Here is a 227,307-nt window from a genome sequence, read left to right as displayed (position 1 = left end):
ACCCACCGGCCGGTGCTGGTGCAGAAGCTCCTGCTCAGCCCCATCGGCGGGCTGGTCGGGCGACTGTTCTCCCGTCGCAAGCTGGCCGCCAGCTTCGCCCAGGTGTTCGGCCCGTCCACACAACCCACTGAGGCGGAGCTGGATGACTTCTGGCACCTCATCGCCGAACAGGATGGCCCGGCGGTCATGCACCGGTTGATCCACTACATCCCTGAGCGACGCCAGCAGCGCGATCGCTGGGTGGCGGCCATGCAGAAGGGCGGGGTGCCGCTGCGCGTGATCGATGGCGCGGTAGACCCCATCTCCGGTGCGCATATGGTCGCGCGCTATCGGGAGCTGATCCCGGACGCTGACACGGTCTTGCTCGAAGGCATCGGCCACTATCCACAGACGGAGGCGCCGGAGCAGGTCCTGGAGCACTACCTGGCCTTTCGCGACCGACACGGATAACGGAAATTTCCAGCGTCGATTCGGACGCCGGAGTCTCCAGTCGTTGGCGGCGTGCCACTAGCATTTCCGGCCTCATCCACTAGCCGGGCACGGGTTGCCCGGCGGCATCGAGGCTCGATCATGCTGTTCCGCTTTCTGGTGTTCCTCTATCCCCTCATTCGTACCCTGGGGCCGGCCACCGCGGCCCTCCTGCTCATCGCCGGAATCAGCCTGATCGGCTACGCGGTGCTGCGCCAGCCGGGCCTGTGGACCTGGCTGGCCGCCGGCGCTTGCCTGCTGGCCGCGGGACTGCTGGCGCTGCTCTGCCACAGCTATCACTGGTGGCTGTTCAAACTCCGTCCGCACGGCTGCCTGTTCATCCCGATCAAGTAGCGTCGCCCTTATCGGGCACCATTCATGGCGGCTCCGATTCTTGTGGGGCCGGGGTGAGCTGCCGGAGACTCGGCGCATACCCAGGCCTGCCAAGGAGCCCAGCCCATGAGCGATGCAATCCGCTTCCAAGACAAAGTCGTAATCGTCACCGGCGCCGGTGGTGGCCTTGGCCGCGCCCACGCGCTGCAGTTCGCCCGTCACGGCGCCCGCGTGGTGGTCAACGACCTGGGTGGCAGCACCCACGGCGAAGGCGCCAACGCCTCGGCGGCTGACCGCGTGGTAGCGGAGATTCGCGAAGCTGGCGGCACCGCCGTGGCCAGCCACGACTCGGTGACCGATGGCGAGAAGATCGTCCAGGCTGCCCTCGACCACTTCGGCCGCGTCGACGTGGTGGTGAACAACGCCGGCATCCTGCGTGACAAGACCTTCCACAAGATGGAAGACGCCGACTGGGAGCTGGTCTACAAGGTCCACGTCGAAGGCGCCTACAAGGTCACCCGCGCCGCCTGGCCGCACCTGCGCGAGCAGAACTACGGTCGCGTCATCTTCACCTCGTCCACCTCGGGCATCTACGGCAACTTCGGCCAGTCCAACTACGGCATGGCCAAGCTCGGCCTCTATGGCCTGACCCGCAACCTGGCCATCGAAGGCCGCAAGAACAACATCCTGGTCAACGCCATTGCCCCCACCGGCGGCACCCGCATGACCGAAGGCCTGATCCCGCCGCAGGTGTTCGAGCAGCTGAAGCCTGAACTGGTCAGCCCGCTGGTGGTGTTCCTCGGCAGCGAGCAGTGCCAGGAAACCTCCGGCCTGTTCGAAGTGGGCGGCGGCTGGATCGGCAAGGTGCGCTGGGAGCGCAGCCTGGGCTTCGGCTTCGACCCCAAGGCCGGCTTCGACGCCGAGGACGTGGCGGCCAACTGGAAGACCATCTGCGACTTCGAAGGCGCGGCGCACCCGGCGGACAACGTCGAAGCCCTGCGCGAGATGATGGCCAACCTGCAGAAGTACGCCCTCTGATCCCGCCGTTCACCGGGGCAGTTCCGCCAGCGGGCTGAACATTCCTGCGGGGAAGCACTATGTTGAAGGCCGGCCTTGTTGCCGGCCTTTTCATTGATGCGGTGCCGGCCTGAACATCTTGTGGGGGCGAATTCATTCGCAATGGGCTGCGCAGCAGCCCCAAATACCTCAAGCGGCAGACCTGCGGCCTGCATAGCGATTGAAATCGCCCCCACAAAAGAGCTGCCCCACTTTTGCCTGCCCTGGAGCCCCGTCATGAACATCAAAGTCGAGAAGAATGGCCCAGTCACCACGCTCATCATCGACCGTCCCGATGTCCGCAACGCCGTCGACCGTCCCACTGCCGACGCCCTGGCGGCCGCGCTTCGCGCCTTCGAGCAGGACGACGACGCTCGGGTGGCTGTGCTCACCGGGGCGGGCGGCACCTTCTGCGCGGGCGCCGACCTGGGCGCCGTGGCTGACGATGGCACGCGGCGCAATCGGCTGGAGGCCGAAGGCGATGGCCCGATGGGGCCGAGCCGCATGCAGCTGGATAAACCCCTGATCGCCGCCATCGAGGGCCACGCGGTGGCCGGTGGCATGGAGCTGGCGCTGCTGGCCGATTTGCGGGTGATGGCCGAGGATGCGGTGTTCGGGGTGTTCTGCCGGCGCTTCGGTGTGCCGCTGATCGACGGCGGCACGGTGCGCCTGCCGCGCATCGTCGGCCAGGGTCGGGCGCTGGACCTGATCCTGACCGGACGCCCGGTGAAGTCACAGGAAGCCCTGGCAATCGGCCTGGCCAATAGAGTCGTGCCAAAAGGGCAGGCCCGTGCCGAAGCCGAGGAGCTGGCCCATACGCTTGCGGCCTTTCCTCAACGCTGCATGCTGGCTGACCGCGCCAGCGCCTATGCCCAGTGGACATTGCCGTTCGAGGCGGCCATCGCCAACGAATTCGCCGGTGGGATGGAGGTTATCCACAGCGGGGAAACACTGGCCGGCGCACACTCCTTCAAGGCGGGACAGGGGCGGCATGGCAGTTTCGGCGATTGAGACCGTGGGTTGCTGCTCGCTGCGACTTTTCTGAAAACCGGGAAGCTAAGCGCTGGCATCAGGATAACTTCGTCGTGCCAGGCGCGAGTCACCCTTCTCCCCCGGGGAGAGGGGCCGGGGGTGAGGGATGCATCAGTCAGGCTTGGAGTGTCTCAGGGCAGCCCTTCGGCCTGCTTGGCGAATGAATTCGCCCCCACAGGAGTTCGGCTCCCGGCGACCCAATCAGCGCGAAATGATCACGTAGGTCTTGCGCAGGGTTTCCTTCACATCCCAGATGCCCAGGCTGTTGGCCGGCAGCAGCAGGGCGTCGCCCGCCTTGATCTCGATGGGCTCGCCACCGTCCGGGGTGAAGGTGCAGCTGCCATGGGTGAAGTGGCAGAACTCCTGCTCGACGATCTGCCGGCGGAAGCGGCCGGGGCTGCATTCCCAGACGCCGGTTTCCACATTGTCGGTGCGCTCTACCGAGTGCACGCGGGTATGGGGCACGGGCTCGCCCACGGGTACCGCGACCGGGCTCGGGTCGGACAGGGGCATTTCGTGGGTGTTCTTCAGCAAGGTGGCTTTCATGGTGTTGGCTCCGCACAGGCCTGAATGTAGGAGCGAGCTCTGCTCGCGAATGGGTGTAGTGAATTTCGCGTCGTTCAGCGCATCAGGCCTTCCATGACGCTGGCCAGTTTCATCGCCATGGCCCGGCGCCAGGGCGCGCTGTGGGGATCGGCCAGCACCCGATCCTCGTGGACGAAGCTGCGGATGATGGCGTTGTAGCCGAGCCAGCGGCAGGGTTCCGGCTCCCAGGTACTGAGGCGCTTCAGCGGGCCATCGCCGAGAACCCAGGGCTGGCGGGTGAGCAGGGTTTCCTTGCCGAGGATCAGGTCGGCCAGGGTTCGCCCCCCCAGATTGCTGGCGCCGACACCCTCGCCACCGTAGCCGCCGGACAGCGCGATGCCGTTGCTGCGGTCCACCAGCATGTGCGGACGGAAGCGTCGCGCCATGCCCAGGTTGCCGCCCCAGCTATGGGTGATGCCCACGTTGCGCAGTTGCGGGAAGAGTTCGCCGAGCAGGTAGCGACGCAGGCCGACCTCGTCCTCGGTGAGTTGGAAGTCCTCCCGCAAGCGGCCACCGAAGCGATAGCCGCCCCTGGCGCCGAAGGCCAGGCGGTTGTCGGCGGTGCGTTGTGCATAGGTGACCTGGCGGCTGCTCTCGCTGAAGGCCTGGCCATGTTCCAGGCCGATCTCCGCCCATTGCGCGTCGCTCAGCGGTTCCGTGGCGATGAGCAGGCTTTGTACCGGCAGCTGGTACTTGCCCAGCGGCGGCAAGCTGGCGGCATAGCCTTCGACGGCCGGCACCACCCAATGGGCCTTGAGTTCGCCCTGGCCAGTGCGCACCAGCCCCGGTTGCCAGTCGGTGGCGGGACTCTGCTCGAACAGTTGCACGCCCAGGCGCTCCACCGCCCGGGCCAGTCCGCGCACCAGTCGGGCCGGCTGGATGGTGGCGCAGTGCGGGGTGAAGATGCCGCCGTAGGGGTTGGTCACGCGGAGCTGGCCATTCAGCTCTTCGGGGCTCATCCAGCGGTAGTCGGATTCGTCGAGGCCTTCGGCATGCAGGTCCGCCAACTGATCGCGCAGGCGCTTTTCCTGCTCCGGGTAACGGGCGGCGCAGTAGAGGATGCCACCCTTGCGGAAGTCGCAATCGATGCCTTCGCGCTGCAGCACCTCGGCCACTTCATCGGGAATGCCATGCAGCAGGTCGAAGGACGCCTTGCGCACGTCGGCCGGCAGCGGCGCCAGGGCACGGTCCTCGCCCAGCAGGTTGCCCATCAGCCAGCCGCCATTGCGGCCGCTGGCGCCGAAGCCGGCGAACTGCGCCTCGACGATGGCAATCTTCAGCTCGGGGGAATGACGCTTCAGGTAGTAGGCCGTCCACAGGCCGGTGTAGCCGGCGCCGATGATCGCCACATCCACCTCGTGCGAGCCGGACAGCGCCGGCCTTGGCTTGATGTCTTCATCGAGCGTGTCCATCCACAGGCTGATCGAGCGCCAGTTCCGCATAGGCAGGTTCCCGTTGGCAGGTTGTTGTGGCTGGCAAGGCTAGAGGGTGGCAGGGCGCTTGTCGTGTGCGCGGGCACGCTGGGAATGCGGGATGCGCGAGAAGGAAACGCGTAGGTTGGTGCTGAGCCCGCGAAGCCCAACGACTCCCAGCCCCATCGTTGGGCCTCGCTCTGCTCGGACCAACCTACGAACGTCCGTGCGCCCCCTTGAGGTACGCCTTCGGCGACAGCCCGGTGTGCTGGCGGAAACAGCGGTAGAAGGCGGAAAGGGAGTTGAAACCGGCACTGAAGGCCAGTTCGTCGATGCGCACCGGCGGCACGGCGGTTTTCAGCAGTTCGAGCAGGTGCAGCAGGCGCGCCTGGTTGACGTACTGGTAGAAGCTCTGGCCGAGCATCTGGTTCAGCAGGTAGGAAATCTGGTTCCGGGTATAGCCGGTTGCGCTCGCCACCTGGTGCAGGTCCAGGCTGGGGTCGAGGTAGGGCTGGGAACTCTGGAAATATTCCTCGATGTCCCGCGCCAGCATGCCCATCTGCCGTGCCGAAAGGCCGAGGCGGCTGGCCGCCGGACGTTGCGACGGGCCCTTGCCGGGCTGGGCGGCCGGTTGTACCAGCAGGGCATATTCGTTGATCCGCCAGATCAGTCCGTCGCGCACGGTGATGGCTTCGCTGGCGCGGAAGGTGCCGCCGCCGGCGACGCTGATGGCGTACTGGATGAACGCGGTGTCGCCATCGATGCGGATGCGGTCGTTGTGTTCGAGGAAATCTTCCGGGCCGCTGGGCATGGTGGCGAGCAGGTAGTTGCGCATGTCTTCGCGGTGCATGCAGCGATTCTGGAAGAAGTCGTTGTATTCCAGCTCAGGATGGTAAAGCGCGAGGACGGCCTCGATGTCACGGGCCTTCCAGCTCAGGTGGTAGCGCATCACCACGTCACGGGTGGCGGCGGTCAGGGGATCGGGAACTTGATCGTGGGCACTCATGGGACGGTCATGGCGAAGAGAAGCGCAAAGCATGCCCGAGCCGATGGGGGCCCTTCAATGCAACGGCTGAACATGCGCCAGCCTGCGCAGGCGCTGGGCCAGCTGCAGGTGCTGGGCCGGGTTGTCGCAGAGCAGCAGGGCGCGTTCCAGGTCATAGCGCTCGGCCTGGGGGCAGTCCAGGCGCTGGTAGATGTCGGCGCGCACCAGGTGGTCGTGCATGCTCGGCGGTCCGAGCAGCAGCACGCGCTCGGCATCCTTCAGGGCAGCGAGGAATTCACCTGCTTCGCGGTGCAGCTGGCAGAGGTTGCGTGACAGGCGCTGGATCATGTCTCCGGGACTGGCGGTCTGCAGGTGCGCGGCCTTGAGTTCGGCCTGCGGACCTTGCACGCGCACCAGCAGGTCCCGGCAGTCACGGGTATAGAGCCGGCGACCGCTGCTCGGGTCGAGCAGGTGGTCGGCGGTGGGCACGCGCAGCAGGAAGTGGCCGGGGAAATTCACCCCGACCAGCGGAATGCCCAGTCGGGAAGCCAGCTCCAGGGCAATCAACGCCAGGGACAACGGCTGGCCTCGTCGTGTTGCCAGCACCTGGGGCAGCAGGGCCGCTCGCGGACGAAGGGGCATTTCGTCGTCTTCGTGGAAGTCCAGTTCATTCAGGCGCCGCAGCAGGGGCTGCGCCAGTTCCGCCGGCGGCAGTTGCGGCAGGCCGACGGCGACCAGTTGCAGGAGCGCGCCGAAATCGCGCAGTACCTGTTCGGGCTCGAGCCGCGGATCGTGTTCGGCAGCAATCCACAGCGCCGCCTCCAGCATCGCGGGAGGGTCGCGTTCGAGGCAGGCGAGACAGTGTTGGCGCGGGTCCATGGGGTATCTCCGACGGATTGATTCCTTGTAGCCAACTGGTTGATTTTCGTCCAGTAGTGGCACGCGCAGCGGTTATCTCGGGGCCTTGGCTTATGTCCGCATGCAAGGGGGCGGGTGGCGCAGCTCGGCCTATACTGGCCCTTAACGTCAGGAAGGGAGCCCGCCATGTTCGCCATGATGGAAACCGCCCGGTTGGAGGCGTTGCACCTCGCCAATGATCCCGCCACCGGACTCAAGGCCATCATCGCCATCCACAACACGCGCCTCGGCCCAGCCTTGGGCGGTTGTCGCTATCTCGCCTACCCGGATGATGAAAGTGCCATTCGCGATGCGATCCGCCTCGCCCAGGGCATGAGCTGCAAGGCCGCCCTGGCCGGCCTTGACCAGGGCGGCGGCAAGGCCGTGATCATCCGGCCCGCCCACGTGAATGACCGCGCCGCCTTGTTCGAAGCCTTCGGGCGGATGATCGAGTCCCTGGGCGGCCGCTATATCACCGCCGTGGACAGCGGCACCTCCAGCGCCGACATGGACTGCATCGCCCAGCAAACCGGTCACGTCACCAGCACCACCGCGGCTGGCGATCCCTCGCCGCACACCGCTCTCGGCGTGTTCGCCGGCATTCGCGCCACGGCCCATGCACGCCTTGGCAGCGACGACCTGGAAGGTCTGCGCGTTGCCGTCCAGGGACTCGGCCATGTCGGTTATGCGCTTGCCGAGCAGCTTCACGCGGTCGGTGCGGAATTGCTGGTCAGCGACCTCGATGCCGGACGCGTGCAACTGGCGATGGAACAACTGGGCGCCCATCCGGTAGCCAGCGATGCCTTCCTCACGACGCCGTGCGACATCCTCGCGCCCTGCGGCCTGGGTGGCGTGCTCAACGCCCAGACCGTGGGGCAGTTGCGTTGCGCGGCGGTGGCCGGTGCGGCCAACAACCAGCTCGCCAGCCCCGATATCGCCGACGAGATGGAAGCACGCGGCATCCTTTATGCGCCGGACTATGTGATCAACTCCGGCGGGCTCATCTACGTCGCCCTCAAGCACAAGGGCGAAAGTCTGCCGGCGATCACCGCACACCTGTCGCGGATCAGCCAGCGCCTCACCGAGATCTACGCGCACGCCCAGGCCGACAAGCGATCCCCCGCGCGGGTCGCCGACGCCCTGGCCGAGCGCTTGCTGTTCGGCTGAACGGCCGCCACCAGCGGCCCGCCTGGCTCATTCCCGGAGCCACAAGCCCCGGGCCTCGACAGGCACCCACAAGGTGTAAGGAGAGATGCCATGTCCAATCGAATCGAGTTGCCCTATACCCGCTTCCTCGACCCCGAGGGGCGACTGGTCGGTGAACTGCCGGTCTGGGCCGACGACTTCAACCTGCTCACCGATCTCTACCGCCGCATGGTGCTGACCCGTCTGTTCGACCAGAAGGCGGTGGCCCTGCAGCGCACCGGCCGTATCGGCACCTACGCGCCGACCCTCGGCCAGGAAGCGATTGGCGTCGCCATCGGCAGCCTGATGCGCGCCGAAGACGTGCTGGTGCCGTATTACCGTGATACCGCCGTGCAGTTGATGCGCGGCGTGCGCATGGAGGAAATCCTCCTTTACTGGGGCGGCGACGAACGTGGCAGCGATTTCCAGGGCCCGCGCTCGAAAGAGGACTTCCCCATCTGCGTGCCCATCGCCACCCAGTCCCTGCATGCCTGCGGCGTGGCGACAGCGATCAAGATTCGTGGTCAGCATCGCGCCGTGGTAACCACCTGCGGCGATGGCGCCACCAGCAAGGGCGACTTCCTCGAAGCCCTGAACGTGGCCGGCGCCTGGCAGTTGCCAGTGGTCTTCGTGGTGAACAACAACCAATGGGCCATTTCCGTACCCCGGCGCATCCAGAGCGGCGCGCCGACCCTGGCGCAGAAGGCGATCGGTGCCGGCTTCCATGGCGAACAGGTGGACGGTAACGACGTGCTCGCCGTCTACGACCGTGTGCAGTGGGCACTGGACCGTGCTCGCCACGGCAAGGGACCGATACTGCTGGAGTGCATGAGCTACCGCCTGGGCGACCACACCACCGCCGATGACGCCACCCGCTACCGCAGTGCCGACGAGGTCAAGGCGGCCTGGCAGGACGAACCCATCAAGCGCATGCAGGCGTTCCTTGCCAGCCACAAGGTCTGGGATGAGGGACGCGAGCAGGCGCTGATCGCCGAGTGCCAGCGTCAGGTGCAGGTTGCGGTGGATAACTTCGAAGGCACTGGAATCCAGCCGGTGGAGTCGGTACTCGACCACGTCTACGCACGCTGGCCAGCCGCCCTTGGCGAACAACGCGAAATGCTCCTTGAACGGGTCGCCCGCAGGGAGGAACAGGGTCATGAGTAACCTCAATGCAACTACTGAAAAACGCGCCTTGCTGGAAGCCGTGAACATGGCCCTGCACCGTGCGATGCAGGAGGACGAGAATGTTGTAGTCCTGGGTGAAGACGTGGGCATCAACGGTGGCGTGTTCCGCGCCACGCTCGGTCTGCGCGATCGCTTCGGCTTCAAGCGGGTGATCGACACGCCGCTGGCGGAAACCATGATCGGCGGACTGGCCGTGGGCATGGCCGCCCAGGGCCTGAAACCAGTGGTGGAAATCCAGTTCCTCGGCTTCATCTATGCCGCCATGGAGCACCTGGTTTCCCACGCCAGCCGCATCCGCTGCCGCACCCGTGGCCGGCTGACCTGCCCGCTGGTGCTGCGCAGTCCCATGGGCGCCGGCATCCGCGCACCGGAGCATCACAGCGAAAGCACGGAAGCCTTGTTCGCCCACGTTCCCGGCCTGCGCGTGGTGATTCCGTCCTCCCCGGCGCGGGCCTATGGCCTCCTGCTGGCTGCCATCGATGATCCCGACCCGGTGATCTTCCTCGAACCCACCCGGCTCTACCGGATGAATCCGCAGCCGATTATCGACGACGGCAAGCGCTTGCCGCTGGATAGCTGCTTCACCCTGCGCGAAGGCTCGGACATCACCCTCGTCAGTTGGGGGGCCAGCATCCACGAAACCCTGCAGGCCGCCGCCAGGCTGGAAGGACAGGGTGTGTCCGCCGAGGTGATAGACGTGGCGAGCATCAAGCCGCTGGACCTCGACACCCTGGAAGCCTCGGTGCGCAAGACCGGCCGCTGCGTGATCGTCCATGAAGCGCCGCGCAGTTGCGGGGTGGGCGCGGAGATCGCCGCCAGCCTCTACGAACGCGTTTTGCTCGACCTGCAGGCGCCAATCCAGCGGGTCACGGCGCCGGACATTCCCCCGCCGCTGTATCGCCTGGAACAGCTCTACATCCCCAGCCCGGAAGACATTCTCGCGGCCTGCGACCTGGTGCTGAACTACGCCTGAGGAGTGCACGATGAAATACTTCAAACTGCCCGACCTGGGTGAAGGCCTGCAGGAAGCGGAAATCGTCCAGTGGCACGTGAAGGTGGGGGATAACGTCAAGGCCGACCAGTTGCTCGTCTCGGTGGAAACCGCCAAGGCCCTGGTGGATATCCCGGCGCCTCACGATGGCGTGGTGGCCAAGACCTTCGGCAAGGAGGGCGACATCCTCCATGTCGGCGAACCCTTGCTGGGTTATGAGGGCGAGGACGCCGACGCCGGCACCGTGGTCGGTCGCCTGGAAGGCGGAGGCAATGCCCAGGCGGACAGCTTCTTCGTCGGCGCCGCACCCTCTACCCGAGAACACCTGGCGCCCCGCGCCACCCCGGCCGTTCGCCAACTCGCCCGGCAGATGGGCGTGGAACTGGCGGCCTTGGCCGGCAGCGGCCCGGATGGTCTGGTGACCCGCGCCGATGTGGAACAGGCCGCGCAAAGCGCCCGCGACAGCTTCGGTGGCGAACGGCTACGCGGCGTGCGCCGCAGCATGGCGATCAACATGGCGCGCTCCCACGCCGAAGTGGTGCCGGTGACCATCTTCGGCGACGCCGACCTGCACCGCTGGCCGGAAGCCCGCGACCCGCTGATCCGCCTCGGTAAGGCCATCGCTGCGGCCTGCGAGGTGGAACCGATCCTCAACAGCTGGTTCGACGGCCGCGCCCTGTCCATTCGCCAGCACGACAAACTCGATCTCGGTATCGCCGTGGATACGCCGGACGGGCTCTTCGTCCCGGTGCTGCGCAATGTGGGTGGACGCAGTTCGGAAGACCTGAAAGAAGGCATGTCGCGCCTGCGGGCGGACGTGAAGGCACGTTCCATCCCACCCCAGGAAATGATGGGCGCCACCATTACCCTGTCCAACTTCGGCACGCTGTTCGGTCGCTACGCCAACCCCGTGGTCGTCCCGCCCCAGGTGGCGATCATCGGGGCAGGCGGCATCCGTGATGAGGTGGTGGCCTGGCAAGGCAAGGTGGAAATCCATCCGGTGCTGCCGCTGTCGCTGACCTTCGATCACCGTGCTGTCACGGGCGGCGAGGCGGCGCGATTCCTCAAGGCGCTGGTGCAGGCGTTGGAGCAACCGTAGGGCAGGGCTGCGCTCTGCTCAGCGATTGAAATCGCCGCCACAGGGAAAGCACATGGCAAATCTCCGGCATGGCCTGCCCCCTCTCCCTCTGGGAGAGGGTTGGGGTGAGGGCTGTTTCAGGCGCCACTCGGTGCCAACCCATTTCGCGAATAAATTCGCTCCCACAGGAAAGTTGCCCACAGGACTGCACCAAAGGTGAGCCAGAAGTCACCCCTCGCCCTCTGGGGTGAAGAGGCATGCTTTTGGAAGCACCGCTTCCAGTGCCGATGAACGCCTGAGCGCGAAGCGATCTGGCCGGGGCGCAGGGCGGGGGCCGGGGGGTGAGGGTAGTGTCAGGCCGGCTCGGCGCCCATCCATCGTTCGAATAAGTTCAGGGCTTCGCCCTGCTCAGCGATTGAAATCGCCCCCACAAGAGAGGTCCCACAGGATTGCGCCAAAGGTGAGCCAGAAGTCACCCCTCTCCACTTCAGGGAGAGGGGCCGGGGGTGAGGGGTGTGCCAGGCCGGCTCGGTGCGAACCCAATCCACGAACGAACTCGCCCCTGCGCATCGCCTTCACGCCCACTTGCCGAGCCGGGAGAAGGTCGTTATTTCTGTCTGCCCCGGAACCGGCAGGAGGCCCCCGATGACCGAATCCCCTTGGCAGGGCGCGCTCTGGCTGGCCCGTGATTTCTGCCTGCTCGATGGGGTCAGTGGCAGTGCGGGTACCCACGCCCACTACGCTCATCAGGCGCTGCTGGCCAAGGCTGGGCCGTTGCGCCTGACGGTCGATGGTGAGCTTCAGCGCGGTCGGTTCCTGCTGGTCGAGTCGATGCATCCGCATGCCATCGACAGCACCAGCCAGAACCTGCTCGCCGTCTTTGCCGAACCCTTGGCATTCAGCCCGGCGACCTTGCGTGAAGTGCTCGAAGAGGCTCCGGCAGACCTCGGGCGCTTGGCCGACCTGCTGCTGGCGGCGCCGCGGCAACGGCTGGATTCACGCATTGCCGAGGCGCTCGCGGCGGTCGATGGATTGCTGACGGACAAGGTCAGCGCGACGACCCTGGCGCGACGGGCTTGCCTGTCCCTTAGCCAGCTGGAGCGGTTGTTCGGCGACCAGGTCGGGCTCTCCGTACGGCGCCTGGTGCTCTGGCGCCGTTTGCGTCTGGCGCTGCGGCTGGCGCTCGAAGGCCTGTCGCTGACCCAGGCCGCTCACGATGCCGGTTTCGCCGATGCCGCACACTTTTCCCGCACCATGCGCGCCACCTTCGGCATCCGCGCTGACCGCAATCTGGCACGGTTGAAGCTGCAACTCATCGACTAGGCACGGCGCAATCCGGCGGGTGCTTTCGGGCTGGTTCCGTGGGGCTGGTGGCGGAAGGGCTCGACTATCTGGGCCAGGTAATCGCGGGGATAATTCGGGCGGCTTCCGATACCCAGGTCATCGGCGCCCATGCGGTAATCGCTGTGAAAGGCGGTGCCCAGCAGGCGGTCCCAGAAGCAGAAGAACAGGGCGAAGTTCACATCTCCGGCGCGGCCGTACTTCATGTGGTGAAAGCGGTGCACCGGCGCCCAGGCGAACAGGTGGCGCAGCGGGCCCATGCGCATGTCGACGTTGCTGTGCTGCAGCAGAAGTTGCAGGGCGATGGCGAAGGCGAGCAATGCCGCGACCGGCAGCGGCATTCCCATCAGAAGCAGAGGCGCGGTTCCGGCCAGGGCTTCGACGGTCTGGTGCAGCGGGTGCTTCATCAGGCCATTGAAACCGTACATGCGCTGCACGCTGTGGTGCACGGCATGCAGGCGCCAGAGTGGCTCGATCCTGTGGCTGAGGTAATGCATGAGGGTGACGCCGAAGTCGGCGATCAGAATGGCCAGCAGCAACTGCAAAGGCAGCGGCCAGTGGTGGGGCCACACTCCGGCGTTCGGTATCCAGGCGGCAGCCAATGGGATGGCCGCGATGCCGACCAGGTTGAGGGTTTCGTTGAACAGCGCGTGCAGGCCGTCCCGCAAGCGGTCGCCCCGTGGCCGGTTCCACTGTGGCTCATAGGGCAGCCAGACTTCGGCGAGGAAACTCAGGGCAATGGCCAATACCAGCAACGCCACGAGCCAGTAAGGCGGATGCTGGGCCGTGGTCCACAGTGCAAGGGCGAGGAAGCCGAAGAGGAACAGCGGGGCGAAGAGCCAGGCGAAGAGTGGGCGCATGGGAGGTCTCCTTGAAAGGGACCTCCAGCGTGAGGGACAAGGCTCCGCACCGATTGAAGAAACCGCGCAAGGTGGAACGGGGGCGAGTTACTCGCCGGCCAGTTCCAGCTCGGCCAGCGCGTCGGGCTGGTTCTTGAAGGCTCGGGCGAAGGTGTCGCGATGCTTGGCCATGAAGATGCCGATGTCTTCCACCTGCTGCTCGCTCAGGGACGGCACCGCTTTCTGCAGGACTTCGGCCAGGGATTCGGCCAGTTCGAGCATCTTGTCGTAACGGTCGGCTTCGGCCTTATCCATGAACAGGCGCTCCGGATCGCGACTGCTGCGGTACACCACTTCGACGGCCATTCATCACCCCTCACCTTCATCGGTTGGAAAATACTGGATGTGCGTACAGTATTCGGAATGATGGCAAATGGAAATAGCCCGTAGGAAATTTCCAACTGCCGGCCTCGCTCAACGGTCGCCGCGAATCGGCCCGAATTCCTCTGGAACTCAAGCATAGCCCCTGCCTTCGCCTTCGCTAAGAACAGGGCTGTGGTCGCCGGGAACGACGGTCAGGGCTGCGACAACCTGCCTCGTGGCGCGCAGGGTAGGGCGGCCCCCATCCTGCATCACCCCAACTGTCACTTTTCCCCGGCACCATCAGGGCCGTTGTCGCAAGGAGCTGTATCGTGAAAATCAACTGGGCTGAACAACTGCGCGAAAACGTGCATGGCCTGGCCGAGTCGCTGGGAAATCTCCTGGTGGAGAGCTTCCATTACCTGGCGCTGTTCGCCATCGGCGGTATCACTGCCTGGGCCGCTGTGGTGGCGTTCCTGGGGATGGTGGAGAAGGGGCACATCACGGTCGATGACATCCTGCTGCTGTTCATCTACCTCGAGCTGGGCGCCATGGTCGGCATCTACTTCAAGACCAATCACATGCCGGTGCGCTTCCTGATCTATGTGGCGATCACCGCCCTGACGCGCCTGCTGATTTCCGACGTTTCGCATCATCACCGGCCCGATCTGGGCGCGGTTTTCGTCTCCGGGGCGATTCTGTTGCTGGCGCTGGCAATCCTGGTGGTGCGCTTCGCTTCGTCGCGCTTCCCGTCCGAACAGTCCGACGCCCCTCCGCGCCGCCGGCACCTGCGCCGTCAGGTCGAGGCAGAAGAGGAAGCCTGACCGCGTGCACGAATAGCGTGCATCAGATGCGCGCTATTTGTGCGGCGTTGACCTGTCCCGAGCGAACCGGCGCGACACTGCCGCCGGTCATGCTGGTCAGCAGTTCTCCCACCTTGTTGCCGCTCTCGATGGCGATCCCCAGGCGAATGCTTTCAATCACGCGATTGAGGCGTACCGCATCGTTGCGTTGCGCTGCGCTGATCAGACGCCGCGCTGCCACGCCGCGCTCATTGGTGAGGGTCAGCATGATGGCGCCGTCCGGGCTGACGAGGCTGAGGTTGACGCGGTATTCGGCCTGGAATTCGTCGGTGAGGATCTGGAAGGGGTTGTACATGGCCTATCACCTGGTTGATGGAGCATGAGTCGATGGACGCCAGGAGAACTGCAAAGTTCGAACCGCCATGACCGACGGAGCGACCAGCTGTCGCGTATAGACTGATCCGGATCGTTCTGTGTGGGCCGATAGAATTTCTCTGTTGCAATCCGGAGGCGCATGTAAATAATTCTCAGTTTATTTCTGAGAATTCCTCTTGCCCTGTCGGAACGTTTCCGCCGGGAGCGTCCTTGACCAAGGATCAAACGTGAGCAAAGCCAAGACCTCTTCGCGCTGGGATGTGACCGCGCGGGTGCTGGCGGCGATTCTCGGTGGCTACGCGGCGGCCTATGCGGCCACGGCGTTCCTGTCCGTCTATCTGCCGTTGGTGCGCAGCGACCGGGTGGTATTCGCCAGCCTGTCCTGCTTCGCCGTCTACACCCTCGCCATCATCTATGCCTTTGCAGCGCGTTCGGCCGTCCGCGCCTGGCTCGTGCTGGTCGGGGCGACCGCCCTGATGGCGCTGGCCGCCTACCTGCCCAGCGACTTCGGAGTACGTCCATGAGCCTGCGCCAATCCATGGCGGGATTGCACACCTGGGGCGGGCTGTTGCCGTCGTGGCTGCTGTTCGTCATCTTCTTCGCCGGCAGCATCGCTTGCTTCGACAAGGAACTGGAGCGCTGGATGCGCCCGGCACTGCACGAGCCATCCAGCCACAGCATGACCGTCGACCAGGTGCGTGACGCGATGCTCGCCAAGGCACCGGATGCCCATGCCATCTGGATTCGCCCGCCGAGCGAGCGCGAGCCCTTCTACTGGGCCGGCTACGAGCCCGCCGATGAAAGCGAGTTCGTACGTTTCGCCCTTGACCCCGCCACCGGCGAGGCGATGCCGGAAACCGTCGGCGGGCTGTTCTTCTTCACCCTGCACTACGACCTCAATGCCGGCAGGGTCGGCATGTACATCGTGGCCATCGCCGCCATGTTCATGCTGGTGGCGCTGATCAGCGGCATCATCATCCACCGCCGCATCTTCAAGGACTTCTTCACCCTGCGCCCGGACGCCAATGGCCAGCGCGCCTGGCTGGATGCGCACAACCTGTTCGGCGTGCTGGGGTTGCCGTTCCACCTGCTCATCGCCTATACGGGCCTGGCCATCTCCGTGGTGTTCTACATGCCCGCCGGTATCCAGCGCGCCTACGACGGCAATGCCGAGGCGTTCTTCCACGACGTGATGGGCGCCTATTCGCGCGAAGACGTGAAGCAGCCGGCGCCGCCGCCGATGTCCCTCGACAGCCTGGTGGCCGACGCTCACCGCCGCTGGGGCGGCAACGAGACCGGCTGGATCAGCGTGCATCATCCGGCCGACGCCGCCGCAGTGGTGGATATCCGCCGCTACGACCGTTCGGGCATCGTCGACTTCCAGTGGACCCTGTCCTACGACGCGGCCAGCGGCGAACTGCTCCATGAACAGAAACCCTACAGCCCCGGTTACCAGAGCTATGCCTGGCTGACCAACCTGCACATGGCGCAGTTCGGCGGGCAAATCGTCCGTGCCCTGTACCTGCTGCTCGGCCTGATGGGCTGCGCGATGCTGGTGGCCGGCCTGCAGGTCTGGCTACGCAAGCGCGAGGTGCGTGGCGGCTACGGCATCGGACTGGTGCGCGCGCTGAATGGCGCGGTGGTCGGCGGCCTGCCGATCGCCAGCCTGGGCCTGCTCTACGGCAATCGCCTGCTGCCGGCCGGCATGGCCGAGCGCGCCAGCGCGGAAACCTGGGTCTTCGTCGGTGTCTGGCTGCTGGTGGCAGCCTGGGCCGTGCTGCGCCGCAACAGCGGCAAGGTCGCCCGTGATGTACTGGTTGCCGTGGCGGTACTGGCCCTCGGCTTGCCGCTGCTCAATGCGCTGATGACGCCCCAGGGCAGCCTGCTGGTGACCCTGGCGCGGGGGGATTGGGATATGGCGGGCATTGACGTTGTCCTGCTCGGGACCGGCGTTCTCTGCGGCTTCCTGGCCTGGCGCCGTTCGCAACCGCAGGCGGTCAAAACTCCGCGTGTCCGTCGTCGCCTGGTGGAGGAGAGTGTCTGATGCTGTTCCTGAGTTTCGCCTTCTGCTACCTGGCCATGACCGGATTGGCCCTGGCCATGTCGCGCCAGCACAAACTGCTCTTCAGTGCCACCCTGAGCGAATCCCGCAAACGCCTGCTGCGCATCGGCGCAGTGCTCGCCATGTTGACTGGCCTGGTCCTGGCCATCGCCGAACTGGGTGGCGAAATCGGCGGCGTGATCTGGCTCTGCCAACTGATGCTGGCCGGCTTGCTGTTGGTTGCGTTGCTGGCCTGGCAGAACCGCTGGGTGCTGCCTCTGGGAGCCCTGCTGCCACTGGGTGGTGGCCTGCTGAGCCTGATCTGAACCGTCCGACTGGCACCGCTCGCCGTTCGCAATGGCGAGCGTAAACTAGTCCTGGCGGTGCCCTGCATCACCGCCAGGAGGTGTTCCATGCGACCCGCGTTGCCCCTCATCGTGCTGGCCCTGCTGATCCTGTCACCGACTGCGCTGGCATCCTCCACCGAGGTCAGCTTCACCCAGCCAGACAAATTCAGTGATGCGCGCCTGAACCGCGACTACGGCCGGGGCGCGGATGACTTCGTCCTGAAAGACCTCAAGGCGCATATCGAGAAGCTTGGCAAGCGCTACCTGCAGCCCGGGCAGACCCTCAAGATGGAAATCCGCGATATCGACCTCGCGGGACAGTTCGAACCCTGGCGAGTGAATTTCCAGGACGTGCGCTTCATGCGTGAAGTGACCTGGCCGCGGATCAAACTGCACTACAGCCTGGAGCAGGACGGCAAGACGCTGGTGAGTCGCGATGCCACGGTGATCGACCAGTCCTACCTGCAGCACGGCAACTACTACTTCAGCAACGACCGCCTGCGTTACGAGAAGACCATGCTGGACGATTGGTTCCGCTGGAACATCGGGCCGAAGGACAAGACGGTTTCGTATTGATTGGCGGGGTAGGGCGGACCTGCGGCCCGCTTGGTGAATGAATTCGCCCCTACAGGACTGTGCCGAAGGTGGGCCGTGAGTCACCCCTCGCCCTTCCGGCTACGAGGGTTCGCGAGCAGAGCTCGCTCCTACAAAAGCACGGCAGGACTGCGTCCTGCATAGCGATTGAAATCGCCCCCACAAAGTCGTCGCCACAGAGGTGAGCCGAGAGTCACCCCTCGCCCGCTTGCGGGAGAGGGGGCGGGGGAGAGGGGCCCTTAGAACTCCACGCTGTAACTCAGGCTGTAGGTGCGCCCACGACCGTGGTAGTCGAACAGGTCGGCGGGGATGTTGGCGCTGTAGAACACTTGCGCGCGCTGGCCCCAGACGGTGGTGTAGTCCTTGTCCAGCAGGTTCTGGATGCCGAAGTTGAGGGTACCCACCGGCAGGACCTGGCTGCCCAGCAGGTCGAAGGTCGCGTAGCCGTCGATCTTGTGGTCGTTGCCGTCGAACTGGCCGCTGGCGAGGACGTTGCCGTCGTCGGACAGGTTGAAGGTGCGCACGCCTTGCAGGCGCAGGCTGGTGTCGTCGTCGCGCCAGCCAACGAAGGCGGTCAGCTTGGACGGACTGGCGGCGGTCACGTCCTGTTTCTGCCAGCGGTCGTCGATCTTCTGCTGGGAACGGATGGCCAGGGCGCTGGTGCCCACCTGCCAGTTGTCGTTCAGCCAGTAGTTGGCCTGGCCTTCCAGGCCGTAGTTGCGCTTCTTGTTGTCCAGCTGCTCCACCAGGAGGGTGGTGCGGTTGTAGGTGATGCTCTTGTCGGACCAGGCGTAGAAGGCGGCCAACTGGGCATCCAGGCTGCCGTCGTAATGGCGCCAGCCAAGCTCCACCTGCTTGGTCTTGATGCCGTCGAGGGCGGAGTCCTTCACGTTCACCCCCTTCTGCAGCACCCAGCGGCCATTGACCGGGGCAGCGGAGTAGGTGCCCTGGCCGTAGTACTTGGCCGGGTCCGGCAGCTCGAAACCTTCGGAATAGTTGGCCCAGACCTGCTGGGCCTTGTTCAGCTTATAGACGGCACCGAAGTTGTAGAGATCGACCTGGTAATCCTTCTCGCCGCCGGGAATGGCGTCGGCGCTGGTGCCGTTGCCATTGCTGATCTGGATTTGCTGGGATGCCGCAACGAAGTCACCGACGTCGTTGTTGGTGCGCTGGCGACGCACGCCGCCGGATAGGGTCAGGTCGTCGGTGGCGCGCCAGCTGCCCTGGGCGAACAGCGAGTTGCTGTCGGTATCGATGCCGGGGTAGCGGCCGACCTTGGCGAACTCGTCAGCCACCAGGCCGCCGGTCTGGGCGGCGGTGGTGAGATCGAACAGGGCCTGGTCGGAATCGAAGCTTTCACGTTCGATGTCGGCACCGTAGGTCAGGGTGAAGCGGTCCCACTCCTTCACGAGTACGGCCTTCAGCCCGTAGTAGTCGGTGTCCTGCTGCGAGGCGGAGTAGTAGGAACGAGCCGGGTTGATCGCGCCCGTACCGGTGAAACTGATGCTCGGGTAAGGCTGGAAGGCCATCTCTTCGCTGCGGTAGTAGGCCTGCAGGTAGAGGTCGTGGCCGAGCACTTCGGGGGCGTGGTAGGTGGCATTGAACTGGGTACGCTCGGTGCGCGGCTCGCGGTCGAAGCTGGCGCCTCCTTCGATCTCGAAGGGCTCCAGGCCGCGCAGGCCGGCGAAGTTGCGGCCGAGGTCGACGCCCTTGTCGCCGTCGTAGCCGGAGTCGTACCACTGGGCGCCGAGGCTCAGGCTGTGGCCATTGGCGAAGGTGAGGTCGAGGCTGCCCATCACGTCCACCGACTGGTTGTACTGCAGGTCGGTCTGGGTGATGTCGAGCATCACCTGGTCGCCGCTGCCGTCATAGGCGGCGCCGTTCTTCTGGTAGGCCACCGAGGCGCGGCCCTTGATCTGCTCATTGCCGCCACTGACGGACTGGGCTGCGCGCCAGTCGTGGTCCTGGCTGGTCTCGAAGCCGCTGCGCAGACCCACTTCGCTGTTGAAGCGCGCAGGTCCCGCCTCGCCCTTCTTGGTGACGATGTTGATGATGCCGCCGGTGGCGCCGCCGCCGTACACCGCACTGGCGCCGGAGAGCACTTCGATGCGCTCGATGTTGAACGGGTCGATGGAGTCGAACTGGCGGCTGATGCCACGGGAGCTGTTCAGGGATACGCCGTCGATCATCACCAGGGCGCTACGGCCGCGCATGTTCTGGCCGTAGTTGGTACGACCCTGGGGACCGATGTCGAGACCGGGGATCAACTGGCCGAGGGCTTCCTTGAAGGGCACGCCGCCCTTCGTCTGCTCCTGCAGCTGCGGCGCGTCGATGATCCACACGGTGCCCGGCAGCTCGCTGATGCTGGTGGGCGCGCGGGAGCCGACCACCACCTGGCGGTCCACTTCGATGGCGGCGCCGGAGGATTGCAGGCTGTAGCCGCCGTCCTGGGCCACGGCGTGCAGGCCACTGCCGGCCAGCAACTGGTTCAGGCCCTCGTCGACGCCGTATTGGCCGTGCAGGCCCTGGGTCTGGCGGCCGGCCGTCAGCTCGGGGCTGAAGGACAGCAGCACGCCGGCTTCACGGCCGAACTGGTTGAGCGCTGCTTCCAGCGGGCCGGCGGGAATGTCGAAGGCCTGGCGTTGGCTTTCGGCACCAATTTCCAGGGCGGCCGCCATGACGGGAGCGGGCAGGGTAGCGGCCAGGCCGAGACTCAGCAGCAGCGGCTGCATGGCGCGGACCAGTGGTTTGCGGGCGAATTGGCGAAGACGCGGCGGGTACTGCATGGGGGATCTCGTCGTGAATTGGGAAGGTCTCTGCCTGCCTTGTCACGCGAGTTCGGAAAAAAGGCTCAGCTTGCGCAAAAAAAATTGTCCATCGATGAAGCCCAACGGCGGAGGCGTGCCGGAAGTTGGGCCTCGCTGTACTCGGACCAACCTACGGGACGCCCCGTCAACCGGTGGCGCGTGGGTGCACCTTGACCCAGTAGCGCGTCAGGCTGTGCACCTCCACCGGCAGCGCCTTGGGCAGCATGGCGAGGATGCGTTCGGTGTTGTCCAGGGGGTAGCTGCCGGAAATCAGCAGGCCGGCCACCTGTGGATCACAGCTGAGGTGGCCACGGCGGTAGCGGCCGAGTTCCGCGAGGAAATCGTCCAGGCGCATATGGCTCGCGACCAGCATGCCCTGGGTCCAGGCCAGGCTGTCTTCGCTGGCGCTTGCGGGCGGGTCGATGCGGGGGGGCGAGAGGTTGGCCTGTTGGCCGGGCAGCAGCGACTGGCGCTGGCCATCGGCAAGCAGGTCGGCGCTGCCTTCGAACAGGCTGACGCGGCTGGTGCGTTCAAGGACGCGCACGTTCAGACGGCCGCCACGGCTCTCGATCAGGCCCTGGGGCGTGTGGATGCGCAGCGGACGTGGATCGCTGACGCCATCGAGGAGGATTTCCCCCTGGCGCATCTCGATCAGCCGCTGTCCCGCATCGAAGCGGATATCCACCGCGCTTGCAGTGTTCAGTTCCAGGCGAGAGCCGTCGGCCAGGTGCAGCGCGCGGCGTTCGCCGACAGCGGTGGATGCGTCGCTGCGCAGGGCCAGCAGGGATTCGCTGTCGCGCAGGCTGATGGCGCCACCTCCGACCAGGGCGCAAAGCATCAGCAGCTTCAGGGCTTCGCGGCGATTACGCTGCGCTGGCGCACCCAGAGCCGCCAGCGCCACTGGCGTTTCCAGTCCGCGCAGGCCGCGGTTAACCGCCTCGATGCGTTGCCAGGCACGTTCATGTTCCGCATCGGAGCTGCGCCAGTCCCGCCAGGCCTGGTGACGTTGTTCGCTGACCTCGCCACACTGCAGTTCCACCAGCCATTCGACCGCCTGTTCGGCTACGGCCGGGGCAATGCGGCTGCGATCCACGCTGTGCAGGCTCATGTCACACGCTCTCCGCGAAATAGCAGCGCTGCGCCGCCTTGACCATGTGGCGCTTGACGGTGGAGAGCGAGATGTCCAGTTGGGCAGCTATTTCCACGTAGGTCATGCCGTCCACCTGGGCCAGCAGGAAGACCTTCTTCGCCACCGCCGGCAAGCCGTCCAGCAAGCGGTCCAGTTCCACCAGGGTCTCCAGGATGATGGCGCGTTCCTCTTCGCTTGGGGCGAGCGCTTCCGGCTGGGCGGCGAGAGCTTCGAGATAGGCACGCTCGATGTCCTGACGCCGGTAGTGGTTGGCCAGCACGCGCTTGGCTACCGTGGTGAGGAAGGCGCGGGGCTCGAGGATCACTGGTTTTTCCCGCGCCAACAGGACGCGCAGGAAGGTGTCCTGCGCGAGGTCCGCGGCGTTCTGCGGGCAGCCCAGGCGCCGGCGCAGCCAGCCCGTCAGCCAACCGTGATGGTCGCTGTAGAGTTTCTGCAGGGATTCGGCCGGCGGAGGCGGAAGGGCGTCGGCACCGTGATTCAAGAACTGGACTCGGAAGCAAATGGGAATGTTTCGCATTCTATAGTTGCTGGCCGGAGTTCAGCAATAATCAGAGGGTATCGAAGAATCTTCTTAACTTGCTGTAGGAAGGTTGGAACCGCCCAACACGCTCCGTGGTCAACTGGCAACAAAATCTGGAGAAATCACCATGCTTTCGCGTCACTGCAACCGTCGTCTCGCTTCCGTCCTGATCGCCGGTCAGCTCGTCTTCCTTGCCCAGATGCCGCTGGCCCAGGCCGCCATGATCGGCACGCCGCAGGCCATGCAGGAGCAATCCCTGCAGCAGCATCAACCGGTCGACCAGGCGCAACTGCGCGCCATGCTTGACGACAAGCAGGTACAGCAGAAGCTCGAATCCCTCGGTGTGCCGCGCGAGCAGGTGGAGGCACGTATTGCCAGCCTGACCCCGGCCGAGCTGCAGCAATTCAACCAGCGCCTGGAGCAGGAACCCGCCGGCGGCTGGGTGGGCATCATCGTGCTGTTCCTGGTGATCTTCATCATCACCGACATGCTCTGCGCCACTGACATCTTCAGCTTCATCAAGTGCATCAACTGATGCGACTCTGGCTCGCCGTCCTGGTGCTGGCCCTCGCGGGCTGCGCCGGGCAGCAACCGGCGCTGTCGCCCCAGAGCGACCGCCTGCCACAGCGCATGGAGCTGACCCAGACGCCGTTCTATCCACAGGAGATCTACCAGTGCGGCCCGGCCGCGCTGGCGACGGTGCTGGTGCAGCGAGGTGTGAAGACCTCACCCGAGGAGCTGACGCCGAAGGTCTACCTGCCGGCCCGGCAGGGCAGCCTGAAGCTGGAGCTCGTGGCTGCCGCGCGCCAGTACGGAATGCTGGTCTATCCGCTGGAACCGAACCTGGATGCACTGCTGGCCCAGGTGGCGGCCGGTAACCCGGTGCTGGTGATGCAGAACCTCGGTCTGGACTGGCTGCCGCGTTGGCACTTCGCGGTGGTGGTCGGGTTCGACCGCAGCAAGAACGAGCTGGTGCTGCGGTCTGGCACCGAGAAGCGCTGGGTCACCGACCTGCGCAGCTTCGACCGTACCTGGCAGCGTGCCGAGCGCTGGGCCGTGGTGACGGTGCCGGCAGACCAACTGCCCGCCGAGGTCCGTCTGGAACCCTGGATCAAGGCCGCCAACGACCTTGAGCAGACCGCCCAGCGCCCGGTGGCGGAGCGTGCCTATCGCACGGCCGCCGAGCACTGGCCAACGGAACCGTTGCCGCTCTTCGCCCTGGCCAATGCGCGTTATGCCGACGGTGATCGAGATGGCGCCGAGAAGGCCCTGCGCGAGAGCCTGAAGCGCAAGCCCGACTACGCCCTGGGCTGGTTCAACCTGTCCGAAGTGCTCAACGAGAAAGGCTGTGCGACCCAGGCCCAACAGGCCCGTGCCTGCGCTCGCCAGTTGGCGCCGGGGGACGCGCGCCTGACTACTCCGTTAGGGACGACTCCAAGCGGCAAAAGGCAGTGCGGTGCGCTGCCCGTGTGCGGTGAGTGAAGAACCTGTAGGGGCGATTTCAATCGCCAAGCAGGCCGAAGGTCTGCCCTGCTGTGTCCGTCAGGGCAACTGCGTTGCCCTTGGCGAATGAATTGGCTATGTCTGCGTTAGCTGTTGCCTTTGTAGGAGCTAGCTTGCTAGCGAAAAGGAGCCATTCGCTGGCAAGCCAGCTCCTACGGGCAATGCAGCTTGCAGACACAGCCAATGAATTCGCCCTACAGAAGCAAAAAAGCCCCGCATTTGCGGGGCTTTTTCTTGGGGCTTGGCCTTACAGGCGCAGGCCGCCGTCCAGCTCCAGGACACGACCGGTGTAGTAGTCGTTCTCCAGGATGTAGGCAACCGAGTGAGCGATTTCCAGCGGTTTGCCGAGGCGGCGCAGGGGAATGCCCGAGGTCATCTTTTCCAGGGCTTCCGGCTTCATGCTGGCGACCATGTCGGTCTCGATGAAGCCCGGGGCGACGCCGGCCACACGGATGCCGTAGCGAGCCAGTTCCTTCGCCCAGACCACGGTGTCAGCGGCTACACCGGCCTTGGCGGCGGAGTAGTTGGCCTGGCCCATGTTGCCGGCGCGGGAGATGGAGGAGATATTGATGATCGCGCCCTGGTTTTCCAGTTCGATCATCTTGGCGGCGACTTCGCGGGTGCAGAGGAAGACACCGGTCAGGTTGACGTCGATCACGGCCTGCCACTGGGCCAGGCTCATCTTGGTCATTTCGCCGTCCTTGACCTTGATGGTCAGGCCGTCGCGCAGGATGCCGGCGTTGTTCACCAGGCCGTTGATGGCGCCGAAGTCTTCGGCCACCTGGGCGACCATGTGGGTCACCTGCTCTTCGTTGGCCACGTTGCAGAGGTAGGCGCGGGCATCACCACCGGCAGCCTTGCAGGCGGCTACCGCTTCATCCAGTTTTTCCTGGTTCAGGTCCACCAGGGCGAGCTTCGCGCCCTTGGCGGCCAGATACTCACCCATGGCGCGGCCGAGGCCCTGGCAACCACCGGTAATGATGATGACCTTGTCTTTGAGTTGCATGAGAATCCCCTCGAATAACTGTCGCTTTGCCCCCGCTTGCGCCGTTAAACCGCTATTCTGGGCGCTCGTCCGTTTTCGACGGATTCTTTGCGAGGAGTCATAAGGTGAGCGTGAAAGCCGCAAAGCATGCACGAGAAATGCTGCTCAAGGAATACCAGGGGGTGCTGTCCACCCATTCCAAGACCATGCCGGGCTTCCCTTTCGGATCAGTGGTGCCCTATTGCCTGGATGCCGAAGGCCGACCGCTGATCCTCATCAGCCGCATCGCCCAGCACACCCATAACCTGCAGAAAGACGCCAAGTGCTCGCTGCTGGTGGGCGAACGCGGCGCCGCCGACGTCCAGGCCGCCGGGCGCCTGACCTTGCTGGCCGAAGCACGGCAGATCAGCGACGAAGCTGAGGTGGAAGCCGCAGCGACCCGCTACTACCGCTACTTCCCGCAGGCCGTGGACTACCACCGCACCCATGACTTCGATTTCTGGCGCCTCGAGCCGGTGCGCGCTCGCTTCATCGGCGGCTTCGGCGCCATCCATTGGGTGGACCAGCTCGTTCTGGCCAACGGCTTCGCTGGCGAAGCCGAGATCAGCATGCTGGAACACATGAACAGCGATCACGCCAATGCCATCGCCCACTATGTGGAACTGGCCGGCTTGCCGTCCGAACCGACGGCGGCGATGGTCGGAATCGACTCTGAAGGATTCCACCTACGCATCGGTCAGACGCTTCATTGGTTGCCCTTCCCAACATCCTGTAACAACCCAGGTGCAGTCCGTCAGGCCTTGGTACAGCTGGCTCGCGCTGAATCCTGGCCGACCGGTGGCGAGGCAGTGGCTTGAATTGGGAGGAGGGCGACTTCATCTAACGGATTATCGGAAGCCGTTCTTCCGCCAAGGACCCCCAGATGCGCGCTTTTCTCTTTCTGTTCCTGCTCTTTCCGCTGATCGAACTGGCCGTCCTGATCCAGGTCGGCAGCGCGATCGGCGTCCTGCCCACTCTGCTGCTGGTGATTGGTACCGCCGTGCTCGGCAGCGTGCTGCTGCGGGTAGCCGGTGTCGCCACTGCCTGGCGCGCCCGTGAGCGCCTGGCCCGTGGCGAGGTGCCTGAGCAGGAAGTACTCGAAGGCCTGCTGATCGCTGTCGGTGGCGGCCTGCTGCTGCTCCCGGGTTTCATCAGCGACATCATCGGCCTGTTCTGCCTGATCCCCTTCACCCGTCGCCTGTTCATCCGCAATCTGCGCCAGCGCGCAGCGGCCCAGGCCATGCGCCAGCGCGCCTTCGCCGACGACCTCGCCGCCCGCAGCGGACAGACCCGCCCGAACGTGATCGAAGGCGAGTACGAGCGCCGCGACCGCTAATTTTTTTTGCGGATGACCCTTGAAATGCCTCCGGGCGCCCCTATGTATCGGTCACCGCAAGGTTCTTGCCTGTTGGCAGGTCAGATTCCAGCGGCGCGCCCGTCGCGCTGCAACCGGCCCCGCCGGACATTACCAACCCACCGGTGCGCGCACCGGTCGAAAGACAACACTATTGGGAGAGATCGACAATGAAGCTTCGTCCTCTGCATGACCGCGTCGTCATCCGTCGCAGCGAAGAAGAGACCAAAACCGCTGGCGGCATCGTGCTGCCGGGTTCGGCCGCCGAGAAGCCGAACCGTGGCGAAGTCGTCGCTGTAGGCACCGGTCGCCTGCTGGACAACGGCGAAGTGCGTCCGCTGGCCGTCAAGGTCGGTGATCAAGTGGTGTTTGGCCCGTACTCCGGCAGCAACACCATCAAGGTCGATGGCGAAGAACTGCTGGTGATGGGCGAGAGCGAAATCCTCGCCGTCGTCGAAGCCTAAGTCTCGCGAATCTCCGCCTACACACCAAAGAATTGAGGATCAATTAAATGGCTGCTAAAGAAGTCAAATTCGGCGATTCCGCCCGCAAGAAAATGCTGGTTGGCGTGAACGTACTGGCCGACGCCGTTAAAGCCACCCTGGGCCCGAAAGGCCGTAACGTGGTTCTGGACAAGTCCTTCGGCGCTCCGACCATCACCAAGGATGGCGTTTCCGTTGCCAAGGAAATCGAGCTGAAAGACAAGTTCGAAAACATGGGCGCCCAGCTGGTAAAAGACGTTGCCTCCAAGGCCAACGACGCTGCCGGTGACGGCACCACCACCGCTACCGTACTGGCTCAAGCCATCGTCAACGAAGGCCTGAAGGCCGTTGCCGCCGGCATGAACCCGATGGACCTGAAGCGCGGCATCGACAAGGCCACCATCGCCATCGTTGCCCAGCTGAAAGAGCTGGCCAAGCCTTGCGCTGATACCAAGGCCATCGCCCAGGTAGGCACCATCTCCGCCAACTCCGACGACTCCATCGGCAACATCATTGCCGAAGCCATGGAGAAAGTAGGCAAGGAAGGCGTGATCACCGTTGAAGAAGGCTCGGGCCTGGAAAACGAACTGTCCGTCGTAGAAGGCATGCAGTTCGACCGCGGCTACCTGTCCCCCTACTTCATCAACAAGCCGGACACCATGGTCGCCGAGCTCGACGGCCCGCTGATCCTGCTGGTGGACAAGAAGATCTCCAACATCCGCGAAATGCTGCCGGTCCTGGAAGCAGTCGCCAAAGCCGGCCGCCCGCTGCTGATCGTCGCTGAAGACGTTGAAGGCGAAGCCCTGGCTACCCTGGTTGTGAACAACATGCGTGGCATCGTCAAAGTCGCAGCCGTCAAGGCTCCGGGCTTCGGCGACCGTCGCAAGGCCATGCTGCAGGACATCGCTATCCTGACCGGCGGCACCGTGATTTCCGAAGAAGTCGGCCTGTCCCTGGAAAGCGCTTCCCTGGAGCACCTGGGTAACGCCAAGCGCGTTGTCCTGAGCAAGGAAAACACCACCATCATCGACGGCGCTGGCGCCCAGGCTGACATCGAAGCCCGCGTTGCCCAGATCCGCAAGCAAGTCGAAGAAACCACTTCCGACTACGACAAAGAGAAGCTGCAAGAGCGTCTGGCCAAGCTGGCCGGCGGTGTTGCCGTGATCAAGGTCGGTGCGGCTACCGAAGTCGAGATGAAAGAGAAGAAAGCCCGCGTTGAAGACGCCCTGCACGCTACCCGTGCTGCCGTCGAAGAAGGCGTGGTTCCTGGCGGTGGCGTAGCCCTGGTTCGCGCCCTGCAGGCCATCGAAGGCCTGAAAGGCGACAACGAAGAGCAGAACGTCGGTATCGCCCTGCTGCGTCGCGCTGTAGAAGCTCCGCTGCGCCAGATCGTGGCCAACGCCGGTGACGAGCCGAGCGTGGTTGTCGACAAGGTCAAGCAAGGTTCCGGCAACTACGGCTTCAACGCTGCTACCGGCGTGTACGGCGACATGATCGAAATGGGCATCCTGGACCCGGCCAAGGTCACCCGTTCCGCTCTGCAAGCTGCTGCCTCCATCGGCGGCCTGATGATCACCACCGAGGCCATGGTTGCCGAAGTGGCTGACGACAAGGCCGGCCCGGCCATGCCTGACATGGGCGGCATGGGCGGCATGGGCGGCATGATGTAAGCCACCCGGCCATCCGGTTCGAAGAAGCCCCGCCTCGTGCGGGGCTTTTTCTTGCCTGCGGAAATGGGCGCAAGTGCCGCGCGTGGGTATGATCGCTGGTTACGCGCTGACGGGAATTCCAGGCTGGTTCCCGGTCGAACGTGCTCGGGCCGGCAAGCGGCCCTCAGTGGATGAATGGAGTTGCACCATGCGGATCCTGCTAGTCGAAGACAACAACGACATTCTCGGCAACATGGTCGATTTCCTCGAACTCAAGGGCTACTCCGTCGACTGTGCACGGGATGGCCTCTCCGGACTGCACCTGGCCAGCAGCGAGCACTATGACCTGGTCGTGCTCGACGTGATGTTGCCGGGGCTGGATGGCTACAGCCTCTGCCGCCGCCTGCGTGAAGAGGCCCGGCGCGATACGCCGGTCATCATGCTCACCGCCCGTGATGCGCTGGATGATCGCCTGCAAGGCTTCAAGTCTGGTGCCGACGACTACCTGCTCAAGCCTTTCGCCCTTTCCGAGCTGGCCGCTCGCATCGAGGCCGTGCTGCGTCGTTCCCAGGGCGGCGGCAAGCGCAGCCTGCAGGTGGGCGATCTCAGCTATGACCTGGACACGCTGGAGGTCAGCCGCGCAGGCAAGACCCTGCGGCTCAATCCCATCGGCCTCAAGCTGCTCGCGGTGCTGATGCAGAAGAGCCCGCACCTGGTTCGCCGGGAGGCGCTGGAAGAGGCCCTGTGGGGCGATGACTGCCCTGACAGCGACAGCCTGCGTAGCCACATCCACCAGTTGCGCCAGGTGATCGACAAACCCTTCGACAAACCGCTGCTGCACACCATGCATGGTCTGGGCTACCGCCTGGCGGAGTCCGCTGATGGAGTTTAAGCAGAGCCTCGCCCGACGGATTCTCATCGCCTTCGTGCTGATGACGACACTGGTGGGGGGCACCTTCTCCGTCGGCATCATCGAAGTCGTGCACCTGATCGAAGAGCAATTGATTTCCCGCGACCTGAACAACGAACTCCGCCGCGTCCTCACCCAGAACATCTTCCAGGGCAAGCCGCCGGCCCTGGACAGCGATACCCGCTTCTACAGCAGCGACAGCGCCAGTCCCTATGTGATTCCCGAGAACATGACCGACCTGTCTCCGGGATTTCACGAGGTCTTCGAGGGCGACAGCTCCTACCATGCGCTCGTTCGTGAGATCGACGGCCGCCGCTATGTGATGCTGCAGGACCAGAGCGAATTCGAGGCCCGCGAGCAGGTGCTTTACCGGGTGGTGATGGTGGGCTTCGGCCTCAGCGTGTTGCTGGCGCTGCTGCTGGGCTGGGTGCTGGCGCGCAAGGTCATCGAGCCGGTGGTGCGCCTGGCCGGGCAAGTCCGTCATCGCGACCAGTTACTGGGCATGGCGCCTCCTTTGGCGCCGGACTACGCCGCCGACGAGGTGGGGCAACTGGCCCAGGCCTTCGACGATACCCTTGGGCGGCTGCATGATGTGCTCAATCGCGAACGCCTGTTCACCAGCGACGTCAGCCACGAACTGCGCACCCCGTTGATGGTACTGGCTACATCCTGTGAGCTGCTGGCGGAGAATCCCCACCTCGATGCGCGTGGTCGTGCCCATGTGCAGCGCATTGCCCGTGCGACCGAAGAAATGCGCGACCTGGTCCAGACGTTCCTGATGCTGGCACGTGCCCAGCGCGACGAAACCAGCGGGGCGCCACAGGCGAGCCTGACCAGTGTCGCCGGCGATCTTGCCAACCAGTGGCGCGAGGCCATCGAGCAGAAGGGTCTGTGCTTCGAGTACCACCCCGGCACACCCCAGGACCGCCCCTACAATGCGTCCTTCCTGCGCTCTGTGCTCGGAAACCTGCTCCGCAACGCGCTGCACTACACCGACGCCGGCAGCATCCGACTGGTACTGAAGGACGGCGGCTTCGTGGTGGAGGACAGCGGCGTCGGCATCCCCGAAGCGGAGCGCGAAGCCATGTTCCGGCCGTTCGTCCGAGGGCCGGCGAAGCGCGGCGATGGTCTTGGGTTGGGGCTTTCGCTTGTTCAGCGGATCTGTGACAACCAGGGCTGGACCGTCAGCCTGAGCGCCGTTGAGCCCACCGGTTGCCGCTTCGAGGTGAATCTCGGCGGTCGGCCCGATCTCGCCAATTGAGTCTTTTCTCACCCTTTGACCCTTCCCGAAGTAGCCGTTGCGGACGCAAATAAGCCCGGGACCGACCGTCGAGCAAGCGGGCAGCCCTGCGCGAGTTGTGGCAGTTTAGGCGCCACTCGTCGCTGAGCGAGGCGGGTTGGTTAGTGCTGATCTACGGTTATGAAGCAGCGTTTGGCAGCGCTATCAAGGGGTTGCGATCATGAAATTAGAAGTCACACGAGCTTTTTTTCTCGTCGGCGCTTTGGGAGTAGCCTCCCTGGCGGTGGCTGCCTGGCATGAACCCTCGCCCTCCGTGGTCAGCGTCAACGGCCTCGGCTATTGCCCGTTACCGCCCAATGCGCGGTTGAAGGCGCAAGTGCAGCCGGACCAGAACCTGCTGCTGTTCATGTTCGGCCTGTCCCAGGGGCTGCGCGCCCAGGAGTGAGGTCCGAACCCACGGGAAACCCCGCCAAGGCGGGGTTTTCTGTTTTTTGGGGTGAGCGGAATCGATTTTGTTCGTTGGACTTCGCGTAGCTCAGCCGCAACCTACGAGAAGCTGCCCGGCAAAGAAAAGCCCCGCAATTGCGGGGCTTTTCGTTATCGCGGCTGGGCTCAGTGGCTGGTCGCCGGCTGGCCTTCGGGCTGCAGGTCCTTCTTCGCCAGGAGCGTATAGACGCAAGGCAGGACGAAGAGGGTGAACAGCGTGCCGATGGACATGCCGGTGGCGATCACCAGGCCAATGTCGAAGCGGCTGACCGCCCCCGCACCCGTGGCGAGGATCAGCGGCACCATGCCGAACACCATTGCCGCGGTGGTCATCAGCACCGGCCGCAGACGAATGGCAGCGGCTTCTTCGACCGCTTCGCGGGCAGACAGTCCCTTCTCACGACGCAACTGGTTGGCGAACTCCACGATCAGGATGCCGTGCTTGCTGATCAGGCCGATCAGCGTCACCAGGCCCACCTGGGTGTAGATGTTCATGCTGGATACGCCGAGGAACAGCGGGATCAGCGCGCCGCAGATGGACAGCGGTACCGTGACCAGCATCACCAGCGGGTCGCGGAAACTCTCGAACTGCGCAGCCAGCACCAGGAAGATGATCGCCAGGGCCAGCGCGAAGGTGACGTAGAGCGCACTGCCTTCCTGCACGTACTGGCGGGATGCGCCGGCATAGTCGAAGCCATAGCCGCGCGGCGCTTCTTCGCGAGCGATCTGCGAGACGGTGTCGATGGCTTCGCCCATGCTCACCGTCGGGAAGCCTTCGATGATGGCCGAGTTGAGCTGCTGGAACTGCTTCAGGCGCGTCGGCCGGGCGCTGTCATGCACGCTGATCAGGGTCGACAGGGGCACCATGGCGCCGCTATCGCTCTTCACGTAGTAGTTGCTCAGCCAGCCCGGATTGTCGCGGTAGGCGCGCTCGACCTGGGCGATGACCTTGTAGCTGCGGCCGTCGATGGTGAAGCGGTTGATCTCACCCTCGCCCAGCAGGATCGCCAGGGTCGAGCCCAGGTCCTCCATGGACACGCCCATCTGCGCAGCCTTCGCCCGGTCGATGTCCACCACCACTTCCGGCTTATCGAACGCCAGGTCGACGTTGAGGAAGGCGAACTTGCCCGACTCCATGGCGCGCGCCTTGATCCGCTCGGTCACTTGCAGCAGCGACTCGTAGTCGTTCGGGGTGTTGATCACGAACTGGAACGGCAGGCCTTCGCCGGTGCCCGGCAGCGAGGGCAGGTTGAAGCCGAAGATCTGCAGGCCGGGGATCTGGTTCAGCTTGCCCTGGACCTCATGGAGCAATTCCATCTGGGTGCGTTCGCGCTCGTCCCAGGGCTTGAGCAGGAAGCCGCCGATGCCGGACTGCACGCCGTCGAAACCGTTGATCTGGAACGAGGAGTAGTACTCGGGGAACTCCTTGAAGATTTTCACGAACGCCTCGGTGTAGGCGTTCAGATAGTCCAGGTTGGTCGGTTGCGGCGCCTTGGCCATGATGAAGACGATGCCCTGGTCTTCGTCCGGGGCCAGTTCGCTCTTGGTGAACTTCAGCAGCACCGGGATCAGGCAGAGCACGATGACCGCGAATACCACCACTACCGGGCGGGTGTTCAGGGTGCCATGCAGGGCCTGCTGATAACGCCGCTTGAGACGGTCGAAGATCATGTCCAGCTTATGCGCCAGGCCCGACGGGTTCTCGTCGTGACGCAGCAGCTTGGAGCACATCATCGGCGACAGGGTCAGGGCGACGATGCCGGAGATGATCACCGCGCCCGCGAGGGTCAGGGCGAATTCACGGAACAGCGCGCCGGTCAGCCCTTCGAGGAAACCGATGGGGGCGTAGACCGCGGCCAGGGTGATGGTCATGGAGATCACCGGCACGGCGATCTCGCGGGCGCCCTCGATGGCCGCATCGAAGGGCGTCTTGCCTTCTTCGATATGCCGGTGGATGTTCTCCACCACCACGATGGCGTCGTCCACCACCAGGCCGATGGCGAGCACCATGGCCAGCAGCGTCAGCAGGTTGATGGAGTAACCCATCAACTGCATGAAGAAGAGCACGCCGATCATCGACAGCGGGATGGTGATCACCGGGATCAGCACCGAGCGGAAGGCGCCGAGGAACAGGAACACGACCACGATCACGATCAGCACGGCTTCGCCGAGGGTCTTCACCACTTCGTCGATGGAGGCCTGGATGAATCGGGTGGCGTCGTAGGCGATGGACACCTTGAGGTTCGGTGGCAGCTGGGACTCCAGCTCCGGCATGATCGCGCGCACGTGCTTGATCACGTCCAGCGGGTTGGCGCTGGGGGTGCCCTTGATGCCGATGTAGACCGAGGGAATGCCGTCGAAGGAGCTGATGGAGTCGTAGTTTTCCGCGCCCATTTCCACCCGTGCCACGTCGCGCACCAGCACGCGGCTGTCACCCACGGTCTTCACCGGGATGGCGCCGAAGGCATCGGGGGACTTGAGGTCGGTGGTGGCATTGATGCTGGTGACGACGTACTGGCCCTTCACCTCGCCGGCGGCGGAGAGGAAGTTGTACTTGCGCACCGCGTCGTTGATGTCGTTGGCGGTGATGCCGTAGGCCGCCATCCGCACCGGGTCCAGCCACAGGCGCATGGCGAAGACCTGGTTGCCGAGGATTTCCGCTTCAGCCATGCCCGGCAGGGTGGCCAGCTTGGGCTGGATCACCCGCGAGAGGTAGTCGGTGATTTGCGGATTGGACAGCTCGTCGCTGTAGAAGCTGATGTACATCAGCGCCGAGGCGTCGGCCGCTTCCTTGGACAGCACCGGGTCTTCCGCGTCCTGCGGCAGCTGGTTCTTCACCTCGTTGGCCTTGGCCAGCAGTTCGGTGAAGAGCCGGTCGGAGTTGGCACCGATGCGCGCGTAGATCTGGATGACCGAGGCGTTCTGCTGGCTCGCCGAGGTCATGTAGTCGATACCCTCGGCGCTGGCCAGGCTCTGCTGCAACGGCTGGGTGATGTAGCCCTGGATGGTCTCGGCGTTGGCGCCGGGGTAGGCGGTGGTCACCGTGATCAGGGCGTTTTCCATCTGCGGGTACTGGCGGATCACCAGTTTGCTGAAGGCCTGGAAACCCAGGAGCACGATCAGCAGGCTGACGACGGTCGCCAGCACCGGGCGACGGATGAAAGGATCTGTGAAAGCCATGTTCCGTTCCTTCGCGCGCGTGTCGCTTATTGGGCGCGGGCTTGAGTGTCCGGTTTGCTGGACAGGGTCTGGTCGGGCGCGATGGCGACGTGGGAGCCGTTATCCAGCTTGAGCTGGCCGGAAGTCACCACCTGTTCGCCCGCCTGGAGGCCCTTGAGGACTACGACCTTGCCATCGCGGCGCTCGCCGGTTTCGACGAAGCGGCGTTCCACCACCAGCTGAGTCTCACCGTCCGGGCCTTTCTCGGGCTGGCCTTCGGCGTTCTTCTTCTCGTCGATCACATACACCGAGTTGCCGTAGAGGGTGTAGGTGATGGCGCTTTCCGAAACCACCACGCGCTCCTGGTCGCCCGGCAGCAGCACTTCGAGGTTGGCGAACATGCCCGGCAGCAGCTTGCCATCGGGGTTCGGCAGCATGGCGCGGACCTGCAGGTTACGGGTGGCTTCTTCGACCTTGGGGTTGAGCGCGGCGATGTCGCCGTCGAAGGATTCGCCTGGGAACGCGGCAACGCTGATGCGCACCTTCTGGCCAACCTTCAGCAGCGGAGCGGATTGCTCTGGCAGGAAGAAGTCGACGAACAAAGTATTCAGGTCCTGCAGGGTGGCGATGATGGTGCCCGAGGAGAGGAAATCACCGACGTCCACCTGGCGGATGCCGATGGTGCCGGCGAAGGGCGCGACGATGCGTTTCTTGTCCATCAGGGCCTTGAGCTGGGCAACCTTGCCAGTGGCGGCCTGGAGCTCCGAGGACAGGCGGTCGAACTCGCTCTTGGAGATGTTCTGCCGGCTGACCAGGCTGCGGCCACGCTCAAACTCGACGCGGGCCAGGGACAGTTCGGCTTCGGCGGTGGCCAGGCTGGCGCGTTCGACGTCGCTGTCCATCTGAATCAGCGGTTGGCCCAGCTTGATCTTCTCGCCGGAAAGGAAGAGCACGTCCTGGACAGTGCCGCTGGCTTCCACGGTGAGGTCGACGCCCTGGAAGGCTTTCAGCGAACCGATGGCGGGCAGGCGGCTTTGCCAGGGCTGCTCGACGGCCTTCTCGGCGGAGACGCTGATGGGAGGCTGAGGCGCAGAAAACTGCTGGATCTGCTGGTAGATCGAGAAGCCTTTATAGGCAGCAAGGGCGACCACCACGAGGGCAACGACGCCCAGCATGATGAGCATGCGGCGGAGCAACATATTCCGGTTCCTTGGCAGGGAAGAGTGGCCTGGGAATAGGCGAGGGAAGCACCTTAGTACCAGAGTTAGACCAAGTCAAAGACAAGAAATTGCAGAACGTTGCGTTTCGGTATTTTGCGGTTTATGCGCTGCGGAGATCGCTGAAGATCGAGTCAGATCGGTGAATTTGTTCGGGCAGGAATCCGACCTTTCTGATCGAGGGGACAAGAGGCGGCGGCACTTCCCTGTGCCTGCCGTCAGGTCAGGCGTGGAGACGCGCCGTGAGTTGGGTGAGGTCGCCGGAAAGAGCGTGTAGGTGCTGGCTGGCGCCCTGGGTGCGTTGCACGTTCTCGTCGTTGGTGGTGGCGATGGCGGTGATCTCGGTGAGGTTGCGCGAGATGTCCTCGGCCACCGAAGTCTGTTCTTCCGCCGCGGTGGCGATCTGACGGTTCATGTCGCGGATGGCTTCGACCGCATCGGTGATGCGTTGCAGCATGGCGCCGGCCTCGGTGACCTGGGCGACGCTCTCCTCGCTGCGGTTCTGGCCGTTCTCGATGGCGCGGACCGCGTTGAGGGCGCCAGTCTGCACCGTGTCGATGATCTGGTGGATTTCGGCGGTGGACTCGGCAGTTCGCTGCGCCAGGGTGCGTACCTCATCCGCCACCACCGCGAAGCCACGACCCTGGTCACCCGCGCGGGCGGCTTCGATGGCGGCGTTCAGGGCCAGCAGGTTGGTCTGTTCGGCGATGCCGCGGATCACTTCCAGCACCTTGCCGATGCGGCCGCTGTCGCTTTCCAGGCGACGGATCACGTCGGCGGTGTTGGCGATTTCGCTGCGCATGCCGGTGATGCTGTGAATAGTCGCCTGCATCACCGCGCCGCCCTGCTGTGCCGAGTGGTCGGCCTGGTCGGCCGCACCGGCGGCTTCGGCGGCATGGCGCGCGACTTCCTGGGCCGTGGCGGACATCTCGTGCATGGCCGTGGCCACCTGGTCGGTGCGGGAGAACTGCTCACGGGTGCCTTCGGCCATCAGGCTGGCGATGGCGCTGAGTTCGCCGCTGGCGTTGTCCAGTTGGGTGGTGCTCTGCTTGAGGCGATTGAAGGTATCGGCGAGGAAGTCGCGCAGGGTGTTGGCGGCCACGGCCAGGCGACCCAGTTCGTCCTCGCGGCTGGCATCCACGCGTTGGCCGAAGTTGCCCTGGCTGAGCTGGGCGATGTGTTCGATCAGCGTGCTGATGGGGGCGATCAGGTTGCGGTTGAGCAGCCAGATGCTGAACAGGCCGATACCGATGCTCGACAGCAGCATGACCGCCAGGCCGATGCTCACGGTGCTGTCGGCGCTGGCGCTGATGGCGTCGGATTGCTGGCTGCCACGGGCATGCAGCTCGGCCACCAGGGCGCTCATCTGCTCGCTGGCTGCGCGGTCGATGCCCTTGACCGCAGTGTCGCCGGCTACCGGGTCAGCGCCCGCCGCGATGAAGGCGTCACGGCCTTTGCGGTAGGCGATGCCGAGGTTGCGGTGCTCGTTGCGCAGGCTCTCCACCTTCGCCCGCAGTGCACCGTCGTCGAGGTCGCGGGTCTTGTCCAGCAGCTTGCCGAGCACCGCCTGGACCTTGGCTTCCTGGCCTTCGAACTGGCTCCAGTATTTGTTCAGGTTCTCCGGGTCCTTGCCGCGCAGGAGTACGTTCTTCCATTCCTGGACCTGCACCTTGAACTCGAGGTTGGCCTCATCCACCAGGCTTGAAGCTTCCAGCGTGCCGTCCACCAGGCCGCGATAGGACTGGATGCCGCCGGAGAGGAAGTGGAAACAGGCCAGGGCGATCAGCAGGAGCAGCAGCAGGCTGCCGCCGAGCAGGGTGAGGATCTGGCCGCGCAGGGAGCGTCGCAGAGACATGGTGTTGCGCCTCTTGGAAAAGGAAAGGAGATGTGGGCTCTCTACCAGACGAATGTTGCAGTTGTGCGATCGCCGAAAAGGCGTGTTGGGGCGTGTCGGGCAGGCATTCACTTAGTCGGCACGGCGAGGTGCCGCTGAAGGGCAGGGGCAGGGAATTTGTGGGGTACGAAAGTGCCAGGAGGCCAGGAGCGGCGGGGCTTTGAAGTGGGGACTCTGTAGGAGCGAGCTTGCTCGCGAAGAATGTGCTCGGACTGTTCGCGAGCAAGCTCGCTCCTACAAGTGCATCAGGCCAGGTGCAGGTGGTTATCCCAGAAACTCGCCGGCAATTGCAGCGGCGTGGCGATGATCTGTTCGCTACGGCAGTCGTAGACGCGGCAGCGGCCCTGGCCGGAGGTGACGACGAAGCCGTCCTTCACCGCGCCGACGCCGGCGCAATCCGGCAGCGGTGCGTCGAGGCGTACGGCGCCGCTGTCCAGGTCCCAGATGAAGAAACGGTTGCCTCGTGGTGCAGTGAGGGCGACCAGGCGCAGCTCATCGTGGATGGCGACGCTGGCGGTGTACTGGACCATCGCCAGGCGCTGTTCGTCCTCCAGAGGGAAGGGCTGGAACGGTTGGCCGGGACGCTTGATGGCGACCAGGTCGGCCCGATCGGTGGCATCGCCCATGTACTGCTGGCCGGCGACGACGGTGCCATCGGCGCCGATGGCCAGGTGACGGACGCTGTTCATCTGCTGCGGTAGGGTTTCCTTCGACAGCAGGCTGCCGTCGCGGCGCATCAGCACCAGGCTTGGCTCCATGGCGTCGAGGTTCATCTCCACGCGGCTTTCGGCCTCGGTGCGGATACCGCCATTGGCCACAACCAGGGTTTCGCCATCAGGCATCCAGGACACTTGGTGCGGGCCGAGTCCGTGGGTGGAAAGCTCATCCTCGTGGATCAATTGCCCGGACTGATAGCGATAGCGGCCGAGCATGCCCCGGCCCGGATCGGTGGTGTCGTTTTCGGTGGCGTAGAGCCATTCGCCGTCGCGATGCCAGACGCCATGACCGTAGAAGTGGCGGTCCTTTTGCGAAGTCAGCGTCTGCAGCAGGCGGCCGTCGCGCAGATCCACCAGGTAGCTTTCGGTGCCAGGGCGACGGGCTACGAAAAGCGCCACCGGTTCGCTGGGATGCTCGACGATGTCGTGGCAGCGCTGGCCGACGCGGGTGGCGAAAACCTGAGTGCCGTCCAGGCGGTAGCCCACGGCGTAATGCTGGCCGTCGGCGTCGTCGCGGGCGGAGAGCAGCAGGGGCGATTCGCCCTTGCGGCTCAGGGTCCAGCCGCCCAGGCCAACGGCACCGAGCAACAGGCTGGCAAGGGTGAGGACCTGGCGCCGGAGCATCTCAGTCACCGTCGTTGGCGTTGAAGCCGAGCTGCACATTCAGGGCCTTGGCCAGTTCGCCGGAGTGCAGGCGCTGAACGCGGTCGAGGCTGTCGTAGAAGTCATTGAGCTGCTTGAGACCGTCTTCGCTGGCCAGCAGTTCGCTGAGTGGCTGCTTGATGGCGCTCAGCTTGCCGCGAGCTTCGCTGTAGCTGGCGTCGATCTTCTCGGCCAGGGCTTTCTGGTCATCGCCCAGCAGGCTGCGGATGCCGTGCTTGTCCTTGCCCAGCCACAGGGCCTCGGCGCTGGACAGGCTGGCGCTCAGGCTTTCCAGGGAAGAATCGCTGCGCCAGCCGTCAGCCTGCATCGGCTGCGGGAGGCTCTTGGTCTGGCGGCCCATGGGGGTGCCGAGTTTCTTCTTCAGGGTATCCAGGGCGGTGACCTGGACGCGCAGCAGCTCGGAGATGGCTTCGTGGGAGTCTGCGTAGCGCTGGTTGGGGAACTTGCTCAGTTGGTCGAGCATGCCGTCCTTGCTGTTCCAGCGGGTGAGGATTTCCTCGGCCAGGGACTTCTGGCGCTCACCGATGGCCTGCAGCAACGGGCAGTAGCGTGCCTTCTGGGCGCTGTCGGCCATGTCCAGGTTGCTGTCGAAGAGGATGTATTCGTAGGCGGACAGGCCCTGGACGACCACGCTGGCCTTGGCCAGGGAGGTGGCGTCGACATTGGGCTGGGCCTTGACCAGTTGCTCCACCTGGCGACCGACCAGGTTCTTCTTGTCCGGCCAGAATTGCACCTGCCAGGCGCGGTTGCCTTCGGCCAGCGGGCCGACCATCAGCGGCTGCAGTTCGGCCCAGGCCTTCTGCGCTGCGAGGAAGTCGGCGCGGGCCTTGGCCAGGTCTTCCTTGCCGGAGCAGAAGGCCAGAGCGCTGACAGCGAGCTGGCGGTCCGCTTCGACCCAACGGCTGTAGGTCGGCAGGATCACGTCCTTGGCCAGGGCAGAGGCGGTCTGCGCTTGCGGGTCCTGCGGGGCGCAGGCACCCAGGGCCAGGGCGGCGAGGCTGGTGAACAGCAGTTTGGGACGGAACATGCAGGGCTCCTTATAGGGAATTCAGGAAGGCCAGCAGCGCGGCACGCTGCTCGGCGTCGTATTTGAGGACCTTCTGCTTCGCCGCTTCCGCTTCGCCGCCGTGCCAGAGAACGGCCTCCAGCAGGTTGCGTGCGCGGCCGTCGTGCAGGAACTGGGTATGGCCGCTCACGGTTTCGGTCAGCCCGATGCCCCAGAGCGGCGGGGTGCGCCAGTCGCTGCCGGTGGCCTGGAACTCGGCGCGGCCGTCGGCCAGGCCATCGCCCATGTCGTGGAGCAGCAGGTCGCTGTAAGGGCGGATCACCTGGTTGGCCAGCTCGGGTTCGGCGGCATCGGCCGCAGTGGTGAAATTCGGGGTATGACAGGACTGGCAACCGGCCTGGTGGAACAGGCCCTTGCCTTCCAGCACCTGCGCGCTGTCCACGTCGCGGCGGGCCGGTACGGCCAGGTTGCGGGTGTAGAACAGTACGAGGGACAGGATGTTGTCGCTGACTTCCGGCTCGCCACCACTCACTGCAGCCTTGCAGGCGGTCTGTGTCGCCGTGCAGTCGTCCTTCGGCAGCGAAGTGGTGGTCAGGCCCATATCACCCGAGAAGGCGTGAAAATTCTGTTGATTCAGGTTCGGCTGCCCGGCCTTCCAGCCGAAGCGACCGATCACCGTCTTGCCGGCGACGTCGTCCCAAACCTGGTTGGCACGGCCGCGGATGCCATCGCCGTTGGCGTCATCAGGGTCCGCATGGGCGAGGATCGCCGCTTCCGGAATCGCCTCCAGCAGGCCCAGGCCGATCATGGGCGGGGCGATGCGCGCGGAGAACAGCGTGTCGGGATGCATCGCGCCATAGCCGAGCTGGGAGATTTCCAGGCGGGGCTTGCGCAACTCCACTGTCGTGCCGTCGGCGAAGGTCACAGGCAGGGGATCGTAGCTGACGCGGACCTTGCCCTCGGGCTCGACACCGGGAATCGACACGTCCTGCAACTGGCCACCGTAGACCGGTTCCGGCACTACGCCCAGGCGCTCGAGCTGCCGTGCGTGTTCGGCCGACTTGTCAGCTGGAATCGACAGGCGTACCAGCATTGACACGGCGTTGTTGGCGCCGGTGGCTGGCGGGTGGCCGCGGCCGTCCTTCACGTGGCAGTTCTGGCAGGCATTGGTATTGAACAGGGGGCCGAGGCCGTCGCGCGCCGTGGTCGTGGCGGGGGCGATCACCCAGGGATTGCGGAAAAAGCTGTTGCCTACGCTGAAGTCCAGCCTGCGCGAAGGCATCAGATTGGCCGAAGGCATGGAAAAGGCATTGTGGTCGAACTGGCGGACCGTCGCTGCGCCGCCGGACAGGTGCTCGCCGGGCTCGGCCTGGGTGAACCTCGGCGCGTCGTCACAAGCACTGAGGCCAAGGGCCAGCAGCAGGGGCGACAGGCGGCGAAAGGCCGGTGGAGCGAGCATTGGCGGGGTCCGGTCGGCAATAAACAGGCCGGCAAGCTTATCAGGACTGGGGGCTCTGAATAAGAGGGATTTGCGTTTGGCTTACATTCTGAAGCCAAAGCCTATGGGAGGTTATTGTGGGGGCGAATTCATTCGCTAAGGGGCGCGGAGCGGCCCCAAGACGACGTCAGGGCAGGCCTGCGGCCTGCATAGCGAATGAATTCGCCCCCACAGGAAAAGCAGCCCACCAGACGGAAACAAAAAAGCGGATGCGGCACTGGGCCGCATCCGCTTCTGGTTACCGCTGCGATCAGAACTGGTGATCGGCGTTGTCCGGCTTCAGGTCGGTGATGCCGAGTTTGCCAGCGGCATCCTCGATGGCACCGGTCTGCTTGACCAGGGAGGCGATGGCGTCACGAACCAGTTGCTGGCCGGCGGTGTTGTCGGCGGCGATCAGCTGGTCGAAGTGCACGCCCTTGTTGGCGCTGTCCACCAGGGCTTGCAGCTTGCCTTCGGTGGCTTCCAGGTCGGCCTTCAGGGTGGTGTCGGTCTGGGCGTCAGCCTTGGCCACCAGGGAGGACAGGCTCGGACCGGTCAGGGTGGTGCCGTCGACCTTTTTGTACTCGCCCAGGTAGACGTTGCGGATGCCCTTGCCGTTGTAGAAGTGCGAGTTGTGGGTGTTGTCGCTGAAGCAGTCGTGCTCGTCTTCGGTGGAGTTGGCTTCCAGGGCGACCTTCATGCGCTCGCCAGCCAGTTCGCCGAGGGACAGGCTGCCCATGCCGAACAGCATCTTGCGCAGGCCGGCTTCGGCCGGTTCGGCTTCCAGCTTGGCGCGGTAGTTGTCGGCTACGCCCGACTTCCACTGGCCAACCATGAACTCGAGGTCGGAAACCAGCAGGTCGGTCGCGGCCTTCAGGTACTGGCGGCGACGCTCGTTGTGGCCGCCGGTGGCGCCTTCGCCGACCACGTAGTCGGTGGCGGGACGGTTGCCGGCACCCGGGCCGCTGCCGTTCAGGTCCTGGCCCCAGAGGAGGAACTCGATGGCGTGGTAGCCAGTGGCGACGTTGGCTTCGGAACCGCCCAGCTCGTTCAGGCTGGCCAGCTTCTCACCGGTGATTTCGGTGACGTCGAGCTTCTCTTCGCCGACCTGGATGGTGGTGTTGGCGATGATGTTGGCGGTGGCGCCGGGGTTGCCCAGGGCGTGCTGGTAGTCGCCAGCGACGTAGTCGATCAGGCCTTCATCCAGCGGCCAGGCGTTCAGCTGGCCTTCCCAGTCGTCGACCACCGGGTTGCCGAAGCGGAACACTTCGGTCTGCATGTACGGGACGCGAGCGGCCAGCCAGGCTTCACGGGCTGCCTTCAGGGTGTCGGCGTCAGGCTTGGCGAGGAAGGCGTCAACGGCCTTCTGCAGGTTCACGCCAGTGGCGTGCGCGTCGGTGAAGACGGCGAGGGCGAGGTCGGCATAGTGAGCAACGACTTTCTTGGCCTCGGCCTCGTCGACCTTGGCGGTTGCAGCCGGGGCGGCGGCAGTGGTGGCCGGTGCGGTGGCTTGCGGTGCTGCAGCTTCTTTCTTGTCGTCACCGCAACCGGCGAGGGCAATGGCGACGGCGAGCAGGCTGGCGGCAGCCAGGGGCTTACGAATCATGGGCGAGGTCCTTTGCTTCTGGGTGATGGCAATGTGAAGTTGCGCAAATGAAAACCGCAACATAATGCGAAAGATTTTCATTTTTGGAAAGGCTGTTCTCGGGCGTTTTGCAACAGCTGAGTACGAGGTCTCCGCATCCTTGGCCAAACGCCATTAGAATCGCCGCAGCCCCCTTGACCCGCAGCCTGAAGGAGAAGCCTGCATGAGTCTGACCAGCGTCGCCCTGATCGTGGTTCTGCTACTTGTCGCCGCCTATGCGGTGATCCTCTACAACGCGCTGGTGCGGCTCAAGCACGGTGTCGGCAAGGCCTGGTCGAACATCGAGGTGCTCCTCAAGCAACGGCATGACGAACTGCCCAAGCTGGTGGAAACCTGCAAGCAGTACATGCAGCACGAGCGCACCACCCTGGAGCGCGTGATCGCGGCGCGCAACGCCGTGGCCAGCGCCCGCGAGAAGGGTGATATCGGTGCCCTCGGCCAGGCCGAAAGCGGCCTGCGCGCCGGCCTCGGGCAGCTCTTCGCCCTGGCGGAGAACTATCCGCAACTCAAGGCCAACGAGAGCTTCCAGTTCCTCCAGCAGCGCATCAGCGGCCTGGAGAACGGCATCGCCGATCGCCGCGAGCTGTATAACGAGGCGGTGAACCTGAACAACGTACGCATCGAGCAATTCCCGGACGTGATCATCGCCGGCCTGTTCGGTTTCAAGGCCGCCGAGCTGCTGGAGTTCAGCGAGGCAGAGAAGGCCGACGTCGACCTCAAGAGCCTGTTCAGCTGATATGGCAGTGGACGTAGCCGGGCTGGCGATCAGTCTGGGATTCAGCCTGGGCGCCTTTGCCGGCGGCGGCTGGTGGTGCCTGCGCCGCCTGGCGCAGGCGCGGTTGCTGCTGGACACCCCGACCTCGAAGATCCGCTCCGCGGCCCAGGGCTACGTAGAGCTTTACGGCGTCCTTCATCCCAACGGCGACGGCCAATTGGTGGCGCCGCTGACGGGCAAGCCCTGCCTCTGGTGGCGCTACCGCATCGAGGAGTACAGCGAGAGCGGCAAGAGCAAGAGCTGGCGCGTGGTGGACAGTGGAGTCAGCGATGCCTGGCTGCGCCTGTCCGACTCCACGGGCGAATGCCTGATCGATCCTCGCGGTGCTGAAGTCCGCCCGTCCACCCGTGAGGTCTGGAAAGGCCATCAGCGTCATCCTCGCGGCGCACTGGTTTCCGGCGGCTTGAGTGGCTGGCTATCTGGCGGCGAGTACCGCTACACCGAGGAACGTCTGCATGCCGACCAGCCGCTATATGCCATCGGCGATTTCCGTACCAGTGGCGGTGGTCGTCAAGGACTCGACCTGACGACGGCCCAGGGCACCGTGATCCGCGAGTGGAAGGGCGATTTTGCCGGCCTGCTGCAACGCTTCGACAGTAACGGCGATGGCCAGTTGGACGAGGCGGAATGGGGGCGCGTGCGCCTGGCTGCCAAGCTCGAAGCCGAAGACCGCCATCGCCACACCAGCGCGGCGCCTGCCGTGAACCAGATGCGCCGTCCAGTGGAGTCGCAACCCTTCCTGCTCTCCAGTCACGGCGAGGATGTGCTTGCCCGACAGTTCCGTTGGCAGGCCCTGTTCGGCGCGGTGCTTTGTATCGGTGGTGCGGTGGCGACCGTGTACCTGCTGAGGGTGACCGGACTCCTGTAGGGCCTCGCAGCGGCCCATTCGCGAATGAATTCGCTCCTACAGGGGCTCTTGTAGGGTGGATCACGCTTCATCGATCCACCGTTGATGTTCGGAGTGGCGAAGCGGTGGATGGGAAAAGCGTCATCCACCCTACGGGGCTGCTTCGCAGCCCTTTCGCGAATGAATTCGCTCCCACCGGTTGAGCCGGTGCAAGGCGCTCAGAGCGTCGCCGGATTGGACGCCGCGTTGGTCAGGCGCCGGGCCTGCTTGAGGTAGAGGGTGAGTTCGCGGGCGGGCAGGGGTTTGCTGTAGAGGTAGCCCTGACCTTCGTTGCAGCCCTGGGCGATGATGTAGGCCTCCTGCTCGGCAGTCTCCACACCTTCCGCGATTACCTGCATGCCGAGGTTACGCGCCAGCTGGATGATGGCGCGGACGATGGTGGCGTCGTCCTCGTCTTCCAGCACGTCCTGCACGAAGCTCTTGTCGATCTTGATCTTGTCCAGCGGCAGGCTCTTCAGGTAGCTCAGCGAGGAGTAGCCGGTCCCGAAGTCGTCGATCGCGATCAGCGCGCCGGAACGGCGCAAGCTGAGCAGGTGCTGGGCGGCGGTGGAGATGTCTTCCATCAGGCCGGTTTCGGTGACTTCCATCTCCAGGCTGCGCTGCGGCAGGCGGTAGACCTGCAGCAGGTTGTTCACCACCCGCGGCAGTTCGGCGTGGTGCAGCTGCACGGTGGAGAGGTTGATGGCCATGCGCAGTTCGCTGAAACCCTGGTCATGCCATTCGCGAAGCTGGCGGCAGGCCTGGTCCAGCACCCATTCGCCGATGGGAATGATCGAACCGTTCTGCTCGGCCAGCGGGATGAACAGGTCCGGCGGCACGAAACCGTGCTGCGGATGCTGCCAGCGCAGCAGGGCTTCGACGCCCACGACGCGATGGTCGCGGTAGTCCACCTGGGGTTGGTAGACCAGGTGCATCTCGCCACGGTTGAGGGCTTCGCGCAGATCCTTCTCGAGTTCGCGGCGGCGGCGCATCTCGCTGTCGACGCTGGCGATGTAGAACTGGTAGCGGTTGCGCGAGCGGCTCTTGGCCAGGGTCATGGTCTGCTCGGCTTTCTGCAGCAGCTTCTCAGTGCTGTCGCCATCCTCTGGGAAGAGGGTGATGCCGATGGTGGCGCGCAGGCGAACTTCCTGCTGCTCCAGGGAGAAGGCCACTTCGAGATCGTCCAGTACGCTCTGGGCCAGTTCTGCGGCTTCGTAGGGTTGCTCGATGTCGGCCTGCACCAGGGCGAACTGGTCGCCCCCGAGGCGCGCCAGGGCGCCGAGACGGCCGCTGTGGCCGCGCAGGCGGTCGGCCAGGGCGATCAGCAACTGGTCGCCGGTCTGGTAGCTGAACTGTTCGTTGACGCCCTTGAAGTCGTCCAGGCCGACGCAGAGCACGGCCACGCGGCGCTGCAGGCGGCCGGCGTCTTCGAGAATCTGGTCCAGTTGCTGTTGCAGTTGCTGGCGGTTGGGCAGGCCGGTGAGAAAGTCGTACTGGGCCATGCGCAGCAGGCTGTTCTCGGCTTCGCGGCGCAGGTGGGTGTTGCGTTCGATGGAGGCCAGCAGGTCGTTGGCGGTGTTTATCCACAGGCCCAGTTCGTTCTTCTCGTTGCCCTTGAGCATGGGCAGCTTGTGTTCGCTGGGACGGTCGGGATTGATGCTGGATAGGTGCTCGATGATCTTCGACAGCGGCTTGGTCAGCAGCCAGTGGTACACGAGGTAGAGCACCAGGCCCATGGCCAGGGCGCGGAGCACGCCGGAGATGAAGATGATGACGGAGCTGGTGACGAAGTCTTCGCCGTAGGGGGCGGTATCGAGGGTAATGCTGAGGTCGCCGTAGTACTCGCTGTAGGGGCTGCGGCCGACCAGTTGGGTGGTGAAGGTCTGTTCCTTGCCGAGGATGGGATCAGTCAGCCAGCGGGTCGACAGCTCCATCAGCGGCCGGTCCTTCTCCGCCAGCATCGGCTCGTTGGGATGGCCAATGGAGGCGTGGCGCACCGATTCGTGCTGGAACAGGCCCTCGATCACCTGCATGCCCATCTCGCGATCCAGGCTGTAGACCGCCTGGGTCGAAGGATCGCGGAACATGCCAAGGATCCGGTTGGCGTCATTGGAAACCGCCTGCCGCGTCTTGTAGACATCGAACACGATCTGCGCGCAGCTCAGCACCACACCGACTACCAGTGCGGACAGCAGCACCACGCGCAGCAGCTTGAGTGACAAGCTGTGTTTGAGATCCAGCTTCAAATGGAAATTCCTTGTTCGATGCCGCCAGGCGTCAGACGGGTGTGAGTATTGGCAAACAGGCCCTGGCCGTCAAAGGGCCAGTATGTGTATGCCACTATTCAATGCATCGATCCACTGCCGGGATCGCCGCTTTCGATTCCCCCTCTCCTTTATGTCGGTGCGAACCGGTCCGACCTTGAGGGGGTGTCCGACAATTTTTCCCTTTTACCGCAACAAGACGACGAATGACGCGCAAAAATGAAGAAACCCGGCGAATGGCCGGGTTTCTCTTACCGCTGGAGCGGGTCTTAGGCAGCGTAGTTCTTGGCTACGAAGTCCCAGTTGACCAGGTTCCAGAAGGCCTCTACGTATTTCGGACGCAGGTTGCGGTAGTCAATGTAGTAGGCGTGTTCCCAGACGTCGCAGGTCAGCAGCGGGGTGTCGCCGCTGGTCAGCGGGCAGCCGGCGCCGATGGTGCTGGCCAGGGCCAGGGAACCGTCAGCCTTTTTCACCAGCCAGCCCCAGCCGGAGCCGAAGGTGCCGATGGAAGTCTTGGAGAACTCTTCCTTGAACTTGTCGAAGGAACCGAAAGCGGCGTTGATGGCGTCAGCCAGGGCGCCGGTGGGTTGGCCACCGCCGTTCGGGCTCAGGCAGTTCCAGTAGAAGGTGTGGTTCCAGATCTGGGCTGCGTTGTTGAAGATGCCGCCGGAAGAAGTCTTGATGATCTCTTCCAGGCTCTTGCCTTCGAACTCGGTGCCCGGAACCAGGTTGTTCAGGTTTACCACGTAGGCGTTGTGGTGCTTGCCGTGGTGGAATTCCAGGGTCTCGGCGGACAGGTGCGGCTCAAGGGCGTTCTTTTCGTAAGGCAGCGGCGGCAATTCGAAAGCCATGTCTATCTCCTTCATCATCAGGTCGGGATTTTTGCGCCAGGCGCGGGGCCGTTCACGGTCGGCCGAAACAGCGGCTGCGAGTTCGTACTCTTTTTTGCCGCGAAGTCCGGATCATAGCATCGGGCATGGGGCTTAACCACGCAGCAACTGTGTGGTTTAAGCCCTGCCGCCAGGGCTCTGGCGCGGTTATCTCATCTGGACCCGACGCACTCAGATTCCGTTCACCAATTGTGCCGCCATGCCGAACATCATCACTGCCACTGTCAGGTCGAGCAGGCGCCAGGTGGTCGGACGCGCCAGCCAGGGGGCGAGCCAGGCAGCGCCCAGGGCGAGGGCGAAGAACCACACCAGCGAGGCACTGGCAGCGCCTAGGGCATAGGCGCCGGGGACGGTTTGCTGGGCGCCGAGGGAGCCGATCAGCAGGACGGTATCCAGGTAGACGTGGGGGTTGAGCAGGGTGACCGCCAGGGCCGCCAGCAACACCGCACGGCGCGAGCGCGGCCCGGTTTCGCCGGATTGGTCGAGGATGCCGGGCTTCACCGCGCGGCGCAGCGCCTGGACGCCGTACCAGAGCAGGAAGGCCACACCACCCCAGCGGGCGACGGCCAGCAGCACAGGGTTCTGCGCCAGCAGGGTGGCCAGGCCGAAGACGCCGGCGCTGACCAGCAACGCATCGCAGAGCACGCAGAGGGCGGCTACGGGCAGATGGTGTTCGCGGCGCAGGCTCTGGGCGAGGACGAAGGCGTTCTGCGCGCCGATGGCGATGATCAGGCCCGCAGCCACGAGTATTCCGTTCAGATAGCTCTGCCACATGGTGCTCACTCCGCCTGGGCGTTGGCCGCCAGGGCCCGCAGGGTAGAAACGGCGCGTTCGGCATCGGCGCTGGCGACGAACAGGTGATCGTGGAAATAGCCCGCCACCACGTTGCAGCTGATGCCGGCCTGCGCCAGGGCACCGGCGAAGGACGCGGTCAGGCCCACTGCGCTCAGGGAGGAATGCACTTCGAGGGTGATCCAGGCGGCGCTGTAGTCGTAGGCCAGCCCCAGGCGCTCGGCTTCGCTGCGTTCCAGGATCACGGTCAGTCCTTCGCGCTCGCTGAAACTGCCGAGCGGCACGCTGCCTTGCAGGCGGGCGGCGTCGTCCAGGGTGCAGAACACGTACTGGCCGGGATTGAGGTGCGGCGACATGTTGCGGATCAGGGTGGAGAGTGCGGTTTCGCCGGCCATGGGGGCTTCCTTCGCTACGACGTTGGGGATGTGGCGAGTCTGCGGCGCGAGGCTGTATAAGGAAAACGAATCTTGCTGATCTCTCATTAGGAAAACTGATTTGTTCGACTACAAGTTGCTGGCCGCCCTGGCGGCGGTGGTGGAGCAGGGTGGTTTCGAACGCGCGGCCCAGTTGCTGGGGCTGTCGCAGTCGGCCGTTTCGCAGCGGATCAAGCTGCTGGAAGCGCGGGTTGGCCAGCCGGTGCTGGTGCGCGCCACGCCTCCAGCGCCGACCGAGGTGGGCACGCGCCTGCTCAACCATGTGCAGCAGGTGCGTCTGCTGGAACGAGATCTCCAGCGCCAGGTGCCGGCGCTCGAGCAGGGCGACATGCCGGAGCGCCTGCGCATTGCGCTCAACGCCGACAGCCTGGCGACCTGGTGGGCCGCCGCCGTGGGGGATTTCTGCGCTGAGCAGCGGGTGCTGATGGAGTTGGTTATGGAGGACCAGGAAGTCGGCCTCAAGCGCATGCGTGCCGGTGAGGTGGCGGCCTGTGTCTGCGCCGCGGAACGCCCGGTGGCCGGCGCGCGCAGCCTGCCGCTCGGCGCCATGCGCTACCGCGCCCTGGCCAGCCCGGCATTCATCGAGCGGCATTTTCCCGAGGGCGTTACGCCCTGGGCATTGGCCCGCTCGCCGGCCATCGTGTTCGGCCCGGATGATTTGCTGCAGCACCGTTACCTGGCGGCGCTGGGGGTCGAAGGCGGCTTCGTCCATCACCTCTGCCCCTCATCGGAAGGCTTCGTGCGCCTCGCCGAAGGCGGCCTTGGCTGGGGGCTGGTGCCGGAGCAGCAGGTTGGGGCGCAACTGGCGCGGGGCGAGTTGCAGGAGCTGATTCCTGACCAGCCCATCGACGTACCGCTCTATTGGCACCACTGGCGCCACGGCGGTGAACTGCTGGGCCTGCTCACCGATCACCTGGCCGCAGCTGCCAGTCGCTGGCTGGTGCCTTTGCCGCGTTGACGTCCCGGCGGGAACGATGGCCGGGGATAGCGTTCAGAGTCGTTCTATTGGCTCGCGACGCCACACCTGGCAGACGCCAGGGCTGCTAGAGTCGCGGGCATCACGAGGCATGGCAGGGGACCATAGATGAAGATTCTGGTGACGGGGGCGAGTGGCTTCATCGGTGGGCGTTTCGCCCGTTTCGCGCTTGAGCAGGGGCTTGATGTGCGGGTGAACGGGCGCCGGCCGGAGGGCGTGGAACATCTGGTCAAGCGTGGCGCCGAATTCGTCCAGGGCGACCTGTCGGACACCGACCTGGCACTGCGCCTGTGCGACGACGTCGATGCAGTGGTGCATTGCGCCGGCGCAGTTGGCGTCTGGGGCAAGTACGAGCACTTCCACCAGGCCAACGTCCAGGTCACCGAGAATGTGGTCGAAGCCTGCCTGAAGCAGCGGGTGAAGCGCCTGGTGCATCTGTCCTCGCCCTCGGTCTACTTCGATGGCCGCTCCCATGTCGGCATCCGAGAAGAACAGGTGCCCAAGCGCTTTTCCGATCATTACGGCGCCACCAAGTACCTGGCCGAGCAGAAGGTATTCGCCGCCGAAGAGTTCGGCCTCGAAGTGATCGCCTTCCGCCCGCGTTTCGTTACGGGTGCCGGGGATACCAGCATCTTTCCGCGACTCATCGCCATGCAGCGCAAGGGCCGCCTGAAGATCATCGGCAACGGCCTGAACAAGGTCGACTTCACTAGCGTGCAGAACCTCAACGACGCCCTGCTCAGCGGCCTTCTGGCCGCCGGCCCGGCGCTTGGGCAGGTCTACAACATCAGCAATGGCCAGCCGGTGCCGATCTGGGACGTCATCAACTATGTGCTGCGCAAGCTGGGCGTTCCTCAGGTGACCCGGCACGTTCCCTATGGCCTGGCCTACAGCGCCGCGCTCGTGAACGAGTCGGTCTGCCGGATTCTGCCGGGGCGGCCGGAGCCATCGTTGTATCGCCTCGCCGTCGCGGTGATGGCCAAGGACTTCTCCCTGGACATCAGTCGCGCGCGGCAGAATCTGGACTACGACCCGCGGGTGAGCGTCTGGACCGCGCTCGATGAATTCTGTGCCTGGTGGGGTGCCCAGCAGCCTTAACCCCGCAGCGGGCCAGCGTACTGGGTGTACTTGCGCACCAGTTCTTCCTCGCTGAGTACCGGCGGCTTGAGGCGAATGCCGGTCAGGATGCTGAGGTGTTCGCCCAGCTCGCGGGTGGCGTCGCGCTGGGATTCGGCGCAGGCGTTGAGCATGGACAGGATGGCGTCGGGCTGGCTGAGGCGGATATCCACAGCCTGTTCGTCACGAAGCTGGCGCCGCAGGGTCTGCATGCAATCCAGCACAGCCTTGGTCAATTCCACTCCTTCTTCCCCCATGGTCGAAGTGTGCTTCTGCCCTTCATGGCGAAGCGCAGAAGCCTGGCGGAGCCGTCGGCTCCGGATGGCGATTTCCTGGCATGGCCCCGTGCCGGGGCTGGCTACTGGCTAGCAAGCCCCGTACCAGGCTGGAAAGCCCGGAACTGCTGGGCCCTGGCGTGGTCAATCGATTGTCGCCGCCCCTGTGCAGTGCACCCCGCACCGCCGTGGCGCGACGCTGAAGACCGCCGTTGGAACCGGTATACTCCCGGCCATTCGCGGTTCTGCGTTTCTCTCCAAAGGTCCCCCAATGCGCAACGACGCTCTCGACGAAGTGGATGATGTCCCCAGCCTGACTACCGATGCCCGTGATCGCGACGAGTTCGGCCATCACCCGGTGGCCGAGCCCGTACATCGCCACAACAATGGTTATTCAACCGCCGCTCCCGTGACCAAGGGCGCCAGCACCGGCCCGCTCTGGGCCCTGGTGGTCGCCCTGGTCGTCGCCCTCGCTGGCCTCGGCTGGTGGAGCTTCCAGCAGATCAGCCTGATGGAGCAGCAGTTGGTGGCGACCCAGGAAAGCTTCGCCCGGATCAGCGAAGAGGCGGCCGGCCGCATCCAGGACATCTCCGGCAAGGTGGTGGCGACCGAGTCCAGCGTGACCAGCGGCAGTGAGTCCACGAAGCTGCAGATCAAGCAGTTGCAAGCCAAGGTCGTCGAACTGGCCAAGCAACAGCAGGCCGCCAGCGCCCAGTTGGGCAGCCAGGGCAAGCGCGTCGATCAGCTCGCGGCGGATGTGAAGGCCGCCCAGGGCGCCGCGACCCAGGTGGGCAGCCAACTGGCCAGCAAGCTCGACGGCCTGGTCAGCGAACAGGGCAAGCTCAAGGCCGCTCAGGGTGACATGGCCCAGTTCGACAGCCGCCTGAAGGGCTTGGGCAGTGATGTCGAGGCGCTCAAGAAGCAGGGCAACCCGAACCAGGCGATCAAGGGCCTGGAGCAGGACCTGCTGGTGCTGCGCAGTGAACTGGACAACCGCCCGGCTCCGTCCCAGGGCGCCAGCACTGCCGAGTTCGACGCCTTCCGGGCGCAGATGACGCGCAATATCAGCACCCTGCAAAGCCAGGTGCAGAACCTGCAGCAGCAGCTCAATACGCGCTGATTCTCGCTGTTATGACGAAAGCCCCCGTGCCTTGTGGCATGGGGGCTTTGTCGTTCTGGCTTGCGTAGGAGCGAGCTTGCTCGCGAACAGTTCCAGCGGGGCGCCCATTCGCCAGCAAGCTGGCTCCTACCCCGGTGTGCGCTTCAGAGCCTGAAGACATAATTCAGGTAAAACCGCTCCGCATTGTGGGTAATGATGCCCGCCGGCCCACGGGAGATAGTGGTGCGCTCGATGCCGTCCGGTTGGCCCTTGGTGTGGAATTCGTTGTGCAGCCACGCCAGGCTCAGGCCCTTGAACAGGCCCCCGAAGTTGTATTGAAGGACACTCTGGAATTCACGCCGGGAGAATCCGTCATAACCGGTCGCGTGATCCGAGAATGCATAGTGGACATCCAGCCTTAGTTGCGGAATACCAATAGCCGAGAAGTTCGTTCCACCCATCAGCTTGAACATTTCTTCATCTTCCACGCCGAAGAAATAGAACAACTTTGCACTGCTGTTCCAGGCGCCATGATCCTTGCTGAAGAACAATCGATCGAAGTCGTCCCCTCGGACTTTGTTGTAAGTCATGCCGGCGTAATAGTTTGCCGTACGGTATTTCGCGGAAAGATCGATAAAGCGCGCGTCGTGGGAGGTTTCCGCTTCATAGAGTCCGGGTACTCCCTGGTAATCGAACAGGTCGCCGGCATCCTGCTGCATACCGTGGGTGGCGTAGAGGTCGATGAAGCGGCCGGCACCCAGGTCGAAGCTATGTTCCAGCTTGACGGAGGCGGCGCGCAGATAGCGCTCGGACTCGGAATACTCGGCCAGCAGCCGGCTGCCGAACGGCATTTGATAGGCAAGGGCGAATAATTGGAGATGGTCGATCTGCTCGCCGCGGAAATTGCTCAGGTCGTCTCCCCAGCCATTCTCGTTGCGCGGACTGAACTGGTTCACCCGGCTGTAACGCAGGTTCAGGCCACCAATGCGGTAATCCGCATCCAGGCCTGTGGTGCCGGCGGGAAGGATGCGGGTGGCGTCGTCGAAGTACTGGGCGTAGCGGCGCACCTTCTTGCCGCCGCCCACCACCAACTCGCCCGCGTCGCCCTGGAGGCGGCCGCGCAGGTAGGCCTCCAGGGGTTTGGCCAGGCCGTGGGGCGACTGCACCGAATCGTCGGGTTCGAGGTTGCTGATGCTGTTGGCTTCGTCGCCGATGCGCAGGTCATCGGCCAGGCCGTAGCTGTAGTCCACGCCCAGCACATCCCGGTACCAGCCGGAATTGAAACTGAACTGGGTTCCCTGGACCCATTCGTCGCGGGTGGGGCCGACCCCGTCGCCGTTGTTTTCTTTCCAGTAGAACTGGCTGTAGCGAACTGTCGTGATGCTGTCGTTGATAAAACCGTCGGCACTTGCACTTCCTGCCAGTAAGAGTCCGGCAATCCCTGCCAGATACTCGCAGCGAACTCTGCACATCTCATCACCTTTATTCTTGTGTTATGACGAAAAGACCGGTTTTCGGGTCGTGGTCTATTGTCGATTCACACGAATAAAGGGCAATTCAATTGGGTTCCGCGCTGTGGAATCACAGTTCCAAACGCGAATGAAAAGAGTCCGCCGAGTCGCCGGCGAATACTTTTCAGCGAGTGGGGTAAGTGCGCTCTCAGCCGAGATTTTGCTGCAACTGGCTGACGGTATTGGCGAGTTTTCCGAGATGGCGCTCCTGCACGCTTTCGACGCTATTGGTATCGCGCGGCCAGTGCAGGGCGATGCTGCCCACCAGGCGTCCCTGGCTGAGTATCGGCAGTGCCACGGCGCGGATCAGGAAGGGCAGGCGTATCGCGTATTCCCACGAGCCTTCGGTGCGCTCGCCGAAGCCCCGGTTGTGGGTCTGCTCGTGGGCGCGCAACAGCTCGTCACCGCTGATCCGGTGGTGGTGCGCCAGGCGCTGGACCTCGGCACTGTCCAGCTCGCCGAGGCATGCCTTGCCCATGGCCGAATGGAACAGGCTGGCGCGCAACCCGATCACCAGGCGATTGCCCGGGTATCGCTTGCGCAGCACTTCCGGAATGGAGCTTTCCATCACGTGCAGTTCGTCGCCGTCGAAGTACGACAGGTCGGCCACCAGCCCGGTGCTCTCGCTCAGCTCCAGCAGCAGCGGTGCGGCCTGCTCGACAAGGAGCCGGCTGAAGCGCTGGGTGGGGTTGCCGAACAGGCGGCGGGAGCACAGGCGATAGCGGCGGTCGCACAGGCCTCGATAGAGCCAGCCCTGCTCCTGCAGGGTATGCAGCAGACGCGAGACAGTCGCCTTGGGTAGTCCCGTGAGGTAATGCAGCTCTTCCAGCCCCAGTTCCTGATGCTCGCCCAATAGCTCGACGATCGCCAGCGCACGCTCCACCGACCTCACCGTGCCGCCATCGTCTTTACCTTGCGTGTCCGCCACCTGCCGCGCCTCCCGGATGTGCGTTCCGAAAACGCTGCAAGATCGGGACCCGAAGGCGCCGGAGATGCCGTCCATTGGCTTATTCAGCCTCTTTGAGCAAGGACGGTGGGCAATTGCGCACCCATTGGGTGAGCTGCTCGTGGGCGTGGGCGAGTTGCAGCACCGCCAGGTCTGCCTGCGCCGGGCCCATGATCTGCAAGCCCATGGGCAGGCCCGCGGGGTTGAAACCGATCGGCACGCTCATCGCCGGTATGCCCGCCAGGGTGGCGCCGATCACCACTTCCATCCAGCGGTGGTAGGTGTCCATTTCCTGGCCCGCTATGGCCTTAGGCCAGTGCAGCGTTGCATCGAAAGGAAACACCTGTGCACTCGGGAGCAGCAGGAAGTCGTAACGCTCGAAGAGTTTTTCCACGGCCCGGTACCAGTCGCTGCGGTCGACCGACGCCTGATACACGTCCGCGGCGCTGAGGCCAAGGCCGCTTTCCACTTCCCACACGGCCTCGGGCTTGAGCAGTGCGCGCCGGGATGGATCGGCGTAGGCGGCGCCGAGGCTGCCGCCCACCAACCACTGTCGGTGCACGAGCCAGCAGCGCCAGAGCCGGTCCATGTCGAACGCCGGCAAGCAGTCCTCGACCACGCAACCGAGGTCGCGGAAATCCGCCAGGGCGCCTTCACACAGGGCCAGCAGGCCGGGTTCCATTGGCAGGCGACCGTTCAGATCGCCCAGCCAGCCAATGCGCGCGCCGGCAACGTCCCGCTGCAGCGGCCCGATCAGGTCGGCCGTGCTGGAAAGGGCCAGCGGCGTCGCGCGGTGAGGGCCGGCCTGGGTGCGAAGCAGCGCTGCAACATCGGCCACGCTGCGGCCCATGGGGCCTTCCGTTCCCAGTTGCTGGACGAACAGCTCGGGCGTGGGCCCGAAGGGTACGCGACCCTGGGACGGGCGCAGGCCGTAGACATTGTTGAAGGCCGCCGGATTGCGCAGCGAACCCATCATGTCGCTGCCGTCGGCCACCGGCAGCAGGCGCAGCGCCAGGGCCGCCGCCGCGCCACCGCTGCTGCCGCCGGCGCAAAGGCTCGGATCGTAGGCATTGCCGGTCGTACCGAAGACGCTGTTGTAGCTCTGCGAACCCAGGCCGAACTCCGGGACATTGCTCTTGCCGATGAAGACCGCCCCGGCGGCGCGCACCCGCGAAACGGCGATGGCGTCGTGCTGGGCGACAAGCCCTGCGAACAGTGGCGAGCCCATGCTGGTCGGCAGTCCGGCGCAGGCGGCCAGGTCCTTCACCGCCTGGGGCATGCCGTGCATCCAGCCCAGCCATTGGCCCCGGGCCAACTGGCGGTCGCGCTCATCGGCCTCGGCCAGCAGTTCCTTGGCAGGGCGCAGCGCAACCAGCGCATTGACCCTGGGATTGAAGCGCTCGATCTGGTCCAGGTAGGCCTGCATCACCTCGCGGCAGGACACCTGGCGCGAGCGGATGGCCTCCGACAGCGGCAGGGCGTCCAGCGCGACGATTTCCTGCTGCAGGGTGGCGTGGGGGAGGTTGGTTTCGAAACGAGTCATTCACAGGCTCCGGGCAGTGGCGAGCAGGTCGCGGCGTTGGCGGCGTTCCAGGGCGGCGGGCGCGCCTTCGCGCAGGTAACAGGTGGCAACGAGGCCGACAAACGAGGCGAAGAGCACGTAGTAGGCGGGGGCCACCGGCGTGCCGCCCACCTGGGTCAGCCAGGTGACGATGAACGGGGCGAAGCCGCCGAACAGCATGACGGCGACGTTGTAGGCGAACGCCAGGCCGGTGGAGCGCACGCGGGTGGGGAACTGCTCGGCCACCGCAGTGGGCGCCGGGCCGTAGGAGACGCCGATCATTGAGCAGAGCAGCAGTTGCATCACCAGCAGGCGCTCGATGCTGGGGGCCTGGGCGACCCAGGAGAACAGCGGGTAGACCAGCAGGAAGAAGGCCAGGGTGCCGCCGAACAATACCGGGCGACGGCCGATGCGGTCCGAGAGGGCACCTGCCAGCGGGATGATCACGGTCATCAGCGCGACGGCCAGCATCTGCACCATGAACACCTGGTCCAGCGGCAGGCCGAGCTGCTTGTGGGCGAAGGTCGGCATGTTCACCAGCACCACATAGAACGCCACGGTGCCGCTGATGGTGCCGCCCATGGTCGCCAGCACCGCGCGGCGATGTTCACGCAGCACGCGCAACAGGCTGAAGGACTCGCCCTTGTGCTCGTCCTGGGCATCCATGAAGGCCTCGGTTTCTTCCATGTGGCGACGCATCCACAGCCCCACTGGGCCGATCAGCAGGCCAAGGATGAACGGAACCCGCCAGCCCCAGCTGTCCAGCGCTTCAGGGGAGAGGCTGTGGGTCACCACGGCGCCCATGCCCGCGCCGGCGAACACCGCCAGGCACTGGCCGAACAGTTGCCAGGCGCCATAGAGACCCCGGCGGTTGGCGGGCGCGCTTTCCACCAGGAAGGCCGTGGCGCTGGCGTACTCGCCGCCGGTGGCGAAGCCTTGCAGCATGCGCGCGATGACGATCAGCAGCGGTGCGCCGATGCCGATGGCGGCGTAATCCGGGGCGAAGGCGATGAGGGCGATGGACAGGGTCATCAACAGGATGATGAGTTGCATGGCCGCCTTGCGGCCCTTGCGATCGGCATACATGCCCAGCAGCACGCCGCCCACCGGACGCATGAAGAAGCCCACGCCGAAGGTGGCCAGGGCCATCAGCAGCGAGGCGTATTCGCTGTCGGAGGGAAAGAACAGTCGGGCGATGATGCTGGACAGGAAGCCGTAGACGATGAAGTCGTACCACTCGAGCGCGTTGCCGATGACGGCTGCGGTCACCTGGCGGGCGCGTGAGGTTCCGCTGTGGGAAGCGTGCATGGGTAAATCTCCGGAAACGGGTTGGGCTAGGCGGCAGTGGCAGAAGCCTGGGAAGGCGCGACGGAGTCCTGGAGCCAGGTTTCCGTCAGCGCGGCCCAGTACGCGGCGCCGCGCACCAGGATTTCGTCGTTGAAGTCGTATCCGGGGTTGTGGACCATCGGCCGCCCGGCACCGCTGCCGTTGCCGATGAAGAGGTAGCTGCCGGGGCAGCGTTGGAGCATCCAGGCGAAGTCTTCGCTGCCCATCACGGTCGGGGCTTCCAGTACCTGGTCGGCACCGGCGAGCTCCACACCGATACGCCGGGCGAAGTCGGTTTCCGCCGCGCTGTTGATCAGCACCGGGTAGGCCGGACGATGTTCGATGCTGGCGCGGCAGCCGAGGCTTTCGGCCTGGCTGTGGATGATCGCTTTCACGCGTTCGAGCACCTGTTCGCGGACCTGGGCGTCCAGTGCACGCAGGCTGAGACGCAGCAGCGCTTTTTGTGGAATCACGTTGGCCGCCTCGCCGGCCTGCAGGGCGCCGACGGTGACCACCGCCGCCTGTTGCGGATCGACATTGCGGCCGACCACGGTCTGCAGCGCCATCACGGTGCTGGAAGCGGCTACCAGTGGGTCGACGGCGAGGTGCGGCATGGAGCCGTGCCCGCCGACGCCTTCGATCACCACTTCCAGCAGGTCCTGGGAGGCCATCAGCGGGCCTGCGTGGAAGCACAGGTGGCCGGCTTCCAGGCCCGGCATATTGTGCATGCCGAACAGCGCTTCGCAGGGGAAGCGTTCCAGCAGGCCGTCTTCGAGCATGGCTTCGGCGCCACCCTGGCCTTCCTCGGCAGGCTGGAAGATCAGGTTGAGGGTGCCCTGGAAGTTGCGGGTCGCGGCCAGGTAGCGCGCAGCGCCCAGCAGCATGACCGTATGCCCGTCGTGGCCGCAGGCATGCATGCGCCCCGCGTGGCAGCTGCTGTACGCCAGGCCAGTGTTCTCGACGATGGGCAGGGCATCCATGTCGGCGCGCAGGCCGAGGGTGCGGCGAGAGTCGCCATTGCGCAGCACGCCGACCACGCCGGTGCGGCCGATGCCGCTGTGCACCTCGTAGCCCCACTCCGTCAGCAGGCGGGCGACCAGGGCGGAGGTGCGCTGCTCTTCGAAGCCGAGTTCGGGGTGGGCGTGGATGTCCTGGCGCAGTGCCTTCAGGTCGGCGTCGATGTCGTCGAGCCAGGCCTGGATATGGGCGTAACGGGTCATTGTTGTTGTTCTCCTCGTTGGGGCGGCAGCCGCCTTTCGCGGCTGGCCTTCAGCTAACCGCGAGGAGGAAAGGAGAACAATCGAAGGTGGTTCCACAGGGTGGAACAGGGGGAGAGCAGCCTTGGGCTTCGCTCCGCTCAGCCGCAACCTACGGGGATGTCGGGGCGTTCCGTAGGTGGGTCTGAGTCCACGAAACCCAACGCGTCAGAGCGTGCTGTTTGCCTCGGGCATGAGCCGGCAACCCTGGTGCGGACTGACCCACGCGGCGGTGCTGCTGCGTCCGAGGCCGCTGGCAGTCACGCGCTTGTGCTCGGCGTCGTCGAGGAAACCACTGGTGGGCACGTATTGCTTCACATAGCCCTGGCAGTAATCGGCGTCGTTACCCATCACATAGCGGCAGGAGCAGTACTCCTTGGCGGTGTAGGCGCTGATGATGTCGGGGAAGGCCGCCAGGTGCTGGCGATTCTGCCAGGCCAGGGCGGCCAGCAGGATGAGCGCGAGCACCAGCAGGCTGAGAACGGGGCGACGGGCGATCACGGCTGCACCTCCGGGGCGAATGCGGCCAGGGCCAGCTTGAGGAAGTCGTTGTGGTGGTAGCTGCCGTCTCGATCATCGGCGTAGCGCACGATCACCAGTTTCTGGCTGGGCAGCACGTACAGCGCCTGACCCCAATGGCCGAGGGCGGCGAAGGCATCTTCCGGGGCATCCGGCCAGGGTTTGGCGCTGCCTTCGACTTGGGCGTTGAGCCACCAGTGGCCACCGGGGACGGCCTCTCCAGGCTTGGCCGGGTCGGCTCGATACTCGGCGAAGGGCTTGCGGTTGAAGGCGACCCAGTCCGCCGGCAGGAGCTGACGCTCGCCCCAACGGCCGCCGCGCTGCATCAGCAGGCCGACACGTGCCAGGTCGCGGGCCGTCAGGTAGCTGTAGGAGGAACCGACGTAGGTTCCGGACGCGTCGGTTTCCCAGACGGCCGAGCGAATGCCCAGGGGTTCGAACAGTGCCGTCCACGGGTACTCCGCGTAGGCCTTCTCGCCGACCATGCCGCGCAGCGTGGCAGACAGTACGTTGGTGTCGCCGCTGGAGTAACGGAAGCGCTTGCCGGGCACCGCATCCAGCGGGTGTGCAGCGGCGAACGCAGCCATATCGCCACGGCCACGGGTATAGAGCATGGCGACCACCGAGGACTTCAGCGGGGCGTACTCGTAGTCCTCCTGCCAGGCGAGCCCGGAGGCCCAATGCAGCAGATGGTCGAGATGGACATTGGGGTGGCCGGCGAAGGCCGGGTAGTAACGCGAAACCGGCTCGTCCAGCTTGAAGCGGCCCTCGCCATAGGCGACGCCGAGGACGGAGGCCAGCAGGCTCTTGCTCACCGACCAGGTGAGGTGCGGGGTGTCTGCGCGGGTGGGGCCGGCGTAGTGCTCGTAGATGAGCTCGCCATCGCGGATCACCACCACGGCATCGGTGCGCACGCCCTTGCGGCCGGCATCATCGCGCTGCGGGAAGGCATAGGACTCAAGGGCTTGCACGGCGGCGGTGCTGGGCGCCGGGGCTTGTTGCCAGTCGGCGGTGGGCCAGGTTTCAGCCTGGGCCAGCCCGGCCAGCAAGCCGAGCGCCATGGCCAGCGGTCGTAGAACGGGGATGGGCATTGTTCGGCCTCTTCTGGTTTCGAAGGGCGAACCTAGCACGGCCTTTGTGACGGTAAAAAGCGCCGAACGCGCCGGCTGCTGTGGCTATTCGGCGCGATAAGTCAGTTCAGCGCGGCAACCGGTAGTCGTCCGGGCCGAGCAGGTCGAGACCGCATTCCAGGTTCTCGATCCAGTAGAGGAAGGCACTGATCATTTCCTGGCCAATGAAGGGGCGACCGTGCTGCGGGACGATCATCTCCACGTCCATGCCGCGCACCATGTCGACCCAGAGTCGGCAGACCTTGTTGCTGGCCATGTAGCGGCGATGGAAGCCTTCCATGTTCGGCACGTGGTTGACGAAATCGCGTACTGGTGTGGCGTCGTCCACGAGCGACGCCCCCATGTCGCCGGAGAAGAGGATGCGGCTGACCGGATCATAGAGCTGGAAGTTGCCCACCGAGTGGAGGAAGTGCGCCGGCACGGCCTTGAGCTGGCAGCGGCCCAGGTTGATGGACTGGCCGCGGTCGGGCAGGGCGATGATGCGGTCGTAGGTGGAAATACCGTGGCTGATGGCCAGGTAGTTGGCCGTCAGGTGGGGCAGGAAACGCGCCCAGAGCTTGGAGCAGATCACCCTTGCGCGGGTGTGCAGCAGCCATTTGTCGAGGGACGCGATGATGTCCGGGTCCTGGTGGGAAGCGAAGATGTAGGTCAGGTCCTGCACCGGCATGTGCTTGGACAGCTCCAGTGACAGCGGCGTGTAGGTCAGGTCGCCGCCCGGGTCCAGCAGCAGGTATTGCTCGTGGTCGGTGATCAGGAACTGGTTGGACTGCACGCCGTCGCCGCTGACCAGGTCGTCGAACATCAGGCATTGGTGGGAGCCGTTGTCGAACAGCACGATGGGGTCGCGACGCATGTAAACCTCGATAGGAAAAGCGACGCGCAGATGTAAGGCATTTCTGAAGGACGGGTGCTGACTTGAGTCAATTCAGACTGGCAGGCCGTGCTTTTTGTGGGGGCGATTTCAATCGCGAATGAATGCGCCGCTGGCTCTTGTAGGTTGGTCTGAGCTGTGCGAAGCCCAACTCGAAAGGTCCGCGTGGCAGCTTGTTGGGCTTCGCTGCGCTCTGCCGCAAACTACGGGAATCAGGCCATGCCAAACGGTAGGTTGGTCTGAGCTACGCGAAGCCCAACGCGAAAGGTCCGCGCGGCAGCTTGTTGGGCTTCGCTGCGCTCTGCCACAACCTACGGGGGCAGGGCATGGCAAACGGTAGGTTGGGCTGAGCTACGCGAAGCCCAACGCGAAAGGTCCGCGCGGCAGCTCGTTGGGCTTCGCTGCGCTCTGCCACAACCTACGGGGGCAGGGCATGGCAAACGGTAGGTTGGTCTGAGCTACGCGAAGCCCAACATGAAAGGTCCGCGCGGCTGTTTGTTGGGCTTCGCTGCGCTCTGCCACAACCTACGGGCGCAGGGCATGGCAAACGGTAGGTTGGGCTGAGCTATGCGAAGCCCAACGCGAAAGGTCCGTACGAATGCTTGTTGGGCTTCGCTGCGCTCTGCCACAACCTACGGGAGTTCAGGGCATGGCAAACGGTAGGTTGGTCTGAGCTACGCGAAGCCCAACACGAAAGGCCCGCGCGGTTGCTTGTTGGGCTTCGCTGCGCTCTGCCACAACCTACGGGGGCAGCGCATGGCGAACGGTAGGTTGGTCTGAGCTATGCGAAGCCCAACGCGAAAGGTCCGCGCGGTTACTTGTTGGGCTTCGCTGCGCTCTGCCGCAACCTACGGGGATTAGGTCATACCCAGTGCTGCCAGCGCCTTCTCCAGGCGTTTCGCCCTCGGTCCGCTGGCGATTTCCAGCACGCCCTGGTCGCGTTTCCAGAGGTCGGCCCACTCCGCCGGACCGCTGGCGAAGGCGGTATCCAGTTCCGGCTTCAGCGCCTTGAACTCGGCGAAGAGCGCGGCCAGCAGCAGGTGCATCGTCGGGGTGGTGGCGCATTGGCGGGAAACTTCGGCGGCGCCGCTGAGCAGGCCCAGCAAGCGCAGTTGCAACGCTTGCGGCCAGGCACTGTCGCGGCCCACGCCGTACAGCCAGGCCACCATCGCGGCGAGGACGTGAAGGTCTTCGATGCTGCGGAAGGGCTTCACGTAGGCATCCCAGCCATCGCCGGCCAGACGTTCGCAATGGGCGCCTTCAAGATGCAGGCGGGCGTGGGGAACGTCGGGCATCAGCGGTAACGGTTTGAGCTGCTCGACCTGCACACCGGGAGCGCCATTGCGAACCGCCACCAGCGCCAGGCGTGGAGATTCGCCCTCTCGCTCTTCGCGGGCCGCCACCAGCAGCCAATCGGCGGCCTCTCCGGCCGTGACGAAATCCTTGCGACCACTGAGGCTGAGGTTGGCCAGGCGCGTCTGCATGTCCGCCGGACGCACGCTGCGGTTCTCGGTGACGCACAGCGCGCCCAGGCTCAGCGGCGCTGATGGCCAGAGCAGTCGCAGGGCGCCCTGGTAACCCGCGAGGAAGGCCAGTCCGGGCGCAGGCGCCAGCTTGCCGCCGAGGACGGCGAGTTCGAAGGGCGTGACCTCGCCCAATCGGTCCAGCAGAGCGCCGTACCAGTCGTCCAGGGGCTGGCCGGACGGCAGGCGGGCGGAAGCTTCGAGCAGGCGTTGCCAGGGCATTGGGGATTCCTCGAGGGGGTTGTCATGCAAGCATCATGAGACCGTCATGGGTGTGACACCGGGTCTACCTAGCCTGAGCTTGCACAACAAGATCGTCCGGCTGCAACCGGGATCGAGCCGGCCTACGGAGGCTTATTCATGACCCAGATCGCCATGACCCGCGACAGTGTCGCACCCAACGGGAAAAGCCCTCGCCGCCTGCAGGCCGAGCGCCTGGAAGGCATCGCTGCGCTGCGTGAGGCGCAGGCCCTGCGTTTCCGCGTATTCAGCGCCGAGTTCGACGCCAAGCTGCAAGGTGCCGAGTTCGGTCTCGACATGGATGACTACGATCCGCACTGCGAGCACATCGGCGTGCGCGACCTGGACAGCGGCGAGCTGGTCGCCACCACCCGCCTGCTCGATCACCAGGCCGCCCACGACCTGGGCCGCTTCTACAGTGAAGAGGAATTCAGCCTCCACGGACTCGGCGAATTGCAGGGCCCGGTGCTGGAAATCGGCCGCACCTGCGTCGATCCGGCCTACCGCAATGGCGCGACCATCGCCGTGCTCTGGGGTGAACTGGCCGAGGTGCTGAACCAGGGCGGCTACCGCTACCTGATGGGCTGCGCCAGCATTCCCATGCAGGACGGCGGTATCCAGGCCCAGGCCATCATGCAGCGCCTGCGCGAGCGTTACCTGTGCACCGAACACCTGCGCGCCGAGCCGAAGAACCCGCTGCCCATGCTGGAGCTGCCGGGCAACGTGATCACCGAGATGCCGCCGCTGCTGAAGGCCTACATGCGCTTGGGTGCGAAGGTCTGTGGCGAACCCTGCTGGGACCCGGATTTCCAGGTGGCCGACGTGTTCATCCTGCTCAAGCGCGATGAGCTCTGCCCGCGTTATGCCCGCCACTTCAAGGCGGCGGTCTGAGGGCCGGGCATGCTGAAATCCGTACGTTTCTACGCTCGCGTTATCCGGCTGCTGGCGGTTATTGGCCTCGGCCTGTCACTGGCCGCCTGGGTGACCTTACTGGAGCGTCTGGGGCGCACTGAGCTGATGGCCACCCGGCAACGCCTCACCCGCTGGTTCCTCAGGCGCCTGGGCGGTGCCTTGCCGTTTCGCGTACACGTCAGCGGCCGCGTGCCGGATCAGCCGATGCTGTGGGTCAGCAACCACGTGTCCTGGACCGATATCCCGCTGCTCGGTGCCGTGGCGCCGTTGTCCTTCCTGTCCAAGGCCGAGGTGCGCTCCTGGCCGGTTGCCGGCTGGCTGGCGCACAAGGCCGGCACGCTGTTCATCCGGCGCGGATCGGGGGATAGCGGACTGGTTGGGCAGCAACTCGCCCGTCACCTGGGCGATGGCCGCAACCTGCTGATCTTCCCGGAAGGCACGACCACCGACGGCAGCTTGCTGAAAGCCTTCCACAGTCGCCTCCTGACCAGCGCCGTGGAGACTGGCGTGCCGGTGCAGCCGGTGGCCATCCGTTACCTGCGCGATGGCCTGCGTGATGAGGTCGCGCCCTTCATAGGCGAGGACGACCTGCTTTCGCATCTGGTCCGCCTGCTGCGCAGTGACCGGGCGGAGGTGGAAATCCAGCTGCTCGAACCCGTGTCGAGCCAGGGACTGACCCGCACGGTGCTCAGCCAGAAAGCGAAGGGCGCCGTGCAACTGGCGCTCTTCGGAGAGGAGGAAGACGAGGCGTTGGCCGCCTGAGTGGGGGTCAGGCCTTGTCCTTGTCCGGCCAGCGGATTGGCGGCACCGCGAGGATGTCGCAGTCCAGCTCGCGTATGGCGGCATCGGCGACGCTGCCGATCAGTATCCGCTTCATGCCGGTCAATCCCCGCGTGCCCATCACCAGCAGGTCGACGGGGTCGCGATCCAGCACGCGCCGCAGAGCGGTCATGGGCTGGCCTTCTTCGATCAGGCGCTGATCGATGAGGGCACCCAGCTCTTCGCGGAGCAGGAACTCATCCAGCGCAGCCGTGGCACGGCGGCGTTCGTCGGCGCCGTAGTCACCGGGGATCGCCCCGACGCCGGCAGAGGCCGCCAGCATCATGGCGCCGCCCAGCGGGTCGAAGGCATGCAGCGCCTTGGCGCCGGTCTTCGGCAACAGACCCAGTGCGTCGGCGGCACGCACCGCCTGGGCGGAAGCCGGGGAGCAGTCCAGGGCCAGCAGGGGCATCAGGTAGTCGTCTTCAGCCGCCTTGTTCACCAGCAGGATCGGTACATGGCTGGTGCGCAACAGGCGCTCCAGGGTGGTCCCCGTGAAGATGTCGCGCAGTGGGCTCTTGCGGTGGCTGCCGACGACCAGCAGATCGATTTCGGCCCAGCGGGTGCAATCGGCGATGTGCTTGGCCGGGTCGCCCACTTCCACCCAGATTTCCGGCGCGCGGCCGGCCAGCTCGGTGAAGAAGTCCATCTGCTCGTTCAGATAACGGCGGACCTGTTCCACTTCCAGCTCGATGCGCAATTGCGGCTGGTCTTCGTCGACCACGTGCAGGATGAACCAGGGGCAGTTGAACTGATGGGCCAGGCGCGCCGCCCGCCGCAGGGCGCGGTCGGAACGGTTGGAAAGGTCGGTCGCGAGCATCAATGCTTTCATCTGGCACCTCCAGTAGCGGATTCCTGTAGGCCCATTCCACTGCAGATGTAAGAAGTTTCCCTTGATGCAGATCAACCGTGGCTTTGCTGGGTTCCTGCGAATTGCTGGAGCTGTGGATAAAACTGCCGGAAGTCATCGCTGAGGGGCAGGTACAGGGCTTCCAGCTCGGTCATGGCGCCGGCCAGTCTTTCGGGACGGGAAAAGCGTCGCGAAATACCGTTGATGACCAGTTCCAGCGTCTCGAACTCCCGGTAGCTCCCCAGCCAATCCTGCGCGGCCATGCGGGGCGCGATGAGGGCCAGGCGGCCGGGCAGTTCAGGTTCGTCGCCCAGGACCTGGTAGACGTGGTGGGTGAAGGCGTCCAGCGGTTCAGCGGCGTAGAGCTGCCAGTCGCGGGCCAGGCAATGGTCGAAGAAGACATCCAGCAGGATGCCGGCGAAGCGCCGCCGCTCGCTGGGAAAGCGCAGCTTGGCCTGGGTGATGAGGGGATGGCTGTCGGTGAAGGCGTCGATGCGCCGGTGCAGGCGGATGCCGGCTTCGATATCCGCCGGCCAGCGCCCGGCAAGCGGCCCTTTGACGAAGTCGCCATAGAGGCTGCCGAGCAGTTGCGCGGGCTGCGAGCCGCCGAGATGGAGGTGAGCGAGGTAGTTCATTGGCCGAGCTTAACTCAGAGACGGTTTTATCATGGCGGTCGATGATGACTATCGGCACAAACGATCCCATATCGACCTTTCTCGATATAAAGTTCGTTCCATCTCGATATACGAATCCACCGCCATGAGCACACCCATCGACCTCGACGAAATCATCAAGGCACTCGCCCATCCAGTGCGACGGGAGATGCTGCAGTGGCTCAAGGAACCGGAAAAGTACTTCGTCGAGCAAGACCACCCATTCGAAATCGGCGTCTGCGCCGGCAAGTTCGACCAACGCTGCGGGCTGTCCCAGTCCACCGTCTCGACGCACCTGGCGACCTTGCAGCGCGCCGGACTGGTGACCAGCCGCAAGGTGGGCCAATGGAACTTCTTCAAACGCAATGAAGCCGTCATCGCTGAATTTCTTCGCCAGATGAGCGACGAGCTGTAACTGCAGCACCTGCCACAACTCGAAAATCTTCCCAGGAGCAGGCCAATGCCTACTGCGCTTCTCGTCCTCGCCTTGTCCGCTTTTGCGATAGGCACAACCGAATTCGTCATCATGGGCCTGCTGCCCGAGGTGGCCGCCGACCTCGGCGTGTCCATCCCCGGTGCGGGCTGGCTGGTCACCGGCTATGCGCTGGGCGTCGCCATCGGCGCGCCATTCATGGCGATGCTCACCTCGAAGCTGCCACGTAAGCGCGCTCTGCTGGTGCTGATGGGCGTGTTCATTATCGGCAACCTGCTCTGCGCCATCGCCGCCAACTACGGCCTGCTGATGCTGGCGCGTGTCGTCACCGCGCTCTGCCATGGCGCCTTCTTCGGTATCGGTTCGGTGGTGGCTGCGAGCCTGGTGCCGGCCAACCGCAAGGCTTCCGCCGTCGCCCTGATGTTCACCGGCCTGACCCTGGCCAACGTGTTGGGCGTTCCCCTGGGTACCGCCCTGGGCCAGGTCGCCGGCTGGCGTTCGACATTCTGGGCCGTGACCCTGATCGGCATCGCTGCGCTGATCGGCCTGTGGCGGATACTGCCGCGCCAGGACGATGAAGAAGCCACCGACATCCGCGCTGAATTCGCTGCCCTGCGGGGTGCCGGGCTGTGGTTGGCGCTGTCCACCACCGTGCTGTTCTCCGCCGCCGTGTTCTGCATCTTCACCTACGTTGCGCCGCTGCTCGGCGAGGTGACCGGCGTTTCGCCCCGAGGCGTGACCTGGACCCTGTTGCTGATCGGTCTTGGCCTGACCCTGGGCAACGTGATCGGTGGCCGTCTGGCCGACTGGAAGCTGGCACAGACCCTGATGGGCGTGTTCGTTGCCCTGGCTGTTGCCTCCAGTGCCCTGACCTGGACCAGCGCCGCGCTGATCCCCACGGAAATCACCCTGTTCCTCTGGGCCACCGCCGCATTCGCCGCCGTGCCGGCCCTGCAGGTCAACGTGGTGAACTTCGGCAGCGCCGCGCCAAACCTGGTTTCCACCCTGAATATCGGCGCCTTCAACGTGGGCAATGCCCTTGGCGCCTGGGTCGGAGGCCTGGTCATCAGCCAGGGCTACGGCCTCACCACTGTTCCCCTGGCCGCTGCCGTGCTGGCGATCCTCGCCCTGATAGCGACCCTGCTCACCTTCAGCAACCGTACTCCCGAGCTGCAAGCGGCTCTCGACTGACCCGAGGTAAATGACATGCCCACGCTCTTCGACCCGATCAAGATTGGCGACCTGGAACTTTCCAACCGCATCATCATGGCGCCGCTGACCCGCTGCCGCGCCGACGAGGGCCGCGTACCCAACGCCCTGATGGCCGAGTACTACACCCAGCGCGCGTCCGCCGGGCTGATCATCAGCGAAGCCACTTCTGTCACGCCCCTGGGCGTCGGTTACCCGGATACCCCCGGCATCTGGTCCGACGAGCAGGTGAAGGGCTGGAGCAACATCACCAAGGCGGTCCACGGCAACGGCGGCAAGATCGTCCTGCAGCTCTGGCACGTTGGCCGTATCTCCGACCCGAGCTACCTGGACGGCGAAGCACCGGTGGCACCCAGCGCCATCGCGGCCAAGGGCCACGTCAGCCTGCTGCGTCCGCTGCGTGGCTATCCAGTGCCGCGCGCCTTGGAAACCGAGGAGATCGCCGATATCGTCGACGCCTACCGCGTCGGCGCGGAGAACGCCCAGGCCGCCGGTTTCGACGGTGTGGAAATCCACGCTGCCAACGGCTACCTGCTGGATCAGTTCCTCCAGGACGGCACCAACAAACGCAGCGACCAGTACGGCGGCTCAATCGAAAACCGCGCCCGCCTGCTGCTGGAAGTCACCGATGCCGCAATCAAGGTGTGGGGCGCCGGCCGCGTCGGCGTGCACCTGGCACCGCGCGCTGACTCCCACGATATGGGTGACTCCGACCTCGCCGCGACTTTCGGTTACGTCGCCCGTGAACTGGGCAAGCGTGGCGTGGCCTTCATCTGCGCCCGTGAGAAGGAAGGCGAGGACAGCCTGTCACCGCAACTGAAGGAAGATTTCGGCGGCGTATTCATCGCCAACGAACGCTTCACCAAGGACAGCGCCGCTGCCTGGCTGGAAAGCGGCAAGGCCGATGCCGTGGCCTTCGGCATCCCCTTCATCGCCAACCCCGACCTGCCCGAGCGCTTGCGCCTGGATGCACCGCTGAACGAACCGCGTCCGGAACTCTTCTACGCCAAGGGCCCGGTGGGCTACATCGACTACCCGCGCCTGTAACGCGCAACGGGCCTTGTAGGGGCGAATTCATTCGCTGTGTCTGCAGCAAGTGTTGCAAGTAGCTGCATTGCCCGTAGGAGCTGGCTTGCCAGCGAATAGTCCCATTTCGCTAGCAAGCTAGCTCCTACAAGGCCCCAAAGTTCGTTTCCTCTGGTAGCTTTGCATCCATTGTCCGTCCGTCGGGACCGCCCCAAAGGGGAACCCGGCGGCGATTCGTGTGACCAATGGAGTCCGGCCGAAGTCTTCCGGCCGTCAGCGACATGCCAAAGGAAGCCCGCATGCACAAATCGATACGCCCACTCATTGCCCTGCTCGCCGCGCTGGCGCTGCCGGTCCACGCAAGCTGGTACCTGGACAACGAGTCGTCGCGGATATCCTTCATCTCCACCAAGGCCGGCAGCATCTCCGAGGTACACCGCTTCCTCACCCTGCACGGCAAGATCGGCAAGGATGGCAAGGCTCACCTGCGCATTGAGCTCGAGTCGGTCAGCACCGGCGTTCCGCTGCGCGATCAGCGCCTGCGTGATCAGTTCTTCGACATCGCCAACTACCCCGAGGCCGAAGTCAGCGCCCAGCTGGATCTGCGTCCGATCACCGACCTGGCACCCGGTGCGCAACTGGAGCTGGGCCTGCCGCTCACCGTGAAGATTCGCGACAAGCAGCAGCAATACCGCGCGGAACTCCTGGCCACCCGCCTGGACGACCATCGCTTCCAGGTGGTGACCCTGGCGCCGCTGGTGCTTCAGGTGGAGGACTTCGGCCTGACCTCTGCACTCGATGGGCTGCGCAAGCTCGCCGGCCTGCCGGGCATCAGCCTGTCGGTACCGGTAGGTGCCGTGCTGATCTTCACGGAGCGCTGATGGGGCAGATCTTCCCCTGGAAGTCCGGCAACCGCCTCGAGTTGCTGATCGACGGCCCGCAATTCTTTCCGACCATGCTCACCGCCATTGCCCGGGCGGAGTACCAGGTCGCGCTGGAGTTGTACCTGGTGGAAGACGGTCGCTGCAGCGAGGCGCTGGTGGATGCCCTGTGCGTCGCCGCCGTGCGCGGCGTACGCGTGCGTTGCCTGTTCGATGATTTCGGCAGCCTGAAACTCGGCCGCGCGCTTCGTGATCGGCTCAACGATGCCGGGGTGCTGCTGCAGTTCTACAACCCGCTGCGCTGGCGAAGCGGCTTCGGGAACCTGTATCGCGACCATCGCAAGATCCTCGTGGTGGATGATCGCCTGGCCTTTGTGGGCGGCACCGGGGCAACCGACGAATTCTGGGACCCGGCCCAGGAGATCAGCCGCTGGCACGAGGTGATGGTGGCTATCGAAGGGCCGCTGGTGGCGCACTGGCAGCTGATCTTCGACTACCAGTGGCTGGCCAATCTCGGCCGCCGCCCGTGGAAATCGGGAGAGGCGCCGGGCCTGAAGCACCTGCCGCCCTATCCGGCGATGGGCGAAGGGCTTGGGCGCCTGGCCTACGCCGATGCCAGTCAGCATCGCGACATCGTCCAGTCACTGGTGCGCAGCATTCGTACTGCGCGCAATCGCGTGTGGCTGGCGACGCCCTACTTCCTGCCGAGCTGGAAGGTTCGCCGTGCCCTGATCAAGGCCGCACGACAGGGTGTCGAGGTGCGCCTGCTGCTCACCAGCCGTCACACCGACCACCCGCCGATACGCTTCGCCGGCCAGCGTTACTACCCGCGCCTCCTGCGTGCCGGGGTGCGGATATTCGAGTACCAGAAGCGCTTCCTGCACCTGAAAATGGCGCTGGCCGATGACTGGGTCAGCGTCGGTTCCTGCAACTTCGACCACTGGAACCTGCGCTTCAACCTGGAGGCCAACGTCGAGGCGCTGGACCTGAATTTCACCCAGGCAGTCGATGCCTGCATGCGCCAGGATTTCTCCGATAGCCGCGAAATCACCATGGACGACTGGCATGCCCGGCCGCTGATCAAGCGCCTGCGCCAGCGACTCTGGGGCTGGCTGGACCGCCTGGTGGTGAACCTGCTCGACCGGCGCCGTTAGCGGGGCGCCGCACTTTCGTCGGGTGCCTGCGGATAGATGCCGGGCTAGGCTTGCTCCACTACAACAAGAGGGAGTGGCTGCATGGGCCGCCGATATCTGCCGATCCTGCTGCTTTGCGCCGTGCTGGGCGGCTGTTCCACCCCCGGTGCGTTCTTCGGTGCAACCCAGGGGCCGGCATTCCAGGCCGTCGCACCGAGCGATGCGGAGCACGCGCTGGTCTACCTGTACCGGCCGCAGAGTCAATGGGCCGACCAGGAACTGGAAGCACCGGGCCTCTTCCTCAACAACGAACTGATCGGCAGCCTGCCGAGCAACGGTTACCTGGTGCTGGAGTTCGATACCGCCAGCTACAAGCTGGAAATGCGCCGTCCGCTGTTCGGCAGCTACTGGACCCTGTTCGCCGACGGCCCACTGGATTTCACCCTCATCACGTCATTCGTCCTGGACGCGGCGGGCGGGCGTACGTACTACCTGCGTTACGACGAACTGGACCCGCCGCCGAAGAACAGCGACCAGCCCGGCGCGGGCAATGGGCCGCTGCAACTGGTGGAGGAATCCCTGGGCAGCCAGGAAATCACCGCTACGCGCCAGGTGCAGCCGAGCGAGCGGATCGCCGCCAGCGGCGAGATGGTACGTCCGCAGGAAGGGTTCTGGCGGGGCGTGGGCCAGGCGCTGGACAAGATCGGCATCTGACGTTCGGCACGCCTGTAGTAGGGGCCTATTACCCGCGATCGAAGGACGGCGCGGATAATTGGCTACCTTTGAAGCCTCAGGGCTTCCAATCCAGGAGGATGCGAAATGGCCGCGAAGAAGATTCTGATGCTGGTCGGCGACTACGCCGAAGACTACGAAACCATGGTGCCGTTCCAGGCCCTGCTGATGGTCGGTCACACCGTGCACGCCGTGTGCCCGGACAAGATAGCCGGCCAGAGCGTGCGTACCGCCATTCATGATTTCGAAGGCGACCAGACCTACAGCGAGAAACCGGGTCACAACTTCGCCCTCAACTTCGACTTCGCCAAGGTCAAGGCAGAGGACTACGACGCCCTGCTGATCCCGGGCGGCCGCGCGCCGGAGTACCTGCGCCTGAACGCCACCGTGCTGGAGCTGGTGAAGGCCTTCGACAAGGCTGGCAAACCCATTGCCGCGGTTTGCCACGGTGCCCAGTTGCTGGCGGCTGCCGGCGTCCTGGAAGGGCGCGAGTGCAGTGCTTATCCGGCGTGCGGTCCGGAAGTCAGGCTTGCGGGCGGCCAGTATGTGGATATCCCGGTCGATGCCGCGCACACCCAGGGCAACCTGGTCACCGCCCCGGCCTGGCCGGCGCATCCTGCGTGGCTGGCGGCGTTCCTCAAGCTGCTCGGGACGAAGATCGAGCTGTGATCGTAGGTTGTGGCTAAGTTGTGCGAAGCCCAACAATCGAGTGCGTTGGGCTTCGCTACGCTCTGCCACAACCTACCTGGCCCAATTGATTCCGCATCGCCAAAACAGGAGGCGCACCATGTGCGAGCTGTACGTCAAGGCCGATCCCATCCTCTACGAGTCCCGTTCGCGCTCGCTGCGCATCCGTGGCGTGGTCACCACGCTGCGCCTGGAGAACCAGTTCTGGGACATCCTGCGGGAAATCGCCGAGGTGGACGGCATGACCACCAACCAGCTCATCACCAAGCTCTACGACGAGGTGATGGAGTACCGCGGCGAGGTGGTCAATTTCGCCTCCTTCCTGCGCGTGAGCTGCACTCGCTACCTGGCCCAGCGCCGCGCGACTGTGGTCGAGCTGCCCAAAGCGCGGGTGAACACTTAACGGCTATGCCCACAGCCTCGCGAGCTAGAGCGAGACAAGGCATAAACAGCTGAGAAAGCGGACTGGGCTCGCACGCGAGTTTACGACTGTAAATGAGCATTTCGAGGCTGTTTATAACGCCGTATCGCCGACGCGCAGCAGGCTGTTCTCAGCAGACCTGTTCGACCCAGTCGTTCAGGTTGTAGTAGTTCGTCACCCGAGCGATCTTGCCGCAGTGGATATGGAAGAAGGCGCCGGCCGGCAGCACGTAGGTCTGGCCCTTGGCTGGCGGCAGGCCCTCATCGTTGGACAGGTACTGGCCGTGCACCACGAACTCGGCGGCGGCGCGGCTGCCGTCGGCGCTCTGCATGACCACGATGTCCGACAGCCGCTCCTTGTAGCAGCGGTTCATCTTCTCCATGAACGCCGCGAAGGCCGCCTTGCCCTGCTGGCGTTCGCCCTGGTTGATGTCGTGCACCACATCCTCGCTGAGCAGGGCGAGGAAGGCTGGCATATCGCTGGCGTTGAAGGCGGCGTAATAGGCTTGCACCAGTTCGGTAGCGGTCATGGTTGGGTTCCTGTCGCAATGGGGTCATTCGGTCCGTGTCCGGCATGATAGGTTCCTGACCGGAGCCCGACTTAGCCAGGGGCGTCATCCACTTCCCCAGAACGACCGATCCGATGCAGATCCGACTTCTCCAGGGCGCAGACATCGCGCCTCACATCGATGACCTCGCACGCCTTCGCCTGACGGTGTTCCGCGAGTTTCCGTACCTCTACGACGGCACACTGGCGTATGAAGCGCGCTACCTCGCCACCTACGCTGAATCGCCGGAAAGCCTGTTCGTCCTGGCGCTGGATGGCGAGCGTGTGGTGGGGGCTTCCACCGGTCTGCCGATGGCGGATGAAACCGAAGCATTCCAGCGGCCGTTCCGAGAGCAGGGTTGGGACCCGGCGCGCATCTTCTACTTCGGCGAGTCCGTGCTGCAGGCGGAGTACCGGGGCACCGGGTTGGGCGTGCGATTTTTCGCCGAGCGCGAGGCTTATGCACGGCGCCTTGGGCGTTTCGCGCATTGCGCCTTCTGCGCGGTGGAGCGATCAGCCGATCATCCCCGCCGTCCACCCGGTTACCAGCCACTCAATGAATTCTGGGCGCGGCGTGGTTATCGCCACTACCCGGAGCTGCGCACCGAATTCCACTGGCGTGACCTGGACGAAGCGGCGGAGTCGGCCAAGCCCATGTCCTTCTGGCTCAAGGAGCTCACCCCATGATCAGGATCGCCGCCTGCCAGTACGCCATCGAGTTGCATGAAAGCTGGGAGGCCTACGCCACTCACCTGGAGGGCCTGTGCGCCGAGGCGGCTGCGGCAGGCGCGAAGCTGCTGGTGCTGCCCGAGTACGCCGGCCTGGTGCTGGCCGGTCAGTTGGCGCCGGACGAGCGAGGGGACTTGCAGGCGTCCATCGTCGGCATCCAGCCCCTCCTGCAGGACTGGCGGGCACTGTGCGCCGGCATCGCCGCGAAGCTCGGTGTCTACCTGCAACCCGGCAGCCTGCCGGTGCGTGATGCCGATGGGCGATTCCGCAACCGCGCCTGGCTGTTTGGACCGGGCGGCGAACTGGGCTATCAGGACAAGCTGATCATGACCCGCTTCGAGCGGGAGCAGTGGGGCATCGCGGCGGGGGAGGGGTTGAAGGTGTTCGACACGGCCCTGGGGCGACTGGGCATCCTGATCTGCTACGACAACGAGTTCCCCCTGCTGGCGCGCACCCTGGCCGAAGGCGGCGCCGACCTGATCCTCGCCCCCAGTTGCACCGACACCGAAGCCGGCTACAACCGCGTGCGCATCGGTGCCCAGGCGCGCGCGTTGGAGAATCAGATCGCCGTCCTGCAGTCGCCTACCGTTGGACTCGCCCCCTGGTCACCAGCGCTGGATGAAAACATCGGCCGTGCTGGCCTCTACGTGCCGCCGGACTACGGCATGCCGAGCAACGGCGTGATCGCCGAAAGCCCCGACCTCTGCCCTTCGACCAGCCAGTGGCTGATCTGCGACCTCGACTTGGACGAAGTGCGCCGGGTACGTACGGAAGGGCAGGTGTTCACTCGGCGGGATTGGCCGGAGCAGTTCGGCCAGACAACGCTTTTGTAGGTTGGTGCTGAGCCTGCGAAGCCCAACGCAGCGATGTTGGGCTTCGCTCCGCTCTGCCACAACCTACGGGAGCATAAAAAAAACCCGGCGCATGGCCGGGCTTTTTCATTCAGCGAAGGTGAAGGCTTACTTCACTTCCACCGCCAGGTTCTCGGCGATCTTCTGTTGCCAGATCGCCGGGCCGGTGATGTGCACCGACTCGCCGTTGGTGTCGACGGCGACGGTGACCGGCATGTCCTTCACGTCGAACTCGTAGATGGCTTCCATACCGAGTTCGGCGAAGGCCAGGACCTTGGACTTCTTGATCGCCTGGGCAACCAGGTAGGCGGCGCCGCCGACGGCCATCAGGTAGACGGCCTTGTTGTCCTTGATCGCGTCGATAGCGATCGGACCACGTTCGGACTTGCCGATCATGCCCAGCAGGCCAGTCTGCTCGAGAATCTGGCGAGTGAACTTGTCCATGCGGGTCGCGGTGGTGGGGCCAGCCGGGCCAACCACTTCGTCGCCAACCGGATCGACCGGGCCGACGTAGTAGATGAAGCGGCCTTTCAGGTCCACCGGCAGCTCTTCGCCCTTGTTCAGCATGTCGACCATGCGCTTGTGCGCAGCGTCGCGGCCGGTGAGCATCTTGCCGTTGAGCAGGATGGTCTCGCCCGGCTTCCAGCTCTGCACTTCTTCCGGGGTGATCGTGTCGAGGTCGACGCGGCGCGCGGACGGGCCGGCTTCCCAGACGATTTCCGGGTAGGCGTCCAGCGACGGGGCTTCCAGTTCAGCCGGGCCGGAGCCGTCGAGCACGAAGTGGGCGTGACGGGTAGCGGCGCAGTTGGGGATCATGCAGACCGGCAGCGAGGCAGCGTGGGTCGGGTAGTCCATGATCTTCACGTCGAGGACGGTGGTCAGGCCGCCCAGGCCCTGGGCGCCGATGCCCAGCTGGTTGACCTTCTCGAACAGCTCGAGGCGCATTTCCTCGATCTTGTTCTGCGGACCGCGGGCCTTCAGCTCGTGGATGTCGATTTCGTCCATCAGGACTTCCTTCGCCATCACCGCGGCCTTCTCGGCGGTACCGCCGATGCCGATGCCGAGCATGCCCGGCGGGCACCAGCCGGCACCCATGGTCGGGACGGTCTTCAGTACCCAGTCGACGATGGAGTCGGACGGGTTGAGCATGGCCATCTTCGACTTGTTCTCGGAGCCGCCGCCCTTGGCCGCTACGTCCACTTCCACGGTGTTGCCGGGAACGATGGAGTAGTGGATGACCGCCGGGGTGTTGTCCTTGGTGTTCTTACGGGCGCCCGCTGGGTCGGCCAGGATGGAGGCGCGCAGGACGTTCTCCGGCAGGTTGTAGGCGCGACGCACGCCCTCGTTGATCATGTCGTCCACGCTCATGGTGGCGCCATCCCAGCGCACGTCCATGCCGACGCGGACGAACACGGTGACGATACCGGTGTCCTGGCAGATCGGGCGGTGGCCGGTGGCGCACATGCGCGAGTTGATCAGGATCTGCGCCATGGAATCGCGCGCGGCAGGCGATTCTTCACGCAGATAGGCCTCATGCATGGCCTGGATGAAATCCACGGGATGGTAGTAGGAGATGAACTGCAGGGCGTCGGCGACACTCTGGATCAGATCATCTTGCTTGATCACGGTCATGTGGGCGCTCCTCTTGGAGGGAACATCAGGGAAGCGCCGGACCACGACCCGGCGCGCGAGGCTAAAAAAGGCGCGGCAGTATAGCGCGTGGCGCTAGTCGGGCACAGTCGCCGGTAGTCGACCTTGGTCGGTTGTCGGACACATCCTACAGGCTAGGAAATTTGTGATCACAGGCGTACATTGAAGGCATGGTGCCATTACGGGAAGGAGCCCCATGAGCCCATCCACCCAGCGGGTCAGCCATAGAGCCTTGCAGAGTCTGCTGCTGAAGCGCTTCGGTATGGCGGTGGCTACCTACTCGATGGTCCTGCTCTTGTGCTGGGTCGCGATGATCGGTGGCTTGTTCCGGGTTTCTCCGAGCACCGCCCTGATCGGCTCCGGCCTTGTTGCCGCGTCCCAGCTCGCACTGTTCTGGCTGTTCCTCAGCGGACACAACCTGCGTTTCTCCGACCCCAGCCTGACGGAACCCCAGGTGCTGCTCGCACTGGTCTGGAGCACCTGGCTGATGTCCATGGTCGACAACGCGCGGGGCACCTTGCTGACCGTCTACGTGCTGATCATGATGTTCGGCGTGTTCCAGCTGAAGCCCAGGGTCTTCGCCCGCTGCGCAGCAATCGGCTTCTTCGCGTTCGCCGGTCTCAACCTGTATGAGGCCTACCTGATGCAATTGGCCGACCCGGCCCTGGCGTTGCTGCAGGTTTGCGTACTGTTCGTACTGATGGTCTGGCTGAGCCTGTTCGCCAGTTATGTCCAGGCGCTGCGCCAGCGCATGCGTCAACGCCGCTTCGCCCTGCAGGCGCACCAGGACACACTGCGTGGAATGATGCGCCAGCTGGAAGACCTGGTCGCGACCGACGAACTGACCGGGCTGTTCAACCGCCGTCATTTCCTGCGCCTGGCCAGCCGCGAACTGGACAGTCTGACGCCGAACCGCCAGCACGGACTGGCCCTGATCGACCTCGACCATTTCAAACGCATCAATGATGTTCACGGCCACGCCGCCGGGGATCGGGTGTTGCAGACCTTCGCGGCCGTGGCGCGGGCCTGCCTGCGCGACGGCGACGTGTTGGCACGCTACGGTGGCGAGGAGTTCGTCCTGCTGCTGCCCAACTGCGATGCGGACCGCCTGACCGCCTGCTGCGAGCGCCTGCGTCAGGCCTTCGAGCAGGCTGAGCCAGTGGGCGTGCAGCTGGAACGGTTGAGCCTGTCGGCGGGCATGACGTTGCTGACGGCCGGCGATGATCTGGATGATGCGTTGCAGCGTGCGGATCAGGCACTCTATCGGGCGAAGCGCGGCGGACGTAACCGTTGCGATGCCGCCTGGGAGGGCCTGGGTGCCTGAACTCGAAGTTGCCGGAAAACGTTGGAACGTAGCCCCCGCCAGCAACCTGCTGGACGCTCTGAACGCGGGCGGCTGCAACGTGCCTTTCAGTTGCCGAGCCGGCAGTTGCCACGCCTGCCTGGTGCGCTGCCTGTCCGGTGAACCGGCGGATGCCAGGCCCGAGGCGCTGGACAGTATCCAGCGTGCCGAGGGGTGGCGGCTGTCCTGCCAGTGCCTGGTGGTGCAGGACCTGGTGGTGGAGGTGTTCGACCCGGCGCGCGATGGCGTGGAAGCCGAAGTCGTTGGCGTCGACTGGCCGGGCCCGGATGTCCTGCGCCTGCGACTCGTGCCATCGCGGCCGCTGCGTTACAGCGCCGGCCAGCATCTCCTGTTATGGAATGACGAGGGCGTCGCCCGGCCCTATTCCCTGGCCAGCCTGCCGGGTTTCGATGACTTCCTCGAATTCCACCTGGATTGCCGCAAGCCTGGGCTGTTCAGCGACAGGGCCCGGCGTCTGGTTGCGGGCGACAGGCTGCGCCTGGGCGAGCTGCATGGCGGCGCGCTGCACTATGAACCGGCCTGGGACACCCGGCCGCTGTTGTTCCTTGCCGCAGGCACTGGACTGGCGCCGCTCTGGGGGCTGCTGCGGGAAGCACTGCGGAATCATCATCAGGGCCCCATCCGCATCATTCATCTGGCCCATGACGCCGGCGGACATTATCTGGCCAAATCCCTCGCCGAGCTGGCTGCAACCCATTCCGGGCTTGTCGTCCAACTGATCACGCCGGCCGAGCTGCCAGAGGTTTTGGCGCAATTCCGCCTTGTTTCGCGGCAAACCATCGCCTTACTCTGCGGCCACCCCGCCAGCGTCGAGGAGTTTGCGCGCCGGCTTTATCTGGCCGGCCTGCCCCGCAACCAGCTGCTGGCCGATACCTTCCTGACCCGCGAAACCTGAGCCGCGGGCCAACACCAATCGAGGATTTGCCATGAGTGAGCACATTCTGGTCGAGCGCGAGCAGGGCTTGCTGACGCTGCGCATGAACCGCCCGGACAAGAAGAACGCCCTGACCCGCGCCATGTACAGCGGCATGGCCGAAGTACTGGATGCCGCGCGGGACGACACTGGCGTACGGGCGGTGCTGATCACCGGCAGCGAAGAGTGCTTCACCAGCGGCAACGACATCGTGGACTTTCTGCAGGAACCGCCGAGCGGAATGGACAGCCCGGTGTTCCAGTTCATGCGCGCGTTGTTCGACTTCCCCAAGCCGGTGGTGGCGGCGGTAAGTGGTCCGGCAGTAGGTATCGGCACTACCCTGTTGCTGCACTGCGATCTGGTCTATGTGAGCTGCGATGCGAAGCTGAAGATGCCGTTCGTCAGCCTTGGCCTGTGCCCCGAGTTCGGTTCCAGCCTGATCCTGCCGCGCCTGCTGGGTCACGCGAAAGCGGCTGAGCTGCTGCTGTTGGGCGAAGGTTTCACTGGTGAGCAGGCTGCCAACTGGGGTATCGCCAACGCCGCCCTGGAGAATGGTGCTGCGACCCTGGCCCGCGCTCGCGAGGCCGCGCTGCGATTCCTCGACCTGGCGCCTTCGGCCTTGATCGCGAGCAAGCGCCTGATGCAGGCACCGGGTCGTGAGGAATTGCGTCGGGTGATCTCGGAGGAGGGCGAACTGTTCAGCCAGCGCCTGCGTTCGCCTGAGGCGGTCGAAGCGCTGTCGGCCTTCACCCAGCGTCGCAAGCCGGATTTCTCGAAGTTCGTGTGACACCAGCTCTTTGACTGTGGGGGCGAATTCATTCGCTAAGGGCAGCTTGCTGCCCCCCTCCAGCGTTGGAGGGCAGGCCTGCGGCCTGCAGAGCGAATGAATTCGCCCCCACAAGATTCCTGATCCCCAATTGCGCAAACAAAAAAGCCGCCCCGAAGGGCGGCTTTTTTCATTCCAGGCAGGTCAGACCAGCAGGTCGCCGACGTGGAGGATCTTCATGGTGTTGGTACCGCCCTGGGTGGTGTAGCTGTCACCCTTGGTCAGGATCACCCAGTCGCCCTTGGTCACCACGCCGCGTTGCAGCAGTTCGTCCACGGCCATCTGGCTGACCTTCTCCGGCGGCAGCGCGGCGGCGTCGAAGGGGATGGTCTCCACGCCACGGAACAGCGCCACGCGGGCCTGGGTTTCGCGGTGCGGGGAGTAGGCGAAGATCGGCACGGAGGAACGGATGCGCGACATGATCAGCGGGGTGTAGCCGCTTTCGGTCAGGCAGATGATGGCCTTGATGCCCGGGAAATGGTTGGCGGTGTACATCGACGCCAGGGCGATGCTTTCGTCGCAACGGTCGAAGGTCTGGCCGACGCGGTGGTGGGAACGGCGGGTGTCCGGGTGTTTCTCGGCGCCCTGGCAGATGCGCGCCATGGCCTGTACGGCCTCGACCGGGTATTCGCCGGCGGCGCTTTCGGCCGACAGCATCACGGCGTCGGTGTAGTCGAGCACGGCGTTGGCTACGTCCGAAACCTCGGCGCGGGTCGGCATCGGGCTGTGGATCATCGACTCCATCATCTGGGTCGCGGTGATCACGGCTTTGTTGTAGCGGCGGGCGTGCAGGATGATCTTCTTCTGGATACCCACCAGTTCGGCGTCACCGATTTCCACGCCCAGGTCGCCACGGGCCACCATGACGGCGTCGCTGGCGCGGATCAGGCCGTCGAGGGCTTCGTCGTCGGCCACGGCTTCGGCGCGTTCGATCTTGGCCACCAGCCAGGCCTTGCCACCGGCCTCGTCGCGCAGGCGGCGAGCCAGCTCCATGTCGGCGGCGTCACGGGGGAAGGAAACGGCCAGGTAGTCCAGGTCCATTTCCGCAGCCAGTTTGATGTCGGCCTTGTCCTTGGCGGTCAGCGCCGGTGCGGTCAGGCCGCCGCCGCGACGGTTGATGCCCTTGTGGTCGGACAGCGGGCCGCCGATCAGCACGGTGCAGTGCAGCTCGTCAGCGGTGGTGGAGACGACGCGCATCACCACGCGGCCGTCGTCCAGCAACAGCTCGTCGCCGACACCGCAGTCCTTGATCAGGTCCGGGTAGTCGATGCCCACCACTTCCTGGCTGCCGGCGTCACGCGGATGGGTGACGGAGAAGCGGAAGCTGTCGCCTTCCTTCAGTTCGATGCGCTTGTTGGCGAACTTGGCGATGCGGATCTTCGGGCCTTGCAGGTCGCCGAGCAGGGCGACGAAGCGGCCGTGCTTGGCGGCCAGTTCGCGGACCAGGCGGGCGCGTGCCTTGTGTTCTTCGGGGCTGCCGTGGGAGAAGTTCAGGCGGGCGACGTTCAAGCCCGCGATGATCAGTTGCTCCAGGACCTCCGGGGAGTTGCTGGCCGGGCCGAGGGTGGCGACGATTTTGGTGCGGCGGAAAGGCATGCGAAGACTCCATTTTTCAAGCAGAGCGCGAGGCTACTACGCGAGAAAACTGTAGTCATTGTTCCTGTGCACTACCCGCTGAATTGTTTCAGGTGGAGCGCTGGCCGGCGCTAGGGGCGGCTCTGGTTGAGGGCCTGATCGAGGTGTTGTGAAGCCTTGCTGGCCAGATCGCTGTTCGGGAACTGCACCAGCAGCCGACGGAAATAGCCGATCGCCTTGTCGCGACTGGCGTGGGGATTGTCCGGCGCCAGGTACATCAGCCCCAGCTGATAGAGCGCCTTCTCCTTGATGTCCGGCTGTACGTGGGCATCGGACAGTGCCAGCAGGTAGAGCTCTTCGGCTTCGGCCACGCGGTCCTTGAGTACGGCTCGACGCGAGAGGAGGGTCATGTCCGGGTCCAGCCCCGGCTTGTAGAGGTCCAGGTTGTTGCTCGGCTGCCAGGTGGCGAGGAGTTCGCGGGAACTCTTCTGCACCGGCTCCCCGGCGCGTTGGCGGATGACCAGGATGCGCGCTTCGGCGCGCTGGGCTGCGCGGCTGCTGGGAAATTCGTCGAGGACCCGTTCCAGGTAGCCCAGGGCTTTGGTGTCGTCCCGTTGTTCGTTGTAGCGGCTCATGTAGATGAGGCCGATCTGGTACAGGGTGATGGCGCGAACATCGTCGCTGAACTTGTCGTCGCGGTAGCCGACCAGATACAGCTCCTCCGCCTCGGGGCTCTTCGCGTCGCGAATGGCCATGGCGCTGTAGGTCAGCAGATCGCCTTCTTCTTCCACCGCCGCGGCCATTCGCTTGCTCTTCATGGTCTTGTACTCCACTACTTCATTGGTGGTGACCTGGGCAATGAACAGCGGGGTGGTGGGCGAACAGGCGCCCAGCAGCAGGCACAGGGTGAGGAGGGCGGGGCGCGTGGAGTGCATGACGGAACCGTGTCCTTGGGCGACGTCCGCAGTCTAGCAGTGGCCGCTTGCCATTCGAGGGGCGCGCCAGCAGGTCCAATCGGAGGTTATGCTTCGCTCTTCTCGTTCGCCCAGCGGCCTGAAGAAGTGGCGCTCCCAGCCGATATCCCGTGGGACGGAGGAATTATCCATGCGAACCCTGATCATTCTGACCCTGCTGGCGGCCGTGGGCGGTTGCACCCGCTGGTCCCTCGATCATCACCTGAACAACGCCTATCGCTCTTATGAGAGGGGGAATTGCGAGGACGTGATGCTCGAACTGTCCAAAGCCGAGCGCAAGAGCCGCTCCCGCCAGTACCTGCAACCGGAAATCTCCTTGCTTCGTGGCCAGTGCCTGGAGTGCCAGAGCCTGTTCGTCGATGCGGCGCAGACCTACCAGTTCATCATTGCCCGCTATCCCGCCAGCGAGTACGCCTACCGGGCCAAGGCGCGCCTGGAGACCCTGCAGCAGCTCGGCCGCCTCACCGGCAGTTCTGCCAAGGCCAGCGTCGCACCGCTCTGACCCGTAACCCGGCCGTCGGTCGTTGCCAGCTTGAGCTGGGCCCGGCCGGGGCTAAGCTGAGCGTCAATCCGAGGAACGCTGGAATGCGCTACCTGCTGTGCTGTCTGTTGCTGGTTCCGGCCATTGCCGGTGCCGAGATCTATCGCTGGACTGATGCCCAGGGACAAGTGCATTTCAGCGAGACACCCAGGGAGGGCGCCGAACCGGTCTCGGTAAAGCCCCAGGTAATCGAACGCGATCAGGCGACTCGTGAGCGTGAGGCGCGCACTGAGAAGGTCTTCGATGCGCGCCGCCAGGAACAGGCTGCCGCGGCGGATCGGGCTACGGAGGCGCGGGCGCGGCAACAGAAGGTGTGCAGCCGGTTGCGTTCGCAGCAGGACGATTTGAATCACGGCGGACCGTTCTACCGGCTCGACGAGCGTGGCGAACGCCAGTACTACACTGATGAACAGATCGAAACCTACCGTCGCAAGCTTGGCGAGAGCATCTCCCGCGATTGCAATTGAAGGTTGGTCTGGGGTTACAACGAGTTCATACTGAAGTGCCACCAATAGCGATTTGATATCATGCCTACCAAGCGCCATATCGAACGCCATCAGCTGCCTTATTACCTGAAGGTGTTCAATCGAATCACCGACAAGCCCATGGGTTACCTGGGCAATGTTTCCATGGACGGCCTGATGCTGATCAGCCAGCTGCCCATGCTGGTGGGTGCGCGCTTCGATATGCAGTTGAAGATTCCGGGCAAGGATGGGCAGCTGCACTTCATCGATTTCTATGCCACCTGCCAGTGGTGCCACGAGGATGTGACGCCTGGCCACTACGATTCCGGTTTCTCGCTGGTGGCGCCGCCGTCGGAATACGCCGACCTGATTGACGCCCTGCGATTCTATTTCAGCTTTCGCCCTTTGGCCGCCTCGGCCTGAGTCTGCCTGAAAAAAGGCTTCCAGCCTGCGTCGAGCTTTGGCTGATTCCTGCGAGAAAAAAGAAAAAGGCGCCAGATGGCGCCTTTTTCGCAGAAGTTCGGTTCAGGGGCGGATTTCGATCAGCGTCCCGTCCCTTACCAGACTCCATATTTCGCGCATATCCGAGTTCTTCATGGCGATGCAGCCTTCAGTCCAGTCCAGGCTGTGGAAATACCATTCAGGGTATTCCTCATCCAGCGGTGTGCCGTGAATCATGATCATGCCGCCCGGCGTCACGCCCTTGTCCCTGGCCTTCGCTGCGTCGCGGGCGTTGGGGTAGGAGATGTGCAGGGACAGGTTGAACTTGTCGCTGGTCTTGCGCCAGTCGATCCAGTAGAAGCCTTCGGGCGTGCGCTGGTCCCCTTCGCGCAGCTTCGGGCCAAGTGGTTGCTTGCCGAGCGAGATGCGGTAGGACTTGAGAATGTCGCCGCGATTCATCAGCAATAGTTTGCGCTCCGATTTCACCACCAGGACCTTGTCGATGGATTTATCAACCATCGTCGGCGTGGTGCTCGCCTGGGCGAGAGCGGCAAGGCTCATGGAAAGTACGACTAGCAACCAGCGCATCGGCACAGCAACCCCACAGTGTTCAAGTCAGCAGATTAGTGGTCAGGCTTTTTTGTAGTAGGCCAGCAACGGAGCGAGTGGCTCGTTGCGCACCGGGAAGACCTGCCCGGCGCGGTCGGCGAAGTAGCATTCTAAGGTACGGCCCACGGTCGGAAAAGCCAGCTCCGACCAGGGAATATCCCTTTCGTGGAAGAGACGCACCTCCAGGCTTTCGTCACCGGCGGCGAAGTCCAGGTCCACCAGCTCGGCGCGGAAGAAGGTGTACACCTGACTGATGTGCGGCAGGTCGAACAGCGTATAGAGGTTGAGATTGCGTACCCGCGCGCAGGCTTCTTCGAGCGTTTCGCGGGTGGCGGCCTGTTCCATCGTCTCGCCGTTTTCCATGAAGCCGGCGGGCAGGGTCCAGTAGCCCTTGCGCGGATCGATGGCGCGGCGGCAGAGCAGCACCTGCTCACCCCAGACCGGCAGGCAGCCGGCGACAATGCGTGGATTCTGGTAGTGGACCGTGTGGCAGCTGTCGCACACGTAGCGCAGGCGGTTATCGCCATCGGGAATGCGCTGGGCGACCGGGGCGCCGCACTGGCTGCAGTATTTCATCGTCGTTCCTCGGGGGCAGGCGCTCATCTTGGCGCGGCACGGTGTTGCACGGCAAGCGGCGTACCGGGCAAACCAAGGATGGTGAATGGTGCGACCTGTCGGCGTGGGACTTGGGCGGCCCGGAGGTTCATGCCATGATGCCCGGCAGTCGAGAACAACGAGAAAATCCATGCTGGATGACCTGCTCCGTCGTGTGCAGAGCTACTCCCCGAGAACCCTGGAAACCGATCACGACTTCCCTGAAGCGGCGGTGCTGGTGCCCATCACGCGCAGCGACGAGCCCGAGCTTGTCCTGACCCTGCGCGCCAGTGGCCTGTCCACCCATGGCGGTGAGGTGGCCTTTCCCGGCGGTCGTCGCGACCCCGAGGATGCGGACCTGATCCAGACTGCACTGCGCGAGGCGGAGGAAGAAGTGGGCCTGCCGCCAGGCTTGGTGGAAGTGATCGGCCCGTTGAGCCCGCTGGTTTCCCGCCATGGCATCAAGGTCACCCCGTATGTCGGGCTGGTCCCGGACTTCGTCCAGTACAAGGCCAACGACGGCGAGATCGACTCGGTCTTCAGCGTGCCGCTGGCGTTCTTCCGCGACGATCCGCGGCAGGTGACCCACCGCATCGATTACCTCGGCCGTAGTTGGTACGTCCCCAGCTATCAGTACGGCGAATACAAGATCTGGGGCCTGACGGCGATCATGGTCATCGAGCTGGTCAACTTGGTCTATGACGCCGACATCGATATGACCCGCGCCCCCGCGAGCTTCATAAAACTCAAATAAGCCCCGTTCGAGGAGCGCCTGATGAAATACCGCCTTGGAACCGCCCAGGTCGAAACCCATCCCGACAGCTGGACCGCCCCGACTGCCACCCTGGTGGGCAAGGTGCGCCTGGATGCCGGTGCCAGCGTCTGGTTCGGCGCCGTACTGCGCGGCGATAACGAGCTGATCCACATTGGTGAGAACAGCAACGTCCAGGACGGCACCGTGATGCATACCGACATGGGCTATCCGCTGAACATCGGCCGCTCCGTCACCATCGGCCACAACGCCATGCTGCACGGTTGCTCAGTGGGCGACTTCAGTCTCATCGGCATCAATGCCGTGGTGCTCAACGGCGCGAAGATCGGCAAGTACTGCATCATCGGCGCCAACGCACTGATTCCCGAAGGCAAGGAGATCCCGGACGGTTCGCTGGTCATGGGCTCTCCCGGCAAGGTGGTGCGTGAGCTGACCGAGCAACAGAAGAAGATGCTCGAAGCCAGTGCCGCCCACTACGTACACAATGCCCAGCGCTATGCCCGCGATCTGACCGAACAGGACAACTGATGGACGCTGAACGCCCCGTCCGCTCCCCCTGCGTGCAGGTCTGTGTGCTGGACGACCATGACATCTGCGGTGGTTGCCAGCGCACCGCCGACGAAATCACCCGCTGGGGCCGCATGGACAACGCCGAACGCCGCGAAGTCCTGGCCCGCTGTTTCGAGCGCGCCAAGGCCAGCGGCCTGTTCATCAGCTCTCCGTCCCAGGCTTCTTGACTCCCCGAGGAAACGACATGCCCCGTATTGGAACCCCCTTGTCGCCCAGCGCGACCCGTGTACTGCTGTGCGGCTCCGGCGAGCTCGGCAAGGAGGTGGTGATCGAACTGCAGCGCCTCGGCTGTGAAGTGATCGCCGTCGACCGCTACGCCGATGCCCCGGCCATGCAGGTGGCGCATCGCAGCCACGTGATCAGCATGCTGGACGGTGCGGCCCTGCGCGCCGTGATCGAGCAGGAGAAGCCGCATTACATCGTGCCCGAGATCGAGGCGATCGCCACCGCGACCCTGGTGGAGCTGGAAGCCGAAGGCTTTACCGTGGTGCCCACTGCCCGCGCAGCCCAGCTGACGATGAACCGGGAAGGCATCCGCCGCCTCGCCGCCGAGGAACTGGGCGTGCCCACCTCGCCCTATCATTTCGCCGATACCTTCGAGGACTACAGCGCGGCGGTGGCCAGCGTCGGCTACCCCTGCGTGGTCAAGCCGATCATGAGTTCCTCTGGCAAGGGCCAGTCGGTGCTCAAGTCCGACGCCGACCTGAAGGCCGCCTGGGATTACGCCCAGGAAGGCGGTCGCGCCGGCAAGGGACGGGTCATCGTCGAAGGTTTCATCGACTTCGATTACGAAATCACCCTGCTCACCGTGCGTCACATCGGTGGTACCAGCTTCTGCGCGCCTATCGGTCATCGTCAGGTGAAGGGTGACTACCACGAGTCCTGGCAGCCCCAGGCGATGAGTCCGAAGGCCCTGGCCGAGTCGGAACGCATTGCCCAGGCGGTGACCGAGGCCCTGGGTGGCCGCGGTCTGTTCGGCGTGGAGCTGTTCATCAAGGGCGACCAGGTGTGGTTCAGCGAGGTTTCGCCGCGTCCCCACGACACCGGCCTGGTGACGCTGATTTCCCAGGACCTCTCCGAATTCGCCCTGCACGCACGAGCCATCCTCGGCCTGCCGATCCCGGCCATCCGCCAGACAGGCCCGTCCGCCTCGGCGGTGATACTGGTGGAAGGCACGTCCGGCCAGGTCAGCTTCGGCAACCTGGGCGCGGCGCTCAGCGAGCCGGATACCGCGCTGCGTCTGTTCGGTAAACCCGAAGTGGACGGTCAGCGCCGCATGGGCGTTGCCCTGGCGCGGGACGAGTCCACCGATCTGGCGCGGGCCAAGGCGACCCGTTCCGCGCAGGCGGTCGACGTCAAGCTGTGATGCGCCTGGCCATGTGGTTCTGGTGGGTTGCCGCGCTGCCGCTGCTACCCCTGGCACTGCCCATGGCCATGCATACCCGCCGTACCGCACTGCGCCTGTCGCCCGCCGCCGGGCCAGAGCGGGGGCTTGCAGGAAGCGAACTGGAAGGCGAACCCCTGCGACTTCTATTGATTGGTGAATCCACCGTTGCCGGAGTCGGCGCTTCCTGCCTGGACTTCGCCCTGGCCGGCCAGTTGGCCTCGGCCCTGGCCATGCGCCTGCGGCGCCCCGTGGCCTGGCGTGCCTGCGGCGAGAACGGCATCACGGCGGGCGAGGCTCTGGAGCGGCTCCTGCCGCAGGTGGCGGATGAACCTGTCGACCTGGTGCTGCTGGTCTTCGGCGTCAACGACACCACCCATTTCAGCTCCAGTCGCCGTTGGCAGGAGGCCCTGAAGGGAATGGCGCAGCATTTCGTCGGGCGTGGTGCGCAAGTCGCGCTGGCCGGCGTGCCACCGCTGCAGCATTTCACTGCATTGCCCTGGCTGTTGCGCCAGTTGCTCGGCTGGCGTGCCAGCTTGCTGGATAGCCAACTACGGGCGCTGGCGGAGCGTGAGGGTATTGCCTGCTGTGCTACACGCCTGGAGATGCGCCCGGAGTTCCTGGCGCTGGATGGCTACCATCCGTCTCCACTCGGCTATCGCGTCTGGGGCGAGTCGCTGGCGGACTGGTTCATCGCATCGGTTCAGTCGACCCGGGAGACGGAAGATCTGGCGCTGGATCTGAGCGCATGAAGCCGGGGCGGCTATCGCGGTTTTCTTCGGGCTTGGAACGGTCAGCGGAGGGTGGCGATCAGGCCTTCGGCGTAAGCCCGGCGCGCCAGGCGAGCACGCGCTGCACGCGGTTTTCGCCGGACTGGAGGATTTCCAGGCGATAAGGGCCGACCTTCAGGCACACGCTGGAGTCGGGAATCTGTTCCAGGGCTTCGGTGATCAGGCCGTTGAGGGTCTTCGGCCCGTCGCAGGGCAGGTGCCAGCCGAGTACCCGGTTGAGTTCGCGCAGGTGCAGCGATCCGTCCAGCTCATAGCGGCCGTCTTCGCGGGACTGGATGCCCGGGTTGGGGGCGAAGTCTTCCAGGCTGCCAAATTCACCCACCAGTTCCTGGAAGATGTCTTCCAGGCTGACCAGGCCCACCACATCGCCGTATTCGTCGACCACGATGCCAAGGCGGCGCTTCTGCTTCTGGAAATTCACCAGTTGCGTCAGCAGCGGCGTGCTTTCCGGCACGAAGTAGGTCTCGCGGCTCACCGCCATCAGCTGCTCGGCGGTGGTCGGACCTTCGGTCAGCAGGCGTGGCAGCTGGCGCAGGTGGAGGATGCCTTCGATCTGGTTGATGTCTTCGCGGTACAGCGGCAGGCGCGTGTGGGTGGCGTTCTGCAGCTGGGCGAGGAGTTCTTCCTGCGAAGCGTCCAGGTCGATCCCCTGGATTTCGCTGCGGGGAATCATGATGGAGCTGATGGTGACCCGTTGCAGTGCGTCGGTCACGGCCACCGGCAAACGGGACTGCGGCTGGATTTCCACGCCATGGCGACGGCGTGTGGCCAGCCAGGCGACCACCGCGCCGGCTACCAGGGAGAGGGTGATTCCAAGGAGGAGGCCGGCGAGCAGTCCGTGCATGGGATCGTCAGACGTGGAGGATGAATTCGCGGACCAGCTTGCTGCCGAAATACGCCAGCATCAACAGGCAGAAACCTGCCAGGGTCCAGCGGATGGCCTTGTGTCCGCGCCAGCCGAGCTGGTGGCGGCCCCACAGCAGCACGCCGAATACGACCCAGGCGATGCAGGAAAGGATGGTCTTGTGTGCAAGATGCTGGGCAAACAGATTGTCCACGAACACCCAGCCGGAGATCAGCGACAGCGACAGCAGGCACCAGCCAGCACTCAGGAAACCGAACAGCAGGCTTTCCATGGTTTGCAGGGCGGGGAAGTTCTTGATCAGCCCGGACGGGTGCTTGTGCTTGAGCTGATGGTCCTGCAGCAGCAACAGCAGGGCCTGGAAAACCGCCATGGTCAGCAGGCCATAGGCCAGGATCGACAGCAGGATATGCGCGAGGATGCCTGGTTGCTCATTGATGGCCTGGGACGTGCCGCCCGGTACCAGCGCCGCCGCAAGCACCGTCAGGGCGCCGAGCGGTAACAGCAGGAGCAGCAGGTTCTCGATGGGAATCCGTGCAACCGCCACTATGGTCAGCAGGATCACCGCGGCGGCGATCAGGCTGGCGGCATTGAAGAAGTCCAGATAGAGCCCGGCAGGGGTCAGCAGCTGGAAAAAGAGAGCGGCGCAATGGGCGAGCAGGGCCAGGCCGCTGCCGAGGATCAGCAGGCGTTTGTCCGGCGTGGTGCGCTGGCTGAGGCGAAAGCCCTGGTAGCCAGTGGTGCCCATATAGAGGAATGCAGCCAGGAGGCTGGGCAGCAGAGGGTGCATAAGTCCTTGTAAGGCAAGCCCGAAAGGCAGTGAGTGTGGCATACAAGGCTTGACGGTGAAAGACCGCTGGCGGTGTCGGCAACGCCGACTCTTCGTTATACTCCGCCGCCTGCCGCAAGCTCAGCCGGGGCTCATGAGAGCCCGAAAGGAACGCGCATGTTTGAAAACCTAACCGACCGCCTCTCACAGACGCTGCGCCATGTCACCGGCAAGGCCAAGCTGACCGAGGACAACATCAAGGACACCCTGCGCGAGGTGCGCATGGCCCTGCTCGAGGCCGACGTCGCCCTTCCGGTGGTGAAAGACTTCGTCGCCAAGATCAAGGATCGAGCGGTCGGTACCGAGGTTTCCAAGAGCCTGACCCCGGGCCAGGCCTTCGTGAAGATCGTCCAGGCCGAACTGGTCGAGCTGATGGGCGCCGCCAACGAGGACCTGGCGCTGAACTCGGCGCCGCCGGCGGTGATCCTGATGGCTGGCCTGCAGGGTGCGGGCAAGACCACCACGGTTGGCAAGCTGGCGCGCTTCCTCAAGGAGCGCAAGAAGAAATCCGTGCTGGTGGTTTCCGCGGACGTTTACCGCCCGGCGGCCATCAAGCAGCTGGAAACCCTGGCCAACGACATCGACGTCACCTTCTTCCCGTCCGACACCAGCCAGAAGCCGGTGGCGATTGCCCAGGCGGCGATCCAGGAAGCGAAGCTGAAGTTCATTGACGTCGTCATCGTCGACACCGCGGGTCGCCTGCACGTCGACACCGAGATGATGGACGAGATCAAGCAGGTTCACGCCGCCATCAAGCCGGTGGAAACCCTGTTCGTGGTCGACGCCATGACCGGCCAGGACGCCGCCAATACCGCCAAGGCATTCAACGATGCCCTGCCGCTGACCGGCGTGGTGCTGACCAAGGTCGACGGTGACGCCCGTGGCGGTGCCGCGCTTTCGGTACGCGCCATCACTGGCAAGCCGATCAAGTTCCTCGGCATGGGTGAGAAGACCGAAGCTCTCGACCCCTTCCACCCGGATCGTGTCGCCTCGCGCATCCTCGGCATGGGTGACGTACTCAGCCTGATCGAGCAGGCCGAGCAGAACATGGATCGCGAGAAGGCCGAGAAGCTCGCGAAGAAGATCAAGAAAGGCAAAGGCTTCGACCTCGAAGACTTCCGCGACCAACTGCAACAGATGAAGAACATGGGCGGCCTCGGCGGCCTGATGGACAAGCTGCCCATGCTGGGTGGGGTCAACCTGGCGCAGATGGGCAACGCGCAGAACGCCGCAGAAAAACAGTTCAAGCAGATGGAGGCGATCATCAACTCCATGACGCCTGCGGAGCGTCGCGATCCCGACGTGATCAGCGGCTCGCGCAAGCGCCGCATCGCGCTGGGCTCTGGTACCCAGGTGCAGGACGTCGGCCGTCTCATCAAGCAGCACAAGCAGATGCAGAAAATGATGAAGAAGGTCACCGCCAAAGGTGGCATGGCCAAGATGATGCGCGGCATGGGCAGCATGTTCCCCGGCGGCATGCCGAAGATGTGAGTCCAGGCCGCCGATCGGTAGCCGCCAAAAAGAGATTTGCAATCGGCCGCATAATCCTTAGAATATGCGGCCTTTCGGGCCCATGGCCCATGTGTGTGCACAGCTTGAAAAGCACCGACTATAGGAACGAAGTTCAATGGTAACCATCCGTCTTGCCCGTGGCGGCTCCAAGAAGCGCCCCTTCTACCACCTGACCGTGACCAACAGCCGCAATGCGCGCGATGGTCGCTTCGTTGAGCGCGTTGGCTTCTTCAACCCGGTTGCTCAGGGTGCCGAAGTCAAGCTCTCCGTAAATCAGGAGCGCGTCAGCTACTGGCTGAGCCAGGGCGCCCAGCCGTCTGAGCGCGTTGCTCAGCTGCTGAAGGAAGCTGCCAAGGCTGCTGCCTAAGCATCTTTATGAGCACGACGCCGGCCCCCGTCGATGAACTGATCGTTCTCGGCAAGATTTTCTCGGTGCATGGCGTACGTGGCGAGGTGAAGGTCTACTCCTTCACCGATCCGCTGGATAACGTGCTCGATTACCGCCGTTGGACGCTCAAGCGTGACAACGAGGTAAAGCAGGTCGAAGTCGCCAGCGGACGTGTGCACGGCAAGGTCCTGGTAGTAAGGCTGAAAGGGTTGGACGACCGCGAGGTTGCCCGGACCTACGCAGGTTTCGAAATCTGCGTGCCCGTCAGCGAACTGCCGGATCTCGACGATGACGAGTTCTACTGGCACCAGTTGGAAGGTCTCAACGTGATCAATCAGGACGAGCAGCTGCTCGGCCGAATCGATCATTTGCTGGAGACCGGTGCCAACGACGTGATGGTGGTCAAGCCCTGCGCTGGCAGCCTTGATGATCGTGAACGCCTGCTGCCCTATACGGACCAGTGCGTGTTGTCGATTGATCTGGACGCCGGCGAGATGCGGGTGGAATGGGACGTTGATTTCTAAGGGCCTGACATGAAAAGCATGCAGGTCGAAGTTATCAGCATCTTTCCCGAGATGTTCGCTGCCATCAGCGAGTACGGCATCACCAGTCGTGCGGTGAAGCAAGGGCTGCTCAAGCTCAATTGCTGGAATCCGCGGAGCTTCACCGAAGACCGCCACCAGACGGTGGATGACCGGCCCTTCGGCGGTGGCCCCGGCATGGTGATGAAGATCCAGCCCCTGGAACGGGCCCTGGCAGCAGCCAAGGCAGCGACGGGGGAGAAGGCGAAGGTGATCTACCTCTCGCCGCAGGGGCGCAAGCTTGAGCAGGCGGCCGTGCGCGAGCTGGCGAACGAGGAAGCATTGATCCTCATCGCTGGTCGTTACGAAGGCATCGACGAACGCTTCATTGAGGAGCACGTCGATGAGGAATGGTCGATCGGCGACTACGTCCTGTCCGGCGGTGAGCTGCCGGCCATGGTGCTGATCGATGCGGTGACGCGGTTGCTGCCCGGTGCGTTGGGCCACGCGGACTCCGCCGAGGAGGACTCCTTTACGGACGGCCTGCTCGATTGCCCGCATTACACCCGACCGGAGATGTATGCAGGCAAACGTGTTCCCGAGGTGCTGCTCAGCGGCAACCACGAACACATCCGGCGATGGCGTTTGCAGCAGGCGCTTGGGCGCACCTGGGAACGTCGGGTCGATCTTCTGGATTGCCGCTCGCTTTCTGGAGAAGAGAAAAAGCTGCTGGAGGAATACATCCGCCAGCGGAACGATAGTTAACGTATCGATGGCACGCCCAGAAGGCCTGTCTTAGGAGCATAGCGATGACCAACAAAATCATTCAGCAGATCGAAGCTGAACAAATGAACAAAGAGATTCCGGCTTTCGCCCCGGGCGACACCGTAATCGTTCAAGTGAAAGTGAAGGAAGGCGACCGTTCCCGTCTGCAGGCCTTCGAAGGTGTGGTCATCGCCAAGCGTAACCGCGGCCTGAACAGCGCTTTCACCGTCCGCAAGATCTCCAACGGCGTAGGCGTTGAGCGTACTTTCCAGACCTACTCCCCGCTGGTTGACAGCCTGAGCGTCAAGCGCCGCGGCGACGTGCGCAAAGCCAAGCTGTACTACCTCCGCGACCTGTCCGGCAAGGCAGCTCGTATCAAGGAAAAGCTGGCCTAATCGCCGAGCTTTCCCGAAAAAGCCCGCCCAGGTTCGCCTCGGCGGGTTTTTTCTTGCCTGCGCGCGGGGGATAATCCGCGCCCCGCCGGGCTGCCCGGACGGGAGTATTCCTGCCCATCCGGCAGCGCACAGAAGAACGACAAGAGTCGCAGCACGAGTGGCAGCCACATAAGTTTGATTCAGGTAGTAGTGGCATGACCCCGAGAGAGCACGAAATCGCCCGCCGGACCGAGCTGTCCGAAAGCCGGGTAACCAAGGCGGTGTTCCCGCCCAGCACCAACCATCACAACACCCTGTTCGGTGGCACCGCCCTGGCCTGGATGGACGAAGTGTCCTTCATCGCTGCCACGCGCTTCTGTCGCTTGCCACTGGTGACCGTTTCCACCGACCGGATCGACTTCAAGCATCCGATCCCGGCCGGCTCCATCGTCGAATTGGTTGGGCGCGTGGTGAAGGTGGGCAACACCAGCCTCAAGGTCGAGGTCGAGGTGTTCGTCGAGGACATGTACAGCGCCACCCGCGAGAAGGCCATTACCGGTGTCTTCAGCTTTGTCGCTATCGATGACGAGAAGCGCCCGGTGCAGATCCTTCCGGCGTTTCCCCAGGCGGCCGACGCTGCGTGAGTGAAAAAGGCACCCGATGGGTGCCTTTTTCGTCTTCGGTCAGGATCAGTGGCGCATGCTGATCTTCAGTGACGCCTGGGACAGGTCGATATTGTTCAGCGTCAGACTGCCGAAGCTCTGGTTCTGCGGTGCGCCGGCAACGCGGATGTTCTCGAAGCGCAGCTCGCCGATGGAACTGGGCAACCGCAGGTTCACCGAACCGTCCGAATTGACCACCGAGGTCATCTTGCTGGTGTCGTAGACCACGTCCTTCATCGAGGTTTCGGCATCCAGGCTGTCCAGCACCGGCATCACCAGCTTCGCCAGTTGCTTCACCGCGCCCAGCCCGTCGCCTTGTTCGGCTTGCAGGAACAGCCCCTGCAACACATCGTCCAGACCCTGGGCGCTGACCTTGCTCATCTCCAGGTCGGTCAGTGGGCGCAGGCCCCGCGGGGTTTCCTGGCGGCTGATGCTGGCGGGCGGCTGCAGACGCTGGATATCGGCGCTGGCCATCTGGAAGGGACTCATCAATGCAGCCACGAGGGTGGCCGCCAGACGCAGATTGCTCTGTTTCTTGAGGGCCTTGGTCAGTTGCTTCTGGGTTAGCAGGCCTTGCGCTATCAGTACTTCACCCAGCCGCATCTTGCTGGTGAGTTGCATCTTGATCGCGGCATCCAGCTGCTGGGAGGTGATCAGACCCTTGTTGATCAGGATCTGCCCCAGGCGGGAGTTCATTTGGTTGGCCATGTTCCGGTACCAGCGGTGGGTGATAGCAAGATGAAATCATCCACGGCCAGCCCGATCCTGTCACCAGACTAAGGATAGGCTGGCCACGCCGCCCGTCAGTGTGTTTGCACCAGAGTGCGATCAGCGGTAACACCGGGTTGCGCCTCAGTTTCGATCAGGGACACGAGGGTCCAGTCCTTTTCGGGAACGAAATCCGGCGGATTGCCGGTCAGGTGCACCCAGCCGCGAGGGTCTTGCGCCAACAACAAGGTCGCACGGTTGCCGTGCAGTGCCTGGTATTCCTCCCAGCCGAAAGCGGCAGTCAGGGTGGTGGTACGAACGTCGGCGCCCTTGGCCAGGTAGCTGGCGAACTGCGGGAAGGTCAGCGCCTGATTGCCCAGGGGGCGCCCGCGGACGGTTTCGCTGGCGCGGTGCTTCTCACTGCGACGACTTTCATGGCCGCTGGGCAGGGTAAAGCGCCGCTGGGCATTGAAGTCGTGGCGGAAGTGCATGCAAGCCAGGGCGTTGAGTTCACTGGACGGCGACAGGGCCAGCAGGTGACCGAGGCCCACCAGGTCGAGGTGCGCCTCGGCATGTTGCGATGTGGGATTGCCGAAGTAGGTGGGCAGGTTGTCCATGCGTGCGGCGCGAATGTTCTCCCAGCTGGAGTCGGTGAGCAGCACGCGGCTGCCCAGATTCTGCAGCGCCTTGCCGACCTCGCGGGCGACAGGGTTCGCGCCGATGATGAGGAAGCCCGACGGGGCCGGTTCGGCAACTTTCAGCAGCCGAGCCAGCGGACGCGCAGTTGCGCTCTGTAATACGACGGTGCCGATGATCACCATGAAGGTCAGGGGAACCAGCAGCAGCGCCTGCTCGTGACCGGCCTCGATCAGACGCAGGGAGAAGATGGCCGACACCGCCGCCGCGACTATCCCGCGCGGAGCGATCCACGCCAACAGCGCGCGTTCCCGCCAGTTGAGGCTCGACCCCCAGGTGCTGACCGCAATATTGAGTGGCCGCGCGATGAACTGGATCACTGCCAGCAACAGCAGGGTCGCCGGTCCCAAGGCGATCAGGGCGGAAAAGTCCAGGCGTGCGGCCAGGAGGATGAACAGCCCGGAAATCAGCAGCACGCTGAGGTTTTCCTTGAAGTGCAGGATCTGCCGCACATCCACGCCACGCATGTTGGCCAGTCCCATGCCCATCACGGTCACCGCCAGCAGACCCGATTCATGCACCAGCAGGTTGGCGCTGATGAAAACGCCGAGCACCGCCGCCAGGGCTGCAAGGTTCTGCAGGTACTCCGGCAGCCAGTGGCGGCGCATCGCCACGCCGAACAGCCATCCACCCGCAGCGCCCAGCAGGCAACCGCAGGCGATGACGCTGGCGAAGGTGGAAAGGCTGGCGAGCCAGCCACCGTCCTCGCGGCTGACGATGAAGCTGAATACAACCACGGCCAGCAGCGCGCCGATGGGGTCGATGACGATGCCTTCCCAGCGCAGGATGTTGGCGATCGACGAGCGTGGGCGCACGACCCGCAACATCGGCACGATCACCGTGGGCCCGGTGACCAGGGTCAGGGTGCCGAACAGCAGCGCCAGTTCCCAGGAGAAATCCAGCAGCCAATGCGTGGTGATTGCGATCACTGCCCATGTCAGCAACGCGCCGACGGTCACCATGCGCTGCACCACACTGCCGATCTCGCGCCATTCGGAGAAATGCAGGGTCAGGCTGCCCTCGAACAGGATCAGCGCCACCGACAGGGAAATCAGCGGGAACAGCAGCGGGCCGAACAGCGCTTCCGGGTCCAGCAGGCCGGTCACCGGGCCGCCAAGGATGCCGGCCACCAGCAGGAAGAGGATCGCCGGCAGGCGCAGGCGCCAGGCCAGCCACTGGCAGAACAGCGCCGCCGCGCCGATGCCGCCCAGGCCAAGCAGGATGTGGTGTTCGCTCATTTGAAGTCCTTGTCGGGGATGAATCGTCTACAGCGCTATGAAAGACTAGCGACTCGTACAGTCAAGGCCGTCATTCATGCCCGCGCTAGACCATCTCCTGATCGACCGATTCCTCGATGCCCTCTGGCTGGAAAAGGGACTTTCCGAACACACCCGCTCGGCCTATCGCAGCGACCTCGCACACTTCAACGGCTGGCTCGACGAGCGCGGCCTGGCGCTGGACAAGGCGGGTCGCGACCTGATCCTCGACCACCTCGCCTGGCGCCTGGAACAGGGCTACAAGGCGCGCTCTACTGCACGTTTCCTCTCCGGCCTGCGCGGTTTTTACCGCTTCCTCCTGCGTGAGAACCTGATCCTCGAAGACCCGACCTTGCAAGTGGACCTGCCGCAACTGGGCCGGCCCCTGCCCAAGTCGCTGTCCGAGGCTGATGTGGAGGCCCTGCTGGAAGCGCCGGAGCTGGACGATCCGATCGGCATGCGCGACCGCGCGATGCTCGAAGTGCTCTACGCCTGCGGCCTGCGCGTCACCGAGCTGGTGAGCCTGACCCTGGAGCAGGTCAACCTGCGCCAGGGCGTTCTCAAGGTCTTTGGCAAGGGCAGCAAGGAACGCCTGGTGCCCCTGGGCGAAGAAGCGATTGCCTGGATCGAGCGCTACCAGCGAGAAGCGCGGCCCTTCCTCCTCGACGGCAAGCCCAGCGACGTGCTTTTCCCCAGCCTGCGGGGCGACCAGATGACGCGCCAGACCTTCTGGCACCGCATCAAGCACCATGCGCAGGTGGCCAGCATCGGCAAGTCGCTGTCGCCGCACACCCTGCGCCATGCCTTTGCCACCCACTTGCTCAACCATGGCGCCGACCTGCGCGTGGTGCAGATGCTGCTCGGCCACAGCGACCTGTCCACCACCCAGATCTACACCCATATCGCCCGCGCCCGACTACAGGAGCTTCACGCGCGCCACCACCCGAGGGGGTGAGCCGGAAAGGCGACGCATGCATCGCCGGCACCAGCCAGCCGCCTACGCAATCCGCCGGGCATCAGGCGTCTGCGGGCCCGGCCTTCTGTGGTAGGCTTGAGCCGTTTCCGTACGTCCGCCGCTCGACAGGAGTACCCATGCGCGTGACCCGTCTTATCGCCGGCCTGGCCCTTGGCCTCGCCAGCACCATCAGCCTCGCCGACGACCCGGACCAGGCCATCCGCAAGACCCTCGATGCCCTGGAACTCGGGCTGCCCATCGAGTCCATCGGTGAAAGCCCGATGAGCGGCATCTACCAGGTGCAACTGAAGGGCGGTCGCATGCTCTACACCAGCGCCGACGGCCAGTACCTGATGCAGGGCTACCTGTACCACGTGCAGAACGGCAAGCCGGTGAACCTCACCGAGCAGGCCGAGAGCCGCTCCATCGCCAAGGAAATCAACGCCATCCCAGCCAGCGAGATGGTGGTGTTCTCGCCCAAGGAGCCGGCCAAGGCGCATATCACCGTATTCACCGACACCGACTGCGGCTACTGCCAGAAGCTGCACAGCGAAGTGCCGGAACTGAATCGCCGCGGTATCGAAGTGCGTTACGTCGCCTTCCCGCGCCAGGGTATCGGCAGCCATGGCTACAACAGCCTGGTCAGCGTCTGGTGCAGCAAGGATCGCCAGGAGGCCATGAACAAGGCCAAATCCCGCGAAGAACTGCCGGCTGCGAAATGCGATAACCCGGTGGCCAAGCAGTTCGAACTGGGCCAGATGATCGGCGTCAACGGCACCCCGGCCATCGTGCTGGGCAATGGCCAGATGATTCCGGGCTACCAGCCGGCTCCGCAGCTGGCCAAACTGGCCCTCGAAGCCAAGTAATCCGGGCGTCCAGCTTGATTGACCAATAAACAGCCGCTTCGTAAAGTGCGGCTCTTTTCCTCGGCCGGGACACACCCGGCCGTTTTCGCAGTGATGATGGGGAGTTCAGCGTGAAGCCGGTAAAAGTAGGCATCTGTGGCCTTGGGACCGTCGGTGGCGGCACCTTCAACGTACTCAAACGCAACGCCGAGGAGATTGCCCGCCGTGCCGGGCGTGGAATCGAAGTTGCCCAGATTGCCGCTCGTCGTCCCAACCCGAAGTGTGAAACCGGCGCTACCCCCATCACCGCCGACATCTTCGACGTGGCCAACAACCCGGAAATCGACATCGTCATCGAACTGATCGGTGGCTACACCCTGGCCCGTGAGCTGGTCATGAAGGCCATCGAGAACGGCAAGCACGTGGTCACCGCCAACAAGGCGCTGATTGCCGTGCATGGCAATGAAATCTTCGCCAAGGCCCGCGAGAAGGGCGTCATGGTCGCCTTCGAAGCGGCCGTCGCCGGCGGTATCCCAGTGATCAAGGCGATCCGCGAAGGCCTCGCCGCCAACCGCATCAACTGGCTGGCCGGCATCATCAACGGCACCGGCAACTTCATCCTCACCGAAATGCGTGAGAAAGGCCGCGCCTTCGAGGACGTGCTGAAAGAAGCCCAGGCCCTGGGCTACGCCGAAGCCGACCCGACCTTCGACGTCGAAGGCATCGACGCCGCCCACAAGCTGACCATCCTCGCGTCCATCGCCTTCGGCATTCCGCTGCAGTTCGACAAGGCCTACACCGAAGGCATCTCGAAACTGACCAGCGCCGACGTCAACTACGCCGAGGCCCTGGGCTACCGCATCAAGCACCTGGGCGTGGCGCGTCGCACAGACAGCGGTTTCGAGCTGCGCGTGCATCCGACCCTGATCCCGGCCGACCGCCTGATCGCCAACGTCAACGGCGTGATGAACGCCGTCATGGTCAACGGCGATGCCGCCGGCAGCACCCTCTACTACGGCGCTGGCGCCGGCATGGAGGCCACCGCCTCTGCCGTGGTTGCCGACGTGGTGGACGTGGTCCGTGCGCTGACCACCGACCCGGAAAACCATGTGCCGCACCTGGCCTTCCAGCCAGACTCCCTGTCCGACCACCCGATCCTGCCGATCGAAGCCTGCGAAAGCGCCTACTACCTGCGCATCCAGGCCAAGGACCATCCGGGCGTGCTGGCGCAGGTCGCGACCATCCTGTCGGAACGCGGCATCAACATCGAATCCATCATGCAGAAAGAAGTCGAAGAGCAGGACGGCCTGGTGCCGATGATCCTGGTTACCCACCGGGTCGTCGAGGCGCGCGTCAACGACGCCATCGCCGCGCTGGAAGCTCTGGAAGACGTGGTAGGCAGCGTAGTGCGCATCCGCGTCGAGCAACTGAACTAAGCAGCCGCCGGGCCCCGGTGCTGCCGCGAGGGGCGATCCCCCGGAGCGTCGCACCAACCCCGGCCGCTCGAAACCAAGGTTTTAAGACATGCGCTATATCAGTACCCGCGGCCAGGCTCCGGCCCTGAACTTCGAAGACGTGCTGCTGGCTGGCCTGGCCAGCGACGGCGGCCTCTACGTCCCGGAAAACCTGCCGCGCTTCACCCAGGAAGAAATCGCCTCCTGGGCCGGCCTGCCCTACCACGAACTGGCCTTCCGTGTGATGCGCCCCTTCGTGACCGGCAGCATTGCCGATGCCGATTTCAAGAAGATCCTCGAAGAAACCTATGGCGCCTTCGCCCACAACGCCGTGGCGCCGCTGCGTCAGCTGAACGGCAACGAGTGGGTGCTGGAGCTGTTCCACGGCCCGACCCTGGCCTTCAAGGACTTCGCCCTGCAACTGCTGGGCCGTCTGCTCGACCACGTGCTGAGCAAGCGCGGCGAGCGCGTGGTGATCATGGGCGCCACCTCGGGTGACACCGGCTCGGCCGCCATCGAAGGCTGCAAGGCCTGCGAGCACGTCGACATCTTCATCATGCACCCGCACAATCGTGTGTCCGAGGTGCAGCGCCGCCAGATGACCACCATCCTCGGCGAGAACATCCACAACATCGCGGTCGAGGGCAACTTCGACGACTGCCAGGAGATGGTCAAGGCGAGCTTCGCCGACCAGGGCTTCCTCAAGGGCACCCGTCTGGTCGCGGTCAACTCGATCAACTGGGCGCGGATCATGGCCCAGATCGTCTACTACTTCCACGCAGCCCTGCAGCTTGGCGGCCCGGCGCGTTCCGTGGCCTTCTCCGTGCCCACCGGCAACTTCGGCGATATCTTCGCCGGCTACCTGGCGCGCAACATGGGCCTGCCGATCAGCCAGCTGATCGTCGCCACCAACCGCAACGACATCCTGCACCGCTTCATGAGCGGCAATCAGTACGTCAAGGACACCCTGCACCCGACCCTGTCGCCGTCGATGGACATCATGGTTTCGTCCAACTTCGAGCGGCTGCTGTTCGACCTGCACGGTCGCAACGGTTCGGCCATCGCCAACCTGATGGACACCTTCAAGCAGGGCGGCGGTTTCAGCGTCGAGGAAGACCGCTGGACCGAAGCACGCAAGCTGTTCGACTCCCTGGCCGTGGATGACGCCGCCACCTGCGAAACCATCGCCGAGGTGTACGAGGAGTGCGGCGAGCTGCTGGACCCGCATACCGCCATCGGCGTTCGCGCCGCCCGCGAATGCCGTCGCAGCCTGGCCACCCCGATGGTAATCCTCGGCACCGCCCACCCGGTCAAGTTCCCGGAAGCGGTGGAGAAGGCTGGCGTCGGCCAGGCCCCGGCACTGCCGCCACACCTCGCCGACCTGTTCCAGCGTGAAGAGCGTTGCACCGTGCTGCCGAACGACCTGAAGCAGATTCAGGCCTTCGTCAGCCAGCATGGCAACCGCGGCAAGCCGCTGTAAGCCAGGCACCAGAATGAAAAGGCCGGCTCCCGAAAGGGGCCGGCCTTTTTTATTGCCTCATGGAATGGGAGGGAAAATCTGTGGGGGCGAATTCATTCGCTAAGAGCAGCGCAGCTGCCCCCTGAATATCCAAATGGCAGGCCATCGGCCTGCTCAGCGAATGAATTCGCCCCCACAGTCACAGCGTCCGCTCGGCCCAACACCGGAGGTGGGCACTGCTCCGAATGGTGGAATTAAAAAGCGACTTCCACCCTACAAATTGCGGGTGATTGACTGCGAAAACTTTGCAGGGGCGAATTCATTCGCCAAGGGATGCGCAGCATCCCCGCGATCAGATCGCCCCATCCCCCTTCAACGCCGCCACCTGCTCGACGCTGTACCCCAGCCCCGCCAGCACTTCGCCGTTGTGCTCGCCCAGTTCCGGGCCGATCCATTCGGTCGAACCGGGTGTATCGGAGAGTTTGGGCACAATCCCCGGCATCTTGAACGGCTTGCCGTCCGGCAGCTTCGCCGAGAGGAACATCTCGCGGGCGAGGAATTGCGGGTCGGCGAACATGTCCTCGGCGGAGAAGATGCGACTGGCCGGCACTTCGGCGCGATTCAGCACGGCCAGCACCTCGTCCAGCGGTAGCGAGCCCACCCAGCGGTCGATCACCCCGTAGAGTTCATCGCGGCGGGCGTCCCGGCCATCGTTGCTGGCCAGGGTCGGATCGTTGGCCAGGTCCTCACGGCCGATGCCCAGCATGAAGCGTTTGAAGATGGCATCGCCGTTCGCGCCGATCTGCACATGGCGGCCATCGGCGGCGGTGTGGATGGAGGAGGGGGTGATGCCGGGCATGATGTTGCCGGTGCGTTCACGGATGAAACCAAACACATCGAACTCCGGCACCATGCTTTCCATCATGGCGAACACCGCTTCGTAGAGCGCCACGTCCACCACCTGGCCCTGGCCACCGTTCACCTCGCGGTGGCGCAGCGCCATGAGTGCGCCGATCACGCCCCAGAGTGCGGCGATGGAGTCGCCGATAGAGATGCCGGTACGCACCGGTGGACGATCCTCGAAACCGGTGATGTAACGCAGACCGCCCATGGATTCGCCCACCGCGCCGAAGCCCGGCTGGTCCTTGTAGGGACCCGTCTGGCCGAAGCCGGATAGCCGCACCATCACCAGCTTCGGGTTCAGCGCATGGATCACCTCCCAGCCCAGCCCCAGCTTTTCCAGCACGCCGGGGCGGAAGTTCTCGATGAGGATGTCCGCTTCAGTCAGCAGCTTCTTGAGGATTTCCTGGCCTTCAGGGTGTTTCAGGTTCAGCGTCAGCGACTTCTTGTTGCGTGCCTGCACGAACCACCAGAGCGACGTGCCTTCGTACAGCTTGCGCCACTTGCGCAGCGGGTCGCCGCCGTCTGGGGATTCGATCTTGATGACTTCTGCGCCGAATTCCGCGCACAGGCGCGACGCGAAGGGGCCGGCGATCAGCGTACCGAGCTCGATAACTTTGAGGCCGGCGAGGGGTTTGGCAGGGGCGTTCATCGGGATATCCATGGGCCAGGCAATGGCGGCGACTCTACTCCCTCGGGGGTTGTTGCGAACAGCCTGGTTTGCCGCTGGCGCACCCTCGCGGGGCGACTTAAAGTTCTTGGCAGGACCCTGATTCGCGTGCCTTGACCGCCATGCCAGAACGCCTCGCCAGCCGCAGCCACTTGTCGCCCGGAACGTGCCGGGAGGAGGGTGCATGCAACTGAATGTCCCCACGCTGGTGCTTGTGGATATCTATGTCCTCGCCCTGGTGGGCCTGCTCATGCTGCACGCCTGGCGTCGTGGCCGCCGCGAACCGACGCTCGGTTATCTCGCGGCCATGCTGTTGCTGGGAGCCCTGGGAACCGTGCTGGGCAGCTTGCGCGGCGTCGGCATGGACTTCGTGCCCCTGGTGCTGGGCAATGTGGTGTTGCACTTCTGCGCGGCCATGAACTGGACCGCCATGCGGGTGTTCGCCGGGCGTCAACCACACGTGCCGGGAATCTGCGCCGGCGCGTTGGTATGGGTGCTGCTCTGTCTCAACCCGGCCTTCTACGAATCCCTGACCGTGCGCATCGCGGTCAGCTCGTTGATCACAGTCTGTTATTGCGGGCTGAGCGCCCACGAGCTCTGGCGCAGTCGCCAGTCGCTGGAAGTGGCCTACATGCCGGCCCTGGTACTGACCGTCTTCCACATGGTGTTCTACAGCGTGCGCATCGTGATCGATCGCGGCATGCCCTTCGATGCGGCCCTGGCCAGTAGCGGCCAGGGCACCAACTTCTTTTCCCTGCTGGTATTCGAGACCCTGCTGTACGCCATCGGTATCGCTTTCGTCACCCTGTCCATGGTCAAGGAACGCGCCGAACTGAAGTTTCGTGCCGCCGCCTATTGCGATCCGCTCACCGGCGTCGGCAACCGGCGCGCCTTCATGACCACCGGCGAATACCTCCTGGAGAGCTGCGAGCACCGGCGTGAGCCGGTAGCCCTGCTGCTCTGCGACCTCGACCACTTCAAGCGCCTGAACGACAGCTATGGCCACGCCACCGGCGACGAGGCCCTGGTGGCGTTCACCCGCATCGCCGTCGGCAGCATGCGCAAGCAGGACGTGTTCGGTCGCATCGGTGGCGAGGAATTCGCCTGCCTGCTGGCCGATGCCGACGATGAAGCCGGCGCCCAGGTGGCCGAGCGTATTCGCCGCGAGTTCGCCGAGGTGCCCTTCCAGGAGCCGGGAGAGCTCAGCGTCAGCATCGGTATCGTCAGCTCCAGGGACGCCGGCTACGACCTGTTCCGCCTGCTCTCGCTGGCCGACGACGCGCTCTACGCCGCGAAGGACAAGGGCCGCAACCGCATTCAGCGCTATCCCGCCGATTAGCCGGAAGGCTCAGCCAAGGCGGAGGAATCAGGGTAGACTTGCCGCCCTCCGAGAATCACCAAGAAGCCCGCCATGGCCCTCCAAGCGACCCCCTACAAAGTCGACCTCAACCTCACTGACCTCGACCGCAGCGTCTACGAGAACCTGCGTTTCACCGTTGCCAAGCACCCCTCGGAAACCGAGGAACGCCTGGCTGTGCGGTTGATCGCCTACGCGCTGTGGTACCACGAGCAGCTGTCGTTCGGCCGTGGCCTGTCGGACGTGGACGAGCCGGCCCTGTGGGAAAAGAGCCTGGATGACCGCGTCCTGCACTGGATCGAAGTGGGCCAGCCGGATGCCGAGCGCATCACCTGGTGCTCGCGCCGTACCGAGCGTTTCAGCCTGGTGGCCTACGGCAACCTGCGCGTCTGGCAGAACAAGGTGCTGGATGGCGTGCGCAGCCTGAAGAACATCAACGTCGTCGCCGTCGGCCAGGAAGCCCTGGAAGAATTGGCCCGCGACCTGCCGCGCTCAATCAGCTGGAGCGTGATGATCAGCGACGGTGAGCTGTTCATCACCGATGAGCGCGGCCAGCACGAAGTCCCGCTGGAGTGGCTCGCCGGGGAACGTTGATCGGAAGTCCGGAGGATTTCCGGGGCAGGGCGCCAAGCCTTTGCCCCAAGGCCCTTTCCCGGGAGGGAGAGGGGAAGTCGATTCAAAGATTGGACCTTCCATGCGTATCGAACACCGCGTCCTGCCCGATGTCCTGCCCGACCTGGGCGAGCTACCCCCGCTGCTGACCCGTCTCTACGCCGCCCGTGGCGTTCAGTCCGTGGCGGAGCTGGACAAGAGCCTGGCGCGGTTGATCCCCTACCAGCAGCTCAAGGGCATCGATGCCGCTGTAGAGCTGCTGGTGGAGGCGCTGGAGAAGCGCCAGCGCATTCTCTACGTCGGCGACTTCGATGCCGACGGCGCCACTGCCAGCAGCGTCGGCGTACTCGGCCTGCGCATGCTCGGCGCCTTCCACGTCGATTACCTGGTGCCTAATCGCTTCGAGTACGGCTATGGCCTGACGCCGGAGATCGTTGCCGTCGCGCTGACCCGCCAGCCCGACCTGCTGGTGACGGTGGACAACGGTATCTCCAGCGTCGAAGGCGTGGCCGCTGCCAAGGCCGCCGGGCTCAAGGTGCTGGTCACCGATCACCACCTGCCGGGGCCGGAATTGCCGGCGGCGGACGCCATCGTCAATCCCAACCAGCCCGGCTGCGATTTCCCCAGCAAGTCCCTGGCCGGCGTTGGCGTGATCTTCTACGTCCTGATGGCCCTGCGCGCGCGCCTGCGTGAGGTCGACTGGTTCGCTCGTGCCGGCCTCAAGGAACCCAACCTGGGCGATCTGCTCGACCTGGTGGCCCTGGGCAGCGTCGCCGACGTGGTGCCCCTGGACGCCAACAACCGCATCCTCGTGCACCAGGGCCTCGCGCGTATCCGCGCCGGCCGCGCCCGTGCCGGTCTCAAGGCGATCCTCGAAGTCGCCGGCCGCCCGGCAGGGCGCATCACCTCCACCGACCTGGGCTTCATCCTCGGCCCGCGCCTCAACGCTGCCGGCCGCCTGGACGACATGAGCCTCGGCATCGAATGCCTGCTTTGCGAAGACGAAGCCCTGGCCCGCGACATGGCCGTGCAGCTGGATCAGCTCAACCAGGACCGCAAGGCCATCGAGCAGGGCATGCAACGCGAGGCGCTGGCCCAGCTGAAGAACCTGCCCATCGAAGACATGCCGTTCGGGCTCTGCGTATTCGAGCCGGACTGGCACCAGGGCGTGATCGGCATCCTCGCCTCGCGTCTGAAAGAACGCTACCACCGCCCGACCATCGCCTTCGCCGATGCCGGTGACGGCCTGCTCAAGGGCTCGGCGCGCTCGGTGCCCGGCTTCCACATCCGCGACGCGCTGGATGCCGTCGCCGCCCGTCATCCGGGCCTGATCAGCAAGTTCGGCGGCCACGCGATGGCGGCCGGCCTGTCCCTGCCTGTGGAAAACTTCGGCGCCTTCGCCGCGGCCTTCGACGCCGAGACGCGCCGGCAGCTCGATGAAGACGATCTCACCGGCCGCCTGCTCTCCGACGGCCAACTGAGCATCGAGGAATTCCACCTGGAGCTGGCCCGTGCCCTGCGCCTGGCCGGCCCCTGGGGCCAGCACTTCCCCGAACCGCTGTTCCACGGCGTATTCCAGATCGTCCAGCAGCGCCTGGTCGGCGAACGCCACCTGAAGCTGGTGCTGAAGAGTGAATGCGGCTCGGTGCAACTGGACGGCATCGCCTTCAACATCGACCGCGAGCAATGGCCCAACGCCAGCGTCCGCTGGGCCGAGGTGGCCTACAAGCTGGACGTCAACGAATACCGTGGCCAGGAAAGCGTGCAACTGATGGTCGCCCACATCGCACCGCGCTGATTCCCGTAGCGGACCGTTATGGGCAGACCTTCGGCCTGCTTGGCGATTGAAATCGCCCCCACATTGAAGCCGCGATGGACGCACATCCCCGTAGGTTGGCGCAGAGCGAAGCGAAGCCCAACAAGGCGCGCGCAGCGTGCCCCGCTCCTACGGGGGCTTTGGCGCTTGAGATGGCTACGCCTGCGTTAGTGTCCAGGAGCCTCGTAGGAGCTAGCTTGCTAGCGAAAAGGGGCCATTCGCTGGCAAGCCAGCTCCTACGGGCAATGCAGCTACTTGCTCACCCGTCACCCCATCCGCGCAACTTCTCCATCCAGGGCTACGCTGATCCAGTCCTGCGTCCCCGCGAAGTTTTTTTTCGGCCTGCTGTCGATCTCGTCGAGCCCCCATCGACCAATAAGCACACTCAGCAGGCAACGCTCGCAGGCTGGCGTTCATGCCACCCAACAGGAGAACAACAATGCGCTTCATGGTGATTGTCAAAGCAACCAAGGAATCGGAAGCGGGCATCATGCCCAGCACGGAACTGCTCACGGCCATGGGCCAGTACAACGAGGCGCTGGTCAACGCCGGCGTCCTGCTCTCTGGCGAGGGGTTGCACCCCAGCTCCAGAGGGGCGCGCGTGCAGTTCAAGGGCAAGGACCGTTCCGTCGTCGATGGTCCCTTCGCCGAAACCAAGGAACTGATTGCCGGCTTCTGGCTGTTCAAGGTCAATTCCCTGGAAGAGTGCATCGAGTGGGTCAAACGCTGCCCCAATCCGATGCTGTCCGACTCCGAAATCGAGATTCGTCAGGTGTTCGAGGCCGAAGACTTCGGCGCGGAGTTCACCCCCGAATTGCGCGAGCAGGAACAACGCGTCTTCGAGAAAGCCAAACAGCAGTGACGGCTGAAAAAACCGGACAGGAGACTCTCATGAAAATCGATCCCTACCTCACGTTCGATGGCCAGTGCGGACCAGCCTTCCAGTTCTACGCCAAGGTGCTCAATGGCACGCTGGAAGCCTTTCTGAGCTTCGCCGAAAGCCCTGCCAGCGAAGATGTGCCGGAAAACTTCCGCGACAAGATCATGCATGCCCGCCTGGCGGTGGGTGACCAGGTGATCATGGGCTCGGATTGCCCGCCCCAGGCGCCTTTCACGGGCATCAGCGGCATCAGCGTTTCGATCAATGTCGATCGGATTGTGGAGGCTGAGCGGGTCTTCAATGCCCTGGCCGAGGGTGGCCAGATCCAGATGCCCCTGGCGCAGACCTTCTGGGCCGCACGCTTCGGCATGCTGGTGGACCGCTTCGGAGTGCCCTGGATGATCAACTGTGAGAAAGATCATTAATTCTCAAAAGTGATGCGACGCCGGGGCCATCCCGGCGTTGCGGGCCTAAGCTTCTGAAGTTATCTCAAGCGGACGGCCTTAAATGTTCCTGATCCACAGGCTGCGTGATCGTATCAGCCGTTTCCACTATCGCCGCGAATGGCTGCGCCCTGACCTCATGGCGGGCCTGTCAGTGGCCGCGGTACAGATTCCTACCGCCATCGCTTACGCGCAGATCATCGGTTTTCCCGCTCAGGTCGGGCTCTACGCCTGCATCCTGCCGATGCTGATCTACGCCCTGGTAGGCGGCTCCCGGCAACTGATGGTGGGGCCGGATGCGGCCACTGCCGCCATGGTGGCCGCCGCCATCACCCCCTTGGCGGCGGGCGACCCGCAGCGACTGGTGCATCTGTCGATGATCGTCGCGGTGATGGTCGGACTGTTGTCGATCCTGGCCGGTCTCATCCGCGCTGGATTCATCGCCAGCTTTCTCTCGCGGCCGATCCTGGTGGGTTACCTCAACGGCATCGGTCTCAGCCTGCTGGCCGGCCAGCTCGGCAAGCTGCTGGGCTACCAGAGCGAAACCAGCGGCTTCATCGCCGGCCTGTTGGCGATGATCCGCAACCTCGCCAACACCCACCTGCCGACCCTGGCCCTGGGTGCTGTGGCGCTGTCGTTGATGATCGTCCTGCCCCGGCGCTGGCCACGGCTGCCGGTCTCGCTGGTCGTTCTCGTGCTGGCTTCACTGGCGGCCGCCTTGCTGGGACTCGACCGGCATGGTGTGGCCCTGCTGGGCGCCGTCCCGGCTGGCTTGCCCGAGCTGAGCTGGCCGCGCACCAGCTACCAGGAACTGCTCGGTCTGCTGCGGGACGCCACCGGTATCACCATTGTCAGTTTCTGCAGCGCCATGCTCACCGCCCGCAGCTTCGCTGCCCGCCACGGCTACGCCATCGACGCCAACCATGAGTTCATCGCCCTGGGCCTGGCCAACATCGGCGCCGGGGTCTCGCAGTCCTTCGTCATCAGCGGCGCGGATTCGCGCACGGCGGTGAACGACCTGGTGGGCGGCAAGACGCAGATGGTCAGCGTCGTGGTGGCGCTGGTGATAGTCGCGGTACTGGTGTTCCTCCACGGCCCGCTGGCCTGGGTTCCCATCGCCGCCCTGGGCGCCGTACTGATGCTCGCCGGCTGGGGACTGATCGACTTCCGCGCGCTCAGGGCCTTCTGGCGCCTCAGTCGCTTCGAATGCGGGCTCTGCCTGCTGACCACCGTGGGTGTGCTGGGCGTGGGCGTGTTGCCTGGCATCCTGGTCGCGATATCGCTGGCCCTGCTGCGCCTGCTGTATTTCACCTACCGTCCCACCGATGCGTTGCTCGGCTGGGTGGAAGGTGTCGACGGCCAGGTGGAGATGAGTCGTTATCCACAGGCGACCACCCTGCCGGGGCTGCTGATCTACCGCTTCGACGCGCCGCTGCTGTTCTTCAATGCCGACTACTTCAAGCAGCGCCTGTTGCGCCTGGTGGAGCAGGCGGACCACCCGCGCGCGGTACTGCTCAACGCCGAAACCATGATCAACCTCGATCTGACGGGCCTCGCTACCTTGCGGGAAGTCCAGCAGACGCTGGCAGCCCAGGGTGTCCACTTCGGCTTCGCGCGCCTGTTCGGCCCCACCTATGAATTGCTGCAGCGCTCCGGCGAGCTGGGCGAGCTGAAGCCGCCGCTGGTATTCAGTTCGGTCAGAGCCGGGATCAATGCCTATCAGGTGTGGCTGGCGAAGCAGCCCTTGCAGGCGCCGCAGCCGCTCACGTAAACAGGCGATTCAACCCACGGAAAACAAGGATCGACCATGGACCCCTTCATGCAAGCCGCCATCGAAGAAGCCCGCCAGGGATTGGCCGAGGGCGGAATCCCCATCGGTTCGGTGATCGTCCACAAGGGGCGCATCATCGGCCGGGGCCACAATCGCCGCATCCAGGAAGGCAGTGCCATTAAGCACGGCGAGATGGACGCCTTCGAGAACGCCGGGCGCCAACCCGCCAGCGTCTATCGCGAAGCGGTGCTCTACACCACGCTGTCGCCTTGTTCGATGTGCAGCGGCGCGATCCTGCTCTACGGCATTCCGAAAGTGATCATCGGCGAGAATCGTACTTTCCTCGGCGAGGAAGAGCTGTTGCGCGCCCGTGGCGTGGAGTTGGAAGTACTGCAGGACGCCGAGTGCGTGAAGCTGATGGAGGACTTCATCGCCGCAAGGCCGGAGCTGTGGAGCGAAGATATCGGTGAGTAATGGCTCACCGGTAGTCTGCTTTTCCCTCCATGCGCCCGCGTCGGGACCGGCTCCCAAGAGGGCCGGTCCATCTGCCGTTCAGCGACTATGCTGGTTACCGACAGCATCGATAGTGTGAGGTCGACGCCGCTGCCTGCACGGCGCCCGATAGGGTTCCGAACGCCTGAGTTGCGGTGGAAATGACGATCAAAAGCGATAAATGATTTGGATCAGGTTGCGTCGTTGCTCAAAGATTTTCGCTTTTAGCGCCCACCGAATCGCTGCCAAACAAGAGCGTCATGGGCGTGGTTAGGTCGGTTACCCATTTGGACTGGCTTTGCACTTAGGCAAAAGGAGAATTCGATGCAACCGACTCCCACTTCGGAACGGCTGATAACCCGTGGACTGCTGGATGTCCTGATCCGCGCCGGGCTCATCGCCATCTTGTCTATCGCCTGCTACGAAATCTTCAGCCCCTTCCTCAACCTGATGCTCTGGGCATTGATCCTGGCAGTCACCTTCTATCCCCTGCACGGCATGCTCAAGGAGAAGCTGGGCCTGCGCGACGGGCACGCGGCGACCCTGATCGTAGTCGTATCGGTGGGCTTGCTGATGGTGCCGATCTACCTCCTGGGCATGTCGATAGCCGAATCCGTGCAGGGTGCGCTGGAGCTGATCAAAAGCGGCGACTGGCATATCCCCGCGCCGAACGAATCAGTCGCCAGCTGGCCGCTGATCGGCCAGCCGCTGTACGACTTCTGGCAGCAGGCCTCGCTCGACCTGACCAGTTTGCTGAAGAACCTCATGCCGCACCTGCGTGGCGTGGGGATGACCCTGCTGGGCAAGCTGGCCGGCGTAGGGGCGGGCTTCCTGCTGTTCATCGGCGCGCTGATCGTCGGCGGCATCCTCATGGCCTACGGCGCCAATGGCACCCGCAGCGCCGTGCAGATCGCCTCGCGCATTTCCGGCCCTGACCGCGGCCCGCAGATCGCCAGCCTGTGCACCGCCACCATCCGCGCGGTTGCTCAGGGCGTGGTCGGCATCGCCTTCATCCAGATGCTACTGGTCGGCGTCGGCTTCGTGTTGATGGGCATCCCCGGAGCGGGCTTGCTGGCCATCCTCGTACTGTTGCTGGGCATCATGCAGTTGCCCGTGTTGCTGATCACGATTCCGGTCATCGGATACGTCCTGGCCACCGAGGGCGCGACGGCCGGCACCATCATCTTCTCCATCTACATCTTCGTTGCCGGCATGTCTGACAACATCCTCAAACCCCTGCTGCTGGGCCGTGGCGTCAATGTGCCGATGCCGGTGGTGCTGATCGGTGCGCTGGGCGGGATGGTCACCAGCGGCATCATCGGGCTGTTCATCGGGCCCGTCATGCTCGCCGTTGGCTACATGCTGTTCTGGCACTGGGTCGACGACCAGCCGGAGAGCGCGGCGGTGACAACCACTGCAGAAGAAGAAACGACGACCTGACGCTCCGACCGTTCCATGCACATGGCCGGCAGAACCACCTGGTTGTTCCTCTTCGGAGCCCTCGGCCTCAGTGGGTGCGTGCGGCTGGGGCCGGATTTCCAGACGCCACGCGAACCCTGGATCGACCAATGGAACAGTCCGGCCATCGAGCAGGCGAGCCTCGATCGCCCGCAGCCAGACTTGCGCCAATGGTGGCAGGTGTTCGACGACCCGGCCCTCGATGCCCTGATCGCCGAAGCCGACGCCTACAACCCAAGCCTGGAGATTGCCGGCCTGCGGGTCATGGAGGCGCGCGCGCAGCTCGGTATCGCCCTGAGCGGCCGGTATCCGCAAGTGCAGCAGGTCAGCGCCGATGCCCTGTACCTGGACCGCAACCAATCGGGTGGCCGAAATCCGCAGGACAGCCATTCCTGGCAATACGGCGCCGGCTTCGACGCGGCCTGGGAGCTGGATTTCTGGGGACGGTTCAGTCGCGCCATCGAGTCCGCGGACGCCGCCTACTTCGCCGCCTATGCCAACTACGAAGACGTGCTGGTGCTGTTGCGCGCCCAGGTGGCGGATACCTACTTCTCCCTGCGCACTTTCGAGGCCCGCCTGCGCATCGCCCGTGACAACGCCGAACGCCAGCGGCGCAGCTTCGAGATCACCGAGCGGCGCTTCCGCAGCGGCGACAGCGACGAACTCGACTTCCAGCAAGCCAAGACCCAGTACCTCGGCACCCTGGCCACTATCCCGGACCTGGAAAGCCAGGTTCTGCGCACGCGCAACGCCCTGGCCGTGCTGGTGGGCCGGCCGCCGGGACCCCTGCCGGAACTGCGCGAGCGTGAAGGCCTGATTCCATTGCTGGATCGCGCGGTGCTGCAGGATGTCCCCGCCAACCTGCTGTTGCGTCGGCCGGATGTGCGTGCCGCGGAACTCGCGGTCGCCGCCCAGTCGGCACTCATCGGCGTCGCCGAGGCGGACCTCTATCCCTCCATCACCCTGCTGGGGAGCATCGGCTGGAGCGCGTCGACCCTGGACGGCGCATCCGACAGCCTGGACCTGGTGGCAGGACCGAGCCTGGTGTGGAACGTGTTCGACCATGGGCGGATCAAGAACGACGTGCGCGTCCAGGATGCGCGCCTGCAACAGCTGATCGAGGCCTACCGTGACGGCGTGCGCCAGGCCGCGCGGGAGGCTGACGACGCCGCCACCGGCTTGATCAAGTCGCTCGAAAGCGAACACATCCGGCGCGAGGCTGCCGAGTCGGCGGAGCGCTCGCTGACCCTGGCACTGGCGCAGTACCGCGAAGGCTTCGCGGATTTCCAGCGGGTGCTGGATGCCCAGCGGGAGCTGTTCCAGCAGCAGGACAACTACCTGGTCAGCCGCAGTAATGCGGTGGCCAACCTGATCGGCCTGTACAAGGCCCTGGGCGGGGGCTGGCAGCGCTCGGGACCGTTGATTGACGACGGCACGCGTCAGCAGATGCAACAACGTACCGATTGGGGCGATCTGCTGGACGAGCCTGACGCACCGTCTGACGCACAGCTGCCAATCGAACAAGGTGAACGACCATGACCGACACGCCCCAGGCCAAACCGGAACCACCGGCCCAGCCCGTTCCCGCAAAAGCGGCGGACGGCGCGACGAAGGGGACCCGCTGGGTCGCCCTGGTGATCATCCTGACGCTGGTCTGGTACCTGCTGGCCGATCGCTTCACGCCCTATACCCAGCAGGCGCGGTTGCAGGCTTTCGTGGTGCCGGTGGCGGCTGAAGTGGCGGGGCGGGTCACCAAGGTGCACGTTCGCAACAATAAAGACGTCCAGGTGGGCGAAGTGCTGTTCGAGGTGGACCCGACGAATTACCGGATTGCCGTCGACCGCGCCCGTGCTGATCTGGAAACCGTACGCCGGCAGGTGGGAGCGAGTACCGCCGCCATTGACTCGGCCCTCGCATCCCAGCGGGCTGCCGAAGCCAACGAACTGAAGGCGCGGCAGGACAGCGAACGCCTTGAACGCCTCTACCGCCAGGACCCGGGCACCCTCTCCGTGCGCCGCCTGGAAGGCGCGCGGGCCTCCCGCGAGCAGGCCATCAGCCAGGTGGCGGCAGCGAAGGCCGAAGTGCAGCGTGCGCGTGAGCAGCAGGGCGGCAGCGAAGAGGAGAATGCGCAGTTGCGCAGTGCCGCCACCGCCCTGGAAAAAGCCGAACTGGACCTGGCCAACACCCAGGTTAGAGCCCGCTCGGCCGGTTTGATCACCGACTTGCGCACCGACGTCGGGCAGTACGTGGGGGCGGGTAGCCCGGTGATGACCCTGATCGCCATCCACGACCTGTGGATAAGCGCTGACTTCACTGAAAACAACCTGGGCCACGTCCAGCCCGGCGCACCGGTGGCGATCGTGTTGGATGCCCTGCCGGGGCGGGTCTTCGAGGGACGGGTGCGCAGCGTCGGCTATGGCGTCAGCGTCGGTCAGGCGCCGGCCCCCGGCAGCTTGCCGTCGGTGGAGAACAGCCGCGACTGGCTGCGGCCTGCCCAGCGCTTCCCGGTCATCGTCGAACTCCTGCCGGGCGAACTCGACGAACTGCGCGGCCTGCGGGTCGGCGGCCAGGCCGAGGTGATGGCCTTTCCCCGCGAGGGCAACCTCCTCAATCCACTGGGTCGGCTGTTCATTCGCATGATGAGCTGGCTGTCCTATGCCTACTGAGCACGACCCCCGCAGCCAGCGCGCCCTGCGCCTGGCCAGTGGGACGGCGCTGGGCCTGGCGATCAGCTTCGGCCTGGCCCTGCCGATACCGTTCCTGACGCCCATCTTCGTCATGGTCCTTTTGACCGCCGGCAATCGTCCCTTGCCGCTGAAGGCCGGACCGGGACTGGCGCTGGTGATCATGCTCAGCACCGCCACGGGCCTGCTGCTGATCCCGCTGTTGCGCCATGCGCCGGCGAGCGGGGTGTTGCTGGTCGCGCTCTGCCTGTACCTGTGCTTTCGCTACGGATTGCGCGGTGGAAACCCGCTGGTGGCGCAATTCCTGGTGATCGGCCTGACCATGATCAGCGCCGCCGGAACGGCCGAATTCGCGTTGGCCCTGACGGTGATCCAGGCGTTGGGCAAGGGCGTGCTGCTCGCTGTGCTGGTGGTTTCGTTCAGCCACATGATTTTTCCCGAACCCGTTGCGCCGCCAGCGCCCCCCGCGCGTCCCTTGCTGGAGGAGGCGGAGGCCGCCTGGGTGGCGGTGCGTGCGGCGCTGGTGGTGCTGCCGGCCTTCCTCCTGGCGCTGATCGACCCGGCCAGCTACATGCCGCTGATCATGAAGTCGGTCAGTCTCGGCCAGCAGGTGTGCGGTACCAGTGCTCGCACTGCCGGTCGTGAACTGCTGGGTTCGACCCTGCTTGGCGGCGTGCTCTCCATGCTGTTCTGGAGCGCACTGAGCCTCTTTCCGCACCTCTGGATGTTCTTCCTCTGGATGCTGCTGTTCGGCCTGTTGCTGGCCCGCAAGCTCTATCGCCTCAGCCCCACGGCGCAGACGCCGGGCTTCTGGGTCAACACCCTGATCACGCTGATCATCCTGCTGGGCCAGTCGGTGCAGGACAGCGCAGCGGGCAAGGATGTCTACACCGCCTTCGCCATACGCATGGGGCTGTTCATCGCCGTCACCCTGTATGCCTGCGCTGCGGTCTACCTGATCGACCGGCGCCGTTTTCGCCGGCAACGGCGCTCCACGCCCTGACGAGGTCGTTTCATGTTGCTCAATCTGCTGGTCGGAATTCCCGTGATGATGCTCTGCCTCGCGCTGCAGGCGTACTTCGTTGCGGTCTGCCTGAGGTATTTCGTGCGCTACAGGATGCGTTGGCAGGGGAATGATTCGCCCGCGCGCAATGCGGCCTTTCTGGCCGTGGTGATGCTCTTGATGCTGCTGGGCAACTTCGCCCAGATGGCCATCTGGGCAGCGCTGTTCCACCTACTCGGCGAGTTCGATGACTTCGCCACCGCGCTCTACCACTCGGGGGTGAACTTCGCGACCCTCGGCTATGGCGATATGGTCATGACACCGGCCTGGCGCCTGCTGGGGCCGCTGGAGGCCGCCAACGGCATCCTCATGTTCGGGGTGTCCACCGCAGTCATGACGGCGTCGGTCTCGGAGCTCATCAAGCACCACATGGCACGGGTCCGGAAGCACGCCGAGGACTAGACTGTATCTGTCCGTCTGCCTTCGCCTGGAGGTGCAGCATGGCAATCCGCGAAGGTTTCATCGGCAGCGTCGGCAACACGCCGTTGCTGCGCCTCGAAAGCCTGAGCAACGAGACCGGTTGCGACATTCTCGCCAAGGCCGAATTCCTCAACCCCGGTGGGTCGGTAAAGGACCGCGCCGCCCGCTTCATCATCGAAGATGCCGAGTGCCAGGGCCTGCTGTACCCCGGCGGCACGGTGGTGGAGGGCACCGCCGGTAACACCGGCATCGGCCTGGCGCATATCTGCGCGGCGCGGGGCTATCGCTGCATCATCGTGATCCCCGACAACCAGTCCCCGGAAAAACTCGACTTGCTGCGTACGCTCGGCGCCGAAGTGCGCCCGGTGCCGCCCAAGCCCTACAAGGACCCGGATAACTACCAGAAGATCGCGGGCCGCCTGGCGGCTGAACTGCCGGGCGCCATCTGGGCCAACCAGTTCGACAACACCGCCAATCGCCAGGCCCACTTCGAAACCACCGGCCCGGAAATCTGGGCCGATACCGACGGCCGGCTGGATGCCTTCGTCTGCGCCACCGGCACCGGTGGCACCCTGGCGGGCGTGGCGCGATTCCTCAAGGCGCGAGACCTGAACATCCACATCGTCCTCGCCGATCCCATGGGCAGCGCGCTGTACAACTGGGTGAAGCACGGCGAACTGGTGGCCGAGGGCAGCTCCATCACCGAAGGCATCGGCACCACCCGCATCACCGCCAACCTTGAAGGCACGCCCATAGACGATGCAGTGCAAGTGGACGACCCGGCCTGTGTGGCGATGGTCTATCACTTGCTGCGGGAGGAAGGATTGTTCGTTGGCGGCTCTTCCGGCATCAACCTCGCCGCCGCCGTGCAGGTGGCCCGCGAGTTGGGGCCGGGGCATCGCGTGGTGACGTTGCTTTGTGATCGCGGTGGGCTCTATGCGGGAAGATTGTTCAATCCGACATGGCTGGCGGAAAAGAGCTTGGCGGGAGTGGCGGGGATATAGGCCGCTTTGCAGGCCTGGAACATTTCCCCCTCACCCCAACCCTCGCCCTCCGGGAGAGGGTTGGGGTGAGGGCTGTGTCAGGTCGGCTCGATGCAATTCCATTTCGCGAATGAATTCGCTCCTACAGGGCAGGGCGGTGCTCTGCTTGGCGAATGAATTCGAACCTACAGAAGAATTAGCCAGCCTGCTGAGGATCGAACTGCAGCAGCAGCGACCAGGGCGCGTTGCAGTTGCCGACGAAGATCGGATGCAGCAGGCAGATGGCGTTGCCCGCGCCCTTGAATTGCAACGACTTGCCTTCACGAATGGCGCTGCGTGCATCACCGGGCAGTTCGTTAGCCGGGGTGCCCAGTCGTTTTCCGTCCGGGTGGGTCACGTAGTGGGCAGCGTTGGACAGCAGCGCGTAGTGGCCGTTGCCAAACGGCTTCAGCTGACTCAGGCGCTCCTGAAGCTGCTGCAGGCTGTAGTCGGCGCCGAGGATGCCGAGGAAGCGACCTCCGGCCAGCATCGGGGTCATGAAGGAGGTCATCAATACCGTGCTACCGGCCACCGTGTAATCGTAGGGCTCCATGAACAGGTCGCGGCCCTTGCGCCTTGGCAGTTCGTACCAGTCGCCGTCATAGCCCACCAGGCACTCGCGCTGGATGGCGCCGGCGCCCCGGTTCCAGTAGGCCATGATGCGGCCGGTATGGTCGTAGCCTGGTTGGTTGGCGAATTCGGCGTCGCGGCCATCCAGGGCGTTGGGTTCGCTGGCGCAGGCGAAGGCCAGCAGGCCGGGGTTCTGCAGGAGGAATTGCTGCATCACGGCATCGATCTGTTCGCGCTGCGGGCCGAGGCCCTGGGCATGCAGGCCGAGGATGAAGTGCTTGAGGCCATAGAGCGCCGTCGCCATCACCGCGAACTGGCTCTGCAACTGCTGCGCCTCGCGGGCCAGCAGGACTTCGGCCGTCTCTGCCCTGGAGGCACTTTCCGCGCGCTGCACCTGCTCCAGGGCCTTCTCACTTTCCTGGCGGATGGTGGCGACCACGCTGCCGATGTCGGCGGTGGCATTGGCCGACTGGGTGGCCAGGCGCCGCACCTCGTCCGCGACCACGGCGAAACCGCGTCCGAGCTCGCCGGCACGTGCGGCCTCGATGGCTGCGTTGAGGGCTACCAGGTTGGTGTTCCTGGCGATCTGGCGGATCACGTCGGAAACCTTGCTGATCTCGTTCCAGCGGTTGTTCAGGCCGTCGATCAGCAGTTTGACCTGGTCGAGGGTGGAGTTGCCCTGGGCGCCGTCTTCCGGCGTGGGCGCCTGGGTCTGTCGGGGACTGCTCTGCATGGTGGGTTACCGAAACGGGTTGGGGCAGGAAGGCGCCGCAAGCGGCGGCGCGAAACCGTGGCCCGGCGGACCGGGCCACGGAATGTCGGTCAGGCGAGCTCGCCCACCGCGCGGTGGGCTTCGTCTATGGCCGCGTGGGCATAGGCGCTCCAGGCGGAGTCGGAGTTGGCGATGGTCACGTTGCCCACCGGTTTGCGCGCCAGGAGCATGGTCTTTTCGCTCGCCTCCTCGTCGTCGAACAGCGAGTTGGCGAAGTAGGCGTAGCCGTGGGACCAACGGTTGACGGTGATGGCGAGGATGTCCTTCTGGTGATCGAAACCGCCTGGACCGAGCATGCGCTGGAGTTGGTCGCGCAGTTGCGCTTCAAGCTGCTCGAAGGTCGTCGCGTAGAGTTTGGCGCGACCGGTGCGGGCCTGGGTGCGGGCATCCATGCCGGCGTTCGGCGAGGTGGGTACGTAGACCATGTGCAGGCCGATGGGCTGTTTCGGATCGCGCGGGTGCTGGTAGCCGCCGAGGTCCACCGGGTAGTCCAGCTTGATCCGACTGTAGGGCTGGGTTGTGGCGTAGATCTCGTGTACGCCGAGCTTCTGGAAGCTCTCCCAGTTGCGGATCACCACCTTGGTGTACACCAGCGGGAACTTCACGTTCTGGGCGAGGGCATTGGCCTGTTCGGGCGAGAGGTCGCGCAGCAGGTACGGAATCATCATGTTGTAGCAGGCCAGTACGCAGTGCTTGCTGCGCACTTTCGCCAGTTGGCCGCCACGGCTGTAGCCGACGTCGACGCCGCCCTCGCGGTTCTTCACGCTCACCGCCGTGCTGTTCAGGCGCAGGCGCACCGGGCTGCCGGCGATGTCCAGCTGGCTGTAGTCGAACTGCGCCAGGACGATGTCTTCCATGCCCTTGCCGGGCGCCACGGCCGGGATCAGGTCACGCACCAGCAGGCGGGCTACCGAGGCGTTGCCGTCGGGGAAGTGGTAGATGTACGGCTCTTCCATTTCCGCCTTGGCTTCTTCGCCAATGGGCGGCAGTTGCATCGCCGCGAAGCCGGGGAAGCCGACGTAGTAGGCGTCGTAGGCCGCCACGGCGTCGATGCTGAGGGCGGAGAAGTCGTTGGTGCGGCTCTGGAAGTACTTCACCGCGGTCTCGGACAGGCCCACGTCCTTGAGCAGGAAATCGCGGTAGCTGGTCTTGGCCAGGTGGGCTTCCTTCTCGTCGCTGGTTTTTCCGGCGAGGTAGTCGCGGGGTGCTTCGTGGAGGTCGATCAGTGCCTGGCGGTCAGCTTCGGGTAGCGGGAAATCACTGATGAAGGTGCGCCAGGAGCGGGCATTGCGTTTTTCCGGGGCGATGTCGTCAGCTACCACTGGCGATGGGTCGCCGCTCACCAGCTTGTCCACGCCGAAGTTCTCCTTGTCGAAGAACACCCCGCGGGACAGGCCGAGGTTGGGGTAGAAGTCGCGGTCGAAGGCCGTCTCGAAGCGTTTGATGTCGACGCCGAGCTTCTTCAGCAGGCCGTTCACTGTGTCGCTAAAGAGGTGGCTGGGCGACTGGAAGGATTCGCTGCCGCCATAACCGAGGATCATGCGGCCACCGGCCTCGAACTCGTTGCGCTTGGCGTGGCCGCCGAAATCGTCGTGGTTCTCGATGATGAGGATGCGTGCGTTCGGTTGCTTCTCGCGATAGAACCAGGCTGCGGCCAGGCCGCTGATGCCGCCTCCGACCACCACCAGGTCGTACTCCTCGGCCACCGGCAGGCCGTCGGTGTCGAACTTCTTCTTCTCCCAGCCCATCTGGTGCGCCACCTCGAAGGCGCCGGGGTGGCTGCCGCGCAGGCCAGTGAGGGCCGGTGGGTAGTAGCGGCCGGACGGGGCGGCACGCAGCAGCTGCATGGGCGTCAGCCCGGCGGCAATAGTGAGGGCGACACCGTTGAGGAAATCACGGCGGGTGACGGTCATGGCGAATCCTTGCAAGGCAGTTGTTATCGATCGAGGAGCGGGGACGAGCAGGGGAGGGCCGGCGCCCATGGCGGGCGCCGGCGAAAGGCTTACCAGCCGAGTTGCTTGTTGAAACCGAGGGCGTCGTAGTAGTCGCCCTGGTAGGTGATCTTGCCGTTCTTGACGCGGATGAAGCTCACGCCTTCGAACTTCAGCGGCTTGTTGGTGGCCGGGGTTTCGGCGCTCCAGGCGCCGCTGTTGGTACCGGCGAATTCCCACTGGAAGGCGATGCCATCGGCACTGATGATGGGCTCGCTGGTCATCTTCCAAGTGAGGTTGGGCACCGCACCGACGAACACCTTGATGACATTGTCGCGGGCTGCTGCACGACCTTCCTGAGGCGTGCCGACCGTGGCGTCGAAGTACACCGCGTCTTCGGCCAGGAAGCTGGCGGCCTTGTCGACGTCGTGGGCGTTCCAGGCGGCCATGTAGCCATCGACTATGGCCTTGGCATCGTCAGCCGCCTGGGCCATCCCGGCCATGGCGCAAAACAGGATGAAGCTGAAATTACGCAAGGTATTACGCATTGCTCGTTCTCCTGGTGGTTTTCGCGGGTACTGCCTGTGGAGCATTTTTGCTTGGCTTTTCTGTGGGGGCGATTTCAATCGCTAAGGGCGGCGTAGCCGCCCCCTGGAAATTCGAAGGGCAGGCCTGCGACCTGCATAGCGACTGAAGTCGCCCCCACAGGAGGAGCGAACAGCTGGTTAGTGCTTGAACATCACATGGCGAATGGTGGTGTAGTCCTCCAGCCCGTACATGGACATGTCCTTGCCGTAGCCGGAGTGCTTGACGCCGCCGTGGGGCATTTCGCTGACCAGCATGAAATGAGTGTTGACCCAGGTGCAGCCGTACTGCAGGCGTGCAGACAGGCGGTGGGCGCGGCCGACGTCGGCGGTCCAGAGGGAGGAGGCCAGGCCGTAGTCGGAATCGTTGGCCCACGCCAGCACCTGTTCCTCGTCGTCGAACGCGGTGACCGACACCACGGGGCCGAACACTTCGCGGCGGACGATCTCGTCGTCCTGGCGGGCGCCGGCGAGCACGGTGGGCTGGAAGAAGAAGCCCGGGCCGTCGACGCGCTTGCCGCCGGTGACCACCTGGATGTGCGGCACGGTGGCGGCGCGCTGGACGAAACCTTCGACGCGCTCGAGGTGCTGCTCGGTGATCAGCGGGCCGAGTTCGGTGTCCGGGTCGTCCTGCAGGCCGGTCTTGATGCTGCCGACGGCCTCGCCGAGCTTGGCCACGAACTTCTCGTAGATGCCTTTCTGCGCATAGATGCGGCAGGCGGCGGTGCAGTCCTGGCCGGCGTTGTAGAAGCCGAAGGTGCGGATGCCTTCGACGGCGGCGTCGATGTCGGCGTCGTCGAAGATGATCACCGGGGCCTTGCCGCCCAGTTCCATGTGCATGCGTTTCACGCTGTCGGCGGTGCCGGCGATGATCCGGCTGCCGGTGGCGACTGAGCCGGTGAGGGAAACCATGCGCACTTTCGGGTGGGTGGTCAGCGGTTCGCCGACGCTCGGGCCACGGCCGAAGACCAGATTCACCACGCCAGCGGGGAAGATCTCGGCGATGAATTCGGCGAGCTTGAGGGCGGTCAGCGGAGTCTGCTCGGAGGGCTTCAGCACCACGGTGTTGCCAGCGGCCAGCGCCGGGCCGAGTTTCCAGGCAGCCATCATCAGCGGGTAGTTCCACGGTGCGATGGAGGCGACCACGCCGACCGGGTCGCGGCGGATCATCGAGGTGTGGCCGGGCAGGTACTCGCCGGCGGCGGAACCGCTCATGCAGCGACTGGCGCCAGCGAAGAAGCGGAACACGTCGGCAATGGCCGGCAGTTCGTCATTCAGTGCGGCGGAGAAGGGCTTGCCGCAGTTCTGCGACTCCAGGCGGGCGAGTTCCTCGGCGTGGGCGTCGATGGTGTCGGCGAGCTTGAGCAACAGGGTGGAGCGGTCCTTCGGTGAAGTCTGCGACCAGGCCGGGAAGGCGGCATCGGCGGCCCGCACGGCGGCGTCGACCTGGGCCGGGCTGGCCTCGGCGATTTCCACCAGGGCGGTACCGAGGGACGGGTTGAGCACGGCGAGGCTGGGACCTTCACCGGCGATGAGCTGGCCGTTGATCAGGAGTTTGGTTTGCATGGGGTCTTCCTCGCGTTTGTTCCCTCTCCCTTCAGGGAGAGGGCTAGGGAGAGGGTTACTGGGTTCGGGTACACGACGGTGCTTGGACTGAATTTTGTTGCCCTCACCCCCGGCCCCTCTCCCAGAGGGAGAGGGGAGCAAAGCGAGGGAGAGGATGCAGGCCTGGAACTCTTACTTCCCGCTACCCGCCACGCTCTCGCCACCCTTGGTCAGGTAGTAGGCGGCGAGGATGGGCAGCATGGTCACCAGCATCACCAGCATGGCGACCACGTTGGTCACAGGGACGTCGCGCGGGCGGCTGAGCTGGTTGAGCAGCCAGATTGGCAGGGTGCGTTCGTGGCCAGCGGTGAAGGTGGTGACGATGATCTCGTCGAACGACAGCGCGAAGGCCAGCATGCCGCCTGCCAGCAGGGCCGAGCCCAGGTTCGGCAGGATGATGTGGCGGAAGGTCTGCCAGCCGTCGGCGCCCAGGTCCATCGAGGCTTCGATGAGGCTGTGGGAGGTGCGGCGGAAGCGCGCGATCACGTTGTTGTGGACGATCACCACGCAGAAGGTGGCGTGGCCGATGACGATGGTCAGCAGGCCGGGCTCGATGCCCAATTCCTTGAACGCCGAGAGCAGGGCGATGCCGGTGATGATGCCGGGCAGGGCGATCGGCAGGATCAGCATCAGCGAGATGCCTTCCTTGCCGAAGAAGCTGCGGCGGTAGAGCGCGGCCGCAGCCAGGGTGCCGAGCACCATGGCGATCAGCGTGGCGACGACCGCGACCTGCAGCGACAGCTTGATCGCTTCCACCACGTCGGCGCGGCCGAAGGCGACGCTGAACCAGTGCAGGGTGAAGCCCTGCGGCGGGAAGCTGAAGGCGGCGTCTTCCGTGTTGAAGGCGTACATGAAGATGATCAGGATCGGGATGTGCAGGAATGCCAGCCCGCCCCAGGCGGCCGCTTTCAGACCCCAGGACGCTTTTTCAGAGTGCATCGAAGGCCCCCAGACGTTTGACGATGGACAGGTAAACGGCGATCAGCACGATCGGCACCAGGGTGAAGGCAGCGGCCATGGGCATGTTGCCGATGGCGCCCTGCTGGGCGTAGACCATGCTGCCGATGAAGTAGCCGGGCGGGCCTACCAGTTGCGGCACGATGAAGTCGCCCAGGGTCAGGCTGAAGGTGAAGATCGAGCCGGCGGCGATACCTGGGATGGACAGCGGCAGGATCACCTGCATGAAGGTCTGGCGCGGGTGTGCACCGAGGTCGGCCGAGGCTTGCAGCAGCGACGGCGGCAGGCGCTCCAGGGACGCCTGGATCGGCAGGATCATGAACGGCAGCCAGATGTACACGAACACCAGGAAACGCCCGAGGTGCGAAGTTGACAGGGTGCTGCCGCCGACGCCGGGTACGCCCAGCAGCAGCTCCAGCACGGGCTGCAGGTGCAGTGCCTGGACGAACCACATCACCACGCCGCCCTTGGCCAGCAGCAGGGTCCAGGCGTAGGCCTTGACGATGTAGCTGGCCCACATGGGCATCATCACCGCGATGTAGAAGAACGCCTTGGTCTTGCCCGTGGTGTAGCGCGCCATGTAGTAGGCGATGGGGAAGGCCAGGGCGGCGCTGGCAATGGACACGGCGACGGCCATGCTCAGCGTGCGCACGATGATGTCGAAGTTGGCGGCCTGGAACAGCGCGCCGAAGTTCACCAGGGTCAGGTCCGTCGACACCGACATGGTGAAGTCGTCAAAGGTGTAGAAACCCTGCCAGAGCAGCGTCAGCAGCGAGCCCAGGTAGATGGCGCCGAACCACAGCAGCGGCGGCACCAGCAGCAGCGAGAGGTACAGGGTCGGCCGGCGATAGAGCAGGCCCGAGAACCTGCGCATCAGGCCATTGGCGGCGCGTGGCCGCTCGGCGTTGAGGGTCAGTTCCATGTCACGCGCCCTCGGTCAGCTGGACCATGGCATCGCGCGCCCAGCGGGCGGTGACCACCTGGCCCTGCTGGTGCAGCGGCGCGGCGTCCTGCCACTGGCTGTTGGGCAGGCTGATGCAGAGGTTCTGGCCGTTATCCAGGCGGATTTCGTAGCGGGTGGCGGCGCCCTGGTACTGGATGTCGTGAAGCAGGCCGCTGATTTCCACATCGCTGCCGTTGCGCTCGCCATGGGCGAAGCGGATGTGCTCGGGGCGAATGGAGAACGGCTGCTCGACACCAGTGAGCTGACGCGCGACGTCGCCGCGCAGCACGTTGGAGGTACCGACGAACTCGGCGACGAAGGGCGTGGCCGGTTTCATGTAGAGGTTGCGCGGGGTGTCCACCTGCTCGATGCGGCCCTTGTTGAATACGGCCACGCGGTCGGACATGGACAGCGCCTCACCCTGGTCGTGGGTGACGAAGATGAAAGTGATGCCGAGCTGGCGCTGCAGCTTCTTCAGCTCGCTCTGCATTTGCTCGCGCAGCTTGAGGTCCAGCGCGCCGAGGGGTTCGTCCAGCAGCAGCACACGCGGGCGGTTGACCAGGGCGCGGGCCAGGGCCACGCGCTGGCGCTGGCCGCCGGAAAGCTGCGCCGGCTTGCGGTCGCCGTAGCCGGCCAGGGCAACCATACCGAGAGCTTCCTCGGCGCGGGCCAGGCGCTCGGCCTTCGCCACACCCTTCACCTTGAGGCCGTAGGCGACGTTCTCGCGCACGTTCATGTGGGGGAACAGGGCGTAGTCCTGGAACACGGTGTTCACGTCGCGCTCGTAGGGGGGCAGGCCGGCGGCTTCTTCACCGTGGATGCGGATAGAACCCGAGGTGGGCTGCTCGAAGCCGGCGATCAGGCGCAGGCAGGTGGTCTTGCCCGAGCCGGATGGGCCGAGCATGGAGAAGAACTCGCCGTCCTTGATATCGATGGATACCCGGTCGACGGCCTTGACCTCGCCGAACTGGCGGGAAACCTGGGTGAACTGGACAGCAAGTGTCATGGTGTGGTGCTCCGGTGACGCGAAAAAAGACATGACTTGGGCGGGGCCTCGCGGTGGAGACCCTGCGGGAATTTCAGGTGGCTCGGAGTAGCTCCCTCTCCCTCTGGGAGAGGGCTGGGGTGAGGGGAGCGTCAGCCGCTCGGTGTTTCAGATAATTGGTTCACAAGAGGTGAGGGAAATACCGAGGTGACCCAGGCCGCCCTCACCCCCGGCCCCCCCCCAGAGGGAGAGGGGTGACTTCTGCTGGGAGATCGGTGCGAATTACCTTCCGCCCATGATCGCGATGTAGTCCTGGGTCCAGCGGCTATAGGGGACGAACTTGCCGCCCTCGGCCTGCGGGGTTTTCCAGAAGGCGATCTTGTCGAACTGATCGAAACCGTTGGTGGTGCAGCCTTCGGCGCCGAGCAGGGCGCTGGCCTTGCAGCCTTCCGGGGCGGCGGGCAGGGAACCGAACCAGGCAGCGACGTCGCCCTGGACCTTGGGTTCCAGCGACCAGTTCATCCACTTGTAGGCGCAGCTCGGGTGCTTGGCTTCCACGTGCAGCATGGTGGTGTCGGCCCAGCCGGTGACCCCTTCTTTCGGGAACACGGTAGCAACCGGCTGACCTTCGGCTTTCAGGGTGTTGGCCATGTAGCCCCAGGTGCTGGAGGCGGCCACGCCTTCGTTCTTGAAGTCGCTCATCTGCACGGTCGCGTCGTGCCAGTAACGGTGCACCAGACCATGTTGCTTGCGCAGCAGGTCGAGCGCGGCGGTGTACTGCTCTTCGGTCAGTTGGTACGGGTCCTGGATGCCCAGTTCCGGCTTGGCGGACTTCAGGTAGAGGGCGGCGTCGGCGATGTAGATCGGGCCGTCATAGGCTTGTACGCGACCCTTGTTGGCCTTGCCGTCGGCCAGTTGCTGCGGCTCGAACACCGCGCTCCAGCTGTCCGGTGCCTTGGCGAAGGCCTTGGTGTTGTACATCAGCAGATTCGGGCCCCACTGGTAGGGGGTGCCGTAGGACTTGCCGTCGACGGTGAACCAGGGAGCGTCCTTCAGGCGTGGATCGAGGTTCTTCAGGTTGGGGATCAGGTCCGGGTTGATCGGCTGTACGCGCTTGCCGTAGATCAGACGCAGGGAGGCGTCGCCGGAAGCGGTGACCAGGTCATAGCCGCCCTTGGCCATCAGGCTGACCATTTCGTCGGAGGTGGCGGCGGTCTTCACGTTGACCTTGCAACCGCTGTCTTTCTCGAACTGGGTGACCCAGTCATAGTTCTTGTCCGACTCGCCGCGCTCGATGTAGCCGGGCCAGGCGATGATGTCGAGCTGGCCTTCACCGGCGCCGACTTGTTTCAGGGCTTCGGCGGCCTGCAGGCTGCCGCTGGCGAGGATGGCGGTAGCCACTGCGCTGAGCAGGGCGGTTTTGCGCACGGACATGTTGTTCCCTCTTTTTCGTTATTGGTCGGGGCAGATGAAGCGGGTTGGTGCGTTCTTGTTCTCTTAAAAGTCAGTGCCGTGGCGGGCCATTATGTGGCGCACCACGCTGTAGTCCTGCAGCGAATCGCTGGACAGGTCCTTGCCATAGCCGGAGCGCTTGAGCCCGCCATGGGGCATTTCGCTGGCCAGCATGAAATGGGTGTTGATCCAGGTGCAGCCGTATTGCAGCCGCGCCGCCACCTGCATGGCCTTGTCCAGGTTCTGGGTCCAGACGGAGGACGCCAGGCCGTATTCGGAGTCGTTGGCCCAATCCACGGCCTGGGCCAGGTCGTCGAAGCGGGTGACGGTGACCACCGGGCCGAAGACTTCGCGCTGGACGATCTCGTCCTGCTGCTTGCAGCCGGCCAGCAGGGTGGGCTGGTAGTAGAAGCCCGCACCGGAATGCACGGCGGCGCCAGTGACGCGCTCGATGTGGGGCTGACCGAGGGCGCGCTCGACGAAGCTGGCCACGCGGTCGCGTTGGCGGGAGCTGATCAGCGGGCCGATTTCGTTGTCCTGGTCGCGCTTGCGGGCGAAGCGCAGGCTGGCCACGGCCTCGCCCAATTCGCTCACCAGGCGATCGTGAATACCGGCCTGGGCGTAGATGCGGCAGGCGGCGGTGCAGTCCTGACCGGCGTTGTAGTAGCCGTGGGTGCGCACGCCCTGGACCACGGCTTCGATATCGGCGTCGTTGCAAACGATCACTGGCGCCTTGCCACCCAGTTCGAGGTGGGTGCGTTTCAAGGTGCGCGCGGCGCTCTGGAGAATCTTCTGGCCGGTGACGATGTCGCCAGTCAGCGACACCATGCGCACGCGTGGGTGGCCCACCAGTTGGCTGCCGACGCTGTCACCGCCGCCGCAGATAACGTTGATCACCCCCGGTGGGAGGATTTCCGCCAGCGCCGGCACGAGGGCCAGGATGGACAACGGTGTGTGTTCGGACGGCTTGAAGATCAGGGTATTGCCGGCAGCCAGCGCCGGGGCGATCTTCCAGGCCGCCATCATCAGCGGGTAGTTCCAGGGGGCGATGGACGCCACAACGCCCACCGGGTCGCGGCGCACCAGGCTGGTGTGGCCAGGAACGTACTCACCGGCGAGCTGGCCCTGCTGGCAGCGCACGGCGCCGGCGAAGAAACGGAATACGTCGGCGGTGGCGGGGATGTCGTCCTGGCGCGCCAAGTGCAGCGGCTTGCCGCAGTTCAGGGCCTCCAGGCGGGAAAGCTGATCGGCGCGTTTCTCGATGGCGTCGGCAATGGCCAGCAGGGCGGTGGCGCGTTGCGCAGGCGTGGTACGCGACCAGCTGGTGAAAGCGCGATGGGCGGCGGCGACGGCGGTTTCCACCTGCTCGATGGAGGCTTCGGCGATGGTCACCAGGGTTTCGCCGCTGGCGGGGTTGATGATCGGCTCGGCCAACCCTTCGCCGATGACGAGCTGGCCGTCGATCAGCAGTTCGGTGTGCAGGGTCGGGGTGCTGGCGGCGCCGGTCATCTTGCTGGCTCTTTTCTTCTCGGACTGTTGTTCTGTGGTCATCCCGTGCTCCTTGGGGAGCCCGGCATGCCTCTGCTTATGGGGAGGAGAGACTAGAGGCCGGGCTGGAGGTCGACAAATTCTAAATATTGAAAGCAGCGTTCGATTAAATCGAAAGCCTGCGGTTATTCGGCTGTTCCCGCGCCACGGTGATGAACGGGTCCACCAGGGCGGGGCGTGCGGTGCCCCGTCGCCAGGCGAGACCCACATCCAGCGGCGCGCCCAGGTCCACCAAGGGGCGGGCCTCGATGATGTCGCCTTCCAGTGACCAGGGGCGGTACGTCATGTCCGGCTGGATCGACAGGCCGAGGCCCGCCGCCACCAGGCTTCGCACCGCTTCCACCGAGGCGGTGCGCAGGGTGACCTGGGGCGTCAGCCCGGCGCGGGACCAGATGCGCTGGGTGTGCAGGCCCATCTCGTCCGCGTTGAGCTGGATCAGCGGCTCACCGGCCACATCCGCCAGGGCGATGCTGTCGCGTTCCAGCAGTGGGTGCTGGGCTGGGAGCCAGAGGCGGTGCGGCGAGTGGGTCAGTACTTCGGTCTGCAGGGCGTGGCGGTCTTCCAGGTTGGAGAGGATCAGCACGCCCACATCGATCTCGCCGCTGACCAGAAGGTGCTCGATGTACGGGCGCTCGTCCTCCACCACGCGGGTCTTCACGTTGGGGTAAGCGCGTTGGAAGCGGGTGATCAGGTCGGCCAGGTAGTAGCCGGCCACCAGGCTGGTCACGCCGATGGTGAGGCTGCCGGCGACCTGGTCGGTACTCTGCTGCAGGCTGCGCTTGGCGTTCTCCACCGTCGCCAGGATCAGGTGCGCCTGGCGCAGGAACTGGTGGCCCTGGTGGGTCAGCGACATGCCCTTGGCGTGACGGTTGAACAGGTTGACGCCGATTTCCTCCTCCAACTGCTGAATGGCCAGGGTCAGGGTGGATTGGGAGATGAACACCGCCTGGGCGGCAGCGGAGATGGAGCCGGTCTCGGCGACGGCGATGAAATGGCGGATCTGGCGGAGGGTCATCATGGGCGTGGTTCGCGTCTGGATGGCGGCCGAAGAATAGGTTTATCGAAATCTGAACGAGCGATTCGCTTTTTTAGATGGTTACGTCGATTTCCGCCACCCTGCGGGCCCGCAGCAATATCTCGAAGCACTCTGTGAACTGCCGTGCGGAATCCCTCCGGCTAGAGTCGGTCGATCTGTGAACTCGGAATGACTCGGAGGTTTTCCATGATTACCCGCGGACTGCTCGACCAACTGCTCAAATCCGGCCAGGACCTCCTGCAGCAGAAAGCCAACGGCAAATCCGGCGGTTTCTCCGGTGGGAAGTCCAGCTCCGGCGATCTCGGCAGCCTGCTCAAAGGCGCGGGTGGAGGTGCGCTTGCGGCAGGCGCCCTGGGCCTTCTGCTCGGCAACAAGAGCGCCCGCAAGCTGGGCGGCAAGGCGCTGACCTATGGCGGCCTGGCCGCGCTCGGCGTGCTGGCCTACAAGGCCTACGGCAATTGGCAGGCGCAACAGGCCGGCGCGCCGCAAGGCGAACCCCAGACCCTCGATCGCCTGCCCGCGCCCCAGGCCGAACTGCACAGCCAGGCCATCCTCAAGGCGCTGGTGGCGGCGGCCAAGGCCGATGGCCATGTGGATGCCCGCGAGCGCCAGTTGATAGAGGAAGAGCTGGCCAAGCTCACCCAGGATGCCGACCTGCGCCGCTGGCTGGACGCCGAACTGAACAAACCGCTCGACCCGGCAGACGTTGCCCGTGCTGCCTCGACCCCGGAAATGGCCGCCGAGATGTACCTCGCCAGCGTGCTGATGGTGGACGAAGAGCACTTCATGGAACGTGCCTACCTGGAAGAGCTGGCACGCCAGCTGCGCCTCGATCCGGGGCTCAAGGTCGAACTGGAACGCCAGGTGCGGCAGGAGCTGGCCTGACCGGCCGCCAATACGTTCCTCTGTAGGAGCGAGCTTGCTCGCGAAAGATCGTGCTCTGGGCTGTTCGCGAGCAAGCTCGCTCCTACTTTTCTGAGTTCCCCACGCGTACACCCCTCCTGCAAATCGGCAACTTTCTGCCAAACTCCCCAGATGCCGCGAACCGGCAGCTTTCTGGCGACGTAATTGCGCCCATTCCTTGCGCTTGCTAGCGGGTGGCCTTGCCACTAGAGTCGCCGCCATTGGCCGCAGGCCAGCAAGAATCCGGGCATTGGTAACGGGGAAGAATGTGAAGAACTGGACTGTTCGCTTGCGTATCCAGGCAAGTTTCGCGGTGATCATCGCCATCATGCTGTTGATGGCCACCATGTCCTACCTGCAGTTGAGGAACATCGAGCACGAAGGTGACCGCGTGCTGGCCGATTCCGTGCCGGGCATGTTCGTGATCAGCAAGCTGCGCAGCAGCTGGACTGACAACATGCTGCGCACCCAGGCGTTGCTGGGTGGCACAGACGATAGTGACATACAGGTCTATCCCGGCGATGAGAAGGCGCTGAAAGACAGCACCGACCAGCTCGATGCCTTCCTCAAGTCGTACGAAGAGACCATCTCCAAGACCGATGACCTGGACAGCTATCGGCAATTCCTCGGCATCCACAAGACCTATCGCGAGCACCAGGCGCAAATACTGGAGCTGGTGCACGCCGGCAGCCTGGAACAGGCTCGCCGGACCTTCCGCGAGGGACTGGTCGTGCAGTGGAACGGCGGACGCCAGCTGCTCAACGAGATGATCGATTTCAACAAGGGGACTGCCGAGAGCTCCGTCGGAGAGATCGTCAACTCGGTGCGCAACGCCGAGCGCAGCATGCTCCTCGCCATGGTGCTGGCGGTAGCCGCCGCGGCCGTTTGCGGCCTGTTGCTGATGCGTGCGATCACCCGTCCGGTGGGCGGCATCGTCGATACCTTGCGGGTCATGGGTGGCGGCGACCTGTCCACGCGCCTGGACCTCAAGCGCCAGGACGAGTTCAACGCCATCGAGACCGGCTTCAACAGCATGGCCGAAGAGCTCAAGACCCTGGTGTCCCAGGCCCAGCGCTCTGCAGTCCAGGTGACTACCTCGGTCACCGAGATCGCCGCCACATCCAAGCAGCAACAGGCCACCGCCACCGAGACCGCTGCCACCACCACCGAGATCGGCGCCACCTCGCGGGAAATCGCCGCGACCTCCCGCGACCTGGTGCGGACCATGAACGAGGTGTCCGGCACGGCCGAGCAGACCTCCATCCTCGCGGGCTCCGGCCAGCTTGGCCTGGCGCGCATGGAAGACACCATGCACCAGGTGATGGGCGCCGCCGAGCTGGTGAGTGCCAAGCTGGCGATCCTCAACGAGAAGGCCGGCAACATCAACCAGGTGGTCACCACCATCGTCAAGGTGGCCGACCAGACCAACCTGCTGTCCCTGAACGCTGCCATCGAGGCGGAAAAAGCGGGCGAGTACGGCCGCGGTTTCGCCGTGGTCGCCACCGAGGTGCGCCGCCTGGCCGACCAGACCGCTGTGGCCACCTACGACATCGAGCAGATGGTGCGCGAGATCCAGTCGGCGGTCTCCGCCGGGGTCATGGGCATGGACAAGTTCTCCGAGGAAGTCCGTCGCGGCATCGCCGAAGTGGGGCAGGTGGGCGAGCAGTTGTCGCAGATCATCCAGCAGGTGCAGGCGCTGGCGCCGCGCGTGCAGATGGTCAACGAGGGCATGCAGGCCCAGGCCACTGGCGCCGAGCAGATCAACCAGGCCCTGGTGCAACTGGGCGAGGCCACCGGGCAGACGGTGGAATCCCTGCGCCAGGCCAGCTCCGCCATCGACGAACTGAACCTGGTGGCCAACGGCCTGCGAACCGGCGTCAGCCGCTTCAAGGTCTGAGTCGGCGCCATGTGCCCGAGTCGTACCCGCGCGCCGGCCCGCACCGTCAGGGGCCGGCTCTACCTGCAATTCCGCATGGGCGGCGACCGCTATGCGCTGGATGTCCATGAAGTGGTGGAAGTCCTGCCCCTGCGCCAACTGAAGCAGGTGCCTGAGACGCCGGGCTGGGTGGCCGGAGTGTTCTCCCATCGCGGCGTGCTGGTGCCGGTGCTGGACCTGGGCGTGCTCGCCTTCGGCCAACCCGCGCAGGTGCGCACCAGTACCCGGCTGGTGCTGGTGAATTATCCTCTGCAAGGGCGGACACGCTGGCTCGGGCTGATCCTCGAACAGGCTACCGACACCCTGCGCTGCAGTCCGGACGAGTTCCGCGACTACGGCCTGGAGCAGGGTGGGGCGCGTTACCTCGGGCCCGTCTACCAAGGCGCCGATGGCCTGGTGCAGCGCATCCGCGTTGCCGACCTGCTGCCGGATGAGGTGCGCGCGTTGCTGTTCCCGGCCACGGAGGGCGCGGCATGATCGAGCGCTTCGAGGCCCTGTTGAAGAGCCGCATCGGCTTGGAGGCGGAGTCCGTCGGCCGGGTGGTGATCGAGCGTGCCCTGCGCCAGCGCATGAACGCCTGCGGCAGCCACGATGAAGAAGCCTATTGGGCCACCCTCAACGCTTCGCCGGCTGAACAGCAGGCGCTGGTGGAAGCGGTGGTGGTGCCCGAAACCTGGTTCTTCCGTTATCCCGAATCCTTTGCTGCTCTTGGCCGCCTAGCCTTCGAACGCCTGCCAAACCTGGTGGGTGGGCGGCCCTTGCGTATCCTCAGCCTGCCCTGTTCCACCGGGGAAGAGCCGTTCTCCATCGTCATGGCACTGCTGGATGCCGGCCTGGCGCCGGGGCTGTTCCAGGTGGATGCAGTGGATATCAGCGAACGGGTACTGGAACGGGCGCGTCAGGGACTTTACGGGCGCAACTCGTTCCGCGGCGATGACCTGGGCTTTCGCGACCGTTACTTCATTCCTTCCGGCGAAAGCCATGCCCTGGCCCAGCAGGTGGCATCCAAGGTGCGCTTCCTGCGTGGCAACCTGCTGGACCCCGGCCTGCTCGCCGGTGAGCCGCCCTACGACTTCGTCTTCTGCCGCAATCTGCTGATCTATTTCGACCGAACCACCCAGACCGCCGTGCTGGAGGTGCTCAAGCGCCACATGCAGAAGGATGGCGCCATGTTCATTGGCCCGGCCGAAGCCAGTCTGCTCAGTCAGCAGGGCATGCAGCCGCTGGGTTATCCACAGGCCTTCGTGTTCCGTAATGCGCCACCGCAGATCGCCACCAAACCGGCCAAGGTACGCATCCCGGCACCCGCTCCCGTCGCCGCCGCGCCATTGCCCAGCCGAGCGCCGGCCAGGCCGCGCGCGCCGCTGCCAAAGGCCGAGGTGCCCAAGGCCAAAGCCAAGGCCGATGGCGCGGGACCTGAAGCTGCCCTGGCGACTATCGCCAGCCTCGCCAACAGCGGCCGAACCGGAGAAGCCCGCGCCGCTTGCGAAGCATTCCTGTCCGCCCACGGCCCGTCGGCGGACGCCTTCTACTGGCTTGGCCTGCTCAGCGATGTGGCAGGCAAGGCCGATGAAGCCCAGGACCATTACCGCAAGGCGCTCTACCTGGAACCCCAGCATGCCGAGGCATTGGCGCATCTCGCAGCGTTGCTCGCCGCCCGGGGCGACCGCGCCGGCGCAGAACGCCTGCTGCAGCGCGCCAGTCGTGGAGTGAACAGCCATGGCCGATAACCATCTGCCCTTGATCGCCAGCGACCAGTTGCCCGCCGTGGACGACTGCTGGAATCGCATTGGCGTGCATGGCGACAAGTCCTGCGAACGCCTGGAAGCCCATGTGCACTGCCGCAACTGCGAGGTGCATGCGGCCGCCGCCACCCTGTTGCTCGACCGCTACGCGCTGGTTCGCGAGGACATCGCCGCCGCGCCGTTGGAAGAGGAGGAAGATGGTCGCGAGCGTCGTTCAACCCTGGTATTCCGCCTGGGCGAGCAGTGGCTCGGCCTGGCGACACGCAGCCTGGTGGAGGTGGCTTCGATCAACCCCATCCATTCCCTGCCGCACCAGCGTTCCCTGGCCCTGCTGGGAGTGACCAACGTGCGTGGAGCACTGGTGGCCTGCCTGTCGTTGAGCGAATTGCTGGGGCTGGAAAAAGGCGGGCAAGTGAACGGTGAGCGGCGTGTCGTGCCGCGCATGCTGATTCTCGCCAGCCAGGGTGGACCGCTGGTGGCGCCGGTGGACGAAGTGGACGGCATCCATGGCATTCCCGTGGATTCGGTGATCGACCCGGGCCGTACCCCGGACCTGGCGGCCCGCCAGTTCGCTTCGGGGGTGGTGCAGTGGCGTGGTCGCAGCATCACGCTGCTGGACGAAAGCCTGCTGTTGCAGGCCATGGCAAGGAGCCTGGCATGACCCCGGATCAGATGCGCGACGCATCCCTGCTGGAGCTGTTCCGCCTGGAAGCGGATGCCCAGACCCAGGTGCTCAACGCCGGCTTGCTGGTGCTGGAACGCAATCCGAACCAGGCCGACCAGCTGGAAGCCTGCATGCGTGCTGCCCACTCGCTGAAAGGGGCGGCGCGTATCGTCGGGCTGGATGCCGGGGTGCGGGTCGCCCATGTGATGGAAGACCTGCTGGAGGCTGCGCGCCAGGGGCACGTGCGCCTGCAGCCGGACAATATCGATGCGTTGCTGCAAGGGTCCGATCTGCTGGTGCGCATTGGCAGTGATGCCGACTGGGCGGAGAACGAGGGGCGCGATGTGATCGCTGCGCTGATCGCCCGTCTTCAGGGGCGGGTCGCCGAGCCTGCGCCAGCGACGGGAGGGCTTATCGAGCCGGTCATCCCCGCGCCGGTCATTTCTGCACCTGTCATTCCCGCCGCGACGTCGCCATTGCCGACACCGGAACCTGCCCGTGAAGTGGAAGTGCAGGTCCCTGCGGATAGCGGTGCCGAGGCCCGTGACCGGGTGCTGCGCGTCAGTGCCGAACGTCTAGATCACCTGCTGGATATCTCCAGCAAGTCGCTGGTGGAATTCCAGCGCATAAAGCCCCTGAACGATGCCTTGCACCGTCTCAAACGCCTTCAGGCCAGCGCCAGTCGCGCCCTCGACGTGGCGCGCGAATCGGTGCTGGACGGCACCCTGGACCCGCAAGCCCAGGCGATGCTTGGCGAGGCCCGGCAACTGCTCGGCGAGTGCCAGCAGATGCTGTCCGGCTACATGGCCGATTTCGATGAATTCGGTTGGCAGGGCGGCCAGCGTGCCCAGTTGCTCTATGACGCCGCCCTGGCGTCGCGCATGCGTCCGTTCGCCGACGTGTTGGCTGGCCAGGCGCGCATGGTCCGCGACCTCGGCCGCTCGCTGGGCAAACCGGTGCGGCTGGAAGTAAGCGGCGAGACCACCCAGGTCGACCGCGATGTGCTGGAGCGACTGGAGGCACCGCTCACGCACCTGCTGCGCAATGCCGTCGACCACGGTATCGAGAGCCCCGCGGTGCGCCTGCGGCTGGGCAAGCCGGGGGAGGGCGTGATCCGCCTGCATGCCCGCCATCACGCCGGGATGCTCCTGCTGGAGCTGGCCGACGATGGTGCTGGGGTGGATCTGGAGCGCCTGCGCGACGCCGTGGTTGCGCGTGGGTTCGCCAATCTCGAAACCGCCACGAGGATGACCGAGGACGAGCTCCTGGCCTTCCTCTTCCTGCCTGGCTTCAGCATGCGCGAGCAGGTCACCGAGGTGTCCGGACGCGGTGTTGGCCTGGACGCGGTGCAGCACATGGTGCGCCAACTGCGTGGCGGCGTGCGCATGGAGCAGCGCAGCGGACAAGGCGCGACCTTCCATATCGAAGTCCCCCTGACCCTGTCGGTGGTGCGCAGCCTGGTGGTGGAGGTGGGCGGCGAGGCCTACGCCTTCCCCCTGGCCCATATCGAACGCATGACCCGATTGCAGCACGAGGACATCGTCCAGCTCGAAGGGCGTCAACACTTCTGGTACGAAGGCCGGCACGTGGGGCTGGTTTCGGCCAGCCAGATCCTTCAGTGCGCAGAGGGCAAGCGCGACGAGGCCGGCATCCCGGTGGTGCTGATCAATGAGCGCGACACCTGCTACGGCGTTGCCGTGGAGCGGTTCATCGGCGAGCGCACCCTGGTGGTGATGCCGCTGGACCCGCGCCTGGGCAAGGTCCAGGACCTGTCCGCCGGGGCGTTGCTGGATGATGGCCGGCCCGTGCTGATCCTCGATGTCGAAGATCTGCTGAAATCCGTCGGCAAGTTGCTCGGCAGCGGTCGCCTGGAAAAGGTCGATCGCGGTGGCCGCCAGGGCGCCGGTGCCCAGCGCAAGCGCGTCCTGGTGGTGGACGACTCGCTGACGGTGCGCGAGCTGGAGCGCAAGCTGCTGGCCGGTCGCGGTTACGAGGTGGCGGTGGCGGTGGATGGCATGGACGGCTGGAACGCGCTGCGTTCGGAGCACTTCGACCTGCTCATCACCGATATCGACATGCCGCGCATGGACGGCATCGAACTGGTCACCCTGGTGCGTCGTGACAGCCGTCTGCAGTCGTTGCCGGTGATGGTGGTTTCCTACAAGGATCGTGAAGAGGATCGTCGACGCGGCCTGGATGCTGGGGCCGACTATTATCTGGCGAAGGCCAGTTTCCACGACGAAGCGTTGCTGGATGCCGTGGTCATGCTGATCGGGGAGGCCCAAGGGTGAGGATAGGGATAGTCAACGATATGCCCCTGGCGGTTGAAGCGCTGCGTCGGGCCCTTGCCCTGGAGCCGGCGCACCAGATCGCCTGGATCGCCGGCAATGGCGCGGAAGCGGTGGAGTGCTGCGGTCGGGATGTGCCGGATGTGGTGCTGATGGACCTGCTGATGCCGGTGATGGACGGGGTCGAGGCGACCCGCCAGATCATGGCGCGCAGCCCCTGCGCCATCCTCATCGTGACCGTGGATATCGAACAGAACGTGCACCGGGTGTTCGAGGCGATGGGCCATGGCGCCCTGGATGCGGTGAATACCCCCGCGCTCGGTAGCGGTCAGGCCCAGGAGGCCGCGCTGCTGTTGCGCAAGATCCAGAACATCGGCTGGCTCGTGGGCCAGCGCGACAATCGCGCCCGCGGCGCAGCCGAACCGAGCGCCCGGCGCAGCGGCGGCCAGCGCCTGGTCGCCATCGGCGCGTCGGCGGGTGGTCCGGCGTCCCTAGCGCAACTGCTCAGGCAGTTGCCGGCGAACTTTTCGGCGGCCGTGGTGCTGGTCCAGCACGTGGACGAAGTCTTCGCCGCGGGCATGGCCGACTGGCTGGCCAGCGAATCCCGCTTGCCGGTTCGACTGGCACGGGAAGGCGAGCCGCCACAGCCGGGGACCATCCTTCTGGCCGGCACCAACAACCACCTGCGATTGCTGAAAAATGGCACGTTGGCCTATACCGCCGAGCCCACCAGCTTCGTATATCGTCCTTCCATCGATGTCTTCTTCGACAGCCTGGTGGAGCACTGGAAGGGCGAAGCCGTTGGCGTGCTGCTGACCGGCATGGGCCGGGACGGCGCCGAGGGCTTGAAGCGCATGCGCGGCCGCGGCTTCCTGACCATTGCCCAGGACCAGGCCAGCTGCGCGGTCTATGGCATGCCCAAGGCCGCCGCCGCCATTGGCGCTGCGGTGGAAATCCTCGCCCTGGAGCGCATCGCGCCCCGGTTGGCCGAGGTATTCGGATAATTTCTACCTGAGGCCTGCGGGCCCGGAGAGCGTGATGCAATACCCCTATCGCAACCCCATGGACATGACGCCGGTCGAGCCTTCGGCAATGGTGCTGCTGGTCGATGACCAGGCCATGGTCGGTGAAACGGTGCGTCGGGCACTGATGGCCGAACCGGGCATCGATTTCCATTTCTGCGCCGACCCGCTGCAGGCGGTCGCCGTGGCCTTGCAGATCAAACCCACGGTCATCCTTCAGGACCTTGTGATGCCCGGGGTCGACGGCCTCAGCCTGCTCGCCGAGTACCGCGCGGTGCCGGCGCTGCGCGATGTGCCGATCATCGTCCTGTCCACCAAGGAAGAACCCACGGTAAAGAGCGCCGCCTTCGCCGCCGGCGCCAACGATTACCTGGTCAAGCTGCCCGATACCATCGAGCTGGTCGCGCGCATCCGCTACCACTCGCGCTCCTTCACCGCGCTGCAGCAGCGCGACGAGGCCTACCGCGCCCTGCGCGAGAGCCAGCAGCAGCTGTTGGAAGCCAACCTGGTGCTGCAGCGGCTGATGAACTCCGACGGCCTGACCGGGCTGTCCAACCGGCGTCACTTCGACGAGTACCTGGACATGGAGTGGCGACGCGCGCTCCGCGAGCAAAGCGAGCTGTCGATGCTGATGATCGACGTCGACCACTTCAAAGGTTTCAACGACAACTTCGGCCATGTGGCGGGTGACGAGGCGCTGCGCCGGGTGGCGGAGTCCATCCGTGCTTGCTGCAGCCGAGCCACCGACCTGGCCGCGCGCTACGGCGGCGAAGAGTTCGCGATGATCCTGCCGGGCACTGCCGCTGGCGGCGCACGCCTGCTGGCGGAAAAGGTACGACGCTCGGTGGAGGCGCTGGGCATTCACCACGATCTGCCGGTGGCGGGCTCGGTGCTGAGCGTCAGCATCGGCGTCGCCACGCTCACGCCGAAGTTGGGCCAGGTTTCCCTGGTGCTGGTGGACATGGCTGACCAGGGCCTCTATCAGGCCAAGAACAACGGCCGTAACCGGGTGGCCATGGTGGCAGCCAGCCCCGCGCCCTGATCGGGACGGGGCGCCATGGCGCCCGTGCGTCGCCAGCGGGGCGCATTTCGCGGCTGGCATGCTGCCGGCATCCGGTGACTCGGGTATACTCGCCGGCTTTTCCGAAAGTTTTGCCAGCGAGAGCTTCCCGTCATGGAAATCAACCCGATCCTGAACAGCATCAAGGACCTCTCCGATCGCACCCTGTCTATTCGGGGGTATCTTTGACTACGATCAGAAGCATGATCGTCTCGTCGAAGTAAACCGCGAACTCGAAGACCCCGCCGTCTGGAACAACCCCGAATACGCCCAGAATCTCGGCCGTGAACGTGCCCAGCTGGCGCAGATCGTCGAAACCCTGGACGACCTCACCAGCGGCCTCGGCGACTCCCGCGACCTGCTGGACATGGCGGTCGAGGAGAACGACGAAGGCGCGGTCAACGACGTCTCCACCGAAGTCGAGCGCCTGCGCGAGATCCTCGAGAAGCTCGAGTTCCGCCGCATGTTCAGCGGCGAGATGGACATGAACAACGCCTACCTGGACATCCAGGCCGGCTCCGGCGGCACCGAAGCCCAGGACTGGGCCAACATGCTGCTGCGCATGTACCTGCGCTGGGCCGACAAGCGCGGCTTCGACGCCACCATCATCGAACTGTCCGCAGGCGAAGTCGCCGGCATCAAGGGCGCCACCGTGCATGTGAAGGGCGAGTACGCCTTTGGCTGGCTGCGCACCGAGATCGGCGTGCACCGTCTGGTGCGCAAGAGCCCGTTCGACTCCGGCAACCGTCGCCACACCTCGTTCACCGCGGTGTTCGTATCGCCCGAGATCGATGACAACATCGAGATCGAGATCAACCCGGCGGACCTGCGCATCGACACCTACCGCTCCTCCGGCGCGGGCGGTCAGCACGTGAACACCACCGACTCCGCGGTGCGTATCACTCACGTGCCCACGAACACCGTGGTGGCGTGCCAGAACGAACGCTCCCAGCACGCCAACAAGGACACCGCCATGAAAATGCTGCGGGCCAGGTTGTACGAGCAGGAGATGCAGAAACGCACCGCCGCGTCCCAGGCGCTGGAAGACACCAAGTCCGACATCGGCTGGGGGCACCAGATTCGCTCCTACGTACTCGACCAGTCGCGGATCAAGGACCTGCGCACCGGTGTCGAGCGCAGCGACTGCGACAAGGTGCTGGACGGCGATCTGGACGAATACCTTGAGGCCAGCCTCAAACAAGGGCTCTGACGCGGAGCCGCTTTTGTAGGAGCGAGGGGGACACCCAGTTCTTGCTCGCGTCGAAAAGCGTCGCGAGCAGGCTCGCTCCTACAGTTACCTTCTTTTGAAATTGACGCCAGGCAGATAGACGACCATGAGCGACCAACAACTCGACCAGCACGAACTGCAACAGGAAGAAAACAAGCTGATCGCCCAGCGCAAGGAAAAACTTGCCGCCGTGCGTGAAGCCAAGGCCATTGCCTTCCCCAATGACTTCCGCCGCGAGAACTACTTCGCGGACCTGCAGAAGCAGTACGCCGACAAGACCAAGGAAGAGCTGGAAGCAGCCGCCATCCCGGTCAAGGTCGCTGGTCGCATCATGCTCAACCGCGGCTCCTTCATCGTCCTTCAGGACAGCAGCGGCCGCCTGCAGGTCTACGTCAACCGCAAGACCCTGCCGGAAGAAACCCTGGCCGAGATCAAGACCTGGGACCTGGGCGACATCATCGGCGCCGAAGGCACCCTGGCCCGTTCCGGCAAGGGCGACCTGTACGTCGAGATGACCAGCGTGCGCCTGCTGACCAAGTCCCTGCGCCCGCTGCCGGACAAACACCACGGCCTGACCGACACCGAGCAGCGCTATCGCCAGCGCTACGTCGACCTGATCGTCAACGAGGAAACCCGCAACACCTTCCGCGTACGTTCCCAGGTGATCGCCCACATCCGCCGCTTCCTGTCCGACCGCGGTTTCCTCGAAGTGGAAACCCCGATGCTGCAGACCATCCCCGGCGGCGCCGCGGCCAAGCCGTTCGCGACCCACCACAATGCGCTGGACATGGCCATGTTCCTGCGTATAGCGCCGGAGCTGTACCTCAAGCGCCTGGTGGTCGGCGGCTTCGAGAAGGTCTTCGAGATCAACCGCAACTTCCGTAACGAAGGCGTCTCGACCCGGCACAACCCCGAGTTCACCATGCTCGAGTTCTACCAGGCCTACGCAGACTACGAAGACAACATGGACCTGACCGAGGAACTGTTCCGCGAGCTGGCCCAGGCCGTGCTCGGCAGCACCGACGTGCCCTACGGCGACAAGGTCTTCCACTTCGGCGAGCCGTTTGCCCGCCTGTCCGTGTTCGACGCGATCCTCAAATACAACCCGGAAATCAGCGCCGCTGACCTCAAGGATGTCGAGACCGCCCGTGCGATCGCCAAGAAGGCCGGTGCCAAGGTCCTTGGCCACGAAGGCCTGGGCAAGCTGCAGGTGATGATTTTCGAGGAGCTGGTGGAGCACAAGCTGGAGCAGCCGCACTTCATCACCCAGTACCCGTTCGAAGTGTCGCCGCTGGCGCGCCGCAACGACCAGGACCCGAGCGTCACCGACCGCTTCGAGCTGTTCATCGGTGGCCGCGAGATTGCCAACGCCTACTCCGAGCTGAACGATGCCGAGGACCAGGCCGAGCGCTTCATGCTGCAGGTCAAGGAGAAGGATGCCGGTGACGACGAGGCGATGCATTACGACGCCGACTTCGTCAATGCGCTGGAATACGGCATGCCGCCCACCGCCGGCGAAGGCATCGGTATCGACCGACTTGTGATGTTGCTCACCAATTCGCCGTCTATTCGTGACGTCATCCTGTTCCCGCACATGCGGCCCCAGGCTTGATGCAGGAGTAAGAAAGAAACCGCCTTCGGGCGGTTTTTTCTTGGCCGCCGTCCGGCATGCGAACCTTTTGCCCCGGCGCCGCTCCTACAAGGCGCTAGTCAGGGAGACAGAGCCTAAATCTCGCCAGTTCCTGCATTGATAAGCGGGATAAATGGTCAACACTTTCACCTTGAGTGAGTTCGGAGGGTTTCCTGTCTTGAGCCAGTCGTCCCGCAGTGACAGCGCCGCCCGCGTAGCCAGCGCGGTCGCCGAAAGCGTGAAATACCAGGGCCGCAAGGCCAGCCGCCAGGGCAGCGAGCAACGCCGCCAGGCGATCCTCGATGCCGCCATGCGTATCATCGTCCGCGACGGTGTACGGGCCGTGCGCCATCGCGCCGTCGCCGCGGAGGCCCAGGTGCCGCTGTCGGCCACTACCTATTACTTCAAGGACATCAACGACCTCATCACCGATACCTTTGCGCAGTTCGTGGAGCGCAGTTCGGCGGTGATGGCGGCCTTCTGGGCCAGCGTGGAGGATGACCTGCAGGCCATGGCCGGTGTGCTCAGCCGCGACGGCGATTCGCGCCGGGAAATGACCGACCAGATCGTCGAACTGGCCATCCAGTACGTGCGCAGCCAGCTCGAAGAGAACCGCGACCAGTTGCTGGCCGAGCATGCCTTCCGCCAGGAAGCGCTACTGAATGCCGGTCTCCGTAATCTTGCTGACGCACATCGCAGGATACTCTCGCAGGGCGCGGAGCATTTCTTCCAGGTACTGGGCTCGGCCGAACCCACCGAAGACGCCAAGGTGTTGACGGCCGTCATTCTGCGGATGGAATATCAGGGCCTCCTCGACGGCGTGGAAAACCTCGACATCGACGAGATGCGAGCGGTCCTTAAACGCTACCTTTACCTGGTGATGGGACTGTAGGCGCATAGATCAAACCCCGCCGTGCCGGCGGCTGCGTGAACACTGCTGCACTCGGCCATGCGTCGTTGAAAGCAGGCTCAGAATGCTCATTTACTGCGTGTAAACTGCGCTTCTTCGCCTGTTTCGCCTAGCCTGGCCAACGCTCGCGACGTGTTCACTTGGCCGGCGAGGCGGGGTTTTTCGTTATCACAAGGAGAGCGAGATGAAAGTCTGGCGTGCCGTGGTTGCCCTGTCCTTCCTGCTGTTGGGCGGCTGCCTGGTCACCTTCAAGGATCCGATTCCGGCCAATGAGCCGGCCCCCATCCCACTGCTCGGGGACTGGACCCGCAAGGACGAATGGGGCGAACGCGAGTATCTGGAGATCAGCCGCTCCGGCTCCAACGTGTACAAGGCACGCAGCTTCGAGGGCAGCAAGGACAACCTGGAGGGCATGGAGGAGTTCGGCTTCACCGTCGCCCACCACGGCCGCCGCTGGTACCTCTCGGCCGGGTTGCCGAAGAAACTCGGCGCGAACTTCGCCATCGCCGGTTTCGAACTGACCACGGATAACGAACTCGTGGTCTACAACCTGGATATCGAGCGCATCGAACAGGAAATGCAGGAAGGCAAGTTCCAGGGCCAGCCCGTCGAAATGCCGGACGGCGACGGCGTGCTCATCACCACTCCGCTGGATGTGGTCTTCGGCTGGCTGGATGACCCGGCCAACTCGGATGTCTTCGTTGAAGTGGCGCGTTACCAGCGCTCGGCCGAGGAGTGAGCCAACGATGACCCGTCGCAAGCTCCCTGACGATTACCAGAAGACCATCCGCGCGCTGTCCGATCGCATCGTCCAGGCACAGACCCCGATCCGCGTGCTGGACGCCGTGAAATGGGACGACAGCGTCCGCCAGGACTTCCTCAAGCACAAGGGCAAGTCCATGCCCGCTGTGGACCGTGCTTACTACGAGAGCCGCCCGCTGGCCTTCGACTCGGTAGAGAAGAAGCTGGAATTCCAGAACATCGAGCGCGACATCACTCGTCACCTGGGCCAGTTCAACCCGGTGGGCCAGATCATGCGGCGCATGTGCAAGGAATACCGCATGGTGATCCGCATGCTGGAAGCGCGCGGCACCGCGGATTTCGGCCTGATTTCCCAGGAGCTTTACGGCGCGGCGTCCGATGCCTTCCATGCCGGTGACCCGACCTTGGCCGACCTCGGCCTGATGCTCTCGGACTACCTGAACAACATTGCCGACCGTGGCGACCTCAAGGACGATCCCAAGACCCTGAGCGCGAAGGACGCCGTCAACCTGCTGCAGAGCCGGCTGGGAGAGGTGTTCGGCGATGACACCATCCGGGTGTTCGAGTCCGACGGCATCGTCGCCGACGCGGCCGCCGGCGCCGATTACATCAAGATTCGCGCCGACGCCCTGTTCAACGAACGCGACGTGCGCGCCCTGGAAGTCCACGAGGGGCTGGTGCACGTCGGCACCACCCTGAACGGCCAGAACCAACCGATCTGCACCTTCCTCTCCAAGGGCCCGCCGTCCTCCACCGTGACCCAGGAAGGCCTGGCGATCCTGATGGAAGTGATCGCCTTCGCCTCCTACCCGAGCCGACTGCGCCGCCTGACCAACCGGACCCGTGCCATCCACATGGCGGAGGAGGGCGCCGACTTCCTCGACGTCTACCACTTCTACCGTGAGCAGGGTTACGCCATGGAGGAGAGCTATGGCAGCGCCAGCCGCGCCTTCCGTGGGTCGGTGCCGGGTGGACTGCCCTTCACCAAGGACCTGTCGTACCTGAAGGGTTTCATCCTGATCTACAACTACATCCAGCTCGCGGTGCGCAAAGGCAAGCTGGAGCAGATCCCACTGCTGTTCTGCGGCAAGACCACCCTGGAGGACACCCGCACGCTGCGCCAGTTGGTGGACGAGGGCCTGGTGGTGCCGCCGAAGTACCTGCCGCCGCAGTTCCGCGACCTCAACGCGCTGTCGGCCTGGATGTGCTTCTCCAACTTCCTCAACCACCTGAGCCTGGACCGCATCGAGGCGGATTACGCCAACATCCTCTGACCTCTCTGGCGGGGCGAATTCGTTGGCTATGCCTGCTGCCAGAAGCAACCTTGTAGGAGCTAGCTTGCTAGCGAAAAGAAGCCATTCGCTGGCAAGCCAGCTCCTAGGGGCAAGGCCGCTACTTGCAACACTTGATGCAGACACAGCCAATTCATTCGCCAACCAGCCCGCAGGGCTGGCCTGTGATGTTTCAGGAAGGAAATGCACATGCCCGCTTCTCGCCTCCTGCTGATTGTTTTCACCCTGTTCCTGCAAGGCTGCAGCTCACTGCTGTTCTACCCCGACCAGTACCTGCCCTTCACGCCGGAAAAGGCCAAGTTGGCGTATCGCGATATCAGCCTGACCACCGCCGATGGCACGCGCCTGCATGCCTGGTGGCTTCCGGCCAAGCCCGGCGTGGAGGTGAAGGGAACGGTGCTCCACCTGCACGGCAACGGCGGCAATGTCGCCACCCACCTGGGCGGCAGCTGGTGGTTGCCGGAGCAGGGCTACCAGGTGCTGTTGCTGGACTATCGCGGCTACGGCCGCTCCGAGGGTTCGCCCAGCCTGCCGGCACTCTATGAGGACATCGATGCCGCCTTCGCCTGGCTCGACCAGGCGCCGGAGGTCCAGGGCAAACCGGTCGTGCTGCTCGGCCAGAGCATCGGAGGCGCCCTGGCGGTGCACTACCTCTCCGAGCGCCCGGAGCGCCGCGGTCGGCTCAAGGCCCTGGTACTGGACGGCGTACCTGCCAGCTACCGCGAGGTGGCCCGCTTCAGCCTGTCCAATGCCTGGCCGCTCTGGCCATTGCAGGTCCCCCTGTCCTGGCTGGTGCCCGACGGAGACAGCGCCATACGCGCCATTGGCGAGCTGAAAGGCTTGCCGATGCTGATCTACCACAGCATCGACGATCCGGTGGTGCCCCTTTCCAACGGCGTGCGCTTGTATCAAGCTGCGCCCCCGCCGCGGGTATTCCAGCCGGTCCGCGGCGGCCATGTGCAGACCTTCGCCGACCCCACCTGGCGCAAGGTCATGGTGCTTTACCTCGAAGACCCCAAGGGCTTCGTCGGACTGCGCCGGCTGGCTGAAGTCCCGAATACAGAGAGTCCCCAATGAGCGAACGCAATCCCATCCCGCTGATCCTCACCGGCATCGGCAGCATTGTCGGCACCGTGATGGTGCTCTGGTACTACGGCTACCTGCACTTCGCCAAACCCGAAGATGCGCTGCTGCTGTCCGACTTCACCATGCTCAAGACCGTCCCTGGCGAAGACTACAAGGTCTCCCTGGAGCCCTCCGCACAGGTGGCACAGTGCATCGACGGCGTGCTGGTGATGTTCGATACCACGCAGAAGGGGCTGACCGGCGTGCTTGTGGATAACAAGAAGAAAGCGGTGCGCTGCGTAGGTCAGGAGACCCCGCAGGAGGTCAAATAAGGGCTAGCCTCCACAAGGAGGTGAGCCTATGGACATTCGTATCTGGCAGGGCGACATCACCACCCTGGAGGTGGACGCCATCGTCAATGCCGCCAACTCCTCGCTGCTCGGCGGCGGGGGTGTTGATGGCGCCATTCACCGTGCCGCCGGCCCTGAACTCCTCGCCCATTGCCGCACGCTTGGCGGTTGCCCCACGGGCGAGGCGCGCATCACGCCCGGCTTCCGCCTGCCGGCGCGGTTCGTGATCCACACCGTCGGGCCGGTCTGGCACGGCGGCACACACCGCGAACCCGAACTGCTTGCCAACTGCTACCGCAACAGCCTCGCCCTGGCCGAAGCCGAAGGGCTGGCGAGCATCGCCTTTCCGGCGATCAGTTGCGGGGTGTATGGCTATCCGTTGCAGGAAGCAGCGCGAATCGCAGTAGCCGAGTTGCGACGGCCCCGCCCAGCGGGCAGCAGCCTGCGTGAGGCGCTGTTGGTGGCGTTTGGTGCGGATCAGGTGAAGATTTACCAGAACGCGCTGGCGTAGGTTGTGGCTGAGCTACGCGAAGCCCAACGGCGGCGCCGAACCGGGCAACGTTGGGCTTCGCTGCGCTCAGACCAACCTACGTGGCGTTTGGTGCAGATCAGGTGAAGTTTTACCAGGACACGCTGGCGTAGGTTGTGGCTGAGCTATGCGAAGCCCAACGGCGGAGCTGAACCGGGCAACGTTGGGCTTCGCTGCGCTCAGACCAACCTACGTTCTGTTGGTGGCGTTTGGTGCGGATCAGGTGAAGATTTACCAGGACGCGCTGGCGTAGGTTGTGGCTGAGCTACGCGAAGCCCAACGGCGGAGCCGAACCGGATAACGTTGGGCGTCGCTGCGCTCAGGCCAACCTACGTGGCGTTTGGTGCAGATCAGGTGAAGATTTACCAGGGCGCGCTGGCGTAGGTTGCGGCTGAGCTACGCGAAGCCCAACGGCGGGGCCGAACCGGGCAACGTTGGGCTTCGCTGCGCTCAGACCAACCTACGTTCTGTTAGCGCAATGAATTCGGCGACAACAACCGCAACCCGTTGAACACCACCAGCAAGCTGGCACCCATATCGGCAAACACCGCCATCCACAGCGTGCCTTCGCCCATCAGGGTCAACGCCAGGAACACCGCCTTGATACCCAACGCCAGGCTGATGTTCTGCATCAGCACGCTGTGGGTACGGCGGGACAGGCGGATGAATTGCGGCAGCTTGCGCAGGTCGTCGTCCATCAGCGCCACGCCGGCGGTTTCGATGGCGGTATCGGTGCCGGCCGCGCCCATGGCGAAACCGATGTCGGCGCGGGCCAGGGCGGGAGCGTCATTGATGCCGTCGCCGACCATGCCCACGGGCACACCGCCCGACTGGCGCTTGCCGATCTCGGCCAATTTGTCTTCAGGCAGCAGGTTGCCGCGGGCGTCATCCATGCCCACCTGGTCGGCGATGGTTTGCACCGTGTGCGGGTTGTCGCCGGAGAGCATCAGGGTTTTCACCCCCAGTTCATGCAGCTGGCCGATGGCTTCGCGGCTGCTGTCACGCACCGTATCCGCCACCGCGAACAGCGCGAGCACGGCGTTTTCACCACACAGCGCCACCACTGTTTTGCCCTGTGTTTCCAGGACGTCCAGGCGCGCTTCGAGCTCTGGCCCGCAGAGACCGAGCTCTTCCACCAGACGGTGATTGCCCAGGTGATAGCTATGGCCTGCGATCTGGCCACTGACGCCGCGGCCGGGCAGGGCGGCCAGGTTATCCACAGCGTAGAGGGCGATACCGTCGACCTCGGCGGCGCGTGCCACGGCCTGGGACACGGGATGGTCAGAGCGGGCGGCGAGGCTGGCCGCCAGGACTCGGGCATCGCGCTCGCCCGCCTGCAGCAGTTCGAAATCGGTCTGCCGAGGGCGCCCCTCGGTCAGGGTGCCGGTCTTGTCCAGGGCCACCCACGCAAGCTTGCGGCCGAGTTCGAGGAATACCCCGCCTTTGATCAGGATGCCGCCCCGCGCCGCTGCGGCGAGGCCGCTGACGATGGTCACCGGTGTGGAGATCACCAGTGCGCAGGGGCAGGCGATGACCAGTAGCACCAGCGCACGGTAGAGCCAGTCGAGCCAGGCGCCGTCGAACAGCAGCGGGGGAAGCAGGGCGGTGAGTACGGCGATGGCGATCACCACTGGCGTGTAAATGCTCGAGAAGCGGTCGACGAAGCGCTGGGTCGGCGCGCGCGCCCCCTGCGCCGCTTCCACCGCGTGGATGATGCGCGCCAGGGTGCTGTCGTCGGCGACGCGGGTGGCGCGGTACTCCATTTCACCTTCGCCATTGATGGTGCCGGCGAACAGCGGGTCGCCCAGGTCCTTCTCCACCGGCAGGCTTTCGCCGGTGATGGGGGCCTGGTTGACGCTGGAGCGCCCGCTCAGCACTTCCCCGTCGAGGGCGATGCGCTCGCCGGGACGCACTCGCAGGCGGTCGCCGGGCAGTACGTCGCGTGCCGCACGCTCGCGCCACTGACCGTCTTCGAACACGGTCGCCTGCTCGGGGGCCAGTTGCAGCAGGCCGCGAATGGCGTCCCGCGCGCGTTCCAGCGAGCGTGCTTCGATCAGTTCGGCAATGGCGAACAGCACACTGACCATCGCCGCTTCCGGCCACTGGCCGATCAGCAAGGCGCCGGTGACCGCGATGCTCATCAGGGCATTGATGTTCAGGTTGCGGTTCTTCAGGGCGATCCAGCCCTTCTTGTAGGTGGGCAGGCCGGCACCGAGGATGGCGAGTATCGCCAGCCCGGCGATCACCCACTCGGGCGCCAGGCCAAACCATTCACAGGCTTCCGCGGCCAGTGCTGCGAGCCCCGCCAGCGCCAGGGGCCACCAGGGCTTTTTCGCCTGGGCCGGCGCCGTGGCGGCAGCGCCCTCGGCCAGTGGCACCGCTTGCATGCCGAGACTTTCGATCAGGCGCTGCAAGGGCTCGACGTTGTCGAAACGGTGCCGCACGCGCAGCAGGCGCTGCATCAGGTTGAATTCCAGCGCCTCGACGGCCGGGACCTTGCCCAGGGCGTCGCGGATCAGGCGCTCCTCGGTGGGACAGTCCATGGCGTCGATGCGCAGGCTGCTCCAGCGCGCTTCGGCGGTAGCGGCGACGGCGGCTATTTCCGGCGTGGCGGAACGGGGCGCGTGGTCATGGTCGTGGCAGCAATGGTGGCTCATGGGTCAATTCCTGTTTGACGCTTCGAGTGGCATTGCACACCCTGTAGCAACTACAGAGTCAAGCGGAGGTCGAGCATGAAGATCGGCGAACTGGCGACCCTCACCGGTTGCCCCGTGGAAACCATCCGCTACTACGAGCGTGAAGGCCTGTTGCCCGAGCCTTCGCGCAGTGCGGGCAACTACCGGCAGTACGACACGCTCCATGTGGAGCGGCTGTCCTTCATTCGTCACTGCCGTTCGCTGGACATGACCCAGGAAGAAATCCGCGCGCTGCTGGCCCTGCGCGATCGCCCTGAGGCCGATTGCGGTACCGCCAATCGACTGATCGAGGAGCACCTGCACCATGTGGAGGTGCGGATCGCCGAACTGCATTCCCTGCGCGACCAGCTCAGGGAGCTGCGCGCGCGCTGCAGCGGCGTCGGCGCCAGCGAAGCCTGCGGCATCCTCCGCGAACTGGAACAGCCCGGACCACCGCCAGTGACCAGCGAGGAATGCGCGCACGCAGGCCACCTGCACGTGCCGGGCGTGCATCGACGGGGCTGAAACGGACAGCGGCGGTCTAGTGGTTCGTGTTGTCGCGCGGGTCGCTCAACTGCCGCAGGTAGCGGCGTGAAAGGGCCAGGAAACGGGGCGTCGGCCCGATGTCTTCATAGAGCGGGTCGCCCTGCTCGTCGGTGGCGACCACCTGGCTGCCCTTGACGTAGGGGAAGCTGGCTTCCAGCTCCTCAAGGGCGGAGCCGACCAGCTCCCCGATCAATTCCTCGACGCTGCGCTTGGGGTACATCTCGGCCAGGGCGGCCAGTCGCGCTGCGGACTCCAGGTCCAGATGAATGCTGTACTCGCTGCGGGTCAGGCGACCCTTGGCGTTCTGCTCCCAATGGCGGACCAGTTCTCGGATCTTCATAGACACCTCATCCTCTTCCCACGTGGTTGTGGGTGGCTTTGAACTCCGGGCGGTCTCTGCCACCCGGGAGTCGTCATTCGTGATGGCGGCTACTGTTCAGACTAGCTCGCAGGCGCATGGGGATACACCGTTCGTCGCACCCTTGTATCTGCATGGCGCTATCGGCAATCTGGAGGTCGAATCCAGCTAAGGAGGGGAAGGCAATGGCCGAAATAGACGTGCGCCTGCGTGAAGATGTCCACCTGCTCGGCGAGTTGCTCGGCGACACCATTCGCGCCCAACTGGGGGATGCCTTTCTCGACAAGATCGAGCGTATTCGCAAGGGCGCCAAGGCCGCGCGCAAAGGCTCGGCCCAGGGCGAGCGCCAGCTCATCGAGACCCTCGACGGCCTCCGCGACGACGAGCTGCTGCCGGTGGCTCGCGCCTTCAACCAGTTCCTCAACCTGGCGAACATCGCCGAGCAGTACCACCGTATCCGCCGGCGCGGCACGTCCGAACCGCAACCCTTCGAAGATTCAGTGCTCGGCGACCTGTTGCAGCGCCTGCTCCACGCCGGGCACGGCCCGGAGCAACTGGCCCGGCAGCTCGGACGGCTGGACATCGAACTGGTATTGACCGCTCACCCCACCGAAGTCGCACGCCGCACGCTGATCCAGAAATACGACGCCATGGCCGCGCAACTGGCGGCCCTGGACCATGCAGATCTCAGCGATGCCGAGCGCGAACAGACGCGCCTGCGCCTGCTGCGCCTGATCGCCGAGGCCTGGCACACCGAGGAAATCCGCCGCAGCCGGCCAAGCCCGGTGGATGAGGCGAAATGGGGCTTCGCGGTGATCGAACATTCCCTCTGGCACGCCCTGCCCAATGTTCTCCGCCATGTCGACCGGACCCTGCACGCCGCTACCGGCCTGCGCCTGCCATTGACCGCCGCGCCGGTGCGTTTCGCGTCATGGATGGGGGGCGACCGCGACGGCAATCCCAATGTCACCGCCGCCATCAGCCGCCAGGTGCTGCTGTTGGCGCGCTGGATGGCGGCCGACCTTTATCTGCGTGACATCGACCACCTGGCCTCCGAGCTGTCCATGCAGCAGGCGAGCGATGAGTTGCGGGTGCGGGTGGGTGTCCATCCCGAACCCTATCGTGCGGTACTCAAGCAACTGCGTGACCGCCTGCGCGCCACCCGTGCCTGGGCGGAAGCTGCACTGGATGGCGACGTCGCGCCGGGTACCGAGGTGCTGAGCGAGAACGCCCAGCTGCTGGACCCCCTGGAACTCTGCTATCACTCGCTACATGCGTGCGGCATGGGCGTGATCGCCGACGGCGCGCTGCTCGACTGCCTGCGCCGTGCGGCCACCTTCGGCCTGTTCCTGGTACGCCTGGATGTCCGTCAGGACGCCGGCCGCCACGCCGCTGCGCTCGATGAGATCACCGATTACCTGGGCCTCGGCAACTATGCCGAATGGGATGAAGAGACCCGCCTGACCTTCCTCCAGCGGGAACTGGACAACCGCCGCCCGCTGCTGCCTGCGAACTACCGACCCTCCGCCGACACCGCCGAAGTACTCGCCACCTGCCGCGTGGTGGCCCATGCGCCGGCTGCTTCCCTTGGCTCTTATGTCATCTCCATGGCCGGAGCTCCATCCGATGTGCTGGCGGTGCAATTGCTGCTCAAGGAAGCCGGGTTGCAACGGCCTATCCGCGTGGTGCCACTTTTCGAAACCCTGGCCGATCTGGACAACGCGGGGCCCGCTATCGACCGCCTGCTGGGCCTGCCCGGCTATCGCGCCCGGCTGCACGGCCCGCAGGAAGTGATGATCGGCTACTCCGACTCGGCCAAGGATGCCGGCACCGTCGCTGCCGCCTGGGCGCAGTACCGTGCTCAGGAGCGCCTGGTGGAAGTGTGCCGAGAGCATCAGGTGGAGTTGCTGTTGTTCCACGGCCGCGGTGGCACCGTGGGGCGCGGCGGCGGTCCGGCCCACGCGGCGATCCTGTCGCAACCGCCGGGATCTGTGGCAGGGCGTTTCCGCACCACGGAACAGGGCGAGATGATCCGCTTCAAGTTCGGTTTGCCGGGTATCGCCGAACAGAACCTCAACACTTACCTGGCTGCTGTCCTGGAGGCGACCCTGCTGCCTCCACCGGAGCCGGAACCGGCCTGGCGCGCCGCCATGGACCGCCTCGCGACGGACGGTGTGGCCGCCTACCGCGCGGTGGTGCGTGAGCATCCGCAGTTCGTCGAGTATTTCCGCCAGTCGACGCCCGAGCAGGAGCTGGGCCGTCTGCCGCTGGGCAGCCGACCGGCCAAGCGCCGCGCCGGCGGGGTGGAAAGCCTGCGGGCGATCCCCTGGATCTTCGCCTGGACCCAGACACGCCTGATGCTGCCGGCCTGGCTGGGCTGGGAAGCGGCCCTGGCCAATGCCCAGCAACGTGGTGAAACCCAACTGCTGGAGCGGATGCGCGAGCGCTGGCCGTTCTTCGCCACGCGCATCGACATGCTGGAGATGGTCCTGGCCAAGGCCGATGCCAATATCGCCGCGCTCTACGACGAGCGGCTGGTGCCGGAAGAGCTGAAATCCCTGGGTGCGCAGTTGCGCGACCTATTGTCGCAGGCGCGTACTTCGGTACTGGCTCTGACCGGTCAGTCCGAGCTTCTGGCGCATAACCCGGAGACCCGCGAAGCCATCAGTGTGCGCAACACCTACCTGGACCCCCTGCACCTGCTTCAGACGGAGCTCCTGGCCCGTTCCAGACGCTGCGAAGAGCACGTCGAAGGGCCGTTGGAACAGGCCCTTCTGGTGAGCGTTGCGGGCATCGCAGCGGGGCTCCGCAACACCGGTTGAGGCCGTTTTCGCCCCTCCTTCCGGCGTCTTGTGCGCTATAGGGGCGCTGTGTATCTTGAACGTCCTTTTGGCCCGACAGCGACGCCGAAAACCTATTCTGAGATTGGCCCCATGAGGCAAATCCGACCGATCTGAAAATAAAATCTTTGAGGAGCACATCGATGCGCGTGATTCTGCTGGGGGCCCCTGGTGCCGGCAAAGGTACTCAAGCCGGTTTCATCACCAAGAAGTTCGGCATTCCGCAAATTTCCACCGGCGACATGCTGCGCGCAGCCGTCAAGGCCGGTACCGAGCTCGGCCTGCAGGCCAAGAGCGTCATGGATGCTGGTGGCCTGGTTTCCGACGACCTGATCATCAACCTGGTCAAGGAACGCATCGCCCAGCCCGACTGCGCCAACGGCTTCCTCTTCGATGGTTTCCCGCGCACCATCCCTCAGGCTGAAGCCATGAAGGAAGCCGGTGTGAGCATCGACCACGTGGTCGAGATCGCCGTGGACGACGAAGAAATCGTCGGTCGTATCGCGGGCCGCCGTGTGCACCTGGCCTCCGGCCGCGTCTACCACACCGAGCACAACCCTCCGAAGGTTGCCGGCAAGGATGACGAAACCGGCGAAGACCTGATCCAGCGCGAAGACGACAAGGAAGAGACCGTGCGCAAGCGTCTCGCCGTGTACCACTCGCAGACCAAACCGCTGGTGGATTTCTACCAGAAGCTCTCCGCCGCTGAAGGCACCCCGAAGTACAGCGCCATTGCCGGCGTGGGTTCGGTGGACGAGATCACCTCCAAGGTGCTGGCCGCTCTCAGCTGAGACGCAGCCCGTATCTGACCAACGGCCCGCTTGCGGGCCGTTGGCGTTTATAATGCGCGCCTTTTTCTGCGTCTGGACTGATCGATGACCACTCTGCTGGCCCTGGATACCGCCACCGAAGCCTGCTCCGTCGCCCTGCTGCACGACGGCAAGGTGCTCAGCCACTACGAGGTGATCCCGCGTCTGCACGCCCAGCGTCTGCTACCGATGATCCAGACCCTGCTGGGCGAGGCCGGTGTACCGCTGTCGGCGCTGGATGCCATCGCGTTCGGTCGTGGTCCCGGGGCTTTCACCGGCGTGCGTATCGCCATTGGCGTTGTGCAGGGGCTGGCCTTCGCCCTGGATCGTCCGGTGCTGCCGGTGTCCGATCTGGCCGTTCTGGCCCAGCGCGCCCACCGCGAGCAGGGTGTCGACCAGGTGGCTGCCGCCATCGATGCGCGCATGGATGAGGTCTATTGGGGCTGCTACCGCCTGGACGCAGGCGAAATGCGCCTGGCCGGTGGGGAAGCGGTATTGCCGCCCGAGCAGGCACTGCTACCGCGCGATGCGAGCGGTGACTGGTACGGGGCCGGCACCGGTTGGGGCACCTTCGCCGCACGGATTCCGGTTGCGATCAGCGGCCAGTCACCAAACCTGCTACCCCATGCAGAAGACCTGCTGGCCCTGGCCCGTTTCGCCTGGGCGCGAGGTGAGGGCCTGCCCGCCGACCAGGCGCAACCGGTCTACCTGCGCGACAACGTCGCCACGCCCAAGGCGCCGCAGTAGAATTGCGCCATTGAGCCCCGTGCCGCGGATTGCCAAGCCGTGGCCGGACGGCTAGAGTCCACCGGCTATAATTTCGAAACGCCAGCACTGCCGAGCAGTAATCGATGCGCATCGACGGCTTTACCTCCTCCTTCCCACTGGAACGCAGCCCCCGTCAGGGCAGCGCGGTTACGCCTTACCGCGAGGTCCAGCGTGAAGAAGAAGCTCGTCGTGAGCAGCCGGGTACCCCGTCTTCGACCCAGGGTTACGAACAGGCTCCGCAACTCCGTCGTGTACAGGCCAGCAATGGCTCCACAGACAGCTTGCCGGTGCGCCCGCAGGACCTGATCCAGCAGCAGCGCAGCATCAGCAACCGTGCCGCCCAGGCCATCGCCAGCTACAGCAGCACCGCCAGCATGACCGCCGAATACGACGCTCCCGAAGTTCTCGGGCTCGATCTCTACGCCTGATGCTGCCCTACCATCTGGGCTGCCCGTCCTGGAACGAGCCGGCCTGGCGTGGCAGCTTCTACCCTGCTGACCTGCGACCCGCCGATACCCTTGGCCATTACGTCCAGGTGTTCAACGCGGTGGAAGGCAACACCACCTTCTACGCCCGTCCCTCCGCCGACACCCTGCAGCGTTGGGCGAACACGATGCCGGAACAATTCCGCTTCTGTGCAAAGGTGCCCCGCGACATCAGCCACGAAGGCGATCTCCGCGACCAGTTCGCCGCCACATCCGACTTCCTCAGGCTCCTTGCGCCCCTTGGCCAGCGCCTCGCGCCGCTCTGGCTGCAATTGCCGGCTGCCTTCGGCCCGAACCGGCTGGGCGAGCTGGCCTGTTGGTTGGACGAGTTCCAGCATCAGCCTATCGCCGTGGAAGTGCGCAGCCCCGCCTTCTTCGACAAGAGCGACGACGAGAGACTGCTCAACCGTCTGTTGCATGAGCGCGGCGTCGAGCGAATCTGCCTGGATTCGCGGGCCTTGTTCAGCGTTCGCTCCCAGGACCCGGCCGTACTCCATGCCCAATCGAAGAAACCCCGCGTGCCAGTGCGCCCCACGGCGTTCAGCGGCAGTCCGCAGGTGCGCTTCATCGGCGGGCCGGACCTGGATGCCAACCAACCATTCCTCGCGCCCTGGCTGGAGAAGATTGCTGGCTGGATCGAGCAGGGCCTCACGCCGAACATCTTCCTGCATACCCCGGACAACCATTTGGCAGCTGCCCAGGCCCTGCGCTTCCATGCCTGTCTCCGCGAGCGCCTGCCAGGGCTGCCGGAGCTGGTGCTTCCAGAGCCGCCAGCGCAACAACTTGGCCTGCTCTGACCGCTGACCGAGGTGCCATAGCGGCGTGGCAATCCGCATCGACAGTTCGCCGCAGCACGAACTGTCTCGCACCACCTTGGGCTAGGCTGAACTCTTCCCCTGGAATGCGGAGCCTGCCATGACCACCCAAGCACAACGCGGTGAAGCCTTCGCCAGCCTGCATCGCGGCCCCGGAGTCCTCGTCCTGCCCAACCCCTGGGACGCCGGTTCGGCGAAGATGCTTGCCCATCTCGGTTTCCATGCCCTGGCAACCACCAGTGCCGGTCTGGCGTTCGCCTTGGGACGACGGGATGCCGAAGGCAATGTCAGTCGCGACGAGGCCCTGGCCAATGCCCGCGAGATCGTGGACGCCACGCCGTTGCCGGTGGCGGCGGACCTGGAGAACGGTTACGGCGATCAGCCCGAGGATTGCGCGGCGACCATTCGTGCTGCCGCGGCTGTCGGCCTGGTAGGCGGCTCCATCGAGGACGCCAGTGGACGTCCCGACGAGCCCATCTACCCCCTGGAGCTCGCTGTCGAACGCGTTCGCGCCGCTGTGGCGGCGGCGCGCGGTCTCGGCTTTCCGTTCACCCTGGCTGCGCGGGCGGAGAATTACCTTCATGGTCGCCCCGACCTGGACGACACCCTGCGCCGGCTGGTCGCCTATGCGGAAGCTGGCGCCGATGTGCTCTATGCGCCCGGCCTGACCACGCGTGAACAAATCCATGAGGTCGTGCACGCCGTGGCGCCGCGTCCGGTGAACGTGCTGGTGGGGTCGGCCAGTCTGAAGCTGGGCCTGGATGAGCTGGCCGAGCTTGGGGTCCGGCGCGTCAGCGTCGGTTCGACTCTGGCGCGCGTCGCGCTGGGTGCGTTCTTCCAGTCAGCCGAGGCATTGCGTCGGGGTGATTTCGAACCGATGTCCCGGGCGATGCCCTTCGATCGCCTGAACGATCTGTTCAGGCCATGAGCCTGTCTTGCGTCGAATCCTGACCGGTCTCGCGGCGCTAGCCCTCCTGCTGGCGCCGACGTTGGAACGGGGGTGGCGCCTGGAACTGCCGCCACGCTGGAATCCCTGGGCGCCGCTGGATGTACGGGATGCGCCAGGCCTGGTGACCCGTTTCAAGCTCGCGCGGCTGCAGGGCGACCCCCAACTTTGCCGACAAGCACTCGCCAGTTCTCCGCTGCGCTATTCGGTAGTGCCCGATAGCGCCCCGGTGGCCGGCTGCCCCCTTTCCAACAGCGTGCGCATCAGTGCATCCGAGCTCGCCTTCAACAGCAGCTTCATCGCCACCTGCGAGCTTGCCGTGGCCGTCGCCCTGTTCGAGCGCCACGGCCTGCAACCCGCCGCGCAGGAAGTGTTTCGCCAGCGCGTGGTGCGTATCGATCACCTCGGCAGCTTCGCCTGTCGCAATATCGGCGGCAGCCAGCGCCGCAGTCAGCATGCATCGGCCAATGCGCTGGATATTGCCGGATTCCGGCTGGCCGACGGTCGTCGTATTTCGGTGGCCAGGGATTGGGCCGGGGAGGGCGACAATGCCCGGTTCCTGCGCGAGGTGCGGAAAGCGGCCTGTGAACATTTCAGTGTGACCCTCGGCCCGGACTACAACGCCGCCCATCACGACCACTTCCACCTGGATATGGGGCGATTCCACATGTGCCGCTGAGACGGGCGCGAATCTCCGTCCCTGGTCTGGCAGAATGCGCGGGTTTTTACCGGTCAGGCGATGGCGTCCATGAGTGAAGATTCTGTCAGGGTGAGGGCTGAGGCCCTGGAGCCGGCTTTTGCCGAAGCGCTGGATGCCTGGGCGGCGCGCCTGGGCCTGTCGCGCGATGGCGAGGCGGATTTCGCCCTGCAACTGGGCGGTGAGGGCCTGCAACTGCTGCAACTGGGGCCGGACTCGCCCGGGCCGGTGCGGGTGGATTTCGTCGAGGGCGCTTCCGCCCACCGGCGCAAGTTCGGGGGCGGCAGTGGGCAGATGATTGCCAAGGCCGTCGGCGTGCAGCCGGGCGTGCGCCCAACGGTACTGGATGCCACGGCGGGGCTCGGTCGTGATGCTTTCGTCCTGGCGACGCTGGGTTGCGACATGACGCTGATCGAGCGCCAGCCGCTGATCGCCGCCCTGCTGGAAGATGGCCTAGTCCGCGCGGGAAAGGACCTGGAAACGGCGGCAATTGCCGCGCGCATGCGCTTGCTGCATGGCAATGCCATCGAACTGATGCGCAACTGGCAAGGCGAAGCGCCCCAGGTGATCTACCTCGACCCGATGTTCCCGCACCGCGACAAGAGCGCCCTGGTGAAGAAGGAAATGCGCCTGTTCCGCCCGCTGGTCGGGGATGACCAGGATGCGCCGGCCCTGCTGGAGGCTGCCCTGGCCCTGGCCAGCCACCGGGTGGTGGTGAAGCGGCCACGCAAGGCGCCAATCATCGATGGCGCCAAGCCGGGCTATGCGCTGGAAGGCAAGTCCAGCCGCTACGACATCTACCCGAAGAAGAAGCTGGGTAGCTGACAGCCAGTTGGCCGGGCCGCTTACCTCAGCCCGGCCTGCGGAACCCCATCAGCCAATCGCTCAGGGTGCATAGGCCCTGATGAACAGCTCCACCACTTCCTGGACGTGCTCTTCGGCTTCGTCCCCCTCCAGCGCTGCGGCGCAGCCGATCAGCATGCGGAAGTTGTGCCCGCCCTTGATCAGGCAGAAGAAATGCTCGGCCGCGTTCTGTGGGTGGTCGATGCGTAGCTTGCCCGCCTGGTTGGCGTGGTCCAGCAGGCCGGTCATTTCCTGCAGGATCTGCAGCGGCCCCGCCTCGTAGAACATTCGAGACAGCTTCTGATCCTGGTTGGCCATGGCCACCATCACCCGGTGCAGCTCCAGGGATTCCCGGCTGTTGATTAGCCGATGGAAGCTGCGGCCGATGTTCAGCAGCACGTGCTGGATGCTGGCGTCCGCCGGCAGTTCGAACAGCAGCTCTGGTAGCTGCTCCTCGCACTTGGCCTTCACCGCGGCAGAGAACAGCGTCTCCTTGTCGGTGAAGTGGCTGTAGACCGTCAGCTTGGACACGCCGGCCTCGGCGGCGATGGCGTCCATGCTGCTGCCGTCGTAGCCCTTTTGTAGGAAAAGATTCTTCGCAGCTTCGAGAATGGCCTTTCTCTTCGCTGGATCTTTCGGGCGGCCTGGGCCGCTGGTCGGAAATGAATTGTCTGACATTTCTTTCTAAATACTGGACTGGTGAGTTTGCTATTTTTACTATACCCAGCAGTATAAATATTCCAGCTGCTCTTCGCGAAAGGTCATTCATCATGTTTCGCCATGCCTTGCCCATCGCTTTGCCCCTTTCCCTCTCCCTTCTGATCACGGCCTGCGGTAATGGGGAGCCTGTGCAACAGGTGGTGCGTCCGGCCATGGTGGTGCAGCCCGAGCCCGCTGCGGATGCGGTGGATACCTTCCCGGGCGAGGTGCGTTCGCGCTACGAACCGGACCTGGCTTTCCGCATCGGCGGCAAGATCGCCAAGCGCCTGGTGGAAGTGGGGCAGCGGGTGAAGAAGGATCAGGCCCTGGCCGAGCTCGACCCGGAGGACGTGCGCCTGCAACTGGAGGCCAGCCGCGCCCAGGTGGCTGCGGCCGACGCGAACCTCAAGCTGGTGCGGGCCGAGCGTGATCGCTACCGCACCCTGCTGGACCGTCAGATGATCAGTCGCTCCCAGTACGACAACGTCGAGAACCAGTACCGCGCGGGCGAAGCGCGGGTGAAGCAGATCAAGGCCGAACACAACGTCGCCAGCAACCAGGCTGCCTACACCGTGCTGCGTGCGTCCCAGGACGGCGTCATCGCCACCCGCCGGGCCGAAGTCGGGCAGGTTGTGGCCGCCGGACAGACGGTCTTCACCCTCGCTGTCGACGGTGAGCGCGAAGTGCTGATCAGCCTGCCGGAGCACGCCATCGATCGCTTCAAGGTGGGGCAGGACGTTGCTGTGGAGCTCTGGTCGCTGCCTGGCCAACGATTCCCGGCACGAATCCGTGAGCTCGCTCCGGCCGCCGATTCGCAGTCGCGCACGTTCGCTGCGCGGGTCGCCTTCATCGATGGCAAGGCGCCGGCGGAGCTGGGCCAGAGCGCCCGTGTGTTCATTCGCAGCAATGGCTCCGTGCCGCTTTCCGTACCGCTTTCGGCGCTCACCGCCGAGGCCGGCCAGCCTTACGTCTGGATAGTCGATCCGAAGGACTCCACGCTGAAGCGCCGCCTGGTGCGCGTTGGCCCTTACGGCGAGGACCGCGTGCCGGTGCTTGAAGGCCTCCAGCCCGATGACTGGGTGGTGGCCGCCGGCGTGCAGGTTCTGCGCGAAGGCCAGCAGGTGCGGCCGGTGGACCGCGCCAATCGTTCGGTGAAGATGCTGGCCAAGGAGTAAGGCGCCGTGAACTTCAACCTATCCGCCTGGGCGCTGCAGAACCGCCAGATCGTCCTCTACATCATGCTGCTGCTGGGCATCGTCGGGGCCATTTCCTACACCAAGCTGGGGCAGAGCGAAGACCCGCCCTTCACCTTCAAGGCCATGGTGGTCCGCACCAACTGGCCGGGCGCCAGCGCCGAGGAAGTGTCCCGTCAGGTCACCGAACGCATCGAGAAGAAGCTGATGGAGACCGGCGAGTACGACAAGATCATCTCCTTCTCCCGGCCCGGCGAGTCGCAGGTGACCTTCATCGCGCGGGACTCCATGCACTCCAACGAGATTCCCGAGCTCTGGTACCAGGTCCGCAAGAAGATCAGCGACATCCGCCACACCTTGCCGCCGGGCATCCAGGGGCCGTTCTTCAACGACGAATTCGGTACCACCTTCGGCAATATCTATGCGCTGACCGGTGAAGGTTTCGACTACGCCGTGCTCAAGGACTATGCCGACCGCATCCAGCTGCAACTGCAGCGGGTCAAGGACGTGGGCAAGGTGGAGCTGCTCGGCCTGCAGGACGAGAAGATCTGGATCGAACTGTCCAACGTCAAGCTGGCGACCCTGGGGTTGCCGCTCGCCGCCGTCCAGCAAGCCCTGGAAGATCAGAACGCGGTGGCCGCCGCTGGCTTCTTCGAAACCCCCAGCGACCGTGTGCAACTGAGGGTTTCCGGCCGTTTCGATTCCGTGAAGGAAATCCGCGACTTCCCCATCCGCGTGGGTGACCGCACTTTCCGTATCGGCGATGTCGCCGACGTCCGCCGTGGCTTCAATGACCCGCCCGCGCCGCGCATGCGCTTCATGGGCGAGGACGCCATCGGTCTCGCGGTGTCCATGAAGGGCGGCGGCGACATCCTGGTGCTCGGCGAGGCGCTGGAAAGCGAGTTTGCCCGCCTGCAACAGGACTTGCCGGCCGGTATGCAGCTGCGCAAGGTGTCGGACCAGCCGGCAGCGGTGAAGACCGGGGTGGGCGAGTTCGTTCGCGTGCTCACCGAGGCGCTGATCATCGTCTTGCTGGTGAGCTTCTTCTCCCTGGGCCTGCGTACCGGCCTGGTGGTGGCGCTGTCCATTCCGCTGGTGCTGGCGATGACCTTCGCCACCATGTATTACCTCGGCATCGGCCTGCACAAGATTTCCCTTGGCGCCCTGGTGCTCGCGCTTGGCTTGTTGGTGGACGACGCAATCATCGCGGTGGAGATGATGGCCATCAAGATGGAACAGGGCTACGACCGCCTGAAGGCGGCGAGCTATGCCTGGAGCAGTACCGCGTTCCCCATGCTCACCGGCACGCTGATCACCGCCGCCGGCTTCCTCCCCATCGCCACGGCGCAATCCGGCACCGGCGAATACACCCGCTCGATCTTCCAGGTGGTGACCATCGCCCTCGTGGTGTCCTGGATCGCCGCGGTGATGTTCGTGCCCTACCTGGGCGACCGCCTGCTGCCTGACCTTGCCAAGCTGCACGCGAAGAAACATGGCGGCAGCGACAAGGGCCACGATCCGTACAGCACGCCCTTCTACCAGCGCGTCCGTCGCGTGGTGGAGTGGTGCGTGCGGCGGCGCAAGACAGTGATCCTGCTGACCCTGGCGGCTTTCGTTGCCTCCATCGCCCTGTTCCGTTTCGTGCCCCAACAGTTCTTCCCGTCTTCCGGACGCCTGGAGCTGATGGTCGACCTCAAGCTGGGCGAGGGTTCGTCCCTGGCTAATACCGAGGTCGAGGTGAAGCGCCTGGAGCAGCTCCTGCGTGAGCATCCGGGTGTGGATAACTACGTGGCTTATGTCGGCACCGGTTCGCCGCGGTTCTATCTGCCGCTGGACCAGCAACTGCCGGCGGCGAGCTTCGCCCAGTTCGTGGTGCTGGCCAAATCCATCGAGTCGCGCGAAGAAATCCGCAGCTGGCTGATCCAGGTGCTGAACGACGAATTCCCCACGCTGCGCAGCCGTATCTCGCGCCTGGAAAACGGTCCACCAGTGGGTTACCCGGTGCAGTTCCGCGTATCTGGCGAGCACATCGATGAAGTCCGCGCCCTGGCCCGCAAGGTGGCCGACAAAGTGCGCGAGAACCCGCATGTGGTGAATGTGCACCTGGACTGGGAAGAGCCAAGCAAGGTGGTGCGCCTGAATATCGACCAGGACCGCGCGCGTGCCATGGGTGTGAGTACCGCCGATCTCTCGCGCTTCCTGCAGAGCTCGCTGACCGGCGCGCCGGTGAGCCAGTACCGCGAGGACAACGAGCTGATCGAGATCCTCCTGCGTGGCACGGTGCGCGAGCGTCAGGAATTGGCCTTGCTGCCGAGCCTGGCGATACCCACCGACAACGGCCGTAGCGTGCCGCTGTCGCAGATCGCCACCCTGGAATACGGCTTCGAGGAAGGCATCATCTGGCACCGCAATCGCCTGCCGACTGTCACCGTGCGTGCCGATATCTATGACAAGTCGCTGCCGGCTGGCCTGGTCAAGGACATCTCGCCGACGCTGGACCCGATCCGCGCCGAGTTGCCGGACGGCTACCTGCTGGAAGTGGGCGGGACGGTGGAAGACTCCGCGCGCGGGCAGAAGTCAGTGAACGCCGGCATGCCGCTGTTCATCGTGGTCGTGCTGACCCTGCTGATGCTGCAACTGAAGAGTTTCTCGCGCTCGGCGATGGTGTTCCTCACCGCGCCCCTGGGGTTGATCGGCGTGACCCTCTTCCTGCTGGTGTTCCGCCAGCCCTTCGGCTTCGTCGCCATGCTCGGAACCATCGCCCTGGCGGGGATGATCATGCGCAACTCGGTGATCCTCGTGGACCAGATCGAGCAGGACATCGCCCAGGGTCTGGATCGCTGGCACGCCATCATCGAAGCCACGGTGCGGCGCTTCCGTCCCATTGTGCTCACCGCCCTGGCTGCGGTGCTGGCGATGATCCCGCTGTCGCGCAGCGTGTTCTTCGGTCCGATGGCCGTCGCCATCATGGGCGGACTGATCGTCGCCACGGCCCTGACCCTGCTGTTCCTGCCCGCGCTCTATGCGGCCTGGTTCCGCGTCAAGCCGGCCGAGGCAGAGCAGACCCGGACGGTACCCGTGCCAGGTACGCAGCCCAGCCTCTGACGACAAAGGCCCCTTCGGGGGCCTTTTTCATGGGCCTCCCCCGGCGATCCTGCCAATCATCAGGCCACTTCTTCCCAGGCTCTTGGCGTCGATCGCCGGGGGGCAGAGACTGGCCGGGCTTGTCTCTGCCCCCGACAACAAGACGAGGTGCCCATGCAGCACGCGACCCAGGTGGACTTGCTCAAACGGACCTTGGCCCTGGTGGAACAGGGCGTGTCCGAATGCGTCGAGACGCCATCATCGCTTCCCGTGGACCTGTACCTGGACGAGCGCCGCTACCGCCGCGAACGTGACGAGGTCCTGCGTCGCGAGCCCCTGCTGGTGGCCCGCTCCGGCGAAATTCCCGCCGGCCACTTCATCACCCGTGATCTGCTGGCGCCGCTCCTGCTGACCCGCGACGAGCAGGGACGGCTGCGCGCATTCCTCAACGTCTGCAAGCACCGGGGGACCCAACTGGTGGGCGACGCGTGCGGGCGCAACCGGGTCTTCGTCTGCCCCTACCACGCCTGGTCCTACAACCCCGACGGCCAGTTGCGCGGCATTCCCCACGGCTACGGCTTCGAGGGAATCGACCGTGCCTGCCTGAATCTCACCGAAGTGCCGGTGGCCGAGCGTTTTGGCGCTGTCTGGGCTCGGCATTCACCGGGGCCGGCACTGGACATGGACTCGTTCTTCGGCGAGCAGATCCTGGCTGATTTCGACAGCTTCGCCCTGGACGATCATGTGCTCTTCGATCCTCAGGACATCCGCCGGCCGGTGAACTGGAAACTGACCATCGACACCTTCCTGGAGAACTACCACGTCACCAAGGCACACCAGGCCACCATCGACCATCTGTTCTGGCCGAACCTGGGGTTGTTCGAGCGTTTCGGCCGGCATATCCGCAACTACTACGTGAAGCGCAACCTGCGGGAGATCCTCGACCAGCCCGAGCAGGACTGGAACCTGCGACAGCACGGCAACCTGCTGTATTTCCTCTGGCCCAATACGCTGGTGTTGGTGGAGCCTGACCACATCGACTTTTCCACCGTCTTCCCCGATGGCCCGTTGGCGACCCGTGTACTGGGGCATACCTTGCTGCCGGAGGCACCTGCAACGGAGAAGGCGCAACGCTACTTCGAGAAGAACAACGCCATTCTCTATTCGGCGCTGGAGGAAGACTTCGCCATGGCCGCGCGGGTGCAGGCGGGAATCCAGGCCGGCGCCAGTGACCGGCTTTGGCACGGGCGCTTCGAGCAGGCGCTGAGGTGGTTTCATCAGGGGCTGGATGAGGCGTTGGGGGAGGAGCGGGTGGAGGTTGTGGGGAGGTGAGGGGCATCGGGTCTCATTGCGGGGCCCAGGCCTGTGGATACCGCCCTCACCCCCGGCCCCCCTCCCTGAAGAGGAGAGGGGTGACTCGCGCCGGCGATTCCAGGGAATCCTGAAGCCCAAACTCGCCTGGGAAGGCGAAACAGAAATCCGCAACCCGCTCGGCAATGAACTGAACTGCCCAAGATAAAACTTGCTAACCGACCCCACAAAAAAGCCCGGAATAAAACCGGGCTCCTTCACAGCGTTGTGACGCTCAAAGCGCCCCGAACACCTTCTTCGCCAGGCTAGTGGCGGCACCCGCCGGGTTCTGGCGGATGCTGGCTTCCTGCTCCGCGATCATCTTGAACAGGCCGTCCAGGGCTTCCTCGGTCACGTAGCTCTCGATATTGGCGCTCTTGGCATTCACCACGCCGAAGCTCGCGGCCTGGCCGGCGAAGCTGTTGTATTGCTGGGCCAGCCCAACCTTGTCGGTGGCCTGCTTGACGATGGGCAGGAACTTGGCGCGCAGCTGCTCGCGGCTGGATTTGTTCAGGTACTGGGTAGCGGCATCGTCCGGGCCGCTGAGGATGCCCTTGGCGTCCTGCACGGTCATCTTCTTCACGGCGTCCACCAGCAACGCCTGGGCCTGTGGTACCGCAGCCTCGGCGGCCTTGTTCATCGTGTCTTCGAGCTGTTCCACCTGGGCGCCCATGCCCATCATCTTCATGGTCTTGGCAGCCTTGCCGAGGTTGCCCGGCAACTCGATGCGGACGTCCGGGTTGTCGGCGAAACCGCCCGGCTTGCCCAGTTGCTGGACGGCGACCTTGGCACCCTGGGTCAAGGCATCCTTCAGGCCGCCGCTGGCATCCGACTGGCTGAGATCGGCAATGGACAGGGCAAAGGCACTGGCGGAAAGGGCGAGGCCGGCGCAGAGGGTGGCGAAGCGGATCATGGCTGCATCCTTGTGGCTATTTGGGGGCGGTTCGCCTCGAGGGTCAGCGGACCGGGTCGACCTTGATGCGCAGTGGCTGCGGGTCGGAGCCGTCGAGTTTAACCGAGTGCTGCTCGGTGCTGATGAACATCAACCTGCCGTCCAGTTCGATTCGTGCGCTCACGGCGTAGCGGTGGTTGGGCTGGACCTTGGCGGGGTCGTAGTCGAGGCGAAAGGCGAGGGGTACCTGGCCCTGGATCGGCCCCTGTTGGCGAGCCAGTTCCACCGCCGGCGCATCGGCGAGGGAAACGTCCTGCAGACTGACGCTGAGGGTAGCGGTGGGCGGCAGCGCGATGCGTTGCAGGTAGAAGACTTCACCTTCCAGGTGGCTCGTCTGCTCGGTGGGCTGGCCGGCACAGGCGGCGAGCAGGCTGCCGGCGAGGATCAGGGGCAGTGTTCTCATGGAGGCCTCGGGGGTCATGTGGGATTGATAGGACCCACTATAGAAGGCGAAGTGCGTTGGGCCAGGACTTCGAGCCTCCCCAAAGGATATCGCCCCCGAGTGGGGGCGATTGAGGGTCAGTGCGGGTTGTCGTCCAGTGCGGTGCTGGAGATGGCGTTGAGAGTGTCGTTGAACTGCACCGTTTCGTTGAACGCCTTGACCAGCGCGCGGAAGCGGTCCTTGGCGGCGATCAATTGCTTGAGCTTCTCGGCCAGTTCGTCCTGCTTTCGGGCGAGCGCAGCTTCGCGTTCGTCCAGGGTATCGCCGCGACGCTGCAGGGCTTCGGTCAACTCGTCATTGCGCTGCTTTTCGTGGCGCAGGGTGTCGGCGAGCCGGGCAGTGCTGCGGTCCCGCGCTTCCACGTTCTCGGCCAGGGATTTGAGCGCGGCACTGCGCTCGGCCAGGGCTCGGGCGTTGTCTTCGGCGCTACGCTCCAGATTGCCGACTTCGCGCGTCAGGCGCGCTTCCAGCAATCGCAATTGCTCCTCCTTGTCGGCGAGGAGGCGCTCCTTCTCCTGCAGTTGCAACTTGCGTTGCTCCAGACCCTCCTGATTTTTCAGCGCGTCCAGTTTCTGCTGGGTGAGCCCCTTGGCCATGTCCGCGAGCGAATCGAGGGTGTTCTGCACGTCGTACAGGAGATTGTCCGCATCGCCGCCAAGGGAAGGTGGAACGGTGGATTCGAGCTCCGGCGCCTCCTCGGGTTGCTCCGTCATAAGTGCTGTCGCATCGGATGGCTCGGCGTGGACTTGCGTTGCGAGTTCGACGCTGAAACTCCGCAGGTCGGCGGCTTCTATGCTCAGTTCGGGTTCGGGTGCCGGGGTGTCCCCGGATACCGGCTCCTGCTCGGAAGCGATGGGCAGCGCTGTCTCTTCCTGGCGGGCTTCCTCGTCGACACCTTGCACGCCTGGTGCCTCTTCGCGCACTTCCTCCGCTTTGGGCATGGGCTCTGTTGCGATCGCGGTTTCAGTGGTCGGTGGCGGCAGGCTGAAATCCACGCTCAGGGAGTGGCTGTGGAACGGGACGGACGGTGCGGCTTCCCTGGCGTCTGGATCCGCCAGCGGTGGGCGGGAAGAGGGCAGCGGATCACCGGTGTTGGCACTCTGCCGTGTGGCGATCAGCTTGTTCACCGAGGAACGGTTGATGGCGAGGCTGCGGTGTTCCCGGGCCTTTGGAGGACTCTCGTCTGCGCCGGTGATTTCGCCATCGAGCCGGACGAAGTGGAACTGCGTTTTTTCGTTCGTGTTCACGATTGCTCCCCCTTGGTGATCTGCTTGAGCACCGCCAGGGCGCACTGCCATTCCTGCTCCGATTCCAGATTGGCCAGGCGATAGCCGTTCTCCTGGGGAACGGCGCTGGTCACGTACACCTTCGCGGTGCCGTGGCGGTCTTCTTCGTTGAGGGTGTAGACGAGGATGTTTCTATCGATCTGGGGAATGGCGAAGCTGCACAGGACGGCAGCGTTGACCACCTCTCCAGTGCCGTTCTCGACAGTGATGGTTCTCAGGAGCATGGGACGGGGCCTTCCGTGTTCAGGGCTGGTGATGTGCTCGATGGACCGAGGCGATGCAGCGCCGAATGGTACGAAGTGGTCCCGGCCACGCCTGCCGGAAGCGGTCCGGATGTCCTGTAGGAACGGTCTAAAGCGGGCGGTACAGGAAAGCGCCAGGCCCGAAGGCCTGGCGGGGATGCGGGTCAGCCAGCTTCTACCACGGCTTCCGGTTCCGCTTCGGCCTGGCGATCGAATGCCACTTGGCGGATGGACAGGCGAATCTCTGCGGGGAGCACGCGCTTGGCGGCGCCCTCGGCCAGTTCGCCGAGCAGTTCGTGATAACCCAGCTTGCCGGCGTCGTCCCGGCGCAGCACGCGCTGGTCCAGCAGGGTCTGGATGAAGTGGCGGAACAGGCTCTTGTCGAAGAACTCCGGGGCGTTAAGGCCGTGGAGGATCGACAGGCGCTGGGCCATGACGGTGCAGAGGTCTTCCAGTTCCTCGGCGCTCAGCTGGTTCTGTCCGGCGTTCAGCAGCAGGGCGATGGCCATGTAGAAACGCTGCAGCGTCTGGACGATGGCTCGGGCCAGCAGGGTCAGCAGGACGAACTGCCGCGAGCTCGGGGCCGGACGCACGTAGACGTCACCCTCCACCTTGAGCAAACCCTGCTCGACGAAGGCCGCCAGCCACTGGTCCACCACGCCTTCCAGTTCGCTGGCGTCCCAGCGGATGAACAGCTCGGCCTGCAGGTAGGGATACAGGGCGCGGGTGTAGCGCAGGATCTGCTCGCGGCTCATCCGCGCGCTGCTCTGGAAGAAGCACGCGAGCAGTGCGGGCAGGGCGAAGACGTGGAGGACGTTGTTGCGGTAGTAGGTCATGAGGACGGCGTTCTGCTCGTCCAGGTAGAGGATCTTGCCCAGCGCGTCTTTCTGTTCGGCCAGCAGGTTCATGCTCTGCACGTACTGGATCAGCGCCTGACCGTCGCCTTCCGGCAGGGTGGCGTGGGGCGAGTAAGGCACGGCGCGAATCAGTGCCAGGTAGAGGTCGAGCACTCGGGTCAGGGCGCGTTCATCCAGGGCCAGGCGGCTGGTGGAAAGCAGCGCCAGGGCCACCAGGTTGACCGGATTGATCGCTGCCGCGTCGTTGAGGTGGCGGGCGATGCGTACGGCGAGCTGGTTGGTGGTGTCGTTGAGCCAGGCCGGGCGGAACTGCGGGCCCAACTCCTGGGTGCGCCAGTCCGGCTGCTGCTGGTCGAGGAATTCGGCCAGCTTGATCGGCTCGCCAAAGTTCACCGCCACCGAGCCGAACCGCAGCTTGAGGGCGCCGATGACCTTGAAGATGTCGAAGATGGATTCCTTCTTCTTGCTCGCGCCGCGCAATTCACCCAGGTAGGTGCGGCCTTCCAGCACGCGCTCATAGCCGATGTACACGGGCACGAAGACGATGGGCAGGCGTGAGGAGCGCAGGAAGCTGCGCAGGGTGATGGCGAGCATGCCGGTTTTCGGATGCAGCATGCGCCCGGTGCGCGAGCGCCCGCCCTCGACGAAGTACTCCACCGGGAAGCCGCGGCTGAAGAGGGTGTGCAGGTATTCATTGAATACCGCCGTGTACAGGGGATTGCCCTTGAAGGTGCGGCGCATGAAGAAGGCACCGCCACGGCGCAGCAGGCCGCCGATCACCGGCATGTTTAGGTTGATGCCGGCGGCGATGTGCGGCGGTGTCAGGCCATTGCGGAACAGCAGGTAGGACAGCAGCAGGTAGTCGATATGGCTGCGGTGGCAGGGTACGTAGATGACCTCGTGGCCATGCACGATCTCCTGCACCTGCTCGATATGGTTGACCTTGATGCCCTCGTAGAGCTTGTTCCAGAACCAGGACAGCACGACTTCGAGGAAACGGATGGCGGTGTAGGCGAAGTCGGAGGCGATCTCGTTGCCGTACTTCAGCGCCTGCGCTTCGGCGGTGGCGAGGCTGATCTTCTCGCGCTCGGCTTCGTCGGCGATGGCCTGGCGAACCAGTGGACCGCGCACCAGACCCTTGACCAGGTTGCGGCGGTGGGAAAGGTCGGGGCCGATCACCGCAGTCTTCTGGTTGCGGAAGTGCACGCGGAGGATGCGGTTGACCATGCGCAGGGTGCGCTCCGGCCCCTTGTCCTGCTCCACCAGTTCACGCAGGTGGATGGGCGCGGAGAACTGCACGCGGGTCTTGCGTCCGAGAATGAGGATGCTGACCAGCTTGCGCAGGCGGCCGGTCACCGCCCAGCTATCGGCGAAGAGCAGCTTCCAGGGGCTGGTCTCGCGGTCGGGCGACTGACCCCAGAACACCGTCACGGGGATGATCTGCGCGTCTTCCACAGCCTGCCGCTCGATGGCGCCCAGCACCCGCACCAGGGTCGGGGAGGCCGCGCGCTTGTCCTGGCCGCCGAGCCAGCCCGGTTCGGGTTGCAGATAGAAAAAGGCCGCCTGCTCCATCAGGTCGCCCACCGCCACGGGCAGTACCGGGCGCGGCAGGCCGGCCTTGGTGCACTCCCGATCCACCACTGCCAGATCGCTGGCCGACGGTTGTTGCAGGACGTAGAACACCGGCTTGCTGCGGTCGAGCTTCAGGGTGAACGCCGACTGGTTGATGGTTTCCGAACGTACCCACAGATAAAGCAGGCGGCGCAGGGCACCAAAGGCAAGGCGGCGGAAGGGGGAGCGGGTCATGGCGGGGTAATGCTGTGAAACGAGCAATTGCTCGGGGCGGCTAGTTTGCCGTATTCCCCGTCGGGTCGCAAAAAGGCGCGGGCCGTCGTTTTAGCCCGAAGATTCCTGCAACTATTGGCACAAATGCCCGTCTTGCAATGGCGGCGGATCACTCCTTATAGTCCGCCGGCGTTTTGCAAGGCCCCGGTGGCCAGCATGGCCAGGGGCTGCTCCCTTTGGGACTAAAGGCCATGATCGAAATAACAAATCTGACTAAGCGCTTCGCGCAGCATACCGCCGTGGATAACCTGTCCTTCAGCGTCGCACCGGGGGAGGTGCTGGGGTTCCTTGGCCCCAACGGCGCGGGCAAGTCCACCACCATGAAGATGCTCACCGGCTTCCTCGCCCCGACCTCCGGCAGTGCCAGCATCTTCGGCTTCGACATTCAGACCCAGACTCTGAAAGCCCAGCGGGAAGTCGGCTACCTGCCGGAAGGTGCGCCCTGCTATGGCGACATGACGGTGCGCGGCTTTCTCGAGTTCATCGCTGAAGTCCGCGGTTTCCGCGGAGCCGAGAAGAAGGCCCGCGTGGCCCGTGCGGTGGGGCAGGTGGAGCTGGACAACGTCCTCGGCCAATCCATCGAAACCCTCTCCAAGGGCTACAAGCGCCGTGTCGGCCTGGCCCAGGCGATCCTCCATGACCCCAGCGTGCTGATTCTCGATGAGCCGACCGACGGCCTCGACCCGAACCAGAAGCACCAGGTGCGCCAACTGATCAAGAGCCTGGCCCACGACAAGATCGTGATCATCTCGACCCACATCCTCGAAGAGGTCACGGCGGTCTGCACCCGCGCGCTGGTTATCGCCTCTGGCAAGGTGGTGGCGGACGGCACCCCGTTCGAACTGGAAAGCCGCTCGCGTTATCACCAGGCCGTCACCCTGGTGGCCGAGGAACCCCTGGACATGCTGGCGCTGGCGGTGCTTCCGGGCGTGGCTGGCATCGAGGAGAACGCTATCCCGGGCGGCCTGACCATCCTGGCCAAGCCGGGCGAAGTGATCTTCCCGCAGGTGAACCAACTGATTCACCAGCGGGGCTGGAAAGTGAAGGAGCTGGACGTGGAGCGCGGTCGTCTCGACGAAGTATTCCGCCGACTGACCCGGGGAGAAGCGGCATGAGGCAGTTGCCGGTGATTTTCAAACGCGAGCTGGCGAGCTATTTCGCCACGCCGCTGGCCTATGTGTTCATCGTGATCTTCCTGGTGCTGTCCGGGGTCTTCACCTTCTACCTGGGCGGTTTCTACGAGAGTGGTCAGGCGAGCCTCGCGCCGTTCTTCAACTTCCATCCGTGGCTTTACCTGTTCCTCGTGCCGGCCATCGCCATGCGACTCTGGGCAGAGGAGCGCAAGTCCGGCTCCATCGAGTTGCTGATGACCCTGCCGATCACCCGCTTCGAGGCGGTCACGGGCAAGTTTCTCGCCGCCTGGGCCTTCGCCGGGCTGGCACTGCTGCTGACCTTCCCGATGGTGATCACGGTCAACTACCTGGGTGAGCCGGACAATGGCGCCATCGTCACCGGCTATATTGGCAGCTGGCTGCTGGCCGGGGCCTTCCTGGCCATTGGCTCCTGCATGTCGGCACTGGCGAAGAACCAGGTGATCGCCTTCATCCTCGCCGTCAGCGTCTGCTTCCTGTTCATCGTCAGCGGCTTCCCACTGGTGCTGGACGCTTTCAGCAGCTGGGCGCCGCAGTGGCTGCTGGATGCCGTGGCTTCGCTGAGTTTCCTGACCCGTTTCGATGCCATCAGCAAGGGCGTGATCGATCTGCGTGACCTGCTCTACTTCGTCACCCTGATCGCCGCCTGGCTGGCCGCCACCGCTGTGGTGGTCGATCTGAAGAAGGCCGACTGAACATGAAAAGACTGATGTATTCCGGTGCCGGGCTGCTGCTCATCGCCGTGGCGTTCCTGGCCTTCAACATGCTCGCCGGGCTGACCCTGACCAACGCGCGGGTCGACCTCACCGAGCAGAAGCTCTACACCATCTCCGACGGGACCAAGCAGATCCTTGGCGAGATCGACGAGCCCATCAACCTGTACTTCTTCTACTCCGACAAGTCCGCCAAGGACCTGGTCGTGCTGCGCAACTATGCCCGCCGCGTGGAGGAGATGCTCAAGGCGTACGAACGTGCCGCCGGTGGCAAGATCAAGTTGCACGTCATCGACCCCGAGCCTTTCTCCGAGGACGAGGACAAGGCTGCCGAATTCGGCTTGCAGGCGGTGCCGCTGCAGCAGGGTGGCGACCAGATCTATTTCGGCCTGGCCGGTACCAATGGCGTGGATGACACCCAGATCATTCCGTTCTTCCCGCTAGACCAGGAGGAGTTCCTCGAGTACGAGGTCAGCCGCCTGGTGCAGAGCCTGGCCAAGCCGGAGCGCCCGGTGGTGGGGATTCTCTCCGGGCTGAAGCTCAATGGCGGCTTCGACATGATGACCCGCCAGCCGACCCAGCCCTGGATGGTGATGGAAGAAGTCCGCCAGCTGTTCCAGATCGAGAGCCTGAAGAGCGATATCGACCAGATTCCCGAGACGGTGTCGGTACTCCTGCTGGTGCATCCGAAGAACCTGCCGCAGCAGACCCAGTACGCCATCGACCAGTTCGTTCTGCGCGGGGGCAAGCTGCTGGCCTTCGTCGACCCCTGGAGCGAAGCGGACAGCGGTATGGAAATGCCGGGTGAGCCGGGCGGGGACAAATCGTCTGACCTGGATACCCTGTTCAAGGCCTGGGGCCTGCAAATGGTGCCGGGCAAGGTGTTGGGTGACGGTGCCAACGCGATGTCGGTCAGCGTGGGGGCGGACAAGCCGCCGGCGCGCCATGCCGGCTGGCTCAATCTGCCGAGGCACAGCCTGGACCAGAACGATGTCAGCACTGCGGGCCTGGAAAACATCACCGTGGCTACCGCCGGCATTCTCAAGCCGCTGGAGGGTGCCAAGACCCATTTCGTGCCGCTGATCCAGAGTTCCGAATACTCCATGCCGTTCGACGTGCAGCGCTTCGGGATGCTCTCGGACCCCGAGGAGTTGATTCGCGAGCTCAAGCCCACTGGCGAGCGTTACACCCTGGCTGCGCGTATCAGCGGGCCGGCGCAATCGGCGTTTCCCGAGGGGATCGAGGGTCGCAAGGACGGTCTGAAGTCTGCCGAGAACATCAACGTGATCGCCGTCGCCGACACCGACATCCTCAGCGACCGCATGTGGGTCCAGGTACAGGACTTCTTCGGCCAGCGTGTACCGCAGCCCTGGGCCGACAACTCGGGCTTCGCGATCAACGCCCTGGACAACCTTGCCGGCTCCGATGCGCTGATCAGCGTACGCTCGCGCGGCCGCTACAGCCGCCCGTTCGACGTGGTGGAGAAGCTTCAGCGCGATGCCGAGGTCAAGTTCCGCGAGCAGGAGCAGGTACTCCAGCAGCGCCTGGCGGATACCGAGCAGAAGCTGGCCTCCCTGCAGCAGAACCAGGACCCCACCAAGGCCCTGGAACTGACCCCGGAGCAGCAGGCGACCCTGCAGCAGTTCGTCCAGGAAAAACTGCGTATCCGCAAGGAACTGCGCGACGTGCGCTTCCAACTCAATGCCAACATCGAAGACCTGGGTCGCACCCTGAAATTCATCAACATCGCCCTGGTGCCGCTGGTGCTGACACTGGGTGTGCTGGTGCTGTGGTTCTGGCGCCGCCAGCGCAAGGCCTGAGGGAGTCGCTATGGGACGCAAAGGTCTGATCGTTCTTGCGCTGCTGGCCGCTGGCCTCGGCGCAGCCTACTTCATCCAGCACGACAGCTCACGGCCCCAACCGCAGCCGGCCAGCGCCACTCGCGAACTGCTGTTGCCTGCCTTGCAAGGCAACCTGGCGGGCGTGACTGCACTGGACGTGCAAATACCTGGGCAGCCGGATCTGCAACTCGCGCGCAAGGATGGCCTCTGGGTGCTGCCGGTCAAGGCGGACTACCCGGCCGCCGGGCTGCCCGTGGTGACCCTGCTGCGCGCGCTGGCCGATGCGCGCAAGGTGGAAGCCAAGACAGCCAATCCGCAACTGCATGGCCGAGTCGGCCTGGCGGACAAGGGCACGCCCGACGAGCAGGGCACGCGGATCAAGCTGGAGCGTGGTGGCGAGCCACCGCTGGAGCTTGTCGTGGGCAAGCCGGCGCAACAGGGTAGCGGTCATCTGGTGCGTCTCTACGGTGACAATCAGGTCTGGTTGATCGACCAGACCATTGCCTTGCCGGCGAACGAACTCGGCTGGCTGGATCGGCGAATCGCGGGCATTCCCTTCGCCAGCGTGCGGCAGGTGGACGTCACCTATCCGGATGGCAAGCGTTTGACCGTCTATCGCGATTCGGCCGAAGAGCCCAACCTCAAAGTCAAGCAGCTGCCCAAGGGGCGCCGGCTGGCGCACGAGGCTGCGGCGAACGGTATGGCGACGCTGTTCGCGGGTCTGGAATTCGCCGACAACGCCCCGCTGGCGCAAGTGCAGTTCAAGGGCAAGCCGATGCTTCAGTTCAGCCTTTCCACCTTCGACGGTGGTGAGCTGCGCGGCGAGATTTTCAGCCAGGGCGAGCAAGCCTGGATGGTCATCAAGGACAAGCAGAAGCTTGCTGATGAGCAGGTGCCGGGCAAACTGGATTGGGCCTATAGGTTGGAGCCATTCCAATATCAGGCGTTGGCCAAGAAGCTCGAAGACGTACTTGCCGCCAAATAGTTGAAGTTATTGGGAGGGCGGTAAATCGGACAATGGATAGTTCATTTCCGCCTACCCTTATGCCCCATTTTGTACTTCCAAAGAGCCAAAAAAGGGCGTCCAGCCCGCATGGCGCGGCCATTCCGAACTGTCATAAAAAAGTGCTTTTCAGTACGAACTCTTGTCGTATACTCCGGTCGCGGTCAGAAAAAGAACGCCATTCGAAATGCCGGCTCCAAGCCTGATTCGGCCTGGGTTGGAATAACAAGAAGAACGTCCTTACTGCACCGTCGAAACCCCTACTAAAGGGGGTAAACAACAAAATTGTGAGTTGGAGAGAGCAGTAATGGCTGATCGTGAGGTCGGAACCGTCAAGTGGTTCAATGACGCCAAGGGCTATGGTTTCATTCAGCGCGAAAGCGGTCCTGATGTATTCGTTCACTACCGCGCTATCCGCGGCGAGGGCCATCGCTCTCTGCTGGAAGGCCAGAAGGTAGAGTTTTCCGTGATCCAGGGTCAGAAAGGCCTGCAGGCGGAAGACGTCGCCAAGGTCTGAGACTCAAAAACAAAAGGCCCGTCAGTGACGGGCCTTTTGCTTTCTGCGATTCCTGCATCGGGCAGCCGATCGTTCAATCGGTGCGCCAGATGATCTCCTGCTCACCTTCCGCATTCACCTTGATCCAGCGGTCGGCATCTTCCTCGCCTTGTACTTCCTGCCAGCCGCCAGGCGCGCAGCGGATTTCCACGCCGAGCGCCGTGAAGGCCGCGCGGGCACAGCTCAGATCGTCCTCCCAGGGCGTCCTATCGCTCTCCAGATAGACGCTGTTCCATTTGCCCACGGCTTTTGGCAGCCAGGTCACGGGAATGCTCCCTGCCAGGCATTTGAAGGTCTGTCCTTTTTGCTGCCATGGCGTGCAAGTGCCCAGCGCCTCGTTGAGCCAGGCGGTGACGGCCTCCTGGTCGGCGTCCTTGAGGTAGATCTCGATATCGGGTTGGCGCATGGGGACTCCCTAGATTCGTTCGATCCAATCGTAGCGGATGGAAACCGTGACCTCGAATGGTGCTGCCACCACTGCCGCGCGGCGCTCGGCGCTGGCACGCCAGCCGTGAGGCGTCATCGCCAGCAGATCGGCACGGGCTTGCGCGTCGTCCAGTCGCAGGCGGTAGCTCAGCGTTTCGCTGTGGGCCAGGCGCATGCCGTCGGGGATCAGTGTCAGGTGCTTCTGGTCGTCGTAGTCGCGAACTTCGTCGTAGAGCTTCTGGCGCAGCTCCAGCAGGTGCTCACGGGTTGGCCCCATTCGCAGCAGTCCGCCTCCGGGAGAAAGCAGGCGCAATGCTTCCTGCCAGTCCAGTGGGCTGAACACGCTGGCGAGTAGCTGGCAACTGGCATCGGCCAGGGGCACGCGTGCCATGCTCGCCACCAGCCAGTGCAGTTGCGGCGCGCGACGGCAGGCGCGTTTGACTGCTTCGCGGGAGATGTCCAGGGCATAGCCGTCGGTCGCGGGAAGGGCCATGGCCAGTTGGCCCGTGTAATAGCCCTCGCCACAGCCGATATCCAGCCAGCGCTCCGGATCACGTTCGGCAGCGAGCGCTGCCAGGCGATTGGCGAGCGGCGCATAGTGGCCGCCGTCGAGGAAGCGCCGACGCGCCTCGACCATGGTGGCGTTGTCGCCCGGGTCGCGGCTGTTCTTGTGCTGCACCGGCAGCAGGTTGTAGTAGCCCTGGCGTGCGCGGTCGAAGCTATGGTTCGCCGGGCACGCCAGGCCCTGGTCGCGGGCGCTCAGCGCGCCCTGGCAGAGGGGGCAGATGAGCGTCATTGTGCGAGCAGTCGGACCAGGGTCTGCTGGTAGATGTCGGTCAGCAGATCGAGATCGCTGGCCAGTACCCGCTCGTTCACCTGGTGGATGGTGGCGTTCACCGGACCGAGCTCGACCACCTGCGTGCCCATGGTGGCGATGAAGCGTCCATCGGAGGTGCCGCCACTGGTGGAAGGGGTGGTGTCGCGGCCGGTGATGGCCTTGATGCTCGCGGAAACCGCATCCAGCAGTTCGCCCGGCTGGGTCAAGAAGGGCAGGCCGGACAGCGCCCACTCCAGGTGGTAGTCCAGGCCGTGTTTGTCGAGGATGGCCTCGACCCGGCGCTGCAGGCCATCCACCGTGGATTCGGTGGAGAAACGGAAGTTGAAGATGGCCTTCAGCTCGCCCGGGATGACGTTAGTGGCGCCGGTGCCGGAGTTGAGGTTGGAGACCTGGAAGCTGGTGGGCGGGAAGAAAGCGTTGCCGTCGTCCCAGTGCTCGGCGGCTAGTTCGGCAAGGGCCGGTGCAGCCAGGTGGATGGGGTTCTTCGCCAGGTGGGGGTAAGCGACGTGACCCTGCACGCCGCGAACAGTCAGGGTGCAGCCAAGGGAGCCGCGACGGCCGTTCTTCACCACATCACCCACCAGCGAGGTGCTCGACGGTTCGCCGACGATGCACCAGTCCAGGCGCTCGCCACGGGCCGCCAGGCGCTCGACCACGGCCTTGGTGCCGTGATGGGCCGGCCCTTCTTCGTCGCTGGTGATGAGGAAGGCGATGGTGCCTTTGTGTTGAGGATGTTCGGCGACGAAGCGCTCGACCGCGACCACCATCGCCGCAAGGCTACCTTTCATGTCCGCCGCGCCGCGGCCGCAGAGCATCCCTTGCGCGTCGATCAGGGCATCGAACGGCTCGTGCTGCCAGGCCTGCACGGGGCCGGTAGGCACCACGTCGGTATGGCCGGCGAAGCAGAGCACCGGACCCTCGCCGCCACGGATGGCCCAGAAGTTCTCCACATCCTCGATACGCATGCGCTCGATGCGGAAGCCCGCGGCTTCCAGCCGGCGCATCATCAGGTCCTGGCAGCCTTCGTCGATCGGGGTGACCGAGGGACGACGAATGAGGTCGCAGGCGAGTTCGAGGGTGGGGGACAGGGACGACATGAAGGGCTCCGGAGGGCAGCGCGGCAACGCAAGGGATGAAAAGGCCGATATCTTAAAACAAGAACGGCGGCCATAGGCCGCCGTTTAAGACTGTTTGAAAACTACTGCGCTAGGTGATGCTGCGTTGAAAACAGCCACAGAATGCTCATTTACAACACGTAAACTGCGCTTCTTCGGCTGTTTTCGCCTTGCCTGACCTTCGCTCGTGACGTTCTCAAACAGTCTCGAGATGCTTCCGTCAGGCGGTGGCGACCTCCTCTTGCTCCTCTTCCTGAGCCTTCGGCAGGGAGGAGAGCAGCGCCATGATCAGCGCCGCCAGGTAGGGCAGCGACTGCACCAGCAGCATGGCCACCCAGAACTTCACGTCCGGACTCGGCATGCCCTGGACGATGGCGATGCCGATTGCCGCGCCCCAGAGCAGGAGCATCACGAAGACTTCTTCGCGGGCTTCGGCCAGGGCCATCAGCAGGCCGTGGTTGCTGCGCATCTTCGGCGTACGGAAGAACGGAATACTCTTGGTGAAGAAGCCATAGAGCACGGCCTTGGCGATGGTGTGCGAGAGGGCGAGGCCCGCTACCGCGGCGCAGAAGGCATCCTTCAGGTTCACCCCCACCGCGCGTTGGTAGAGGAACACGATCTTGCCGACCTTGAAGAAGAACAGTGCCAGCGGCGGGATCGCGAAGATCAGCAGCGGCGGGTCGACCCGTTGCGGAACGATGATCATCGCTGCCGACCACAGCAGGGCGCCGGCGGTGAAGAAGATGTTCAGGCCATCGGCAACCCAGGGCAGCCAGCCAGCGATGAAGTGGTAGCGCTGGCCTTGCTTGAGCTTGGAGTCCTTGCCGAGGAACAGGCTGCGGGCGTGCCCCTTCATGATCTGGATGGCGCCGTAGGCCCAGCGGAAGCGCTGCTTCTTGTAGTCGATGAAGGTGTCAGGCATCAGGCCACGGCCAAAGCTCTCGTGTGCGTAAGCCGCGGCATAGCCGCTCTTGAACACGCGCAGGCCCAGTTCGGCGTCTTCGCAGATGGTCCAGTCGGCCCACTTCAGCTCGTCCATCACGCTGCGACGGATCATGGTCATGGTGCCGTGCTGGATGATGGCGTTACGGTCGTTGCGGGTGACCATGCCGATGTGGAAGAAGCCCTTGTACTCCGCGTAGCAGAGGCGCTTGAAGGTGTTCTCGTTGCCGTCACGATAATCCTGCGGCGACTGCACCACAGCGATTTCCGGGTCGGCAAAGTGCGGAACCATGTGCTTCAGCCAGTTGCGGTCGACGCAGTAGTCGGAGTCGATTACGGCCACGACCTCGGCATCTGGTGCGGTGTACGGCAGGATGTAGTTCAGCGCGCCGCCCTTGAAGCCTTCCAGCGGGGCAACGTGGAAGAACTTGAAGCGCGGGCCAAGCTGTTCGCAGTAGTCGCGCACCGGTTCCCAGACCGCCGGGTCCTTGGTGTTGTTGTCGATGATCAGGACTTCGTAGTCCGGATAGTCGAGGTTGGCCAGGGCGTCGAGGGTCTGTTTGACCATCTCCGGCGGCTCGTTGTAGCAGGGCACGTGCACCGACACTTTCGGACGGTACGCGCTGTCGGCCAGTACCGGGAGGAACGGACGGCGGCGCTTGCGCACCCAGACCGCCTCGGCCAGTTCATGGGCTTCGGTGAGGAGCACGATGAACACGCCCAAAGCACCGACGCCGAGCAGCAGACCGACGGTCAGGCTGAACCAGGTGCTGTACTGCTGGCTGTAGTCGTAGGCGATCCAGACCAGAACCGAGCCGCCGGCGAAGGCGACGAAGGTCAGGAAGGTGCGACCGCGCTGGCGCAGTGCGCTGCCGTCGATCAGCATCAGGGCCAGGGCCAGCAGCGCCATGACCACGGATGCGACTGCGAGCATGCGCCATTGCGGGATGGCGATCACCGGGCCTTCAAAGGCGAACTTCGGCTGGCGGTCGAGGTTGTAGACGCCCCAGTAGGCACCCACCGAACCTTCGTCGCTGGCCTTCCACGGCTGGTCGAAGGCCTCGATCACGAAGTAGTTGTAGCCCTTGGCGTTAAGGGCGTTGACCAGGGTGCGCAGGTAGATGGCCTGGTCAGCCTGGGAAGCGTCAGCACCGCCGCGCATGCGGCCGTTGCTCGGCCAGCCCACTTCGGAGAGCAGCAGGGGCTTCTTCGGGAAGGCCTTCTTCAGGTCCTTGGCGCGCTCCAGGACGAACTCGGTGGAGTCCTCCATCGGCACGAATTCCCAATACGGCAGGACGTGGGCGGCCACCAGGTCGACGTGCTTGGCCAGTTCCGGGTACTTCAGCCAGATGTGCCATTGCTCGGACGTGGTCACCGGCACCTTCACGGCGGCGCGCACACGGTCCAGGTAGACCATCAGGTCCTTGCGGCTGATCTCGCGACGGAAGAGGGCCTCGTTACCTACCACCACGCGAACCACGCTGCGGGACGCGTTGGCGATTTCAATGGCCTTGGCGATCTCGCGCTCGTTGCGTTCCTCGTCCGGGCTGATCCAGACACCGAGGGTCACCCGCAGGCCGAATTCCTCTGCCAGGCGCGGGATATCGGCCAGGGTGCCATCCACCGAGTAGGTACGGATGCTGTCGGTCTGCTTGCTCACCAGCTCGAGGTCCTGGCGGATCTGCTCGTCGTTGGGGTAGCGGTTGGTTTGCGGGTTCTGGTCCGCGCGGAACGGCGAGAAGGAGTAGCCGGATATCTGTTCCGGCCAGTCCGGCGCGGTGACCGGGCGGTTGTAGAGCGCCCAGATACCGGTGAACAACGCGGCGACTGCCACGAAGACCACCAGGTTGAGTCCAAATTTACGCGATGGCATAGAGGTCAAGGGTTCCGAATCGAGGAACTGGGCTCCATACGAGAATGATCGCCATTTGATCAAATTTCGTACGAAGCCTGGGGTAGGGCCAGCGATATGCTGGTCGGCGCGAATCCTACCCCGGCGCCCAACAGCTGTATAGATTGCGACCAGCCGGGGAAGCCGGATAGCCATCCCCGCCAGAGGGTTTGTTTGCTTGCAGCGCGAGAAGTTCGACCGGTGAACGAAAGCTGAGTGTTGCAGGTAGCTGCATTGCCCGTAGGAGCTGGCTTGCCAGCGAAGGGTCCCATTTCGCTAGCAAGCTAGCTCCTACAGGGCGTCTGGACCGACGGTCGACCTCGGTCAGGCTCAGAGCGCGCGCAGCAGAATGCGTTCGCTGGCTTCCAGGTCGAGGTCGCGGCGTTCGCTCAGCGCCGTCATCCCATGCCGCTCCAGTTGCGCCAGAACTTGGGGGATCACATCGGCGTCCAGCCCGTGTTCGGACAAACGGGTAGGCACGCCCATGCGCTTGAAGAAGTCGCGGGTAGCCTTGATGGCCGCGTCGATACGCTGTTCTTCGTCGCCTTCCTTCAAGCCCCAGACGCGAGCGCCGTATTGCAGCAGCTTCTCGCGCTTGACCTGGCGTCGCTCCGCCAGCAGGGCCGGCAGCACCACCGCCAGGGTCTGCGCGTGATCGATGTGGTACAGCGCGGTCAGCTCGTGACCGATCATGTGAGTCGACCAGTCCTGGGGCACGCCGCAGCCGAGGAGGCCGTTCAGGGCCTGGGTGGCGCACCACATCAGGTTGGCGCGCACGGCGTAGTCGTCCGGGTTGGCCAGGGCCTTGGGGCCTTCCTCTATCAGGGTCAGCAGCAGCCCTTCGGCGTAGCGGTCCTGCAGAGGCGCGTCGGAAGGATAGGTGAGGTATTGCTCGATGGTGTGGACGAAGGCATCCACCACGCCATTGCCGATTTGCCGGGGTGGCAGGCTGAAGGTGGTTCGTGGATCGAGAATGGCGAATCGCGGGTATAGCAGGGCGCTGGAAAACGGCAGCTTTTCCTGGCGGGCGACATGGGTCACCACGCCGTGGGGATTGCTCTCGGAGCCGGTCGCGGCCAGGGTCAGCACGCAGCCCATGGGCAGGGCGGCGGTAATGCGCTTACCACTGAGCAGGTCCAGCGGATCGCCGTCGTAGCAAGCCGCCGCGGCGATGAACTTGCTGCCATCGATGACCGAGCCCCCGCCCACGGCGACGATGAAGTCGCACTGTTCGAGCTTGGCCTGCTCGGCTGCCTTGACCAGGGTATCGAACTGAGGATTAGCCTCGATGCCGCCGAAACGGACGACCTTGTGGTCCACCAACGCTTCCTCGACCTGCTGCCAGACACCGTTCTGAAAGATGCTGCCGCCGCCATGGGTCACCAACACCCTGCTACCAGCCGGCACGTCGCGCGCCAGCTTGGTGATCTGGCCTTCGCCGAAGTGGATGCGGGTGGGGTTGTAGAAGGTGAAATTGCGCATGACCGGCTCCCTTGTCGTTATCGGTCGACTATAGCCCTGACGGACCGCGCGCAAATCTATAGGTCGCCATTCAGCGGCAATGGACTTGGGCCGAGGGATAGCGCTTCCTATAATGCGCGCCCGCCCGAAGGTTGGCGATGGGAGTGATTGGGATGAGTACAGACGAGCGTTTCGGCGGCATTGCCCGGCTATATGGCCTGGAAGGACTTGCCCGGTTGCAGGTCGCCCATGTGGCGGTGGTCGGCATTGGCGGCGTGGGTTCCTGGGCAGCCGAGGCCCTGGCGCGTTCAGGGGTGGGGGAAATCTCCCTGTTCGATCTCGATGACGTCTGCATCACCAACACCAACCGCCAGGTGCACGCCATCGAGGGCGCGGTGGGCAAGGCCAAGGTGGATGTGATGGCCGAGCGCATTCGTGCCATCAACCCGGCCTGCGTGGTCCATGCCGTGGCCGACTTCGTTACCCGCGAGACCATGACCGAGTACGTTACGCCCGAGTTGGATGCGGTCATTGACTGCATCGACAGCGTCGCGGCCAAGGCCGCGCTGATCGCCTGGTGCAAGCGACGCAAGATCCAGATCGTCACCACCGGCGGCGCCGGCGGCCAGGTGGACCCGGCGCAGATCCAGGTCGCCGACCTGAACAAGACCTTCAATGATCCGCTGGCGGCCAAGGTGCGCTCCACGCTGCGGCGCGACTACAACTTCTCGCGGACGCCGGGACGCACTTACAGCGTGCCTTGCGTGTTCTCCACCGAACAGCTGCGCTATCCGAAACCGGATGGCTCGGTGTGCCAGCAGAAAAGCTTCGTTGGCGAAGGCGTGAAGCTGGACTGCGCCGGCGGCTTTGGCGCGGTGATGATGGTCACCGCCACCTTCGGCATGGTGGCGGCGGCGCGGATTGTGGATAAGTTGGTGGCCGGGGCGCGCAGGCCGTCGGAGCGCCAGGCGGGCTAGGGACGGCTGCGCCGTCCTTTCGCGAATGAATTCGCTCCCACGAGGTGGAGTCCTGGTTGGGATAGCTCCCTCTCCCTCTGGGGTGAAGAGGCATGCTTTCGGAAGCACCGCTTCCGTTGCCGATGAACGCCGGAGCGCGAAGCGATCAGGCCGGGGCGCAGGGCGGGGTTGGGGTGAGGGCTGACGGGGTTTGTTGGGTGTTCATTGCCCGCTTTGTTGGGCTTCGCAAGCTCAGACCAGCGTGGCCCGCACCAACCTACGGCAGGACTGCGTCCTGAGCCTTGTAGGAGCTAGCTTGCTAGCGAAACGGGGCCATTCGCTGGCAAGTCAGCTCCTACGGGCAATGCAGCTACTTGCAACACGTAATGCAGACACAGCCAATGAGTTCGCCCCTACTGGGCCATCTCGCGCATTTTCTTGAGGACGGCATTCAGTCCATTGCTGCGTGATGGCGACAGTTGCCGGCCCAATCCCAGCTGATTGAACCAGTCCGCCAGGTCGACGGTAGCCAGTTCATCGCCTCGCAGGCCGTTGACTCTCACCAGCAGCACCGCCAGTAACCCACGAATCAGCCGGGCATCGCTGGCGGCGCGGAAGCGCCAGTCACCATTCGCACGTTCGCCCACCAGCCACACCTGGCTTTCACAGCCATGCACGCGGTTGGCGTCGCTGCGCTCGGTGTCCGTCAGGGGGTGCAACCGTTCGCCCCACTGCATCAGCAGGCGCGCGCGCTGTTCCCAGCTGCCGGCTGTGGTGAAGGTGTCCAGGGCTTCCTGGGCTTTGGCCGGCAGGTTCATCGCAGCAGCTCCAGGGCCTTGTCCAATGCGCCGAAGAAGCGCTCCAGATCGTCGCCATCGTTGTACAGGCCGAGGGACACGCGAATAGCGCCTTGCACGCCAAGGGTCTGCATGAGTGGCATGGCGCAGTGGTGGCCGACGCGCACGGCAATGCCCTGGTCGATGAGCAGATGGGCCAGATCGGCGTTATGCACGCCGTCGATGGTGAAGCTGGCGAGGGCCAGTTCGGGGGCACCCAGGAGGCGCACGCCGTCTCGCGCGGCAAGGCCGGCCAGCAGCTTGGCGTGCAGGGCTGCTTCATGGCCGGCGATGGTGGCAGCGTCCAGGTTGCCCAGATAATCCAGCGCTGCGCCCAGGCCGACGACCGAGGCGATGGCCGGGGTACCGGCTTCGAAGCCCAGGGGCGCGCCATGGAAGTCGGCCGTCTGGTAGCCGGCGGTGTGAACCATTTCGCCGCCGAACTGCCAATGCTTCAGACGTGCCAGCGAGTCGCCACGACCGTAGAGCACGCCGACGCCATCGGGGCCATAGAGTTTGTGGCTGGAGAACGCGTAGAAGTCGCATCCCAGGGCCCGGACGTCATGGCGTCCGTGAACCGCGCCTTGGGCGCCGTCGACGACGGTCAGCGCCCCCTGGGCCCGGGCCAGGGGAAGCAGGTCGGTCAGCGGCTGCCAGCGACCGAGGACGTTGGACAACTGACTCACCGCCAGCACGCGGGTGCGTGGGCCAATCAACCGCCTTGCCTGCTCCAGATCGATCAGGCCGCGATCATCCAGCGGCAGCACCACCAGCTTGAGCTGCCTGCGCAGGGCGAGTTGCTGCCAGGGCAGCAGGTTGGCGTGGTGTTCCAGGGCGCTGATGACGATCTCATCGCCTGGTTGGAACAGGTGCTCCAGGCCATAGGCCAGCAGGTTGATCGCCTCGGTGACGCCGCGGGTGAAGAGGATTTCCGCCGGATTGGCGGCATTCAACCACTGTGCCGCGAGTGTCCGTGTCCCTTCGAAGGCGCGGGTGGCGCGCTCGCCGGGCAGGTGCTGGGCGCGATGCACATTGGCCGCGCCGCTGGCGTAGTAGCCGAGCAGGGCGTCGAGCACCGCCTGGGGCTTCTGCGACGTGGCGGCGCTGTCCAGATAGGTCTGCCCCTCGGAATCGAGTGCCGAAAGGGCGGGGAAGTCGGAGCGCCAGGGGGAGTTCAGGGACATTGCTGCGGCACACGGAAATGGAAGCGTTGCGAGTTAAGGCCGGTTCGAACGCGAACAGGCCCGGATGCACGGTCTACTGAGTGTAAACGAGCATCCGGGCCTGGTCGGAAGCTGTCCCGAAGCCGAGGCTTCGGGACCCTGGCTCAGTTATGAGCGTGCAGGGCTTCGTTCAGCTCGATGGCAGTCTTGTTGGTCTTGCACTCGACGGCGCCGTTCTGCGAATTGCGACGGAACAGCAGGTCGGCCTGGCCAGCCAGGTCGCGGGCCTTGACCACTTTCACCAGTTGGTTCTGGTCGTCCAGCAGGGCCACCTTGGTACCAGCGGTGATGTACAGGCCGGCTTCGACGATGTTGCGGTCACCCAGCGGGATGCCGATGCCGGCGTTGGCGCCGATCAGGCAGCCTTCGCCCACGGAGATGACGATGTTGCCGCCACCGGACAGGGTACCCATGGTGGAGCAGCCGCCGCCGAGGTCAGAGCCCTTGCCGACGAAGACGCCCGCGGAAACGCGGCCTTCGATCATGCCCGGGCCTTCGGTGCCGCCGTTGAAGTTGATGAAGCCTTCGTGCATCACGGTGGTGCCTTCACCCACATAGGCGCCCAGGCGAACGCGGGCGGTGTCGGCGATGCGCACGCCGGCCGGGACCACGTAGTCGGTCATTTTCGGGAACTTGTCCACGGAGAAGACTTCCAGCAGTTCGCCCTTCAGGCGGGCTTCCAGCTGGCGCTCGGCCAGTTCGGCCAGGTCGACCGCGCCTTGGCTGGTCCAGGCCACGTTCGGCAGCAGCGGGAAGATGCCGGTCAGGTTCAGGCCGTGGGGCTTGGCCAGGCGATGGGACAGCAGGTGCAGCTTGAGGTAGGCCTCCGGGGTGGAGGTCAGGGCTGCGTCTTCGGCCAGCAGGGTCGCGACCAGCGGCTTGTGGCTTTCGGCCAGGCGGGTCAGCAGGGCGGCCTGGGCGGCATCGATGTCCTTCAGCGCGGTAGCCAGCTGGGCGGCCTGGGCATTGCTGATGGTGATGGCCTGGTTGCCGGCGCTGTAACCGAGTACCGGGGCAACGGCAGCCACCAGTTGCTCGGACGGCTTGAGCAGCGGCAGGGCGTAGAAGACTTCCAGCCAGTTGCCCTGGCGATTCTGGGTACCGACGCCGAAGGCGATGCTGAAGAGTGCGTTGGACATGGGGATTCCTCTTGCTGAATGGGGTTGATCAGATGGGGCGGATACTGGGAAGCGGTCCCGGCACCGCGCCCTGGCAAGTCACTTGAATGCGGTGGCGTAAAGGTCCGGCTTGAAGCCGACCAGGGTGCGATCACCCAGGTCCAGTACCGGACGCTTGATCATCGACGGCTGGGCCAGCATCAGGGCGATCGCCTTGTCCTGGTCCAGATCGGATTTCTGGGCATCGTCCAGCTTGCGGAAGGTGGTCCCTGCGCGGTTCAGGACGGTTTCCCAGCCATGCTCGGCGCACCACTTCTCGAGGTTGGCGCGGTCGATGGCCGAGGCCTTGTAGTCATGGAAGCTGTAGGCCACGCCTTGCTCTTCGAGCCAGGTGCGGGCCTTCTTCATGGTGTCGCAGGCCTTGATGCCGTAGAGGGTGATGCTCATGGTGTCTTTCCCTTGAATCTCACAGGCCTTTGATGAAGTGGCGGATTCGCTCGCCGGCTTCGACGCACTCGGCCAGCGGGGCCACCAGGGCCATGCGGACGCGACCGGCACCGGGATTGAAGCCATTCACGGCGCGCGACAGGTAGGAGCCTGGAACCACGGTAACGTGCTCGCGGGCGAAGAGTTCGCGGGTGAAGGTTTCGTCGTCCAACGGGGTCTTCGCCCAGAGGTAGAAGCCGCCGTCGGGACGCTGCACGTCCAGCACCGGACCAAGGATATCCAGCATGGCGTCGAATTTCTCGCGGTACAGGGCGCGGTTGGCGCGCACGTGGACTTCGTCGTTCCAGGCAGCGACGCTGGCCAGCTGGGTCTGCACCGGCATGGCGCAGCCGTGGTAGGTGCGGTACAGCAGGAAGGACTTGAGGATGTCGGCGTCGCCGGCGACGAAGCCGGAACGCAGGCCGGGCAGGTTGGAACGCTTGGACAGGCTGTGGAACACGACGCAGCGCTTGAAGTCCGAGCGGCCGAGTTCGGCGCAGGCGGTGAGCAGGCCGGCTGGCGGGTTCTGCTCGTCGAAGTAGAGCTCGCTGTAGCACTCGTCGGCGGCGATCACAAAGTCATGCTCGTCGGCCAGGGCGATGAGCTTCTTCAGGGTGTCTACCGGAATCAGCGCGCCGGTGGGGTTGCCCGGGGAGCAGAGGAAGAGGATCTGGCAGCGCTGCCAGACATCCGCCGGAACGGCGTCGAAGTCCGGGTTGAAGCCGTTCTCCGCCAGGCACGGCAGATAGTGGGGCTCGGCACCGGCCAGCAAGGCCGCGCCTTCGTAGATTTGATAGAAGGGGTTCGGGCTGACCACCAGGCCGTTGTCGGCACGGTTGACCACCGCCTGGGTAAAGGCGAACAGCGCCTCGCGGGTGCCATTAACTGGCAGCACGTGACGGGCGGCGTCGAGCCAGCCCTCGGGGACCTTGAAGCGACGCTCGCACCATTGCGCGATGGCTTCGCGCAGCGCCGGAATCCCCAGGGTGGTGGGGTAGACCGCCATCTGATCGAGATTGGCCGACAGGGCTTCGGCGACGAAGGCCGGGGAGCGGTGCTTGGGTTCGCCGATGGACAGGGCGATGGCCTTCTTCTCCGCCGGTGGCTGGGCGCCGGCCAGCAGGGCACGGAGTTTCTCGAAGGGGTAGGGCTGTAGGTGATTCAGGGCGTCGTTCATGGTTGTAGGGCGTCAACAGGGAGGTCGTGGGTAAAACGGTGCAATCCGGCCTGCGGCCTTATTGCACCCTACGGGTTCAGATACTCAATCGCGTCGGGTCCACGCTTTGTCCGTTGGCTTCGGACAGCTGGGAGACAATCGCTTCCTGCAGCCGCAGGCAGAACTCGGGATCGGAGAGCGGCTGGTTGGCGGCGTCGGTGACGAAGAATACGTCTTCCACGCGTTCGCCCAGCGTGGCGATCTTGGCGTTCTGCAGCGACAGGTCGAACTCCACGAAGATCCGGCCGATGCGTGCCAGCAGGCCTGGACGGTCGGGGGCGATCAGTTCGAGGATGGTCACCGGTCGCTGGGCGTCGTTGGAGATGGTCACTTGCGGCGGGAAGGCGAAGTGCTTGAGCTGGCGCGGTACGCGGCGCTGGATGATGGCCGGGTATTCGTCCGGGTTCTTCAGGGCGTCGATCAGGCCTTCACGGATTTCGCGGATACGCGCCGGGTTGTCACCGATCCGCCCGCCATCCGCATCGAGCACGATGTAGGTGTCGAGGGTGAACTGGCTGGTGGACGTGATGATCCGCGCGTCATGAATGTTCAGGTTCAGCTGTGACATGGCGGCCACGGTCACGGCGAAGAAGTCGTGCTGGTCCGGCGCATAGATGAATATCTGCGTGGCGCCTTCGAACTCGCGCTGGGCGGTTTCCTTGATCAGGACCAGCGGATCGTTCCCGGCCGGATGCTGGAGTATCGCCTCGGTGTGCCAGACCACGTCGTTGGCGGTATGGCGCAGGAAATAGTCGTCACCCAGCTGGCTCCAGAGCTGCTCGGCTTCGTCCTGGTCGATGCCATTGCGCACCAGGGTGTCGATGGCGGCGGATTGGGTCTGGCGAATCTGCTCTTCGCGGTCCAGCGGGTTTTCCAGGCCACGGCGCAACGCGCGCTTGGTCTCGGTGTAGAGCTGGCGCAGCAGGCTGGCGCGCCAGGAGTTCCACAGGCTCGGGTTGGTGGCGTTGATATCGGCCACGGTGAGCACATAGAGGTAGTCCAGCCGGGTCTGGTCGCCTACCAGCCGCGCAAAGTCGTAGATCACCTGCGGATCGGACAGGTCCTTGCGTTGGGCTGTGGTGGACATCACCAGGTGATGCTGCACCAGCCAGGCCACCAGGCGGGAATCCCACACTGGCAATTGGTGGCGAGCGCAGAAGATTTCCGCGTCTACGGCGCCCAGCTCGGAGTGGTCGCCACCACGGCCCTTGCCGATGTCGTGATAGAGCCCGGCGAGGTAGATCAGCTCCGGCTTGGGCAGCTTGTCCATCAGCTTGCTGGCCAGGGGAAACTTCTCCGCCAGCTCCGGCCACTTCAGTTTGCGCAGGTGCTTGATCAGGTTGAGGGTGTGGGCGTCCACCGTATAGATGTGGAACAGGTCGTGCTGCATCTGCCCGATGATCTGGCCGAACTCCGGCAGATACAGGCCCAGGATGCCGTAGCGATTCATCCGCCGCAGGTTGCGGTGGATGCCCTGGGAGGACTTGAACAGCTCGATGAACAGGCTGGTATTGCGGATGTCCTTGCGGAACTCGTCATCGATCAGATGACGGCTTTCGCGCAACAGGCGGATGGTGTCGGCACGAACGCCTTTGATCTCGGGGTGCTGGGCCATCAGCACGAAGATTTCCAGCATGGCGAAGGGCGTGCGCTTGAAGACGTTCGGGTGGGTCACCTCGATGTAGCCGTCGCGCAGCTGGAAGCGGCTGTTGAGCGGCTGTGCCTGGCCGGTTTCCCCGGCGCGCAGGATGACTTCCTCGAAGTGCTGGTTGATCAGGTCGCTGAGTTCGGAAACGCCCATCACCACCCGGTAATACTTCTGCATGAAGCGCTCGATGCTGAGCTTGCCGTCTCCGTCCCCGAAGCCAAGGAGGGCGGCGATCTTGCGCTGGTGGTCGAACAGCAGGCGGTCTTCGGCGCGGCCGGCCAGCATGTGCAGGGCGTAGCGGACCTTCCAGAGGAACTCCTGGCTGGAGGCCAGCATGCTGCACTCGCTTTCAACCAGGAAGCCTTGCTGCACCAGGCCATGCAGGTTGAGGCTGCCGAACTGGCGGCGGGCAACCCAGAGAATGGTCTGGATGTCGCGCAGGCCACCCGGGGAGCCCTTCACATTGGGCTCCAGGTTGTATTCGGTGTCGTTGTACTTGGCGTGGCGTGCCTTCTGCTCGGTGCGCTTGGCGAGGAAGAAGTGCTTGCTCGGCCACATCTGCTCAGGGCTGGTGACCTCCAGCATGCGCTGACGCAGGTGCTCGGGGCCGGCGATGGTCCGGCTTTCCATCAGGTTGGTGACCACCGTCAGGTCGGCCTGTGCCTCTTCTGCGCATTCGGCCACGGAGCGTACGCTCTGGCCGACTTCCAGGCCGATGTCCCAGAGCAGGGTGAGGAAGCCTTCGATGGGCTCGCGGAAGACTTCGTGGTCGGCGCTGTCCAGCAGGATCAGCAGGTCGATATCGGAGAAGGGGTGCAGCTCGCCGCGCCCGTAACCGCCCACCGCCAGCAGGGCGATGTCGGCGTCTTCGCTCCAGTCGAAGCGCTCCCACGCCGCCCGCAGGATCTGGTCGACGAACCAGGCGCGGTCCTCCACCAGGCGACGGATGTCGCGACCGTGGGTGAAACGGTTGTCGAGCACGTCGCGGGCCCGGCGAATGGCTTTCTTGAAGGCAGCGATGGGGCTGGACTTCAAGGCCAGTTCCGCCTGGAACTGCCCGCGGTCGAACAACTCGGGATCCACCTGCGGCATGGGGCGGCTTTCCTTATATAAGTCGTTGATCAGGACGAGGTGCGCGGCAGCGTATCGTCGCTGCGCAGGGTGAGGATCTCGTAGCCGTCGGCGGTCACCAGTACGGTGTGCTCCCACTGGGCGGAGAGCTTGCGGTCCTTGGTGATGGCGGTCCAGCCGTCGCCCAGCAGGCGGGTTTCCGGACGGCCCTGGTTGATCATCGGCTCGATGGTGAAGGTCATGCCTTCCTTGAGCTCCATGCCAGTACCGGCGCGGCCGTAGTGCAGGACCTGCGGTTCTTCGTGGAACACGGCGCCGATGCCGTGGCCACAGTATTCACGAACCACCGAGTAGCCCAGCTTCTCGGCGTGCTTCTGGATCACCTCGCCGATGTCGCCCAGTCGTGCGCCCGGCTTGACCAGCTCGATGCCCTTGTACATGCATTCCTGGGTCACGCGGCTGAGCTTCTCCGCCCATTCCGGCGCCTTGCCCACCATGAACATCTTGCTGGTGTCGCCGTGGTAGCCGTCCTTGATGACGGTGACGTCGATATTGAGGATGTCGCCATCCTTCAGCGGCTTTTCGTTGGGAATGCCGTGGCACACGACATGGTTGATCGAAGTGCAGATCGACTTGGGGAAGCCTTTATAGTTGAGCGGGGCGGGGATGGCCTGCTGCACATTGACGATGTAGTCGTGGCAGATGCGGTCCAGTTCGTCGGTGGTCACGCCGGGTTTGACATGCTCGCCGATCATCTCCAGCACTTCGGCGGCCAGGCGGCCGGCAACGCGCATTTTCTCGATTTCTGCGGGCGTCTTGATGGTGACGGTCATATTGGCTCTCGGGCGCAAACGGAAAAGGCTTGATATTAACAGCTTCAAGCCGCAAGCCATAAGCGGCTGGCAGCAAGCAGCCTGTTTTGCGGAGCATTGTTCCAGTAGCTTGGGTCTGCTTTTTGTGCTATAAAACGCGCCGCTTTACGGACGACCTGTTCGCAAGGCATTAACCCACACACGTATCGACACGATTTCCTGGGTGCCCGCAAGGGTTGGAAATTGGGATGCGTGGAGGCCTAACCCGACTATCGAGGAATAGAAATGTCCCAAGTCAATATGCGCGATATGCTGAAGGCCGGTGTGCACTTCGGCCACCAGACCCGTTACTGGAACCCGAAAATGGGCAAGTACATTTTCGGCGCGCGCAACAAGATCCACATCATCAACCTTGAAAAAACCCTGCCGATGTTCAACGAAGCTCTGTCCTTCGTTGAGAAGCTGGCTGCAGGCAAGAACAAGGTTCTGTTCGTCGGCACCAAGCGTTCCGCTGGCAAGATCGTTCGCGAAGAAGCTGCTCGTTGCGGTTCCCCGTACGTCGATCACCGCTGGCTGGGCGGCATGCTGACCAACTACAAGACCATCCGTCAGTCCATCAAGCGCCTGCGCGACCTGGAAACCCAGGCCGAGGACGGCACCTTCGCCAAGCTGACCAAGAAAGAAGCCCTGATGCGCAGCCGCGACCTCGAGAAGCTCGAGCGCAGCCTGGGTGGTATCAAGGACATGGGCGGCCTGCCGGACGCTCTGTTCGTGATCGACGTTGACCACGAGCGCATCGCCATCAGCGAAGCCAACAAGCTGGGCATCCCGGTTATCGGCGTAGTCGATACCAACAGCAGCCCCGAAGGCGTTGATTACGTCATTCCGGGTAACGACGACGCCATCCGCGCCGTTCAGCTGTACCTGGCCAGCGTTGCTGATGCTGTAATCCGCGGCCGTCAGAATGCTGCTGGTGGCGCTGACGAGTTCGTCGAAGAAGCTGCTTCCGAGGCCGCAGAAGGCTGATTTGACAGCCCTCTAGCGTTACCCGGTGCGCAAGAAGGGGGCTAGGCCCCCTTTTTGCCACCTCCGAATTGTGAATGCCCGGATTCCGGGCTGAATGGTTGAAAACCTATTCAAGAGGATTGCGACATGGCAGAGATTACTGCAGCCCTGGTTAAAGAACTGCGCGAGCGTACCGGCCTGGGCATGATGGATTGCAAGAAGGCCCTGACCGCCGCTGATGGCGACATCGAGAAGGCCATCGACGACATGCGTGCCGCCGGCGCCATCAAGGCTGCCAAGAAGGCTGGCAACATCGCCGCCGAAGGTGCCATCGCTGTCAAAGTTGCTGACGACAACAAGGTTGCTGTCATCATCGAAGTCAACTCCCAGACCGACTTCCTGGCCCTGCAGGACGACTTCAAGTCCTTCGTTGCCGCTTCCCTGGATCAGGCTTTCAACGAGAAGCTGACCGACGCTGCTCCGCTGGTTGAATCCCGCGAAGAAGCTCGTCTGGCCCTGGTTTCCAAGACCGGTGAGAACGTCAACATCCGTCGTCTGAGCCGCGTTGAAGGTGACGTGGTTGGCGCCTACCTGCACGGCCACCGCATCGGCGTAGTCGTGAACCTGAAAGGCGGCACCCCGGAACTGGCCAAGGACATCGCCATGCACGTGGCTGCCAGCAACCCGCAGTTCCTGAGCTCGGCCGAAGTTTCCGAAGAAGCCGTCGCCAAGGAAAAGGAAATCTTCCTGGCCCTGAACGCCGACAAGATCGCCGGCAAGCCGGAAAACATCGTCGAGAACATGGTCAAGGGCCGTATCGCCAAGTTCCTGGCCGAAGCCAGCCTGGTCGAGCAGCCTTTCGTCAAGGATCCGGAAATCAAGGTCGGTGACCTGGCCAAGAAAGCTGGCGCTGAAATCGTTTCCTTCGTTCGTTACGAAGTAGGCGAAGGCATCGAGAAAGTCGAAGTCGACTTCGCTGCCGAAGTAGCTGCTCAAGTCGCCGCTACCAAGCAATAAGACAGCTCCGGCTGTCGCCCCAAGAGGCTGCCCGCTCACGCGCGCGGCCTCTTCGTCAAACTGGGGAGCCATTTTGGGGCGGCTTCCGCGGCGGGCCCGGTTGCCGGGCACCAACTGCCGTTTGCGCAGTCTCAGGACTCGCCAGTACATCGGGCCTCTGGGCCCAGGAATTCAATAGCGCCGCAGGAGAGATACGCAATGGCTCAGCAGGTGAGTGGTCGCCAACCTCGCTACAAACGCATTCTGCTCAAACTCAGCGGTGAGGCCCTGATGGGCTCCGAGGAGTTCGGTATCGATCCGAAGGTCCTCGATCGCATGGCGCTGGAAATCGGCCAGCTGGTCGGTATCGGCGTACAGGTCGGCCTGGTAATCGGTGGCGGCAACCTGTTCCGCGGTGCAGCCCTCAGCGCTGCCGGTATGGACCGGGTAACCGGTGACCACATGGGCATGCTGGCTACTGTGATGAACGCCCTGGCCATGCGTGATGCGCTGGAACGTTCCAATATCCCCGCCATCGTGATGTCGGCGATCTCCATGGTCGGCGTGACCGATCACTACGATCGTCGCAAAGCCATGCGCCACCTGGCTTCTGGCGAAGTGGTGATCTTCTCTGCCGGCACCGGCAACCCGTTCTTCACCACGGATTCGGCGGCTTGCCTGCGCGCCATCGAAGTGGATGCGGACGTGGTACTCAAAGCCACCAAGGTCGATGGCGTGTACACTGCCGACCCGTTCAAGGACCCCAATGCCGAGAAGTTCGAGCGCCTGACCTACGACGAGGTGCTGGATCGCAAACTGGGCGTCATGGATCTCACGGCCATCTGTCTGTGCCGTGACCAGAAGATGCCGCTGCGGGTCTTCAATATGAATAAACCGGGTGCCTTGCTGAACATCGTGGTCGGCGGCGCCGAAGGAACCCTGATCGAGGAGGGCGAACAGTGATCAACGAGATCAAGCAAGAAGCGCAGGAGCGCATGAAGAAAACCCTGGAATCGCTGGATCATGCTTTCGCCAAGATCCGCACCGGGCGCGCCCATCCGAGCATCCTGGACAGCGTGATGGTGTCCTACTACGGCACCGATACTCCGCTGCGCCAGGTCGCCAACGTGATTGCCGAGGACTCCCGGACCCTGGCCCTGACCGTGTTCGACAAGAGCATGATCCAGGCTGTGGAAAAGGCCATCATGACCTCCGACCTGGGCCTGAACCCGGCCACTGCTGGCACCACCATTCGCGTGCCGATGCCTGCCCTGACCGAGGAAACCCGCAAGGGTTACACCAAGCAGGCGCGCGCTGAAGCCGAGAACGCCCGTGTTGCCGTGCGCAACATTCGCCGCGATGCCCTGGCTCAGCTGAAGGACCTGGTCAAGGAAAAGGAAATCAGCGAAGACGACGAGCGTCGTGCCGCCGATGAGGTCCAGAAGCTGACCGACAAGTTCGTCGGCGAGGCTGACAAGGCTCTGGAAAACAAAGAAAAAGACCTGATGGCTGTCTGAATCGCCATGGACAAGAAGCAGCAAGACGCGAATCCCGCGGTGCCACGGCATGTGGCGATTATCATGGACGGTAATAACCGTTGGGCGAAGAAGCGTCTGCTGCCTGGCGTCGCCGGCCACAAGGCCGGTGTTGACGCGGTCCGCGCGGTGATCGAGGTGTGCGCCGAGGCTGGCGTCGAGGTGCTCACCCTGTTCGCCTTCTCCAGTGAGAACTGGCAGCGCCCGGCCGACGAGGTCGGCGCTCTGATGGAGCTCTTCCTGGCGGCGCTGCGCCGTGAGGCCCGTCGCCTGGATCAGAACGACATCCGTCTGCGCATCATTGGCGATCGCTCGCGCTTCCATCCAGAATTGCAAGCCGCCATGCGCGAAGTTGAACAACTGACCGCTGGTCATAAGAAGTTCACCCTCCAGGTCGCCGCCAACTATGGCGGTCAGTGGGACATCACTCAGGCCGCACAGCGCCTGGCGCGTGAGGTCCAGGCTGGGCACCTGCAGGTGGACGACATATCCCCGCAGTTGCTGCAAGGCTGCCTGGTCACCGCCGATCTACCGCTGCCCGACCTGTGCATCCGCACCGGTGGTGAGCACCGCATCAGCAACTTCCTGCTTTGGCAGCTCGCTTATGCAGAGCTGTATTTCTCCGATCTCTTCTGGCCCGACTTCAAGCACGAAGCCATGCGTAAGGCGCTGACCGACTACGCAAAGCGCCAGCGTCGCTTCGGCAAGACGAGCGAACAGCTAGAAGCCGAGGCCCGAGCCAAATGCTGAAACAACGCGTCATCACCGCCCTGGTGTTGCTGCCCATTGCCCTCGCGGGTTTCTTCTTGCTGGACGGTGGCGCCTTCGCCCTGTTCATCGGCGCCGTTGTAAGTCTTGGTGCCTGGGAGTGGGCGCGCCTGGCGGGATTCGCTTCCCAGCCGCTGCGTGTCGCCTACGGCCTTCTCGTGGCGGCACTGCTCTACGGGCTCTATCTAGTGCCGGCCCTGGCACCCCTCGTCCTGATCCTCGGCGTGCTCTGGTGGGGCGCTGCGACGGTTTTCGTACTGGGTTACCCCGAAACCAGCCGCTACTGGGGTGGTACGTCCGGCAAATTGCTCATAGGCCTGTTGATCCTGCTGCCCGCGTGGCAGGGGCTGGTCCTGTTCAAGCAATGGCCGCTGGCCAACTGGCTGATCCTGGCTGTGATGGTGCTGGTCTGGGCAGCCGATATCGGCGCCTATTTCTCCGGCAAGGCGTTCGGCAAGCGCAAACTGGCGCCGCAGGTGAGCCCCGGCAAGAGCTGGGAGGGCCTGATCGGCGGTCTGATCGCCAGCCTTTTGATCACGGCGGGTGTCGGTTTCTACCGTGGATGGGTCGGCTCCGAGTTGCTGCTGGCCCTGGCCGGTGCCGCCCTGGTGGTGATGATCTCAGTGGTGGGCGACCTGACCGAAAGCATGTTCAAGCGCCAATCCGGCATCAAGGACAGCAGCAACCTGCTGCCGGGCCATGGTGGTGTGTTGGACCGTATCGATAGCCTGACTGCGGCCATCCCGCTGTTCGCGGTGCTGCTCTGGGCCGCTGGCTGGGGAACCCTGTGAGTCAGCCGCAGCGCATTACCGTTCTGGGGGCCACCGGTTCGATCGGTCTCAGCACCCTCGACGTCATAGGGCGTCATCCTGATCGCTACCAGGCCTTCGCACTCAGTGGCTTCAGCCGTCTGAGCGAGCTGGAGGCCCTGTGTCTACGCCATCGTCCCGAGTTTGCCGTAGTCCCGGATAGCGAATCCGCCCGCCATTTGCAGGGCGGTCTGCTGGCTGCCGGATTGCAGACGCGCGTCCTGGTGGGCGAGCAAGGGCTTTGTGAAGTCGCCGCGCATCCGCAGGTGGATGCCGTGATGGCCGCTATCGTGGGCGCTGCGGGCCTCAAGCCCACCCTGGCAGCCGTAGAGGCTGGCAAACGTGTGCTGCTGGCCAACAAAGAGGCGCTGGTGATGTCCGGCGCCCTGTTCATGCAGGCCGTACGCAAGAGCGGGTCCGTGTTGCTGCCGATCGATAGCGAGCACAACGCGATCTTCCAGTGTCTGCCCCGGGACTACGCCCAGGGCCTGGCGCCTGTGGGTGTCCGCCGTATTCTGCTGACGGCTTCGGGCGGTCCGTTCCGTGAGATGCCGCTTGCGCAACTGTCGGATGTATCGCCTGAGCAAGCCTGCGCTCACCCCAACTGGTCCATGGGGCGCAAGATATCCGTCGACTCCGCCAGCATGATGAACAAGGGGCTCGAGCTGATCGAAGCCTGCTGGCTCTTCGATGCGCGGCCGGCCCAGGTCGAGGTGGTGATACATCCGCAGAGCGTTATCCACTCCCTGGTGGACTACGTGGATGGCTCGGTACTCGCCCAGCTCGGCAATCCGGACATGCGCACTCCCATCGCCCATGCAATGGCCTGGCCGGAGCGCATCGATTCCGGTGTCTCGCCACTGGACTTGTTCGCCGTGGCTCGTCTGGATTTCCAGGCGCCGGACGAAGAGCGCTTTCCGTGCCTGCGGCTCGCACGACAGGCGGCGGAGGAGGGGGGGAGTGCCCCGGCAATGCTCAATGCCGCCAACGAGGTGGCTGTGGCGGCGTTCCTGGATAGGCGCATCCGCTTCACCGAGATCGCGAGTATCATCGATGAAGTGCTGAACCGCGAAGCGGCGAACGCAGTCGAAACGCTGGATTCCGTACTGTTGGCGGATGCCCGTGCCCGGGCGGCGGCGCAGCAGTGGTTGGTCCGTCAAGGGCGGTAACGGGTGGCCCTAGACGGCCCGCCTGCTCCGGAGGAAACCGATGAGCGCTCTATACATGATTGTTGGCACCCTGATCGCGCTTGGGGTGCTGGTGACCTTCCACGAGTTCGGTCACTTCTGGGTGGCACGGCGGTGCGGGGTCAAGGTCCTGCGCTTCTCCGTGGGATTCGGCAAGGCCCTGTTCCGTTGGCATGATCGCCACGGCACCGAATTCGTCGTCGCCGCCATTCCCCTGGGTGGTTACGTGAAGATGCTGGACGAGCGCGAGGCAGAAGTGCCCGAAGCGCTGCTCGGCCAATCCTTCAATCGCAAGCCCGTTGGGCAACGCATCGCTATCGTGGCTGCGGGCCCGATTGCCAACTTCCTCCTTGCGCTGCTGTTTTTCTGGGTGCTGGCCATGCTGGGCAGCCAGCAGGTGAAGCCGGTGATCGGCAACGTCGCACCGGACAGCATTGCCGCACGTGCTGGCCTGGAAGCGGGCGAAGAAATCGTTTCTGTCGATGGCGAGGCTGTCACCGGCTGGTCACAGGTCAATCTGCAACTGGTGCGCCGTCTGGGTGAAAGCGGCACGCTGCAGGTGAGTGTGCGCGAATCCGGTGCTTCGACCGAGCAAAGCCATGTGCTGCAGCTGAATGACTGGCTCAAGGGCGTCGACGAACCCGATCCGATTGGCGCCTTGGGCATCACGCCCTGGCGTCCGGCGATTCCGCCGATTCTTGCTGAGCTCGACCCCAAAGGCCCGGCGCAGGCCGCCGGCCTCAAGGTCGGTGATCGCCTGCTGGCTCTGGATGGCCAGGCGCTGGACGACTGGCAGCAACTGGTGGAGCGGGTGCGCAAGCGTCCTGCCGAACGCATCACCCTGCGCGTCGAAAGCGAAGGCCAGGTGCGCGATGTCCAGCTGACTCTGGCTGCTCGTGGCGAAGGCGAAGCCCGCAGCGGTTACCTGGGTGCTGGGGTGAAAGGTGTCGAATGGCCGGCGGAAATGCTTCGCGAAGTCAGTTTCGGACCGCTCGATGCCGTTACCGAAGCGATGGCCAGAACCTGGTCCATGAGCCTGCTAACTCTGGATTCCCTAAAGAAAATGTTGCTTGGCGAGCTCTCGGTAAAAAACTTGAGCGGGCCGATAACCATTGCTAAAGTGGCGGGCGCTTCGGCCCAGTCCGGGGTGGGGGATTTCCTGAACTTCCTCGCCTATCTGAGCATAAGCCTGGGGGTTCTCAATCTGTTGCCAATTCCTGTCCTGGACGGGGGGCACCTGCTGTTCTACCTGATCGAACTGGTGCGACGTCGCCCAGTATCGGAGCGGGTGCAGGCTTGGGGGGTGCAGATCGGTATCAGTCTGGTCGTGGGGGTGATGTTGCTCGCCCTGGTAAACGATCTGAGCCGTCTGTAAACGAGTCACTGAATTTCGAGTCTGCCGCCTTGTGCGGCAGATTCTTTATTACCGGTTGGAATAAAAAAGGACTTCATGAAACGCCTGCTGCTACCTGCGGTGCTTGCCGCACTCATGATCGCCGAGGTTCACGCCGAGTCCTTCAACATCTCCGACATTCGCGTCAACGGCCTGCAACGGGTTTCGGCTGGCAGCGTATTCGGCGCACTACCGCTCAACGTCGGCGACACCGCGGATGACCGCCGTCTGGTCGAAGCCACCCGCGCACTGTTCAAGACCGGTTTCTTCCAGGACATTCAACTGGGTCGCGATGGCGACGTCCTGGTCATTACCGTAGTCGAGCGCCCGTCGATTTCCAGCATCGAGATCGAGGGCAACAAGGCCATCAGCACCGAAGACCTCCTCAAGGGCCTGAAGCAGTCCGGCCTTGCCGAGGGTGAAATCTTCCAGCGTGCGACCCTCGAAGGCGTACGTAACGAACTGCAGCGCCAGTATGTGGCCCAGGGCCGTTACTCCGCCGAGATCGAGGCAGACGTGAACCCGCAGCCGCGCAACCGCGTAGCGCTGAAGATCAAGATCAACGAAGGCTCCGTTGCCGCCATCCAGCACATCAACATCGTCGGCAATACCGTCTTCCCCGATGAAGACCTGATCGACCTGTTCGAGCTGAAGACCACGAACTGGCTGTCCTTCTTCAAGAACGACGACAAGTACGCCCGCGAAAAGCTCTCCGGTGACCTGGAGCGTCTGCGTTCCTATTACCTGGACCGCGGCTACATCAACATGGATATCTCCTCCACCCAGGTATCCATCACCCCGGACAAGAAACACGTCTACGTCACCGTCAACGTGGACGAGGGCGAGAAGTACACCGTTCGCGACGTCAAGCTCTCCGGTGACCTGAAGGTTCCCGAAGACGAAGTGAAGAAGCTGCTGCTCGTACAGAAGGGGCAGGTCTTCTCGCGCAAGGTGATGACCACCACGTCCGAACTGATCACCCGCCGCCTGGGTAACGAAGGCTATACCTTCGCCAACGTCAACGGCGTGCCGGAACCCCATGACGAAGACAACACCGTTTCCATCACCTTCGTGGTGGATCCGGGCAAGCGTGCCTACGTCAACCGCATCAACTTCCGCGGCAACACCAAGACCGAAGACGAAGTACTGCGTCGCGAAATGCGCCAGATGGAAGGTGGCTGGGCTTCGACCTACCTCATCGACCAGTCCAAGACCCGCCTGGAGCGCCTTGGCTTCTTCAAGGAAGTCAACGTCGAGACCCCGCAGGTGCCCGGCACCGACGACCAGGTCGACGTGAACTACACCGTGGAAGAACAACCGTCCGGCTCCATCACTGCCAGCGTGGGCTTTGCCCAGAGCGCCGGCCTGATCCTCGGCGGCTCCATCAGCCAGAACAACTTCCTGGGTACCGGTAACAAGGTCAGCATTGGCCTGACGCGTTCCGAGTATCAGACCCGCTACAACTTCGGCTTCGTTGACCCCTACTGGACGCCGGACGGCGTGAGCCTGGGCTACAACGCCTTCTACCGCAGCACCGACTACGACGACCTCGACGTGGACGTGTCCAGCTATGCGGTGGACAGCTATGGTGCGGGCATCAGCATCGGCTACCCGATCAGCGAAATCGGTCGACTGACCTACGGCCTGACCGTGCAGCAGGACAAGATCAACACCGGTATCTACACCGTCGACGAGATCTTCGACTTCATCGAACAGGAAGGCGACAGCTACCTGAACTTCAAGGGCTCCATCGGCTGGTCCGAATCGACCCTGAACAAAGGCGTGCTGGCCACTCGCGGCCATTCCCAGAGCCTGGTGCTGGAAAGCACCATTCCGGGTAGCGACCTGTCGTTCTACAAACTCGATTACCGCGGCCAGCTGTTCACTCCGCTGAGCCAGAGCACCGCGCTGCGCTGGCACACCGAACTGGGCTACGGCGACAGCTACGGCTCCACGTCCGAACTGCCGTTCTACGAGCATTACTTCGCGGGCGGCTTCAACTCCGTACGCGGCTTCGAAGACAGCAGCCTGGGCCCGCGCAGTACGCCGAGCCAGGGCACCAAGCCGGGCACCGCGTTCGACCCGGACCAGGATCCGCTGCCCTTCGGTGGTAACGTGCTGATCCAGGGCGGTGTCGAGCTGCTGTTCCCGCTGCCGTTCGTCAAGGACCAGCGCCAGTTGCGTACTGTGCTGTTCTGGGATGTGGGTAACGTGTTCGATACCAGTTGCTCGTCCACCGCGACCAACTGCAGCAGCATCAACGCCGGTGACCTGGCCAGCTCCGTGGGTGTGGGCCTGACGTGGATCACAGCGCTGGGGCCGTTGAGCTTCAGTCTGGGCATGCCCGTCAAGAAGCCGGACAATGCCGATACCCAGGTATTCCAGTTCTCCCTGGGCCAGACCTTCTAAGTATTATTTCAAGACAACAGTATGTGTTGCAGGAGTTGCATCGTGCGTAAGTTGACTCAATTCGTTCTGGTTGCCGCTGCCATGCTGGCGACTCCGGCCTTCGCGGAAATGAAGATCGCGGTACTGAACTATCAAATGGCCCTGCTCGAATCCGACGCCGCCAAGAAGTACGCGGTCGACGCCGAGAAGAAGTTCGGTCCGCAGTTGAACAAGCTGAAAACCCTGGAGAGCGACGCCAAGCGTATCCAGGACCGTCTGGTGAAAGACGGCGAGAAGATGCAACAAGCCGAGCGCGAACGCCTGGAGCTTGAGTTCAAGCAAAAAGCCCGTGACTTCCAGTTCCAGTCCAAGGAGCTGAACGAAGCCAAGGCTGTTGCTGATCGCGACATGCTCAAGCAGCTCAAACCGAAGCTGGACAAGGCTGTTGAAGAAGTCCTGAAGCAAGGCAGCTTTGACCTGGTGCTGGAGCGTGGTGCTGTGGTTGACGTCAAGCCTCAGTACGACATCACCCGCCAAGTCATCGAGCGCATGAACCAGCAGCGTTGATGATGACGACTCCGGTCTTCACCCTCGGCCAACTGGCAGCGCGTCTCGGAGCCACCGTGCGTGGTTCCGAGGAAAAGGCAATTACCGGCCTGGCTACCTTGCATGAGGCCGGTCCCGGCGACCTCAGCTTCCTGGCCAATCCGCAGTACCGCAAGTTCCTCGCTGACAGTAAGGCCGGAGCGGTATTGCTGACCCCGGCTGACGCCGAGGGTTTTGCCGGCGACGCGCTGGTGGTGCCAAACCCCTACCTGGCCTACGCCGAGCTTTCCCACCTGTTCGATCCGAAGCCCAAGGCCCAGCCAGGCGTCCATCCGACCGCAGTGGTCGCGGCCGATGCCAAGGTGGATCCGAGCGCCAGCATCGGTGCTTATGCAGTGGTTGAGTCCGGCGCGCAGATCGGCGCTGGTGTGACCCTCGGTGCCCACTGCGTAGTAGGTGCCCGTACCGTGATCGGTGAAGGTGGTTGGCTGGCGCCCCGCGTTACCCTCTATCACGACGTCAAGATCGGCAAGCGTGTGGTGATCCAGTCCGGTGCCGTGATCGGCGGCGAGGGCTTCGGCTTCGCCAATGAAAAGGGCGTCTGGCAGAAGATCGCGCAGATCGGCGGCGTCACCCTGGGCGACGACGTGGAAGTGGGGGCCAACACCACCATCGACCGTGGTGCCCTCTCCGATACCCTCATTGGTAACGGGGTGAAGCTGGATAACCAGATCATGATCGCGCACAACGTGCAGGTGGGTGACAACACCGCCATGGCCGGCTGCGTGGGCATTTCCGGCAGCACCAAGATTGGCCGCAACTGCATGATCGCCGGCGGTGTGGGCATGGTTGGCCACATCGAGGTCTGCGACAACGTGTTCGTCACCGGCATGACCATGGTGACTCGCAATATCACCGAGCCGGGTGCCTATTCTTCCGGTACCGCGATGCAGACTGCCGCGGATTGGAAGAAGAGCGCTGCCCGGATCCGCCAGTTGGACGACATGGCGCGTCGTCTGCAGCAACTGGAAAAACGCCTGGCGGCAGTGACCCCGGGCGGGGATGCTTCATCAGAAGCGTGATTCACGCAGCGCCGTGCATCCCCAATCCTCTGAAAAGGCTCCAGGAACATGATGGACATCAACGAGATTCGCGAATATCTGCCGCACCGCTACCCTTTCCTCCTGGTAGATCGGGTGGTGGAGCTGGATGTTGAAGGCAAGCGCATTCGCGCCTACAAGAATGTCAGCATCAACGAGCCCTTCTTCAACGGCCACTTCCCGCAGCATCCCATCATGCCGGGTGTGCTGATCATCGAGGCCATGGCCCAGGCGGCCGGCATCCTTGGTTTCAAGATGCTCGATGTCAAACCTGCGGACGGCACGCTCTACTATTTCGTGGGTTCTGACAAGCTGCGCTTCCGCCAGCCGGTGCTGCCGGGTGATCAACTGATCCTCAGCGCGCAGTTCCTCAGCGTCAAACGCGGCATCTGGAAGTTCGACTGCCATGCCAGCGTCGATGGCAAGGAAGTATGCTCGGCCGAGATCATCTGTGCGGAACGCAAACTATGAGTTTGATTGACCCTCGCGCCATTATCGATCCGGCAGCCAAGCTGGCGGATGGAGTTCAGGTCGGCCCCTGGTCGATCATTGGACCCGATGTGGAAATCGGCGAGGGGACCGTGGTCGGACCGCATGTGGTCATCAAGGGACCGACCCGTATTGGCAAGCACAATCGCATCTACCAGTTCTCTTCGGTGGGTGAAGATACGCCGGACCTGAAGTACAAGGGTGAACCCACCCGTCTGGTGATCGGTGACCACAATGTGATCCGCGAAGGCGTGACCATCCATCGTGGCACCGTGCAGGACCGCTCCGAGACCACCATCGGCGACCACAACCTGCTGATGGCCTATGTGCATATCGGTCACGACAGCGTGATCGCCAATCATTGCATCCTGGTGAACAACACGGCGCTGGCCGGCCACGTGCACGTGGACGATTGGGCGATCCTCTCCGGCTACACCCTGGTTCACCAGTTCTGCCGTATCGGCGCCCACAGTTTTTCCGGCATGGGCACGGCCATCGGCAAGGACGTTCCGGCATACGTCACGGTCTTCGGCAACCCGGCCGAGGCCCGCAGCATGAACTTCGAAGGCATGCGCCGTCGTGGCTTCAGCGCTGAAGCCATCGCCGCCCTGCGCCGTGCCTACAAGGTGGTTTATCGCCAGGGTTTGACCGTGGAGCAGGCGTTGGCCGAGCTGGCCGAGTCCTCCGCACAATTCCCGGAAGTGGCTGTTTTCCGCGATTCCATCCAGTCCTCGACCCGCGGCATTACTCGCTGACCACATGAATCGTCCATTGCGCATCGCGCTGGTTGCCGGCGAGGCGTCCGGCGATATCCTCGGCTCCACCCTGATGCACGCGCTCAAGGCGCGCCACCCTGATGCCCAGTTCATTGGCGTTGGTGGCCCGCGCATGCAGGCAGAGGGGCTGGAATCCTATTTCCCAATGGAACGCCTGGCGGTCATGGGCCTGGTGGAAGTGCTCGGGCGCCTACCGGAATTGCTGGCGCGTCGCCGTCGGCTCATCCAGACCCTGATCGACGAGCGTCCCGATGTTTTCATTGGCATCGATGCGCCTGATTTCACCCTTGGCGTCGAACTCAAGCTTCGTCGTGCCGGTATCAAGACCGTGCATTACGTCAGCCCTTCGGTCTGGGCATGGCGGCAGAAGCGCGTACTGAAGATCCGCGAAGGCTGCGATCTCATGCTCACGCTCTTCCCCTTCGAAGCGCGTTTCTATGAAGAGAAAGGTGTCCCGGTTCGATTCGTGGGCCATCCGCTGGCCGATGCCATCCCGCTGGAGGCCGACCGCGCCGCTGCGCGCGTGGCGCTGGACTTGCCTGAGGACGCACCTGTGGTAGCGCTGCTGCCCGGTAGTCGCGGCGGGGAAGTCGGCAAGCTGGGGGCGTTGTTCCTCGATGCCGCCGAGCGTCTGCGGTCGCTTCGTCCCGGTATCCGCTTCGTCCTGCCTTGTGCCAGCCCCGAGCGGCGGGTTCAGATCGAGGCGATGCTGGCGGGTCGCGACCTGCCCTTGAAGTTGCTCGACGGCCGTTCCCATGAGGCGCTCGCCGCTTGCGATGCAGTATTGATCGCATCCGGCACAGCGACTCTGGAAGCGCTGCTGTACAAGCGTCCGATGGTCGTGGCCTACAAGGTGGCGCCGCTGACCTATCGGATTCTCAAGCGCCTGGTGAAAAGTCCCTACGTGTCCCTGCCCAACCTGCTGGCCCAGCGCCTGCTGGTGCCTGAACTGCTGCAGGACGCCGCCACGCCTGAGGCGCTGGCCCAGGCCATTTCGCCGCTGCTCGACGACGGCGAGATACAGACCCATGGCTTCGATGTCATTCATCGCGCCCTGCGCCAGGACGCCTCGCGTGAGGCGGCCGACGCTATCCTGCAATTGATTGGAGTGTCTTGATGCAACTCGGCCTGGATTTCAGCCTGGTGGAAGAGTTGGTGGCCGGTGTCGACGAAGTCGGCCGTGGCCCGCTCTGTGGTCCGGTGGTGACCGCCGCCGTGATCCTCGACCCGGCACGGCCGATCCTCGGTCTGAACGATTCGAAGAAGCTCTCCGAAGCCCGTCGCGACGCCCTTTTCGACGAGATACGCGAAAAGGCCCTGGCCTGGTGCATCGCGCGTGCGGAGGTGGAGGAGATCGATCAGCTGAATATCCTTCACGCCACCATGCTGGCCATGCAGCGCGCCGTTGAGGGGCTCAGCGTGACGCCGAAGCTGGCCCTGATCGACGGCAACCGTTGTCCCAAGCTCAAGGTGCCCAGCGCTCCGGTAGTCAAGGGCGATAGCCAGGTTCCGGCCATCGCCGCCGCCTCCATTCTGGCGAAGGTCAGCCGCGACCGTGAAATGGCCGAACTGGACGCAATCTACCCGGGCTATGGCATCGCCGGGCACAAGGGCTATCCGACCGCTGTTCACCTGGAAGCCTTGCGTCGACTGGGGCCGACATTGATCCACCGTCGCTCTTTTGGCCCGGTTCGGGCGCTCATCGAAGGCGTCTTCTGACGCCCTCCGTCGCGCCTATCCGCGACCTCGCCCCAAGCCTGTAGCTTTGTCCGAGGGCCCGGTACAATCCGGGCCTTGTCGTTTTCGCGTTTTGCATAGGACTTCCATGACCGCTTCCTTCGTCCATCTGCGTCTGCATTCCGAATACTCCCTGGTAGACGGCCTGGTACGGGTCAAACCGCTGGTAAAGGCAGTGGCGGGAGCAGGTATGCCGGCGGTGGCGATCACCGATCAGAGCAACATGTGCTCGCTGGTGAAGTTCTACAAGACCGCCATGGGCGGCGGGATCAAGCCCATCTGCGGCGCGGACATCTGGCTGGCGAGTCCCTTCGAGGATGGTCCCCTGAGCCGCATGACCCTGCTGGCGATGAACGCCAAGGGGTACCGCAACCTCACTGAACTGATTTCCCGCGGCTGGTCCGACGGCCAGAGCAATGGCCTCGTGATCATCCAGCGCGACTGGGTGAAAGAGGCTGCTGAAGGCCTGATCGCCCTGTCTGGTGCCAAAGAGGGCGAGATCGGCATGGCCCTCCTCAACAATGACCCGGCGAGCGCCGAGGCCATGTTGGCCGAGTGGCAAGGCGTTTTCCCCGACCGCTTCTACCTGGAGCTGCAGCGTACTTCCCGCGTCAACGACGAGGAGCACGTACATGCCGCCGTTGCCCTGGCCGCCCGCTGCGGTGCGCCGCTAGTGGCCACCAACGACGTGCGCTTCATCAAGGCCGGCGATTTCGAGGCCCACGAGACCCGCGTTTGCATCGGCGAAGGCCGCGTTCTCGATGACGCGCGCCGTCCGCGCAATTACTCCGACCAGCAATACCTCAAGTCGCCCGAGGAAATGGCCGAGCTGTTCGCCGACATTCCCGAAGCGCTGGAAAACACCGTCGAGATCGCCAAGCGCTGCAACATCGAAGTGCAGCTGGGCAAGCACTTCCTGCCGGACTTCCCCACGCCCAACGGCATGAGCATCGGCGACTACCTGCGCCATGCCTCCTATGAAGGGCTGGAAGAACGCCTGCTGGTGCTCTGGCCGAAGGACACCACGCCGGATTACGAGGAGAAACGCCAGCTCTACATCGATCGCCTGGAGTTCGAACTGGGCACCATCATCCAGATGGGCTTCCCCGGCTACTTCCTGATCGTTGCGGACTTCATCCAGTGGGCCAAGAACAACGGTGTGCCGGTAGGACCGGGCCGGGGCTCGGGTGCGGGCAGCCTGGTTGCCTATGTGCTGAAGATCACCGACCTCGACCCATTGGCCTACGACCTGCTGTTCGAGCGCTTCCTCAACCCCGAGCGGGTATCCATGCCCGACTTCGACGTCGACTTCTGCATGGACGGCCGCGACCGGGTGATCGACTACGTGGCCGACAAGTACGGACGCAACGCGGTCAGCCAGATCATCACCTTCGGCTCCATGGCGGCCAAGGCCGTGGTGCGCGACGTGGCGCGGGTGCAGGGCAAGTCCTACGGCTTGGCTGATCGCCTGTCGAAGATGATCCCCTTCGAAGTCGGCATGACCCTGGAGGCAGCCTTCAACCAGGAAGAGGTGCTGCGGGACTTCCTCAAGGTTGACGAGGAAGCCCAGGAAATCTGGGACATGGCCCTCAAGCTGGAAGGCATCACCCGGGGTACCGGCAAGCATGCCGGCGGTGTGGTTATCGCGCCGACCAAGCTTACCGACTTCTCCCCGATCGCCTGTGATGAAGAGGGCGCCGGCCTGGTGACCCAGTTCGACAAGGACGACGTGGAAGCCGCTGGCCTGGTGAAGTTCGACTTCCTCGGCCTGCGTACCCTGACGATCATCAAGTGGGCCATGGAGATGATCAACCGGGAGCAGGAGAAGCTGGGCAAGCCCCTGGTCGATATCGACCGTATCCCGCTGGACGACAAGAAAACCTACGACATGCTGCAGAAGGCGGAGACCACCGCGGTCTTCCAGCTCGAATCGCGCGGCATGAAGGAGCTTATCAAGAAGCTCAAGCCCGACTGCCTGGAAGACATGATCGCCCTGGTGGCGCTGTTCCGCCCGGGCCCGCTGCAGTCCGGCATGGTGGATGACTTCATCAACCGCAAGCACGGCCGTGCCGAGCTTTCCTACCCGCACCCCGACTACCAGTACGCGGGCCTCGAGCCGGTCCTCAAGCCCACCTACGGCATCATCCTGTATCAGGAGCAGGTGATGCAGATCGCCCAGGTGATGGCGGGGTACACCCTCGGCGGTGCAGACATGCTGCGCCGTGCCATGGGCAAGAAGAAGCCCGAGGAAATGGCCAAGCAGCGTGGGGGCTTCATCGAAGGTTGCTCCAGCAACGGCATCGACCCCACCCTCTCGGGCAACATTTTCGACCTGGTGGAAAAGTTCGCCGGCTACGGCTTCAACAAATCCCACTCGGCCGCCTACGGCTGGGTTTCCTACCAGACCGCGTGGCTCAAGGCGCATTTCCCGGCACCCTTCATGGCCGCGGTACTCACTGCGGATATGCACAACACTGACAAGGTGGTGACGCTGATCGAAGAGTGCCGGCACATGAAGCTGCGCATCGTCGCCCCCGACGTGAACAACTCCGAGTATCGCTTCGCCGTCGACAATGACGGCCAGATCGTCTACGGCCTGGGCGCCATCAAGGGCGTGGGCGAGGGCCCGGTGGAGGCGATTACGGAATGCCGCGCCGAAGGCGGTCCGTTCAAGGACCTGTTCGACTTCTGCAACCGCGTCGACCTAAAACGCATCAACAAGCGCACCCTTGAAGCCCTGATTCGCGGCGGTGCCCTCGATCGTCTCGGTCCGTTCTTCAGCAACGAACCCAAGGCCTATCAGGCGGGCATCGACCGCAACCGCGCGGTGCTGCTGACAGCCATGGAGGAAGCCATCCAGGCGGCGGAGCAGACCGCGCGTAGCCATGACAGTGGCCATATGGACCTCTTCGGCGGCCTGTTCGCCGAGCCTGAGGCCGATATGTACGCCAACCACCGCAATGCCAAGGAGCTGTCCCTCAAGGAGCGCCTGAAGGGCGAGAAGGAAACCCTGGGGCTGTACCTCACCGGCCACCCGATCGACGAGTACGAAGGTGAGATCCGCCGCTTCGCCCGCCAGCGCATCGTCGAACTCAAGCCTGCGCGTGACACCCAGATCATCGCTGGCCTGATCGTCAACCTGCGGGTGATGAAGAACAAGAAGGGCGACAAGATGGGGTTCATCACCCTCGACGATCGTTCCGGTCGCATCGAAGCCTCGCTCTTCGCCGATGCCTTCAACGTTGCCCAGGGCCTCCTGCAGACCGACGCCCTGGTGGTGGTGGAAGGGGAGGTCAGTCATGACGACTTCTCCGGCGGTTTGCGCTTGCGGGCCAAGCGTGTGCTGAGCCTGGAAGAGGCGCGTACCGGCTTGGCTGAGAGCCTGCGCATGAAAGTGGATTTCAGCGCCCTGCAAGGTGATCGTTTGCGCTGGCTGGCCGAGCTTTGCGGTCGCCATCGCGGCTCCTGCCCGCTGACCCTGGACTACAGCGGCAATGACGCGAAGGCCGTGCTGCAGTTCGGCGACAACTGGCGAATCGCACCGGCTGACGCTTTGATTCAGGCATTGCGTGACCAGTTCGGGCGCGACAACGTCTTCCTGCACTACCGCTGATGCGAACGTGATTGCACGCTCGTAGCGGCCCGATTTCGATTTGATCTCGACCCGAACGCGCCCGATCCCTTAAGGTAGGGCGCCAAATGGAACCAGCCGCCTGGCCCCAAGCGCACGACGGAAGCCTATGAACCCGAACTTTCTGGATTTCGAACAGCCCATCGCCGATCTGCAAGCCAAGATCGAGGAGCTGCGTCTGGTCGGTAACGACAACGCGCTGAACATCACCGACGAGATTTCCCGTCTGCAGGAGAAGAGCAGCGCGCTCACCGAAAGCATCTTCGGCAATCTCACCAGCTGGCAGATCGCGCAACTGGCGCGCCATCCGCGTCGGCCTTACACCCTCGATTACATCGAGCACATCTTCACCGAGTTCGACGAACTGCACGGCGATCGTCATTTCTCCGACGACGCCGCTATCGTTGGCGGGGTTGCCCGTCTGAACGACGAGCCGGTCATGATCATCGGCCACCAGAAGGGCCGTGAGGTGCGCGAGAAGGTACGCCGCAACTTCGGCATGCCGCGCCCCGAGGGTTACCGCAAGGCCTGCCGCCTGATGGAAATGGCCGAGCGTTTCAAGATGCCGATCCTGACCTTCATCGACACCCCCGGCGCCTACCCGGGTATCGATGCCGAGGAGCGCGGCCAGAGCGAAGCCATCGCCTGGAACCTGCGTGTCATGGCCCGCCTGAAGACCCCGATCATCGCTACTGTGATTGGTGAGGGTGGTTCCGGTGGCGCGCTGGCCATTGGTGTCTGCGACCGCCTGAACATGCTGCAGTACTCCACCTACTCGGTGATTTCGCCCGAAGGCTGTGCATCCATCCTGTGGAAAACGGCCGAGAAAGCTCCGGATGCGGCCGAGGCCATGGGCATCACCGCTGAGCGCCTGAAAGGCCTGGGCATTGTGGACAAGGTGATTGCCGAGCCTCTGGGCGGCGCTCACCGTGACCCGGCGACCGCTGCCGAGTCGATCCGCAAGGAGCTCTCCGAGCAACTGAAGACCCTGCAGAAGCTCAACAACGAGGATCTTCTGGCGCGTCGTTACGATCGCCTGATGAGCTACGGCGTAGCCTGATCCCGCTTCAGGCTGCAAAGATCGGGCCCCGGCTTTAAGCTTGGGGCCCGATTTCGTTTCGAGCAGCCCATGTCCCTTGAGTCCCGCCTCCTGACCGCCCTGGCCCCCTGGCGCCATGCGCCGGCCTGGCACGTCGCCTTCTCTGGCGGGCTCGATTCCACCGTCCTGCTGCATGTGTTGGCGCGTCTCGCCCTTCGCGAAGCCCTGCCGCCGCTATCTGCCATTCATGTACATCACGGCCTGCAGGCCGCAGCCGATGCCTGGCCAGAACATTGCCAACGCGTCTGCACTGCATTGGGCGTGCCGCTCAAGGTGCTGCGCGTGACTGTCGATACCGGGCCAAGCCTGGAGCGTGCGGCGCGGGATGCGCGCTATGCCGCATTCGTGGGCGAACTGCGAGCGGGGGAGGTGCTCCTCAGTGCCCAACATCGGGATGACCAGGCGGAAACGCTGCTTTTCCGACAATTGCGAGGTGCCGGTGTGCGGGGGCTGTCGGGTATGCCGCAAGTCCGGCCCCTCGGCTTGGGCAGCCTGGTCAGGCCGCTGCTGCAGGCGTCCCGCGCCGAACTGGAAGCCTATGCCCGCGCCGAAGGGATCGACTGGGTGGAAGACCCGAGTAATTCGGATACGTCGCTTGCGCGCAATTTTCTCCGCCACGATGTGTTTCCTGTGTTGCTGTCTCGTTGGCCGAAGGCGACGGAAAGCCTGGCCCGCAGCGCGGAGCACATGGCTGAGGCGGAGGGGCTGCTGGGCGAACTGGCCCAGAGCGATCTGCAACGCGCCCAGGCTGGCAGCAATTTCCCCTGGCTACCGCTGCCGTCCCTCGATCTGAATGTGCTGGCGTCGTTGTCGCCGCCCCGGCAGCGCAACGCCCTGCGTCACTGGCTGGCAAGGTTCACGCCGCTACCGGACAGCAGCCATTGGGCGGGGTGGGAAGACCTGCGCGATGCGGCCGCCGATACGACGCCGATCTGGCGTCTTGCCCGGGGTGAGCTGCACCGTGCCGACGGACGGTTGTGGTGGCTGTCCGGCGAATGGCTCGCGGTGCCAGAGCGCGACCTGCCCTGGCCTGATCCTGCTCGGCCGCTCGAACTGCCGGGCAACGGCGGGCTGAGTCTGTTGGGGGCGCCGCCGACCGGCAGGCTCGAAGTCCGCTATCGGCGGGGAGGTGAGGTACTGGAACTGGCGGGGCGAGGGCGTCGCGATCTCAAGCGGTTGCTCAACGAATCTCGCCTGCCTGCTTTTGTCCGCGGCCGATTGCCGCTGCTGTTCGTCGATGGTGAGCTGGTGGCCGCCGCCAACCTTCCGGAGCTGGACAGTCGGGGGGCGGGTAGTGGGCAGCTGCGCTGGTCGCCACCGACGAGTGACCAAGGTTTGAGCTGGTAGGGTCTTTCCGGTAGACTACGCTCCCGTCTTACATAGCTTTCGCTGATTCCTTCGGAATCGGCGGTAGTTGCTTTTGAAGCAGCGCCCAGTTGCGCTCCATGGTTGAAGGCCATAGCCCTTCATCGCTTTCCCCGGCGGCATTCCGCCTAAACGCAGACTTCTAGGGTTTTTCATGACGCGCTACATCTTCGTCACGGGTGGTGTTGTTTCTTCTTTGGGGAAAGGCATCGCCTCGGCATCCTTGGCCGCCATTCTGGAAGCGCGGGGACTGAAGGTCACCATGCTCAAGCTCGACCCGTACATCAACGTGGACCCGGGTACCATGAGCCCCTTCCAGCACGGTGAAGTCTTCGTGACCGAGGACGGCGCCGAGACCGATCTCGATCTGGGTCACTACGAGCGCTTCGTGAGCACCACGATGACCCAGAACAACAACTTCACCACCGGCCGCGTTTACGCCGATGTGCTGCGCAAGGAGCGCCGTGGTGACTACCTGGGTGCCACCATCCAGGTGATCCCGCACATCACCGACGAGATCAAGCACCGCATCATCAAGGGTGCTGCGGGCGCTGACGTGGCCCTGGTTGAAATCGGCGGCACCGTGGGTGACATCGAGTCCCAGCCGTTCCTCGAAGCCATCCGCCAGCTGCGTGTGGAAGTGGGCGCCAAGCGCGCCATGCTGATGCACCTGACCCTGGTCCCCTACATCGCCACTGCTGGCGAGACCAAGACCAAGCCGACCCAGCACTCCGTGAAGGAGCTGCGCTCCATCGGCCTGCAGCCTGATGTACTGGTCTGTCGTTCCGACCATGACGTCGACCTGTCCTCCCGTCGCAAGATCGCCCTGTTCACCAACGTGGAAGAACGCGCGGTGATCTCCCTGCAGGACGTCGACACCATCTACAAGATCCCGTCCGTGCTGCACGCCCAGGGCCTGGACGACTTCGTCGTCGAGCGCTTCGGCCTGCAATGCGGCAGTGCCGACCTCTCCGAGTGGGACCGCGTGGTGGATGCCAAGCTGAACCCCGAGAAAGAAGTCACCATCGCCATGGTCGGCAAGTACATGGAACTGCTGGACGCGTACAAGTCGCTGATCGAAGCGATGAGCCACGCTGGCATCCAGAGCCGCACCAAGGTGAACCTGCGCTACATCGATTCCGAAGACATCGAGACCCAGGGCACCGCTCTGCTCGAAGGCGTCGACGCCATCCTGGTTCCGGGCGGATTCGGCCTGCGCGGCGTGGAAGGCAAGATCTCCACCGTGCGCTTTGCCCGCGAGAACAAGATTCCCTACCTGGGCATCTGCCTCGGCATGCAGGTTGCGGTCATCGAGTACGCCCGTAACGTGCTCGGCTGGACCGACGCCAACTCCACCGAATTCGACAAGTCCAGCGGCCACCCGGTCGTGGGCCTGATCACCGAGTGGGAAGACGCCACCGGCGCCACCGAAATCCGTACCGAAGCCTCTGACCTCGGCGGCACCATGCGCCTCGGCGCCCAGGCTTGCCAGCTGGAAAACGGCTCCCTGGTACACGGTTGCTATGGCAAGGACGAGATCGTCGAACGCCATCGCCACCGCTACGAAGTGAACAACAACCTGCTGCCGCAGCTGCAGGAAGCTGGCCTGAAAGTCACCGGCCGTTCCGGCGACGGCGCGCTGGTCGAAGTGGTCGAGGCTCCGGATCACCCGTGGTTCGTGGCTTGCCAGTTCCACCCGGAATTCACCTCCACGCCGCGTTATGGTCACCCGCTGTTCAGCGGCTTCGTCAACGCCGCTCTGGCGCAGAAAGCGAAGAAGGCCTGACCCATGGCGCAGAAGATCGTCCGCGTCGGCAATATCGAGATCGCCAACGACAAGCCCTTCGTGCTGTTCGGCGGCATGAACGTGCTGGAGTCCCGCGACCTTGCCCTGAAGGTCTGCGAGGAATACGTCAAGGTGACCGAGAAGCTCGGTATCCCCTACGTGTTCAAGGCCAGCTTCGACAAGGCCAACCGCTCCTCGATCAACTCCTTCCGTGGCCCGGGCCTGGAAGAGGGCATGAAGATCTTCGAGGAAGTGAAGAAGACCTTCGGTGTACCGGTGATCACCGACGTCCATGAGCCCTACCAGGCGGCTCCGGTGGCCGAGGTCTGCGACATCATCCAGTTGCCGGCCTTCCTGTCGCGCCAGACCGACCTCGTGGTCGCCATGGCGAAGACCGGTGCGGTGATCAACATCAAGAAGGCCCAGTTCCTCGCGCCTCAGGAGATGAAGCACATCCTCACCAAGTGTGAGGAAGCCGGTAACGATCGCCTGATCCTCTGCGAGCGCGGTTCGTCCTTCGGTTACAACAACCTGGTCGTGGACATGCTCGGCTTCGGCATCATGAAGCAGTTCGAGTACCCGGTTTTCTTCGACGTCACCCACGCCCTGCAAATGCCGGGCGGCCGTGCCGACTCCGCTGGCGGCCGTCGTGCCCAGGTCACCGACCTGGCCAAGGCCGGCATGAGCCAGGGCCTGGCGGGTCTTTTCCTCGAGGCGCATCCGGACCCGGACAACGCCAAGTGCGATGGCCCCTGCGCCTTGCGCCTGAACAAACTCGAACCCTTCCTGTCCCAGCTCAAGCAGCTGGACGACCTGGTCAAGAGTTTTCCGCCGATCGAGACTGCCTGAACCGGCCGATCTCCGGTAAAGTGCCGCGTGGGCACAAACTGACCGATCGGTCAGGACATTCGCCGGGTCAGCCGACCCCGAGCCCCGGCGAATCGCCTCACTTTCTGCTGAGCGTTTTCGTCAACTTTTGGAGTGCTAACAACAATGGCAAAGATCGTCGACATCAAGGGCCGCGAGGTTCTGGACTCCCGTGGCAACCCCACTGTGGAAGCCGATGTGATCCTCGAGAACGGCATCATCGGCAGCGCTTGCGCGCCGTCCGGTGCTTCCACCGGTTCCCGCGAGGCACTGGAACTGCGTGATGGCGACAAGAGCCGTTACCTGGGCAAGGGCGTACTGAAGGCTGTGGGCAACATCAACGGCCCGATCCGCGACCTGCTCCTGGGCAAGGACGCTGCTGACCAGAAAGCCCTCGACCACGCCATGATCGAACTGGACGGTACCGAGAACAAGGGCAAGCTGGGCGCCAACGCCATCCTCGCCGTGTCCCTGGCTGCCGCCAAGGCCGCTGCCCAGGCCAAGGGCGTACCGCTCTATGCCCACATCGCCGACCTGAACGGCACCCCCGGCCAGTACTCCATGCCGGTACCGATGATGAACATCATCAACGGTGGCGAGCATGCCGATAACAACGTCGACATCCAGGAGTTCATGGTTCAGCCGGTTGGCGCCAAGAACTTCGCCGACGCCCTGCGTATGGGCGCCGAGATCTTCCACCACCTGAAAGCCGTGCTGAAGGCCCGTGGCCTGAACACCGCCGTAGGCGACGAGGGTGGTTTCGCCCCGAACCTGGCCTCCAACGAAGACGCCCTGGCCGCCATCGCCGAAGCCGTTGCCAACGCCGGCTACAAGCTGGGCACCGACGTGACCCTGGCCCTGGACTGCGCTTCCAGCGAATTCTTCAAGGACGGCAAGTACGACCTGGCCGGTGAAGGCAAGGTGTTCGACGCTGCCGGTTTCGCTGACTACCTGGCCGGCCTGACCCAGCGTTACCCGATCATCTCCATCGAAGACGGCATGGACGAGTCCGACTGGGCCGGCTGGAAAGGTCTGACTGACAAGATCGGTGCCAAGGTTCAACTGGTTGGTGACGACCTGTTCGTGACCAACACCAAGATCCTCAAGGAAGGCATCGAGAAGAGCATCGGTAACTCGATCCTGATCAAGTTCAACCAGATCGGCTCCCTGACCGAAACCCTGGAAGCCATCCAGATGGCCAAGGCTGCCGGTTACACCGCGGTGATCTCCCACCGTTCGGGCGAGACCGAAGACAGCACCATCGCCGACCTGGCCGTAGGCACCGCCGCCGGTCAGATCAAGACTGGCTCCCTGTGCCGTTCCGACCGCGTGTCCAAGTACAACCAGCTGCTGCGTATCGAAGAGCAACTGGGTGAGAAGGCTCCCTACCGTGGCCGTGCGGAATTCCGTGGCTAAGAGACCGGCTACGATCGGCTGCGCGTCGGAATAACTGCGTTGAGAATGGCTTCGGACTGCTCATTTACAGCTCGTAAACTCCGCGTCCTCAGCCATTCTCGCCTTGTTCTTCTCTAGCTCGCTCGATCGTGAGCAAGTCTCAGCGGTGCCATGTTGAAATCAGGCGCTGAATGCATCTTTACTTCATGTAAACTTCGCAGCCTCACCTGATTTCTCCTGGCCGGTCGTCTCCCGCCGCACGGCAGCGACGTAATCCGTTCAGGAATGGTAAAAGGGCAGCGCAAGCTGCCCTTTTCGCATGGATACTCCCTGGCAAAATGACTCGCCCTAACACTTACTGGTTGTTCGTTGTCCTGATCCTGATGCTGGCTGGCCTGCAGTATCGCCTCTGGGTGGGCGACGGGAGCCTGGCTCAGGTCCAGGATCTCCAGCACCAGATTGCCGAGCAGAAAGGCGAGAACGAGCGCCTGCTGGAGCGCAACCGCATCCTCGAAGCGGAAGTGATGGAGCTGAAAAAGGGTATGGAGACCGTCGAAGAGCGTGCCCGTCACGAACTGGGCATGGTCAAGGAAGGCGAAACCCTCTACCAGATTTCCGAATGAACCAGGCCGACATTCCCTTCTTCTGGGCGGTGATTCCTGCCGCCGGTGTTGGTGCCCGTATGCGGGCCGACCGTCCCAAGCAGTACCTCGAACTCGCCGGGCGAACCATCCTCGAGCACAGCCTCGATTGCTTCCTCGATCATCCGCAGCTCAAAGGGCTGGTAGTCAGCCTGTCAGTCGATGACCCGTATTGGCCGGCGCTTTCCTGCGCCACGGATGAGCGCATCATCCGTGCCGACGGCGGCAAGGAGCGTTCGGACTCGGTGCTCAGTGCCCTGTTGCGACTGGCCGAGCACGGCGCCCGAGCCCACGACTGGGTGCTGGTGCATGATGCGGCACGGCCGAACCTGTCGCGCTACGACCTCGACCTGCTGCTGGCCGAGTTGGCTGACGACGCGGTGGGGGGCCTGCTTGCCGTGCCAGCCCGCGACACCCTGAAGCGCGCCAGTGCTGATGGCCGAGTAGCGGAGACTGTCGACCGTAGCCTGATCTGGCAGGCCTACACGCCGCAGATGTTCCGCTTCGGAGCGTTGCATCGTGCGCTCGCCGACGCGCTGGTAGCAGGCGTCGCCATCACCGATGAAGCTTCTGCCATGGAGTGGGCCGGCAATGCACCCAAGCTGGTGGAAGGTCGCGCCGACAATCTCAAGATCACCCGCCCCGAGGATCTCGACTGGCTGCGTCAGCGCTGGTCGACGCGCGTCTGATCCAGCGCATATTCCGGCCGTTCGGCCAGCCCGGTCTTCAATAGGTCCACCAATTGCCGCACCTTCGGCGATAGGTGCCGCTGCTGTGGATAAAGTGCCCAGACCGCCGTGTTCGGCGGGCGGTGCTGTTCCAGCAGCGACACCAGCGCCCCGCTGCGCAGATGCTCCAGCACATAGTAGTCGGGCAACTGGCATAGCCCGAAACCCCGCAGGGCGGCATCCAGTACTGCCTGGCCGCTGTTGCAGCGCCAGTTGCCCTGGACCCGCACCGCATGCTCGCGCCCCTGCTGGAGGAAATCCCAATGATCCGCGCTGCCGATCAGGCAGTTGTGCCGCGCCAGCTCTGAAAGGCTATGCGGGCGACCGTAACGCTCCAGATAGGACGGCGCCGCGCAGAGGTACATGACCCGTGGTGCCAGGCGTGTCGCCACCAGTCGTGAATCCTGCAGGCGGCCCAGGCGTATGGCCAGGTCGAGGCCTTCGTGCACCAGGTCCAGGGTGCGGTTGCTCAGCTCGATGTCCACGCGCAACTGTGGATGGCGCGCCATGAACTCGTTCACCAAGGGCACGATGAAGCGCTCGCCGTAGGCCACCGCACAAGTCATGCGCAGCAGTCCCTTGGGTTCGCTGGTGAGGTCGCTCACCGCTCGAAGGGCTTCTTCTCGAGCATCCATGAGGCGTTGGCAGTGCTGCAGGAAGGTCTGCCCGGCCTCGGTCAGGGCCACCTTGCGGGTGCTTCGATAGAACAGTCGCGTCTGCAGGCGTTCTTCGAGCCGGGCGATCTGTCTGCTGACATGGGATGAAGAGATACCCAGGCGTTCCGCCGCAGCCGTGAACTGGCCTGTCTCGGCAACCGCGACAAATTCGTCGAGGCCTTCCCAGCGACTCATTGATTATCCCTCCGCAGCAATAATGTTTTGCTTTATGGTGGATTATTTACCATTGGCGCCTCAACTACACTCCTTGGCCATTTCAATCAGCTGGAGAATGACCATGATCAAGTCCCGTGCCGCTGTGGCCTTTGCGCCCAACCAGCCGCTGCAGATCGTCGAAGTCGACGTGGCGCCGCCCAAGGCCGGCGAAGTCCTGGTGCGGATCGTGGCCACCGGCGTCTGCCACACCGATGCCTACACCCTGTCCGGCGCCGACTCCGAAGGCGTGTTCCCCTGCATCCTTGGCCATGAAGGTGGCGGCATCGTCGAAGCGGTGGGCGAAGGCGTTACCTCGTTGGCGGTGGGCGATCACGTCATCCCGCTCTACACAGCCGAATGCCGCGAGTGCAAGTTCTGCAAATCCGGCAAGACCAACCTCTGCCAGAAAGTGCGCGCCACCCAGGGCAAGGGCCTGATGCCGGACGGCACGTCCCGCTTCAGCTACAACGGCCAGCCGATCTACCACTACATGGGTTGCTCGACGTTCTCCGAGTACACCGTCCTGCCGGAAATTTCCCTGGCGAAGATTCCCCAGGAAGCGCCGCTGGAGAAGGTCTGCCTGCTGGGTTGCGGCGTGACCACCGGCATCGGTGCCGTGCTCAACACCGCCAAGGTGGAAGAGGGCGCTACCGTGGCGATCTTCGGCCTGGGTGGTATCGGTCTCGCCGCAATCATCGGTGCGAAGATGGCCAAGGCGTCGCGCATCATCGCCATCGACATTAATCCGGAGAAGTTCGACGTGGCCCGTGAGCTGGGTGCCACCGACTTCGTCAATCCGAAGGACCATGCCAAGCCGATCCAGGATGTCATCGTCGAGCTGACTGATGGCGGCGTCGACTACAGCTTCGAATGCGTCGGCAACGTTGACCTGATGCGCGCCGCGCTCGAGTGCTGCCACAAGGGGTGGGGCGAGTCCGTGATCATTGGTGTGGCGCCGGCTGGCACCGAGATCAAGACCCGTCCGTTCCAGCTGGTGACCGGCCGCGTCTGGCGCGGTTCGGCTTTCGGCGGCGTGAAGGGTCGCACCGAGCTGCCAAGCTATGTGGACAAGGCGCAGAAGGGTGAAATCCCGCTGGATACCTTCATCACCCACACCATGGGGCTGGACGACATCAACAAGGCCTTCGACCTGATGCACGAAGGCAAGAGCATCCGTTCGGTCGTCCACTACTAATCCGGCAGACAGCCCGAGGCGGCAAGGTATTCGCTTCGGGCGTCCGGCTTCCACGGAGATCGCTCCATGACGCTTGAGATCGTTTCCAGCAACAAGAGCTTTGGCGGATGGCACAAGCGCTACCGTCATCGCTCCACCAGCCTCAACTGCGAGATGGTGTTCGCGGTCTACCTGCCGCCCCAGGCGGAGCAGGGTGGAAAGTTGCCAGTGCTCTATTGGCTCTCGGGACTGACCTGCACCGATGAGAACTTCATGCAGAAGGCTGGCGCGCAACGCCTGGCCTCGGAGCTGGGGCTGATCATCGTCGCGCCGGACACCAGCCCGCGCGGCGCGGATGTGCCCGGTGACCCTGACAATGCCTGGGACTTCGGGCTAGGCGCCGGCTTCTACCTGAATGCCAGCCAGGAGCCCTATGCACGCCACTACCGCATGCATGACTACGTGGTGCACGAGTTGCCCGCGCTGATCGAGGCCAACTTCCCGGTGTCCGGGAAACGCGGGATCAGTGGCCACTCAATGGGGGGGCACGGTGCCTTGGTTTGCGCGCTGCGCAATCCGGGGCGTTATCAGTCGCTGTCGGCGTTCGCCCCCATCAGCAATCCCATGGCGTGCCCTTGGGGCGAAAAGGCGTTCAGCCGCTATCTGGGTGACGACCGCGCCCGCTGGCGGGAATGGGACGCGAGCGTGTTGCTGGCTGAGGCGACCGAGCGCTTGCCGATCCTGGTGGATCAGGGCGACCGCGATGACTTCCTCGCCAACCAGCTCAAGCCCGAGGCCCTGCAGGCGGCTGCCAACGCGGCCGGGCATCCGTTGACCCTTCGGTTGCAGCCGGGGTACGACCACAGCTACTACTTCATCGCCAGTTTCATTGGCGACCACCTGAAGCATCACGCCGCGGCCCTCAAGGGCTAAGCGTCGGCAAAATAGGTAGAATCACGCCCTGACTTTTCAGGGCGTTCTTCTCTATGCGAATTGGCCACGGCTACGACGTACACCGCTTTGGTGAAGGCGACTTCATCACCCTTGGCGGCGTGCGCATTTCCCACAAGTTCGGGCTGATCGCCCATTCCGACGGTGACGTTCTGCTGCATGCGTTGTCCGATGCCCTGCTTGGCGCAGCCGCGCTGGGCGACATCGGCAAGCATTTCCCCGACACCGATCCACGCTTCAAGGGGGCCGACAGCCGTGCGCTGCTGCGCCATGTGGTGTCCCTGGTGAAAGCCAAGGGCTGGAAGGTCGGCAATGTCGACGGAACCATAGTGGCCCAGGCACCGAAGATGGCTCCGCATATCGAGGCCATGCGCGCCAACATCGCGGCTGATCTGGAAGTCGACCTGGACCAGGTCAACGTCAAGGCCACCACCACCGAGAAGCTCGGCTTCACGGGGCGCGAGGAGGGCATCGCCGTACACGCGGTAGCCCTGTTGCTGCCGGTATGAACGAACTCGAACTGCTGGGCCCGCGAGCCCATGGCGAATCCCTCGGGCAGGCTCAACTGAAAGCTGTGGCCGAGGATTTCCAGGTTGATGAAGTGCTGGACATTCCACTGGAGGGCGAGGGCGAGCACCTGTGGCTCTGGGTGGAGAAGCGCGAGTTGAACACCGAGGAAGCCGCGCGGCGTATCGCCCGTGCCGCCGGCGTGCCCTTGAAGGTGGTCAGCTATGCCGGGCTGAAGGACCGCCAGGCGTTGACTCGCCAGTGGTTCAGCCTGCACTTGCCGGGCAAGACTGATCCGGATCTGACTGCGGCCGAGAATGCCAACCTGCGGATACTCAAGAGCGTCCGTCACAAGCGCAAGCTGCAACGCGGCGCCCATTCGGCCAACGGCTTCACCCTTCGCCTGACCCGCCTGGCTGCTGACCGAGAGGCACTGGACGCGAGGCTCAAGCAACTGGCCGAGGCCGGTGTGCCCAATTATTTTGGCCTGCAGCGCTTCGGTCACGGCGGTGGCAACGTGGTGGACGCCCGCGCCTTCGCCGAGCGCAAGGAACTGCCGGTGCAGCGCAATCTCCGTTCGCGTTTGCTTTCGGCGGGCCGCAGCTTCCTCTTCAACCGGGTGCTGGCCGAGCGCATCGCTGACGGTACCTGGAACCAGGCCCAGGTCGGCGATCTGCTGGCTTTCACTACCAGCCGCAGCTTCTTCCCGGCAGGCGAGTCCGACTGTAGCGACCCCCGTCTTGCCGAGCTGGATTTGCATCCGACCGGGCCGTTGTGGGGGGAGGGCGCATCACCTGCCCAAGGACAGCCGCAAAAGCTGGAGGCGGCGGTTGCCGCGGCGGAGCCGGCACTTTGCCACTGGTTGGCCGAAGCGGGAATGGCGCACGAACGGCGCATCCTGCGCCTCCCCATCGGCGGTCTGACGTGGCATTATCCCGAGCCTGACGTTCTGCAACTGGAATTCGTCCTGCCGGCTGGATGCTTCGCCACCGCAGTGGTGCGTGAGCTCGTCGATCTGCTGCCGGCAGGGCAGACGGAAAACCCATGCGCATTCTGATTTCCAACGACGACGGGGTGAACGCACCCGGTCTGGCCGCTTTGCATGGTGCGCTCAAGGATTACGCCGATTGCGTGGTCATCGCACCGGACCAGGACAGGAGCGGCGCCAGCAGTTCCCTGACACTGGATCGCCCGCTTCATCCCAGTACGCTGGATAACGGTTTCATTTGCCTCAACGGCACGCCGACCGACTGCGTCCACCTCGGACTCAACGGCATGCTGGAGCAATTGCCGGACATGGTGGTTTCGGGGATCAACCTCGGCGCCAACCTGGGTGATGACGTGCTCTATTCCGGGACCGTGGCCGCGGCTCTGGAGGGGCGCTTCCTCGCCTTGCCGGCCTTCGCCTTCTCACTGGTGTCGCGCCAGGTCGACAACCTGCCTGCCGCTGCGCATATCGCGCGCCGGTTGGTGGCTGCGCATGATCAGCTCGACCTGCCGCCGCGCACCGTACTCAACGTGAACATTCCCAACCTGCCCCTCGAGCACATCAAGGGTATCCAGCTGACCCGCCTGGGCCATCGTGCGCGGGCTGGTGCGCCGGTGAAGGTAGTCAACCCCAGGGGAAAGGAGGGATATTGGATATCGGCCGCGGGCGACGCTGAAGACGGCGGGCCCGGTACGGATTTCCATGCGGTGATGCAGGGCTACGTGTCCATCACACCCCTGCAGCTCGATCGGACTTTCAACGAGGCCTTCGAAGGTCTCGATAGCTGGTTGGAGGGCCTGCTCTGATGTCTCGGGAACAGGATGACCTGATGCGCCGCGGGATCGGCATGACTTCCCAGCGCACTCGCGAGCGCCTTATCCAGCGCCTGTACGAGGAAGGGCTGTCCAATGCCCGCGTGCTCGAGACCATTCGCCGGACACCGCGTCACCTCTTCGTCGACGAGGCCTTGTCCCATCGTGCCTACGAGGACACCGCACTGCCGATCGGCCACAACCAGACCATCTCGCAGCCTTACATGGTTGCTCGGATGACCGAGCTTCTGCTGGCTGCGGGGCCGTTGGACAAGGTGCTGGAGATCGGCACCGGTTCGGGGTATCAGACGGCGATCCTCGCGCAGCTGGTGGAGCGAGTGTTTTCTGTCGAACGTATTCAGGTCCTGCAGGAAAAGGCCAAGGAACGCCTGGCAGTGCTCAACCTGCGCAATGTGGTGTTCCGCTGGGGCGATGGCTGGGAAGGCTGGCCTGCGCTGGCGCCCTACAACGGCATCATCGTGACGGCGGCGGCGGCAGATGTTCCCCAGGCGCTGCTGGATCAGCTGGCTCCGGGCGGGCGTCTGGTGATTCCGGTCGGCGCGGGCGACGTCCAGCAACTGATGCTGATCATTCGCGAAGAGCAGGGTTTCACGCGTCACGTGCTCGACGCCGTACGCTTCGTGCCGCTACTCAGTGGACCGCTCGCCTGAGCGCGTTATCAGGGAACCTGCGTCGAGGGCAACTTTCTGATGCACCGCCAAGCGGTCTTCCTGCGGCACTTTGTGCGGCAGGCGACTGGCTCGTTCGGATATTTCCGGCACAATAATCAAGACCTTCGAATGTTGGGAAAAGGGGACAAGAGTGAGCCTGATGGCCATTCGGCAGTGGATTCGCATGGGGAATGGGCTCGCATGGTTGCCCGCAATGGCCGTCGGTATCCTGCTTGCCGGCTGCTCGAGTACCCAGAAAGATGGTGTCAGCGTCGTCGACCGCAATCATTCGGGGGCGACTGGCGCGTCTCAGCGGCAACCCGTCACCAGCGGCCAGTACCGCGTCCAACGCGGCGATACCCTCTATTCGATTGCCTTCCGCTTTGGCTGGGACTGGAAAGCCCTGGCTGCGCGTAACAGCATTCCTGCGCCTTACGTGATTCGTCCCGGACAGATCATTCGTTTCGACGGCAAGGCGGGTCAGGCGCGACCGGCAGCAGTCGCAACGGCGCCCGCGGTGACCCATCCAAGGACGGGTAGCAGCACCGTTCCAACGCGCCCGCCGGTGCAATCCCAACAACCGGCTGTCCGCCCTCAACCGCAAACGCCGCAACCCGTCGCGACTGCGCCTGTATCTACGCCAAACGCCTCTACTACGCGCTCTGCAGCCGGTTGGGTATGGCCTGCGAGCGGCCCGCTGATCGGCCGTTTTTCGTCAAACGGAAGTTTGAATAAAGGGATTGATATCGCTGGGGAATTAGGCCAGCCTGTCTTGGCTGCGTCAGATGGATCAGTTGTTTATGCCGGAAGTGGACTACGGGGCTACGGCGAATTGGTCATCATCAAACACAGCGATACCTACGTAAGCGCCTACGGTCATAACCGCAGGCTACTGGTACGGGAGGGACAGCAGGTCAAGGTCGGGCAGACAATTGCCGAGATGGGCTCAACGGGAACTGACCGGGTGAAGCTTCATTTTGAAATTCGCCGTCAGGGTAAACCCGTAGATCCGCTGCAATACCTGCCACGTCGTTGACTCGCTATCGGCCCGTTCCACCTACGTGGTAAGGACGGGCTCGGGCGGCGCCAGGGATATAAGGCATCGCCAGGGCTTGTTGTCGAACTCAGCAAGGGACAACAACAATGGCACTCAATAAAGAAGCGCCGGAGTTTGACGTCGATGACGAACTGCTCCTCCTGGAGCCGGGCGTCATATTGGACGATGCGTTGAGCGAGGAGAACGACGCGCCTCTGCCTACCGCGAAATCCCGGCATTCAAGCTCGCCAAAGCAACACAAGTACATCGATTACACCCGCGCGCTCGACGCGACTCAGCTGTACCTCAACGAAATCGGCTTTTCCCCCCTGCTAACCCCGGAAGAAGAAGTGCACTTCGCGCGCCTCGCGCAGCGTGGTGATCCGGCCGGGCGTAAGCGCATGATCGAAAGCAACCTCCGCCTTGTGGTGAAGATCGCGCGACGTTACGTCAACCGCGGTTTGTCGCTGCTCGACCTGATCGAAGAGGGCAACCTCGGCTTGATCCGGGCGGTGGAGAAGTTCGATCCGGAGCGGGGCTTCCGCTTCTCTACCTATGCGACCTGGTGGATCCGTCAGACCATTGAACGGGCCATCATGAACCAGACGCGGACCATCCGCCTGCCGATCCATGTGGTGAAGGAGCTCAATGTCTATCTGCGAGCTGCTCGTGAGTTGACCCACAAGCTGGATCACGAGCCTTCGCCTGAAGAAATCGCCAATCTGCTGGAAAAGCCGGTCGACGAGGTCAAGCGCATGCTCGGTCTCAACGAGCGGGTGACTTCGGTGGATGTTTCGCTTGGCCCGGATTCCGACAAGACCCTGTTGGACACCCTGACCGACGACCGTCCCACTGACCCTTGCGAGTTGCTGCAGGACGATGATCTCTCGCAGAGCATCGACCAGTGGCTGTCCGAACTGACCGACAAGCAACGAGAAGTGGTTGTTCGCCGCTTCGGATTGCGTGGCCATGAAAGCTGCACGCTTGAGGAAGTGGGCCAGGAGATCGGCCTGACCCGCGAGCGGGTGCGGCAGATCCAGGTCGAAGCGCTGAAACGGCTTCGGGAAATCCTGGAGAAGAATGGCTTGTCCAGCGATGCCCTGTTCCAGTAAAGCTGGAACAGAATGAAAGAGCCCGGCATAGGCCGGGCTTTTTTATGACCGATGAAAAGCGTGGGCCGGGGGAGGCAGCAACTGTGATCTTGGTGTCTTCCATTGAGTAACGCCCTGCGACGTCCACTTTTGTGCATCGCTGTGTAAGTCATTGCTTACAGGCTATGTACGTTATCAGAGGAACTTGCTGGTCGTAATTGGTGGAAATCAGCGAAAGATATTTTTTAACGTATTGATTTATAATGATTTTATTTTTATTTCTGGGATTCTTTTACCCACCGGTGCGGCAAACTGCCAACTTGCTGGGGGCGTCTGGATCGCTAATATCTCCCTTGCGTACAGGATGTACGCGGGTTGATAAGGACTTCGACCAGGACATCGCGGGATGCGATTCATCAGGATGATGAGCAAGGACTACAGGGAATAGGGACAAAAGAGTGGGCGGGTATCCCCCGCCCCTTTTTTTCGCCCGCAGGAAAGCAAAAGGCCCGCAGATGCGGGCCTTTTTGCGTTTGGATGCGTAGACGAATCAGCGCTCCAGCTGCTCCAGCTTGCCTTTGACGCCATCCCACTCTTCGGCATCGGCCAGGGCGTCTTTCTTCTCGGTGATGTTCGGCCACACTTCGGCCAGATCACGGTTCAGCTCGATGAACTCCTGCATATCCTCAGGCACTTCATCCTCGGAGAAGATGGCTTGCGCCGGGCATTCAGGCTCGCAC

General features: G+C 64.2%; 216 protein-coding genes and 2 pseudogenes (2 of these 218 cut by a window edge). 139 read left to right on the top strand and 79 right to left on the bottom strand.

Annotation, left to right across the window (positions count from 1 at the left end; all coding sequences use genetic code 11):
• The 4 genes from DM872_RS16280 to DM872_RS16265 form a co-directional block, all read left to right on the top strand.
• On the top strand, positions 1-450 hold the 3' portion of the coding sequence (locus DM872_RS16280) for an alpha/beta fold hydrolase (RefSeq protein WP_179060558.1). 375 nt of this gene lie to the left of the window's left edge; the window shows 450 of its 825 coding nt (coding positions 376-825); its start codon lies beyond the left edge, outside the window; it ends in the stop codon at positions 448-450.
• Between the two features lie 120 nt (positions 451-570).
• Complete coding sequence (locus DM872_RS16275; protein WP_179060451.1) at positions 571-822, top strand: hypothetical protein; 252 nt, start codon at positions 571-573, stop codon at positions 820-822.
• A 105-nt stretch (positions 823-927) separates the two neighbouring features.
• Complete coding sequence (locus DM872_RS16270; RefSeq protein ID WP_179060450.1) at positions 928-1,839, top strand: SDR family oxidoreductase; 912 nt, start codon at positions 928-930, stop codon at positions 1,837-1,839.
• 255 nt (positions 1,840-2,094) lie between these two features.
• A complete protein-coding gene (locus tag DM872_RS16265; RefSeq protein WP_179060449.1) occupies positions 2,095-2,868 on the top strand; it encodes a crotonase/enoyl-CoA hydratase family protein in 774 nt (257 codons plus the stop codon).
• Positions 2,869-3,090: 222 nt separating this feature from the next.
• Here the strand turns inward: DM872_RS16265 and DM872_RS16260 are convergent, their stop codons facing one another.
• From DM872_RS16260 to DM872_RS16245, 4 genes are all read right to left on the bottom strand, one after another.
• The gene (locus DM872_RS16260; RefSeq protein ID WP_077525864.1) at positions 3,091-3,435 is read right to left on the bottom strand and encodes a cupin domain-containing protein; all 345 of its coding nucleotides are present in this window, start codon (positions 3,433-3,435) and stop codon (positions 3,091-3,093) included.
• 74 nt (positions 3,436-3,509) lie between these two features.
• The gene (locus DM872_RS16255; RefSeq protein WP_179060448.1) at positions 3,510-4,916 is read right to left on the bottom strand and encodes an NAD(P)/FAD-dependent oxidoreductase; all 1,407 of its coding nucleotides are present in this window, start codon (positions 4,914-4,916) and stop codon (positions 3,510-3,512) included.
• 184 nt (positions 4,917-5,100) lie between these two features.
• Positions 5,101-5,892: a helix-turn-helix domain-containing protein gene (locus DM872_RS16250; protein WP_179060447.1), complete on the bottom strand. Its 792-nt coding sequence runs from the start codon at positions 5,890-5,892 to the stop codon at positions 5,101-5,103.
• Positions 5,893-5,946: 54 nt separating this feature from the next.
• Entirely contained in the window at positions 5,947-6,750 is an 804-nt protein-coding gene (locus DM872_RS16245) for a SirB1 family protein (RefSeq protein WP_179060446.1), read from the bottom strand.
• Between the two features lie 165 nt (positions 6,751-6,915).
• Between DM872_RS16245 and DM872_RS16240 the strand changes: the two genes are divergently transcribed.
• The 5 genes from DM872_RS16240 (at position 6,916) to DM872_RS16220 (ending at position 12,530) form a co-directional block, all read left to right on the top strand.
• Entirely contained in the window at positions 6,916-7,935 is a 1,020-nt protein-coding gene (locus DM872_RS16240) for a Glu/Leu/Phe/Val dehydrogenase family protein (RefSeq protein ID WP_179060445.1), read from the top strand.
• 90 nt (positions 7,936-8,025) lie between these two features.
• Complete coding sequence (pdhA, locus tag DM872_RS16235) at positions 8,026-9,117, top strand: pyruvate dehydrogenase (acetyl-transferring) E1 component subunit alpha (RefSeq protein ID WP_179060444.1); 1,092 nt, start codon at positions 8,026-8,028, stop codon at positions 9,115-9,117.
• On the top strand, positions 9,110-10,111 hold the full coding sequence (locus DM872_RS16230) for an alpha-ketoacid dehydrogenase subunit beta (RefSeq protein ID WP_179060443.1): 1,002 nt from the start codon (positions 9,110-9,112) through the stop codon (positions 10,109-10,111). Before pdhA ends, DM872_RS16230 begins: the two co-directional genes overlap by 8 nt.
• A 10-nt stretch (positions 10,112-10,121) precedes the next feature.
• A complete protein-coding gene (locus DM872_RS16225; RefSeq protein ID WP_179060442.1) occupies positions 10,122-11,228 on the top strand; it encodes a dihydrolipoamide acetyltransferase family protein in 1,107 nt (368 codons plus the stop codon).
• Between the two features lie 624 nt (positions 11,229-11,852).
• Positions 11,853-12,530, top strand: coding sequence for a helix-turn-helix domain-containing protein (locus DM872_RS16220; protein WP_179060441.1), 678 nt, complete (start codon positions 11,853-11,855; stop codon positions 12,528-12,530).
• On the opposite strand, the gene DM872_RS16215 is transcribed toward DM872_RS16220, so the two are convergent.
• Positions 12,527-13,408, bottom strand: coding sequence for a sterol desaturase family protein (locus tag DM872_RS16215; protein WP_179060440.1), 882 nt, complete (start codon positions 13,406-13,408; stop codon positions 12,527-12,529). The two genes, DM872_RS16220 and DM872_RS16215, sit on opposite strands and share 4 nt — an antisense overlap.
• An 87-nt stretch (positions 13,409-13,495) precedes the next feature.
• Entirely contained in the window at positions 13,496-13,753 is a 258-nt protein-coding gene (locus tag DM872_RS16210; protein ID WP_077525854.1) for a YebG family protein, read from the bottom strand.
• A 326-nt stretch (positions 13,754-14,079) separates the two neighbouring features.
• Between DM872_RS16210 and DM872_RS16205 the strand changes: the two genes are divergently transcribed.
• Complete coding sequence (locus DM872_RS16205) at positions 14,080-14,571, top strand: phosphate-starvation-inducible protein PsiE (protein WP_077525853.1); 492 nt, start codon at positions 14,080-14,082, stop codon at positions 14,569-14,571.
• A 22-nt stretch (positions 14,572-14,593) separates the two neighbouring features.
• On the opposite strand, the gene DM872_RS16200 is transcribed toward DM872_RS16205, so the two are convergent.
• Complete coding sequence (locus DM872_RS16200; RefSeq protein ID WP_179060439.1) at positions 14,594-14,905, bottom strand: DUF3509 domain-containing protein; 312 nt, start codon at positions 14,903-14,905, stop codon at positions 14,594-14,596.
• Between the two features lie 247 nt (positions 14,906-15,152).
• Here DM872_RS16200 and DM872_RS16195 point away from each other — a divergent pair, with 247 nt between their 5' ends.
• The 4 genes from DM872_RS16195 to DM872_RS16180 all read left to right on the top strand — a co-directional run bounded on the left by DM872_RS16195 (position 15,153) and on the right by DM872_RS16180 (position 17,889).
• Positions 15,153-15,449, top strand: coding sequence for a DUF3649 domain-containing protein (locus DM872_RS16195; RefSeq protein ID WP_179060438.1), 297 nt, complete (start codon positions 15,153-15,155; stop codon positions 15,447-15,449).
• On the top strand, positions 15,446-16,969 hold the full coding sequence (locus DM872_RS16190; protein WP_179060437.1) for a PepSY-associated TM helix domain-containing protein: 1,524 nt from the start codon (positions 15,446-15,448) through the stop codon (positions 16,967-16,969). The genes DM872_RS16195 and DM872_RS16190 overlap by 4 nt, the downstream gene beginning before the upstream one ends.
• On the top strand, positions 16,969-17,292 hold the full coding sequence (locus tag DM872_RS16185; RefSeq protein ID WP_179060436.1) for a DUF3325 domain-containing protein: 324 nt from the start codon (positions 16,969-16,971) through the stop codon (positions 17,290-17,292). The genes DM872_RS16190 and DM872_RS16185 overlap by 1 nt, the downstream gene beginning before the upstream one ends.
• Positions 17,293-17,379: 87 nt before the next feature.
• Positions 17,380-17,889 carry a DUF3016 domain-containing protein gene (locus DM872_RS16180; RefSeq protein WP_179060435.1) on the top strand — a complete coding sequence of 170 codons (510 nt, stop codon included), beginning with the start codon at positions 17,380-17,382 and terminating at the stop codon, positions 17,887-17,889.
• A 257-nt stretch (positions 17,890-18,146) separates the two neighbouring features.
• Here the strand turns inward: DM872_RS16180 and DM872_RS16175 are convergent, their stop codons facing one another.
• The 3 genes from DM872_RS16175 to DM872_RS16165 form a co-directional block, all read right to left on the bottom strand.
• A complete protein-coding gene (locus tag DM872_RS16175) occupies positions 18,147-20,693 on the bottom strand; it encodes a TonB-dependent receptor (protein WP_179060434.1) in 2,547 nt (848 codons plus the stop codon).
• Between the two features lie 166 nt (positions 20,694-20,859).
• Positions 20,860-21,822: a FecR domain-containing protein gene (locus tag DM872_RS16170; RefSeq protein ID WP_179060433.1), complete on the bottom strand. Its 963-nt coding sequence runs from the start codon at positions 21,820-21,822 to the stop codon at positions 20,860-20,862.
• A 1-nt stretch (position 21,823) separates the two neighbouring features.
• Complete coding sequence (locus DM872_RS16165; protein ID WP_373273717.1) at positions 21,824-22,345, bottom strand: sigma-70 family RNA polymerase sigma factor; 522 nt, start codon at positions 22,343-22,345, stop codon at positions 21,824-21,826.
• Positions 22,346-22,511: 166 nt separating this feature from the next.
• On the opposite strand from DM872_RS16165, the gene DM872_RS16160 reads away from it, so the two are divergent.
• Both DM872_RS16160 and DM872_RS16155 read left to right on the top strand, forming a co-directional pair.
• Entirely contained in the window at positions 22,512-22,919 is a 408-nt protein-coding gene (locus DM872_RS16160) for a PA2779 family protein (RefSeq protein ID WP_179060432.1), read from the top strand.
• Entirely contained in the window at positions 22,919-23,866 is a 948-nt protein-coding gene (locus DM872_RS16155) for a PA2778 family cysteine peptidase (RefSeq protein WP_179060431.1), read from the top strand. The genes DM872_RS16160 and DM872_RS16155 overlap by 1 nt, the downstream gene beginning before the upstream one ends.
• A gap of 268 nt (positions 23,867-24,134) precedes the next feature.
• Here the strand turns inward: DM872_RS16155 and DM872_RS16150 are convergent, their stop codons facing one another.
• On the bottom strand, positions 24,135-24,893 hold the full coding sequence (locus DM872_RS16150) for an SDR family oxidoreductase (protein ID WP_179060430.1): 759 nt from the start codon (positions 24,891-24,893) through the stop codon (positions 24,135-24,137).
• 104 nt (positions 24,894-24,997) lie between these two features.
• Here DM872_RS16150 and DM872_RS16145 point away from each other — a divergent pair, with 104 nt between their 5' ends.
• The 7 genes from DM872_RS16145 to DM872_RS16115 all read left to right on the top strand — a co-directional run bounded on the left by DM872_RS16145 (position 24,998) and on the right by DM872_RS16115 (position 30,991).
• The gene (locus DM872_RS16145) at positions 24,998-25,729 is read left to right on the top strand and encodes a HugZ family pyridoxamine 5'-phosphate oxidase (RefSeq protein ID WP_179060429.1); all 732 of its coding nucleotides are present in this window, start codon (positions 24,998-25,000) and stop codon (positions 25,727-25,729) included.
• Positions 25,730-25,794: 65 nt separating this feature from the next.
• Positions 25,795-26,247 carry an FxsA family protein gene (locus DM872_RS16140; RefSeq protein ID WP_179060428.1) on the top strand — a complete coding sequence of 151 codons (453 nt, stop codon included), beginning with the start codon at positions 25,795-25,797 and terminating at the stop codon, positions 26,245-26,247.
• 188 nt (positions 26,248-26,435) lie between these two features.
• Positions 26,436-26,729 (top strand): co-chaperone GroES, encoded by a 294-nt coding sequence (locus DM872_RS16135; RefSeq protein WP_028628402.1) that lies wholly within the window; start codon positions 26,436-26,438, stop codon positions 26,727-26,729.
• A 47-nt stretch (positions 26,730-26,776) separates the two neighbouring features.
• Entirely contained in the window at positions 26,777-28,417 is a 1,641-nt protein-coding gene (gene groL / locus DM872_RS16130) for a chaperonin GroEL (RefSeq protein ID WP_179060427.1), read from the top strand.
• Positions 28,418-28,604: 187 nt separating this feature from the next.
• Entirely contained in the window at positions 28,605-29,288 is a 684-nt protein-coding gene (locus tag DM872_RS16125; RefSeq protein WP_179060426.1) for a response regulator transcription factor, read from the top strand.
• The gene (locus tag DM872_RS16120; RefSeq protein WP_179060425.1) at positions 29,278-30,567 is read left to right on the top strand and encodes a sensor histidine kinase; all 1,290 of its coding nucleotides are present in this window, start codon (positions 29,278-29,280) and stop codon (positions 30,565-30,567) included. The genes DM872_RS16125 and DM872_RS16120 overlap by 11 nt, the downstream gene beginning before the upstream one ends.
• 199 nt (positions 30,568-30,766) lie before the next feature.
• Positions 30,767-30,991: a hypothetical protein gene (locus DM872_RS16115; RefSeq protein WP_179060424.1), complete on the top strand. Its 225-nt coding sequence runs from the start codon at positions 30,767-30,769 to the stop codon at positions 30,989-30,991.
• A gap of 167 nt (positions 30,992-31,158) precedes the next feature.
• On the opposite strand, the gene DM872_RS16110 is transcribed toward DM872_RS16115, so the two are convergent.
• The 8 genes and pseudogenes from DM872_RS16110 to DM872_RS16080 form a co-directional block, all read right to left on the bottom strand.
• A complete protein-coding gene (locus DM872_RS16110; protein WP_179060423.1) occupies positions 31,159-34,212 on the bottom strand; it encodes a multidrug efflux RND transporter permease subunit in 3,054 nt (1,017 codons plus the stop codon).
• Between the two features lie 26 nt (positions 34,213-34,238).
• On the bottom strand, positions 34,239-35,390 hold the full coding sequence (locus tag DM872_RS16105) for an efflux RND transporter periplasmic adaptor subunit (RefSeq protein ID WP_179060422.1): 1,152 nt from the start codon (positions 35,388-35,390) through the stop codon (positions 34,239-34,241).
• A gap of 241 nt (positions 35,391-35,631) precedes the next feature.
• Positions 35,632-36,336 carry a methyl-accepting chemotaxis protein gene (locus tag DM872_RS30945; protein ID WP_373273723.1) on the bottom strand — a complete coding sequence of 235 codons (705 nt, stop codon included), beginning with the start codon at positions 36,334-36,336 and terminating at the stop codon, positions 35,632-35,634.
• Positions 36,337-36,564: 228 nt separating this feature from the next.
• Positions 36,565-36,675, bottom strand: a pseudogene (locus DM872_RS30940) (hypothetical protein); the annotation flags it as partial.
• A gap of 872 nt (positions 36,676-37,547) precedes the next feature.
• Positions 37,548-38,642, bottom strand: coding sequence for a DUF1513 domain-containing protein (locus tag DM872_RS16095; RefSeq protein ID WP_179060420.1), 1,095 nt, complete (start codon positions 38,640-38,642; stop codon positions 37,548-37,550).
• A 1-nt stretch (position 38,643) separates the two neighbouring features.
• Positions 38,644-39,708, bottom strand: a complete 1,065-nt coding sequence (locus DM872_RS16090) for an imelysin family protein (protein ID WP_179060419.1) — start codon at positions 39,706-39,708, stop codon at positions 38,644-38,646.
• A gap of 10 nt (positions 39,709-39,718) precedes the next feature.
• Positions 39,719-41,146: a di-heme oxidoreductase family protein gene (locus DM872_RS16085; RefSeq protein ID WP_179060418.1), complete on the bottom strand. Its 1,428-nt coding sequence runs from the start codon at positions 41,144-41,146 to the stop codon at positions 39,719-39,721.
• A gap of 289 nt (positions 41,147-41,435) precedes the next feature.
• Entirely contained in the window at positions 41,436-42,770 is a 1,335-nt protein-coding gene (locus DM872_RS16080; RefSeq protein WP_179060417.1) for an imelysin family protein, read from the bottom strand.
• A gap of 202 nt (positions 42,771-42,972) precedes the next feature.
• On the opposite strand from DM872_RS16080, the gene DM872_RS16075 reads away from it, so the two are divergent.
• Together DM872_RS16075 and DM872_RS16070 are read left to right on the top strand one after the other, a co-directional pair.
• Entirely contained in the window at positions 42,973-43,545 is a 573-nt protein-coding gene (locus DM872_RS16075) for a LemA family protein (protein WP_077526676.1), read from the top strand.
• A 1-nt stretch (position 43,546) separates the two neighbouring features.
• On the top strand, positions 43,547-44,452 hold the full coding sequence (locus tag DM872_RS16070; RefSeq protein ID WP_179060416.1) for a GIDE domain-containing protein: 906 nt from the start codon (positions 43,547-43,549) through the stop codon (positions 44,450-44,452).
• A gap of 197 nt (positions 44,453-44,649) precedes the next feature.
• Here the strand turns inward: DM872_RS16070 and DM872_RS16065 are convergent, their stop codons facing one another.
• The 4 genes from DM872_RS16065 to DM872_RS16050 all read right to left on the bottom strand — a co-directional run bounded on the left by DM872_RS16065 (position 44,650) and on the right by DM872_RS16050 (position 48,811).
• On the bottom strand, positions 44,650-46,716 hold the full coding sequence (locus DM872_RS16065; RefSeq protein ID WP_179060415.1) for a putative bifunctional diguanylate cyclase/phosphodiesterase: 2,067 nt from the start codon (positions 46,714-46,716) through the stop codon (positions 44,650-44,652).
• Positions 46,717-47,003: 287 nt separating this feature from the next.
• A complete protein-coding gene (sodB, locus tag DM872_RS16060) occupies positions 47,004-47,585 on the bottom strand; it encodes a superoxide dismutase [Fe] (protein ID WP_077526681.1) in 582 nt (193 codons plus the stop codon).
• Positions 47,586-47,795: 210 nt separating this feature from the next.
• Positions 47,796-48,398 (bottom strand): LysE/ArgO family amino acid transporter, encoded by a 603-nt coding sequence (locus DM872_RS16055; RefSeq protein WP_179060414.1) that lies wholly within the window; start codon positions 48,396-48,398, stop codon positions 47,796-47,798.
• A 5-nt stretch (positions 48,399-48,403) separates the two neighbouring features.
• The gene (locus DM872_RS16050) at positions 48,404-48,811 is read right to left on the bottom strand and encodes an ACT domain-containing protein (protein ID WP_179060413.1); all 408 of its coding nucleotides are present in this window, start codon (positions 48,809-48,811) and stop codon (positions 48,404-48,406) included.
• Between the two features lie 100 nt (positions 48,812-48,911).
• Between DM872_RS16050 and DM872_RS16045 the strand changes: the two genes are divergently transcribed.
• Together DM872_RS16045 and DM872_RS16040 are read left to right on the top strand one after the other, a co-directional pair.
• Entirely contained in the window at positions 48,912-49,808 is an 897-nt protein-coding gene (locus tag DM872_RS16045; protein ID WP_179060412.1) for a LysR family transcriptional regulator ArgP, read from the top strand.
• A 126-nt stretch (positions 49,809-49,934) separates the two neighbouring features.
• A complete protein-coding gene (locus tag DM872_RS16040) occupies positions 49,935-50,924 on the top strand; it encodes an NAD-dependent epimerase/dehydratase family protein (RefSeq protein ID WP_179060411.1) in 990 nt (329 codons plus the stop codon).
• On the opposite strand, the gene DM872_RS16035 is transcribed toward DM872_RS16040, so the two are convergent.
• Entirely contained in the window at positions 50,921-51,184 is a 264-nt protein-coding gene (locus tag DM872_RS16035; protein WP_077526805.1) for a hypothetical protein, read from the bottom strand. The genes DM872_RS16040 and DM872_RS16035 overlap by 4 nt on opposite strands.
• Positions 51,185-51,488: 304 nt before the next feature.
• On the opposite strand from DM872_RS16035, the gene DM872_RS16030 reads away from it, so the two are divergent.
• Positions 51,489-52,337 carry an ATPase gene (locus DM872_RS16030; protein ID WP_179060410.1) on the top strand — a complete coding sequence of 283 codons (849 nt, stop codon included), beginning with the start codon at positions 51,489-51,491 and terminating at the stop codon, positions 52,335-52,337.
• A gap of 143 nt (positions 52,338-52,480) precedes the next feature.
• On the opposite strand, the gene DM872_RS16025 is transcribed toward DM872_RS16030, so the two are convergent.
• The 9 genes from DM872_RS16025 to DM872_RS15985 all read right to left on the bottom strand — a co-directional run bounded on the left by DM872_RS16025 (position 52,481) and on the right by DM872_RS15985 (position 63,181).
• Entirely contained in the window at positions 52,481-53,788 is a 1,308-nt protein-coding gene (locus DM872_RS16025; protein ID WP_179060409.1) for an OprD family outer membrane porin, read from the bottom strand.
• Positions 53,789-53,975: 187 nt separating this feature from the next.
• A complete protein-coding gene (locus tag DM872_RS16020; RefSeq protein WP_373273716.1) occupies positions 53,976-54,755 on the bottom strand; it encodes an IclR family transcriptional regulator in 780 nt (259 codons plus the stop codon).
• A 79-nt stretch (positions 54,756-54,834) separates the two neighbouring features.
• Positions 54,835-56,316 carry an amidase gene (locus tag DM872_RS16015; protein ID WP_179060407.1) on the bottom strand — a complete coding sequence of 494 codons (1,482 nt, stop codon included), beginning with the start codon at positions 56,314-56,316 and terminating at the stop codon, positions 54,835-54,837.
• A complete protein-coding gene (locus DM872_RS16010; protein WP_179060406.1) occupies positions 56,317-57,642 on the bottom strand; it encodes a citrate-proton symporter in 1,326 nt (441 codons plus the stop codon).
• Positions 57,643-57,668: 26 nt separating this feature from the next.
• Positions 57,669-58,880 (bottom strand): M20 aminoacylase family protein, encoded by a 1,212-nt coding sequence (locus DM872_RS16005; protein ID WP_179060405.1) that lies wholly within the window; start codon positions 58,878-58,880, stop codon positions 57,669-57,671.
• Between the two features lie 204 nt (positions 58,881-59,084).
• Positions 59,085-59,417, bottom strand: coding sequence for an amidase (locus tag DM872_RS16000; RefSeq protein ID WP_179060404.1), 333 nt, complete (start codon positions 59,415-59,417; stop codon positions 59,085-59,087).
• Positions 59,414-60,526 carry a serine hydrolase domain-containing protein gene (locus DM872_RS15995; protein WP_179060403.1) on the bottom strand — a complete coding sequence of 371 codons (1,113 nt, stop codon included), beginning with the start codon at positions 60,524-60,526 and terminating at the stop codon, positions 59,414-59,416. Before DM872_RS15995 ends, DM872_RS16000 begins: the two co-directional genes overlap by 4 nt.
• A gap of 106 nt (positions 60,527-60,632) precedes the next feature.
• Entirely contained in the window at positions 60,633-61,418 is a 786-nt protein-coding gene (locus tag DM872_RS15990; RefSeq protein WP_179060402.1) for an MBL fold metallo-hydrolase, read from the bottom strand.
• Positions 61,419-62,293: 875 nt separating this feature from the next.
• Complete coding sequence (locus DM872_RS15985; protein ID WP_179060401.1) at positions 62,294-63,181, bottom strand: acyl-CoA dehydrogenase family protein; 888 nt, start codon at positions 63,179-63,181, stop codon at positions 62,294-62,296.
• Between the two features lie 138 nt (positions 63,182-63,319).
• Here DM872_RS15985 and olsB point away from each other — a divergent pair, with 138 nt between their 5' ends.
• On the top strand, positions 63,320-64,090 hold the full coding sequence (gene olsB, locus DM872_RS15980) for an L-ornithine N(alpha)-acyltransferase (protein WP_077526702.1): 771 nt from the start codon (positions 63,320-63,322) through the stop codon (positions 64,088-64,090).
• A 9-nt stretch (positions 64,091-64,099) separates the two neighbouring features.
• Entirely contained in the window at positions 64,100-64,873 is a 774-nt protein-coding gene (locus DM872_RS15975; RefSeq protein WP_179060400.1) for a lysophospholipid acyltransferase family protein, read from the top strand.
• 7 nt (positions 64,874-64,880) lie between these two features.
• On the opposite strand, the gene DM872_RS15970 is transcribed toward DM872_RS15975, so the two are convergent.
• Together DM872_RS15970 and DM872_RS15965 are read right to left on the bottom strand one after the other, a co-directional pair.
• The gene (locus DM872_RS15970) at positions 64,881-65,762 is read right to left on the bottom strand and encodes a universal stress protein (protein ID WP_179060399.1); all 882 of its coding nucleotides are present in this window, start codon (positions 65,760-65,762) and stop codon (positions 64,881-64,883) included.
• A 71-nt stretch (positions 65,763-65,833) separates the two neighbouring features.
• Positions 65,834-66,415 (bottom strand): acyl carrier protein phosphodiesterase, encoded by a 582-nt coding sequence (locus DM872_RS15965; RefSeq protein WP_179060398.1) that lies wholly within the window; start codon positions 66,413-66,415, stop codon positions 65,834-65,836.
• A 124-nt stretch (positions 66,416-66,539) separates the two neighbouring features.
• Between DM872_RS15965 and DM872_RS15960 the strand changes: the two genes are divergently transcribed.
• The 8 genes from DM872_RS15960 to DM872_RS15925 all read left to right on the top strand — a co-directional run bounded on the left by DM872_RS15960 (position 66,540) and on the right by DM872_RS15925 (position 72,937).
• Positions 66,540-66,848 carry an ArsR/SmtB family transcription factor gene (locus tag DM872_RS15960; protein WP_077526707.1) on the top strand — a complete coding sequence of 103 codons (309 nt, stop codon included), beginning with the start codon at positions 66,540-66,542 and terminating at the stop codon, positions 66,846-66,848.
• Positions 66,849-66,893: 45 nt separating this feature from the next.
• The gene (locus DM872_RS15955) at positions 66,894-68,057 is read left to right on the top strand and encodes an MFS transporter (protein ID WP_179060397.1); all 1,164 of its coding nucleotides are present in this window, start codon (positions 66,894-66,896) and stop codon (positions 68,055-68,057) included.
• 15 nt (positions 68,058-68,072) lie between these two features.
• Complete coding sequence (locus tag DM872_RS15950; protein ID WP_179060396.1) at positions 68,073-69,122, top strand: alkene reductase; 1,050 nt, start codon at positions 68,073-68,075, stop codon at positions 69,120-69,122.
• Positions 69,123-69,400: 278 nt separating this feature from the next.
• Positions 69,401-69,982 carry a YceI family protein gene (locus DM872_RS15945; protein WP_179060395.1) on the top strand — a complete coding sequence of 194 codons (582 nt, stop codon included), beginning with the start codon at positions 69,401-69,403 and terminating at the stop codon, positions 69,980-69,982.
• The gene (locus DM872_RS15940; RefSeq protein WP_179060556.1) at positions 69,979-71,136 is read left to right on the top strand and encodes a phospholipase D-like domain-containing protein; all 1,158 of its coding nucleotides are present in this window, start codon (positions 69,979-69,981) and stop codon (positions 71,134-71,136) included. The genes DM872_RS15945 and DM872_RS15940 overlap by 4 nt, the downstream gene beginning before the upstream one ends.
• 81 nt (positions 71,137-71,217) lie before the next feature.
• Positions 71,218-71,829, top strand: a complete 612-nt coding sequence (locus DM872_RS15935; protein ID WP_077526715.1) for a DUF2846 domain-containing protein — start codon at positions 71,218-71,220, stop codon at positions 71,827-71,829.
• A 105-nt stretch (positions 71,830-71,934) separates the two neighbouring features.
• Positions 71,935-72,516 (top strand): DJ-1/PfpI family protein, encoded by a 582-nt coding sequence (locus tag DM872_RS15930; protein ID WP_077526717.1) that lies wholly within the window; start codon positions 71,935-71,937, stop codon positions 72,514-72,516.
• 118 nt (positions 72,517-72,634) lie between these two features.
• Positions 72,635-72,937, top strand: a complete 303-nt coding sequence (locus DM872_RS15925) for a ribbon-helix-helix domain-containing protein (RefSeq protein WP_179060394.1) — start codon at positions 72,635-72,637, stop codon at positions 72,935-72,937.
• A gap of 148 nt (positions 72,938-73,085) precedes the next feature.
• Here the strand turns inward: DM872_RS15925 and DM872_RS15920 are convergent, their stop codons facing one another.
• Positions 73,086-73,484 carry a nuclear transport factor 2 family protein gene (locus DM872_RS15920; RefSeq protein WP_179060393.1) on the bottom strand — a complete coding sequence of 133 codons (399 nt, stop codon included), beginning with the start codon at positions 73,482-73,484 and terminating at the stop codon, positions 73,086-73,088.
• 113 nt (positions 73,485-73,597) lie between these two features.
• On the opposite strand from DM872_RS15920, the gene DM872_RS15915 reads away from it, so the two are divergent.
• The gene (locus tag DM872_RS15915; RefSeq protein WP_179060392.1) at positions 73,598-74,188 is read left to right on the top strand and encodes a GNAT family N-acetyltransferase; all 591 of its coding nucleotides are present in this window, start codon (positions 73,598-73,600) and stop codon (positions 74,186-74,188) included.
• Positions 74,185-75,063: a carbon-nitrogen hydrolase family protein gene (locus DM872_RS15910; RefSeq protein WP_179060391.1), complete on the top strand. Its 879-nt coding sequence runs from the start codon at positions 74,185-74,187 to the stop codon at positions 75,061-75,063. The genes DM872_RS15915 and DM872_RS15910 overlap by 4 nt, the downstream gene beginning before the upstream one ends.
• 126 nt (positions 75,064-75,189) lie before the next feature.
• On the opposite strand, the gene DM872_RS15905 is transcribed toward DM872_RS15910, so the two are convergent.
• The gene (locus tag DM872_RS15905) at positions 75,190-76,713 is read right to left on the bottom strand and encodes a fumarate hydratase (RefSeq protein ID WP_179060390.1); all 1,524 of its coding nucleotides are present in this window, start codon (positions 76,711-76,713) and stop codon (positions 75,190-75,192) included.
• Positions 76,714-76,927: 214 nt separating this feature from the next.
• Between DM872_RS15905 and DM872_RS15900 the strand changes: the two genes are divergently transcribed.
• The 3 genes from DM872_RS15900 to DM872_RS15890 are packed head-to-tail and all read left to right on the top strand — an operon-like array spanning position 76,928 to position 79,794.
• A complete protein-coding gene (locus tag DM872_RS15900) occupies positions 76,928-78,055 on the top strand; it encodes a GGDEF domain-containing protein (protein ID WP_179060389.1) in 1,128 nt (375 codons plus the stop codon).
• Positions 78,048-78,989: an iron-sulfur-binding ferredoxin reductase gene (locus DM872_RS15895; protein WP_179060388.1), complete on the top strand. Its 942-nt coding sequence runs from the start codon at positions 78,048-78,050 to the stop codon at positions 78,987-78,989. Before DM872_RS15900 ends, DM872_RS15895 begins: the two co-directional genes overlap by 8 nt.
• A gap of 31 nt (positions 78,990-79,020) precedes the next feature.
• Positions 79,021-79,794, top strand: a complete 774-nt coding sequence (locus DM872_RS15890; protein ID WP_179060387.1) for an enoyl-CoA hydratase — start codon at positions 79,021-79,023, stop codon at positions 79,792-79,794.
• A gap of 183 nt (positions 79,795-79,977) precedes the next feature.
• Here DM872_RS15890 and pyk read toward each other — a convergent pair whose 3' ends face one another.
• Positions 79,978-81,429: a pyruvate kinase gene (gene pyk / locus DM872_RS15885; RefSeq protein ID WP_179060386.1), complete on the bottom strand. Its 1,452-nt coding sequence runs from the start codon at positions 81,427-81,429 to the stop codon at positions 79,978-79,980.
• A gap of 110 nt (positions 81,430-81,539) precedes the next feature.
• Complete coding sequence (locus DM872_RS15880) at positions 81,540-82,343, bottom strand: tetratricopeptide repeat protein (protein ID WP_179060385.1); 804 nt, start codon at positions 82,341-82,343, stop codon at positions 81,540-81,542.
• A 169-nt stretch (positions 82,344-82,512) separates the two neighbouring features.
• Here DM872_RS15880 and DM872_RS15875 point away from each other — a divergent pair, with 169 nt between their 5' ends.
• The 3 genes from DM872_RS15875 (at position 82,513) to DM872_RS15865 (ending at position 83,810) form a co-directional block, all read left to right on the top strand.
• Positions 82,513-82,884 (top strand): tetratricopeptide repeat protein, encoded by a 372-nt coding sequence (locus DM872_RS15875; RefSeq protein ID WP_179060384.1) that lies wholly within the window; start codon positions 82,513-82,515, stop codon positions 82,882-82,884.
• Positions 82,885-82,967: 83 nt separating this feature from the next.
• Positions 82,968-83,390, top strand: a complete 423-nt coding sequence (locus tag DM872_RS15870) for a DUF4124 domain-containing protein (RefSeq protein ID WP_179060383.1) — start codon at positions 82,968-82,970, stop codon at positions 83,388-83,390.
• Positions 83,391-83,450: 60 nt separating this feature from the next.
• The gene (locus DM872_RS15865; RefSeq protein ID WP_077526741.1) at positions 83,451-83,810 is read left to right on the top strand and encodes a PilZ domain-containing protein; all 360 of its coding nucleotides are present in this window, start codon (positions 83,451-83,453) and stop codon (positions 83,808-83,810) included.
• A gap of 102 nt (positions 83,811-83,912) precedes the next feature.
• Here the strand turns inward: DM872_RS15865 and DM872_RS15860 are convergent, their stop codons facing one another.
• Together DM872_RS15860 and DM872_RS15855 are read right to left on the bottom strand one after the other, a co-directional pair.
• The gene (locus DM872_RS15860; RefSeq protein WP_179060555.1) at positions 83,913-84,416 is read right to left on the bottom strand and encodes a L,D-transpeptidase family protein; all 504 of its coding nucleotides are present in this window, start codon (positions 84,414-84,416) and stop codon (positions 83,913-83,915) included.
• A 42-nt stretch (positions 84,417-84,458) separates the two neighbouring features.
• Positions 84,459-85,013 (bottom strand): NUDIX hydrolase, encoded by a 555-nt coding sequence (locus tag DM872_RS15855; protein ID WP_179060382.1) that lies wholly within the window; start codon positions 85,011-85,013, stop codon positions 84,459-84,461.
• A gap of 169 nt (positions 85,014-85,182) precedes the next feature.
• Between DM872_RS15855 and DM872_RS15850 the strand changes: the two genes are divergently transcribed.
• Genes DM872_RS15850 through DM872_RS15830 form a run of 5 tightly spaced genes read left to right on the top strand, consistent with a single transcriptional unit; the run spans position 85,183 to position 88,509 of the window.
• Positions 85,183-85,785, top strand: a complete 603-nt coding sequence (locus tag DM872_RS15850; RefSeq protein WP_179060381.1) for a CoA pyrophosphatase — start codon at positions 85,183-85,185, stop codon at positions 85,783-85,785.
• A 21-nt stretch (positions 85,786-85,806) separates the two neighbouring features.
• Positions 85,807-86,331 (top strand): gamma carbonic anhydrase family protein, encoded by a 525-nt coding sequence (locus tag DM872_RS15845; protein ID WP_179060380.1) that lies wholly within the window; start codon positions 85,807-85,809, stop codon positions 86,329-86,331.
• The gene (locus tag DM872_RS15840; RefSeq protein WP_179060379.1) at positions 86,331-86,540 is read left to right on the top strand and encodes a DUF1289 domain-containing protein; all 210 of its coding nucleotides are present in this window, start codon (positions 86,331-86,333) and stop codon (positions 86,538-86,540) included. The genes DM872_RS15845 and DM872_RS15840 overlap by 1 nt, the downstream gene beginning before the upstream one ends.
• A gap of 17 nt (positions 86,541-86,557) precedes the next feature.
• Complete coding sequence (purT, locus tag DM872_RS15835; protein ID WP_179060378.1) at positions 86,558-87,739, top strand: formate-dependent phosphoribosylglycinamide formyltransferase; 1,182 nt, start codon at positions 86,558-86,560, stop codon at positions 87,737-87,739.
• A complete protein-coding gene (locus tag DM872_RS15830; RefSeq protein ID WP_179060377.1) occupies positions 87,736-88,509 on the top strand; it encodes an SGNH/GDSL hydrolase family protein in 774 nt (257 codons plus the stop codon). Before purT ends, DM872_RS15830 begins: the two co-directional genes overlap by 4 nt.
• 58 nt (positions 88,510-88,567) lie before the next feature.
• Here DM872_RS15830 and DM872_RS15825 read toward each other — a convergent pair whose 3' ends face one another.
• Both DM872_RS15825 and DM872_RS15820 read right to left on the bottom strand, forming a co-directional pair.
• Positions 88,568-89,392 (bottom strand): transporter associated domain-containing protein, encoded by an 825-nt coding sequence (locus tag DM872_RS15825; protein WP_179060376.1) that lies wholly within the window; start codon positions 89,390-89,392, stop codon positions 88,568-88,570.
• A 7-nt stretch (positions 89,393-89,399) separates the two neighbouring features.
• The gene (locus DM872_RS15820) at positions 89,400-90,200 is read right to left on the bottom strand and encodes a cytochrome C assembly family protein (protein ID WP_179060375.1); all 801 of its coding nucleotides are present in this window, start codon (positions 90,198-90,200) and stop codon (positions 89,400-89,402) included.
• A 156-nt stretch (positions 90,201-90,356) separates the two neighbouring features.
• Between DM872_RS15820 and ffh the strand changes: the two genes are divergently transcribed.
• From ffh to DM872_RS15790, 6 genes are all read left to right on the top strand, one after another.
• On the top strand, positions 90,357-91,730 hold the full coding sequence (gene ffh / locus DM872_RS15815; protein ID WP_179060374.1) for a signal recognition particle protein: 1,374 nt from the start codon (positions 90,357-90,359) through the stop codon (positions 91,728-91,730).
• Positions 91,731-91,866: 136 nt separating this feature from the next.
• Positions 91,867-92,118 carry a 30S ribosomal protein S16 gene (gene rpsP / locus DM872_RS15810; protein ID WP_069085410.1) on the top strand — a complete coding sequence of 84 codons (252 nt, stop codon included), beginning with the start codon at positions 91,867-91,869 and terminating at the stop codon, positions 92,116-92,118.
• A gap of 8 nt (positions 92,119-92,126) precedes the next feature.
• The gene (gene rimM, locus DM872_RS15805) at positions 92,127-92,663 is read left to right on the top strand and encodes a ribosome maturation factor RimM (RefSeq protein ID WP_179060373.1); all 537 of its coding nucleotides are present in this window, start codon (positions 92,127-92,129) and stop codon (positions 92,661-92,663) included.
• A 9-nt stretch (positions 92,664-92,672) separates the two neighbouring features.
• Positions 92,673-93,425, top strand: a complete 753-nt coding sequence (trmD, locus tag DM872_RS15800) for a tRNA (guanosine(37)-N1)-methyltransferase TrmD (protein WP_077526760.1) — start codon at positions 92,673-92,675, stop codon at positions 93,423-93,425.
• Between the two features lie 44 nt (positions 93,426-93,469).
• Entirely contained in the window at positions 93,470-93,820 is a 351-nt protein-coding gene (gene rplS / locus DM872_RS15795) for a 50S ribosomal protein L19 (RefSeq protein ID WP_003451517.1), read from the top strand.
• 194 nt (positions 93,821-94,014) lie between these two features.
• Positions 94,015-94,443 (top strand): acyl-CoA thioesterase, encoded by a 429-nt coding sequence (locus DM872_RS15790; RefSeq protein ID WP_179060372.1) that lies wholly within the window; start codon positions 94,015-94,017, stop codon positions 94,441-94,443.
• Between the two features lie 45 nt (positions 94,444-94,488).
• Here the strand turns inward: DM872_RS15790 and DM872_RS15785 are convergent, their stop codons facing one another.
• Together DM872_RS15785 and DM872_RS15780 are read right to left on the bottom strand one after the other, a co-directional pair.
• The gene (locus tag DM872_RS15785; protein WP_179060371.1) at positions 94,489-95,169 is read right to left on the bottom strand and encodes a hypothetical protein; all 681 of its coding nucleotides are present in this window, start codon (positions 95,167-95,169) and stop codon (positions 94,489-94,491) included.
• A gap of 95 nt (positions 95,170-95,264) precedes the next feature.
• Entirely contained in the window at positions 95,265-97,103 is a 1,839-nt protein-coding gene (locus DM872_RS15780; protein ID WP_179060370.1) for a cation:proton antiporter, read from the bottom strand.
• A gap of 76 nt (positions 97,104-97,179) precedes the next feature.
• On the opposite strand from DM872_RS15780, the gene xerD reads away from it, so the two are divergent.
• The 4 genes from xerD to thrC all read left to right on the top strand — a co-directional run bounded on the left by xerD (position 97,180) and on the right by thrC (position 101,855).
• On the top strand, positions 97,180-98,076 hold the full coding sequence (gene xerD, locus DM872_RS15775; protein WP_179060369.1) for a site-specific tyrosine recombinase XerD: 897 nt from the start codon (positions 97,180-97,182) through the stop codon (positions 98,074-98,076).
• Positions 98,077-98,213: 137 nt separating this feature from the next.
• Entirely contained in the window at positions 98,214-98,942 is a 729-nt protein-coding gene (locus tag DM872_RS15770; protein ID WP_179060368.1) for a disulfide isomerase DsbC N-terminal domain-containing protein, read from the top strand.
• Between the two features lie 110 nt (positions 98,943-99,052).
• Positions 99,053-100,357: a homoserine dehydrogenase gene (locus DM872_RS15765; RefSeq protein ID WP_077526769.1), complete on the top strand. Its 1,305-nt coding sequence runs from the start codon at positions 99,053-99,055 to the stop codon at positions 100,355-100,357.
• Between the two features lie 88 nt (positions 100,358-100,445).
• Positions 100,446-101,855 (top strand): threonine synthase, encoded by a 1,410-nt coding sequence (thrC, locus tag DM872_RS15760; RefSeq protein WP_179060367.1) that lies wholly within the window; start codon positions 100,446-100,448, stop codon positions 101,853-101,855.
• 331 nt (positions 101,856-102,186) lie between these two features.
• Here thrC and DM872_RS15755 read toward each other — a convergent pair whose 3' ends face one another.
• A complete protein-coding gene (locus DM872_RS15755; RefSeq protein WP_179060366.1) occupies positions 102,187-103,386 on the bottom strand; it encodes a CaiB/BaiF CoA transferase family protein in 1,200 nt (399 codons plus the stop codon).
• 202 nt (positions 103,387-103,588) lie between these two features.
• Between DM872_RS15755 and DM872_RS15750 the strand changes: the two genes are divergently transcribed.
• From DM872_RS15750 to DM872_RS15690, 13 genes are all read left to right on the top strand, one after another.
• Complete coding sequence (locus DM872_RS15750) at positions 103,589-104,743, top strand: GGDEF domain-containing protein (protein WP_179060365.1); 1,155 nt, start codon at positions 103,589-103,591, stop codon at positions 104,741-104,743.
• A gap of 72 nt (positions 104,744-104,815) precedes the next feature.
• The gene (locus DM872_RS15745) at positions 104,816-105,355 is read left to right on the top strand and encodes a YaeQ family protein (protein WP_077526776.1); all 540 of its coding nucleotides are present in this window, start codon (positions 104,816-104,818) and stop codon (positions 105,353-105,355) included.
• A 100-nt stretch (positions 105,356-105,455) separates the two neighbouring features.
• Positions 105,456-107,171 carry a single-stranded-DNA-specific exonuclease RecJ gene (recJ, locus tag DM872_RS15740; RefSeq protein WP_179060364.1) on the top strand — a complete coding sequence of 572 codons (1,716 nt, stop codon included), beginning with the start codon at positions 105,456-105,458 and terminating at the stop codon, positions 107,169-107,171.
• Positions 107,172-107,628: 457 nt separating this feature from the next.
• On the top strand, positions 107,629-108,051 hold the full coding sequence (locus DM872_RS15735; protein WP_179060363.1) for a YciI family protein: 423 nt from the start codon (positions 107,629-107,631) through the stop codon (positions 108,049-108,051).
• Between the two features lie 29 nt (positions 108,052-108,080).
• Positions 108,081-108,494 (top strand): VOC family protein, encoded by a 414-nt coding sequence (locus tag DM872_RS15730; protein ID WP_179060362.1) that lies wholly within the window; start codon positions 108,081-108,083, stop codon positions 108,492-108,494.
• 82 nt (positions 108,495-108,576) lie between these two features.
• Positions 108,577-110,283, top strand: coding sequence for a SulP family inorganic anion transporter (locus DM872_RS15725; RefSeq protein ID WP_179060361.1), 1,707 nt, complete (start codon positions 108,577-108,579; stop codon positions 110,281-110,283).
• 36 nt (positions 110,284-110,319) lie between these two features.
• On the top strand, positions 110,320-110,757 hold the full coding sequence (locus DM872_RS15720; RefSeq protein ID WP_179060360.1) for a nucleoside deaminase: 438 nt from the start codon (positions 110,320-110,322) through the stop codon (positions 110,755-110,757).
• Positions 110,758-111,099: 342 nt separating this feature from the next.
• Positions 111,100-112,215, top strand: coding sequence for an AI-2E family transporter (locus DM872_RS15715; RefSeq protein WP_179060359.1), 1,116 nt, complete (start codon positions 111,100-111,102; stop codon positions 112,213-112,215).
• A 21-nt stretch (positions 112,216-112,236) separates the two neighbouring features.
• Positions 112,237-113,772 (top strand): efflux transporter outer membrane subunit, encoded by a 1,536-nt coding sequence (locus tag DM872_RS15710; RefSeq protein ID WP_373273715.1) that lies wholly within the window; start codon positions 112,237-112,239, stop codon positions 113,770-113,772.
• Positions 113,769-114,899, top strand: coding sequence for an HlyD family secretion protein (locus DM872_RS15705; protein WP_179060357.1), 1,131 nt, complete (start codon positions 113,769-113,771; stop codon positions 114,897-114,899). The genes DM872_RS15710 and DM872_RS15705 overlap by 4 nt, the downstream gene beginning before the upstream one ends.
• On the top strand, positions 114,889-115,920 hold the full coding sequence (locus tag DM872_RS15700) for a DUF2955 domain-containing protein (RefSeq protein WP_179060356.1): 1,032 nt from the start codon (positions 114,889-114,891) through the stop codon (positions 115,918-115,920). The genes DM872_RS15705 and DM872_RS15700 overlap by 11 nt, the downstream gene beginning before the upstream one ends.
• 12 nt (positions 115,921-115,932) lie before the next feature.
• Positions 115,933-116,382: a potassium channel family protein gene (locus DM872_RS15695; protein WP_179060355.1), complete on the top strand. Its 450-nt coding sequence runs from the start codon at positions 115,933-115,935 to the stop codon at positions 116,380-116,382.
• A gap of 38 nt (positions 116,383-116,420) precedes the next feature.
• Positions 116,421-117,404, top strand: coding sequence for a cysteine synthase A (locus DM872_RS15690; RefSeq protein ID WP_179060354.1), 984 nt, complete (start codon positions 116,421-116,423; stop codon positions 117,402-117,404).
• Between the two features lie 175 nt (positions 117,405-117,579).
• Here DM872_RS15690 and DM872_RS30720 read toward each other — a convergent pair whose 3' ends face one another.
• The 11 genes and pseudogenes from DM872_RS30720 to DM872_RS15640 all read right to left on the bottom strand — a co-directional run bounded on the left by DM872_RS30720 (position 117,580) and on the right by DM872_RS15640 (position 129,787).
• On the bottom strand, positions 117,580-118,386 hold the full coding sequence (locus DM872_RS30720) for a cache domain-containing protein (protein WP_373273722.1): 807 nt from the start codon (positions 118,384-118,386) through the stop codon (positions 117,580-117,582).
• Between the two features lie 18 nt (positions 118,387-118,404).
• Positions 118,405-118,725, bottom strand: a pseudogene (locus DM872_RS30935) (methyl-accepting chemotaxis protein); the annotation flags it as partial.
• 89 nt (positions 118,726-118,814) lie between these two features.
• Positions 118,815-120,677, bottom strand: coding sequence for an NAD(P)/FAD-dependent oxidoreductase (locus tag DM872_RS15680; protein ID WP_179060352.1), 1,863 nt, complete (start codon positions 120,675-120,677; stop codon positions 118,815-118,817).
• A gap of 89 nt (positions 120,678-120,766) precedes the next feature.
• Entirely contained in the window at positions 120,767-121,243 is a 477-nt protein-coding gene (locus tag DM872_RS15675) for an ester cyclase (protein WP_077526795.1), read from the bottom strand.
• Positions 121,244-121,420: 177 nt separating this feature from the next.
• Entirely contained in the window at positions 121,421-122,845 is a 1,425-nt protein-coding gene (locus DM872_RS15670) for a gamma-aminobutyraldehyde dehydrogenase (RefSeq protein WP_179060351.1), read from the bottom strand.
• Positions 122,846-123,016: 171 nt separating this feature from the next.
• Positions 123,017-123,823, bottom strand: a complete 807-nt coding sequence (locus tag DM872_RS15665; protein WP_179060350.1) for an ABC transporter permease — start codon at positions 123,821-123,823, stop codon at positions 123,017-123,019.
• Positions 123,813-124,763 carry an ABC transporter permease gene (locus tag DM872_RS15660; RefSeq protein WP_179060349.1) on the bottom strand — a complete coding sequence of 317 codons (951 nt, stop codon included), beginning with the start codon at positions 124,761-124,763 and terminating at the stop codon, positions 123,813-123,815. The genes DM872_RS15665 and DM872_RS15660 overlap by 11 nt, the downstream gene beginning before the upstream one ends.
• Before the next feature lies 1 nt (position 124,764).
• Positions 124,765-125,790: an ABC transporter ATP-binding protein gene (locus DM872_RS15655; RefSeq protein ID WP_179060348.1), complete on the bottom strand. Its 1,026-nt coding sequence runs from the start codon at positions 125,788-125,790 to the stop codon at positions 124,765-124,767.
• A gap of 261 nt (positions 125,791-126,051) precedes the next feature.
• The gene (gene ydcS / locus DM872_RS15650) at positions 126,052-127,203 is read right to left on the bottom strand and encodes a putative ABC transporter substrate-binding protein YdcS (RefSeq protein WP_179060347.1); all 1,152 of its coding nucleotides are present in this window, start codon (positions 127,201-127,203) and stop codon (positions 126,052-126,054) included.
• A gap of 63 nt (positions 127,204-127,266) precedes the next feature.
• The gene (locus tag DM872_RS15645) at positions 127,267-128,772 is read right to left on the bottom strand and encodes a gamma-aminobutyraldehyde dehydrogenase (protein WP_179060346.1); all 1,506 of its coding nucleotides are present in this window, start codon (positions 128,770-128,772) and stop codon (positions 127,267-127,269) included.
• Positions 128,773-128,875: 103 nt separating this feature from the next.
• Entirely contained in the window at positions 128,876-129,787 is a 912-nt protein-coding gene (locus DM872_RS15640; RefSeq protein WP_179060345.1) for a LysR family transcriptional regulator, read from the bottom strand.
• A 204-nt stretch (positions 129,788-129,991) separates the two neighbouring features.
• Here DM872_RS15640 and DM872_RS15635 point away from each other — a divergent pair, with 204 nt between their 5' ends.
• From DM872_RS15635 to DM872_RS15560, 16 genes are all read left to right on the top strand, one after another.
• On the top strand, positions 129,992-130,690 hold the full coding sequence (locus tag DM872_RS15635) for a tellurite resistance TerB family protein (protein WP_179060344.1): 699 nt from the start codon (positions 129,992-129,994) through the stop codon (positions 130,688-130,690).
• A 286-nt stretch (positions 130,691-130,976) separates the two neighbouring features.
• Positions 130,977-132,605, top strand: a complete 1,629-nt coding sequence (locus DM872_RS15630; protein WP_179060343.1) for a methyl-accepting chemotaxis protein — start codon at positions 130,977-130,979, stop codon at positions 132,603-132,605.
• Between the two features lie 9 nt (positions 132,606-132,614).
• A complete protein-coding gene (locus DM872_RS15625; protein ID WP_179060342.1) occupies positions 132,615-133,121 on the top strand; it encodes a chemotaxis protein CheW in 507 nt (168 codons plus the stop codon).
• Positions 133,118-134,374, top strand: a complete 1,257-nt coding sequence (locus DM872_RS15620) for a CheR family methyltransferase (RefSeq protein ID WP_179060341.1) — start codon at positions 133,118-133,120, stop codon at positions 134,372-134,374. The genes DM872_RS15625 and DM872_RS15620 overlap by 4 nt, the downstream gene beginning before the upstream one ends.
• Entirely contained in the window at positions 134,364-135,050 is a 687-nt protein-coding gene (locus DM872_RS15615) for a chemotaxis protein CheW (RefSeq protein WP_179060340.1), read from the top strand. The genes DM872_RS15620 and DM872_RS15615 overlap by 11 nt, the downstream gene beginning before the upstream one ends.
• The gene (locus DM872_RS15610; protein WP_179060339.1) at positions 135,047-137,344 is read left to right on the top strand and encodes a hybrid sensor histidine kinase/response regulator; all 2,298 of its coding nucleotides are present in this window, start codon (positions 135,047-135,049) and stop codon (positions 137,342-137,344) included. Before DM872_RS15615 ends, DM872_RS15610 begins: the two co-directional genes overlap by 4 nt.
• Entirely contained in the window at positions 137,341-138,345 is a 1,005-nt protein-coding gene (locus DM872_RS15605; protein WP_179060338.1) for a chemotaxis response regulator protein-glutamate methylesterase, read from the top strand. Before DM872_RS15610 ends, DM872_RS15605 begins: the two co-directional genes overlap by 4 nt.
• A 34-nt stretch (positions 138,346-138,379) precedes the next feature.
• Positions 138,380-139,405, top strand: coding sequence for a response regulator (locus DM872_RS15600; RefSeq protein WP_179060337.1), 1,026 nt, complete (start codon positions 138,380-138,382; stop codon positions 139,403-139,405).
• A gap of 132 nt (positions 139,406-139,537) precedes the next feature.
• A protein-coding gene (prfB, locus tag DM872_RS15595) for a peptide chain release factor 2 (RefSeq protein ID WP_179060336.1) occupies positions 139,538-140,633 on the top strand; the annotation gives its coding sequence in 2 pieces (ribosomal slippage) (positions 139,538-139,609 and positions 139,611-140,633; 1,095 coding nt in all).
• 124 nt (positions 140,634-140,757) lie between these two features.
• Positions 140,758-142,263 (top strand): lysine--tRNA ligase, encoded by a 1,506-nt coding sequence (gene lysS, locus DM872_RS15590; protein ID WP_179060335.1) that lies wholly within the window; start codon positions 140,758-140,760, stop codon positions 142,261-142,263.
• Positions 142,264-142,459: 196 nt separating this feature from the next.
• Positions 142,460-143,173 carry a TetR/AcrR family transcriptional regulator gene (locus DM872_RS15585; protein WP_077527628.1) on the top strand — a complete coding sequence of 238 codons (714 nt, stop codon included), beginning with the start codon at positions 142,460-142,462 and terminating at the stop codon, positions 143,171-143,173.
• A 202-nt stretch (positions 143,174-143,375) separates the two neighbouring features.
• Entirely contained in the window at positions 143,376-143,930 is a 555-nt protein-coding gene (locus DM872_RS15580; RefSeq protein ID WP_179060334.1) for a hypothetical protein, read from the top strand.
• Positions 143,931-143,937: 7 nt separating this feature from the next.
• Positions 143,938-145,227, top strand: coding sequence for a flavohemoglobin expression-modulating QEGLA motif protein (locus tag DM872_RS15575; protein WP_179060333.1), 1,290 nt, complete (start codon positions 143,938-143,940; stop codon positions 145,225-145,227).
• A gap of 201 nt (positions 145,228-145,428) precedes the next feature.
• Entirely contained in the window at positions 145,429-146,322 is an 894-nt protein-coding gene (locus DM872_RS15570; protein WP_179060332.1) for an alpha/beta hydrolase, read from the top strand.
• Entirely contained in the window at positions 146,319-146,642 is a 324-nt protein-coding gene (locus DM872_RS15565; protein ID WP_179060331.1) for a hypothetical protein, read from the top strand. The genes DM872_RS15570 and DM872_RS15565 overlap by 4 nt, the downstream gene beginning before the upstream one ends.
• A gap of 28 nt (positions 146,643-146,670) precedes the next feature.
• Entirely contained in the window at positions 146,671-147,171 is a 501-nt protein-coding gene (locus tag DM872_RS15560; RefSeq protein ID WP_179060330.1) for an O-acetyl-ADP-ribose deacetylase, read from the top strand.
• 488 nt (positions 147,172-147,659) lie between these two features.
• Here DM872_RS15560 and DM872_RS15555 read toward each other — a convergent pair whose 3' ends face one another.
• The gene (locus tag DM872_RS15555) at positions 147,660-149,846 is read right to left on the bottom strand and encodes a heavy metal translocating P-type ATPase (RefSeq protein WP_179060329.1); all 2,187 of its coding nucleotides are present in this window, start codon (positions 149,844-149,846) and stop codon (positions 147,660-147,662) included.
• Positions 149,847-149,921: 75 nt separating this feature from the next.
• Here DM872_RS15555 and cadR point away from each other — a divergent pair, with 75 nt between their 5' ends.
• The gene (gene cadR / locus DM872_RS15550) at positions 149,922-150,389 is read left to right on the top strand and encodes a Cd(II)/Pb(II)-responsive transcriptional regulator (protein WP_077527635.1); all 468 of its coding nucleotides are present in this window, start codon (positions 149,922-149,924) and stop codon (positions 150,387-150,389) included.
• Positions 150,390-150,405: 16 nt separating this feature from the next.
• On the opposite strand, the gene DM872_RS15545 is transcribed toward cadR, so the two are convergent.
• Entirely contained in the window at positions 150,406-150,750 is a 345-nt protein-coding gene (locus DM872_RS15545) for a pilin assembly protein (RefSeq protein WP_179060328.1), read from the bottom strand.
• Between the two features lie 203 nt (positions 150,751-150,953).
• On the opposite strand from DM872_RS15545, the gene ppc reads away from it, so the two are divergent.
• From ppc to DM872_RS15505, 8 genes are all read left to right on the top strand, one after another.
• On the top strand, positions 150,954-153,590 hold the full coding sequence (ppc, locus tag DM872_RS15540) for a phosphoenolpyruvate carboxylase (RefSeq protein ID WP_179060327.1): 2,637 nt from the start codon (positions 150,954-150,956) through the stop codon (positions 153,588-153,590).
• Between the two features lie 161 nt (positions 153,591-153,751).
• Positions 153,752-154,399, top strand: a complete 648-nt coding sequence (gene adk, locus DM872_RS15535; RefSeq protein ID WP_179060326.1) for an adenylate kinase — start codon at positions 153,752-153,754, stop codon at positions 154,397-154,399.
• An 84-nt stretch (positions 154,400-154,483) separates the two neighbouring features.
• Positions 154,484-155,164: a tRNA (adenosine(37)-N6)-threonylcarbamoyltransferase complex dimerization subunit type 1 TsaB gene (gene tsaB, locus DM872_RS15530; protein ID WP_179060325.1), complete on the top strand. Its 681-nt coding sequence runs from the start codon at positions 154,484-154,486 to the stop codon at positions 155,162-155,164.
• A 104-nt stretch (positions 155,165-155,268) separates the two neighbouring features.
• The gene (locus DM872_RS15525; protein ID WP_179060324.1) at positions 155,269-155,613 is read left to right on the top strand and encodes a hypothetical protein; all 345 of its coding nucleotides are present in this window, start codon (positions 155,269-155,271) and stop codon (positions 155,611-155,613) included.
• Positions 155,613-156,467, top strand: coding sequence for a DUF72 domain-containing protein (locus tag DM872_RS15520; protein WP_179060323.1), 855 nt, complete (start codon positions 155,613-155,615; stop codon positions 156,465-156,467). Before DM872_RS15525 ends, DM872_RS15520 begins: the two co-directional genes overlap by 1 nt.
• A gap of 118 nt (positions 156,468-156,585) precedes the next feature.
• Complete coding sequence (locus DM872_RS15515) at positions 156,586-157,413, top strand: isocitrate lyase/PEP mutase family protein (protein WP_179060322.1); 828 nt, start codon at positions 156,586-156,588, stop codon at positions 157,411-157,413.
• Between the two features lie 7 nt (positions 157,414-157,420).
• Positions 157,421-158,110 (top strand): extensin-like domain-containing protein, encoded by a 690-nt coding sequence (locus tag DM872_RS15510; RefSeq protein ID WP_179060321.1) that lies wholly within the window; start codon positions 157,421-157,423, stop codon positions 158,108-158,110.
• Positions 158,111-158,179: 69 nt separating this feature from the next.
• Entirely contained in the window at positions 158,180-158,953 is a 774-nt protein-coding gene (locus tag DM872_RS15505; protein ID WP_179060320.1) for a class I SAM-dependent methyltransferase, read from the top strand.
• Positions 158,954-159,013: 60 nt separating this feature from the next.
• Here DM872_RS15505 and DM872_RS15500 read toward each other — a convergent pair whose 3' ends face one another.
• Entirely contained in the window at positions 159,014-159,649 is a 636-nt protein-coding gene (locus tag DM872_RS15500; protein ID WP_077527645.1) for a TetR/AcrR family transcriptional regulator, read from the bottom strand.
• Positions 159,650-159,741: 92 nt separating this feature from the next.
• Here DM872_RS15500 and DM872_RS15495 point away from each other — a divergent pair, with 92 nt between their 5' ends.
• The 3 genes from DM872_RS15495 (at position 159,742) to DM872_RS15485 (ending at position 165,279) form a co-directional block, all read left to right on the top strand.
• Entirely contained in the window at positions 159,742-160,845 is a 1,104-nt protein-coding gene (locus tag DM872_RS15495) for an efflux RND transporter periplasmic adaptor subunit (protein ID WP_179060319.1), read from the top strand.
• Between the two features lie 6 nt (positions 160,846-160,851).
• Entirely contained in the window at positions 160,852-163,968 is a 3,117-nt protein-coding gene (locus DM872_RS15490) for an efflux RND transporter permease subunit (protein WP_179060318.1), read from the top strand.
• A gap of 153 nt (positions 163,969-164,121) precedes the next feature.
• A complete protein-coding gene (locus DM872_RS15485) occupies positions 164,122-165,279 on the top strand; it encodes an aromatic ring-hydroxylating oxygenase subunit alpha (protein ID WP_179060317.1) in 1,158 nt (385 codons plus the stop codon).
• A 253-nt stretch (positions 165,280-165,532) separates the two neighbouring features.
• On the opposite strand, the gene DM872_RS15480 is transcribed toward DM872_RS15485, so the two are convergent.
• The 5 genes from DM872_RS15480 to plsB form a co-directional block, all read right to left on the bottom strand.
• Positions 165,533-166,210, bottom strand: a complete 678-nt coding sequence (locus DM872_RS15480; protein ID WP_179060316.1) for a DUF4197 domain-containing protein — start codon at positions 166,208-166,210, stop codon at positions 165,533-165,535.
• A gap of 43 nt (positions 166,211-166,253) precedes the next feature.
• Positions 166,254-166,652 (bottom strand): YbaY family lipoprotein, encoded by a 399-nt coding sequence (locus DM872_RS15475; RefSeq protein WP_179060315.1) that lies wholly within the window; start codon positions 166,650-166,652, stop codon positions 166,254-166,256.
• A 116-nt stretch (positions 166,653-166,768) separates the two neighbouring features.
• The gene (locus tag DM872_RS15470; RefSeq protein ID WP_179060314.1) at positions 166,769-167,938 is read right to left on the bottom strand and encodes a hypothetical protein; all 1,170 of its coding nucleotides are present in this window, start codon (positions 167,936-167,938) and stop codon (positions 166,769-166,771) included.
• Positions 167,935-168,201, bottom strand: a complete 267-nt coding sequence (locus tag DM872_RS15465; protein WP_179060313.1) for a hypothetical protein — start codon at positions 168,199-168,201, stop codon at positions 167,935-167,937. Before DM872_RS15465 ends, DM872_RS15470 begins: the two co-directional genes overlap by 4 nt.
• Positions 168,202-168,383: 182 nt before the next feature.
• Positions 168,384-170,882, bottom strand: coding sequence for a glycerol-3-phosphate 1-O-acyltransferase PlsB (gene plsB, locus DM872_RS15460; protein ID WP_179060312.1), 2,499 nt, complete (start codon positions 170,880-170,882; stop codon positions 168,384-168,386).
• Between the two features lie 230 nt (positions 170,883-171,112).
• Here plsB and DM872_RS15455 point away from each other — a divergent pair, with 230 nt between their 5' ends.
• The 5 genes from DM872_RS15455 (at position 171,113) to DM872_RS15435 (ending at position 176,146) form a co-directional block, all read left to right on the top strand.
• Positions 171,113-172,036, top strand: coding sequence for an ABC transporter ATP-binding protein (locus DM872_RS15455; RefSeq protein WP_179060311.1), 924 nt, complete (start codon positions 171,113-171,115; stop codon positions 172,034-172,036).
• A complete protein-coding gene (locus DM872_RS15450; protein WP_179060310.1) occupies positions 172,033-172,767 on the top strand; it encodes an ABC transporter permease subunit in 735 nt (244 codons plus the stop codon). The genes DM872_RS15455 and DM872_RS15450 overlap by 4 nt, the downstream gene beginning before the upstream one ends.
• Before the next feature lie 2 nt (positions 172,768-172,769).
• The gene (locus DM872_RS15445) at positions 172,770-174,605 is read left to right on the top strand and encodes a GldG family protein (RefSeq protein WP_179060309.1); all 1,836 of its coding nucleotides are present in this window, start codon (positions 172,770-172,772) and stop codon (positions 174,603-174,605) included.
• Between the two features lie 10 nt (positions 174,606-174,615).
• Entirely contained in the window at positions 174,616-175,611 is a 996-nt protein-coding gene (locus DM872_RS15440; protein ID WP_179060308.1) for a DUF4340 domain-containing protein, read from the top strand.
• A gap of 325 nt (positions 175,612-175,936) precedes the next feature.
• Positions 175,937-176,146, top strand: coding sequence for a cold-shock protein (locus DM872_RS15435; protein WP_016494409.1), 210 nt, complete (start codon positions 175,937-175,939; stop codon positions 176,144-176,146).
• Between the two features lie 73 nt (positions 176,147-176,219).
• Here the strand turns inward: DM872_RS15435 and DM872_RS15430 are convergent, their stop codons facing one another.
• From DM872_RS15430 to DM872_RS15410, 5 genes are all read right to left on the bottom strand, one after another.
• Complete coding sequence (locus DM872_RS15430; RefSeq protein WP_179060307.1) at positions 176,220-176,591, bottom strand: hypothetical protein; 372 nt, start codon at positions 176,589-176,591, stop codon at positions 176,220-176,222.
• Between the two features lie 9 nt (positions 176,592-176,600).
• Positions 176,601-177,407 carry a putative RNA methyltransferase gene (locus tag DM872_RS15425; protein WP_179060306.1) on the bottom strand — a complete coding sequence of 269 codons (807 nt, stop codon included), beginning with the start codon at positions 177,405-177,407 and terminating at the stop codon, positions 176,601-176,603.
• The gene (gene dapE / locus DM872_RS15420; protein WP_179060305.1) at positions 177,404-178,546 is read right to left on the bottom strand and encodes a succinyl-diaminopimelate desuccinylase; all 1,143 of its coding nucleotides are present in this window, start codon (positions 178,544-178,546) and stop codon (positions 177,404-177,406) included. Before dapE ends, DM872_RS15425 begins: the two co-directional genes overlap by 4 nt.
• A 238-nt stretch (positions 178,547-178,784) precedes the next feature.
• Positions 178,785-181,379 (bottom strand): glycosyltransferase, encoded by a 2,595-nt coding sequence (locus tag DM872_RS15415; protein ID WP_179060304.1) that lies wholly within the window; start codon positions 181,377-181,379, stop codon positions 178,785-178,787.
• A gap of 348 nt (positions 181,380-181,727) precedes the next feature.
• Positions 181,728-182,879, bottom strand: coding sequence for an iron-containing alcohol dehydrogenase (locus DM872_RS15410; RefSeq protein ID WP_179060303.1), 1,152 nt, complete (start codon positions 182,877-182,879; stop codon positions 181,728-181,730).
• Positions 182,880-183,031: 152 nt separating this feature from the next.
• On the opposite strand from DM872_RS15410, the gene tcdA reads away from it, so the two are divergent.
• Positions 183,032-183,835: a tRNA cyclic N6-threonylcarbamoyladenosine(37) synthase TcdA gene (gene tcdA, locus DM872_RS15405; RefSeq protein ID WP_179060302.1), complete on the top strand. Its 804-nt coding sequence runs from the start codon at positions 183,032-183,034 to the stop codon at positions 183,833-183,835.
• A gap of 392 nt (positions 183,836-184,227) precedes the next feature.
• Here the strand turns inward: tcdA and DM872_RS15400 are convergent, their stop codons facing one another.
• From DM872_RS15400 to map, 7 genes are all read right to left on the bottom strand, one after another.
• Positions 184,228-184,632 carry a SufE family protein gene (locus DM872_RS15400; RefSeq protein ID WP_179060301.1) on the bottom strand — a complete coding sequence of 135 codons (405 nt, stop codon included), beginning with the start codon at positions 184,630-184,632 and terminating at the stop codon, positions 184,228-184,230.
• Positions 184,629-185,834 carry an aminotransferase class V-fold PLP-dependent enzyme gene (locus tag DM872_RS15395; protein ID WP_179060300.1) on the bottom strand — a complete coding sequence of 402 codons (1,206 nt, stop codon included), beginning with the start codon at positions 185,832-185,834 and terminating at the stop codon, positions 184,629-184,631. Before DM872_RS15395 ends, DM872_RS15400 begins: the two co-directional genes overlap by 4 nt.
• Positions 185,835-185,977: 143 nt before the next feature.
• Entirely contained in the window at positions 185,978-187,012 is a 1,035-nt protein-coding gene (dapD, locus tag DM872_RS15390) for a 2,3,4,5-tetrahydropyridine-2,6-dicarboxylate N-succinyltransferase (protein WP_179060299.1), read from the bottom strand.
• A 78-nt stretch (positions 187,013-187,090) separates the two neighbouring features.
• Complete coding sequence (locus DM872_RS15385) at positions 187,091-187,438, bottom strand: ArsC family reductase (protein ID WP_179060298.1); 348 nt, start codon at positions 187,436-187,438, stop codon at positions 187,091-187,093.
• 19 nt (positions 187,439-187,457) lie between these two features.
• Positions 187,458-188,654 (bottom strand): succinyldiaminopimelate transaminase, encoded by a 1,197-nt coding sequence (dapC, locus tag DM872_RS15380; protein WP_179060297.1) that lies wholly within the window; start codon positions 188,652-188,654, stop codon positions 187,458-187,460.
• 76 nt (positions 188,655-188,730) lie between these two features.
• A complete protein-coding gene (locus DM872_RS15375; protein ID WP_179060296.1) occupies positions 188,731-191,433 on the bottom strand; it encodes a [protein-PII] uridylyltransferase in 2,703 nt (900 codons plus the stop codon).
• Positions 191,434-191,462: 29 nt separating this feature from the next.
• Positions 191,463-192,245, bottom strand: coding sequence for a type I methionyl aminopeptidase (gene map, locus DM872_RS15370; protein WP_179060295.1), 783 nt, complete (start codon positions 192,243-192,245; stop codon positions 191,463-191,465).
• Positions 192,246-192,509: 264 nt separating this feature from the next.
• Between map and rpsB the strand changes: the two genes are divergently transcribed.
• The 23 genes from rpsB (at position 192,510) to ispD (ending at position 218,426) form a co-directional block, all read left to right on the top strand.
• Positions 192,510-193,250: a 30S ribosomal protein S2 gene (gene rpsB / locus DM872_RS15365; protein WP_179060294.1), complete on the top strand. Its 741-nt coding sequence runs from the start codon at positions 192,510-192,512 to the stop codon at positions 193,248-193,250.
• 126 nt (positions 193,251-193,376) lie between these two features.
• Complete coding sequence (gene tsf, locus DM872_RS15360) at positions 193,377-194,246, top strand: translation elongation factor Ts (RefSeq protein ID WP_179060293.1); 870 nt, start codon at positions 193,377-193,379, stop codon at positions 194,244-194,246.
• Between the two features lie 198 nt (positions 194,247-194,444).
• Complete coding sequence (gene pyrH, locus DM872_RS15355) at positions 194,445-195,188, top strand: UMP kinase (protein WP_077527672.1); 744 nt, start codon at positions 194,445-194,447, stop codon at positions 195,186-195,188.
• Positions 195,185-195,742, top strand: a complete 558-nt coding sequence (frr, locus tag DM872_RS15350) for a ribosome recycling factor (protein WP_179060292.1) — start codon at positions 195,185-195,187, stop codon at positions 195,740-195,742. Before pyrH ends, frr begins: the two co-directional genes overlap by 4 nt.
• A gap of 6 nt (positions 195,743-195,748) precedes the next feature.
• Positions 195,749-196,510: a polyprenyl diphosphate synthase gene (gene uppS, locus DM872_RS15345; protein WP_179060291.1), complete on the top strand. Its 762-nt coding sequence runs from the start codon at positions 195,749-195,751 to the stop codon at positions 196,508-196,510.
• On the top strand, positions 196,504-197,319 hold the full coding sequence (locus DM872_RS15340; protein ID WP_179060290.1) for a phosphatidate cytidylyltransferase: 816 nt from the start codon (positions 196,504-196,506) through the stop codon (positions 197,317-197,319). The genes uppS and DM872_RS15340 overlap by 7 nt, the downstream gene beginning before the upstream one ends.
• Positions 197,316-198,506 carry a 1-deoxy-D-xylulose-5-phosphate reductoisomerase gene (gene ispC, locus DM872_RS15335; RefSeq protein WP_179060289.1) on the top strand — a complete coding sequence of 397 codons (1,191 nt, stop codon included), beginning with the start codon at positions 197,316-197,318 and terminating at the stop codon, positions 198,504-198,506. The genes DM872_RS15340 and ispC overlap by 4 nt, the downstream gene beginning before the upstream one ends.
• Before the next feature lie 40 nt (positions 198,507-198,546).
• A complete protein-coding gene (rseP, locus tag DM872_RS15330; RefSeq protein WP_179060288.1) occupies positions 198,547-199,899 on the top strand; it encodes a sigma E protease regulator RseP in 1,353 nt (450 codons plus the stop codon).
• Between the two features lie 75 nt (positions 199,900-199,974).
• Positions 199,975-202,326, top strand: a complete 2,352-nt coding sequence (gene bamA / locus DM872_RS15325; RefSeq protein ID WP_179060287.1) for an outer membrane protein assembly factor BamA — start codon at positions 199,975-199,977, stop codon at positions 202,324-202,326.
• Between the two features lie 42 nt (positions 202,327-202,368).
• Positions 202,369-202,872: an OmpH family outer membrane protein gene (locus DM872_RS15320; RefSeq protein WP_179060286.1), complete on the top strand. Its 504-nt coding sequence runs from the start codon at positions 202,369-202,371 to the stop codon at positions 202,870-202,872.
• Positions 202,872-203,933 carry a UDP-3-O-(3-hydroxymyristoyl)glucosamine N-acyltransferase gene (gene lpxD / locus DM872_RS15315; protein ID WP_179060285.1) on the top strand — a complete coding sequence of 354 codons (1,062 nt, stop codon included), beginning with the start codon at positions 202,872-202,874 and terminating at the stop codon, positions 203,931-203,933. The genes DM872_RS15320 and lpxD overlap by 1 nt, the downstream gene beginning before the upstream one ends.
• 48 nt (positions 203,934-203,981) lie before the next feature.
• Positions 203,982-204,422 (top strand): 3-hydroxyacyl-ACP dehydratase FabZ, encoded by a 441-nt coding sequence (gene fabZ, locus DM872_RS15310; protein WP_077527680.1) that lies wholly within the window; start codon positions 203,982-203,984, stop codon positions 204,420-204,422.
• Positions 204,419-205,195: an acyl-ACP--UDP-N-acetylglucosamine O-acyltransferase gene (gene lpxA / locus DM872_RS15305; RefSeq protein ID WP_179060284.1), complete on the top strand. Its 777-nt coding sequence runs from the start codon at positions 204,419-204,421 to the stop codon at positions 205,193-205,195. Before fabZ ends, lpxA begins: the two co-directional genes overlap by 4 nt.
• Before the next feature lie 4 nt (positions 205,196-205,199).
• Positions 205,200-206,333 (top strand): lipid-A-disaccharide synthase, encoded by a 1,134-nt coding sequence (lpxB, locus tag DM872_RS15300; protein WP_179060283.1) that lies wholly within the window; start codon positions 205,200-205,202, stop codon positions 206,331-206,333.
• Positions 206,333-206,935 carry a ribonuclease HII gene (rnhB, locus tag DM872_RS15295; protein ID WP_179060282.1) on the top strand — a complete coding sequence of 201 codons (603 nt, stop codon included), beginning with the start codon at positions 206,333-206,335 and terminating at the stop codon, positions 206,933-206,935. Before lpxB ends, rnhB begins: the two co-directional genes overlap by 1 nt.
• 106 nt (positions 206,936-207,041) lie before the next feature.
• On the top strand, positions 207,042-210,566 hold the full coding sequence (gene dnaE, locus DM872_RS15290) for a DNA polymerase III subunit alpha (RefSeq protein ID WP_179060281.1): 3,525 nt from the start codon (positions 207,042-207,044) through the stop codon (positions 210,564-210,566).
• A gap of 127 nt (positions 210,567-210,693) precedes the next feature.
• Complete coding sequence (gene accA / locus DM872_RS15285; protein WP_179060280.1) at positions 210,694-211,644, top strand: acetyl-CoA carboxylase carboxyl transferase subunit alpha; 951 nt, start codon at positions 210,694-210,696, stop codon at positions 211,642-211,644.
• A 69-nt stretch (positions 211,645-211,713) separates the two neighbouring features.
• Entirely contained in the window at positions 211,714-213,030 is a 1,317-nt protein-coding gene (gene tilS / locus DM872_RS15280; protein ID WP_179060279.1) for a tRNA lysidine(34) synthetase TilS, read from the top strand.
• A gap of 172 nt (positions 213,031-213,202) precedes the next feature.
• Positions 213,203-214,834, top strand: coding sequence for a CTP synthase (locus tag DM872_RS15275; protein ID WP_179060278.1), 1,632 nt, complete (start codon positions 213,203-213,205; stop codon positions 214,832-214,834).
• A gap of 3 nt (positions 214,835-214,837) precedes the next feature.
• Positions 214,838-215,683 carry a 3-deoxy-8-phosphooctulonate synthase gene (gene kdsA / locus DM872_RS15270; protein ID WP_179060277.1) on the top strand — a complete coding sequence of 282 codons (846 nt, stop codon included), beginning with the start codon at positions 214,838-214,840 and terminating at the stop codon, positions 215,681-215,683.
• 144 nt (positions 215,684-215,827) lie between these two features.
• Complete coding sequence (gene eno, locus DM872_RS15265; protein ID WP_179060276.1) at positions 215,828-217,117, top strand: phosphopyruvate hydratase; 1,290 nt, start codon at positions 215,828-215,830, stop codon at positions 217,115-217,117.
• Positions 217,118-217,434: 317 nt separating this feature from the next.
• On the top strand, positions 217,435-217,719 hold the full coding sequence (gene ftsB / locus DM872_RS15260; protein ID WP_077527690.1) for a cell division protein FtsB: 285 nt from the start codon (positions 217,435-217,437) through the stop codon (positions 217,717-217,719).
• A complete protein-coding gene (gene ispD, locus DM872_RS15255; protein ID WP_179060275.1) occupies positions 217,716-218,426 on the top strand; it encodes a 2-C-methyl-D-erythritol 4-phosphate cytidylyltransferase in 711 nt (236 codons plus the stop codon). The genes ftsB and ispD overlap by 4 nt, the downstream gene beginning before the upstream one ends.
• On the opposite strand, the gene DM872_RS15250 is transcribed toward ispD, so the two are convergent.
• Positions 218,402-219,316, bottom strand: a complete 915-nt coding sequence (locus DM872_RS15250) for a LysR substrate-binding domain-containing protein (protein WP_179060274.1) — start codon at positions 219,314-219,316, stop codon at positions 218,402-218,404. The two genes, ispD and DM872_RS15250, sit on opposite strands and share 25 nt — an antisense overlap.
• Positions 219,317-219,419: 103 nt before the next feature.
• On the opposite strand from DM872_RS15250, the gene DM872_RS15245 reads away from it, so the two are divergent.
• The 8 genes from DM872_RS15245 to rpoS all read left to right on the top strand — a co-directional run bounded on the left by DM872_RS15245 (position 219,420) and on the right by rpoS (position 226,588).
• Entirely contained in the window at positions 219,420-220,532 is a 1,113-nt protein-coding gene (locus DM872_RS15245) for an S-(hydroxymethyl)glutathione dehydrogenase/class III alcohol dehydrogenase (RefSeq protein WP_179060273.1), read from the top strand.
• A 66-nt stretch (positions 220,533-220,598) separates the two neighbouring features.
• Entirely contained in the window at positions 220,599-221,444 is an 846-nt protein-coding gene (gene fghA / locus DM872_RS15240) for an S-formylglutathione hydrolase (protein ID WP_179060272.1), read from the top strand.
• Positions 221,445-221,497: 53 nt separating this feature from the next.
• On the top strand, positions 221,498-221,971 hold the full coding sequence (ispF, locus tag DM872_RS15235; RefSeq protein WP_179060271.1) for a 2-C-methyl-D-erythritol 2,4-cyclodiphosphate synthase: 474 nt from the start codon (positions 221,498-221,500) through the stop codon (positions 221,969-221,971).
• Positions 221,968-223,026 carry a tRNA pseudouridine(13) synthase TruD gene (truD, locus tag DM872_RS15230; protein ID WP_179060270.1) on the top strand — a complete coding sequence of 353 codons (1,059 nt, stop codon included), beginning with the start codon at positions 221,968-221,970 and terminating at the stop codon, positions 223,024-223,026. The genes ispF and truD overlap by 4 nt, the downstream gene beginning before the upstream one ends.
• On the top strand, positions 223,014-223,763 hold the full coding sequence (gene surE / locus DM872_RS15225) for a 5'/3'-nucleotidase SurE (RefSeq protein ID WP_179060269.1): 750 nt from the start codon (positions 223,014-223,016) through the stop codon (positions 223,761-223,763). Before truD ends, surE begins: the two co-directional genes overlap by 13 nt.
• A 41-nt stretch (positions 223,764-223,804) precedes the next feature.
• Positions 223,805-224,440 carry a protein-L-isoaspartate(D-aspartate) O-methyltransferase gene (locus DM872_RS15220; RefSeq protein WP_179060554.1) on the top strand — a complete coding sequence of 212 codons (636 nt, stop codon included), beginning with the start codon at positions 223,805-223,807 and terminating at the stop codon, positions 224,438-224,440.
• Between the two features lie 160 nt (positions 224,441-224,600).
• Entirely contained in the window at positions 224,601-225,476 is an 876-nt protein-coding gene (locus DM872_RS15215) for a peptidoglycan DD-metalloendopeptidase family protein (RefSeq protein WP_179060553.1), read from the top strand.
• 107 nt (positions 225,477-225,583) lie between these two features.
• Entirely contained in the window at positions 225,584-226,588 is a 1,005-nt protein-coding gene (rpoS, locus tag DM872_RS15210) for an RNA polymerase sigma factor RpoS (protein WP_077527700.1), read from the top strand.
• A gap of 529 nt (positions 226,589-227,117) precedes the next feature.
• On the opposite strand, the gene fdxA is transcribed toward rpoS, so the two are convergent.
• Positions 227,118-227,307 carry the 3' portion of a ferredoxin FdxA gene (fdxA, locus tag DM872_RS15205; protein WP_077527701.1) on the bottom strand. The gene runs 134 nt beyond the window's last position, so only the last 190 of its 324 coding nucleotides appear in the window; the start codon falls outside the window, past its right edge; its stop codon occupies positions 227,118-227,120.

This window comes from Pseudomonas taiwanensis, assembly GCF_013393345.1.
Lineage (GTDB): Bacteria > Pseudomonadota > Gammaproteobacteria > Pseudomonadales > Pseudomonadaceae > Metapseudomonas > Metapseudomonas resinovorans_C.
The sequence above is the reverse complement of the archived record's forward strand: the minus strand, read 5'-3'. Positions and strand labels throughout refer to the sequence as shown.

Coding starts and splice junctions, on each gene's coding strand:
- pyk (WP_179060386.1), bottom strand. CDS start 81,429: ATGCCTTTCCGCCGCACCAAAATCGTCGCCACCCTCGGCCCGGCCAGC.
- dapE (WP_179060305.1), bottom strand. CDS start 178,546: ATGTCGTCCCTGTCCCCCACCCTCGAACTCGCCTGCGACCTCATTCGT.
- DM872_RS16270 (WP_179060450.1), top strand. CDS start 928: ATGAGCGATGCAATCCGCTTCCAAGACAAAGTCGTAATCGTCACCGGC.
- DM872_RS15220 (WP_179060554.1), top strand. CDS start 223,805: ATGACTTCCCAGCGCACTCGCGAGCGCCTTATCCAGCGCCTGTACGAG.
- DM872_RS15755 (WP_179060366.1), bottom strand. CDS start 103,386: ATGAACGCCCCTGCCAAACCCCTCGCCGGCCTCAAAGTTATCGAGCTC.
- DM872_RS16025 (WP_179060409.1), bottom strand. CDS start 53,788: ATGTGCAGAGTTCGCTGCGAGTATCTGGCAGGGATTGCCGGACTCTTA.
- DM872_RS15850 (WP_179060381.1), top strand. CDS start 85,183: ATGCTGGATGACCTGCTCCGTCGTGTGCAGAGCTACTCCCCGAGAACC.
- DM872_RS16140 (WP_179060428.1), top strand. CDS start 25,795: ATGCGCGCTTTTCTCTTTCTGTTCCTGCTCTTTCCGCTGATCGAACTG.
- DM872_RS16075 (WP_077526676.1), top strand. CDS start 42,973: ATGAGTCTGACCAGCGTCGCCCTGATCGTGGTTCTGCTACTTGTCGCC.
- sodB (WP_077526681.1), bottom strand. CDS start 47,585: ATGGCTTTCGAATTGCCGCCGCTGCCTTACGAAAAGAACGCCCTTGAG.
- DM872_RS15930 (WP_077526717.1), top strand. CDS start 71,935: ATGGCCGCGAAGAAGATTCTGATGCTGGTCGGCGACTACGCCGAAGAC.
- DM872_RS15275 (WP_179060278.1), top strand. CDS start 213,203: ATGACGCGCTACATCTTCGTCACGGGTGGTGTTGTTTCTTCTTTGGGG.
- cadR (WP_077527635.1), top strand. CDS start 149,922: ATGAAGATCGGCGAACTGGCGACCCTCACCGGTTGCCCCGTGGAAACC.
- DM872_RS16210 (WP_077525854.1), bottom strand. CDS start 13,753: ATGGCCGTCGAAGTGGTGTACCGCAGCAGTCGCGATCCGGAGCGCCTG.
- ispD (WP_179060275.1), top strand. CDS start 217,716: ATGAACCAGGCCGACATTCCCTTCTTCTGGGCGGTGATTCCTGCCGCC.
- DM872_RS15975 (WP_179060400.1), top strand. CDS start 64,100: ATGCTGAAATCCGTACGTTTCTACGCTCGCGTTATCCGGCTGCTGGCG.
- DM872_RS15655 (WP_179060348.1), bottom strand. CDS start 125,790: ATGACACTTGCTGTCCAGTTCACCCAGGTTTCCCGCCAGTTCGGCGAG.
- surE (WP_179060269.1), top strand. CDS start 223,014: ATGCGCATTCTGATTTCCAACGACGACGGGGTGAACGCACCCGGTCTG.
- rpoS (WP_077527700.1), top strand. CDS start 225,584: ATGGCACTCAATAAAGAAGCGCCGGAGTTTGACGTCGATGACGAACTG.
- rnhB (WP_179060282.1), top strand. CDS start 206,333: ATGCAACTCGGCCTGGATTTCAGCCTGGTGGAAGAGTTGGTGGCCGGT.
- DM872_RS15780 (WP_179060370.1), bottom strand. CDS start 97,103: ATGAGCGAACACCACATCCTGCTTGGCCTGGGCGGCATCGGCGCGGCG.
- DM872_RS15500 (WP_077527645.1), bottom strand. CDS start 159,649: ATGTCAGACAATTCATTTCCGACCAGCGGCCCAGGCCGCCCGAAAGAT.
- DM872_RS16095 (WP_179060420.1), bottom strand. CDS start 38,642: ATGCTCCGGCGCCAGGTCCTCACCCTTGCCAGCCTGTTGCTCGGTGCC.
- DM872_RS15480 (WP_179060316.1), bottom strand. CDS start 166,210: ATGATCCGCTTCGCCACCCTCTGCGCCGGCCTCGCCCTTTCCGCCAGT.
- groL (WP_179060427.1), top strand. CDS start 26,777: ATGGCTGCTAAAGAAGTCAAATTCGGCGATTCCGCCCGCAAGAAAATG.
- DM872_RS30945 (WP_373273723.1), bottom strand. CDS start 36,336: ATGTCCGCCACGGCCCAGGAAGTCGCGCGCCATGCCGCCGAAGCCGCC.
- DM872_RS15770 (WP_179060368.1), top strand. CDS start 98,214: ATGCGCGTGACCCGTCTTATCGCCGGCCTGGCCCTTGGCCTCGCCAGC.
- DM872_RS15245 (WP_179060273.1), top strand. CDS start 219,420: ATGATCAAGTCCCGTGCCGCTGTGGCCTTTGCGCCCAACCAGCCGCTG.
- DM872_RS16220 (WP_179060441.1), top strand. CDS start 11,853: ATGACCGAATCCCCTTGGCAGGGCGCGCTCTGGCTGGCCCGTGATTTC.
- DM872_RS15990 (WP_179060402.1), bottom strand. CDS start 61,418: ATGCGTCGCGACCCCATCGTGCTGTTCGACAACGGCTCCCACCAATGC.
- DM872_RS15520 (WP_179060323.1), top strand. CDS start 155,613: ATGCTGCCCTACCATCTGGGCTGCCCGTCCTGGAACGAGCCGGCCTGG.
- uppS (WP_179060291.1), top strand. CDS start 195,749: ATGGACAAGAAGCAGCAAGACGCGAATCCCGCGGTGCCACGGCATGTG.
- DM872_RS15565 (WP_179060331.1), top strand. CDS start 146,319: ATGAGCGAACGCAATCCCATCCCGCTGATCCTCACCGGCATCGGCAGC.
- truD (WP_179060270.1), top strand. CDS start 221,968: ATGAACGAACTCGAACTGCTGGGCCCGCGAGCCCATGGCGAATCCCTC.
- DM872_RS15705 (WP_179060357.1), top strand. CDS start 113,769: ATGACCGACACGCCCCAGGCCAAACCGGAACCACCGGCCCAGCCCGTT.
- DM872_RS15905 (WP_179060390.1), bottom strand. CDS start 76,713: ATGACCGTGATCAAGCAAGATGATCTGATCCAGAGTGTCGCCGACGCC.
- DM872_RS15880 (WP_179060385.1), bottom strand. CDS start 82,343: ATGCACTCCACGCGCCCCGCCCTCCTCACCCTGTGCCTGCTGCTGGGC.
- rpsB (WP_179060294.1), top strand. CDS start 192,510: ATGTCCCAAGTCAATATGCGCGATATGCTGAAGGCCGGTGTGCACTTC.
- DM872_RS15935 (WP_077526715.1), top strand. CDS start 71,218: ATGGGCCGCCGATATCTGCCGATCCTGCTGCTTTGCGCCGTGCTGGGC.
- DM872_RS15455 (WP_179060311.1), top strand. CDS start 171,113: ATGATCGAAATAACAAATCTGACTAAGCGCTTCGCGCAGCATACCGCC.
- DM872_RS16215 (WP_179060440.1), bottom strand. CDS start 13,408: ATGCGCCCACTCTTCGCCTGGCTCTTCGCCCCGCTGTTCCTCTTCGGC.
- lpxA (WP_179060284.1), top strand. CDS start 204,419: ATGAGTTTGATTGACCCTCGCGCCATTATCGATCCGGCAGCCAAGCTG.
- eno (WP_179060276.1), top strand. CDS start 215,828: ATGGCAAAGATCGTCGACATCAAGGGCCGCGAGGTTCTGGACTCCCGT.
- DM872_RS16255 (WP_179060448.1), bottom strand. CDS start 4,916: ATGCGGAACTGGCGCTCGATCAGCCTGTGGATGGACACGCTCGATGAA.
- DM872_RS15995 (WP_179060403.1), bottom strand. CDS start 60,526: ATGCCCATCCCCGTTCTACGACCGCTGGCCATGGCGCTCGGCTTGCTG.
- recJ (WP_179060364.1), top strand. CDS start 105,456: ATGCGTATCGAACACCGCGTCCTGCCCGATGTCCTGCCCGACCTGGGC.
- DM872_RS15690 (WP_179060354.1), top strand. CDS start 116,421: ATGGCAATCCGCGAAGGTTTCATCGGCAGCGTCGGCAACACGCCGTTG.
- rplS (WP_003451517.1), top strand. CDS start 93,470: ATGACCAACAAAATCATTCAGCAGATCGAAGCTGAACAAATGAACAAA.
- DM872_RS15715 (WP_179060359.1), top strand. CDS start 111,100: ATGCAACCGACTCCCACTTCGGAACGGCTGATAACCCGTGGACTGCTG.
- dapC (WP_179060297.1), bottom strand. CDS start 188,654: ATGAACGACGCCCTGAATCACCTACAGCCCTACCCCTTCGAGAAACTC.
- DM872_RS15445 (WP_179060309.1), top strand. CDS start 172,770: ATGAAAAGACTGATGTATTCCGGTGCCGGGCTGCTGCTCATCGCCGTG.
- lpxD (WP_179060285.1), top strand. CDS start 202,872: ATGATGACGACTCCGGTCTTCACCCTCGGCCAACTGGCAGCGCGTCTC.
- DM872_RS15700 (WP_179060356.1), top strand. CDS start 114,889: ATGCCTACTGAGCACGACCCCCGCAGCCAGCGCGCCCTGCGCCTGGCC.
- kdsA (WP_179060277.1), top strand. CDS start 214,838: ATGGCGCAGAAGATCGTCCGCGTCGGCAATATCGAGATCGCCAACGAC.
- DM872_RS15670 (WP_179060351.1), bottom strand. CDS start 122,845: ATGCAAACCAAACTCCTGATCAACGGCCAGCTCATCGCCGGTGAAGGT.
- tcdA (WP_179060302.1), top strand. CDS start 183,032: ATGAGTACAGACGAGCGTTTCGGCGGCATTGCCCGGCTATATGGCCTG.
- bamA (WP_179060287.1), top strand. CDS start 199,975: ATGAAACGCCTGCTGCTACCTGCGGTGCTTGCCGCACTCATGATCGCC.
- DM872_RS15960 (WP_077526707.1), top strand. CDS start 66,540: ATGAGCACACCCATCGACCTCGACGAAATCATCAAGGCACTCGCCCAT.
- fabZ (WP_077527680.1), top strand. CDS start 203,982: ATGATGGACATCAACGAGATTCGCGAATATCTGCCGCACCGCTACCCT.
- DM872_RS16040 (WP_179060411.1), top strand. CDS start 49,935: ATGAAGATTCTGGTGACGGGGGCGAGTGGCTTCATCGGTGGGCGTTTC.
- tsaB (WP_179060325.1), top strand. CDS start 154,484: ATGACCACTCTGCTGGCCCTGGATACCGCCACCGAAGCCTGCTCCGTC.
- DM872_RS15845 (WP_179060380.1), top strand. CDS start 85,807: ATGAAATACCGCCTTGGAACCGCCCAGGTCGAAACCCATCCCGACAGC.
- DM872_RS15440 (WP_179060308.1), top strand. CDS start 174,616: ATGGGACGCAAAGGTCTGATCGTTCTTGCGCTGCTGGCCGCTGGCCTC.
- DM872_RS15600 (WP_179060337.1), top strand. CDS start 138,380: ATGCAATACCCCTATCGCAACCCCATGGACATGACGCCGGTCGAGCCT.
- DM872_RS15860 (WP_179060555.1), bottom strand. CDS start 84,416: ATGCGCTGGTTGCTAGTCGTACTTTCCATGAGCCTTGCCGCTCTCGCC.
- DM872_RS16170 (WP_179060433.1), bottom strand. CDS start 21,822: ATGAGCCTGCACAGCGTGGATCGCAGCCGCATTGCCCCGGCCGTAGCC.
- purT (WP_179060378.1), top strand. CDS start 86,558: ATGCCCCGTATTGGAACCCCCTTGTCGCCCAGCGCGACCCGTGTACTG.
- DM872_RS15340 (WP_179060290.1), top strand. CDS start 196,504: ATGCTGAAACAACGCGTCATCACCGCCCTGGTGTTGCTGCCCATTGCC.
- DM872_RS16160 (WP_179060432.1), top strand. CDS start 22,512: ATGCTTTCGCGTCACTGCAACCGTCGTCTCGCTTCCGTCCTGATCGCC.
- DM872_RS15640 (WP_179060345.1), bottom strand. CDS start 129,787: ATGATGACCCTCCGCCAGATCCGCCATTTCATCGCCGTCGCCGAGACC.
- DM872_RS16190 (WP_179060437.1), top strand. CDS start 15,446: ATGAGCCTGCGCCAATCCATGGCGGGATTGCACACCTGGGGCGGGCTG.
- DM872_RS15730 (WP_179060362.1), top strand. CDS start 108,081: ATGAAAATCGATCCCTACCTCACGTTCGATGGCCAGTGCGGACCAGCC.
- DM872_RS15785 (WP_179060371.1), bottom strand. CDS start 95,169: ATGGCCAACCAAATGAACTCCCGCCTGGGGCAGATCCTGATCAACAAG.
- DM872_RS16250 (WP_179060447.1), bottom strand. CDS start 5,892: ATGAGTGCCCACGATCAAGTTCCCGATCCCCTGACCGCCGCCACCCGT.
- DM872_RS15745 (WP_077526776.1), top strand. CDS start 104,816: ATGGCCCTCCAAGCGACCCCCTACAAAGTCGACCTCAACCTCACTGAC.
- DM872_RS16055 (WP_179060414.1), bottom strand. CDS start 48,398: ATGTGGCAGAGCTATCTGAACGGAATACTCGTGGCTGCGGGCCTGATC.
- DM872_RS16135 (WP_028628402.1), top strand. CDS start 26,436: ATGAAGCTTCGTCCTCTGCATGACCGCGTCGTCATCCGTCGCAGCGAA.
- DM872_RS16200 (WP_179060439.1), bottom strand. CDS start 14,905: ATGTACAACCCCTTCCAGATCCTCACCGACGAATTCCAGGCCGAATAC.
- DM872_RS15955 (WP_179060397.1), top strand. CDS start 66,894: ATGCCTACTGCGCTTCTCGTCCTCGCCTTGTCCGCTTTTGCGATAGGC.
- DM872_RS16110 (WP_179060423.1), bottom strand. CDS start 34,212: ATGGCTTTCACAGATCCTTTCATCCGTCGCCCGGTGCTGGCGACCGTC.
- tsf (WP_179060293.1), top strand. CDS start 193,377: ATGGCAGAGATTACTGCAGCCCTGGTTAAAGAACTGCGCGAGCGTACC.
- DM872_RS16015 (WP_179060407.1), bottom strand. CDS start 56,316: ATGACTCGTTTCGAAACCAACCTCCCCCACGCCACCCTGCAGCAGGAA.
- DM872_RS15485 (WP_179060317.1), top strand. CDS start 164,122: ATGCAGCACGCGACCCAGGTGGACTTGCTCAAACGGACCTTGGCCCTG.
- DM872_RS15875 (WP_179060384.1), top strand. CDS start 82,513: ATGCGAACCCTGATCATTCTGACCCTGCTGGCGGCCGTGGGCGGTTGC.
- DM872_RS15465 (WP_179060313.1), bottom strand. CDS start 168,201: ATGCTCCTGAGAACCATCACTGTCGAGAACGGCACTGGAGAGGTGGTC.
- DM872_RS15400 (WP_179060301.1), bottom strand. CDS start 184,632: ATGAACCTGCCGGCCAAAGCCCAGGAAGCCCTGGACACCTTCACCACA.
- map (WP_179060295.1), bottom strand. CDS start 192,245: ATGACCGTCACCATCAAGACGCCCGCAGAAATCGAGAAAATGCGCGTT.
- DM872_RS15890 (WP_179060387.1), top strand. CDS start 79,021: ATGAGTGAGCACATTCTGGTCGAGCGCGAGCAGGGCTTGCTGACGCTG.
- DM872_RS16120 (WP_179060425.1), top strand. CDS start 29,278: ATGGAGTTTAAGCAGAGCCTCGCCCGACGGATTCTCATCGCCTTCGTG.
- DM872_RS15610 (WP_179060339.1), top strand. CDS start 135,047: ATGACCCCGGATCAGATGCGCGACGCATCCCTGCTGGAGCTGTTCCGC.
- DM872_RS16050 (WP_179060413.1), bottom strand. CDS start 48,811: ATGGCCGGCGAAACCGCACTCTCCACCCTGATCCGCAACATGTCGCCG.
- DM872_RS16260 (WP_077525864.1), bottom strand. CDS start 3,435: ATGAAAGCCACCTTGCTGAAGAACACCCACGAAATGCCCCTGTCCGAC.
- DM872_RS15555 (WP_179060329.1), bottom strand. CDS start 149,846: ATGAGCCACCATTGCTGCCACGACCATGACCACGCGCCCCGTTCCGCC.
- DM872_RS16245 (WP_179060446.1), bottom strand. CDS start 6,750: ATGGACCCGCGCCAACACTGTCTCGCCTGCCTCGAACGCGACCCTCCC.
- dapD (WP_179060299.1), bottom strand. CDS start 187,012: ATGTCCAACGCACTCTTCAGCATCGCCTTCGGCGTCGGTACCCAGAAT.
- DM872_RS15855 (WP_179060382.1), bottom strand. CDS start 85,013: ATGAAATACTGCAGCCAGTGCGGCGCCCCGGTCGCCCAGCGCATTCCC.
- DM872_RS15620 (WP_179060341.1), top strand. CDS start 133,118: ATGATCGAGCGCTTCGAGGCCCTGTTGAAGAGCCGCATCGGCTTGGAG.
- xerD (WP_179060369.1), top strand. CDS start 97,180: ATGCCCGCGCTAGACCATCTCCTGATCGACCGATTCCTCGATGCCCTC.
- DM872_RS16085 (WP_179060418.1), bottom strand. CDS start 41,146: ATGCTCGCTCCACCGGCCTTTCGCCGCCTGTCGCCCCTGCTGCTGGCC.
- DM872_RS16155 (WP_179060431.1), top strand. CDS start 22,919: ATGCGACTCTGGCTCGCCGTCCTGGTGCTGGCCCTCGCGGGCTGCGCC.
- rpsP (WP_069085410.1), top strand. CDS start 91,867: ATGGTAACCATCCGTCTTGCCCGTGGCGGCTCCAAGAAGCGCCCCTTC.
- DM872_RS15645 (WP_179060346.1), bottom strand. CDS start 128,772: ATGACCACAGAACAACAGTCCGAGAAGAAAAGAGCCAGCAAGATGACC.
- DM872_RS15710 (WP_373273715.1), top strand. CDS start 112,237: ATGGCCGGCAGAACCACCTGGTTGTTCCTCTTCGGAGCCCTCGGCCTC.
- DM872_RS16225 (WP_179060442.1), top strand. CDS start 10,122: ATGAAATACTTCAAACTGCCCGACCTGGGTGAAGGCCTGCAGGAAGCG.
- DM872_RS15790 (WP_179060372.1), top strand. CDS start 94,015: ATGACCCCGAGAGAGCACGAAATCGCCCGCCGGACCGAGCTGTCCGAA.
- ftsB (WP_077527690.1), top strand. CDS start 217,435: ATGACTCGCCCTAACACTTACTGGTTGTTCGTTGTCCTGATCCTGATG.
- DM872_RS16240 (WP_179060445.1), top strand. CDS start 6,916: ATGTTCGCCATGATGGAAACCGCCCGGTTGGAGGCGTTGCACCTCGCC.
- accA (WP_179060280.1), top strand. CDS start 210,694: ATGAACCCGAACTTTCTGGATTTCGAACAGCCCATCGCCGATCTGCAA.
- DM872_RS15735 (WP_179060363.1), top strand. CDS start 107,629: ATGCGCTTCATGGTGATTGTCAAAGCAACCAAGGAATCGGAAGCGGGC.
- DM872_RS15870 (WP_179060383.1), top strand. CDS start 82,968: ATGCGCTACCTGCTGTGCTGTCTGTTGCTGGTTCCGGCCATTGCCGGT.
- DM872_RS15430 (WP_179060307.1), bottom strand. CDS start 176,591: ATGCGCCAACCCGATATCGAGATCTACCTCAAGGACGCCGACCAGGAG.
- DM872_RS15415 (WP_179060304.1), bottom strand. CDS start 181,379: ATGCCATCGCGTAAATTTGGACTCAACCTGGTGGTCTTCGTGGCAGTC.
- rimM (WP_179060373.1), top strand. CDS start 92,127: ATGAGCACGACGCCGGCCCCCGTCGATGAACTGATCGTTCTCGGCAAG.
- DM872_RS15695 (WP_179060355.1), top strand. CDS start 115,933: ATGTTGCTCAATCTGCTGGTCGGAATTCCCGTGATGATGCTCTGCCTC.
- DM872_RS15410 (WP_179060303.1), bottom strand. CDS start 182,879: ATGCGCAATTTCACCTTCTACAACCCCACCCGCATCCACTTCGGCGAA.
- DM872_RS15375 (WP_179060296.1), bottom strand. CDS start 191,433: ATGCCGCAGGTGGATCCCGAGTTGTTCGACCGCGGGCAGTTCCAGGCG.
- DM872_RS16030 (WP_179060410.1), top strand. CDS start 51,489: ATGCGCAACGACGCTCTCGACGAAGTGGATGATGTCCCCAGCCTGACT.
- DM872_RS15495 (WP_179060319.1), top strand. CDS start 159,742: ATGTTTCGCCATGCCTTGCCCATCGCTTTGCCCCTTTCCCTCTCCCTT.
- DM872_RS16230 (WP_179060443.1), top strand. CDS start 9,110: ATGAGTAACCTCAATGCAACTACTGAAAAACGCGCCTTGCTGGAAGCC.
- DM872_RS16175 (WP_179060434.1), bottom strand. CDS start 20,693: ATGCAGTACCCGCCGCGTCTTCGCCAATTCGCCCGCAAACCACTGGTC.
- DM872_RS16090 (WP_179060419.1), bottom strand. CDS start 39,708: ATGTTCCGTCCCAAACTGCTGTTCACCAGCCTCGCCGCCCTGGCCCTG.
- DM872_RS15450 (WP_179060310.1), top strand. CDS start 172,033: ATGAGGCAGTTGCCGGTGATTTTCAAACGCGAGCTGGCGAGCTATTTC.
- adk (WP_179060326.1), top strand. CDS start 153,752: ATGCGCGTGATTCTGCTGGGGGCCCCTGGTGCCGGCAAAGGTACTCAA.
- DM872_RS15750 (WP_179060365.1), top strand. CDS start 103,589: ATGCAACTGAATGTCCCCACGCTGGTGCTTGTGGATATCTATGTCCTC.
- DM872_RS15425 (WP_179060306.1), bottom strand. CDS start 177,407: ATGACGCTCATCTGCCCCCTCTGCCAGGGCGCGCTGAGCGCCCGCGAC.
- ppc (WP_179060327.1), top strand. CDS start 150,954: ATGGCCGAAATAGACGTGCGCCTGCGTGAAGATGTCCACCTGCTCGGC.
- DM872_RS16115 (WP_179060424.1), top strand. CDS start 30,767: ATGAAATTAGAAGTCACACGAGCTTTTTTTCTCGTCGGCGCTTTGGGA.
- dnaE (WP_179060281.1), top strand. CDS start 207,042: ATGACCGCTTCCTTCGTCCATCTGCGTCTGCATTCCGAATACTCCCTG.
- DM872_RS15965 (WP_179060398.1), bottom strand. CDS start 66,415: ATGAACTACCTCGCTCACCTCCATCTCGGCGGCTCGCAGCCCGCGCAA.
- lpxB (WP_179060283.1), top strand. CDS start 205,200: ATGAATCGTCCATTGCGCATCGCGCTGGTTGCCGGCGAGGCGTCCGGC.
- olsB (WP_077526702.1), top strand. CDS start 63,320: ATGACCCAGATCGCCATGACCCGCGACAGTGTCGCACCCAACGGGAAA.
- DM872_RS15915 (WP_179060392.1), top strand. CDS start 73,598: ATGCAGATCCGACTTCTCCAGGGCGCAGACATCGCGCCTCACATCGAT.
- DM872_RS16070 (WP_179060416.1), top strand. CDS start 43,547: ATGGCAGTGGACGTAGCCGGGCTGGCGATCAGTCTGGGATTCAGCCTG.
- DM872_RS15635 (WP_179060344.1), top strand. CDS start 129,992: ATGATTACCCGCGGACTGCTCGACCAACTGCTCAAATCCGGCCAGGAC.
- ffh (WP_179060374.1), top strand. CDS start 90,357: ATGTTTGAAAACCTAACCGACCGCCTCTCACAGACGCTGCGCCATGTC.
- DM872_RS15720 (WP_179060360.1), top strand. CDS start 110,320: ATGGACCCCTTCATGCAAGCCGCCATCGAAGAAGCCCGCCAGGGATTG.
- DM872_RS15970 (WP_179060399.1), bottom strand. CDS start 65,762: ATGAAAGCATTGATGCTCGCGACCGACCTTTCCAACCGTTCCGACCGC.
- DM872_RS15920 (WP_179060393.1), bottom strand. CDS start 73,484: ATGACCGCTACCGAACTGGTGCAAGCCTATTACGCCGCCTTCAACGCC.
- DM872_RS15615 (WP_179060340.1), top strand. CDS start 134,364: ATGGCCGATAACCATCTGCCCTTGATCGCCAGCGACCAGTTGCCCGCC.
- DM872_RS15505 (WP_179060320.1), top strand. CDS start 158,180: ATGAGTGAAGATTCTGTCAGGGTGAGGGCTGAGGCCCTGGAGCCGGCT.
- DM872_RS15820 (WP_179060375.1), bottom strand. CDS start 90,200: ATGCACCCTCTGCTGCCCAGCCTCCTGGCTGCATTCCTCTATATGGGC.
- DM872_RS15395 (WP_179060300.1), bottom strand. CDS start 185,834: ATGTCCCTGAACTCCCCCTGGCGCTCCGACTTCCCCGCCCTTTCGGCA.
- DM872_RS15660 (WP_179060349.1), bottom strand. CDS start 124,763: ATGGAACTGACCCTCAACGCCGAGCGGCCACGCGCCGCCAATGGCCTG.
- DM872_RS15575 (WP_179060333.1), top strand. CDS start 143,938: ATGACCCGTCGCAAGCTCCCTGACGATTACCAGAAGACCATCCGCGCG.
- DM872_RS16080 (WP_179060417.1), bottom strand. CDS start 42,770: ATGATTCGTAAGCCCCTGGCTGCCGCCAGCCTGCTCGCCGTCGCCATT.
- plsB (WP_179060312.1), bottom strand. CDS start 170,882: ATGACCCGCTCCCCCTTCCGCCGCCTTGCCTTTGGTGCCCTGCGCCGC.
- DM872_RS15560 (WP_179060330.1), top strand. CDS start 146,671: ATGGACATTCGTATCTGGCAGGGCGACATCACCACCCTGGAGGTGGAC.
- ispF (WP_179060271.1), top strand. CDS start 221,498: ATGCGAATTGGCCACGGCTACGACGTACACCGCTTTGGTGAAGGCGAC.
- DM872_RS16105 (WP_179060422.1), bottom strand. CDS start 35,390: ATGTTGCTCCGCCGCATGCTCATCATGCTGGGCGTCGTTGCCCTCGTG.
- DM872_RS15680 (WP_179060352.1), bottom strand. CDS start 120,677: ATGACCGTCACCCGCCGTGATTTCCTCAACGGTGTCGCCCTCACTATT.
- DM872_RS15985 (WP_179060401.1), bottom strand. CDS start 63,181: ATGCCCTGGCAACGCCTGCTCGAAGCTTCCGCCCGCCTGCCGTCCGGC.
- DM872_RS15950 (WP_179060396.1), top strand. CDS start 68,073: ATGCCCACGCTCTTCGACCCGATCAAGATTGGCGACCTGGAACTTTCC.
- trmD (WP_077526760.1), top strand. CDS start 92,673: ATGAAAAGCATGCAGGTCGAAGTTATCAGCATCTTTCCCGAGATGTTC.
- DM872_RS15840 (WP_179060379.1), top strand. CDS start 86,331: ATGGACGCTGAACGCCCCGTCCGCTCCCCCTGCGTGCAGGTCTGTGTG.
- DM872_RS15525 (WP_179060324.1), top strand. CDS start 155,269: ATGCGCATCGACGGCTTTACCTCCTCCTTCCCACTGGAACGCAGCCCC.
- DM872_RS15515 (WP_179060322.1), top strand. CDS start 156,586: ATGACCACCCAAGCACAACGCGGTGAAGCCTTCGCCAGCCTGCATCGC.
- DM872_RS16265 (WP_179060449.1), top strand. CDS start 2,095: ATGAACATCAAAGTCGAGAAGAATGGCCCAGTCACCACGCTCATCATC.
- DM872_RS15580 (WP_179060334.1), top strand. CDS start 143,376: ATGAAAGTCTGGCGTGCCGTGGTTGCCCTGTCCTTCCTGCTGTTGGGC.
- DM872_RS15545 (WP_179060328.1), bottom strand. CDS start 150,750: ATGAAGATCCGAGAACTGGTCCGCCATTGGGAGCAGAACGCCAAGGGT.
- lysS (WP_179060335.1), top strand. CDS start 140,758: ATGAGCGACCAACAACTCGACCAGCACGAACTGCAACAGGAAGAAAAC.
- DM872_RS16275 (WP_179060451.1), top strand. CDS start 571: ATGCTGTTCCGCTTTCTGGTGTTCCTCTATCCCCTCATTCGTACCCTG.
- DM872_RS15900 (WP_179060389.1), top strand. CDS start 76,928: ATGAGCCCATCCACCCAGCGGGTCAGCCATAGAGCCTTGCAGAGTCTG.
- DM872_RS15945 (WP_179060395.1), top strand. CDS start 69,401: ATGCACAAATCGATACGCCCACTCATTGCCCTGCTCGCCGCGCTGGCG.
- pdhA (WP_179060444.1), top strand. CDS start 8,026: ATGTCCAATCGAATCGAGTTGCCCTATACCCGCTTCCTCGACCCCGAG.
- DM872_RS15215 (WP_179060553.1), top strand. CDS start 224,601: ATGGCCATTCGGCAGTGGATTCGCATGGGGAATGGGCTCGCATGGTTG.
- DM872_RS15925 (WP_179060394.1), top strand. CDS start 72,635: ATGTGCGAGCTGTACGTCAAGGCCGATCCCATCCTCTACGAGTCCCGT.
- DM872_RS16010 (WP_179060406.1), bottom strand. CDS start 57,642: ATGCACGCTTCCCACAGCGGAACCTCACGCGCCCGCCAGGTGACCGCA.
- DM872_RS15435 (WP_016494409.1), top strand. CDS start 175,937: ATGGCTGATCGTGAGGTCGGAACCGTCAAGTGGTTCAATGACGCCAAG.
- DM872_RS15475 (WP_179060315.1), bottom strand. CDS start 166,652: ATGAGAACACTGCCCCTGATCCTCGCCGGCAGCCTGCTCGCCGCCTGT.
- DM872_RS16185 (WP_179060436.1), top strand. CDS start 16,969: ATGCTGTTCCTGAGTTTCGCCTTCTGCTACCTGGCCATGACCGGATTG.
- DM872_RS16180 (WP_179060435.1), top strand. CDS start 17,380: ATGCGACCCGCGTTGCCCCTCATCGTGCTGGCCCTGCTGATCCTGTCA.
- fghA (WP_179060272.1), top strand. CDS start 220,599: ATGACGCTTGAGATCGTTTCCAGCAACAAGAGCTTTGGCGGATGGCAC.
- DM872_RS15675 (WP_077526795.1), bottom strand. CDS start 121,243: ATGCGTAATACCTTGCGTAATTTCAGCTTCATCCTGTTTTGCGCCATG.
- ydcS (WP_179060347.1), bottom strand. CDS start 127,203: ATGTCCGTGCGCAAAACCGCCCTGCTCAGCGCAGTGGCTACCGCCATC.
- thrC (WP_179060367.1), top strand. CDS start 100,446: ATGCGCTATATCAGTACCCGCGGCCAGGCTCCGGCCCTGAACTTCGAA.
- DM872_RS15725 (WP_179060361.1), top strand. CDS start 108,577: ATGTTCCTGATCCACAGGCTGCGTGATCGTATCAGCCGTTTCCACTAT.
- DM872_RS15910 (WP_179060391.1), top strand. CDS start 74,185: ATGATCAGGATCGCCGCCTGCCAGTACGCCATCGAGTTGCATGAAAGC.
- DM872_RS16125 (WP_179060426.1), top strand. CDS start 28,605: ATGCGGATCCTGCTAGTCGAAGACAACAACGACATTCTCGGCAACATG.
- DM872_RS15865 (WP_077526741.1), top strand. CDS start 83,451: ATGCCTACCAAGCGCCATATCGAACGCCATCAGCTGCCTTATTACCTG.
- tilS (WP_179060279.1), top strand. CDS start 211,714: ATGTCCCTTGAGTCCCGCCTCCTGACCGCCCTGGCCCCCTGGCGCCAT.
- pyrH (WP_077527672.1), top strand. CDS start 194,445: ATGGCTCAGCAGGTGAGTGGTCGCCAACCTCGCTACAAACGCATTCTG.
- DM872_RS15250 (WP_179060274.1), bottom strand. CDS start 219,316: ATGAGTCGCTGGGAAGGCCTCGACGAATTTGTCGCGGTTGCCGAGACA.
- rseP (WP_179060288.1), top strand. CDS start 198,547: ATGAGCGCTCTATACATGATTGTTGGCACCCTGATCGCGCTTGGGGTG.
- DM872_RS15625 (WP_179060342.1), top strand. CDS start 132,615: ATGTGCCCGAGTCGTACCCGCGCGCCGGCCCGCACCGTCAGGGGCCGG.
- DM872_RS15385 (WP_179060298.1), bottom strand. CDS start 187,438: ATGAGCATCACCCTCTACGGCATCAAGGCCTGCGACACCATGAAGAAG.
- DM872_RS16150 (WP_179060430.1), bottom strand. CDS start 24,893: ATGCAACTCAAAGACAAGGTCATCATCATTACCGGTGGTTGCCAGGGC.
- DM872_RS15665 (WP_179060350.1), bottom strand. CDS start 123,823: ATGCACTCTGAAAAAGCGTCCTGGGGTCTGAAAGCGGCCGCCTGGGGC.
- DM872_RS15570 (WP_179060332.1), top strand. CDS start 145,429: ATGCACATGCCCGCTTCTCGCCTCCTGCTGATTGTTTTCACCCTGTTC.
- DM872_RS16005 (WP_179060405.1), bottom strand. CDS start 58,880: ATGACCCGTTACGCCCATATCCAGGCCTGGCTCGACGACATCGACGCC.
- DM872_RS15825 (WP_179060376.1), bottom strand. CDS start 89,392: ATGCACGGACTGCTCGCCGGCCTCCTCCTTGGAATCACCCTCTCCCTG.